Source organism: Cytobacillus oceanisediminis 2691 (genome assembly GCF_000294775.2).
GTDB classification, from domain to species: Bacteria; Bacillota; Bacilli; order Bacillales; family Cytobacillaceae; genus Cytobacillus; species Cytobacillus pseudoceanisediminis.
In genome coordinates this window covers 268,186-498,871 of record NZ_CP015506.1, presented here as the reverse complement: position 1 = coordinate 498,871, position 230,686 = coordinate 268,186, and the positions used below count along the sequence as shown (strand labels likewise).

The following is a 230,686-nucleotide window of genomic DNA, read 5'->3' as shown; positions in this document are numbered from 1 at the left end:
AAAAGAAAGAGACAGCCCTGCATCCGAGCTATCTCTCTTTCCTTACCAGGTTTTATAAGGAGGTGAACCTGGAGGAGCATTGACAATAAAATCGACCAATGGAATGACATAAGCCATGCCGACAAGGACAATCATACACACAATCCATAATCCCCAGCGCTCTGTCCATCTAGGTGTTGGCGCTTCATCCTCTTCCACTTCCGCAACAGGGAATTCTGTGTTTCCTTTTGGCGCAAAGAACATGAGGTAGAATACAGCATATACCTGCATAAGTACACCGATCATCAGAAGGGTACCACCGATAGCCAGGAAGAACAGATAAGGATCCCAGCTTAAAGCAGTTGCATTGTCAAAGTATGTTGAATAGGAAGTTCTTCTTGGAGAACCCAACAGACCCACCCAGTGCATCGCACCGGACATGATGATCATACCGAGCGTCCATATGATCGTTTGTATAACCCCAAGTTTATTAATCTGCGGTGTCAGCATTCTTTTTGATACATAAGGAATAAGCCAGTAGCTGATACCGAAGAACGTCATGACCACAGACATGCCAAGTGTTAAGTGGAAATGACCGACAATCCACATTGTGTTATGAACTACCTGGTTCAATTGGTTTGTGCTTTGTACTATTCCGCCGGCTCCGGCAGGAATAAAAGCAGCCATCGCGATAAATGGCGCGAGGAATCGAACATCTCCCCAAGGAAGTTTCTTATACCAGCCGACAAGACCTCTTCCGCCTTTTTTTCTCGCTGTACGCTCAAATACTGCAAACATAGCATAAGCAGTCATTAATGAAGGGAAGCCAATTGCCAAACTCATAAACACGTGCATGTATTTCACAGGTTCAGAAATACCAGGATCAATAATCTGATGATGGAAGCCGCCGGTAATATTCATAATTACAAGTGCAATAACCACAATTCTTGTTAAAAGGTCATTCCACCTACGGCCGCCAATAATCTTCGGCACTATGACATACCAGGCAGAGACCGCTGTTAAATACCAGATGTTTACCAGCGTATGGCCGAACGCCCAGAACAGCGTGCGTGCAACCATGACATTTATTGTCTCCACCCATCCAAAAGCCCAAGGGATAATGGTAAAAACTTCGATGGCTACAGGTATGCTTCCAAAGAATAAGAGAACAAATACACCGGTTGCAAAGAAAGAAAGAATAGGGATATGCTGGCCGGGATTCCTCTTTCGCCAGCTAGCCACATTAATAAAGGCACCAAAGGCGCACATCCATACACCCAATACAATGAAGACTAAACCGATATAGAAAATGGGTGAAGCAGCCATTGGCGGATAGAACGTATACATAACAGATGCTTCATTCATTAAAATCGGAATCACAGCTAGGACAAATCCGAAAATCTTCATCCAGAAGCCGATCCAAGCCATCTTTCTTACCTTAGGAAGCAGGCCTCCCAGAGTATGAGATAATCCAGCATAAAAGTAACCAATTGTGAAGAAAGCCGACAGTACGACTACCAGCAGCAGACCGTGAGCTGTAAGAACCTGATAATAGTTCAGCCATGCCGGCAATTCCAGCATTCCAGCCCGATTCAGCCCTTGCAATAGACCAAGTATTCCGCCAAGCAGGATGGCTAAGAAAGCAACAGATAAATATGATTTCGTTATTTTTGCATCCTCCAGGCTAATTCCCATAACTTTATTTGCTTTATCCTTAAATGCTTGTGTTTTTCCTGTTTGCTTAATAACTGTTTCCACTGTTTATCCCCCCCTTTATTTCACCGTTATGGTGGTGCTCATCATCTGATGACCCGCGCCGCAGTACTCATTGCAAAGAACCAAATATTCACCTGGCTTATCAAATTTCTGTGTGATCTTTTGTACATAGCCAGGCACAACCATTGCATTTAGGTTCGTGTCAGCGACTTGAAAGCCATGCACAACATCTTTAGATGTCATGATAAAATGAACTGTCGATCCTGCAGGCACTTCAATTTCATTTGGGGTAAAGCTGAATACCTGAAGAATCATAACTACTTCATACTCATTCTCGCCTATCTTCTTAATCCCAGGATTATCGAACGGCGCTGTTTCATCCACTTTTTGAGGATCAATTCGCTCTCCATAGCTTGGCGGCCCCATCTCCAGGGCGAATGTCTGATAGCCCGTAATCAGCATGAATCCAATAATCATTCCAAAGCTTAATATCAGCCATACCTTCTCCGACCGATGCATCATTTTATATCCCCCCTATAATCTGGCCATGTACAGGCCATACACAATTAAATAAGTAACAAAGATCCCAAGCCCCACAACTGTAACTGAAAAGAACGTACCCCTTAGAGAGTTATGTTCCTTTGAACTGCTCTGGACCACTTTTCGCGTTTCCACCTTCCATCAGCTCCTTAGCTTTGTTACCTACATCATAGTTGAGAAGGGTTTTCATAAAAGTGAAATGAATCACACTTTTTTCATATATCTTCGCAGGCAAAAATGCTGAAATACTAACAAAAACACAGTAATATCAAGGCTTTCTTCCAATGAATTTTGTACTGGCAAGCATAACGATTCACAAATAATTCACAAAAAGTTAATTCACCTGATTTGTAATGAATCTCAAGCTTTAAAAGATTAATGTAAAGAACATAAGGATTTGAGATTTTAAGTTAGAATTTTGATGAAGTATGTAAACTATCGTCTTAAACTAATCGGCAGGTTAATAAAATTTAAGGAAAACTGGGGGATATTTTGGATGTTTTGTAATTTTGGCTTTTTCATTAACAGCTGGAGCGTTCTTGAAATATTTTCAGATGATAAAGTTAAGGAACTGAATAATAGAGGAAAAGAGTTGGAAGTTAAAACAGAATGAAAATCAAGCGGCCGATACTAAACTAACGAGAGATTGAATATCGTAGAGAAAAGGTGAAAAAACACAGTATGGATAAACTCCATATGTATTAGTATAATTACCAAATACCTCAAGGGACGGGATTTTACCATAGAAATATAAATCGGTCCAATAACCGTTTTATATTTCTCCAATACAAAAAAACTAACTCCTATTGGAATTAGTTTGAAAATGGTATGTATAATGGTGGGCCTAAATGGACTCGAACCATCGACCTCACGCTTATCAGGCGTGCGCTCTAACCAGCTGAGCTATAGGCCCATATGTTGGAGCGGGTGAAGGGAATCGAACCCTCATCATCAGCTTGGAAGGCTGAGGTTTTACCACTAAACTACACCCGCATATGATTATGGTTTGGAGGCAACACCCGGATTTGAACCGGGGATGGAGGTTTTGCAGACCTCTGCCTTACCACTTGGCTATGCTGCCTTAAAAATGGCTGGGCTAGCAGGATTCGAACCTGCGAGTGACGGAGTCAAAGTCCGGTGCCTTACCGCTTGGCTATAGCCCAATAATATTGCTGTCAAAAAGAATAATGGGGCGATTGATGGGAATCGAACCCACGAGTGTCGGAGCCACAATCCGATGCGTTAACCACTTCGCCACAACCGCCACTATCCTACTGGCAGGGGTAGCAGGAATCGAACCCACATCAAAGGTTTTGGAGACCTTCGTTTTACCATTAAACTATACCCCTATATAAATGGTGGAGGGGGGCAGATTCGAACTGCCGAACCCGAAGGAGCGGATTTACAGTCCGCCGCGTTTAGCCACTTCGCTACCCCTCCACGTCTGATAAGACTTAGGAAATGGTGGCTCAGGACGGAATCGAACCGCCGACACAAGGATTTTCAGTCCTTTGCTCTACCGACTGAGCTACTGAGCCACATATTATTTATTTTTTGTAAAAATGGCGGTCCGGACGGGACTCGAACCCGCGACCTCCTGCGTGACAGGCAGGCATTCTAACCAACTGAACTACCGGACCAGATTGCGGGGGCAGGATTTGAACCTGCGACCTTCGGGTTATGAGCCCGACGAGCTACCGGACTGCTCCACCCCGCGATAGTATTATTAAATAAAATATGGAGGAGGAAAGGGGATTCGAACCCCTGCGCGGTTTGACCCGCCTGTCGGTTTTCAAGACCGATCCCTTCAGCCGGACTTGGGTATTCCTCCGATATGATACAAAATAAGCATATTGGTAGCGGCGGAGGGGATCGAACCCCCGACCTCACGGGTATGAACCGTACGCTCTAGCCAGCTGAGCTACACCGCCAATGTGACTAAATATTTATGGTGGAGCCTAGCGGGATCGAACCGCTGACCTCCTGCGTGCAAAGCAGGCGCTCTCCCAGCTGAGCTAAGGCCCCATGTAATAAAAGAAGTGTCCCTGGTCGGGAAGACAGGATTCGAACCTGCGACCCCTTGGTCCCAAACCAAGTGCTCTACCAAGCTGAGCTACTCCCCGTAATATGGCGCGCCCGAGAGGAGTCGAACCCCTAACCTTTTGATCCGTAGTCAAACGCTCTATCCAATTGAGCTACGGGCGCAAAATAATGGAGCGGAAGACGGGATTCGAACCCGCGACCCCCACCTTGGCAAGGTGATGTTCTACCACTGAACTACTTCCGCTTAAAATGGTGCGGGTGAAGGGAGTCGAACCCCCACGCCTTGCGGCGCCAGATCCTAAGTCTGGTGCGTCTGCCAATTCCGCCACACCCGCAATATGAAATTAAAATGGTGAGCCATGAAGGACTCGAACCTTCGACCCTCTGATTAAAAGTCAGATGCTCTACCGACTGAGCTAATGGCTCATACTTTTATGAGACTTCCTAAATTCTGATAAGTACAGTCAGATGTTCCAAAGCTAAACCGCTTTGTCACAGATTGCTATTCGGGTGAAGAGTCTCACTGATGCTGCAATCTGCTCTACCGACTGAGCTAATGGCTCATACCTTAAGAGTAGCAAATAGCTTTTTCAAAAGTTATGGTGGAGGATGACGGGATCGAACCGCCGACCCTCTGCTTGTAAGGCAGATGCTCTCCCAGCTGAGCTAATCCTCCAAAATGGTGACCCCTACGGGATTCGAACCCGTGTTACCGCCGTGAAAGGGCGGTGTCTTAACCGCTTGACCAAGGGGCCATATATAATTACCCAATTAGGGTGCCCGGCAGCGTCCTACTCTCACAAGGGGACAGCCCCTAACTACCATCGGCGCTGAGAAGCTTAACTTCCGTGTTCGGTATGGGAACGGGTGTGACCTTCTCGCTATCGCCACCGGACTATTTGGTTGAAGAAACTTCGTTCCCTCAAAACTAGATAATGCATGAAGAAGCATTTGCCGAGTATTCACCAATGACTTGTCTAGCTTCGGCTCCTAACTTCTCGGCCGTTTCGATCCGTCCCTCCAAATCCCAAAACCAGGATTTGAATGGCCGGCTCTCCAACGTCTCTCGAAGTTGAACAGTCGCCTCCGCTTTTCGTTTTGGTTAAGTCCTCGATCGATTAGTATCAGTCAGCTCCACATGTCGCCACGCTTCCACCTCTGACCTATCAACCTGATCATCTTTCAGGGATCTTACTAGCTTGACGCTATGGGAAATCTCATCTCGAGGGGGGCTTCATGCTTAGATGCTTTCAGCACTTATCCCTTCCGCACATAGCTACCCAGCGATGCCTTTGGCAAGACAACTGGTACACCAGCGGTGCGTCCATCCCGGTCCTCTCGTACTAAGGACAGCTCCTCTCAAATTTCCTGCGCCCACGACGGATAGGGACCGAACTGTCTCACGACGTTCTGAACCCAGCTCGCGTACCGCTTTAATGGGCGAACAGCCCAACCCTTGGGACCGACTACAGCCCCAGGATGCGATGAGCCGACATCGAGGTGCCAAACCTCCCCGTCGATGTGGACTCTTGGGGGAGATAAGCCTGTTATCCCCGGGGTAGCTTTTATCCGTTGAGCGATGGCCCTTCCATGCGGAACCACCGGATCACTAAGCCCGACTTTCGTCCCTGCTCGACTTGTAGGTCTCGCAGTCAAGCTCCCTTGTGCCTTTACACTCTGCGAATGATTTCCAACCATTCTGAGGGAACCTTTGGGCGCCTCCGTTACTTTTTAGGAGGCGACCGCCCCAGTCAAACTGCCCACCTGACACTGTCTCCCGCCCCGATAAGGGGCGCGGGTTAGAATTTCAATACAGCCAGGGTAGTATCCCACCGACGCCTCCACCGAAGCTGGCGCTCCGGCTTCTCAGGCTCCTACCTATCCTGTACAAGCTGTACCAAAATTCAATATCAGGCTACAGTAAAGCTCCACGGGGTCTTTCCGTCCTGTCGCGGGTAACCTGCATCTTCACAGGTACTATAATTTCACCGAGTCTCTCGTTGAGACAGTGCCCAGATCGTTACGCCTTTCGTGCGGGTCGGAACTTACCCGACAAGGAATTTCGCTACCTTAGGACCGTTATAGTTACGGCCGCCGTTTACTGGGGCTTCGATTCAAAGCTTCGCTTGCGCTAACCTCTCCTCTTAACCTTCCAGCACCGGGCAGGCGTCAGCCCCTATACTTCGCCTTGCGGCTTCGCAGAGACCTGTGTTTTTGCTAAACAGTCGCCTGGGCCTATTCACTGCGGCTCATCAGGGCTATTCACCCTAATGAGCACCCCTTCTCCCGAAGTTACGGGGTCATTTTGCCGAGTTCCTTAACGAGAGTTCTCTCGCTCACCTTAGGATTTTCTCCTCGCCTACCTGTGTCGGTTTGCGGTACGGGCACCTTTTCCCTCGCTAGAGGCTTTTCTTGGCAGTGTGGAATCAGGAACTTCGGTACTAAATTTCCCTCGCCGTCACAGCTCAGCCTGTGTGGTAACGGGATTTGCCTCGTTACCGGCCTAACTGCTTGGACGCGCTAATCCAGCAGCGCGCTTACCCTATCCTCCTGCGTCCCCCCATTGCTCAAACGGTAAAGAGGTGGTACAGGAATATCAACCTGTTGTCCATCGCCTACGCTTTTCAGCCTCGGCTTAGGTCCCGACTAACCCTGAGCGGACGAGCCTTCCTCAGGAAACCTTAGGCATTCGGTGGATGGGATTCTCACCCATCTTTCGCTACTCATACCGGCATTCTCACTTCTAAGCGCTCCACGGGTCCTTGCGATCCCGCTTCAACGCCCTTAGAACGCTCTCCTACCACTGACATCGGAAGATGTCAATCCACAGCTTCGGTGATACGTTTAGCCCCGGTACATTTTCGGCGCGGAGTCACTCGACCAGTGAGCTATTACGCACTCTTTAAATGGTGGCTGCTTCTAAGCCAACATCCTGGTTGTCTAAGCAACTCCACATCCTTTTCCACTTAACGTATACTTTGGGACCTTAGCTGGTGGTCTGGGCTGTTTCCCTCTTGACTACGGATCTTATCACTCGCAGTCTGACTCCCATGGATAAGTCTTTGGCATTCGGAGTTTGTCTGAATTCGGTAACCCGATGGGGGCCCCTAGTCCAAACAGTGCTCTACCTCCAAGACTCTTACTACATGAGGCTAGCCCTAAAGCTATTTCGGAGAGAACCAGCTATCTCCAAGTTCGATTGGAATTTCTCCGCTACCCACACCTCATCCCCGCACTTTTCAACGTGCGTGGGTTCGGGCCTCCATCCAGTGTTACCTGGACTTCACCCTGGACATGGGTAGATCACCTGGTTTCGGGTCTACGACCACATACTCATTCGCCCTATTCAGACTCGCTTTCGCTGCGGCTCCGTCTCATCAACTTAACCTCGCATGTAATCGTAACTCGCCGGTTCATTCTACAAAAGGCACGCTATCACCCATTAACGGGCTCTAACTACTTGTAGGCACACGGTTTCAGGATCTCTTTCACTCCCCTTCCGGGGTGCTTTTCACCTTTCCCTCACGGTACTGGTTCACTATCGGTCACTAGGGAGTATTTAGCCTTGGGAGATGGTCCTCCCTGCTTCCGACGGGATTTCTCGTGTCCCGCCGTACTCAGGATCCACTCTGGAGGGAACGAAGTTTCAACTACAGGGCTTTTACCTTCTCTGGCCGGCCTTTCCAGACCTGTTCATTTACCTCGTTCCTTTGTAACTCCGTGTAGAGTGTCCTACAACCCCAAGAGGCAAGCCTCTTGGTTTGGGCTAATCCCGTTTCGCTCGCCGCTACTCAGGGAATCGCGTTTGCTTTCTCTTCCTCCGGGTACTTAGATGTTTCAGTTCCCCGGGTCTGCCTTCTATACCCTATGTATTCAGGTAAAGATCCTATCCCATTACGGATAGGGGGTTTCCCCATTCGGAAATCTCCGGATCAAAGCTTACTTACAGCTCCCCGAAGCATATCGGTGTTAGTACCGTCCTTCATCGGCTCCTAGTGCCAAGGCATTCACCGTGCGCCCTTTCTAACTTAACCTACTTCGGCCGCTGATCGACTGCGGATCTCTGCGTCAGCTCTCTCGCTCCGCTCCTCACGTACTGAAGTACGCTCCGGTGCTCACTCGGTCGCTTCCTTGATCTCCTTGCCGCTCATCGTCCTCATGGTTTGTGCTCTTACTTATTTTCAAAATAAGAGAAAAAAACTAAGATGGCGATCACTCGGTTATTGCTTCTTCATTAACATTATCTAGTTTTCAAAGAACGATATCTTGAGAGATTAGTTCCCTCAAAACTAAACAAAAACAGAAAGCGTCACGTTTCATGTAAATATCCTTAGAAAGGAGGTGATCCAGCCGCACCTTCCGATACGGCTACCTTGTTACGACTTCACCCCAATCATCTGTCCCACCTTAGGCGGCTGGCTCCAAAAGGTTACCCCACCGACTTCGGGTGTTACAAACTCTCGTGGTGTGACGGGCGGTGTGTACAAGGCCCGGGAACGTATTCACCGCGGCATGCTGATCCGCGATTACTAGCGATTCCGGCTTCATGCAGGCGAGTTGCAGCCTGCAATCCGAACTGAGAATGGTTTTATGGGATTCGCTTAACCTCGCGGTCTCGCAGCCCTTTGTACCATCCATTGTAGCACGTGTGTAGCCCAGGTCATAAGGGGCATGATGATTTGACGTCATCCCCACCTTCCTCCGGTTTGTCACCGGCAGTCACCTTAGAGTGCCCAACTGAATGCTGGCAACTAAGATCAAGGGTTGCGCTCGTTGCGGGACTTAACCCAACATCTCACGACACGAGCTGACGACAACCATGCACCACCTGTCATCCTGTCCCCCGAAGGGGAACGCCCTATCTCTAGGGTTGTCAGGAGATGTCAAGACCTGGTAAGGTTCTTCGCGTTGCTTCGAATTAAACCACATGCTCCACCGCTTGTGCGGGCCCCCGTCAATTCCTTTGAGTTTCAGCCTTGCGGCCGTACTCCCCAGGCGGAGTGCTTAATGCGTTTGCTGCAGCACTAAAGGGCGGAAACCCTCTAACACTTAGCACTCATCGTTTACGGCGTGGACTACCAGGGTATCTAATCCTGTTTGCTCCCCACGCTTTCGCGCCTCAGCGTCAGTTACAGACCAAAGAGTCGCCTTCGCCACTGGTGTTCCTCCACATCTCTACGCATTTCACCGCTACACGTGGAATTCCACTCTTCTCTTCTGCACTCAAGTTCCCCAGTTTCCAATGACCCTCCCCGGTTGAGCCGGGGGCTTTCACATCAGACTTAAGGAACCGCCTGCGCGCGCTTTACGCCCAATAATTCCGGACAACGCTTGCCACCTACGTATTACCGCGGCTGCTGGCACGTAGTTAGCCGTGGCTTTCTGGTTAGGTACCGTCAAGGCACCGGCAGTTACTCCGGTACTTGTTCTTCCCTAACAACAGAGTTTTACGATCCGAAAACCTTCATCACTCACGCGGCGTTGCTCCGTCAGACTTTCGTCCATTGCGGAAGATTCCCTACTGCTGCCTCCCGTAGGAGTCTGGGCCGTGTCTCAGTCCCAGTGTGGCCGATCACCCTCTCAGGTCGGCTACGCATCGTTGCCTTGGTGAGCCGTTACCTCACCAACTAGCTAATGCGCCGCGGGCCCATCTGTAAGTGATAGCCGAAACCATCTTTCAGCTTTCCCTCATGTGAGGGAAAGAATTATCCGGTATTAGCCCCGGTTTCCCGGAGTTATCCCAGTCTTACAGGCAGGTTGCCCACGTGTTACTCACCCGTCCGCCGCTGACTTCAGGGAGCAAGCTCCCATCTGTCCGCTCGACTTGCATGTATTAGGCACGCCGCCAGCGTTCGTCCTGAGCCAGGATCAAACTCTCCATATAAGAGTTGATTAAGCTCATAAGTTGTCTTTTCAAAAAAGACTAAAGAATTAACGTTGACGTTTCTGTTTTGTTTAGTTTTCAAAGAACTAATGTGCTAACTTCTTTCGAAGTGACAACGAAATTAATCTTACCATCTTCACTTTAAGAAGTCAACAATCTTTTTTATTTTTTCTGTTTGATGTTCAAACAGTTTAAAAGCTTATATTTGCCGCCGATTTGTGAATACCTCTAAGCGACAAAAACTATCTTACAATAATATAGACGCCGAAGTCAATACTTTATAAAAAAATTTGCATGAACAATAAATTTCTCTACACTGCGCACATGCAGCTTCTCTTCTTTATAGAATATAGCTTTTAGCCCAATTTTCAATTATGTTCAGCATTTCAGCGCTCAATGGCTTTGAAAGACTCCCTTTATAAATTGACTTCAGCTTAACTATGGAAGCTTCTTCTTCCTGGTCCCTAAGGAGATGGTTCATCTTCGGCACATTATAGCTCTCAGCCCGGCCATTCACTTTTTCAGCAAAAAGATGCACATGATCAGGATTTACTTGAACATCTTTCTTCCCGGTAATTGCAAGAACTGGACATGTAATCGCGGCCAAATCTTCTTTTATATTATATTGAAAATGCTCTCGTGCCCATTTTGCATTAATCTTTGTAAATCCTTTTTTCATCACCGTCTTCTCCGATCCCATCAATTCATCGAAAACCTTCTTTTGTTTGGAGACAGCAGTTTTATGAACGTTTAAAGCACGAAGAAGAACACCATTAACTCCCTTCATCTCATTAACTTCCTCTTCCAGCAGTCTTGCTTGTAATTCAGAAGCCTTTCTGACATTATCCGCGTTACCGGCAAGCAGGATTATTCCCGCAGCATCTGCCTGCCTATTAATAGGAGGAATTAAGGAGCATCCTTCGCTATGACCCAGCAGGAAGATTCTTTCAGGATTGATTTCCGGCAACTCTCGTGCCGCCTTCACGGCGGCTATCCCATCATTAACTAAATCCCACATTCCTGTTTCATAAAAATCACCGCCGCTTATTCCTGCTCCCCGCTTATCATATCTGAGAACTGCCACCCCAATGGAAGCAAAAAACTCAGCAAGCAACTTATAAGCATTCATCTGCATAACCTTTGCATTGCCATCCCGGTCAACTGGACCTGAGCCATGAAATATAACAACAAGAGGAAATTTCCCTTCTGACTTCTTCGGAAGGCTCACTGTTCCCTTGAGGTTTACATCTGTTTTAAAATCAATCTCACGTTCTTTCATTATCAGCACCCCTATGCAGCGACTTTACATATAAGACGCTTACTAATATATAGCGTTCAGTTTTTTATTAAATTTTTTAAGGCAATACTAATTGCAAATCTTATTTGCAATAGAAAGGGGTGAATTCATGCCAAAGAAAGCAGCTGCAGAAGGCAGAGATGATGAGAGCAAAAAAGATACTGCAGAATCATCAAGTGCAAATGAAAAAAGTGAAAATGAGGTCAGCAAGCTGAATCGAATGTTAGCTGCTGTATTGAATTATCTGTCGGATGATGAGGTGGAAGAAATCGATATCGAGTATTTGCTTGCAAATACGGAAGGCCTTCGGGAATGGTGGGACCAATACAGGGAAACTAATAAGAAACAAATCGAGGAAGAAATAAAGAAATCACTTGGCTCATTATCGCTTGAGGAGCTTGAGAGCATCCGCGAACAAATAAAGAGTAAATAGCTCCGCCACATAAAAAAGACTCGTTTGCCTTAAGCATACGAGTCCTTGTTTTTTATTGTTCTACAAGCTCTCCGCCTGTTAATTCAATATGTCCTTCCCCCCAATTGCACATTGCATCCAGGATTGGGCGAAGTGACCATCCATAATCTGTTAATGAATAGACAACCTTAGGAGGAACTTGATCAAAAACAGCACGGTTTACAACGCCATCCGCTTCAAGTTCGCGCAGCTGCTGAGTCAGCATTTTTTGTGTAATCCCAGGCATAAGCCGCTTAAGCTCGCTAGTACGCTTTTCACCTTTAATTAAATGACACATGATTACAACTTTCCACTTCCCGCCAATCACATCTAATGTAGCTTCTACCGGAATATTGTAAGCCAACTTCCTTCCCCCTCTGTTTGGTAGGCACTAAAAAGTACCTACATTACTTTAAAGTGCGTACTATTCATTTCGAATCATGCCATCCATAATAGCATAGGGAAGCATAAAACAAAATGGTGAAATTGACCATAGGTTACTTTTTAGTACCTGCATTACTTTAAAGTACGTACTGTTCACCATGTTTGGCATGCTCCATAATATCTTTCATCAAGACTGTATGGCCAAGGCGCCTGGCTATAATGTCTTTGCTCCATCCCATACTTTAAATATAAGGAGGATTCATTGCCAATGAGTTCTATTGCTATAAATGCACAAAAAGAAAAAGGCGGCACTCCTGCCCTGCTTGCACTCGCAATCAGTGCATTCGGAATTGGCACCACAGAGTTTGTGCCTGTTGGGCTGCTGTCGACCATTTCAGGTGATTTAGGAATTTCCATTACATTAGCAGGTTTATTGATTTCGGGCTATGCCATGGGAGTTGCCATTGGAGCACCTGTACTAACTGCTTTGACAAGTAAAATGAACAGAAAGTTTCTTCTCATGTCATTAATGGTTTTGTTTATCATCGGAAATTCTGTCGCAGCCCTGTCTACCTCTTTTTCCCTTTTGCTGGCTGCACGTTTCATTACAGCATTTTCACACGGAATCTTTTTCTCAATAGGCTCGACCATAGCCGCTGATTTAGTTCCAGAGAACAAACGCGCCAGTGCGATAGCCTTTATGTTCACTGGTTTGACTGTTGCAACCGTGACAGGTGTACCGCTCGGAACGTTTATCGGGCAGACATTTGGCTGGAGAGCCACATTTTTGGGAGTTGCACTGCTTGGGGTAATTGGAATTATCGCCAGTGCCATACTTGTTCCCAAAAACCTTAAGCAAGCACCAGCTTCTAAGTTTAGTGAACAGCTGAAAATTCTAAGCAGCGGAAAACTGCTTTTAGCTTTTAGCATTACCGCATTGGGATACGGCGGAACATTCGTTGCTTTTACCTACCTGACTCCGCTTCTCGAAGATGTAACAGGGTTTAGCCCAAAATGGGTCAGTATCATTCTGCTCGCTTACGGAGTGGCCGTGGCAATAGGCAATGTTCTTGGCGGAAAAGCTTCAGACAGGGATCCATTAAAAGCATTGTTTTGGATGTTCGCTCTGCAAGCCTTTATTCTTGTCCTGCTTACCTTTGCAGCACCTTTTAAAATTCTTGGTCTTGCTGCTATTTTCCTAATGGGCTTATTTGCTTTCATGAATGTGCCCGGCCTTCAAATTCTCGTGGTGAACCTGGCAGAGAAATATGTTCCTTCTGCTGTCAATGTTGCTTCTGCATTAAATATCGCTGCCTTTAACATCGGAATTGCTATCGGCTCATTTGCAGGCGGACTGATCGTCGACTCGATTGGCTTAATTCACACACCGTGGATAGGCGGAGTAATGGTGCTTGGGGCCGTATTTCTGACGGGATGGCTAAAAAAACTTGAGAAACAAAACAAACAAACTAACTAATTAAGGAGTGTCTTATATGAATAATCTATCTTTATCAAGTACTGCAGCACTTGCAAACGGAGTTAAAATGCCCATGGTTGGCCTTGGCGTATTTAAAGTAGAAAAGGAAGAAGAACTAATAACCGCTGTAAAAGCGGCAATTGAAATTGGATATAGAAGCATCGACACAGCATCCATCTATGGCAACGAGGAATGGGTGGGAGAAGCCATCCGCCAGTCTGGCATTAATAGAGAGGAACTCTTTATCACTTCAAAAGTCTGGAATTCCGACCAGGGCTATGAAGCAACACTTAAGGCGTTTAACACCTCATTGGAGAAAATGGGACTTGAATATCTTGACCTTTATTTGATCCATTGGCCTGTTGAGGGGAAATACACAGAAACTTGGAGAGCATTGGAAGACTTATATAAAGAAGGTAAAATCAAAACGATTGGCGTCAGCAACTTTCAGATCCGCCATTTAGAAAATCTATTGAAAACAGCTGAGATCAAACCAATGATTAATCAAATTGAATTGCACCCTAAATTTGCTCAAACTGAACTCCGCGCCTTTGCCGCCAAACATGATATGCACATTGAAGCGTGGGCTCCACTAATGCAGGGCGGATTATTTGAAAATGAGATCCTTAAGGAACTGGCTGAAAAACATGGAAAATCCATTGCACAAATTGTCCTAAGGTGGCACCTGCAAAACAGCATTATTGTCATCCCTAAGTCAACAAAGCCTCATCGCATCAAAGAAAATGCAGATTTATTCGATTTTGAACTATCTCAGCAGGACATGGAATTGATTGATTCTTTAGATGAACATTTACGCGTTGGACCAGATCCTGACAACTTTGATTTCTAAATAAAAGAGGCGAGGAGCAGCAGACTCCTCGTCTTTTCTTATTTGTTTAACGAATTTTCTGCCTTAAAAGCGGCAATGTAATCTCTATTAAAGTACCTTCACCAATCTTGCTTTTATATACGATGCTGCCATGATGCTGCTTAATGATTTTATGGCAAATCATAAGTCCCAGACCAGTCCCTTTTTCTTTTAGTGTATAAAAAGGTTCTCCCAGTCTCGGCAGAAATTCGTCAGGTATTCCGCATCCCTGATCCTGAAAGGAGACAATACATTCCCCTTCATTATTATCCTTGAGGGAAATCTCAATATCCCCTCCTTTTTCCATAGCCTCCATGGCGTTTTTTAAGATATTCAAAAAAACCTGCTTGATTTGATTTTTTTCACATGATATCAAAAAGTCACCATCTGCAAAATTCAGCTTGAACTGGATACCGTTCATATTTGCCTGGGGGGATAATAACTCGACTGTATTCTCTATAATATCCGTTAACTTAGCCGTGTCCATTTGAATGGCCTGCGGTTTTCCAAGCGAAAGCATTTCAGTGGTGATATTTTCAATGCGCTCCAGTTCGCTAAGCAGCAATGCATTAATTTGGCTATTGCCGCTCTTATAAAGCTGCAGAAACCCTTTGATGGTTGTAAGCGGGTTTCTGATTTCATGGGCAACCCCGGCTGCAAGCTCCCCGACAATCGATAGTTTCTCAGACTGCAAAAGAAATTCCTCTGCTTTTTTTCGCTCAGAAATATCTCTGCTAATCATGACAACATGCTCGATAACACCATTTTCACCCTCAACCGGCATACACCGTGACTCAAATTCAATCCAATGGCCTCCTCTGTGTTTTAGGCGGAACTCCATTGCCATACGCTCATTATTTTCGAATATCCTTTGCATGCCTGCCTGAAAATACTCCGCTTCATCTGGATGAATAACAAAATCAACTTCCATATTTTGCAATTCTGCTACTTCATATCCTAATACAAGCTCATGAGACGGAGATAAATAACTTAAACTGCGATCCCTGTCCATAACTGCGATTAGGTCTGATGTATTTTCAGCGATTAGCCGGTATTTAGATTCACTTTCTTCCAGCGTCTTTTCCATCCGCTTTTTTTCTGTGATGATTCGAATCAATCGTTCATAGGATTCAATCAGCAAACTCCCAACAATGACACCAAGCCCCACAAACAGAATATATTGCAGGTGAAAAATCGGGCTGTCCCTAAAAACATTAAAAATTATCGGTACCGTTATAATATAAATGGCACAATACACACCATATAATATGGCCGTTTTTCTAACTGCCTTATGTTGGCGGCAATATTTATGTATGACTGTAAAAGCAATCAAAATAAGCAATAACCCTATTATGGCAGGCAGCCAATTCTCACTGATTGCAAGCCTTGTGACAAGAGCAATAATTGCGGTAATAATCCCTGCCCCTGGCCCTAAATAGGAAAATACCAAAATCAGAATGGCATAACGAATATCATAGGAATAACCCTGCTCGTTAAAAGATAACCCCACAAGAATGACAGAAATAATTCCTGCATAAATGCCGCCCAAAAGATGCAGGTCCTTGAGCGGTTTATGACTGATAAACGAGCGGAGAATTAAAGGCACACTGACCAATAATGAAAAAATAGAGAGATTGACAATGTAGTCTAATAGTATCAAGGAGGCTCCCACCTATTTTGAGAAATTCTTAATATTCTTTCTTTATCATAAACCAGAGATGGTGACCTTTCCACTACTATTTTAGTACCCCCAAAAGGATATTTTAAAAGGCCAATCCTGAAAGGATAGGCCTTTTTCGTTACACTTTCTTCACAAACTCCGACTTAAGCTTCATGGCGCCAAAGCCATCGATCTTACATTCAATATCATGATCCCCATCCACGATGCGAATGTTTTTAACCTTGGTTCCAATCTTAATAACAGAAGAAGTGCCTTTCACTTTAAGATCTTTAATGACTGATACCGTATCTCCATCAGTAAGTACATTTCCATTAGAATCCTTAATCAACTTTTCGTCCTCGAAACTATTGATTTCGGATTCAGCTGTCCACTCATGTGCACATACCGGACATACAAAGAGCATCCCGTCCTCGTACGTATACTCTGAACTGCATTTCGGGCAATTAGGCAAGCTAGACATTTCGTTTTCCTCCATTGTTCAGCATTTTTTTCCTTTTAGCCATGAATACGAATATCATGACAGCCGCTATAATAATGAATGCTATAACAGTATATAAGATATATGTTGAATCTTCATTCACGTCCTGAGGAATAAACCGATTGGCAATGGATCCCGCAGACAAAAAAACGGGTAATATAATCGTAAACCATGTTTTTGTATAAATAGCAGATACGATAAATATGACCGCACAAATTGCCACAATAACATTATTCTGATAGGGTGTTGCAGTAAAAATCGGTTCAAATCCCTGTTTCTGATTCCATAGTAAAATTAAGACCATTGAGCCTGTAACAGCCATGCTGGTTACTAAAAGAAGAACCGCTCCCCACTTGGAATGAAGAAATTTAGGAAGCACTCTGAAAATCAGAAGACCATAAGCTCCGACTGCAATTACTCCTGTGATAACAGCGATCCAAAGTGTACCTTTGGATAATGAGAATTTCCCTTCAATTGCAGGACCAATACTGATATAAGCACCCAGCAAAAGGACCATCAGCGGCACCAGCCCCGCAATCTGACGGTAATCGGTACTCATTGATTCCCCGATGCTTTTCATATATTGCTTTGGGCTATCCCCGATAATATGAGACACATCTTTCCCATCGGCTTCAGCTTCCATTAAATGCACTTCAAGCTCTTCTGTTATTTCATTTATTTCATCATCGTTTTTTCCTTTTGACATCAGGTAAAAACGAAGCTCTGACAAAAACTGTTCAGACTCCTTTGAGACCATTCTTCATATCCCCCTTTTTATTTAATACATTGTCAACAGATGAACTTACCTGTTCCCAGCGCCCGATAAATAACTCCAGCTCCTGCTCGCCTTTTTCAGTTAATGTGTAATATTTTCGTTTAGGTCCAGCTGTTGACTTTCGCAAAGTAGCACTGATCAGTCCTTCTTTTTGCATACGCAGAAGCAGCGGATAAATAGTGCCTTCGCTCAATGAGTGAAATCCATATGACTCCAATTTCGCCGCCAATTCATACCCATAAATCTCCCCTTCTTTAATTATGGCTAATAAACAACCGTCCAGAATTCCTTTTAACATTTGCGTGGTATCTGACATTGACCTTACTCCCTCCACTACCTTGTATTACAAGATAATAACCTGCAGCTAACTACCTTGCAATACAAGATATACTCTTACTATACCTCTCACTATATTGTAATGCAAGGTATTCTTGTAAAAACCAGGTAATTTTTTACTCTAATCAATCAAACGTTTGATTGAACTATTTTTACTGCCATATCGATTGTTTTTACCCAAAGAGGGAATAATAAGTGAATGTGGACCAGCACCTGACCATCGGCCGCCGTTTTTAACACATTCTCAATTATAAACTTAAATCTCATATTAGTTGAGATTGATTGAGGCAAAAAAAGGGTATTCAAAATAAGGAAGAGTTATACTGTTATTAAGGAGCTTAAGGCTGCTTTAAAAGTTCCATGCCGTACTGATTTCACCCTAAAAAAAGCGCAATTAAACATCGGAGTCTTATCTTGCCACTTAAAGTTTTCGCCCTTCAGCCGAAAAGGAGCAAATTTTCACAGCTTATCCCTTGACAAAAAATATATCGTATATGATAATTATTACCGAATTAGAATTATTATTAAATAGTTCGCTATTTAATTAATAATCATATCACTCAACCATTTAAGGAGGAATTTTATCATGGCATTAATCGGTTCAGAAGTACTACCATTTGCAGCAAAAGCTTACCATAACGGTGATTTCATCGATGTTACTGAAGAAAACTTCAAAGGAAAGTGGAGCGTAGTATGCTTCTACCCAGCAGACTTCACATTCGTATGTCCTACTGAATTAGAAGATCTTCAAAATGAATATGCAACTTTAAAAGATATGGGAGCAGAAGTTTATTCTGTATCAACTGATACTCACTTCACTCATAAAGCATGGCACGATAACTCAGAAACAATCAACAAGATTGAATACGTTATGATTGGTGACCCTAACCAAAGAATTTCCCGCAACTTCGAAGTTCTGAACGAAGAAGATGGATTGGCTGAACGCGGAACATTCATCATCGATCCAGATGGCATCATCCAAACTGTTGAAATCAACGCTGGCGGAATTGGCCGTGATGCAAGCCAGGTTGTAAGCAAGCTTAAAGCAGCTCAATATGTACGCAACAACCCAGGTGAAGTTTGCCCGGCTAAGTGGAAAGAAGGATCTGAAACACTTAAGCCAAGCCTTGATCTAGTAGGTAAAATCTAAGGAGCACGATAATCATGTTACTTGATGCAGATATAAAAGCACAATTAGCTCAATATCTTCAGATGATGGAGGGCGACATCCTTCTAAAAGTCAGCGCTGGATCAGATAAAGTATCCAGCGACATGCTGGCTTTAGTAGATGAGCTAGCCAATATGTCCTCCCGCATTAAAGTTGAGCGCACTGAATTACAAAGGACGCCAAGCTTTAGTGTAAATCGTCCAGGTGAAGATACTGGCATTACCTTTGCCGGCATTCCTCTTGGACATGAATTTACTTCCTTAGTGCTTGCTCTGCTTCAAGTTAGCGGTAGGGCACCTAAGGTTGACCAGAAAGTCATCGACCAGGTGAAGAAGATTGAGGGCGAATATCGTTTTGAAACTTATGTCAGCTTAAGCTGCCACAACTGCCCTGATGTAGTACAGGCTCTTAACGTCATGAGTGTTCTTAACCCTAATATTTCACACACAATGATCGATGGTGCTGCTTACAAAGAAGAAGTAGATGCTAAAGAAATCATGGCAGTGCCGACAGTTCTTCTAAATGGCGAATCATTCGGCAGCGGCCGTATGTCCCTTGAAGAAATTCTGGCGAAAATGGGAACAGGCCCTGACGCATCAGAGTTTGCAGATAAGGATCCTTATGATGTGCTTGTCATTGGCGGCGGCCCTGCGGGATCAAGCGCGGCAATCTATGCTGCACGCAAAGGCATCCGCACCGGCATCGTTGCTGAACGCTTTGGCGGCCAGGTAATGGATACTTTAGGCATCGAAAACTTTATTAGTGTGAAGCATACAGAAGGCCCTAAACTTGTTGCAAGCCTTGAGGAACATGTGAAAGATTATGGCATCGATGTCATGAATCTGCAGCGTGCAAAGAGACTTGAAAAGAAGGACCTTGTTGAAATTGAACTTGAAAATGGTGCTGTACTGAAAAGTAAATCAGTCATCCTTTCAACTGGTGCACGCTGGAGAAATGTCAACGTGCCAGGTGAAGCAGAGTTCAAAAACAAAGGGGTTGCTTACTGCCCTCACTGTGATGGCCCATTATTTGAAGGCAAAGACGTAGCTGTTATCGGCGGAGGCAACTCCGGTGTTGAAGCAGCCATTGACCTTGCAGGGATTGTTAACCATGTAACGGTTATCGAATTCAATCCTGAATTGAAAGCAGATGCCGTTCTGCAGGAACGTCTGAACAGCCTTCCAAACGTAACGGTTGTCACAAATGCTCAGACAACTGAAATTACCGGAACTGATAAAGTAAACGGTATTTCATACATGGATCGTGAGACAGAAAAACAACACCATGTTGAACTGCAAGGTGTATTCGTCCAAATCGGCCTGGTTCCTAACACAGATTGGTTAGGCGACCAGATCGAGCGTACTCGCTTCGGCGAAATCGTCGTGGACAAGCACGGTGCCACAAACATCCCTGGTGTATTTGCTGCAGGAGACTGTACAGACAGTGCCTACAAGCAAATCATCATCTCCATGGGATCTGGTGCAACGGCAGCTTTGGGTGCGTTTGACTATCTGATCCGTAATTAATTTTTAACCTAAAACCGCTTACTGCCTTTGGCAGGAAGCGGTTTTTTATTGAGCACCATGGAATTTGGTTCAGACTCATTCTTTCTTAGTTCCCCTTCCCCTGTCCGAATGAGCACTGAGTTCGGACTCACCAACTCGGTTTTCTTCTTCTCCTGTCCGAATAAGCACTGTGTTCGGACTCACCAACTCGGTTTCCTTCTTTTCCTGTCCAAATAAGCACTGAGTTCGGACTCACCAACTCGGTTTTCTTCTTCTCCTGTCCGAATGAGCACTGTGTTCGGACTCACTAGCACGGTTTTCTTCTTCTCCTGTCCGAATGAGCACTATGTTCGGACTCACTAGCTCGGTTTTCTTCTTCCCCTATCCGAATAAGCACTGAGTTCGGACTCACCAACTCGGTTTTCTTCTTCTCCTGTCCGAATGAACAACACTAAGTTGAAAAGCACCGCCTATAACAACTTCCACCTTTTCAATCAAATGTTTGATTGAAATAGAAAAAGAGCACAGACATAGCCTGTGCCCTTCCATTCTATCAGTGTACCAATGAGCCTTCTTTATATTTCTTCTCAAGTGTTGACCAATACTCCTTGTTGGCTTCAATCAGATCATCTAAAACCTTTTTAGCAACAATGGCAGATGGAATTGTCTTGTTAAGCGTGAATGCCTGTAATGCTTTTTCATAAGACCCCTCTGTTATGGCTTCCACCAAAATTTTTTCGGATGCCAATTGCTGTTCAATCATGGCTTTGTGGAAATATGGAATTTCCCCGACATACTCAGGAACAGGTCCTTTATTGGTAATAAGTGCAGGCACTTCGATCATGGCATCTGCCGGCAGGTTAGGAATTGTTCCATTGTTTTCTACCATTACAAGATATCGTTTTGCCAGATTCTGTGCAATGGATACAGTAACATCTACAATAAAAATTCCGTGTACACCCACATGAAACGCATCATCCAAGATGCCAGTCTCTTCAAATTTTCTAATTGTTTCAAACAAAGACTTTTCTCTTCCTTCCATAACCTCATTGGCACGGGTATGCTCTTTATTTGAATTCTCCACAATATAATCCGGCAACAGGTAATACTGCAGGTATGGATTAGGAATATAATCCGGGAAGAAATCCATGATCGGCTTAATATTTTTAAATGTCTTAATCCAGGAAGAATCAGCATGGCGATAATCAATTTTAGAGATGTCCTCTGTCAGCAGTCCCCATTTGCTGATATGCTCACGAAGCTCCGGAAGGCGGTCTTCTCCGTCCACTTCTACTTTGGTGAACCAGCCAAAGTGATTTAATCCAAAGTAATCTACCACAAGGTCTTCTCTCTCCACTCCAAGGATGCCCGCCATGTTGCGCATCGTTGCTACAGGCATATCGCAGATGTTAATAACCTTTGCATTAGGGCGCAGCTTCCGCACACCTTCTGCTACGATTGAAGCAGGATTTGAATAGTTGACAATCCAGCACGATTCCTTCGCATATTTTTCTACATCATCAATAAGTTCTACCATAGGGAAAATCGTTCTTAAACCATACGCCAATCCGCCAGGCCCGCACGTTTCCTGACCTACTACATTATGTGACAGAGGTATTTTCTCATCAAGCTCCCTCATCGCATATTTGCCGACACGCATTTGCGCAAATACAAAGTCTGCATCTTCAAATGCTGTTTCCGGATCAGTTGTCTCGGTTATTTTAATAGAATCTGTATATTCTGCAATAACCGCTTTAGCAGCGACTGCTACTTTCGATTGGCGCTCTCCATCAATATCGTAAAATCTAATCTCGGATAATGGCAAATCTTCTAATCTATCCATTAAGCTTCTCACAATTCCTGGTGTATACGTGCTTCCGCCGCCCGCAATCGCTAATTTATACATTTTCATAATTTAGTCCTCCCAGTTTTTGATCAACTTGATCTCGAACAGACTTTACGTTCAGACCATATACAACTTGAACATTGTTGCCTGACTTGATGACTCCTTTTGATCCAGTTTCTTTTAACAGCTGTTCATCTACTGCATTTGGATCCTTTAAAACAAGTCTTAATCTTGTATAACAATTATCTACATTTTCAATATTTCCGCTTCCGCCAAGTGCAGTTACAATCGTTTCACCTAGAGGAGACCCTGCTGCTGCATTCCCTTTTGTCTGAACTTCTGCTGGCTGGACAGTTTCCTCTGTACCTTCTTCACGGCCAGGTGTTTTCAGGTTTAATTTCAGGATCAGGAATCTGAAGATGATAAAATAGGCAGCAAACATAATCAGACCTACGACAATGAACATAGGCCAATTGGACTTTTCTGTACCAAGCGGCAAATTATAAAGCAGGAAATCAATAACGCCATTCGCGCCGATTGCATGAACACCAAAGACATTTAAGAGCATCATTCCTGTACCAGCCAGAACTGCATGGATAAAAAACAGGATTGGAGCAGTAAATAGGAACGCGAATTCAATTGGCTCCGTTACCCCAAGCAGGAATGAAGTGACGGCTGCCGGCAGGAGAATCGCTTTTGCCATCGCTTTTTTATTTTTATCAGCCGTAACGTACATAGCTAAAGCTGCACCAATTAATCCGAACATCTTTGCCAGGCCGCGTGCATCCCAGTTTACTGTGCTGCTTAATACAGCCACACTTGGGTCAGCCATTTCAGCAAAATAAATATTTCTTGCCCCATGGACAACTTCTCCTGCAACAGTTGTCGTTCCGCCCAGTTCTGTATATAAGAACGGTGTATAAACAAGGTGATGTAGTCCTGTCGGAATCAGGATTCTTTCCAGGAAGCCATAGATAAGGAAACCAAAGTCCCCTAAGCTTCGGATACCATTAGCCAGCGCTGTAATTCCATTTTGAACAATCGGCCAAAACTCGGCTGCAAGCGCCCCTAGAACCATTGCACTTGGTATTGCTAAAATAGCTACAAAACGATGACCTGAATAGATGGAAAAAACACCTTTGAATTCTGTATCGCAATATTTATTATGAAGAACACCAACTAAAGCTCCGATTAAAATACCTGCGAACACACCCATCTCTAAAACTTGAACATTCAATACCATTGCCTGTCCGGAAATTTGCATCTCCTCTGCAGGAACTAAACGCTCTGAAAGATTCAGGACCTGATGCATCGCATTAATAAAAATGACAAAGGTTACTAGACCTGTTAATGCTGCATAACCTTTATCTTTCTTTGCTAACCCGATCGGAATGCCGACCGCAAAGATCAATGCGAGATTCTGAAGTATCGAAACTGCCGAAGAAGAGATAAACTTTCCGATATTTTGTATTATCGGATTTTCAAGAAGCGGGACGTACTGTGCCAGGTTCCCGTTTCCAAACACATTGCCAAACGCAATGAAAAGACCAATGATCGGCAATATTAAAATCGGGGCAAACAAGGATTTTCCAAATAGCTGGAGACCATTCACCACTTGTTTCATAGATGTCTTCCTTTCTAAATAAAAGTAAACGCTATCATTTCACATCCACAGTATAGCTTGGATTATTAGCGGAAGGAATGGGAATGAAGGAATCTGTACAATGTCACTAAATAAAGTAACATGTTACAGGGCTTAATACTCTTTGATAATCCCCTTTTTAATCGCTAAAATCAGGATAATATCAATGAACATAAACATATTAGACTCAAACGATGTGATCTCAAATTCACGCTGGGATTCAATTGTCGGATCGAGAATAGTAAACACAATATCGGCCAATTTCGCTGTCGTGCTTTTATCATTTCCTGTGAACAGGACGGTCTTTAACCCCTTTTCCTTAGCAATTTGGACTTTTTCAATTACCTTGCTTGTCTCTCCAGATCGCGAAAAGACAATCATCAGCCGATACTTCTGGATATTATTAAAGAAAATCGCCCTGCTGTCACTAGTCGATGTATTTGAAACATAATACCCGAAAAGCTCCAATTTCTTAGCAAGATAATTGGAGAACAGCGTAGAAAAGCCTGCTCCATAAAAATAAATCATCTTATGCTTTTCAATTTCATTTAAAAATTCCTGGATGCTTTCCTCATCTATGTAATCAAATGTAGTTCTGATATTTTTTATAAATTCATTGATGCTCGCTTCCAATGGACGATGGATCTCTTCTACTGATTCAGCATCTGAACTATGCACCTTCTTCACTTTCAGACCAAGATTATATACAAACTCACTGTATCCGCTAAACCCCAGCTTTTTACACAAACGAATGATGGATGTAGTTGAAACAAACAGCTCATCCGCTGCTTTCCGTATACTTAAATGCTGGTCATCTATCTTGCTTTTAATTAAAAAAGAAAGAATCTCTTTCTCTGACTGATTCAAGTCTTTATCAATTGTATAATCTAAATATATCTTCTCTGCATTATCCATTGATTCATCCTCTTTACATCTCATTTTTCTTATTATGACCGGCTGGTTCTATTTGCATTGCTTCTATTATTAATATCCTACTATTATATAGGCGACATCAAAAGAATTTACCTTTCTACAGCAAAAAAGGAATGCCGCATTAAAGCAGCTTTCCTTTTAACTTTAATTCACCGCCATCCTCCCCAGTGGCCCATTTTCATCAATAATATCCTGCAGTGCATAAACGGAAATCGGAAACATCGGGAATCCATAAGCATAAGGCGTTATTTCATACAGCTGGAAATAGATGATCAGTGCTTTATCCGCTATATAAAAGTCCTGATCTGGCCTGATTGCTTTAAAGTCTACTAAGAGCGGTATATCACGCTCCTTGATTTGCACCTTAATCAGCTCGGATATTCTTTTTACATAGTCACTTCCCGGCTTGAATAAATCCTTAAGCTCCACCTGCCTTCTCTTCTGAAGGTCAAATGTCAGCGATTTTATAACTGTCATTCCATGGGCAGCATGATAGTGATATACATAATTGTTCAAGGACAAACTCAGTACATCACGCTGATTATTTTTAATCTCATAGTATCCATACAAATCAACCACGGTTGTATCCATATTGCCTGTCTGCTCGTTAATGATCTGCTGGTTTTGTCGGACAATTGTACTGTTAATAAATTGCTGCAGCTGCTTATTTTGCATTCCTGTCACACGGGGATAATAAACCACTTTAGTCGGCCCGCTGCTTATTGTCACCGTTTTGATGCCTACTGGAAAGTTGATTGTCACGGCTATCCATCCTTTTTGGGTTTTTAACATCCTATTCATCGGATAGGCGTTAAGGTGCATAACAGGTAATGGAAGTTTCAATGGTATATAATGATATCGATATATAAGAGACAGGAGCACACAAAATGGATAAAAAGCAAACCAGCCTAAAACCATTCATTTCACTCATACTATCGACAAAAATACCAAAGACTGCCCTCATCATTGGTTTAACAGCCAGCATTTTAACAACCTTGACTGGCCTTCTCGTACCGCTGCTGACCAAAAATCTGGTGGACGGTTTTTCTGTTGAATCTTTAAGCGTTCCGCTCATGATCGGAATTGGTGCAGCCTTTATCGTCCAGGCCATCATCAGCGGGATCTCCATCTACCTGCTCAGCTATGTCGGCCAAAAAGTGGTGGCGCGGCTTCGGGACCGGATGTGGATGAAGCTCATACGGCTGCCGGTCAGTTATTTTGACAAGCAATCCAGCGGCCAGACTGTCAGCCGTGTAGTTAATGATACCAGCATTGTCAGGGAGCTGATTACCAATCACTTTCCGCAATTTATTACCGGTATTATCAGTATTATCGGTGCAATTATTATCCTGCTTGTGATGGACTGGAAAATGACACTGCTGATGCTTACTTCTGTTCCTATTACACTGGCAATTATGATTCCACTTGGCCGAAAGATGGCCAAAATATCCCGTGGCCTTCAAGATGAAACTGCTATCTTTACCGGAAACATTACCCAAACACTCGGTGAAATCCGCTTAATGAAGTCTTCTACTGCAGAGCAAAATGAAGAAGAAAAGGGATTGGATGGGATCGACAAACTGCTTGGCTACGGCTTGCGGGAAGCCCGCATTTTTGCGATGATTGGTCCCACTATGTACCTGATCATGATGGTTGTTATTGTCATGATCATCGCCTATGGAGGCATGCGGGTGGCTAGCGGAACGATGTCAACGGGTTCTCTTGTAGCCTTTTTGCTGTATTTGTTCCAGATTATTATGCCAATTACCTCATTTGCGATGTTTTTTACTCAGCTGCAAAAAGCAATAGGCGCAACAGAACGGATCATTGATATTTTAGAGGAGCCTTTGGAAGACGGACAAGACGGCATCGAAATGGATATCAGCAGCAAGCCGATTACAATCAACAATGTCTCCTTCTCCTATAGCGCAGAAGAGAGTGTTCTGGAAAATATCTCTCTTGAAGCCCAGCCAGGTCAGATGATTGCACTGGCGGGTCCAAGCGGAAGCGGAAAAACAACCCTGTTTGGTTTGCTTGAACGATTTTACGAACCAGCTGCTGGTGAAATCAAAATTGGCGATACACCCATCCAGCAGATATCCCTTAAATCCTGGCGCAGCCAGATCGGCTATGTTTCACAGGAAAGCGCCATGATGGCAGGTACAATCCGTGAAAATTTATGCTATGGACTCGAAGATTCCAAAAGCATTGCGGATGAGAAGTTATGGGAAGTGGCGAAAATGGCATACGCCGATCAATTCATTGCCGACTTTCCGAAGGGGCTTGATACAGAAGTTGGTGAGCGGGGTGTGAAGCTATCCGGGGGACAAAGGCAGCGTATTGCTATAGCACGGGCTTTCCTGCGCGACCCTAAAATATTGATGATGGACGAAGCCACTGCCAGTCTGGACAGCCAATCTGAAGGTATCGTCCAGCAGGCCCTTACCCGCTTAATGGAAGGCCGGACAACTTTCGTCATCGCACACCGCCTTTCCACAATTGTCGACGCAGACCAAATTATTTTCATCGAAAAAGGCCAGGTCACAGGCATTGGCACACATTCCGAATTGACACAATCACATGATCTTTACCGTGAATTTGCCGAGCAGCAGCTTGCATAAGAAGTGGCCAGTCTATCAAAGACTGGCCATTTTACTGCAGATTTTGATTCCAGACCCCTCTTAAAACCGAAAACCTGTGATAAAATGTGACAAATTATCCATATAAACAAGAAGGTGAATTCCTTATAATGGAATTAAGATCTCAGTTAGTCATGCCAATCCAAAAGGAGGCTGAAGACTATGTCAATAGATCACACACTTAACATGCTTGAAACATTGAAATATTATTGTGACTCTGAAATCACTCAGACCTTTTCAAATGACAAGCAGCAGGTTTTATCTGTATGTTATTTGAAAAACAATCATTCTTTTGAAATTACCTACACAGAAACTAATATAAAGAAAAATTTCCGCCACATAGAATCAGCAGCAGAAGCAATCGAAAAAGCTTTAAGGTGATTAAGACATCCTTAAAGCTTTTTTTGATTGTTCTCCTTCCATGTAATTTACGAGTACAGGATACTGCTCCCTGCATCTGTTCATTTAAGCAGAAATCATACTGCAGCTTAAATCAATCAAACGTTTGAATGACTTTTTTCTGGCTGTTATAAAGCTTTCTCAGCCTGAAGAACTCTCATAATTTCCTTGCTGTCTTTTGTCAGAATGTCTTTCACATTTGGTCCAAACCATTCCAAAGATGCATCCATTTCCATCAAATTCGAAGCCTCTCTTAAAAACATCCTGTAATCTACAGCTCCTTCAAATAATGAAACCATGCCTTCCCTGCTGCCCGCTGCTGCATAGACATTATTAGGAGCAAACACGCCAAGCTGGGAACGGGACTGGATATTTTTAAAATGAAAGTGCGATATATATGGACGCAGCTGTTTTAGCGCAAAGATCGGATCCACTCCTGATTCCCATATATGAAGCACATCAAAATTAACCCTTAACGCTGAATGGTCTGTTTCCTCAATGAGCTGAAGTGTGGAGGATGGGTTATCTGTCAGTGTATTAGGATGAGTTTCAACCAGAAGCATCTGTCCCTCGGCTTCAGCCATTTTGCAGAGCATTTTCATGCGCGAAACCAATTCGATTCTTTCCAGCCTGCTGATATCCGCACTGCCTTTTGTCCCGGCAAACGTTCTTATTTTCTTCGTTCCCCACCTATGTGCCAGTGCACATAATTTTTGCATTTTTGTCATTAAAACTGGAAGAGGAGCATCAAGAGGCAGATAGTCGCTCAGCATGGTCGTTTCAAGATTATAGGAGCTAAGCCACTCACTTCCATAATGAATATCTTCCGCCAGGTTTTTGGCATGTACACCCCATATTTCTATCCCCTGGAATCCATTTGTCTGGGCATAGTGTGCGATTTGGTCAATGGACTGAAGATGATGCCGGAATGAGATGGTGCAGAGAGATAGCTTCATAGAGTTGCCTCCTTCATATTTTGGGATTCCTGCAGTTTAATCCAGGCTTCAAAGCTTTTCTGCAATCCCTGCTTAATTTTAAATTCCAGGATATTTAGTTCATCCAGTTTTAAAGAGATTTCATTTTTCAAACCCAGGTTTCCTGTCATGGCAAGCTTCATCGCCCGATATTGGATAACCGTATATCCTTTTACGAGCTTCTCAATTTCATTACACCAGGCTTCAAAGCCTTCCTCTTCATACCCAAGTGAATCCCAGAAAAACGCAAAAGCATGTTCATAGGCGTATTTTCGGATGGCGAGGACAGGGAGTTCCCTTAATGCGAATGTCAATCCTGATAAAGGGTAGTTATCGCTTCCGGATGTATATAGACCGACAATCTTTCCAACTGCATCAGTCATTGGGTTGCAGTCAAGCTTAATGCATGTATTAAAATATGCCTCCACTGTTTCAGCAGATGGGGGAATGATATTGGCTGCATCAAAGAAATATCCCCCTTCAGCAGAAGGATCCTCAATAGCTGCCAAAATCCTCTCCTTCGGCAAAATTCCTTCCCAGCGGAAGTCCGGATCATACATAAACCATTCCTCTTCGTTTCCTGTCAATTCCAGCATCACATAATGCGGAAATGGACTTTGATGAAACTTATTCTCCCTTTCAGGCAGCTTGGACAAATCAAGCATCACCATTACATACTGGTGGTGCTTCTTGTTCTCAAGCAGGCCCAGAAGCTTGTTTATGTTTTCCTGTTTGCTGCGTTTTTCGTCATACCATCTATATAGCTTAATTCCATACAGCATTTCATACCATTGGTGGAAAAAATCATGGTCGATCCGTTTGGAATGATAGGTCAGAACTCCATTATCCAATACATCGAAATCAGCATCCCATACTCCGAAATAATAAGGTCTGTGATCGGCCCCTTGCGTCTTTTTGACTGCCTCACATACACAGCTCACAAAACAATGGACTTTAATCATAAGAAGCCTCCGCTGTGACAGGCTTCTGCAGGTGATTCAGAAAGTCGGCCAGGCTTCCTACAGTCCTGAAATCTTTAGGCACCAGCATTTCATCCGGGATATCAAAGCCAAGATCCACTTCCAAATGAAGGATAAGCTGCAGGATCATGATGGAATCCATATATAAATCTTCATTTAAACGGGCACCCTCATGAAAGGCCGCCATCGAAGGCAGTTCTATTTGATGCTGCATAATATCGTGTAAAGCCTGTAAAATTTCTTCTCTTGTCATGCCAGCACTCCTTCTCCCAGCCTTTTTCTGCTGATCTTGCCATTCGGGAGCTTTTCTATTTCTTCTGTCTGGATAAATTCCATCGGGATTTGGTAAGGAGCGAGATATTCCCTGCACCACTCCCGCAGTTCCTGCTCCTCTATAGGCTGGGTGCATACATACTGCGCACAGACTCTTTCTCCGGAAAGCGGGTGGATTTTTTTATAAACCACTGCTTCTGCAATTCTTGGTTCTGCCATCAGGACATCTTCCACCTCCTGCGGATATACGTTCAATCCCGCTACATTAATGGTGTCATCCATTCTTGCAAGAAATGACAGGACACCGTCTTCCATAAAGCCAAGGTCCTTAGTAAAGATGGTTTTCTCAGAATCACGGATGATAATTTCATCAGGGTTTTCCTTACTTCCAGCCTCCACTTTTACATGGGGAAGCGGATAGCCCATCTCACGGGGGTCACATACATCCGGGTGAATGGCCACACACCCTGCCTCCGAACATCCATACTGCTGAAGAACCCGGTTTGAAACACTTTTTAAAGATTCCAGCCAGCCCGATGGCATTAAAGTGCCCGATGTCATCACACAATCGAACTGTCCGCCATCACGAACCAGATGTGTTAATGTATGCAAAAGCGCAGGAGCTCCATAGAGAATATGCTTCGGATATTCCTTAATTTTGCTAAGCACATACTTCGGGTTCATATTTGTCAGAATGACCGGTTCCGAACCGCGCCTTAAGCTTGCAAATACGCCGCAGATCAACCCATATGAATGAGTAACCGGACAGGCAACAATAGATGTGGTCTGATGATCTGCCGGCAATACAGAAACATAGCTTTCCAGTTCAAGCTCGATGGAATCCCAGCTGCGTTCAATGCATTTTGGTGCACCAGTCGTACCCGAACTCATTTGGACCAGGACACCTTCACGGGCATTCTTTTGTTTTGACAGTTCGATCGGTGTATGAGTATTTCCGTAAAGCAAGCTATGACTTCCAGCCGATGAAGCTATTCGGATTGCCCCTTCTTTCGGCATGGAAGGATGGATCGGAACAATGGATCCCCCTTTTCTGCGTACAAATAAACAAAGAGCGAGCCACTGAAACACATCCGGAATACAAACAGCTAATCTTCTATTTCCGCAATCTCTTAAATGAGGAATGTTTTCAAATTCTGTATATTGCTGCTCAAGGTCATCTAATGTATAGTAATGATCATTTACAAAAAACATCTCAATTCTCCTTTTGATGGTTATCTTAAAGAGTTTTTGACATAATGGCGAAACCCGCCAGCCTCATCTTTTTGAACTTTTCTCTTCAGCAGTGATTCCGCATAAATTACCGGTGCAGTATGCTGCAGCAAATAATTTCGGAATATCAATTCCGGATAACAGCTCAGGTGCTCAGTTAAAGCTTCTCCTGTCAGCTTCCAAAATCGCTTCTCACTGAAGCCATATTGCTCTTCAAGTACATAGGACAGTTCAGACAGATGAAAAACAAATAATGTATCCATTGCCAGTTCTCTAAGCGATTCAATAGAAGACATCCAATAATACTGATCTTCCCTGCCTTTTTTAAATTGTTCATGAATGCCCGCAAACTCCGGAATACGGTTTGGCTCCTCCAAAAAGTCATGGCAATACTCAACACTGTCATGGAAATCCCTTAGTGCAACACGTGTTGGCCAGCCGTCCTTATGAAGAAGAATCATATTCTGGGCATGCGCCTCAACGGCAATTCCATGCGCGGCCAGCAAATGCCAGACAGGAACCACACATACTTCCACAAGCCTTTTCAGCCATTTTTCAATTCCATAGCGTTTCAGCCATTCGTCAATAAACGGAAATCCGTCCCTCTCCATTAATGGCAATGCCGTACAAGGCACCGCCGCTTCATCTTCTTCCATATAAAGCCGGATGCTCTCTCTCCATATAGCTCCGAACTTTGCGCAAGGTTCTTCCTCCTCGGGATGATAAGAAATCCCTGCGTATTCCTTAAGAATGACCAATGAAGCTTCATCTTTTAAAAATGGATCTCCTTCCACTGTATCTGCTATCCATTTGGAAATATGGGGTGCGGCACAAACCGCGTGTGTGTCCAGAGTTCTTAGCGATGATGTGTTCACCATATTCATCGATAGTTTCACATGAGCTTTTTCTGGATTTGTCATATTCCATAGCGTACGGACGGACTGTGTTGACCGATAAGAATCTCCGCTGCTCCCCAGAAGCACTATGTCTGCATCAGCATTTGCTAACTTCACCTGCCAGGGGTGAATGGGCAGAAATGTGTATTCTTCAAAGGTTTTGCCAATATGCTGCAAATCAGCAAGTAATTGTCCAAACATGGAAGGGCCAAGTTCCCGTTCCCAGAAACTTGTTTCATCCTCAAGCAGTTCGATTCTGGCATATTCACGTCTGACAGCTGCCCATTGCAGCTCGAATGACTGTCTTGCTTCCGGCCCATATGCCGCATGATCCCCAAGTGAAAATCCGCTTCTCGCCTTAAAGCAGGGATGGTAGGGGTGCCCTTCCCATATCTCTGATTCCAATTCTTCATAGCTGAAATTTCTCCTGGACATAGAATGCATTAGATGAGTTTCATTCCACTCACTCAGCAGAATGGTTTGTTCCAGCTCATTAATGAGCTGATTCCTTTTTTCCGGATCTGCAATAAGGTCTTCAGCCAATTCCTCAATCACGGTTTCTGTTCGTGAGCCATCAGGGTGGACTGAGCGAATGCTTCCTTCTATTAAACGCACACGGTCAAACGAAGTAATTTTCCCCTCACAGCAGTATGTTCTCCGATTTCCGAAAATCGTAAAATGTAAGAGCGGATCTTCTGGCCGTTCAGCCGATTTGGCATAATCCATTAATCCTTCAAAAATAATAGCCTCCATGAACTGTCTGAGTACTCTTCTTTCAATTGTTTTAGACAATTGCGGATGCAGCTTCAGCATAGTTTTCCTCCTTCTTCATGGCGGCGAATGGATTGGGCAAATAGGTGTATACCGCTTGTTCGTTCTTTGCCATCAGCTCATCAACATCATGAAATCGGGTTAAAAGATTGGCTTTATAAGATAATTTCTCAGATTGAAGAATATGCCGAATGAAACCTTTCCCCTGTCCAAACAATCCTTTTTCCAGAGAGCTCAGCTGGTTTCGGCACCATTTGATTAAACGGTCCTCACTGATAAGATCATCCTGCCCAAGTCTTGAGATGACTGAAAAAAGCTGATTCATGAACAGATAATACGTAAACCTTTCCTGAATGAGAGCATCCTCATAGAATAATTCCTGGCATTCTTCCAATTCAGGCAGCAGTTTGCAAAGTTTCTCTCTATGAAGATTTGATAGATAATATCCTTGATTATCCCTGTAAAAATAAGTTTCCGGGTAGCCGGAAGAAAGATCCAGAACGCTATTTTGCTGATGAGCCTCTAATGCCATCCCATGTTCATCATATAAACGAATGAGAGGCTCTATTGCACATTTCCAATATTTCCGGAACCATTCCATGCTGACATCTTGGATATTACGAGATTCTTCCAATGCTATTCTCTCAATGGTTCGGCGCAGCCTTGAACGCATGCCAGGCAAAGGATCCTGAACCAATGCCGCAATGGAAGTAATTCCTCTCTGTTTTTTTCCCTGAAATGGATTGGATCGCAGTATAACTTCAAAGCCTGATTCCTTCTGACCAGGGAATATGGCAGTAATATAGGCCGGATCATCAATCATCCTGAAAACCGAGTGTTCTTCTGTAAATCGGATTTTCTTGATTAACTCCGCCATAGCCGTGCCTGCCCTTAACTCATGGAAGCGATTTTTCCTTAGCGAATTTGTTATTTTTACCGGGACCGAAAACTTATACATCCACTCCTCTTCAGGATTGTAAACTGTCCTGATCGAAGAAGTAGCTGAATAATAAGGCCCCATACTGCCAAGGTCCTTTATAAGGCCCTTCTCTATTGCCTCTCTGACATAGTCCTGCTGCAGAAGCCATTGGGCCTGTAGAGGGTGCATTGGAATGAGGCATTCCTTTTCCGGAACAGTAAGGTGCGGCAGTGATTTTTTTATCGATTGAAGAATAATTTGACTTGCAGTTTCCTTGTCATTAGAGGATTCTTTTACCATCTCCCTGTCAAATTGGAAATAATGGAGCTGAAACTGTCCTTTTAATTCTGGCGCATAGCTTGGCTGCTGCCATCCAGTCATTCCTTGTCTGCTTTTCGGTGTAGGGTGAAGCCAGTGCCCAAACAGGAGCGATTGTTCTGCTTCAATGAAAGTACAATCCTCTGAATACAGGCTGTCCTCATCATTCATTCTCGCTTCAATATATGCCGCCATTGTCTGGTAGCTCTCAATCATCCTTAGCACAAGTTCATCAAAATGGGATGCAAGCTCATGACAGCCATTAGCTTTGGCCATCAAATGCATCTCATGGATTAGTGTAATCATCATCGGAAGTCTATCCTGGTGAATCCATTCCCGCCGATTTGAACAATATTTAAGTGCATGGCCGATTATATGTCTTCCTGTACGTGAACGATAAAGGACTTCGACAGCGAATTTAACGGACTGGCCAGATAATTCGATTTCTGCTACCGCCACCCCTGAAAGAGGGATGGATACCTGTTGTTCCTCAATCCACTCCCTGCTTTCCATCCAATGCCCGCTGTCCACTTCCCGCAAATAACTATTAATAAAAGCTTGAAACGTTGCATTTTCTGCAATTTGTTTGGCTGAATGATGCATAATTCCATCCTTTCACCGAGTCTTTAGACCTAGTAATTGATAACCATTCTCAATAACAGTTAAAAAATTTGATTCTTTTCCAATAAAAGAATCAAGATACTGGAGAGAACGGGTGCAAATGCGTCCCGGCCTCCCGCTGTAAGTTATTCGCTTAATAGAAGCGATTCAATTTCTTTCAAGCCCTTTTGACGCTCAATCGGATCCCAGAACCCCCATGTAGTGGAAAGAGTATGTACCTTGTCATTTTGAACAGCCTTCAGGCTTTTCCAAACTTCACCCTGAGTCACTGAATCGTAAAATTCACCGCTGTTAAAGAAAGTAAGGTCAATAATATTGTCAGGATTATATTTTGCTAGCCCTTCAATTGAAATATTCTCGCCAAAATCCTCTGGAAGGTTCTCAGCAGGTGTTAATTTCAAATCATCAAATAATAATGAGTTGGTTGCATGGTTTGTCAGTCCAAAAACACGAATATCTTTTTTATTGATTGCCACTGCCATGAAAGTTTCTTCTCCTGTTTTCTCACGGACACGTGTTCCGATATCCTCTGCTTTCTTCTCCAGGTCTTCAATGACTTTCTTTCCTTCATCAAGCTTGCCTACAGCTTCTGCAACTTTCAGGTGATCTTCCTTCCAGTCACCGCCCACTTCAACAACAACTGTTGGGATAGTTTCAGAAAGCTGATCATAGAGCGGCTTATAGCGATCACTGATGATAAGAAGATCCGGATCAAGCTTCACGATTTCTTCTGAATTCATTTCATCAGCATAAGGGAGCGCCTTAACACCTTCAAGCTCCTTCGTTAAATGCGGCGGGAACTCATTATCATATGCCATTACCGCATAGGGCTTTACCCCTACCGATACAAGTGATCCTTCCCAGGAAACATGTGAAAGCAAAACTACTTTTTTCGGTTCTGCGGGCACTTCTGCTTTTCCGAAAAGATGTTCAACCGTTCTGGTTTCCTCTGTCTTTTCTTTCTCTTTCTTTTCAGATGCTTCTGTAGAGGCCTCTTCACCTTTACCGCATCCTGTTAAAATTATTAAAAATAACATGAAAACAATGCTCCATGGAGCACAAAACTTCTTCATGGATGATTCCTCCTAAGCAATAATGAAATTCATTCTCAATGATAATCATTATCACAGCGGCTTAACATGGACTTTTGCAACTTCTTGCATGGACAAAACATACAAAACCTGCAATCCACTAAAAATAGGGTCCAGCGGAAAAAACAGCTGGACCCTTGTTCGCATTAATTAAGCCTTAAGTTTTGCTTTCAGCAAATCGTCCGGAAACGCCTCCAGCATTTTCTTTCTCCCAAGCGGTCCCCAAGGATCCCACTCATGGCTGTCAGGATAATATACCTCACCTGTTTGGACAGCACGGATCTTATTCCATTCGGGAGTATGCGCAGCTCTCCAAACATCTCTTTCATGGCTCCATAAGATGAGTAGCTTATCGGGATTAAGATCAGCCACATCCTTCAGGCCAGCAATCCGGTATCCTTCAAAATGCAAATCAGGATGAGGCTCGAAACCCAAATTCTGAAAGAACAGATTGAGCAGAGCATGCCCGCCCTGTCCATAAAGACGGATTTCCTCCGGGCGGATCCAAATGACTGCCCATCTGCCTTTTTTCGTTATTGGACATAGCTTATCTCTTACTTTACATTCAAGGCAGCGGATGTCTTTTTCTATGCATTCTGCCCGGCTTGTACATCCTATCATAGAAGCGATTTCGTAAAGATACTGCCGCCAATCCGGCTGCAGCTGAATATGATGGACCTTCTCCTGCTGTGAAAGAAGCACATTTTGGAGCTGATAATTATGCAGAGGCGTCTTTATGATTCGATCAGGCTGTGTTATGAGAATAGCCTCTGGCTGAAAGGGCTTTTCTGCATTAAGGAGCATGGTGCCCTCCAATTCTTTTTGAAGATAGCTCGGCACTCCATTGCTGGCAGGATAAACAGTTGGATAGGATGGCGCTGCAACAGGCTGTACACCCAGCGAAAGGAGATGGTCCTGCAAAAAGAGCTGACTGACTACCGCAATTCTTTCCTTAGCCCTTTTCATAAATACAGATGGCGGCAAGCCTGCTTTCATTTTAAAAAGACGGCTGAAATAAAACTCATCCTGCATACCGATTTGCTGCGCCACTTCTTTTGCCGTAATCCCTTTCTTCTGCAGCATAAGCTGTTTGGCTGCTCTCATTCTTTCTCCATTCAGGAATTCCTTCGGTGCCATCCCGGTTCGTTTTCGAAAGGCCCTGGTAAACGATACTGGGCTCATGTTTGCTTTAGATGCCAGCTCTGCCACCGTAACCGGCTGGGACAGATTATTTCTGATCAGGTCCACTGCCTCTTCAATCCCGTCTACTTCTGTCCTGTCTGTCAGAATTGACATCATATTCCACAGCTGGGACTGAAATCGGCACTCAGCCGATATCGATTTATCTTTGTTCCATTTCCTCAGCTCTTCCCACAAGGGCACCATCTTTGATGGCTCCTGATTAGCCAGTATCCCGGAAAGAAACCTGGAAAACACATCTTTATCCTTTGACCAGGTGAGTATATAAACCGTTAACAGGTCTGCAGATGCGGAAGTAATTATGCCGGTTTCCGAGAAAAAGCAGCTCTTCCCCGCCTCTATCTTCAGCCGGCGATTGCGAGTTTCGATTGTGCCTTTCCCTGCTGAAATATATATAAGTGTAAAATCATTGCTATTTTCATTGATGGTTTTCGACAATCCCCCTCTCAAGCTTGAAACTGCAATTTTATACGGTTCAAATTGTTTGCCGCTCAGCATATACAAAAAATACTCCCTTCTTTTTCCTTAAATAAGAATTGACAAAAGCTGTGAAAGGATAGTAGATTAATTACGATTATTTAGAACGATAACGATTATCATTTTCACTTAAAATTTACATAGAAAAGGACTGAATGTAATGGCCAGAACCGCAGCTGACATAACAGAGCACAGGCAGCCTGTACACCAAAAATCTATAAAATGGGGCCTGGCAGGAATTGTGCTGGTGCTTATCGGGCTGCTTGCATCGATTGGGCTGGGTGCAATCTGGATTCCCCCTTCCGTGGTGTGGGAGTCATTTGTCTCCTTTCAGGGAGGCCAAATTGAACATCAGCTTATCAGAGAAGTCAGGCTTCCCCGGGCATTGACCGGGGCACTTATTGGGGCAGCTCTTGCTGTAGCCGGCACCATTATGCAGGGAATTACACGCAACCCGCTGGCAGATCCCTCCATAATCGGCATTACACATGGAGCGGGCCTGGCCATCGCAATTGCACTTGCTTTTCTTTCCGGCGGTTCATACTGGGTTCTGCTCATCTGGTCATTTGCAGGTTCCGCTGCTGGAGCCTTGCTTGTATTATCTTTCTCCATGCTGTCAAAAGAGCGGATATCACCTGTCACTTTGACACTGGCAGGAGCAGCATTAAGCACTTTGTTCAGCGCTCTTTCAACCGGCATCGCCCTTTATTTTCAGAGTGCACAGGACCTGAGCTTCTGGTTTGCCGGAGGTCTTTCAGGAACACAATGGCGCCATGTGTATATTTTGCTTCCCGCCGTATTTTTAGGCTTGCTCCTGTCCCTTTGGATCAGCCGCTCCCTGACAATCCTGGCATTGGGAGAAGAAGTGGCTGCAGGGCTTGGTCAATCTCAGCAGAAAGTCCGCTGGATCGGGCTTGCAGCGGTTATATTATTATCTGGAGCGGCCGTTTCCATTGCTGGAGCTATAGGCTTTATCGGACTGGTGGTTCCCCATATGGTCAGGCTTTTGATTGGGTCTGACTACCGCTGGCTTATCCCGCTTAGTGCCATTGCAGGTGCACTGCTTCTAATAGCGGCAGATATCGGGGCACGGATGATCAACCCGCCGTTTGAGACTCCTGTCAGTGCTGTTACTGCACTAATCGGTGTTCCATTTTTCTTATATTTGTCCAGAAGGAAAAGGGGGTATATGTAATGGATTGGAAACAGGCTTTACTCCAATCGCGGGGCTGGATGGCAGCCTTTATATTCCTTATCCTGGTTACTTTTGTACTAAGTCTCTCGACTGGTGTGATGCCAGTAGGAATGAATGAAATTTTGGCTGTTCTTTCAGGCAGCGGCACTCCGAAACAGGAGCTCGTACTGCTTCATTTAAGATTGCCAAGAATGATCATTGCCCTTCTAATAGGAGCAGGCCTGGCTCTTTCCGGCAGCATCCTTCAGGGGCTATCCCGGAATTCACTGGCTGATCCCGGCATTCTCGGCATTAATGCCGGGGCCGGATTAGCAGTTGTTCTCTCAATCTACCTGTTCGGGCAATCGGGAGGAAGCCTTCTGGCAAAACCGTTCTTCCTTCCCGTATTTGCTTTCGCCGGAGCACTCGCCATTGCAGCTCTGATCTATCGATTTTCGTGGAAAGGCGGAATAGACCCGGAACGGCTTCTCCTCGTTGGCCTTGGATTTAATGCACTATGTGGTGCCTTGCTGCTGATCCTGCAGCTGAAAATGGATCCAAAGGATTTTCAGCAGGCAGCCATTTGGCTGACTGGCAGCATCTGGGGTATTCAGTGGCCATATGTGTGGGCACTCCTTCCCTGGATTCTTGTTCTGATGCCAGTCGCCTTTATAAAAGCAAGAACAATGAATATCCTTCAATTCAAACAGGAAGTTCCTGTTGCACTCGGCTTAAGAGTCGAATCCGAACGCCGGCTTCTTCTCTGTCTTTCAGCCGCTCTTGCCGGAGCATGTGTAGCAGCTGGCGGCGGAATTGCTTTCATTGGACTCCTGGCGCCACATCTGGCACGCCGCCTTTGCGGCCCCAACTATTTCAGCAACTTGCCTTTAGCTGCACTAATAGGCGCGGCACTTGTTCTCATTGCAGATATGATAGGAAAAAATCTCCTTGCACCTGCAGATATTCCGGTTGGGATCGTCATCTCCGTAATCGGAGCTCCCTATCTGATTTTCATGCTTCTCACCCGGAAAGGCACGGGACTGAAAGCTTAATAGATAACAATCACATAAAAAATGCCCATTCAAAAATCCCTTTATGAATGGGCATTGCACTTTATTTAATTTCAGCTGGCTCACGGTACTGCTTCTGGCCCAATGAATGATAGACATCCTGACGGCTATCAATAATATATTCTGGCTTCGGCTTGCCGCGGTTTGCCTTGTGCCCGGCAATATGGACATCACTTGTTTCCCACGCCTTCCAGGCTCCTTCCGATTCCCAGCGAATCATAATAGCCACTTCTTCGTCCCCGCTGCGCTGCTTCTTCTTTAAAACATTCAAATCAATGAAGCCCGGCTGCTCTTCGATTATTCCTTCCCCTGCAAAGCGCTCGACTAGCTTATTTGAATGGCCTTCTTTCACAGTAATCGTTTTTAATTGAATAAACATATCTGTTCCTCCCCTGCTTCTTTTCTGTTATTATAATTGATAACGATTTTCATTTTCAACTATTTTAAAAAATAGATTCATTATTTCCTTGGTTTATAGTATCTTTAGATTATCGAACTAATCAGAAAACGGGGCCTGAGTATGTGGAAAAATAAAAATGTTTGGATTTTATTAACCGGGGAGTTTATAGCAGGGCTGGGCTTGTGGCTCGGTATAATAGGGAATCTGGAATTTATGCAGGAAAAGGTTCCCTCAGATTTTCTAAAGTCGCTTATTTTGGCTGGCGGATTGCTGGCAGGGATTGCTGTTGGACCCTGGGCAGGAAGAATAACTGACCAAATCAGCAAGAAGACAGTCATGCTGGCATCTGGCTTCGCCCGGGCATTGAGCGTTGTTTTTATGTTAATTGCCATACAAACCGGGTCAGTCTGGTGGATGGTTATTTTTCTGGTATTCCTGCAAATCTCGGCAGCCTTCTATTTTCCAGCTCTGCAGGCTGCCATTCCTCTGGTTGTGGAAGATAAGGACCTGCTGCAGCTGAATGGAGTCCATATGAATGTGTCCACACTTTCCAGAATATTAGGTACTGCTTTAGCTGGCGTTTTGTTAGTTATCTTGCCATTATCAATGCTTTACATCGCTTCGCTTGTCGCTTATCTGATTCTCTTTATAATCACCTTTTTTATGGATTTTGAAGAATCCTTCTCAAAGGAAAGCAGGGGAAGAAACTCAAGCAGTGGCAGCGGAGGCTTCAAGGAAGTATTCCCGATTATTCAAGGTCTGCCCATTGTGTTTATGACATTGATCCTAACCTTGGTTCCGCTTCTGTTCCTTGGCGGATTTAACTTAATGGTCATTAATATCAGTGAGCTTCAGGAAAGCTCATCCATTAAAGGCTTGATCTATACGGCAGAAGGACTCGGCTTCATGCTTGGCGCATTCATTGTCAAACAAATCAGCCAAAAACGTTCGCCTTATGCGATCCTGTTTTTCTTCTCATTCATCATCGGACTATCCCAGCTGCTTCTGTACTTTGCAGATGTGCCTGTTCTATCCATACTGGCTTTTTTTATTTTTGGGTTTGCCGTCGGCTGTTTCTTCCCTACTGCTGCTACCATTTTCCAAACAAGAGTGCCAAAGGAATTTCACGGAAGATTCTTCTCCTTCCGAAACATGCTTGACCGTGTAACTTTTCAGATTGTCCTGCTCCTGACTGGATTCCTTCTGGACGCAGTCGGCCTTCAGATAATGGTCGTGATCTTTGGAATACTGTCGCTGATTATGACGGCAGCATTCTTTGCTAAATTCAGGCAGCTTAGGACAGAAGCTCAAGTAAAAGAAAAGATCAGTACGTAAGAAAAGCGGAAGCGCCTTGCCCACGAAGGAACGCAGACTAAGAACGCCACGTCCTGTGGCAACGTCTGCATGACCCCCATCCTGGGGGCCTCAAGCACAAGACGAGCCTCACGGAAAGGCGTTCTTTGCCTTTTTGGGAGGCTTGTCCGAAATGTGGAGGCGACTGCCCAGGGACGACAAGCATAATACGAGCCCTTCCAGAAGGTGTTCTTCCCTTCTGGAAGGGCTTGACTAGTCTTTCGTCCCTAGGAGCCGCAACTAGACAGGCTTGTGACCTCGAGAGGGTAGGCGCTGGAACTAGAAAGTTGTCAGACTTCAGATTGTATAAATCTTACCTTAAAAAACCGGTCCACATCGTGTGGGCCGGTTTTTCACTGCTAGTTCGCCTTAATTCCAGGCGTTTTTTCAATTTATGTGCGGATAGAATTTTTTCTGTGCGCATAACCAAGTTTTATGTGCGAATAAAAAAATTTATGTGCGTTTAGTTTTTATCCTAGTGGACCAGCTGCTTCACCAATTCCCGATTCCGTTTTTTAAAAACATCATTATGAGATGAAACCATCGCAGCTGCGGCAGCATCCGGTTCAATGTACTGCTTCGCTTTGTTTACTGCATTGGCAGCATCCTGGAATGCCCCGGCAATTAAGTGAAGTTTGCCGTCATGCTTTAGGATATCCCCTGCAGCATATAGCCCTTCAACCGATGTTTCGCTGTTTGCATTGCCTGCAATATAGAAATCTTCGAGCATTTCAATATTCAGATTGCTATTTTTTAAGAGTTCCGTATCCTGTTCATAGCCATGATTAATTACTACTTCATCAATCTGCAGATAAGAAACTTCGCCAGTTTCATTATTGGTCAATTCCACCTGTTCAATTTCCTCGTGATTTCCGCCGGCAATTAATTTTGTGATGGACGTATGGTTAATGCAGATAACCGAACTATTCATCAGCTGTGAAACCTGAGCTTCATGGCCAGTCAAAGCATCTCTCCTGCAAGTGATGTATACCTGCTTGGCAACGGGCTCCAATTCATTTGCCCAGTCTACTGCAGAATTTCCTCCGCCTGAAACAATTACAGTCTTATCTTTAAAGTGTTTAAGGGATTTGACTGTATAATTCAGATTGGAAACTTCAAAACGCTCTGCCCCTTCTATCTTCAGTTTCTGCGGCTTTAAAATTCCGCTGCCAACAGCCACAATGACGGTTTTCGTATAGTGCTCTTCTCCAGAAGAACCTTTTAAAACAAATAAACCATCTTCATTTTTGGCAATGGATTCTACCTTTTCATTGAGAACAACCGTTGGATTAAACGTTAGCCCCTGCTCCACCAGCTGTTCAATCAGTTTTGCCCCAGGAGTCGGAGTCAGGCCGCCCACATCCCAGATCATTTTCTCCGGATATACATGTATTTTACCGCCAAGCATCGGCTGAAACTCGATCAGCTTTGTTTTCATTTTCCTTAATCCGCTGTAGAAAGTGGAATAAAGACCAGCAGGTCCGCCTCCAATGACCGTCACATCAAACACTTCAGCATTTTTCATTTACCGTTCACTCCTATAACCAATTACTATTGATTATCATTCTCACTTCAACTATACGACCTTTCTTCTCCTTTGACAATGAAATTTTTTCTGAATACTTTTCCTTTAAATACTATTGACATAAAAATCAGATAGACTTATAGTAAAAAAGAACCGATACTGATAATCATTATCACTAAAATATATTCTCAACTAAACGGAGGTTACATAATGGTCCGCCTATATACAGATGGCTTGAACATTGGATATAGTGAACGCTTGATTGTGAAAGACCTTAGTGTCCAGATTCCCGATAAGAAGATCACGACTATAATCGGCCCGAATGGCTGCGGAAAATCAACCCTTTTAAAAGCGATTACACGAATCATTTCTCATCAATCAGGCACTGTCATTTTGGACGGCGAGAACATTTCAAAGGAAAATACAAAGATCCTTGCCAAGAAAATGGCAATTTTGCCGCAAACACCTGAAAGTGCAAGCGGTTTAACAGTTGGCGAACTGGTCTCATACGGTCGCTTTCCTTATCAGAAAGGATTTGGCAGATTAACGAAAAAGGACTATGAAGTCATTGATTGGGCTCTTGACGTTACTGGGATCAAGGATTTCAAATTTCGTCCGGTTGACGCCCTTTCCGGCGGCCAGCGTCAAAGGGTCTGGATTGCAATGGCTCTGGCACAGGAAACAGACATCATTTTCCTTGATGAACCGACCACTTACTTGGATATGGCCCATCAGCTTGAAGTTCTCGAGCTTCTCCAAAAGCTGAACCAGGAGCAGGAACGCACCATTGTAATGGTCCTTCATGATTTAAACCAGGCAGCCCGTTTTGCTGACCATATCGTTGCATTAAAAGATGGTGAAATTGTTAAGTCAGGAAGCTATGAGGAAGTCATTACACAGGATGTCTTAAGGAAAGTGTTCAATATTGATGCAGTCATCGGGCGCGATCCCCGCACAAACAAACCAATGTGTATTACTTATAATTTACTAAAAGGAGAAAATCAACATGAAGAAACTATTGATCCCGTTTACGATCTTGCTGCTTCTGCTTATTAGCGCCTGCGGCAATACAGAGCAAGGAGAATCAAAAGAAGGAGAACCAAAAGAAGATAAGAAATCAGGCACCTTTACTTATGAATCTGAAACCGGGCCGGTTGAAGTCCCGGCTGATCCTAAGAGAGTTGTTCTCCTTTCCGGGTTTACAGGAAATGTAATGCAATTAGGCGTAAATATCGTCGGTGTGGACACATGGTCCAAGAATAATCCTCGTTTTGAAGAAGAATTGAAAGATGCTGAAGAAGTATCTGAAGATAACCTGGAAAAAATAATTGAATTAGAACCAGACTTGATCATTGCATTATCTACTGTAAAAAACTACGATAAACTTAAGGAAATTGCACCAACTGTAACTTATACATGGGGTAAATTAGATTATCTGTCACAGCATGAAGAAATCGGCAAGCTTCTTAATAAAGAAGAAGAAGCAAAGAAATGGGTGGCAGACTTTAAACAGCGTGCTGAAACAGCTGGTGAAGACATCCGTGCAAAAATTGGAGAAGATGCAACCGTTTCTGTATTTGAAATCTTTGATAAACAGCTTTATGTGTTTGGCGATAACTGGGCACGCGGAACTGAAATCCTCTATCAGGCAATGGACTTAAAAATGCCTGAAAAGGTTAAGGAAATGGCTCTTAAAGATGGTTATTACGCTATTTCAACAGAAGTGCTTCCAGAATATTCCGGAGATTACATTATTCTGAGCAAATACTCTGATGCTGACCATTCTTTCCAGGAAACTGATACGTACAAAAACATCCCTGCTGTAAAAAATAACCGCGTCTTTGAAATGGAAGGCAATGGTGCTTCCTTCAGTGATCCTATCACACTTGATGCACAGCTGGAGTTCTTTAAAGAATCATTTTTAGGAAAGTAATACTGCAGGAGGGATTCTTATTTTGGGAATTCCTCTTTCCTATTTAGAAAAGCGGAAGCGCCTTATCTACGAAAAGAATCAATTCTGTTATTATAAGAACAGCGAAAAGTTCCCGCATGTCAGCTGGAACTAGACAGTTTTCGAAGTTTAAGGCAGTTCTGATCCCATAAAGAAAGATGAGAGTACAATGACAAAAGATGCTCAACCCTTTATTCCATTTATCTATAAACTCGCCGCAGGCTTTGTTATCTTTGCCGGCATGTTTGTGGCTGCATGTGTGTTTGGAGCTGCGGATGTAACGGTCAAAGATGTTTGGCTGGCGCTTACTTCCAATGCTTCTGGAGAAAAAATTTCGATTATTCGTGAAATCCGTCTTCCTCGTGAAATTGCTGCAGTCTTCGTTGGAGCTGCGCTTAGCATTTCCGGTGCCATTATGCAGGGAATGACAAGAAACCCTCTTGCTGATCCAGGCTTGCTCGGATTAACGGCTGGAGCAAATGCCGCACTTGCATTAACTCTTGTGGTCATTCCTTCAGCAAATTACATAGGGATTCTCTTCGCCTGTTTTATCGGTGCAGCTGTTGGAGCTTCGCTGGTTTTCGGCATTGGCGCCATGAAAAAAGGAGGTTTTTCTCCTATTCGGATCGTATTGGCCGGAGCCGCGGTGTCCGCCTTCCTTTTCGCAATAGCCGAAGGAGTCGGCATTTATTTTAAAATTTCAAAAGATGTCAGCATGTGGACTGCAGGCGGAATCATCGGCACATCCTGGAGCCAGCTGCAAGTGATTGTCCCGGTTATTTCCATTGGCATTCTTGTTTCTCTTTTTCTGTCCAAGCAGCTGACTATCTTAAGCTTAAATGAGGAAGTGGCAGTAGGTCTGGGGCAAAATACAACTCAGATTAAGACCATCCTTTTCATCTTAGTGACCCTGCTTGCTGGCGCATCAGTGGCACTGGTAGGCAATATGGCTTTTATCGGGCTGATGGTGCCTCATATTGTCCGTGCTATTGTAGGTACAGACTACCGTTTTATTCTTCCCATGTCTGCCCTGACAGGAGCTTCTTTTATGCTTCTGGCCGATACATTAGGGAGAACCATCAACGCTCCTTACGAAACACCGGCAGCTGCTATTATCGCCGTTATGGGGCTTCCTTTCTTCCTGTTTATTGTTCATAAAGGAGGTAAGGCGTTCTCATGATTCAGCCAGAGTTAGTAAAAAAACAGCGAATTTTAATGGCCGTGTTATCAGCACTCATTATTGTTACCATTGTGATTGGAATGGGATTAGGCTATGCCTCCCTTTCATATGACCGATTGCTCCCGACTATTATGGGACAGGGCACATTTAAAGAAGAATTTGTGTTATTTTCCATTCGGCTGCCGCGGGTATTTATCACTGTCTTGGCCGGCATGGCACTCGCATTATCCGGTGCCATTTTACAAGGGATTACACGCAATGACCTGGCAGATCCAGGCATCATTGGCATAAACTCCGGTGCCGGAGTTGCTATAGCGGTTTTCTTTCTGTTCTTTCCGATTGAAGCTGGCACTTTCATATACATGCTGCCTTTATGCGCATTTTTCGGCGCTTTACTTACTGCAATCCTTATCTATGCTTTTTCCTATAAAAAAAGCGAGGGGCTTCAGCCTGTAAAGATGGTGCTGGTCGGGGTCGGATTTTCCATGGCGCTTTCCGGTGTCATGATTGTCCTGATTTCTTCAGCGGAAAGAGAGAAAGTCGATTTTATAGCTAAATGGCTATCAGGGAATATCTGGGGAACGGATTGGCCGTTCATTTGGGCACTCCTCCCCTGGCTTCTTCTGCTGATTCCATTTACTTTATATAAAGCAAATCGCTTGAATCTATTAAGCTTAAGCGAGCCTGTCGCCATCGGGATAGGGGTATCCATTGAAAGAGAACGGATCGTCCTTCTGCTTACAGCCGTTGCATTGGCCGCTTCAGCTGTGTCGGTAACCGGCGGAATTGCTTTTATCGGCTTAATTGCACCGCACATGGCTAAAGCGCTTGTTGGACCGCGGAATCAGCTTTTCATTCCGATTGCTATCCTTTTAGGAGGATGGCTTCTCTTATTCGCCGATACGCTTGGCCGGAACCTGGTTGATCCTGACGGCCTGCCAGCCGGCATTATGGTTGCACTGATCGGTGCTCCTTATTTCATGTATTTACTGCTAAAAAAATAGCCGATTAAAAAGACGTGTTCGCACGTCTTTTTATCTTTTTGAAATGTATATTAATATATTAATTTCTTAAAAACATGTTTCTTCCTGCTTTTTTCAGGGCAATAGATACAGTGTATATTTGGAAATCTATAGCATAGGAGGAATTTAGATGTTTTTTCATGTAAAAGAATTGCAATTTGAAGCTAAGCCGGAACGTCCGGATCCCGTTTTTGCCAAAAAGCTTCAGGAATTGATTGGCGGCCAATATGGTGAAATGACGGTTGCCATGCAGTACATGTTTCAGGGTTGGGCAACTCGTGGGAATGAAAAATATCGCGACCTTCTGCTGGATATTGGGACTGAAGAAATTGGACATGTGGAAATGCTCGCAACAATGGTTGCCAGACTAATGGACGACGCCCCTGTTAATCAGCAGCAAGAAGCAGCAAAGGACCCAGTGGTTGGAGCGATTATGGGCGGAATGAATCCGCAGCATGCCATTGTCTCCGGACTTGGTGCACGTCCGACTGACAGTGTAGGGAACCCTTGGATGGGTACCTATATTACAGCCAGCGGAAACCTATTAGCAGACTTTCGTTCAAACTTGAATGCAGAGTCACAGGGCCGGCTGCAGGCTGCACGTCTCTATGAAATGACTGATGATAAGGGCATTAAAGAGCTGCTTTCAGTTCTGATTGCCAGAGATGCCTACCACCAAAACCAATGGGCTGCTGCGATTGCGGAGCTTGAAGAAAAAGAAGGCCTGCTCGTCCCTAGCACCTTCCCTCGTGAGAAAGAACGCACAGATATCTCTTACACTCTCTACAACCTATCAGCAGGCGAAGAAAGCAGCACAGGCAGATGGGCACAGGGCCCTGCTCTGGATGGCCAGGGAGAATACAAATATGTAGGCAATCCAAAGCCTGAAGGGGACAAGCCTATGCTCAAGCCTGCACCTCCAAACCTTCATAACACATTACCGATGGATTAATAATAGAACTAACAAAACAGGCTGAAGCATCAGCTTGTTTTGTTAGTTCAATCAAACGTTTGATTGAATTGGACATCGCTTTCCTCTTTAATATCCATCCTCTCCATTGACTTCCTTCAGATTTTTTATATGATAAAACCATCCCACCCTTTTGAGATGACTGGAATAATGAATCTAAATTCTATTTTCATTACATTCACTATGAACATTAAGGTTACCCTCACTATAAAAGGGGAATGAAAATAAGTGATACACCGCCGGAAAGGATCTAGTTTGCATGATTTATTTTTTTACCGCCGCACTGATTATATTTATTAGTTACGCAGTTCTGCCCACTGTACTCATACGATCGCTGAATTGGGGAATTGTAAAAGAAATAACCGAACCCAATTCCATTGCTTTAACCTTTGATGATGGCCCGGATCCACAATATACAGCGAGGCTTCTGGATGTCTTAAAAAAGCATGAAGCAAAGGCAGCCTTTTTTGTTGTCGGGGAAAAAGCAGCCAAGCATCCGCTGCTGCTTAAAAGAATGCAGGCGGATGGTCATACAATTGGCATCCATCATTATAGGCATGTCTCAAGCTGGATCCTTTCACCGGGATCTTTAAAAAAACAGCTGGAGCAAACAAAACAAGTTATTGAAGAAACGATTAATGAAGAAGTCTATTTTTATCGTCCGCCATGGGGACACTTCAATTTATTTACCCTCTGGATGGCAAGAAAGTATAAGATTATTATGTGGTCGGGCATTTTTAAGGATTGGAAGATCCAGCATATCAGGAACACCCTTTCAAAGTCGCTGGCAAAAGAAACCGTGCCTGGCCGGATTTTTCTTCTCCACGACAGCGGTGAAACTCTTGGCGCAGACTCCAATGCACCTGAATATATGATCGGCCATCTGGACCAGTATTTGCAGCAGTCAGCACTAAAAGGGATCCATTTTGTTTCTTTAAAAGAAGGATATCAGGGGCATCGCACATGAGTACTGAAACAATTATTGAATTTATTTCGTCCTACGGGTATTGGATTATCTTTTTATTTTTATTTTTCGGGATTGTCGGCATTCCTGCTCCGGAAGAATCGCTATTATTCCTGATTGGCGTGTTAATTGGAAATCATCAACTAAGCTTTGCCGAATCCGCTGTCTGTGCAGAAGCAGGTGTGCTGCTTGGGATGCTTTCAGCGTATTGGATCGGTAAAAAAGCAGGTACGCCCTTTCTCAAAAAATATGGCAGATATATTGGGATCACGGAACAGAGATGGAATACCGCCCAGAAAAAGTACATGGAGAATCATCGATTCATGATCTTTGCTGGTTTTTATATGCCTGGAATACGTCAGATAAGCCCTTACTTTGCCGGCATTTCAAAAGTTCCTTTTCATCAGTACCTTCTATATTCTGCTGCAGGCTCCCTTAGCTGGGTGCTCCCTATAATTGCCGCGGGATACTTTGCAGGAAGCCTATTTGATATAAATCCTGAATATGTTCCATATCTCGGGGGTTTATTATTAGTTATATTCGCAATCTACATGCTCTTTAAGTATGAAAAAAATAAATCCAAGTGACAGAAAGGAGGGTATTATGAAAGTTCTGCTGCTCCCATTATTTCAATTCCCCACGGGACATTCAAAAGTTGCCAAAACAATTCAGGATAATATTCAAAGCCAATATCCTGATGCTGAAATCAAAATAGTCGACTTTCTTTCCTATTGCAGTGATAAGCTTGAGAAGCTGGTATCAGGGATATATTTAAAAGGTTTCCTGGGTGCCCCTTTCCTTTACAGGGCATTATATTACACCATTATGTATAAGCAGCACCCTTTTAAATTGCAGCCTGATTTACAGGTTTTATCCTATTATTTTGAACGAAAAATGCAGAAGTTCCTTGATGAAGAAAATCCGGATTTAATATTTTGCACTCATTCTTTTCCATCTGGAATCATCAGTTCACTAAAGCAAAAGGGACGATACCGGAACGTCACGGCGGTGAATGTTTACACGGATTTTTTTATTAATGATATATGGGGAAAACGGGGAATTGATTTTCATTTCGTACCTCATCCCGAGGCGAAGGAAAAGCTTATTAAAAAGCACAATATTCCTGATGAGCAAATTTTTGTAACAGGCATACCGGTTCATTCTGCGTATCACCTCCAGGTTCCATTAAAGAAAGATAACCGGATACGCCATATTCTGGTTGCAGGAGGAAACAGCGGCTTAGTAAACTGTGATTTTATAGACGCTATGCAGAAGGTTCCTCATATTCGATTTCTGATCCTTTGCGGAAATAATGACGAATTATATAGCTCACTCCAAGCACTCGATTCAAAGCAGATCGAGCCCATTGGATATATTGAAGACCCTTTTGAAATGAACCAGCTATATAATAAAGCCGATGCTATTTTGACCAAACCAGGCGGAGTTACAATTAGTGAAGCACTGCAAAAGAAACTTCCGATTCTGGTCCATACCTCACTCCCCGGACAAGAGGAAATCAATTTGGACTATTTGCTTGAGAAAAATCTGGTGCTTGTCATTAATGACAAGCACATTGCTGAACAGCTTAATAATGAAGAAGCTATACTTAGTCTAAGAAAACACATTGATTCTTATCTGGCAAAAGTCAATTGCCCATTGGACTATGCCATGTTCATGTCAATTAAAAGCACCGGCAGAAAAACGCCTGAAACTGTACATTCCATAAGAGCTATCCCCACTTTAAAGTGAAACTTCGCTCAGCTGGGCTCTGGAAGTAAGACTGCGATAAATAATTAACAGCCTGGAATCTCCAGGCTGTTTTCCATTTCAATCAAACGTTTGATTAATCAAACCTCTTCATAAAGAATATCCTCAATCCCAGGGCTAGTTCCTTGATCATCCATGTTCTCATCACAGCCAACCGAAAAATAGGTATACGAATATTCATAACCATCTCCCTGTACACCGCCTGATCCGCCATATGAAATACAGCTTTCTGATATCGCTTCACGCTTCCCCTTTTCATCCACATAATAGTACAAATCGTCAATATATCCTTCACTTTGCGGTAAAGAGGTAATGGCATATCCTCTATCATTCACCCGAAATACATCGTACTTCCCTTCTGTCACAGGCACAGGGGCATTCTCTATTTCATGAACAATTCTCACCTGACCAGCATACCCTTTTGGAATCAGATAAAGATCATGAGTTTTTTCTTCCAGATCTGCCTGCTGAAGCATCCAAAAGCCCCCCATCGGCAGCAGGCAGGCGATGAGAAGACCAGCTGCATTCAAGGCAATCCTCCATCCCCCTGGCATCTCGCGGTCCCATTTCCGCCACTCGTCCACTAAAAAGAAAAGCACCGAAGCAATTAATATGTAAAAAGCAAACCCTTCCATAATAAAATAAGTGACAGCAGCCAAAATGGTATGTATAAATGCCGCCGCGGGAAACCGCCATATTGCTAGATTCTTAGTAAAAACCTCAGAAAGCAGCGACACTGGAACACCGTATATCACATTTCCGAAAAAGCAGTAAAAAAAAATCATAATCAGGAAGAAAGAAAACAGTTCCCCTTCAGACAAGAAAAAGAGAAGCCAAAAACCAAATGTAAAAAGAATGGAAGCCTGCAGGGCCGTTTTTATTTTAAATCCCAGCATAAGAAATAAATGAACCTCCTCTCTCTGTTGTGATTAATTTCACATATAACTAAGCATACATACAAGGTATCATTAACCTTTTATTTTCAACGTGCACAAAATTAATGCCAGGCGGCCTGCTTCCTTAACTAACAGACCCTTCCTCAATCACCTCTATTGCCCATCCGATCCCTTCTTCTACCATTTTTTCCGGAGGGTTCGTGTGTGGAGTGTATTCCATGACAAAAAATACATCCTTGCATTCTTTAGCTAAAAAATCCATCAGCTTCTTAATTTTATGATGATTGCCATCATTCTCATGAGATGGATGCACAGGCACCCAAATATATTTATCACCCTGATATTCAACATTATGTAAATGGACCACTCTTACAAACTCGGACCATTTTTCTATATAATTTATGGCCTTCTCGCCTGCGGCCAATATATAATCCCCAATATCGACACAGAGGCTGAGTCCGTATTTCTTCCATGTCTCTACAGGAAAGCGGTCAAGATAATGAATCCCTGCTGGCGATTGCTGGAATCCCAATTTAGGTTCACACACAATCAGAATCCCATACTTACTCTGAAGAGAACTGAGTTTCTTGAGTCCCTCCTCAATGATCTCTGCTGGATTCCCATTGGTTTCCTTTTTAAAGTAAGGAAAGTGCACCAATATGTATTCAGCTCCAAGCCGGGACATTCTTTCCACTTCCGTCTCAAACTGGATCCAGGCTTCCTTCGGATTTATACGGATCTTTTCCAGCAGATCGTATTTGCTTTGTCCCCGGAAAAGAGGCGAATGTAGACCAAAGCTTTTGTTTGTTTTACCCAGCATTTCAATAAAACAGCGGAAGGATTCTTCATCTTGAAATTCGCCTATCTCAATATGCGGCAAATGACGTTTAAAAAGTTCAGGAAACAGCTTGCTGTCTGACAAAATGACGCTTCCCGATATCCCTATATGATGAGCCATGATATCCCCTCTCTTATGTATTCTTATAGCAATCTTATCATACCTCTATGTAACTTATTGGAAAATAATGCCGTCTAATCATTAAAATACATGAGGAGACTTTTATGATAAAAAAAGTGTTTGCTTCCATTATCGCAGTACTGTTATTATTCATTCTTTTTTTCCGAAGCGGAATCATTCTGGATTCCATCGGCATTCATTTTGAAAATCCTTTGGCTAAGAAAATGGAAGTGCCTGCTGCTTATTCAAAGGCCGATTCTAATCAAAACGGCATTGCCGATCCGCTTGATATGGTCCTGACAGCCAGAAAAGAAGTGGAACAGCGCACGCCATATAAAAGTGCCTACTATGCGGGAGGATATCCGCCCGATGGTGAAGGTGTCTGTACAGATGTGGTTTGGAGGGGTTTCCAGGGGGCGGATGTAACTATAAAGGATCTTATTGATCAGGATATCGCCGAGAATACGGACTTGTATTCAAGAGTGAAGGGCAATCCGGATCCAAACATTGATTTCAGGAGGGTGCCAAACCAGAATGTCTTTTTTAGCCGCTTCGCAAAGTCATTAACAACAGAACTGATTCCAGGAGATATTAAGAACCTTCAGCAATGGCAGCCGGGTGACATTGTGGTTTTCCTTTCTCCTAAATTCGACCATGTTGCCATCATATCTGACAAACGGACGAAAGATGGCATTCCATATGTCATACATAACTCCACACCATTTGCAGCAGAAGTAAAACTCTCTTCTTTTAAGACTCCTATTACCGCTCATTACAGATGGGATTTTGAAAAAACGCCTGCACTGCCATAAAGCAGATGCAGGCGTTTTTCTTATTAAATACGAAAGTATAAAATTTTGAACTTCGATAACTGTCTAGCGCAAGCAGCCTCCCCCCTTGAGGTCACAAGCTTGTCTAGCTCCGGCTCCTAGGAACCCGGGGCCATAAGGAACCGTCTTATCCCTGAGGCCCGCAGGACAAGGAAGGCTTCGTCAGCATAATCATCGCACGACCAAAAGCGGCAGATTATGGGAGGATGTGGGTCATGCAGACGTTGCCACAGGACAAGGAAAGCTACGGCAGCGATACATCGCACGACCGAAAGCGGTAGCTTTTGGGAGGACGTTGCGCTCTTAGCCTGCGTTCCTTTTTGAGCGAGGCGCTTGCGCTTTTCTTATCTTACTGCTGCAGGATTGCCTGCCGGCCACTCTTCGCAGGTGTAAGCCATCTCCCAGAAGCCAAGCTCCAGCTGGCAGCTTTTTCGGAAAGCATCCTTCATTCGCTGCCTTTCTTCCGGTGATGCCGCATCAGCAAGCTCATCCAAACGGTTTCTCATATTCATGGTCACAGCTTCGACCCTTAAATTTGCGTAAAAAGAGATCCATGGATAAAACGGATGGTTCTCATCTGGCTCATATTGCTTCATGAGTTCAAGCCCAATCTCCCAATAAGTCCATGGACAAGGCAATAATGCAGCAAGGATTTCACCCATGCCGCCTGTGTGGGCATGATACATCATATGCTTAACATAATGATCAGCTGTTGGAGGGAGCGGATAGCCCTGCAATGCTTCGTAATCCACGCCAATCTGCTGGCAAAAATTATGGTGGGGATGTACTTCGCTGTTCAATACAAATTCTATTTGCTGATTAAAATATGCAATATCCTTACGCTCTGCTGACTTTGAAATGGCAATCCCATAAATATGCATGAACGCATTCAGATACTCAAAGTCCGCTTTAATGTAATGGGCCAGTGCCTCTTTCGGCACGTCCCCTCTCCCGATCCCCTGGACAAATGGGTGCTCAAATATCAGCTGAAACAAATCTTCATTTTCCTTGCGCAGAATCTCTGAAAAAGTCATAAAAAATAGCCTCCTTATTAATTACAGAAGCTGCCGGGGAAAAAGCATGAGGATATAAAACGAGGTCCTCACTGCTTCCCTGCGCTGGCATTATCCAGATCAGGTTCCAAGGGACAAAGGAAAAGCTCCTTATCTCAGCCGTAGCGCCCCTAGCAGTTTTCTAACATTTTAATTGTTTTTTACCGACTTTCTAACTTGACGTTTTTCTCTCATAAATTTGGGATTTCGCTTATAACTCTTGAAAATCGCTCATTAAGTCAGATTTCTTTACTATGCTGCTTACTCATCTAGCTTCGCCAGCTCAAAATCATCACATATTCTGAACCAGATTCTTCTCTTTAACCTTTGCCAAAACCATCCAGCCTATGGCCGCACCGGCAATACTGCTGACCAGGAATGGCGGCACAAAGAAGAATGCCCCAGCTGCGCTTCCCATGAGAACCTTTGCAAAAGGGACTGCAAACAATGCACCGATTATGCCGGTACCTACCACTTCTCCTACAGCAGCCCATATTTTCCGGCCGAACTTCAAATAAAGCACACCTGCCAAAAACGCTCCGATCATGCCGCCTGGAAACGCAAGCAGCGTCCCGAATCCAAGCAAATTACGAAGCAGGCCAATCATAAATGCCACAGCTGCTGCAGGCAGGGGGCCAAGCGTCACCGCTGCCAATACATTCACCGCATGCTGCACCGGATAGGCCTTGGCTATGCCTGCCGGAAACCAGAGCAAATGGGATCCCAGTGTCCCAATTGCTACAAATAAAGCCATCGTAGTTAACAATCGGGTTCTGTTCATCTAAACCTCCTTTCTAAAGGGCCGCCTGATTGCTTATCAGGATGGGAAGTATGTATACAAAAAAGCCAGATTCCCATAAGGACCTGGCTTGGTTTAAGTATATGAATTGACATATAGTCAAATCCTACTTCCCTCCGCTGGCATTAACCAGATCAGGTCCATAAGAGTCAGAAAGCTATAACGCGCTTTCCTCTCAGCCCACACATTCGGGGCACCCCTAGTAGCTGCATAGATATTTAGTTTGATAAGCTATCTCAAGCTTAACAAATTATTCCGGCACTGTCATCAATCTTTTTGCTTATATACTTTTCTTGGTGCAATCAATGTATTAAGCGCTCTTCGATTTCTGCTGAGAAACTATCGAAGTAGCTTCAGACTTGCCATTTCCTTTAGACTCCCGACTCCTGCCAGAGAAAGTGACACTTTTGTTTCTTCAATAAAGTTGGCAAGTACTTTTTCAACTCCATTCTGCCCGCCAATGGCCAAACCGTACACATACGGCCTTCCCAGGCAAACTGCGTCGGCTCCTAATGCCAGTGCTTTGACCACATCGGAACCGCGGCGAATGCCGCTGTCAAACAATACTGGAATTCTTCCTTTGACTTCCTTCACAACCGGTCCAAGCGCATCAATCGCCGCAATCACTCCATCAAGCTGCCTGCCGCCATGATTGGAGACTATGATTCCGTCTATCCCTTTTTCAACGGCCAGCCTGGCATCTTCGGGATGGAGAATACCCTTTAATAGAATCGGCAGATTTGTTTTCTCTTTTAACCTAGCAATATGCTCCCAGCTCAAGGTTGGATGATGGATATTATCAAGGATTCCCTGAACTACATCACCGTCATGGAGAGTGGCCATAAAGACCGGGTCACTCTCATAGTTTGCTTTTCCATAGCCAAGCTTTAACGGTGAAAAATTGTTTCTTAGATCAGCTTCCCTCCACCCCATCATCACCGTATCTACTGTTAACACAATTGCTTCATAGCCTGATTCCTCCGCCCGGCGCACCATACTGAACGCAGTATCTTCATAATTGGACCAATATAATTGGAACCATTTTGGACTCGTGCCTGTTGCATTTGCGATTTCTTCAATGGAATAACTGGATACCGTGCTCTGGATAAAAGGAATTCCAAACGAAGCTGCCGCCCGGGCAGATGCAAGCTCTCCCTCACTGTGTTCAAGACGCTGCATTCCTATAGGTGCAAGGAATACTGGATAGGGATACGTTTTTCCAAATAAATTCACACTTATATCCGGCACTGATACATCTCTAAGCATCCTCGGTACAATTGAGTATTTTGCAAAGGATTCGATATTCTTTTTCAGCGTTTCTTCTCCCCCGGCTCCTGATTGAACATAGCCAAATCCGCCAGCTCCCATCACTTTCTCTGCTTCTTCTTCCAGTTCCTTAAATGAAATAGGAAAGTTTTCTGCGAAACTAATATTCTCTACTTTTGCCATATTCCAGCCCTGCCTTTTTTGAATTTATTGAAAATAATAACACTTTTTCAGATTTTATGAAACCATCTAATAAAATCATAAATTCGCAGTTACAGCCTTTCCTATACAAATTAGCCGCAATAAGCAGGGATTTCACAAAAAATCATGAATAAACATTTTAACCTTAATGAAATTGGAGTGTACAAAATGTTAATCAAACAGCCTTTTGATGAATTTCTGAAATTCCATTACGAAAGAGTCAGTGAAAGCAATATGAAAGTGACTTTGCCAATTCAGCCGCTCTTTATTAACAGCGCGGGGCTGGTTCATGGAGGCATCATTTCCACTCTTGCGGATGTAGCGATGGGGAATATTTTCGAGCCGGATGAAAACCAGATGCAATCCGTGGTGACAGCTGATTTAAAGGTCACTTTCCTAATGGGGGCGACAGGTGAATTTCTTATCGCCAATGCTCACCTTGTGAAGAGGGGGCGCACCCTCAACCACACAGACTGCCTGATTTATAACGACCAGGATCAGCTGGTCGCCAAAGCATCGGGAATCTTCGCATCTATCTAAAGTGATTAATCCTATCGTTGCCTGAATAGTTTCGCTGACAGCGATAGGAGGAACCATTAAAGGTTAAAGACAGTCCTAATAGTTTCTATCCTTCTTCTTTTTATACAAGTGGGATACACTGTAAAATACCCCTATCACAACCGAAACGACTAATAAAAGCTGTGAGCCAGATAAAGATAAGGCATTGGCCAATGAAAGCGAGTAAGCCAGCAGCAAGGAAGTTAACATTTTGGAAATAGACGCAATTCCCAGGAACTTTTTAAATGAAACACCACCCATTCCTGCTCCAACACAAATGATCTCATCCGGCAATATCGGAATAACAAACATCAGCATTAGTATGGTGTTTTCATTTTTCTCCATGTATTTTTGGTATTTGATCAGATGCCGCTCTTTTATAAACCGGGATACAAGCTTTAATCCTCCTATCCTTGCAGTCAAGAACATAACAATAATCCCCGAAAGTGTACCTGTGAATCCAAGAAAGGCAGCGGCTGCGGGACCGAATACGGCACTTCCGGCAGGCAGTGTTACGGCTTCAGGAAGCGGCAACAGAATAGGCTGTAAAAAGCAAACCAGGAAAAAGATGAGCTTGCCTGCAGCTTCATATTCCCTCAGCATTCTCTCGAGCCCATAGGCATCAGTCAAAACAAGTATTTTTGTTAAATAAAAGGTCATAAAAACTATTAACAGCAGACAGAACATATAAATAAGTGCCAGTCTGCTGTATTTCAATCGGGATAACTTGCCTGCAGCAAAAAAGTAAAAATCCATCACTAATATGGCAGCCATGCCTGCAATAATACCCCATTTATAAGCCGGCAAAAGTGTCGGCATATAATTAAACAATATATACAATGCTAATAAAATGATAAGTCCATGAAAACTAACTTCAATTTTTCCATTCATACATTTTCCCCTTCTTGCTTTTCTTAACTATAGTTTAGAAGAGAATACAAAGAGGATTAAGCTCCCTTAGCATTAAAATAAGCTAAGGCCAGAGACTTAAATATTAAAAAAGCAGGACTTATCCTGCTTTTTTAATACTCTATCTCATCATAATCCTTAGGCTGCGGAACCGGCTGATCCCCTTTATACTTTCCAAACTCATTGACAAGTTCCCTCTCTTCTTTTGGGCCTTGTGTCTGTTTCTTATTTTGCTCATCTTTTCCAGACAACTCATTTGCTCCTTCCTTATGGTTCTTTAAATTAATATGTACTCATTACTTGCATTTCACGCATATTTAGCAGGATTTTTCCTGCACTCTGTAAAATAGGTAAAAAACTCGATATAAAAGGAGGGTCCAAATGTTTATTTCACATATTGCTACTGTTGAGATACCAGTTTCAAACTTGGAGCGGTCAGTAGCATTTTATGTAGAGGTTCTGGGTGTTAAAGTTGAATTCAAAGGTGAGAAAAATGCTATGCTAAGCTTTCAAGCAAAGGGTGTTCCAACAATCTTCCTTGTAGAAACCGAAGACAGAAAGTCATTATCTTTTTCCAATTCCCATAATGGTGTCGAACACAGCATCATTGATTTCTATACACAATCCTTAGAAGAGTTCCATCATTGGCTGCAGGTGAAAAACATTGAAGTTGGTCCGCTTAATATTAATGAGGAACATGGCTTTGGAGGATTTGGCTTTAAGGATCCGGATGGCAATCTGCTTAGCGCATGCAACGTGCTGCATAAAGGCCAATAAAGAAAAAGCCTCAAGCCGCAATTTACAAACTAGGCTGATAAAAGGGAAAAAGGTTGAAAAACTGCGAATTCAGATGATTAATAAGAAGGAGATTCCCATGATAAGATTAGAACCTTTTACAGAAAAAGATATCGATTTGCTCATCAGCTGGATCAGTACACCGGAATTAATGGTTCAGTGGAGCGGTGCCCATTTCAAATTCCCCCTTAATCATGAGCAGCTTGCTAAGTATATAAGCTCTGCAAATCTGGAAACCAGCTCGGAATATATCTGCAAAGTTTTGGCAAACGATGAAATCGTCGGTCATATTTCCCTTGGCAGAGTTGACCGTGTCAACGAAACTGCGAGGATTGGCAAGGTTTTCATCAGCCCCACAGCACGGGGGAAAGGGTATGCTTCAGAAATGATTCATCAAATCCTGAACTTAGCCTTTCAAGAGCTGAGATTAAATAGAATCAGCCTTGGGGTTTTTGATTTTAATTTGCCTGCTATTAAGATTTACGAGCAGGCAGGGTTCCAAAAAGAGGGACTTCTTAGGCAGACCAATAAAGTTAGAAATAAATATTGGAACTTGATAGAAATGAGCATCCTGAAAGCTGAATGGCAGGCCAGACCCGGGCTCATGGGTATTCAATCAAACATTTGATTGAATGATCCTCCACATAAAAAACAGGGCGGGTATACTCCGCCCTGTTTGATTTAGCTTGCTTTTTCTTCAGCCGGCACTTCCTGTTTTTCCTTGGAAAGAAACCATCCAGCTAATGCTATTCCAATTAAGACTACATAGAAAGTAGTTTTCCATTCGGTCGATTTGGCAAATCCTTCAGGCAGGATCGCCAGCGCCGGATGGGACATTGTATAGACAGCCAGTTTGACACCAACCCAGCCGACAATACCAAATGCTGCAACCTCAAGTCCAGGTCTCCTGTGAAGCAGATCCACAAAGAGGTTTGCAGCAAAACGCATAATGATCAATCCGATCATACCCCCGGCAAAGATGACAAAGAACTTTCCGCCGTCAAGTCCGCCTATATGGCCAAGTCCTGAATCCGGAAGGGCCACGGCCAGAGCGACCGCTGCCAGAATGGAATCTACAGCGAATGCAATATCAGCCAGCTCAACCTTAAATACTGTCAGCCAAAAACCAGATTGTTTCTTTTCTTTCGTTACTCCTGCTTCTTCCTCGCCTTTTTTTACAAGGAATTTTCTTAATATATGATTAGCCGCGATAAACAGAAGGTATAGCGCTCCAATGGCTTGAACCTGCCATACATCTACTAGATATGAAATCGCAAATAACGATCCAAAGCGGAAAACAAACGCTCCAGCTAACCCGTAAAATAAAGCCTTCTTCCTCTGCTCCTCCGGAAGATGCTTAACCATAATCGCCAGCACCAGCGCGTTATCAGCAGCCAATAAACCCTCCAGCGCCACAAGCAGCAGCAATACCCATCCATACTCAAGTATTAGTGATAATTCCATCTAAACACCCTCCCTTATTTCACCTTTGTATATTTTTCGTCTACACGTTTTTCAATTTTAGCCAGCAATTCTTGATCTCTCAGCAGCTCTTCTTTGTTTTTCTTAATTAATTCTGCAAATGATACTCTAGCTTTTTTCATCTTGGTCTCCTTTCCTTCTATTTTTTAAGTATTGAAAGCTTCGCACTGTTTCCCTGCAGTTATGTCGATTGAGGATTTCCATTGCCAAGCTATATCAGGCAATAAAAAAACCTCTACCAGCAAGCGGTAAAGGTTTAAAAAAACAAAAAGACCTTTACCCGAAACAGGCAAAGGTCTTGCTAACAACGTTAAGGTTGCCAACAAAGCCGGGAGCTCTAAACTCCGAAATGACGACTCTGCTGTAAAAGCTACTCCCCTTTAGGAGAAACTATTCAACTATACGTTAATCATATTCTATTTTTCTTAAGGTGTCAACCCTTATGCAAATCGGTAATAAATCAGAATGAATGTCGCAAGGACGAAAATAAAGTTCAGGAAAACAAACACAAATTGATCTGCCCTGGTTTTATGAAGCTTAATAGGCGGGTTATAAAAAGACACCCCTTCAATGATGAAGATAATCAGGACAATATGGATCATAAAATGGCCGATTACTTCTGTCATTCCAAACAGCATCGTGGTTGTAATAAAAATAACCGTAACCACAAAGCCAACTCCCCGGTTAAGGATCCCTACCACTAGAAGGTAACCGACAACAAACTCAATGAATGCAGCCATAACAACGAATGCAGCCGGGGCAAAGCCGAATGTGGGAACTCCGTGATTGGCTACAATATCAAGAGACATGCTTGGATATACCCATTTTTCAACAGCCACCCAGCATAAAGATAAACCTGTGCCTAAATAAAGGAATGGAAATCCAACCTGCTCAAGCTTTGTGCTGCCGACCAGCAAGACTCCAATAATGGCAACATAATATCCATAATCAAGCATATGGAAAATGCCATTCAGAAGGGTAACGTACACAAATAGCCCCAATAAAATAACGGCTCCGGCCTTTGTAGAGATGTGATGCGGAATAAGCAGAAAGCCAATTGCTGCCCAAGTTAGAATCATTGCAATCGTATTGGTTAAATAAAATTCAGGCGCAAATAATGTTCCATTCGTCACCTGTATTATTAATGCCGCGGCTGTACCATACTTAAGGATATACCTGCTATATTTGCGGAATCCTGAGAGCCAGTCATCCAGCTTTTTAACTTTGTCCCATTGCGCTGTCCTTGGGATAATCAATGTCAGCATCGCAAGGAAAATCGCAGCTGTCAGTGCCAGTCCCAAAAATAAAGGTGATAATATATTTTCAATCGTTTCCTTTTGAGGTGTCACATTTGTGAACCATTTCACATGTGCGCTCGCAAAAAAAGGCGTCATGACCAATCCTGCTATTAATAAAAACTGGAATATTTTTTTCATGATGATCGTGCCTCCCTGATGGCATTTTAGGTAAACAATATAAGTACAGTATTAATATATAATACTTTTCATTCCAGTGGATGAATCAAAAATGAACAATATGTGAAATATTTCACATATTGTTCGCAATAAAAATACAGGCTAATTCGCTTGCCTGTATTTTTATTTCCTACTTTTCTTTTTTCAAGGCTGAAAGTACCGGCTTTTGCTCTTCCTTCTTTTCCTCATCTGATACCAAATCCTTTGCCGCACTTTTAAACTCCGTTAAGGTCCGCCCAAATGCCCGCCCGATTTCAGGAAGCTTGGATGGCCCAAATATGATCAACGCAATGACAAGAACGAGAATTAAGCCTGGAATGCCAATGTTGGAAATCATCTTCTCACCGTCCCGTTAATGTAATACCTTTTCTCGCTTTTTCTTAATCTGCTTTTCATGTGCCCTTGAATGAGCGTGATGGCGATCTTCTTCCACCTCAGAAGAGATTCCAGCCCCCTGAGGTACAGCAGATGCCGATACCTGCTTCAAGCCAGCCTGATCTTTTTCAAAAATAAATGATGCTCTTGTTGAAATATCCGCTCCAGGCTCTGTTACGAAAGGAAGAACCCGATAATCTGCACGCCATTGCTCTGGTGTTACCCGGCAGCGGACATAGCCTCTATAATTATTAAAGAACTTAATATGCGGATTTTCTGCAAGCGTCTTTTCCGTATCCGCTCTCACATCTGATCCGTTTCCTCCTGATGTGATAGAGGTTCCGACAAATTCAGCCCCAATCAGCTTTGCATTTGGATCATTATAGTCTGTTAGAATATTCGAAGCCCAGCTTGCATGGACATCCCCAGTCAGAACGATTAGGTTTCCGATATTGTTTGAAACAGCAAAATCTGTCAGACGCTGCCGGGCAGCAGGGTAACCATCCCATGCATCCATGCTGAACTTCGGCGAAGCAATTGATCCAAAATTTCTCTGGGCAAAGAACACCTGCTGTGCAAGTACATTCCAATGCGCATTGGAGCTGGCTAGATTGCTTTCAACCCATTGTTCCTGTTCATTGCCAAGGAGAGTGCGGGTTGGATCAAGCGACTCCGGAGTATGCGGCTTGCTGCCATCACCATTTGCCTGGTCATCCCGATATTGCCGGGAGTCAAGCACAAGGAATGACGCTAGGCTGCCATAGCTGAATTCCCTATACAGCTGCATACCATCACCATTTGGCATGGAAGATAACCGGAGCGGCATGTGCTCATAGTAAGCCTGATAAGCAGCTGCACGGCGTTTAATAAATGCTTCTGCCGACTGGCCTTTTTCCGGAATCCCAGCTGCATAGTTATTTTCCACTTCGTGGTCATCCCAAGTGACTACCCAAGGGAAAGCAGCATGCGCTTCTCTCAGATGCGGATCCGTTTTGTACTGGGCATGGCGATTCCGGTAATCTTCGAGAGAGATAATTTCCTGTCCGCTATGATGACGGACATTTCCTGTTGGTGAAATATATTCATTTGGTCCATATTCATATATGTAGTCACCAAGGTGAATGACAAGATCCAGATTTTCCTTTGCCATATGCTGATAGGCTGTAAAAAATCCATGTTCATACTGCTGGCATGAAGCAAATGCAAATGATAGCCCTGATACTTTGGCACCCGCAGCCGGAAGCGTCTTTGTTTTCCCAATTGGGCTTAATTCATTGCCGCTTTTAAAACGATAATAATAGACAGTGTCCGGCATTAAGCCTTCTGCCTCCACATGCACAGAATGCGCCAAATCCGGCACTGCAATTTCTGTCCCGCGTTTAACAACTTTTCGGAAATGTTCATCTGCAGCAAGTTCCCATTTGACTGGGACAGCATGATGAGGCATCCCGCCTCCATTAAGCGGATCTGGTGCAAGCCTTGTCCATAAAACCACACTGTCCGAAAGAGGATCTCCTGATGCCACACCGAGGGTAAAAGGATATTTGCTGAACTTAGGAGCTGCATCAACCGTTAGATTACCCACCCCTAATGATTGCGCCATAGCCAGCGCAAGCGAAAAACCGGCAATTTTCCCTGCACCAGATAGAAAGCTCCGGCGGTCAATGTCCCTCTTTAAGTTCTCTTCATTAAACTTCCTGATTAAATCATCAATCGATCTCTCATGTCCCATTTTTCTTCACCTCTTAAATCAATCTGGATTCACAGTTGATTATAAGAGGCTATTTTTAAAGCAATATGAAGATGTGTAAAGGAGAATGACAATACCTCTGCCTATTTTATCAGGACTTTGTAAGCATTAGGTTATTCATTCAACCTATAATCCAGACTTGCAGCCAAAATCCCTTTGTGCCCCTGTAACATTTGTCCCAGCTATTTTTACAATATATACATAGAATATTAACGAATCCTGTCAAAATCTTTTAGTTTACTAATCTATAAATAGTGTTTATGATGATAGTTATAATCTTGAAAAGGGGTGAGGGAATGAAAAAAATGAAGTTACTGCCACTTTTAATGCTGTCTGTATTTTTATCCTTCCTCATCACCCAATACCCTGGTGTCCATTTTAATGATATTCCAATGGACCAAAGCAAAGCGGTAACGGTTTCGGACTTTACCGAGAGCTTTCTATTAAAAGATGATCCTAAAAAACATATCTTCACACAGGATATGCTTTCTATAGCCATCATAAACCTAACCATTATCCTTTTTGTATACAGTGCCCTTCACATCATCGCCCGCAGAAAAAAGATATTTTATACCCCCATCTTCTACGAGGCGAATTATGTAATCCACACTCCTTAATTGTCCAACAAAACAATTAAAGGAGGAAACGAATAATGTGGATTCGATTCTTAATGATTGGCTTATTTTCATTAACAGCTTCCAGCCTGTTCTTTTATCAGGGAATGGAAATGTATCATGCTTTCACAGATTTCTTTAGACAAAAATAAGAAGCTGGCGCCCAGGGACTCCCTGGGCGTTTTTAATGCTTTTATCAAGGGGAAACTACCTATCTGCATTAGTTTCCTTCGTCCCCTTTTCATCTTCTTCTGGGGCACTACCCATTCTTATTATCTCCCTTCACTCCCGCTTGCCTCTCCTCAAAGGCAATGTTCATCCTTATCAGTTCTCCTCACTCCCGCTTATCTCTCCCCAAAGGCCCTATTCATCCTTATTAGTTCCCTTCACTCCTCTTGCCTCTCCTCAAAGACGCTATTCTCCCTCATTAGCTCCCTTCGTTCATTTCCTGCTCTTCCGCAGACACTAATCTCAATAAGTCTCGCGCCATTTTCACTTCTTAACCCAGCTCCATAAAAAAACACCCGGCCTGTTTTACTCCCAGACCAGGTGTACTCTCTTACTGTGCTTTTGCATATTTATCGTCTATTTTCTTTTCAATTTTTTCAAGCTCCCGGCTATCTTTTAAAAGCTCTTCTTTATTTGCCTTAATCATTTCAAGCATTGATAATTTTTTCTTTTTCATTTCTGCTCACCTTCTCTCATGATGTCTGTAATCTCCTGGATGCTGGATCTATTTTTTTTGACAGAGTATGGTGTCTGTCTATCACCTAAAAAACAATCGTCTTATTTCCATGCACAATGACTTTGTCTTCCACATGCCAGGCGACTGCCTGAGCGAGGACCTGTCTTTCCACATGCCGTCCTGCAATTTTGAGATCCTGTGCAGTGTGGCGGTGATTAACCCGCTGGACATCCTGTTCAATGATTGGGCCTTCATCCAAATCATTCGTTACATAATGAGCTGTTGCCCCAATCAGCTTTACTCCGCGGTTAAACGCCCGTGCATAAGGATTGGCTCCCACGAAGGCTGGCAGAAAGCTATGATGGATATTGATAATCCTGTTTGGATATTTAGAAATAAAGCTAGGCGAAAGGATCTGCATATATCTCGCGAGCACAATGAAATCCACTTTTCCTTCCAGAAGCTCCACCGACTTTTGCTCAGCTTCAGCTTTAGTGTCAGGTGTAATCGGAATATGATGATAAGGTATTCCGAAACCCTCCACCACTTCCCTCATGTCGGGATGATTGCTGATCACCAAGGGAATATCCACTTCAAGCTCCTTCGATTTCCAGCGCCATAGGAGCTCCAGCAGACAGTGATCCATCTTAGAAACAAAAATAGCCATCCGCTTGCGCTCGCCTTTGCCGCTCAGCTTCCACTCCATTGAGTATTCCCTGGCCATTTCAGGCAGATCCTCTTTCAGTTTTGAAAAGGACTCATCAAAATGATTCATATCGAATTCAATCCGCATAAAGAATATGCCTGCCAGCGGATCGGTTGTATGCTGGTCAAAATGGACAATATTAGCCTTATGCTCCAGCAGGAAATTGGAGACTGTGGAGATTATGCCCGGCCGCTCAGGACAAGATATCAGCAATGTCGCCCTGTTTGCATTGATATTTTTATTCATATAGATTCCTCCATCTGCATTTCCCGAAGCTGCCATCCATATAAAAAGGACAGAAAAAAAGGCGGCTTCTTCATCCCCCTTCTCTGTCCTTTTACCTGAGAGTTTAACCCCTTTGGTGTCGCAGGATTCCTGCGCGCTCTCCAGAGATGCGTCCGACTGCGGTTCTGTCTACCTGAGAGATTGGCTTCAAGGGTATTTTTGAAGCTTGCTCCTTCGGTGGCTACTAAATGCTCTCTCCCGCAGCCGTCATTCGCTCAATATTTTTGTTATTTTCAGAATAATACATTATTTAGGCTGTGTCAATCGAACTGCGCTTCTTTCACAAAATTGCCACAATTATAACCTGACTATTTTTCTTTCTATATCATTTGAGAATAAAGGGCAAATAAAAAAAAGCCTGAAGACAATGTCTCCAAGCCGTTTTCTATACAGCCGCTTTCGGTTTTGGTTCCTTTTTTTGCCAGGCAATCGTGATACACAATGTAACGATCAATAGGGCCAGACCGAGAACAAACGGATAGGTTATCTGCACATCGTAAAGTACGCCGGCAATCGTTGGTCCAAGTACATTTCCAATGCTCATATAAGCATTATTCATCCCCATCGCAAATCCCTGCTCATTGCCAGCCATTTTTGAGATAAGCGTGGTTAAAACCGGACGCAGGATGGAAGTGGCCAGGAAAATGATCAGTGAAATGAAAAAGAATAGTGCATAGCTTCCTGCAAACAGCGACACAAGGAAACCTGACGCCGCAACAGCCAAGAAGATATTCAATACCCTTCCTTCTCCGAATTTATTAACCACCCGATCGACTACAAATAACTGAACAATAACACTAATAACCCCCGTTGAAGTCACCATAATGGCGATTTCCTGCGGAGTAGCAGCAAACTCATTATCAAGATAAAGCCCCAGCACTGATTCATATGCCATTAGTCCAAAGCTCATCACCAATGTGATAACAAGCGGAATAAAATATGGCTTCTTAACAGACATTGCCAGCTTCTTGACCATTGGTTCCTCTTCAGGCATCTCTCCCGGCACCGTCTGCAATGTGCTGCTCTCTTCGAGGAGCATAATTGAAAAAATAACTGCAACTAGAGATACAAGCGCTGAAATCAGAAATGGCATTTTCAATCCGAAGTCAGCCAAAAATCCGCCAATTCCAGGTCCGACCACGATTCCAAGTGACATCGCAGCTGAGACAAGGCCATTCCCTTTTGCACGCTGCTCCATGGTTGTAATATCTGCAATGTAGGCAAAAATAGCTGGAATCAGCAATGCTGCTCCAACGCCTCCAATGACACGAGAAAAATATAGCAGCCATATGGAATCCACTGCATAAAAGACAAGCATGGATAAAGTCAAACCAGCTAACCCGTAAATAATCATCTTTCTGCGGCCGTATTGGTCAGCCCATTTCCCTGCAATGGGTGAAAAAATCAGCTGGGCACCCGCAAAAATGGCAATCATCAAGCCTGCTGCCGTTCCACCCTGATTAATGGATTCCAAATAAGCGGGCAAAATCGGAATAATAATCCCAAAGCTTCCGATCGCAATAAACATATTGATCATTAGTATGACCATCTTTTTCTTTTGATCCCCAGACATAGCGGATACCCCTCCTTCTATATGTGAAAAATTTACATTAAATTATTTAGCACGCTAAATAGCTTATAATGAGACAGGCTGCTTTGTCAAAGGAAAAATAATAGAAGCTCCAGCATGTGCTGAAGCCTCTTGTATTCACCCTTTGAATTTGTCCGGGAATTGCTTCACAACTGCATCTGAAATGGCATCTGCCATCATGATAATATGCGACAATCCATCATCAATTGAAACAATTCTTGCATCCCAATCCTTAACCAGGCTCGCTGTTAAATCATCCGTCACCAATTCGAGGAGCGTGTACAGCAATTTTTTTACATCTTCATTTTGCAAATTAGGATTGGCTCCGCTTAGAAAAGCAGCAATCTCATCTGCATTGCGATGCCATATTTTGTTCAGCTGATTCACTTTTGCACCTTGCCCGCTCTTGGCAGCTTCAACAATATCTCCGGCAATAACAATATGCTCCTTAAGCAGCTCTGTGAGCTTATTACCTGCAGCATCTCCATAATAAGGCTTTATCGAATTGCCGATGTCCTCCTGGTTTTTCAAAAGCCTTGCCAGAACCTGCTTCTGATCCTCCGCTCCGGCAGTTGTGGCACTTGTAATATAATTGCTTGTCCATAATACATGGTCGACCCATAACCTGCGGAATTCATTTCCAAATTTAACCTCTGATTGGGTGATACACGGTTTCTGTGCAGCCGCATTGCCTGGAGCTGTTAGCATATTCAGCGGCAGCAGCAGCATTATTCCCAATATCAATACTTTCTTCATATCCTTTTCTCCTTCCAGATTGAAAAAGTTTCCTTCTTATTTTGATTACCTTAAGATTTTTCATTCCAAAAAATAAAGCTCGAGGCTAATGCCCCAAGCTTTTTCAATCAAACGTTTGATTTATTTGCATATAAGGCCTATTTACTATCGGATAAAACATTTTACTTTCGTATAAACAGATTTACCTTCGGATATACCCATTTTACTTTCGTATGAACAGATTTACCTTCGGATAATGATCACACAGCTGCCACCGCAGCAAAAAACTCATTATATAGAGCCTGTACCGCGCGTTTTTCATCCACTGCCTGTACGCCAAACATCATGCTCACTTCAGATGAGCCCTGATTGATCATTTCCATATTTACTTTCGCTTTAGCGAGGGCCTTGGAGGCGCGGGCCATTGTTCCGATGTTTTGGCGCATCCCCTCACCAACTACCATGATAAGCGACAGGCTATGCTGGATTTTCACCTCATCCGCGTGAAGCTCATATTGAATGCGGCTCAGAATTTCCTCCTCCACACCATCAGTAAATTGGTTTTCCCGAAGAATAATGGAGATGTCATCAATTCCTGACGGGGTATGCTCATAGCTGAGGCCATACTCTTCCAAAATGGTCAGCAGCTTCCTTCCGAAGCCGACTTCCCTGTTCATTAAGTATTTGCCGACGTATATGCTGCAGAATCCCTGATCACTGGCAATCCCGATCACAGGTCCGTTTGTGTTATCGCGCTCGTTCACAATCCTGGTGCCAGGAGCAGATGGATTATTCGTATTTTTAATCTGCACAGGAATTCCAGCCCTGAATGCCGGCACAAGTGCTTCATCATGCAGGACGGTAAAACCTGCATAGGAAAGCTCCCGCATTTCGCGGTATGTCAGTTCTTTGATTTCTTTAGGACTTTCCACAATAAATGGATTTACCGAATAAACAGCATCCACATCTGTAAAGTTTTCATACAAGTCCGCTTTGACTGCTCCAGCTAAAATGGAACCTGTCACATCCGATCCGCTCCTTGAAAATGTGAACACCTGCCCATCCCTGCTGTATCCAAAGAAACCTGGAAAAATGATAATCCCGTCCTTTTCCTTTAAGGAATATAGATTCTCATATGCCTCAGGAAGAACCTGTGCATTTCCGGGCTCCGGGCTTACAAGCAATCCCGCTTCCTTCGGGTTCACATACCTTGCTTCCACTCCCTGCTGCTGAAAATAAGCTGCAACAAGCTTAGCGTTATTATCCTCGCCGCTCGCTTTGATCAGATCCATAAAAACTTCAGGATCATCTGTATCGCTTGAAAGCCTTGTAAAAAGATCCTCCCTGATCATATCTTTAATGTCCAGACCCAGCTCCAATTCATCAGCTATTTGGCCATACCGATCCAATACAGCTTCAGCCAAGTCATCTGCTGATTCCCCCTGAATCCGTTTCTCCGCACATGCGATTAATAAATCAGTAACCTTATTATCTGCTGAAAATCGCTTTCCAGGAGCCGAGACGACGATTATCTTCCGCTCTGGATCAGCATTTACAATATTGAAAACTTTTTCGATTTGCTTTCCGGATGCTAAAGAAGATCCTCCGAACTTTACGACTTTCATCCTGACATCTCCTAATCTCTGAAAATTTAATCTTTATTTTACTCTTATCCGAAAAGAAATCAAGAGAAATTCTATCCTAAAAATACATATGTTCACCATAAAAATACACAAAGTTATATGGATATATTTTAATATGGCTAGTTTGTGTGATTATATCGCTTTATAATATTATTTCAGAAAAACAAAAGAAAACGCTTACAATATAAAGTTTATTTTATGCCGTTCTGCCAAATTGCCCAAAGCAAATAAACTATTAATATTATGGTTTTCCCCTTGTCAAAACGGGGTATATGTTAAGGATATTTATATAAAGAATTAAATCGTAAAACACGGGAAGGGAAAAAGTCTATGGGAATCCTAATTGTGGACGATAATCAAGCCAATTTATTTGTCATTCAGCATATATTAAAACGCGCGGGTTATAAAGACCATTTAACGTTTTCTTCTGCAAAGGATATGTTTCAGCATCTTCAGGGATATTCACCTTTTTCAGCTGATATAAAAGCAGACATTATCTTAATGGATATTATGATGCCGGAGATGGATGGAATTGAGGCATGCCGGCGGCTTCAGCAGATTCCGCACTTAAAGGATATACCGGTGATTTTTGTAACTGCATTGGAAGATTCAAATAAGGTAGCTGAGGCTCTTGATGCGGGCGGAACTGATTATGTTATGAAGCCCATAAATAAAACGGAACTGCTTGCCCGGATTCGTGCTGCTTTAAGACTTAAATATGAAAAGGACTGGCATAAGGAGCAGGAAAATAAAATCAAGAATGAATTGGATTTATCCATGCAGGTTCAGACCAGCATGCTGAGCGAGGCGATTTATCACGAACATACACTGTTAAAAGCTTCCTACCTGCCAGCCAACAAACTTGCAGGGGATATGTATTACTGGCACCAAATAGATGAACACCGCTTTGCTGCCATCCAGCTGGACATGATGGGCCACGGGATTTCAGCATCCCTTGTATGCATGTTTATTTCTTCTGTTCTAAGGGATGCCATCAGAACATGCAGCGATCCTGAATACGTCATGAAGGAACTAAATCGGTGGATGAATTCCCTTAATCAGCGCAATCAGCGGATTCCATATTATTTTACAGCCATTTACCTCGTCCTTAATAAAAAAGACAAAACCGTTGAGTATGTGAATGCCGGACATCCAACCGGATATGCGCTCACAGATAAAAAGGAAATGGTCAGCTTATCAAGCAATATGTGTGCAGTAGGCTTTTTTGAAGATATTACGATACAAAAAGAAACAATTCCCTATATAGACTCCATCCAGCTGCTCCTGTTTACGGACGGAGTGGAGGAGGCAGTGGAGCAGAATAATCTTAACCCTTGTGAATATCTTCAGCGCTTCGCATCCTTCCATTGGAATGCAGCCAGAACAGCAGAGCCAATCGATATGATTCTGACTAAACAGCAGCAGGCAAGCGCTGATGATGATATGTGTGTTGTTTTGGTTCAGGCAGATTAGTGTGTATACATAATATTTTTGCAAAAAAACAGAGTGCAGTCCCTCAAATAGGGTCCGCACTCTGTCTTTATATAAAAGCTAAAAATGTGATTCCTTTTGAACTTTGAGTATTGTCCAGCTCCTGCGCCTGCCCCTCGAGGTGTCGGGGGCGGGCAAGACGTTTCCGCTTTCTTTATGCTGGAGCGGTCTTCCTGAAAATCTTTTCCTGCAGGTTGATTTCTTCAAATACAGGCACTTCCATCCTCAGCGCTTCCTTGCTTCCAAGTCCCAGAAACCCTCCCATGCTGAGGCTTTCATTGAAAAGATTAAAAACATGGCTTTGCAGATCAGTATTAAAATAAATCATGACATTGCGGCATATAATCACATGAAATTCATTAAATGAGCCATCGGTCACCAGATTATGCTGCGCAAAAACCATTCGATTAAGCAGGGATGAATTCAAATAAGCTGCTTCACAATCTGTAGTATAGTATTCAGAAAATGATTTTTTTCCGCCTGCCATAATGTAGTTCTTTGTGTAGAGCTGCATTTTTTGCAAAGGGATCATTCCGCTCTCTGCTTTTTTTAGCACTTTTTCATTGATGTCTGTGGCATAAATTTTAGTTCGTTCTCCCAAACCTTCTTCTTCCATCAAAATAGACATGGAATAGGCTTCCTCTCCAGTCGAACAGCCTGCATGCCAGATTCTGATCTCAGGCAATTCTCTGAGCATCGGGACAACCTCATTTCGAAAAGCTTTAAAAAACGAAGGATCCCGGAACATTTCGGTAACATTGATTGAAAAATCGCTCAGGACCTTTTGCAGATACCCATCTTCATGTATAACCTTCTCTGTGAGGCTTGTTATGCTGGGCAGCCGATCCCTGCTAATGCGATTTTGAATCCTCCTTGTAATGGAAGAGCGCATATATTGCCGGAAATCATACCCGGATAAACCGTAAATGGCCTTTAAAAGTAAATCTATCTCTAATTCTTCCTTTTTCAATTCTAGTCATTCCTCAACTTTCGAGAATAAAATTATGGATACGGGGAATGCTCCTCTGTCTGTCCGTACATTAGAAATGGCGCTCCCCTGGTTCCTTCTATGAAAGCCACACCCTCATAACGGACAGCAGCTGGTCCAGTTTTAATGGCTTGCTGATATAATCTGTTGCACCGGCTTCCATGCACTTTTCCCTATCGCCTTTCATTGCCTTGGCAGTAAGGGCAATGATTGGAACATCCTGATGCCTGTCCAGCCCGCGAAGCCTCTTCATGGTTTCATAACCATCCATAACCGGCATCATAATATCCATCAGCACAATATCAATCTTTTCTGTCCCCATTATTAAATCCAGACATTGCATCCCGTTTTCTGCTGTAAGGACATTCATGCCTTCTTTATTCAAAGCATTTTTCAGCGCATAAATATTTCTGTGATCATCATCTACGACAATGACTGTTTTATCTTTAAGCTCGGTACCTGTATGCTGATGGTCTGCTTCACTATTTCCTTCAGCGGCTGGGGGGGATGCTGGCTCAGACACTTCCTCCAGAGGTTCTGCGGTTACAGCAGCTTCTTCAAAAGCAAGCGTTCCTGCCTCAATTTCAGGCATGCCGTTTGGCAGATTCGGAATGACCAGTGTAAAACGGCTTCCTTTTCCTTCTTCACTCTCCACTTTGCATATGCCGCCGAGCAGCTGGGCAAATTCCTTGGAGATGGACAATCCCAGGCCCGTTCCGCCATATTTTCTCATCGTGGCTCCATCAGCCTGCTGGAAGGCTTCAAAAATCAGCTGCTGCTTTTCTGCTGGAATGCCAATGCCTGTATCCAGCACTGTTATTTTAAGCCAATCATCTGTATAGGCGGATAACGGCAAACCAAAGAAATCGCTCTGTGCAGCTTTTTCAAAAGTGACTTCTACTGAACCTTCTTCCGTAAATTTAAATGCATTTGACAGGAGATTTTTCACAATTTGCTGCAGCCGCTGCTCATCTGTATGGAATACAGGCGGCACTTCTTCTGAAGAGCTTACAGTAAACTCAAGGTTTTTATGCTTTGCCACTTGTGTAAAATGCTGATTCATACGCTGCGACATTTCACCCATATTGACTTCCTCAAAGCTGATCTCCAGTTTTCCTACTTCCACTTTTGAAAGGTCCAGAATATCATTGATCAGGGTAAGCAAATCCTGTCCTGATGTATGAATAACTTTGGAAAACTCCTTCTGTTCTTCAGTTAGCATTTGATCCGGGTCTTCTGCCAGCATCTCTGATAAAAGCAATATGCTGTTAAGCGGCGTGCGCAGCTCATGCGACATATTTGCCAGGAATTCTGACTTGTATTTTGAGCTTAAACTCAGCTGCTTTGCTTTTTCCTCCAGCTCTTCCTTGGCAGCCTGAAGTTCTTCAGACTTCATTTCCGCATCTCTGGAGCGCTCTTCAAGCTGTTCATTAATCATACGCAGCTCTTCGGACTGACTCTGCATTTCTTCAGATTGCGCCTGCAGCTCCTCCGACTGGGACTGCAGCTCTTCAGCCTGTGCCTTCAGTTCCTCTGTCTGTGCCTGAGATTCTGCCAATAAGCGTTCGATCTCCATTCTTCCTGAAATATTCGTAATGGCTATTCCTAATGTTTCAATTACTTTTTCCAGGAGCTTGATCTGTGCATCAGTGAATGGCCGCAAACTTGCCAATTCCACAACTGCAACGGCCTCGTCTTTGAGCATGACGGGTGCCATCATGATGCTTTTCGGCCTGACATCTCCCAAACCGGTTGATAGGACCTTGTAATCCTCAGGAACATCATGAAGGAATATTGTTTTCTTATCCCTGACTGTTTGCCCTGCTATTCCTTCCCCAGCAAAGAAAAAGTCTCTTCCTGCATCTTTCGCCCCATCGGCATAAGCAGCTTGTTTTTTATATACAGGTTTGCTTCCGCTGTCATCTTTCACATAAAAGACTCCGAGATTGGCTCCGGCGGCAGGTGCCAGCCTGGAAATAAAATCAGCTGCCAAATTCGCTATGGTCACATGCTGGCTATAGATGCTTACTAATGCAGCAGACTGGCTTTGAATCCAGTTCTGCTCACTGATTTCAGCCGAATAGCGCTGTTCTTTTTCGTAATAGTTCTCGAGTGAATCAGCCATAGAGTTAAAGGCTATCGCGATTTCACCGATCTCATCTTTTGTTTCAATATTCAGCCTTGAGATGGAAGAAAGGTCTTGATAATCAATATCCTTAATCCCTTTTGTAATTAAGCTGATGCTTCTGCCTGTACTTCTAATCACCCAAACCGTAACTCCGACGATTAAAATAATGGCTATTGCAACCGCAGCAACCAAAGTCGCTACTAACTGGCTATATGTTTCATTTGCATTTTCCAACGAATCAGCCATGATGGATTCCTGATAGTCTTTAAATTCAGCCAGCTTTACTAGAAGAGAGTTCCGGTTTTCCCTTTCATCCCTGTACAGATCTTCCAAGGAATCCAGATCTCTGCTTCCCATTAATCCAATGAAGCTGTTTTGCATTTGGGCATATGATTCATATGCCTGTTCTACTTCCTTTAATAGCAGGCTGGATTTCTGTCTATTTAATTCATTTTCCAATTTCAAAATCCGGGTTTGTATCCCTTCATGGTTTGCCTCGATGAATTCAGCCGTCATGGCGGGATCTGCCGATTCTATGTCGGTGAGCACACTCAGCAGCTGCTGATCTGTCTGATAAAAAAGCTGTCTGATCTCTGTAGCCTGGTTTACCTTATAATAGCGATCCTCCACAATTTCCAGCATGTTTGCCTTCATTCCGTTCACCATAGACAGAATGACAAACATTAGAATAAACATAAAAAATACAGTTAGGCCCAAACCCATTATTTGCTTTCTCTTAAAGCTCACCTGTTCTCTCCTTCTTTCCCCCAATTTTTCTTTATCTTTGTTTCCGTTTTCAAGTTCCTGTTCACGTTTATGAGTTTAAGATTTTAATAGACTGGCTTCTTTACCCTTATTCGGTATAAATCAAACCTGTTTTTCTATTTTTTTCATAAAAAAAAGGAAGGAAAACTCCTTCCTAATGTTTAACGATATTCCTTAACTTTCTCCCCTGCTGAAGTCATCCATTCAAACTGGCGGAGCTTCAGGTCAAATAGTGTCAGAGGATCCTGGTAAATCTCAGGATTTTTGCGCATATCGCTTAAAGCTTCTTTATTATCTGCAATGTCCGTATAGGTCTCTTCAACCGTATGATTCAATACATCAAACGGATTTCTGAAGAACATTTTAATATCCCGTTCAAGCGATTTCTCGAAAAGCTCGAATTGCTGCATGAATTTATTGGTGATGGATTCTGCGATCTCGCTATAATCTTCGTGTTCTATGAACTGTTTATATTTATTATGGAGCATGGCTTTATTCTGCTGGATCGCACCAAGCAGCTTGCCTGCACTCTTCAGCAGGAACTGCGATGGCGAAAAGCGGTTTAGAATGTTGGCCTTTTCCAGCTGAACACTTCCCCGCGTCATTCGATCCGCGTCGCGGCGCCAGTCATCCAGCACCCTGAAGTCACAGGCCAGCGAGATTTTCTCCTCGCCATATAGCTCATTGAAGCTTTCGCTCATTTCATCCAGATATGCCTGGCTGCTTCTGAACTCTCCTTCACTTTCAGCAATCCACTCCTGAATGGAGATATGGAAATCCGGCAAAACCGTCTCTTCAATATATTCGTGTACCCGATTATTCATTTCGTCATTGAGTTCAGTGTGGATTTTTCCAAAATCACTGTCCTCTGTCACCATTTCTGAACAATTCCGAAGCAGTTCCGGAATCTTTTTCTCAAGATCCTGTCTCATTTTATCTTTAATTTGACTGTAGGACTTTTTAATTGTCCGGACCTTTTCTTCTTCCATATCACTCAGCTGATTGTTGGCACCCTTAAGTTTTGTTACCATTTCTTCGTTCCATTTAATAGTATCAATCAAGCTGTTTTCCATTTCAACGCGTTTTTCAAGAAGGAATTTGATCGATTTTTTAACATAGTATAGAACCTTTGCTGTACGCTCTTCTTTCCGGTCCCGTCCATCCATCATCGACCTGATAAAGACTGCTAAATCTTTCAGCTGGCTTTCGCTTTCATAATAGGCGGAGAAAGCAAACACCTTTGCTTTTGGAAAGTAGGTATGAACACGGGACTGAGTTTCATCAAGAAGATCCATGGCATCCTGGCTGTCTGGAATCCGGTCCATTTTACTGAGAAGGAAATGAATAGGCAATTCCGGAGCCTGTTCTCTCATTCTCACAGCAAGATCCAGCTCTTTATCTGTCAGAGGCGAATCCGCATTCAGGACAAACAGCATGCTGTCTGCGAAATGGAGATATTGGAACACACCATTTCTGAATTTGCTTTGCCCCGCAAGACCTGGCGTATCAATAACAGCAAGTCTATTATTCTGTAAAAAGGCGAATGGCATTCTGCATCGTATAAGTGTCTGCTGGCTTTTTTCTGCGCTTTGCCTAAAGTCCTCCAGGTCAGAAATACTCCGGACTTCCTCGTCCGTAACGGCATGAATTTCCGCTACATCACTATCCTTGAACAGCACTGAGGCAGAAGTGGAATCTCCCATCAGCTTTTCACCGAGAAGAGTGTTGACAAACGAGGATTTCCCATTTGATGCCGTACCGGCAATCAGCAAATGCCCTGCATCCAAATCAAGGAGCTCACGGACCATCCATTCAAAGCGTTCACCCATCAGCACGCCCTTTTCCTTCGCCCATTTCATGACATTTTCAAATAGCTTGAAGCTTTCCTCCAAGCCGTCCTGATAGCGGACAGAGCGATTCACAAGGCCTTCTGCCTCGCTGACAGCTGAAGAATCAATATTAGACGGGAAAATTTCGCTCCACGCCAGCACTGCCGAGGCCGAAACAAGGGAATGCGAAGGTGCAGCTATTTTCAACCAGTTAGTTATATGATTCGGTATCAGGTGTGATAAGTCCCTGATTAGATGCTTACCGCTGATTAGTTCAAAATAAGTATCCTTGTAAAGCTCGGAAAGCTGGCTCCATGTATGTGAGCGCCCTGGCTCCATATTCAGGAGAAGATGGTTATATTCTTTCAGCCATGAGAAATAAAGACCTGATTTCTTGTAGCTACTCCATAGAGCGGCTGATAAACTTTCAAAATGAGCATGGTCCACACGGTATAACACCGAAAGCGCCTCGCTGAAATAGTTCGGCTCCATTTTAGCTGTCCGCCCCTGGTCCACATACGAATGAAGAACTTCAAACCAAGATAGGGATTCTGTCCTGATTGCTTCATTGACAGCCAGCTCCACCGCATTTCCCCAATCGCTGTGTTCCTCAAAGAATCCGCGTGCCAGATCAGTCACATCCGGATAATCCGGATTTAACCGGACCGCATCTTTAATGGATCCAACAGCCATTTCAAGCTTGCCGCGCTGTATGTAAAGTGAAAACAGCTGAAGGAGCACTTCGGTTTTCAGCACTTCTGAATCTGTCTCAATCGATTTGTAAAAGTCCTCTGCATTTGAAAGCAAATCCAATTCAAAATAGGCATCAGCCATATTTTTCTGTGCCCATGGCCCCAATTCATTCGGAATGCTCTCCCATTTAAAAATGGCCGCTTCGTAATCCTTGTTAAGGAAATACACCTCACCCTGGGCGAAACGGATATTGGTTAAATCGGGCACTTCGTTCTGCTGCTCAGCAACATACAGTTCACCCAAAACCCTGATCGGATGCACATTTTCATTAGATTCCATGAAGGTCTCATAAAAGGTTTTGCTGATTAGCTGCTTCTCTAAAGTCATCTTGATCCCCCGCAGTGCTATTTTTAAAAGTGCGCCTAAAGGCACCGGCTTTTAAAAGAGTTTTATTGAACAGCCTGCTGATTTCCTAATATCATAGGGCTTTATCAGCATGCTTTTATAAGAAAAGCGGAAGGCGCCCGCCTATCGGCTTATGACCTCGAGCCGATGGCGCCTGGAGCTAGACAGTTATCTAACTTCAGAGTTTACCTTCTTATCTTTTATAAAAAACGCATAATGCGCCAATTTTCATCCTTTATCCTTATATTGTAACAAAAATTTTTCTGCAAAAAATTTCATTTCTCTATCATTTTTGAAACATTGCTGTATTCCTGTGTAATATTCTTAATAGTTAGAACCAGCTTCTATATATTAATACCACCCCAATCAAAATAAAAACTGGCAGACAGAAATATATATTCCTGCCTGCCAGTTTATATTCTTCATCAAGAGGCTTGCTGCGGCCGGGCAGCTGAGCGCCGTCTGCCATAGAGGATTGTAACAGCCATGCCTAGAATCAGGAACACACTTGATATTTGGAATAGGGCTGCCGTTTCCACAAACTGTGCAAGCACACCAAACACAAGGCCGCTTAGCCCAATGCCAAGGTCGATAGATGAGAAGAACATTCCATTTGCCACACCCCTGCGGTTGGATGGTGTCATTGATAGTGTCCAAGACTGCAGAGTAGGTATCAATGATCCAAAGCCAATTCCGAACAAAATTCCGCTTATGATAATAAACAAATTCGAATGAGCGAAAGAAAGTACCCACATGCCGATAAAGGTCAGGAACGTGCAAAGCAGGACAAGTCCCTTTGGCCCCCGCTGGTCAAACCATTTTCCGGAAATCGGTCTCGAAAGCGATGCCATGATTGCATTGAACAGGTAAAAAAGGAAAATTTGATCAATACCGCGCTCTTCTCCAAAAATAACAATGAACGTTACGATGGAACCATACCCAAATGTCACAATTATCGTAATAAAGGCAGGAAACCAGCTGGTTTTTTCGATTAAAGAGTCTAAGTAAGAGAATTTCAGATCCTCTTTCCTTGTTTCCAGAACAGCTGCAGGCGTTTCGTAGCGAACAATGGATAGGAGCCCAATGGCAATTACGCCAAGTACACTCGAGATATAAATAAGATTGGTAAAAGAGGTAATCTGATATAGATAGATTCCAAGACTCGGAGCGATGATCATCCCGATTGTAACGCTAAGGCCATAGTAACCCATTCCCTCTCCAAGACGGGAATTAGGCACTACATCTACTGCTGCCGTACCATTCACAGTAGTTGACCAGCCCCAAGCGAGTCCGTGGATGAATCGGAACAGCAGAAAAATCATCACCACGCTTGACAGCGGATAAATAACCGTTATGGCCAGAAGCGCCGCTGCCCCTATCAGCACCAGCTGCTTCCTTGCTCTATATTCAAGCATAAATCCGATGAATGGCCTGCTCAAAACGGCTCCAATCGAAAACAGCGCCGTAACCAGACCAATTTCAAGACCAGTTGCTCCTATGGACTTTATATATGGGGGCAGTGTCGGAATCAGCATCTGAAACGACATAAAGACAAATAAATTCCCGATCATCAGCATTATGAAAGACTTGGTCCATAAAGTCTCTTTTAAAGCCCTTACCAACTGCATCCCCCGCTTTCCTTTTATCTCCAGAATAAATCAGTTAATTATTTCGCATCACTAAATACTACCATAACTGATTGGAAAAAGGAACGGGAATTTTGCATCATATCAAGGGGTAGAACTTTATTAAGACAATGAAAATCTTCTATAATAAAGTCCATAAAAAAAAGGAGCCAGATTAAGCTCCCCCATCACCCCTGCAGACTGCTTGTTTCCAGTACCCGCTGCAGAAAATGCAGTGTTCTTTCTATAATGATGTCCTGATCGTTATCCAGTGTTGCCACATGATAGCTGTTGTCCAGGGTGACCAATTCCTTTGCAGCCGATTTAATGCTGCTGTATATTTCCTGCGAATTGGAAGGCGGAACTACATGATCTTCTTTTGAGACAAAAATCAGCGCAGGACAATTCACTTTTTCTAAATCGCCTTTGACCTTCTTCATCAGTTCCGTTATTTCACCAATCGATTTAACCGGTGTCTTTTCATAGGCAAGCTCTTTTATATCAGGGTTTTTAATGTCTGAACCAATTGCATCAAGGAAGCGGACATCCTCCAGGCTGGCTGCTGCCTCCATATAAGAAATCTCAATTGCTGCATTAATCGGGATAATCCCCTTAATCTCCGGATATTTCTCGGCCATATACAATGTCAGGGTGCCGCCCATCGACAGACCTGTAACGAATATCGTACTGCAGCGCTCTTTCAGCCACTGATAGCCTTCTTCAACAGAATGAATCCAATCCTGATAGGTCGTTGTTTCCATTTCTTCATAATGAGTGCCATGTCCCCGCAAGCGTGGACCACAGACCGTATACCCTGCATTTGCATAAGCTTCCCCAAGCGGACGCATGCTTTGAGTTGAACCGGTAAAGCCATGTGAAACCAAAATCCCAATCTCATTTCCTTCATAATAAAAAGGTTCTGCGCCTTCTATAATCGGATACTTTTCAGACATGTTCATTCCTCCATTCAATAGATTAATTCCTAATAAGAGGTATTCTTCCCACCCCACTCTATCCCTCCTTATTTGAAAATATTTAACATTTTTGTAAAACTTCGCATCCTGTCTTCAGAAAAACTTTTTTTCCAGCATCGTCTTGTTTATAATAGATAGAATGAATAAAGAAATAAGCAGCATTGCCCTCTAGACAAAAAGCAAGCGGCAGGAGCGCAGCAAAGGGAAGTTTCGCTTTATTTTCCTTCCCGAACTTATTAAAATAAGTACTAACTACATAAACAGAAAGGCTGATACCGGTTTGGAAAACAATTCAAATTTTATACGAACGATTATTAAAGAGGATCTGGAATCGGGAAAGCGTAAAGAGGTCATTACCCGTTTCCCGCCTGAGCCGAACGGCTATCTTCATATCGGACATGCCAAATCGATTGTCATCAACTTCGGCCTGGCAGATGATTTTAATGGCAAGACGAACCTCCGTTTTGATGATACGAACCCGCTAAAGGAAGATCAGGAATTTGTGGATGCCATTAAAGAAGATGTTAAATGGCTTGGCTACGAGTGGGAGGAGCTTCACTTTGCTTCGAATTATTTCGAGGAAATGTATAACCGTGCAGTTCTTTTAATCAAAAAAGGAAAGGCATATGTGGATGACTTAAGCCAGGAAGAGATCCGCCAATACCGCGGAACGCTGACAGAGCCTGGAAAAGAAAGCCCATACCGCAGCCGTTCAGTTGAAGAGAATCTTGATTTATTTGAACGTATGCGGGGCGGGGAATTCGAAAATGGAGCAAAAGTTCTTAGAGCAAAGATCGACATGTCATCACCGAACCTGAACTTGCGTGATCCGGTTATCTATCGTGTTTCACATACAACTCACCATAATACGGGTGATACGTGGTGCATCTATCCGATGTATGCTTTTGCCCATCCGCTTGAGGATGCAATCGAGGGGGTTACCCATTCCTTATGCACAACCGAGTTTGAAGACCAGCGTCCGCTATATAACTGGGTTGTCGCAGAGTGTGAAATGGAAAGCACACCGCAGCAAATCGAGTTTGGCCGCCTGAATATTTCTAATACAGTTATGAGCAAAAGAAAACTGAAGCAGCTTGTGGAAGAGAATTATGTTGACGGCTGGGATGACCCGCGCATGCCGACGATTTCCGGTCTAAGACGCAAGGGCTATACTCCGGAAGCAATCCGCGAGTTCGTAAAAGAAACGGGTGTTTCAAAAGGTTCCGGTGTGGTGGATGAAGCTATGCTTGAGCATTATGTCCGCGAAGACCTGAAATTAAAAGCCCCTCGTACAATGGGTGTGCTTCGCCCGTTAAAGGTTGTGATCACGAACTACCCGGAAGATCAGACTGAAATGCTTGATGCGGAAATCAATCCAGAAAACCCGGAGATGGGCATACGCCAAATTCCTTTCTCGAGAGAGATTTTTGTAGAACAGGACGATTTCATGGAAGATCCTCCGAAAAAATATTTCCGCCTCTTCCCTGGCAATGAAGTACGCTTAAAGCATGCTTACTTCATCAAGTGCAACGAAGTCATCAAGGACGAGGATGGCAATGTTGTTGAGCTGCATTGCACATATGACCCAGAAACAAAGAGCGGAACAGGCTTTACAGGACGAAAAGTGAAGGGTACCCTTCACTGGGTGGATGCAAAGAGTGCTATTCCGGCTGAATTCCGTTTATACGAGCCATTGATTCTTGACGAAGATGCCGATCAGAACGCTGAGGCAGACACAGATGATGCTGCTGAAAGCGATGCTGAAGGAAAAACGTTCCTTGACTACGTAAACCCGAACTCACTTGAAATTGTTAATGGTTTCATTGAACCTAACATGAAGGATGTAAAAGCCCAGGATAAATTCCAATTCTTCCGTCATGGCTATTTCAATGTCGACCCGAAACACACAACAGCAGAAAAACCTGTTTTTAACAGGATTGTGTCGCTTAAGAGTTCATTTAAGTTAAAGTAATTTCTAGGCTTGAGGAAGAATTTCCTCAAGCCTTTTTTTAGGAAAAACTGCTCTTAAACACAGCTACCTTCCGGCTTGAAAATATGGTAAGGTTTAAAAGGTAAGCATTTACATAAGGAGGAATAGCATAATGTCAAATCAGCATGATCCAAATACATTACCGCCAAAAACATGTTCCGTAGACAGAATGGTCACAGTTAAAGAGGACGTGGAGAAGGTTCTTGCAGGAAAAAAAACAGCCACACGCCGTAATGGCAGATATGCTGATGTCGGGGAAATCATGACACTTGAAGGCCAGGACTTTGTTGTAAATAAAGTTTATTCCCAATCCCTTGGTGAATTAACAGACGAGCATGCCCGCCAGGAAGGCTTCGAAAGCTTGGAAGACTACAAACAATCCATTCTTTCCATGCATCCGGGAATGCCATGGCTTCCGCAGATGCGTGTATGGGTTCATGAATTCAGCGCAGTGAAGAAGTAATCTGCCGGAATGGACATACTGTACCGAATACTGCTGTACATCCATGTCAGCAGTGCCATACTTTCTGTTGGCCCATTTTTTGTTCTGATTCCAATCGTCAATAAATTGGAATCGGCTGAGCCCGGGGTTCAGCAGGCATACATAAGCATCTTCAGGACATCCGTGCGCCTTGTCAAGCATGCAGGACATGTACTTGTAGGCTCGGGTGTCCTTCTTATCGTGAACAGCCATTGGGGCTGGACGACATCCTGGATCGTTGCGACCCTGGCGGTAATGGGAGGCTCTGTCTTTTTTCTCGCCCGAGCCTTTTCTCCCGTTCTGAAGAAATTTGATGCGCCTGGAGCAGATCAGCAGTTTCTTGTCAGGAAACTTACCCGCTCAGTCTGGATTTACCTTTTTCTATTAATGCTCATGCTCTGGTTCATGGTGGCCAAACCTGTACTTTGGTAGAGTTAACTAAAAACAAGCGCTGGAGATCCGCGCTTGTTTTTTTGATGGCATTCTGCTGCATGGCATTCGAATTCGCGTTTATATCCGAATGTCTGATAAATCCTAATTTTCGCGGAATTTGTGTTTACGTGAATATATTCTGAATTTCGCGAATATCTTGATATTTTCGCGGATATATCAAATGTCTCGGAGATAAACGGAATTTACATAGGCAATAAACTCTTCATTACAAAAACCTTTCCGGAAAATCGGTCATAATCACTTCGACTCCGGCATTATTTAACAATCCGCTGCGGGTTTCATCATTTACGGTATATACCCGCAACGGAAACCCTGCTTCTTTTGCTTCCCTCCCAAACTCCGATAGAGCAAACCCCTCTTCACAATGAATGCTGTTTGCCCCTATTTTTTTTGCCATTTCGAGTGTGTTTTCAGGGATGCCTTCAATCAAATAGCCCGTCTGCAAAGTGGCATGCAAGTCCCGGACTCTTTTCAGACTCTCTGGATTGAAAGATGATATTATGACACGCTGTTCCAATTTATAATTTAGAATAAGATCAATAACCTTTTCTTCCATCCCGGGATATTCAATCAAATCATTTTTCAATTCAATATTAATCAGCAGTTCGTTGCCTTCCCTAACTGCCCATTGTAAAAGCTGCTCCAGATCCGGAATTGTTTCGCCGGTGTTAACATTCCCAAACCAGCTCCCTGCATCAAGCCGCAGGATTTCTTCAAAGGTCATGTCCTTTATATAACCGGTGCCGCCCGTTGTTCTATCCACAGTTTCATCGTGAATGATCACCAGCTTTCCATCCTTCGCCATCTGCACATCCAATTCAATTCCATCTGCCCCTGCCTCCAATGCGGCCTGGAAGGCGGCCATCGTGTTTTCTGGAAAATGTCCGCTGACGCCGCGGTGTGCAAAGACTTTTGCTCTTTTATTCAAATTATCTCCTCCTAAGTCAACAACATCATTATTAATATTCTATTCTACGGCCTGCCCCAAAACCATTTTTTTCATCCTCAGAATAGCCGCTCAAGTTTCCCTTCGCTTCCAATTCCCTTATAATGAAAACTATGAAACTTCTTTCTTCTCAGAACGTATAAAAAGAAAAGCGGAAGCGCCTTGCCCCCCCGGCAAGCACAAGACAAGCCTTCCGGAAAGGCGTTTTTTGCCCTTTTGGGAGGATTGTCCGAAATGTGGAGGGGACGACAAGCATAAGACGAGCCCTGCAAGAAGGTGTTCTTCCCTTCTGGAACGGATTGGCTAGTCTTTCGTCCCTAGGAGCCGCAACTAGACAGGCTTGTGACCTCGAGGGGGTAGGCGCTGGAGCTAGACAGTTTTTAAAGTACAAAGTTTTTAATTCTAAGTATAAAAACAAATTAGGAGTGAAATCTGTGGGAGTTCGATTGAGCAAGGGACAAAAAGTAGATTTGACCAAAACCAATCCTGGTTTGCAGGTTGTGATGGCAGGATTGGGCTGGGATGTCAGCCATAATCAATCGCAATATGACCTGGACGCTTCAGCCTTTTTAACAGGTGCATCCGGCAAAGTGCAAAGTGATAGTGACTTTGTGTTTTATAATAATCCATCCGGCGGAAACGGATCCATCCTTTACAGCAGTGATAATAGAACTGGGGCAGGTGCCGGGGATGATGAGCAAATCCGCATTGAGTTACATAAGGTGCCGCAGCATATCCATCGAATTGCTTTTACTATTACCATTCATGATGCCCAGATGAAAGGACAGAGCTTTGGACAAGTTTCCAATGCTTATGTGAGAATTTTTAATGCCATGACAAATGAAGAGCTTCTCCGCTTCGACCTTGGGCGCGATTTTACTGTTGAAACAGCAATCGTCGCTGCAGAGCTTTACCGTCACAATGGCGAGTGGAAATTCAATGCTATTGCAAGTGGATTCCAGGGTGGATTAGCTGCCCTTTGCCGCAACTTCGGTGTTTCCGTAGATGATGAGCCTGCTCCAAGTCAGCAGCACTCATTCAGCCAGGGTCAATATCAGCAGCCAGCTCAAGGATTCAGTCCTCAACAAAACCAGCAGCAATATAGCCAGCAGGCACAATCAGGATACAGCTCACCGTCCTTTGGCCAGCCTGCCTACAATCAGACTTCTTATAACACGCTACCTTCGCAGCCATCATTTGGCGGGCAGACAGGTATTGGGCAGCCGGTCCAGGCTCAATCCTATACAGATGGAAATATCGCCTGCACCCGCTGCGGATCCACTAACATCCGGACCGGCCAAAAAGGATTTGGCCTTGGAAAAGCGGCGATTGGAGGACTCATCCTTGGGCCTGTAGGACTTCTTGGCGGCTTTATCGGAAAAAACCAGCTGAAGCTCACCTGTAATTCCTGCGGTAATTCATGGTCACCTAATCAGACGGATTACGCACAATGGGCCAATGACCAAAAGCGCCGTGCCCAGGAGCTGTTTACACGATTCAAGAGCCAGGATGTCCTGGACGCCGTTGTAGCTTCATGCGCCCTTGTCGGCATGGCTGATGGCAGGCTTGATCCAACTGAACGTCAAAAGATGGTCGAGTTTGTAAACAGCAGCCAGGAATTAAAAGTGTTTGATACACAAAAAGTGATACAGCAATTCAATATGTTCGTACAGCGGATTGAAATGGACCCGATCATCGGGCGGGCCGAAGCCTTTAAAGCAGTTGGCCGGGTAAGAAATAAGCCTGAGATCGCCCGCCTCGTAGCCCGTTATTGCATCGCGATCGGATATGCCGACGGGAACTTTGATCAAAATGAAAAACAGGCTGTTACAGAGATCTGCATGGAACTCGGTTTAAACCCGCATGAATTTCTATCTTAATATATAATGTACCCAAGCTCTGCCGAATTTCAGGCAGAGCTTTTTTGCATTTATTCCCTACTCCTCCTGAATATGCCGCATACAAAGTTCACATGCGGGTATACTCAAAAAGATAAATGCCCTGTTATTTCTAAAATTACTAAGGAGGTAATATCCTTGAAGGAAAGTTCATCTACTGAACGCTATATGCCCATGACTTCCTCCACGAGCGGAATGATTGTTAATGAAGCGGATGGAGTCTACTGCCTGACAGTTCAGATTGTGAATGTTTGTTTTGTGCGAATATCAGAAAAGCCCGGCGACTGGGTTCTGGTTGACGCAGGCATGCCAAAATCTGCAGAAAAAATTATGGATGCGGCGGAAGAACTCTTTGGAGAGAACGCAAGACCGAAAGCCATTATTCTTACACATGGCCACTTTGACCATGTTGGTGCAATTATTGATTTAGTTGAGCACTGGCAGGTTCCTGTATACGCTCATACACTCGAAATGCCATTCTTAATAGGACAGCAGGATTACCCAAAACCTGACGCGAGTGTTGAAGGCGGACTTGTCGCAAAGATGTCCCCCACTTTTCCGCATGAAGGCATTGATCTCGATACCCATATTCAGCCTTTCCCTGAAGACGGAAATGTTCCCCATATGGAAGGATGGATATGGATTCACACACCAGGTCATACTCCCGGCCATGTTTCCTTATTCAGGGAGTCGGATCGCGTGCTGATTGCAGGTGACGCTTTCGTAACAGTGAAGCAGGAGTCCTTATATAGTGTGCTCACCCAGGAACAGGAAATCAGCGGCCCGCCCCGCTACCTCACAACTGATTGGGATTCTGCCCGGACTTCCGTACAGAAACTTGAAGCCCTTCAGCCAGATGTCGCCATCACCGGTCATGGCATTCCAATGGCTGCTGCTGTATTAAGGGAAAGCCTCACCAAGCTCGTAAATAATTTTGATGAAATTGCCGTTCCTGATCACGGAAAATATGTAGACGGGGAAGGCTAAAAACAAAAGTGTAAGCGCCTCGCTCACCCCTGACACCTCGAGGGGGCAGGCGCTGTGAGCCAGCCGTGAATAAACTTATCCTCAAACTTATTTACACGTTGCGATTTTTTAATTTTCTGGTAAACAATAAAAAAGCGAGGTTCACCAAATCGGGTGGATCTTGCTTTTTTGATGTTTAAAACAATCAAAAAAAGGAAGAGTATAATAAAACGAATTTTAATAGTTCAGGAGGTTCATATATGCATCTTGAAAACTTTACAGGACAAAAAATTCAAATAAAATTCAAGAACTTCCCAAATGATCTCGTCGGCTCCATCACAGGCATTTATCAGCCCGATGAATGGTACCTTGTTAAACTGATCAAAACAGAAAGCATGGGAATATGGGTTGAGAATCCTTGCTTCAAACGCACTATGGTCAAAGAGGAAGACGGTACCGACATCCCAGAAGAACAGCAGAAGGAAGAAGATTGCGTCACCCATTTTCTGATCCGCTGGGATTATATCAGTTCTGTCATTACCTTCCCGGATAAACAGACACTCGGCGTTGATAAGAAAGCAAAATTAATAGGGTTTCAGCCCTCTTAATAGATAATTAAGCCCCCGGGTCCATCGCCCGGGGGCTTTTTCCTTTCGTACCGCTCAACCTCAACAAACTTATTTATCTTATGATAGCTATTTTATTCGAAAAGTTCACATTTATAGTTTTATAGACTATGATATATTTACCGACTTTTCAAAAAATAAAATTTGGAGGAACACACATGTCAAATAGAACCTGTATCGTCACACATGATCTGGAACCCTCACAGATTGATAAAATTAAAGAAATCATCCCCGATTGGGAGCTCATATCCGGAAAAGATTCAGCAAACTGGCACAATGAGCTGAAAGAAGCCGAAGTGATCGCCGGCTGGAAAAAGGAACTAAAAGAGATGGTCCTTGAGGGAAACAGCAATCTTCGCTGGTTCCAGTCCTGGAGTGCCGGGGTCGATTCTCTGCCCCTGGCAGAAATGGAATCACAGGGCATCCAGATTACCAGCGCAAATGGCGTACATGCTAACCCCATTTCAGAAACGATTTTCGCATTAATGCTTGGGCTCACCCGCAAAATCCATACATATGTAAAAAATCAGCAAGCTAAGGTATGGCACCATTCTGGAATGAAGCTTGAAATTCACAATAAAACCATCGGCATGATTGGCACCGGAGCCATCGGGAAGGAAACTGCCAGGATTGCCAAAGCATTCGGTATGAAGGTTATTGGGGTTCGACACTCCGGAAAACCTGAAGAGTATATAGATGAAATGTATACTTCCAGCCAGTTGAACGATGTGCTGCCTCGATGTGACTATGTTGTCGTCACACTTCCGCTTACACAGGAAACACGGCAGCTATTCGGAGCCGAACAGTTTACCCGCATGAAGGACACTGCTTTCTTCATCAATATCGGCCGGGGTGAAATTGTAAAAGAAACAGATTTGATTGCCGCACTGCAGAACGGACAGATTGCCGGTGCAGGGCTGGATGTATTTGAAAAAGAACCGCTTTCTGAAGACAGCCCGCTATGGGAACAGGATAATGTGATCATTACCCCGCATACTGCCGGATCGACGGAATACTATACCAAGCGTGTGATTGAAGATATATTCATTCCTAATTTAAAGGAGTACATAATCAGCGGTAATCCCGGCATTAATCAAGTAGATTATAAAAAGGGATATTAATAAAGAGAGCCTTGCAGCATTCGCAAGGCTCATTTTTTATAAGATACGATATAAAACCCTTCTTCTTCCGACCACTCTGCACAGAAAATATCTTTGATATTATGGTAGCCTTCCGTTTTAATAGACTCCCTCAGCCAATCCCCATCTTTCCCCAGTAATTTAATGCCGTCTTCCACTACTTCTCCTTCATCAATCAGTAAAGTTGAAGGTTTCTTTTCCTTCACCTCAAGTTTCATCAATTCAGGAGTGACAGGCTCTTGTTTTTGGTATTTCATTACACTTAAGCCGCCATTGGTCTCAAGGTAAGCGTATTTAACTTCATTCATGCTGAATATTCCTTTTTGGCGCAGCATTGTTCTCAGCTGTTCCATTTCAAGATGGTTTTTCTCCATCTCCTTCACATTCAGCTTGCCATCCTTGACAAGGACCGACTCCCTTCCCTTTAAAATCGCCCTGAATATATTTTTCTTTTTTGCCAGAATTTCAATAATGTAAATAAATGCTCCCCACAATAAAGCCGAATAGATCACCTGCAGCGTTGTTATTTTTTCATCATAAATGGTTTCCTCAATAATCCCTCCAAGAACAACCGCATAAACAAAATCAAACGGAGTTACCTGTGAAAGCTCCTTCTTTCCAAGAATTCGGGTAACAGCTAACAAGGCAACTAGCCCAACAGCCATTTTTACTGTTATTGATAAATACATCAATGCTCCTCCTCTCTCTATATCCTCTCTATTCCCCTTACCAGACTTCGAATACACCTTTTCTCCTATTCCACTTTTTGCAAAAAAAAGTGATCCCTATGTCAAGAGACCACTTTACATATACTGGCTATTTTCTTTTCTCCGCTTCCTGAATACTAATTCCTCCAATGCTCCGGATCCTGAAATGACACCTCCCACAATAAGAACCAGCCCGAGCATATGGTTTATAGTAATTACTTCACCAAGAATGAACGCTGAGCCTGCCAATGAGAAAAAGGTATTCAGGTTCAAAAATATACTGGCTTCTGCAGGCCCAATATTACGGATGGCTGTGTTATAAACCATATGGCCGATAGCTGTTGCCAATACGGCAGATGCGGCAAATGCAGCCCAAACATAGGCTGGGGCTTCGGTTATACCCTTAAGTCCGCCGGGTTCCATTATGCTGGCCATTACAAAAAGGATCACCCCTCCAAAAATCAGCATATAGCCTGTCAGCAATCGCGGATCAAGCGTTTTCGAAGCCTTGCTGATTACAATGAAGCTAAGAGCCTGTGAAAGAATGGACAGGAACACAAAGAAATCTCCTGGAGTTAAGCTCGATATCCCTTTATTTCCTGAAAGGACAATAAAGGTCACGCCTGCACCCCCAAGCAGAAAACCCAGAACCTGGATGCCTGTAGGCTTATTGCGCAGCAGAATGGAAGACAGTATGGCTGTTAAGAGCGGACCTGCACCTAGAATAAGCCCCCCATTCACCGCACTTGTTCCCGTTAAGCCTATAGCCAGAAAAAGATGGTGGCTGACAACACTTAAAAGGCCGCCAAATACAATGTACGAGATTTCCTTCCGGCTCGGCTTTCTTACTTTCCCCATTATGCTTAATATCAAAAATACGGTTATACCCGCAGTTAGTATTCGCAAAGAAGTAATCGAAACCGGAGGAAAATAACTGACAAGAATTTTTATAATGCTCACATTCAATCCCCATAAAGCCATGATGGAAATGAGGAGAATGTATGTTTTTATGTTTTTCACATCGATCCTTCTTTCCAGAAAATCCAAGTTCATAATTTGTATCATTTTATCATATTTCAAATGGGAAGATGACTTTTTAAGGCTTTAAATATGAAAGTGATGGCATGAAAAACACCCATCTGGACTGTTGGCATACCAGGGTTTTTCGGTGGATGAACAACCGTGAAAAGCGCAAAGCAGCTGTATAATAGCAAGAGCAGCCTCCCATCAAAGGAACGGCTGCTCTTCTGCTTATTTTACATCTAACTCGTGAACCATTTCAGGTGCTGCTTTCATTTTATGCTGCTTTTTCGGTTTAGGGCCCATGTTATCAAAACGCGCCTTATCATAAATGGCAGCACCTACAACCTCCGCTACATCCTGAAGCTTTTCTTTGCTGATTTTATCAATTGTGTCTTCTGGAGAGTGGTACCATGGTTCAGTTGGGCTGTGAATGAATAACGCGGCTGCAATGCCTGCTTCGGCAAAAGGCACATGGTCACTTCTGCCTCCCTGGTATACTGGGGTCGGCTCACCGTTCAGCCTTTCACTGGATGCTTGAGAAAGTTCTGTTACAAGATTTTCTTCTCCATCCAAAGTCATCATTACTAAATCGCCTGCATCCTTGCTTCCCACCATATCAAGATTAAAGTTTGCAATGGTTCTGCTGATTTCGTCGTCAGAAAGACTGTCAACATAATGATAAGATCCAATCAATCCCAGCTCTTCTGCACCGAATGTTGCAAAGCGGATCTCCGTATCTGTCGGAATATCCTTGAATACGCGTGCCAGCTCTAATGTCATCGCTGTTCCGGAAGCATCATCATTCGCTCCAGGAGCCCCTGCTACAGAATCATGGTGTGACCCAACCACAATAATGTCATCGTTTGCTTTCTTATTGTTGGTTGGTTTCTTTGTGGCAATCACGTTGTGGGAAACCTTTTCTCCTTCATCCGCACCTTCAATGGATAGGGATGCTGATAAAGTTTCACCGCTCTCCAGCAATGCAAGAATTGCCTCACCTTCTGCTTTTGACAGGGCTAACGCCGGAACATATTCTTCATTATGAGCTCCAAGCGTACCGCTTAATGGACCCTCTGCATTATTAAAAATAACTACTCCGGCAGCCCCTTTTTCTGCTGCATTTAAAACTTTCTCGGCAAAAGAAATGGAACCGCGCTGGATAAGAGCAATTTTGCCTGTGAGATCAACGCCTTCCAGTTCTTCCTGTGTGCCTAGCCCAGCAAATGCCAGCTCCCCGCTCACATCCCCATTGACTGAATAGGTAAAGGATCTTGGCTGCAGTTCTCCTCCATAGCCATCAATAGTCACTTCCATACTGCTCGGAGGAGTATATCCATAAAAAGTGAATGGCTGAATCTCTGTTTCATAGCCATAGGATTCGAATTGGCTTTTAATATACTGAACAGCGTTATACTCCGATTCCGTACCGGCTACACGCGGGGTTTGTGAAAGATAATCAATATTATTATAGATATTCTCTGCATTAATTTGATTGACTACCTTCTTGTCGAATACATTTACAGGCTGAGTCTGTTTAACGTCTGACGGATGTGCAAAAACTGCCTGTGTCCCAATAGCTCCAAAGATAAGAGTCGAAGCTAATGCCACTTTTAAAATTGGTTTTCTCATCTAGTACCTCCAATAGAATAATAGATTCCGCTCATTAAATTTTATAATGTTTCGAAAACTCTTATAAGGGTACAAGATACTAGAGTACAGTAGGTACAATCATCTATATTTTGGGTATATTGTCAATATTAGTAAATATCTAATAGGAAAAATAGACAAAAAAAAGAAGGCTGCCCCACCCCAGGTACGCCTTCTTTCCTTCTTTATTTCATTATATCGTGGTCCACATAGCGCTCGCCGTTCAATTCACTGATTACGTTAATTGCAACTTTTGCACCGTCTCCAGCTGTAATGATTGTATGGACGCTAACTCCTGCAACGGTTCCGGCTGCCCAAATGCCATCGACATTCGTCTTGCCGTCAGCATCTACATCCAGAACCGTTTTAATGCGCGGCTCGGTGCCTGCTTTAGTCTTCAAACCGGCTTTTTCTGCTAAATCAGTAGATACGCCAGCTGCTAAAATCACATGCTTCGCTGAGTACGATTTTTCTCCTGCTGTTATTGTAAAACTTCCTTCAGCTTTTTCAATGTTATCAACAGTTCCTTCTGCGATCTCTGCCCCAAACTTAGCTGCTTGCTTTTTGCCTGTTTCAATCAGTTCCGGTCCAGTAATTTCCATAAGGCCATAATGATTTTCTACCCAGGCACGTTTAGTCATGCTTTTATCATTGTCCACAACCACTACCTTCTTGCCCGCTTTTGCAGCAAATAGCGCAGCACTTGCACCAGCAGGGCCTGCACCTACAATTAAGATATCAAACATCCATACTTCCTCCTTCAACACATTATTTACTTATATGTTATCTAATTTAATAATAATTGTAAAATAATGTGATTTCAGGAAAATTATCCAATTTAATCTTCATCTTTGATATCCCGATCCTCCGGTATCGGCTCATTTAGTATTTCTTCCACCAGCTCCCTGTATTTTTCAACCTGCTTTATATGGGCACTAAATTGTTCCTTATATATTAAATACTGTTCTCCATCATAAATGGCGCGTATTTTCTTTTGCTGAATCAAGCTTTCTACATATGACTCAGGGTAAGATAAATATTCTGCGGTTTCTTTAATGGTAAGATACATGCTTGTTCTTCCCTTTCTAATTCCCTTATAATATGGTTTTACTATTTTCTAGGCACTAGAAGACTCTACTAAAATCATATAGAATAGAAACTGTAAATAATTTGTATATGCAACTTATATTCTTTTATTATACAGCGAAAAAATACTATTTGACTGAATTCCAGCTCTTTTTTCAGCCAGATAGAGAACAGGAGAAATATAAGCTAATGAATAAAAAATGGTTATTGGGCTTATATGTGATCATCAGCCTTATTTGGGTATTCGGAACGAACTACCTTTTGCATATGCTGGAGCCCTCTTCTCTTGTCAGCTTCCTTTTTAGAGCAAAAGAGTTTCTGTACATTATCGTTACAGGCTGGCTGCTCTATTATTTTATTGGCAAAAGAGATGAGCTTATTGCCTCAAGGGAAGATGAAAAACGTCTTTCCACTTTAATTAACTCCATGGTGGATTTTGTCAATTTCAAAGACGGCCATGGCCGCTGGATCGAGTCCAATGAATTTGGACTCAAATTGTTCAATCTTGAAAATGTCGATTATAAAGGCAAAAGGGATTCTGAACTGGCCGAGTACACAGATTTTTATGCAGACGCACTGCGCTACTGTGAAACATCAGATGAGGAAGCCTGGAAAAACGGCAAAATTACCCGTCTGGAAGAAGTCATCCCATTGCAGGACGGAACAGAAAAAACGTTTGATACGATTAAGGTACCGCTCTTCCATGCAGATGGAAGCCGTCAGGGTCTCGTCATAATCGGCAGAGATATTACAGAAAGAAAGCATGTGGAAAAGCTTCTTGCCGAAAGCCAGCAGCAATATAAATCCTTGTTTGAATATAATACTGAAATTGTCTTTATGACAGACCTTCATGGCACCATCACGAAAGTAAATCCCCAATTCAAAGCGGTGACAGGATACAGTCCTGATGAGACATTGGGTAAGAGCATTAATGAAATCATACCAGCTCCTTATAAAATGAAGGCCATTAAAGGCTTTAAAGGCATCCTTAAGGATAAACAGCCCAAAACCTGCGAATTTGAGTTCAATCATAAAAATGGCAGCAAGCTCACTATCCAATGCACCGCACTTCCGCTCATTGTGAACGGTCAAATTGCCGGAATCATCGGCTATGGAAAAGATGTGACAAAGCTGCGGCAAGCTGAAGAAAGACTGCGCCGCACCGAAAAGCTTTCTGTGGTTGGAGAGCTGTCTGCCAGTGTGGCGCATGAAATCAGAAATCCGCTGACATCTTTAAAAGGCTTCGTGCAGCTCATGCAGCTGGAAGATGAAAAGCATCAATTCTATTATCAGATCATGCAGGAGGAGCTGGACCGGATCAACCATATTGTCGGCGAGCTGCTGCTCCTTGCCAAGCCTCAGGATATTTGTTTTACAAAAGCGGATGTTCAGAAAATCCTTTTTAATGTCATTTCGCTTTTAAAAACAGAAGCCAGCATGCACAATGTCCAGATCGAATTTCTATTAAAATCGGATGTGTATATGATTGAATGTGAACCAAATCAGCTAAAGCAGCTATTTATTAATATAATAAAAAATGCCATTGAAGCATCAAGTGATGGCGGTAAAGTAACGGTTACGCTGCAGGCGGAAGACCGGCAGCTGACTATCCTGGTTAAGGATAATGGCTGCGGCATGTCGGAAGAACGCCTTAACAGGATTGGTGAACCTTTCTATTCATCCAAGGAGAAAGGAACTGGCCTCGGACTTACAGTCAGTTTCAAAATTGTCCAATCCCATAATGGTTCCATTTATTTCAATAGTAAAAAAGGGAAAGGAACAGAAGCTGTCATCAAGCTGCCAGTAAGAAAAAATACATCTGCCCCTGAGGCTGGATTAACAGTTTAAACAGTAAAGAGCGATGTTCAATCAAACGTTTGATTGAACATCGCTCTTTTTTAACCCTGCTAATTCCCCTTAATCTCCAGCAGCTTCTGCCTCAAATCATTTTCCATATTGGCCAGGTCGTGTTCTGCCTGCCGGCGTTTATGGCGGCCCTCCTCCTGGATTCTAAGGGTTTCTTCAAGAGTGGAAATCAGGTTCTCCTGTGTTTTCTTTAACGTTTCAATGTCGACAAGGCCCCGCTCATTCTCACGTGCTGTTTCAATTGTATTCATTTTCAGCATTTCGGCATTTTTCAAAAGAAGATCATTAGTTGTTTTCGAGACCTTCTTCTGGGCTTCGACAGCATGGCGCTGGCGAAGCAGTGTCAAGGCGATGGCCACCTGGTTTTTCCAAAGCGGGATAGCCGTCATGATGGATGACTGAATTTTTTCAACCAATGCCTGATTGGTATTCTGTATAAGGCGGATCTGCGGTGCGCTTTGAATCGTTATTTCACGGCTAAGCTTCAAGTCATAAAGGCGCTTATCCAGGCGGTCGGCAAACTGCATCATATCGTTCACTTCCTGGAACTTCATCTGGTCATTCGACTCTTCTGCCTTCTTCTTCAGCTCGGGAATCGTCTTTTCATGAAGCTCTTCAAGCTTCAGTTCACCTGCTGCAATATATACATTTAAAGCATGAAAATACTCTTTATTATTTTCGTATAGCTTATCTAACATGACAATGTCGGAAAGAAGTGCATTCTTGCTTCTTTCCAGTTTGACGCTGATGCGGTCAATCTGAGCACCTGTTTTTTGGTATTTGGATAAGACCTCCTGAACAGAGCCGGATATCTTTCCAAACATACGCGCAAAAAAGGTTGATTTCTCCGGCTTCAGCTCATCCGGATTCACATCATTGAATTTCTTCATCAGATCATTGATGATTGTTCCCACTTCACCAACATCTTTTTTCTGAACATGCTCAAGCATTGTATGAGAAAACGTCAGCAGCTTTGATTGAGCCGGTGTTCCGTATGAGATCATCGCCTGGTGATTGGCAGGATCGATTTGCTTTGCAAGCTGATAGGCTTTTTCCCGGTTTTCTTCCGGAATCACATCGATCAGCCTTGTCCGCTTTTCCGATTGCAATGGCGAGGGAGCTGCATCCTGCTTTTCCCCAAAAGGATCTGCCATCAGATCATCCAATAAATTAGTGTTTTTTAACAGGGACGGTTTATCTTCAGTCATTTTAATCTCCTGCTTTCATCATGAATTCTTGAATCTTTTATCTTCTCAATCGAATTCTTGGCAACATCAATTTCAAGATGAAGCTGATCAATATCTTCAGCTATAACCCTGTGAAGATCTTCCTCCACATGATGGGTAAGTGCATCGAGTGTACGTCTGGTCTCCTGGAGGGACTGATCCAGTTCACGGGATTTTCTCGGCTGGGAAGACAGAAAGACATACTTTTCCGCCAGCTCCACTGCGGAATCCAGGTGAGAAAAGTAAAACTTCTCGGCCTGGTAAAAACGTTTCGGCTCACTCCTGGTCAGTCTGTAAATCCTTCTCGTCACCCTCATGAACTCCATGCGCTGCTTCAGCGTCGGGAAATGCCGAATCGAGAACATCGCTTTATGCAAACGGGTTATCTTGCGGCGCGCCTCATCAAGATTTCGCTTAATGTATTGGTATTCCCTTTTCGTCAATCCATGCTTTTTCAAAAAGCGGCGGCGCTGAATCAATCCCCCTGCCCAATAAGTAAGAAGCCCGGCTCCGGCTCCATATATCCCTGACAAAATGAAAGTTTGCCCGAATGCAAAGTAACTAGCCAGCCAAACGCTGACAGACAAAGGAACAGCCGTCAGCAAACGAAAAGCAAATGCTAAAAAGGAATTCATATTTATCGACTCCTACTCATAGTCCTACTTATTTATACGTTATTTATAAACCTAAAGTTTCATCCACAGACATATTTCAGCAAGAAAATCGCGAGCACCTTCGGAACAAGTCAACTCCGCTTGTTCCTGCGAAGAACATCCAAGGAGGCTTTGACTTGGTTCCCACCACCGGACCCCTCAAGGGGGCAGGTGCGAGCTATAAAGCAAAAAAAGGCGTACATCCTTAAATCTATTAAAACACTTTTAAAAAACTTCTCAAGTTATACGATACAAAATAACACGATTGCCAGCCATAGACCACAAAAGTAATCCTTGCTAAGACCTGAGACGTATATTTCCCTGCAAAAAAAGCACCTGCGGAAATTTCCCGCAGATGCTTTCTAGCTATTTTACAGCCAATGCACGCTTGCCCATGGCATCGTAGATCTTAATGAACTTCTCCTTAGGCATTTTCACATCTTTCTGAACTGCTTCACTGTCATTAAAGTAAACATAATCTGCATCCACACCGGTTACGACAATGCAGTGCAATGGTGTCGGTGCACTGATCGTTTTGCCGGCAGGCGTTTTCCAGCTTCTATTATTCGGCATTTCATGGCTGATTGTAAACCATGCCAAAACAGGATTACCCTCTGAAACAGCCTTTTCTATTTCTGAAAAATCTTTTCCGGTCAGATTTACACCGCCTGGACGATACTGATCAAGCAGCTTTTTCAGCGGTCCCGGGTTTATCGTATGGCCGTTGCCAAAAGGTGTTCCGACAAACCCGACATCAGGATCCCCCCAGGTTTTAATAGAACCATCCGCATTTCTAACCAGCTTGGTTGAGTCATATGGCATTTCTTTTGCAAGTGTTGTTTTGCTTACATTCACTCCATAAAATTTCAATGCCATGGCAAGAGAAGTTACTTCACATCCGCTTGGCAGCTCCGGCCGCTGGGCAATGAGCGGTACATTGATCCTTGCCTGACGGGGATCACCAGCTGTCACATAATCACCGCTTACATACCCCGTGCTGCCGTTGTAGGAAATTTTATACCAGCCGTTGCTTTCCTTATGTATGACACTTAATAATGTTCCGTTTTTTAAAAGGCCGACACTGCTGTAATTTAATCCCGGACCTTTTCGGACATTTAATGATGTTGCATCCACCCGGTAAAGTTTTTCATTTGTTTTGACGTATTGGCCGCTGACATAGCCTGTTTTTCCATTATAGTTAATTTTATACCAGCCGCTGGCAAGGCGTTCGATTGCTTGTATACTGCTGCCTTGGGGCAGACTGCCGATCCGATCGTAATTTGTTCCGGGGCCTGAACGGACATTCAGACTGGTTGCATCCACTGTGTAAGTATAGGAAGCCGCTTCTGCCACTGCCTCGTTTGAAAAGCCTGGAATTATTGGTGACATGATTCCTCCTGCAAAAATAGCTGCAGCAGCAGTCCCTTTTAATAAAGCTCTTTTTCCATATGAACTTTTTATAATTGCCATATACTTTCCTCCATATCCTTAATTTATTTCTGTCGAATTTTGCAGACTACTCTAAAAATATCGATTCGGAAACTCCCAGTCTACCTTTTTGGGACTGGAAAAATATTATTGATTCTATTGAATCAGCTAATATGGGGGAGTCAGTATATTTGGCATCTGCATATCTTCCTTCTTCCTGCCATTCAATTAAGTGCCCCTAGCAGCAGAAAGACGATTTTTTGTTTATTTATAAGAAATACAGGGAATATGCTCTTGTACCAATTTACTTACACCTTGGAGGAAACATAATGAATAAGTACTATTTTTATATAATTATTTTTTTTATAGGAGCGATTGTATTTCCTTCCTCTGGATATGCAGAGGATCGGGTTGAACAGGAAAACAAGGTTGTGCTGATTTCATTTGATGGAATGAGAAATGACCTGACAAAAGAGTATGTAAAGAAAGGCAAGCTTCCCCACATTAAAGCACTCATGAAGAATGGAGTAGCCGCCAAGGACTCCAAAACCGTAACCCCATCGCTGACCGCCCCATCACATGCGGCAATTGCATCAGGAGCTGCCCCGTCGGAAACCGGCATGGTCAGCAATAAGTGGCAGGATCCCCAAAAAGAATTGGCAAATGGAGAAAGCGCCTTCCATCAGCCGCTCGATAAAAGCCCGCTTTGGGCAGAGGCAAAAAAAAATGGCAAAACAACTGCCACAGTGCTGTTTCCCGGATCAAACCCCAGTGCAGGAACACAGGCTGATTACGCAGTTTATTATGGCGAAACCTGGGCAGAGAGTTCCCTGGATAAGCTTCAGTTCAAAAAAGCAGAGAGCTGGAAGCACAAAGAAAGCAGCTTTAGCCCTTTAAAGGAAGCTATATTGAAGCTGCCATTAAAAAAAGCAAAGAATAAAGAAATTTATATACTGGCTTTAGACACTTCAGATGATGGAAAGACCAACTATAACCGCTTCATTTTTTCGGAAAATCGTTCGGCAGACCCCAAAGATGTCATTGTCAATGCCAACGAATGGGGGTCAATTCCTGTCGAAGCTGATGGCGAATCTGCAGGATTCTGGTTTAAGCTGAAAATTGACCCTGGCCTTGAGAAAGCAAGCATTTACCGGACGGCCGTTACGTCAGCCCTCATTGAAGGTCCCGACGGATTTGAAGAGGAGCTGCTTTCAAAATTCGGCTTTTTTCCCGTTCAGGATGATACAAAGGCCTTTGAAAAAAAGTGGATTACTAGAGAAGAGTACGAAGAAATCAGTTCACGTTTTGTCAGCTGGGCAACTGATGTGTCTCTTTATATTAAAGAAGAATACCAGCCGGATTTGCTGATGTTTTATACACCTCAAATAGATCATGAATCACATCACTTTCTGCTGACAGATCCACGGCAGCCTGGGTATTCAGAGGAAAATTCTCAAAAACATAAAAAATACATTGAATGGGCATACAAGCTTTCCGATAATGTCGTTGGACAGACGATGGATAGCCTTAGCGGAGAAGACCACCTTCTTGTTGTATCCGACCACGGCATGGAGCCAGTTCACACCATCCTTGCCCCAAACACTCTTTTGAAAGAAGCCGGCCTCTTAAAGACAGATAATAAAGGCAAAGTGGATGAGGAGTACTCCAAAGCAATGGCTGTGGCCAGCGGGTCAGCTGCACAAATTTATCTGAATGAGAACCTCACTAAGAAAGAGAAGGAAAAGGCAGCAGACCAAGTAGAGAAACTCTTTAGCGAGTATAAAATCAAGCCGAAATTCCAGACGAAAGTCCTTAAGGGGTATTTAGGTGAAGCAGGTGATTCCATTGTGCAAGGGCAGGTCAGCCATTTTAATCAAGCAGCGAAGCAATTTTTCCATTACCTTTTTAGAAAGGAAGAAAAACCTTATCAAATTGCCTATGGAAATAAAAAAGAGAATAAGCATCCTAACCAGGGAGACATTTTGCTGCTTGGCTCAAGGGGCTATATGATGGGCAGCAGCCTAACAAGCCCCCATATGCCGGCCATTGAACTCGGCAGCCACGGAGGCAATCCTGATCGGAAAGAACTCAGGGCCGTTTTCTTTGCACACGGCCCTTCTTTTAAAAAGGAACACCGGATTAGCTCGATTACCACACTGGATATTGCCCCAACTGTCTATAAGCTGCTGGACATACCAGCTCCGGACTTCTTGGAGGGTGAAGTTCTAAAAGATGCTTTAGATTAAAAATACTGCCTTGCATGTGCTGCAAGGCAGTATTTTATTTTTGAAAATAAAAAACCCACCCCTAAAGAGATGAGCTGTACACACTATATACAATCCAATTCCACCATCACCGTAGTGCCTTTGCCTATAACACTTTCAATGGCCATCAAACCTTGATGCTCCTGAATAATCTTATTGCTGACTGTGAGCCCCAAACCGATTCCTTTATCTTTTGTCGTATAAAAAGGGGTCCCAAGATACTTCAGCATTTCACCATCAATGCCTGCTCCTTCATCTTCAAAAGCAATCCTTACACGTCTGCTCTCTATTCTTTCAGCACTAATATATACATTTCCGCCATTTGGCATAGCTTCAATCGCATTTTTTAAAAAGTTGACAAACACTTGCTTCAGCTGGGGAGGTGAGCATAATAGCATGATATCATTCTCAAAATGATTGAGATGGATTTGAACATTGTGAAGCAGTGCCTGCGGATGAAGTACATTAATCGTACTTTCAAGAATGGACATTAAGCTCCCTTTCTCAAACTCAATTGCCTGGGGTTTTGCCAGGGACATGAACTCATTGACAATGATATCAATCCGATCAAGCTCTTCCATAATAATGGATAAATAATCATCCTGTTTTTCCTGATTAACGCTGGATTGGAGCAGTTTTGAGAAACCTTTTAAAGAGGTCAGCGGATTTCTGATCTCGTGTGCAACCCCTGCTGCAAGCTGTCCGATAATGGAAAGGCGGTCCAAATTACGCAAAGCCGCATCATTATTAACTCTGTCTGTTATGTTTCTGCCTACTGCCACAAATAATTCAATCTCTCCTTTATCGTTTAATATAGGAGAAATGCTTGCCTCAACGAAAACGATTTCGCCATTAATGGTATCCATCTTTGTTTCAAGCAGCTGAGGCTCACCCGTTTCCAGCAGCTTTTGACATACCTTGCTAAACTTTTCTCTCTCTTCCTCAGAGTTTATGACAGTGCCGCAGGTCTTCCCAACAAGCTGCACCGGCGAATAACCCAAAACTTTTCCATGAGATGGGGATGCATAGATCAACGTTTGATCCTTTGTGAATACTTTGATCATATCTGTCGTATTCATCGTAATCAAATCGTACAGTTCCCTGGTTTTTCTTAATTCCCTCTCCATGCTTTTAAACTCTGTCATATCCCGGAAGATAGCCAAAACGGCGATGATTTTGCCCTTGGAATTTCTGAAGGGAGAATACGAAACCGATATATCCAGAACCGAACCATCCTGATGATAGCGCTGTGTGATCACATTGCTGTATACTTTCCCAAGCTTGACCAGTTTTATAATCTCCTTCACTTCTTCAGGGTTCTGAAACTCGGTAAACTTTCTGCCAATAACTTGCGCTTCGGTATAGCCAAAAATCACCGTATACATATGATTTACCCTTATAAAACGGTTCTCCATATCAATGATGGCAACCCCATCTGCAGTGCAGTTCAGGAACAAATCGAGTAATTCATCAGGATTGGAATAAATCGACTCACCATCATTGCCAAGTATCGGGAAATCATTGACCAATTAGCTCACCCCATTTAATAACTCTATAAACTATATTTTACAGAATTATAAGAAAAAAAGCAGGGGAATTCTTGAGAGAACCTAAAAAAGCAGCTTCCCAATAGGTCAGCTGCCCTCTTTCCATTCTAATCCAGCGACTGCTTCACAATGCATAGTCTGAGGGAACATGTCCACCGGCTGCACTTCGATTGTCCTGTATCCGCCATCCTCCAGAATACGAAGATCCCTTGCCAGCGTTCCCGGGTTGCAGGATACATAGACGACTTTCTTTGGCTTCATGCTTAAAATGGTTTTCAGCAGAGCTTCATCACAGCCTTTTCGCGGCGGGTCAACGACAAGCACATCTGCGGTGTTCCCCTTTTTATACCAGTCAGGGATTACTTCTTCTGCTTTCCCGACTGCAAATGAAGCATTTGTCATGCCGTTTAAATCAGCATTCCGCTTCGCATCCTCAATGGCTTCCGGCACGATTTCAACGCCGAACACTTCTTTTGCTTTCTGTGCCAGAAAAAGAGAAATGGTGCCAATTCCGCAGTACGCATCGATAACCTGTTCTTCTCCGCTCAAATTCGCATATTCCAGTGCTTTATCATATAAAACTTTCGTTTGCTCCGGGTTCACCTGATAAAAGGAGCGGGCGGAAATCGCAAATTTGATATCGCCAATAAAATCATAGATCACTTCTTCACCCCAGAGGACTCGTGTGACATCTCCCATGATCACATTCGTCTTCCTGGGATTCACATTATGGACGATGGATTTAACACCTTCAATGCTTGATGCAATCTCATCCACAATCCTTTGCTTATGCGGGAGCTCGTTCGTCCTTGTGACAAGGACAATCATCACTTCGCCTGTCACAAGCCCATAGCGCGCCATCACGTGGCGGAGCTCGCCTTTATGCCTGCCTTCATCATAAGCACGGACACCATAGCGTCCGCAAATTTCCTTTACCTTTTGTACAACCTCATCATTTTTTTCCTGCTGGATGAGACATTCCTTCATATCGATGATCTGGTGGGTACGCTGCTGGTAAAATCCGCCGATCAGGCCGCCCTCCTGCTCGCCAATCGGAACCTGCGCTTTATTTCTGTAACGCCAAGGGTCCTTCATGCCGAGAACCGGATGCACCTTGACGCCCTCAAGTTTTCCGATTCTTTCCAGAACATCTCTGACCTGTTTTTCCTTGGCGAGAAGCTGGCCTTCATAGCTCAGGTGCTGCAGCTGACATCCGCCGCACTCCTTATAAATCGGGCAGGGAGCTTCTACTCGGTATGGGCTTCTTTCATATGTCTCGATCAGGCGCCCAAAGCCATATCCCTTATTCACCTTAATCACTTTTACCTTTGCTCTCTCACCGGGAAGCCCATCCGGAACAAATAGAGGATAACCATCCACCTTTGCAACTCCTGCCCCTTCATGGGTCAAATCCTCAAATATAACATCTATATAATCATTTTTTTGAACCGGTAATGTTCTGCTCATCATTTTCTTCCTTTTCAGCTTAATTCCGTGACCTATTTGACTAGACAGATTGTATCACAAAAAAGGGGTGAATACGAAATAGATATGGTGCGGATTTTGAACCTGTATACCCTTTATCATGTCTATTTGAAAAACCCTCCACTCTATTAGCATATTTTCCAGTCTATTTGTAAGCTTACCCTGTCTGTTTGCAGAATCACCCTTCTAATCGCAGTAATACTATTCTAATTGCACCGTTCACAAATTCATGTGTTTTGCAAAATAAAAGCCCGCCCTGTAAGAGGGCGGACTTCCTATTATTCGCGGGAACTTTCCCAATCGGTCGGGCGGTCTTCTTCACGAATCTGATCAATTGGGACAAATACTTCCAAATGCCTGTACAGGTTTACGAATTCAGCAGGAAGCAGGCCGCCAAATTCACCGTCCAGATTGAGCTGGACTTTTTCTTTGGACTGTACTTTGATGCGGTTTGCCTGTGTATAGATGACGTTCGGATCTTTTACATGCTCACCCCGGACAGCCATTGTCGCGATCCGGATAAAATCAGCAAGATTGGTTTTCTTTAATATCAGCAGGGAGAATAGCCCGTCATTTATACAGGAATCCGGCGCCAGCTTTTCAAAACCGCCGACTGAATTTGTCAGGCCGACAAGGAAAAGCATAACTTCACCTTCAAAGATTTTCCCGTCAAACTCGATGCTTACTTCGGTTGAACGGATGGAAGGAAGCATTTCAATTCCCTTTAGATAATAGGCAAGCTGGCCAATCATGGTTTTCAGCTTGCTTGGCACCTCGTAAGTCAGCTCTGTCAGCCTTCCGCCACCAGCAATATTAATAAAATATTTATCATTTATGCGGCCAATATCGACAGGTATGGTATCTCCTTTTACAATGATTTCAGCAGCCGCATCCACATCTCTTGGAATATGGAGCGCACGGGCAAAATCATTGGTTGTGCCCGTTGGAATAATGCCGAGGCGAGGACGGTAATCCTGTTCAGCGAGTCCGTTTACCACCTCGTTAATCGTACCGTCGCCGCCTGCTGCAATAACCAGATCGAAGCGGCGTTCAACAGCTGCCCGTGCAGCTTTAATCGCATCTCCTTCACCTGTGGTGGCATGGCATGAGGTTTCATATCCTGCACTCTCCAGCTTTTGCAGAACCTCTGCTAAATGTCTTTTAAAAATTTCCCGGCCTGAAGTCGGATTATAAATAATTCTTGCTCTTTTCATAGCCATCATCCTATTATTGAAATATCTAAACTTAATCCTTATATATTATTCCATCTTTTTACATCATAGCGAATAGTCCACGGCTTAGCAATTATTCACTGCCATCCGTTTCTATTCTATTCACTTCCCGCTATTTTCACAAGTGGTCAGATGCACAAATGAATTATACCCTCATTAGGCAAAAAAGTATCGTAATTAAGTTATATTTCTTGGAGATGTAACTGAAATCGCATTAAGCAGGATGCAATTGAGCATTATTCCTGTTTCAGGTCCTGCAAAACAAGGCTCTTAACATAGTCAATAATGGTTTTATATGGATACTCTTCATTAATTACCCTGTGAAGCATTGCCCCGTCCATAAAAGTCCAGAATAATCCCGATACATGGCTTGGATCTGTATCCGGACGGAATTCCCCGGCAGCCTGCCCTTCCTCCATAATGTCTGTTATCAATTTCAAAAAGAACTTCTTTCCTCGCTCGTTCAGAATTCGATTCAAGTTCTCATCTCTGGAGGAATGCAGCGTAAATTCCAGCTGAACAGTAATTCTATCTTTTCGTTCCTGGCTGAATGGGCTCATATCCCTATACAAATCAAAAAGATATTCCAGTTTCTCTTCCGCAGAAGAGAACTTGGAAATGTTCTCTGCAAGTCTTGCATTAGCTGATTCTGTCTGCTCATTCAAAAGCTCCAGATAGATTTCTTCCTTGCTTTTAAAATAATTATAGATAGCTCCCTTGCTGATTCCTGAATAAGCGACAATGTCATCAATGGTCGCTGCCTGAAATCCCTTTTTGGCAAAGCAGGCCAATGCACCCGCCAGGATCTCTTTCTTTTTCTTCCGCTTATATTCCTCTGATACGATAGGCGACAAGTCTGTCCCTCCATTGTATTTGTTTAGTCTCTGAGAAAATTATTCCCGCGCATTAAACATCAGCAGCACTTTTGACTGATGTCACTTCTTTTCAGAACTTCTTCTATATAAAGGCTGGCATGTTCACTCGTGATTTCTGTATTTTTCTCCGCCAATCCGGCCATTACCAGGTCTTCTTTCACTTTAGCGAGAAATAAATCTCTGATAGCTGCTGAACGGCATGGCTGTATCTGCGCTGCCAAGTCCCAGATCCATTGCTCAAGATGGACGCTCTTGCTCTTTTTTTGCATCTCCTGCGGAACCCGCCTTCTTCCCATATTTCTCACTCCCCAAGCATATTCTTATCTTTTAAAATAAACTGATTAGTCTTTTTATTGTAAGGATTTTTAAATGAATTTTCAAACTTTTCGCACACAAAAAAAACTCCTAACTGTCCGTTAAGAGTTAATCCTGATCTATTTGGTTTTTATCCCGGTACATTGTTACTAATCCCCCAATCAGCATAAAGCAGGCAAATGCAATGGGAAACCAGCGCTCAAACCAGGATTCTTTATTGGGAAGTTCTTTGTGTTCCTTGTCCGCTTCTTCCGAAAATCCTCCTGTAATTTGAGCCATAATAAGATTGGTAAACTCATCTTCCCCAGGCATTTCCGGCAGGGAATTTTCCTCCTCGTCCATTGCTTCGAGGTATACTTCCAGGCATTGATCACATATATAGAGATGATCTTCATAGAGTTCACGTTCTGGTTCTGACAGCACATTTTTCACATATTTCCGCCATTCTTCCAATGAAAAATGATCCATGAAAAATCATCTCCTTCCAATGTTCCTGACAGCGTAGCGTTCAGGAGCATGAGAATATCCTGCTGGGTATTCCGATCGAATAAATCCTGGGTTATATCAGCTTCCCTTATATCTATTCGGATTACATTCTTTCTTTTTGAGTGCCGAAACAATCATAATCGAGAGAATTGAATAATTCAATACATTTTTTATAAAAATCTCCCCCAAAAAGCTTTTATTTCCATATTTTTTCATCGCTTAATATTAAAATAATGATTAATTTCCCGCTTCGAACAAAACCATTATATGGTAAACTGTAAGCGATGACTTCAAAGAGGAGGGCAGTGAACATATTTTTAAATAATGGACAACTCTAAACCATTATTGAATATATTGATTGAAAAAGGATGGTTACGATGACATTTCTTATTTACTTGGCAGCGTACCTGATAGGATCAATTCCTACAGCCTTATTGATCGGCAAATATGCCTTTGGGATCGACATCCGTGATCATGGCAGCAATAATCCTGGTGCGACTAATACACTAAGGGTACTGGGCAAAAAAGCAGCTATCGTGGTTCTGCTGGTGGATGTGGGCAAGGGAGCAGCAGCTGCAGCATTGCCTGTCATCCTGAACGCTGAGACCGATCCGTTAATGGCTGGGATGGTTGCAGTAGCAGGCCACTGCTTTCCGATCTTTGCAGGATTCCGCGGAGGAAAAGCCATTGCAACCACGGCAGGTGTATTGCTTTTAGCAAATATATGGATGTTTTTGATCGCCTACATTTGTTTTGTCGCAGTCATTTACAGAACGAAGTATGTATTTTTTGGCTCTTTATCGGTGGGTGCATCTTTACTTATCTATTCCTTATTTACCGAAGGCACTGAACATGAACTTATCTTTTCTATTTTCCTATTATTTTTGATTTTCCTTCACCGTTCGAATATTAAAAACTTCATTGATAAAAATGAGCCTAAAATCAATGATAAGCGCCTGAAAAATGACCGCATCCCTCCAAGAGACCAAAAAAAACGAGCCTAATCGAAGCCCGGATCCTGCATTCGGGCTTTTTTTATTATTTTCTCACATGAAAGCCTTTCATTAAGCAAATCCTTTGAATAAAAGTGCAGTCAAAGGAGCTTCTATATGTTTTTGATCTTAAAAATATTAAGTCTTTACTTAATCACAATCATGATTATGAGACTGATGGGCAAGTCGACAATTATCCAGATGACTCCTTACGACCTCGTCGCCATCATTATTGTTGGTACAGTTGCCTCTGAGCCTCTTATTAGCACAGAATACTGGCCGACATTAGCAGCATTGGCGATTCTTGTAGGCCTTCATATTCTCTTTTCCTATTTGACTTTAAACCAAATTGGCAACCGATTTTTTCTTGGGGAACCGACAATGCTGATTAAAAACGGTGAAATCCTGGAAGACAATCTGGAAAAATCCCACCTTTCCATGACTCAGCTGCTGTCTATCCTAAGAAGCAAAGGCTATCCAAAAATTGCGGATGTGGATTACGCCATTCTTGAGCCTATCGGTGAAGTGAGCATCATACCGAAAGTGGCCAATACGCCTGTTACCGTCGAACATTTAAATATCTCCATTCAGGATGAGGGCCTCCCTATTGCGGTTATTGTGGATGGGAGGATTCAGGCGCGTAATCTCGAGCTGCTGGGACAGACTAAAGATTGGCTTTTAGAGCAGCTGCGGCAAAACAATTTGAATGAGAAAGATATTATGTACGCTTATGTAAATGAAAAGTCAAAAAAATTGAATATAAATAGACGCAGATAATATTCTAAAATAGGTTTAAGGTTTGAAGTTAAGGGTATATAACATTGGTTACTTACTAGACAAATAAAAAGTTACTTAACTATACATATCAATATCAGGGGGTAATGGTATGACAGAAAATAGCCTAGTGCTTGAAACAAAAATTGATGGTTTTGATTTTAATTGGGACCTTGAAAAAGGTCTGTTTAATTTTGAAGGCGATGATGCGGTCCTATTTTGGATAAAATCTGCCATGAAAAGCTTCTTCGATACGATTGAAGAGATCTCTGGAAAAGAAACATCCAGCCTTGTACTTGAGACCACCGGCTTCAGGCAGGGAATGGTAGTAGGGGAATTCTTCAAGGATTTAAAACTTCCGATAGAAGAAGTGGCTAATATCATACCCAGAATATATGCTTCTGCCGGCTGGGGAAAATTCATAATCACTGATTTAGATCCCGCTGCGAAAACCGCCAGGGTCAGAGCAATTGACAGCTGGGAATATAAGATTAACAAAGAACAAGGGAAAAACGAGTCTGGAACATTCCTGCCGGGACATTTTGCAGGAATCTTTTCCGCTGTGTTTGGCACAAGCCTTTGGTATAAAAAAGCAGCTGACCAGTTGGCCGGACAGGATTATACAGAGCTGGATTACTTCCCTTCAAGCGTTACTGTTGAGGAAAATATACACGCTTTGGCAAGGCGCGAGGAATCAAAAAAAATCAGCGAGCTTGAAAAATTAGTGGAGGACCGGACGATTGAATTAAAGCAGCTTGTTAAAGAAATCTCTTCACCGGTTATTCCAGTCCTGGATGGAATCGTTGTTGTCCCTCTATTGGGAAGATACGATGAATTCCGCTCTGAAGAACTCGTGGATAAAACTCTCCACAGCCTTCCGAAGCACCAGGCAGATTGTCTGATCCTGGACTTAACCGGGTTAAATCAGTCCATCAGTTCCTACACTGTCGAATTCTTAAGCAAGTTGGCCGCTGCAGCTAACCTGATTGGCACCGAAACCATTCTGGTTGGCATTTCACCAGAACTTGGCACAAAGATTACGGAAACTAATTTTAACCTTTCTAAATTTAACTGCTTCACAAACCTGCAGCACGGCATTTATTATGCACTGTCCAAAAAAGGCAGGAAAATCTTTTAATAACGGAAAAAGCTGACTCCTCATTGGGAAGTCAGCTTTTTTGAGTTAAATGTGTACAAATTATCTGTATCGTTAATTTCTGCGGATAAAAATTTTTATGTGCTCATAGCCTTGTTTTAAGTGCGGATAATTTTATTAATGTGCGTACTGGTTATTTTAGTCTGTCTTATCAGTTGATTATACTTTCTTAGGAGCCCCCCTATATTTCGCTTCGCGCAGCTCAAGCGCATAGGCCTCAATATTAGGCATACCCATATCCTTGGCAATGCTTATTTCCTTTTCAATATCATAAGGAATCCGGACAATTTCGATTGAGAAAGGCCCAGCCTCTTTCGATAAGTATTCCCCATGCAAAATTGCATAGGTTGCCTGAGGAATATCCAGGGAATTCCCAACGCTTCCTGTATTGAAAAGCGTCCTATGCGGATGGACCGGTTCAATCAAAGCAGCATGAATATCACCATAGCCGACAACATCCGGAATTAGCCCGTCCTCTCCGGCATTAATATTTTCTGTATTCTCAAACATAGCCAGCTTTTCTTCATAAGAATCCCGCGTCGGTACAACCCGATGATAAATGCTTTTAGCGGAAGCATGGTAGAGCCTGACATATTTGCCGCTCATATAAAAATCGTGATGGAATGGCAGAGTTCCCAAATAGGCTAACGCCTCTTCCCCAAGCTGTCTCTGATGCCATCTGCCCTCTTCAAAGTCCAGCGGCTTCTGCATGAAATCATCCCAGTTTCCAAGGAGGACCACTTCACAGGTTTCTTTTATCCGTTCAACGGCTTTAAGGGAGTTTGGCCCCTTTCCTATTAAATCACCTAGGCAGAAAATAATCTCTATTCCGCGTTCGCGGATATTGTCCAGCACCGCCTCCAGAGCTGTGATATTTCCATGAATATCAGAAATTATGGCTACTTTCCCCATGTATGTCTCCCCCTTACTATTCTTATTTAATTTCTCCAAAACATCCAAGCTTCCTCTAACAATTGAAAAAACAAAATTTGATTTTTCCCTGTACCGCCATTACATTAGAAATATGGTAAAATAACAGCATGCCAAAACCAACATTACATATAGAAGGAGTAGGATTTATGTTAAAAGTATTTGTATTCGGACACAAAAACCCAGACACTGACTCAATCTGTTCAGCACTTGCTTATGCAGAATTAAAAAACAAATTAGGCGTTGATGCTGAGCCAATCCGCCTGGGCCAGGTAAATGAGGAAACACAATATGCTTTAAATTATTTTAAAGCTGAAGCTCCCCGTCTTGTTGAGGCAGTTTCCAAAGAAGCAAGCGAAGTAATCCTTGTAGACCATAATGAGTTCCAGCAAAGTGCTGATGATATCAGAGATGTGAAAATCCTTGAGGTTATTGACCACCACCGCATAGCGAACTTTGAAACAAGCGATCCGCTTTACTACCGCGCAGAGCCTGTTGGCTGCACAGCAACTATTCTGAACAAAATGTACAAGGAAAACGGTGTAGAAATCAGCAAGGAAACAGCTGGTTTAATGCTTTCGGCCATCATTTCCGATTCTTTGCTGTTCAAATCTCCAACATGCACAGATCAGGACGTTTCAGCAGCACGCGAGCTTGCTGAAATCGCGGGAGTAAACGCTGAAGAGTATGGTCTGGAAATGCTTAAAGCAGGAGCAGATTTAAGCAAGAAGAGCGTGAAAGAGCTAATCTCCCTTGATGCTAAGGAATTCCAAATGGGCAGCTATAAAACAGAAATCGCACAGGTTAATGCCGTGGACCTAAATGACGTATTAAGCCGCCAGGAAGAATTGGAAGCTGCCATTACTGAAAATATCAATAATAAAGAGCTTGACCTTTTTGTTTTTGTTTTAACTGACATCCTTAACAACGACTCAGTTGCCATTTCTCTTGGCAAAGAAGCTGCAGCAGTTGAAAAAGCTTATGATGTAACACTTGAAAACAACAGTGCCGTATTAAAGGGCGTTGTGTCACGCAAAAAGCAGATTGTACCGCCGCTTACTAACGTATTGGCTGGCAAATAAGACAAAGCAGTGCCGCACTGGGCACTGCTTTTTACTTATCCAATAAAGTTTCTGTCCCCATAACAAGTTTTATCATTAGTTCCTTCACTGTTACTTCTTCAGCCAGTGTCACTCCCTGTCCGGCCCATAATGACATAAACTCCGGCTGCTCCAGCTTGGCTGCCTGTTTTCGGATAGGGGCTGTCATATCATTCTGTAATGGATAAGGCAATGTCTGCAGACCTTTCATCTCTTCCATGAACCTGTTGCGAATTCCTCTTGCAAGCTTTCCGGAAAATGCTTTCGTCACAGCTGTCTGATCTTCCCTTGCATTTAATAGTGCATGTTTGTACAGTGAGTGAGCTCCGCTTTCCCTGCATGTAAGAAAAGCAGTTCCCAGCTGGACCCCTGCTGCGCCAAGCATCATAGCAGCAGCAATGCCGCGGGAATCCATTATTCCCCCTGCAGCAGCCACGGGACAACTGACCGCATCTGCTACCTGTGGTATTAGAGCCATGGAACCAATAAGCCCGCTTTCTTCGCTGCCGAAAGTTCCACGGTGCCCCCCGGCTTCAACCCCCTGAGCAATAATCACATCTGCGCCAGCCTCTTCCCATTCCACTGCTTCTTTTACATTGGTTGCGGTTCCAATAATAATCGTACCCTGTTTCTTTAATTCAGAAATAATGGCAGATTCAGGAATGCCAAATGTAAAGCTGCAAACAGGCACCTGTTCCTCCATCAAAACATCAAGCTGTTTTCTGTATAAATCAGCATAATTCTTTTCTGGCAGAGAAGGTTTTTCCTTCATACCAAGCTCACTGCTGTATCCGGCGAGTACATCCTCCATGCTGCTGATTTCCTCTGCATCCGCCGAAGCCTCACTATCCGGAACAAAGAGATTAACGCCAAATGGCTTATCTGTCAGATTCCGAATCCGTTTTATATCGTTCCTTATTTCATCTGAACTCATATAGCCTGCGCCCATATTTCCAAGTCCTCCACTATTGGATACCCCGCTGATTAATTGCGGCGTTGTCATCCCTCCAGCCATAGGAGCCTGGAAAATAGGGTATTTTATATCCAGCATCGCTGTTATGGAATTCTGGTTCCAGCCCATTTAAAACATCCTTCCGCCTTTATTTCCCCGAAACAATAGCATCTACTATACTATCAGCAACAAATTGCCAGATCTTAGAATCCTCCTGATAGGAAGCAGTTAGTCTCCTGTACATGCTCATTTGTTTGTCCTTAAAGTCTTCCGCATTCTGTGCGGGGAGCTTACTTCTTCCATCATCAACCATTTCCTGAACCTGTTTGGCACGAGGTCCCCAAACAGCTTTTTCCTTCCCCGCCTCATCTATAAAAATATAAATGGGTATTGCTCTGGATGTTCCGTTAGTCAAATATTGATCCATCAGCTCAAGATTCTGATCCCTTAAAATAAAACGGACTTCCATCCCTGCTTCCTCTGCGATTTTCAGCAGAATCGGATTATTCAGCATCGCATCTCCGCACCAATCTTCAGTGAGTACAATCACTTTCATGCCAGTGTCCTTAAATTCTGCCAATCTTGCTTTCTCTTTATCTGATAAAGAGAAACGATCGTAAATGCCCATCATTTCATCTTTATTTACTTTCATTCCCCCTATGTATTCATGCAGACTCAGCCCTTTTTGGAACCAATCCAGTAATTCCATTAATCAACACTCCTTTTTTCTAAATGACTAATTACTAATTCTGTATGGCTCCCCAGCATTCCTTCTGATTACTGCTGTCTAATTTTGCAGAAAAACATCTTTTCCTGGGAAATTAGACAAAGAGGCTGTCGGCAAAAAACGAAGGCCGGCGAAAAGCGGCCGGCCTTGTCATCAATCCATCATTCGTTTTTTGTATACGGCGACCACTAGAGCAAACACAGCAGCAGTCCATATAATTATTGCCGCCAGATGGGACCATACATCCGATAGGCCAGCCCCCGCTTCAATCTGATTAGCCAAGTCAATGAGCTGCAGATTTGGCAAGTACTCAATAAATATTAAAACTGGATATTTTTCTATAAAAGGGGTCAAGAACGAGCCAAAGGAAAAAATCATCATAATGGGCAAAATAACAACCGATGCTTCCATTACGGATTTTGTCAACAATCCAAGCAATGTGCCAATTCCAATATAAAAGATAGCAGACAGAATAATAGCCATACCAACTATTATTACATTATCAGGATTATAACCAGTTAAAAATGCAGCTATAATGATAACGGCAATAGTGCTAATAAAGCTCAATAAACTTTTCCCGAATAATATCTCCAGGGTACTTGCAGGAGACAGCATAAGTCCCCTTAATGTATTTTTTTCTTTTTCCTCTGCAATTAGTGAGCACTGCACATAAGCTGCTACTAAACTAAAAATCATATTGATGACCATATAATGTGCATCGATTGCCTCAATACCCATGCGTCCATAAATCGCGGCCATAACAAGGGGCAGGAAGACGGTAGTAGAAACATATAAATTTTTCGAAACATCTTTATAATCCTTATATAAGATGGCCATAGATCGTTTCATTGAAAAAGTCATGCTAATTTCCTCCCTGTTACTTCTACAAAAATATCCCCTAAAGTCGGTTCGTTCGAATAGATGGAAACAATTTTATTTCCAGACATGTAATCATACACAGTTTGTGCTCCGCCCGGTCCTTTATCGACAATTACTTTGCTCCCATCGGTCAGCTCAACAGTCAATGTATGATCGGCAAATTTTCGGCGAAGCGCTTTAGGTGAATCCAGCAATTGAATAGCCCCATTATTTAAGAACGCAACGCGGTCACATAGCGTTTCAGCCTCATTCATATCGTGTGTGGTCAAAAAGATCGTGGTTCCTTTTTCTTTTAAGTCTTTTAAGCCTTTATAAATATGTTTTGTATTTACTGGATCAAGTGCTGAAGTCGGTTCATCAAGAAACAGCAGCTCAGGCTGATGCAAGAATGCCCGTGCCAGTGTCACACGCTGAGTCATCCCTTTTGATAGTTTAGAAACAGCCTTCTTCTTATCATCTATTAAATTGACCATGCCCAGAACTTCATCAATCCTCTTATCCGGTACATCATAAAGATCACAGTACAGCTTTAAATTATCATAAATTGTTAAACGGCTATATAAACCGCTATTATCAGTCAGGATTCCGATTTTCTTACGGTATTCTTCTTTCTTCAGATTGGAAGCATTTACCCCAAATACTAAAGCCTCCCCATCTGTCTGGGCTAATTGAGCGGTTAGAATTTTTATGGTAGTTGTTTTGCCGGATCCGCTTGGCCCTAAAAACCCGAAAGTCTCTCCCTTTTTTACATTAAATGATACATTTTCCAGTGCTGGCTGATCTGAAAAGTATTTGGCCAATGATTTGACTTCAATGATATTCTCCATTTTCATCCTCCATGCGGTTTGTTTTCTTATGCATTCATCTTAATTCATAAAGAAAACCCCCACATTATATTCCAGATAAAAAGAGCACTACAGAGGCTGAATGGAGCAATACAGAAGTGGAATGGAGCTTATTTTAACCCCAGCATTTCTTTTAACTCCGCCATTTTCCCTTTTGATAAAGGGATTGATGATTTAGAAGCATCATTGAGCACCAGTGTAAAACTATTCCTTGTCCACGTCACGACCTCCCGGACCTTCTGCAGATTAACAATATAAGAGCGGTGGCATCTGAAGAAGCCATAGGGGTGCAGTTTTCTTTCCAGCTCTGCCAGAGTAAATACACTTGGATACACTTCACCTTTAATAAAAATATTGGATTGGCCATCGCTGCTTTCAATGTAATCAATTTCAGGCGGGTCGAATAATACGATTTTATCGTTCACTTTTGTAGGGACTTTTTCGAAGCGAACAGGCTGTACCGCTGGCGTTTCTTCACTCAGCAGACCGGCATGCTGTTCCTGCGCCGCTGTATCCGGTTCATCCTGTAAAACGTCAAGCTCCAGCAGACCGGTTTCACCAAGCCTATAAACCTTGTTGGTCACTGCAAGCGCACTCTCCAAATTACCAGTTAGTATTAAAACACCTTTCCCATTTTGATTAAGTTTCCTTATCAATTTTATGAAGACACGCTTTGTTTCCAAATCAATATTTTGGTCTGGCTCTTCAAAAATAAACAATGCAGGGTTCTGAAAAAGCATACGGCCAAAATGGACTCGTCTTTTTTGTGAATAGGATAACTTTCTAACCTGCTGATTTCGCTCTGCATCCAGCTGAACAGCACGCAGCCCTTCTTCTATTGATATTTCCGATCCATATAGGTTCTTATAAAAAGAGAAGTTTTCCTTCGCCGTTAATCTTTCATATAGCCCGTCATTTAAAGAGAAGATTCCAATGCCCGTCAAGAATTTGCGTTTGTCTATCGCCGCACTAATTTCATTAACCCTTATTTCTCCATTGGAAATCGGCATTGTCCCCATGAACATACTCAATAATACGTTCCTTACATTTGTATTTGTATGAACTGCTGCGGCCTCGCCCGCAGAGATCTCCAGACTAAATGGAGGAAATACAACTGTATGCTCATCATGCTCTTCTAAATTTGTTATTTTTAAAATGGCCATTTCTAATCACCTGGTTTTTTTAGATTTCATATCTGTAATTATAACGCTGAAGGACATGTAAAATATAGCTTTTCCTGGGAAATAATAGGGGTATTTGTCGAAAGACCGTTTTCTTCAAACAAAAAAGGGGCATGAAACCGAATGATTTCATACCCCGATAAATAGCTATCTTTTCTGAATTTCCTGCTGCAATAATTTGTTGACAAGCGGCGGGTTGGCCTGTCCTTTTGTGGCTTTCATGATTTGGCCGACAAGGAAGCCGATCGCTTTTTGTTTTCCATTTTTGAAATCCTCAATCGATTGCGGATTCGCATCAAGCGTTTCTCCGATAATCTTAAGAAGTGCACCTTCGTCCGAAATCTGAACCAGGCCTTTTTCTTTTACGATTGTTTCCGGATCTCCGCCATTTTCAACCAGTTCTTTGAAAACGGTTTTGGCAATTTTGGAAGAGATGGTGCCATTTTCTATCAGTTTAATCATGCCGGCAAGTCCCTCTGGTGTCAGAGCTATATCTGTCAGCTCTTTTTGTTCAGCATTCAGGTATGCTGACAGTTCACCCATCACCCAGTTGGAAGCCTGCTTTGCGTCAGCTCCTGCTTGGACAGCCGCTTCAAAGAAATCGGATGTTTCTTTCGTGACTGTCAGGACAGCTGCATCATAAGCAGGAAGCCCAAGTTCTTCAATATAGCGGTTCTTTCTTTGGTCCGGAAGCTCAGGGATCTCAGCACGAATGCGCTCTTTCCACTCTTCATCAATATGGATATCAAGCAAATCAGGCTCAGGGAAATAACGATAATCATCCGAACCCTCTTTTACCCTCATTAGAATGGTTGTATTGGTTGCTTCATCATAGCGCAATGTTTCCTGCTGGATTGTACCGCCTGAACTTAAAATCTCTTCCTGTCGTTTCTCCTCATACTCCAGTCCTTTGCGGACAAAGTTAAAGGAGTTCAGGTTCTTAAGCTCTGTCTTTGTGCCAAATTCCTCCTGGCCCACAGGACGAAGGGAGATATTCGCATCACAGCGAAGTGAACCCTCCTCCATTTTACAGTCAGAAACGCCTGTATACTGGATGATGGACTTTAACTTCTCGAGATATGCGTATGCTTCATTTGGCGTGCGGATATCCGGCTCAGACACAATCTCAATCAGCGGGGTACCCTGGCGGTTATAGTCTACAAGAGAATATCCTTTAGCATGAGAGAGTTTTCCTGCATCTTCTTCAAGATGGATTCGCGTAATGCCGATTTTTTTCTTATAGCCGTCGACTTCGATCTCAATCCAGCCATGCTCTCCAATTGGCTTATCGAATTGCGAAATCTGGTAGGCTTTTGGGTTATCCGGGTAAAAATAATTCTTCCGGTCAAATTTGGTGACAGGTGCAATTTCACAATTCAGTGCCATCGCAGCTTTCATTCCGAATTCAACTGCCTTTTTATTAATGACAGGAAGCACTCCAGGGTAGCCAAGATCGACGACCGTTGTGTTGGAGTTAGGCTCTGCCCCAAAATGGTTTGGGCTTGCCGAGAATATTTTTGAATCTGTTTTTAGCTCAACGTGTACTTCAAGTCCAATAACCGTTTCGTATTTCATGAAGTTCCCCCCCCTTACAGTCCCGGTTTTTGCTTATGGAATTCTGTAGCCTGCTCAAAAGCATGCGCTACGCGGTAAACAGTGCTTTCATCAAAATGCTTTCCGATAATCTGAAGGCCAAGCGGCAATCCATCCGCGAATCCGCAAGGTACGCTGATTCCAGGTACGCCGGCAAGGTTTACTGGAATTGTCAGAATATCATTTGCGTACATTGTCAGCGGATCAGATGTATTTTCACCAATCTTAAAGGCAGGAGTTGGTGCTGTCGGTCCAATAATGACATCATATTTTTCAAAAACATTTTCAAAGTCTTGTTTAATCAGTGTACGCACCTTTTGTGCCTTTTTATAGTAAGCATCATAATAGCCTGAACTTAAGGCGAATGTGCCAAGCATGATGCGGCGTTTCACTTCATCACCAAAGCCTTCTGCACGGGTCTTTTTGTATAAATCGATTAAATTCTCAGGATCTGCTGTTCTATAGCCATAGCGTACGCCATCAAAGCGTGCCAGGTTTGCCGATGCCTCAGAGGAGGACAGCAGATAATACGTTGCCAGTGCATATTTCGAATGCGGCAGGGAAACTTCCTCCCATGTTGCCCCAAGTTTTTCTAACACTTTCAGGGCGTCCAGTACTGACTGGCGCACCTCTTCATTCACACCTTCAGCCAAATACTCTTTCGGTACGGCAATTCTCAGCCCCTTTACATCCCCAGTCAAGCTTTCCGCATAGCTTGGGACCTCAACATTTGCTGAAGTAGAATCCATAGGATCCACACCTGAAATTGCCTGAAGCAGATATGCGTTATCTTCAACGGTCCGTGTAATTGGCCCGATTTGGTCCAGAGATGAGGCAAACGCGATCAGTCCGAATCTTGATACTCTTCCATATGTAGGCTTTAACCCAACAACTCCGCAATAAGAAGCAGGCTGTCTGATTGAGCCGCCTGTGTCTGATCCAAGAGAAAATAAAACTTCACCGGCTGCAACAGAAGCAGCAGAACCACCGGAAGATCCTCCGGGAACTCTTTCTAGATTCCATGGGTTTCGGGTTACTTGAAAGCCTGAGTTTTCATTGGATGATCCCATTGCAAATTCATCCATATTCAGTTTACCGATTGTAATGGTTTCAGCATTATGTAATTTGGATGCAGCAGTCGCATCATAAATCGGATCAAAGTTTTCAAGGATTTTACTCGCACTGGTGGTGCGCAGCCCCTTCGTTACGATGTTATCCTTCACGCCGATTGGCATACCGAACAAAAGGCCTTTTGCCTCGTCTGTTCCAATTTTCCCATCCATTCTTTTAGCTGCTTCACGGGCTTTTTCTTCATCAAGCGTCAAGAAAGCCTGTACTTTATCTTCAACTTCACCGATTCGCTTGTACGATTCGCTGACAAGGTCGGTAACCGTGATTTCTTTCTTATGTAAAAGCTGATGAAGTTCCGATACCTTATGGTCAAATAAACTCACCATTTTCCCCTCCCTATTCAATAATAGACGGCACTTTTATATAGCCATCCTGATGTTCCGGCGCATTTTTCAGAACTTCTTCCTGTGGAAGCCCCTTATTTGCCTTATCTTCTCTCAATACATTCTTCATATCAAGAACATGGGATGTTGGTTCAACATGGTCTGTATCAAGCTCATTCAGCAGTTCGGCAAATGAAATCATCTTGTCCAGCTGTTCGGTGTATGCAACAGCTTCTTCCTCAGTCATTGCAAGTCGCGCCAGGTGTGCAACATGCTTAACCTGATCTATTGAAATTCTCGACATTAATGCCACCTCCAAAAATTGAATACTGTCAATGCACAATTATTATGATCATACCAAACTTTCGCGCGTTAAAGCAATACGCGCACGCCAGCTGGCTTAGCAATCTTCTGCTTATTTTACCATGAGTTCAGTGAATTGTGTGTTTGCTTCTCTTTTTAGAGGATAAATGAAAAGCGAAACCGAATAAATGGGGGTTGCGGTAATAAATACAGGAGGTGCGATTATGGAATTTTTCCGATTTGATTTGGATGTCAGCAGGGAAATTGCCCAATTCAGCAGCCACAATGCCAGCATCACCCCGATTATCCGGAACAAAACAGCTACAGTTGGGTGTATCCACCTGAAGGATAATAGTGTTTTAGGCATGCATCCGGCAGCTTGTCCCCAGCTATTTCTCATCGTTGACGGCGAAGGATGGGTTAAAACTGCTGGCGGTGAGCAAATTGCAGTCCAAAAAGGAACCGCTGTTTATTGGTCTGAAGGTGAGGAACATGAATCAGGCTCTTACCTTGGCATGACTGCAATTGTGATTGAAGGTCCTGATTTGGATCCCCATCTGTACCTGAAGGGCCTTTGAATAGATAGCGGAACACCTCGAATGGGCCGGTAAGTGCTGAATTTTGGCCGGTAAATCCCGTATTTCGGCCGATATTTTACAAAAATTTGACCGGTAAAATCCCCATTTCGGCCGGTATTTTATAAAACTTGACCGGTAAAATCCCCATTTCAGCCGGTATTTTATAAAACTTGACCGGTAAAATCCCCATTTCGGCCGGTATTGTGGTGCTTTCCTCTCAAAATAGAGCAGCGCTGAAGACGCTGCTCATTTCCGCTTGAATAGTTTGGCAAATAGGCCGCCCTTTTTTTCTTTTTTTGCTTCTGCTTTGACCGTTTTCCTCTCCACGAAAATTTCCGGTTTATCAATCGCATAGTCATAGGCTAGAACCAGCCCGATCTCTGAATTATGATCTTTATTGGTGACGATTGTATATTCGACCTTATAGGTTGAGGCAAGCTTTATATATTTTGATAAATAGGAGTAGCTCATATTCCCATTTAGATAAAGATGAGCCTTGCTGTTGGCTTTAAGGGCCTCTTCCACCTGCGGATAGATTCCATCTTCCCTTATCTGCGGCTGCTTCAAGGCAATGACCACCCTCTCCCGAAGCGAGCCAAGAAACTTGCGGCGCTCATCAGGCTTGGTCTGTTTTTGTCCATGAATCCCCTGTTGAAGATAATCATCTATATTTTCAGCCAATTGTACATCCTCCATCCTTATATGACCTCAATGCTTCCATTGTATTCAGTATTACGTCCTATTTCAAATTTCGCCTATATAATATGTATGTTTTTGCAGCATGTACTGTGCTTGCCCCTTAAGCAAAAAAATACCCCCCTTCCAGGAAGAGAGGTTCAAAATAGGAGAATATACAGGTAAGAAATCAAGTTACATACGGGTAGAATTTAAGCTTCCTGCTTTTCAGTAAACTGTTCTTCCTCAGTGGATCCCTTCAAAGCTGTTGTCGAGGATGTTCCTCCAGTAATGACCATGGAAACCTGGTCAAAATAGCCGGTACCCACTTCACGCTGATGTCTTGTCGCCGTGTAGCCATGTGTTTCGCTGGCAAACTCGGCCTGCTGCAGTTCAGAGTACGCTGCCATTCCGCGGTCTTTATAGCCGCGAGCCAGTTCAAACATGCTATGGTTTAGCGCATGGAATCCTGCCAAAGTAACAAACTGGAACTTATAGCCCATTTTGCCGAGCTCAACCTGGAATTTTGCAATCGTTTCGTCATCGAGCTTTTTCTTCCAATTGAATGAAGGAGAGCAATTATACGCTAACAGCTTGCCAGGGAATTTTTCATGGATTGCTTCAGCAAAGCGTCTCGCTTCATCAAGATCCGGTTCTGAGGTTTCACACCATACCAGGTCTGCATAAGGAGCATACGCCAATCCCCGAGCGATCGCTTGGTCAAGACCTGCCTTTGTACGGAAGAAACCTTCAGGTGTGCGTTCCCCAGTAATGAAAGGTGAATCATAAGGGTCCACATCGCTGGTTATTAAGTCTGCAGCGTTGGCATCAGTCCGTGCGACAATGACAGTCGGCACGCCCATAACATCCGCTGCCAATCTTGCAGAAATTAAATTCTTAACAGCAGTCTGGGTAGGCAGCAAAACCTTTCCGCCAAGGTGGCCGCATTTCTTCTCAGAAGATAGCTGGTCCTCAAAGTGTACTCCGCCGGCACCCGATTCAATCATGCCTTTCATAAGTTCAAATACATTAAGCTGGCCGCCGAATCCTGCTTCCGCATCTGCTACAATCGGAGCGAACCAGTCAATGGAATGATCGCCTTCCATATGATGAATCTGGTCAGCTCGCTGAAGGGCCTGATTAATTCGTTTTACAACACTCGGAACACTGTTCGCCGGATATAGACTTTGGTCCGGGTACATATTTCCGGACAGATTCGCATCTGCAGCAACCTGCCAGCCGCTTAAGTATATGGCCTTCAGCCCAGCCTTAACCTGCTGGACAGCCTGGTTTCCCGTTAACGCCCCTAATGCATTGACGAAGTCTTCTTCATTCACAAGCTTCCACAGCTTCTCTGCACCACGGCGCGCTAATGTATGTTCAATATCAATTGACCCTCTTAATTTAATGACTTCCTCAGCCGTATACGGTCTTTCTACTCCATTCCAGCGTTCATCCATTTCCCAGCTTTCCTGTAACTGACGCACTCTTTCATCTGCCATTTGATTAAATCCTCCTTTTAATTTAGAAAATCATCATTTGAGCAAAATCCCAGTTGCACTGCATTTCTGTATCACAACAGGTATTAAATTATTAGCTGTTATGATATAAGTCTAAGTTGTTATAAAACAATTAATAATCTATGTTTTGTATTATATAACAGGGATTTCTTAATGGGAACCCCTTTTTAAAAAAATTTTCAAAATTTACCGCTAATTCTCTAATCTATCCAATAAAATAGCTCTTTTCGCTAACTTAATTTTATAAATTTAGATGAATAGATATGTTGATATATGTGATATAACAGCAAATTAATGCGAAATAACGTATTTTTATACATTTATATCTTTATAGCTTACAAGGTTTTTTGTCCCTCAACCTTTATTATGTTATGATAATAAACGTCTTTTCAAAGTGGACCATTCCCCAAACCGATTTTTCCACAAACACAAAACTGCATGTTACTGTATAAAAGTAACTTTTCCACGTATGTTTTAATGGGGACATAAATAGAAAAATGGGGGTGAACATATGGATTTCACTATGGCGACGTGGCTTTGGCTTCTTATTCCAATGCCATTATTGATCGTACTATCAGGCATCTCATATTTTGTTGAAAGGAGAGGATAAATAAGTATGGATATAAATATACCAACTTTAATTGCCATTATTGTTTATCTGGTCGGCATGCTGCTGATTGGCGTGCTTGCAGCCAGAATGACTAAAGATTTATCTGATTATGTTTTAGGCGGACGAGGGCTTGGAGCTGGAGTTGCAGCCTTGAGTGCCGGAGCTTCTGATATGAGCGGATGGTTAATGCTGGGATTGCCTGGAGCTGTTTACTTAGGCGGTATGGGTGAAATATGGCTTCCTATCGGTCTGGCAGCCGGTGCCTATCTGAATTGGCAGTTTGTTGCTAAGCCACTGCGTGTCTACACAGAAGTAGCCAACGATTCGATTACAGTTCCCGGGTATTTTGAAAACCGGTTCCATGATACTTCAAAATTGCTGCGGGTAGTTTCTGCAATCGTCATATTAGTCTTTTTCACTTTCTATACTTCTTCCAGCCTGGTCGGCGGTGCCATTCTATTAGAAAATTCATTCGGGATGGATTATACACTCGCTCTTTGGGTCGGAGCTGCTGTCATTTTGTCATACACATTATTTGGCGGCTTCCTTGCAGCCAGCTGGACAGACTTTATTCAAGGCATTTTAATGTTCTTAGCCTTGATTATCATTCCGATTACAGCGATTCAGGAGCTTGGCGGTTGGAATGAAACACTAGATCAGATCAGCGCGATAGATCCAACACATTTAGATGTTGCTTCAGGAGCCACTTTTGTTGGCGTAGTTTCCCTGCTGGCATGGGGGCTTGGCTACTTTGGACAGCCGCATATCCTTGTCCGCTTTATGGGATTAAAATCAACAAACGACGTTCCAAAAGCCCGCTTGATCGGTATGACGTGGATGGTTCTTTCGTTATTTGGAGCACTGTTTGTAGGGTTTGCCGGCATCGCCTATTTTGCAGATGCACCGCTTGCCAATTCTGAAACAGTATTCATCATGTTTTCACAGGTACTATTTAATCCATGGGTAGCTGGATTCTTATTAGCAGCCATTCTCTCAGCAATCATGAGCACAGTTGACTCTCAATTGCTCGTTTCTTCAAGTGCATTGGCGCAGGATTTTTATAAATCCATCTTCAGAAGAAATGCTTCCAAAAAGGAAGAAATGATTGTTGGCAGAATTGCTGTACTGGGCATTGCCATTATTGCCATCTTCTTAGGGTATAACCCAGAAAGCAAGGTGTTGGAACTTGTCAGTTATGCTTGGGCCGGATTTGGTGCAGCCTTCGGGCCAGTTATCATCCTGAGCCTGTTCTGGAAGCGCATGACACGGAATGGCGCCCTTGCCGGCATTATTGTTGGTGCCGTAACAGTAATTGTTTGGGCACAGCTTACCGGCGGACTGTTTGATTTGTATGAATTGGCGCCCGGCTTCCTATTTGCAGGTCTAGCGATCATCATCGTCAGCCTTCTGGATAAAGCACCTTCAAAGGAAGTTCAGGAGCAGTACAATCAATATAAGTCTGTCCTTAAAAATTAATTGCAGCAACCCTCTTCCTTTGTGGAGAGGGTTTTTTGTATGTCTGTCGTTCATCCATACAATTACAGGCTTGAGCCGGGAATCAATATTTTGTGTTGCCGGCTTAATTACAAAGCAGGAATCATTAAATTACTTCTGCTCCAAGCGTATTTGCAAAATGCCTTAATGCCCACTGATGACCCTCCTGATCAAATGAAGCAACAGCATCTTTATAAATCACTATTTTAAACCCTTTATTATAAGCATCGACTGCTGTGTGAAGCACGCAAATGTCTGTGCATACACCGACCAGGTGCACCTCCTCAACACCGCGTTCCCTCAGTTTTATCTCGAGATCGGTTCCTGCAAATGCAGAATATCTTGTTTTGTCCATGAAATAAACATTTTCAGCGTCTTTGTTTGTTTCATAAATCTGCTGCAATAAACCGTACAGATTTCTTCCCTCCGTGTTCCTGATATTATGCGGCGGAAATAATTTTGTTTCTGGGTGATGGATGTCTCCTTCATCATGAACATCAATGGCAAAAACAGTGAAATGCCCACTCGCGATAAACTCTCCTGTAAGGTCCGCGATCTTCTTTTCCAGCAGCTGTCCAGGCTTACCGCATGTCAGAGCACCGCCTTCCGCTACAAAATCATTTGTGTAATCGATATTAATCAAAGCTTTGTTTGGCATTTTCGCATCACTCCAATCTATAGGCTTATTTTCATCATATACTTCAAAGTCCTGAATATCCAATAAAAAAGGAACAGCAACCAAGTTGCTGTTCCCGCCTCCAATCGGAGGTTTATTAATACATTTCAGAAGTAGTCTTCGCCTGCATATGCAGAAGAATGTAGTCAGGGCCGCCCGCCTTGGAGTCAGTTCCTGACATGTTGAATCCGCCGAATGGCTGGTATCCAACAATCGCGCCTGTACAGCCGCGGTTGAAGTATAAGTTTCCAACATGGAAGTCTTCGCGCGCTTTTTGGATGTGCTCACGGTTCTGTGTGATCACAGCACCTGTTAAGCCGTACTCGGTGTTGTTGGCGATTTCAAGCGCATGATCGAAATCTTTTGCCTTTGTGAAGCCAACGACAGGTCCAAAGATCTCTTCCTGCATTAAGCGTGCATCCGGGGCAAGGTCTGCGAATACTGTCGGCTTGATGAAGAAGCCTTTCGAGCTGTCTCCTTCTCCGCCCGTCATCAGCTTGCCTTCTTCTTTGCCGATTTCGATGTAGCTCATAATTTTATCAAATGCGCCCTGATCAATCACTGGACCCATGTAATTGCTCTGGTCTTCAGGATTGCCCTGCGTTAATTCGTTAGTCAGTTCCACCACACGGTTAAGAACCTGATCGTATACATCTTCTACTACAACCGCACGTGAACATGCAGAGCACTTCTGGCCGGAGAATCCGAAAGCAGAGGCAACGATTGAAGTAGCTGCCAATTCAAGGTCTGCTTCTTTGTCCACAACGATTGTGTCCTTACCACCCATTTCAGCGATCACACGCTTTAGCCAGATTTGGCCTTCGTTTAGCTTGGAAGCACGTTCGTTGATGCGAAGACCAACGTCGCGTGAACCCGTGAAGGAGATGAAGCGAGTGTCTTTATGGTCAACCAAATAGTCGCCCACTTCTGCACCGCTGCCCGGTACAAAGTTCAGCACGCCCTTCGGAAGGCCTGCCTCTTCCATCACTTCAACAAATTTCGCAGCCACAACCGGTGTTGTAGAAGCTGGTTTTAATAGGACTGTATTTCCTGCCACGATCGCGGCAACAGTAGTGCCGGCCATGATTGCAAGCGGGAAGTTCCAAGGAGAGATGATGATCCCCACTCCCAATGGAATGTAGTCATAACGGTTATATTCGTTCGGACGGCTGTTGACTGGAACACCGTCTTTGATTTTTAAGATTTGGCGTGCATAGTACTCAAGGAAGTCAATGGCTTCCGCAGTATCAGCATCTGCCTCGTTCCAAGGCTTCCCTGCTTCCTTTGTTAAAAGGGCAGAAAACTCATGCTTACGGCGGCGGATGATCGCAGCAGCTTTGAATAAAACATCTGCGCGTGTTTCCGGCTTCACTTTTCTCCATGTTTTGAATGCTTCAACAGCAGCCTGCATTGCTTTTTCCGCAAGCTCGCGGTTTGCCTTTGAAACACGGCCAACTACTTCTTCTTTATTAGAAGGATTGATTGATACAATTTTATCTTCAGTAGAAATGCGCTCTCCGCCAATTAAAAGATCATAATCCTGGCCCAAATAGCTTTCTACAGTTTGTAAACCCTTTAAATATGCTTCACGATTTTCTTCTTCTTTAAAATTCGTGAATGGCTCATGCTTATAAGGTTGTACCATTTTTACCGCCTCCTGTGTGTACAAATATCAAACGCCAGATAGTAGCGCCCCGCCCCGTTTTAAAAACATGCTGGAGAAAGGTCTGCTATTCTCTTAAAACGTTTTCATCCAAACACTATATTAACACGAAAATAACATTATCTTCAAACATTCTCCGCTGATGTTATATATTAACATCCATCGAGAGAAATTGCAGTTTTACTTAGAAGGATAAGGGGTTGAAGATTCTTAGGGCAGGTTTTGGATAAAACTGTTATATAAAAAATTTTAGTGCTGTTATTTTTTAGCAGTGAATATCATTTTTGTTTACTTCTTATCATTTTTACAGCTATGAACTTTTATGGGGACCCTTATCCTTGCATCTCTCTATTGTGTCGCCATTGCCTTCTATGACGACCACTTTCCTCGTGCCTCTTCCTTTTTCGTCGTCATGAACCCCTCTATGGCGACCATTTTCCTCGTTCCTCTTTCTTTTTCGTCGTCATGAACCCTCTATGACTACCATTTTCCTCGTTCCTCTTTCTTTTTCGTCGTCATGAACCCTCTATGACTACCATTTTCCTGAGCCTCTTCCTTTTTCGTCGTCATGAAGCCTTTATGACGACCATTTTCCTCGAGCATCTTCCTTTTTCGTCTTCATGAATACTCTATGACGACCATTTTCCTCGTTCCACTTCCTTTTTCGTCTTCATGAAGCCTCTATGACACCAGATTTTCTCAAACTGCTTCCAATTTTCCACAATGCCCGTAACCCTCTTTCCTGAAATTAAAAAACCCAGAAGATGCATCTTCTGCACTTCTGGGTACCCTGGTTCTATTGATAGATGTGGACAAAAGGTTCGCTTTGGTCTGCTTTCCGGACTACTAGCGCTTCCGGTCCGTTGACAGATGAGATATTCACCTGGACTGAGATGTATTCAGGGAAGTGTTTGACGACAAGCCCTGTTACATACTGGGTAAATCCAATCGCTTCTGCTTTTCCATAGAATTGGATTGGGATATCAATATTAACTTCCTGCAATTGGTCCTGAGCGTAGAAGGCTTTCCCGATAACTCCATTGAAGTTTGGGAAATAGGTTTCTACATCCTGTTTAAAGTTAAGAAAAGCCGTTAAATCATCTCGATGATTTTTTTCAGCCGTGTTTGAAGGGAAAAGGACATATTTCTCGTTGACGTCTTCCCATCCGCCAAGCTTAGTGCTTCCTTTATCCGCCGTAGCGTATGTAAAGAAGCTGCCTGGCACCACCGAAGTTCTTGATTGCTGTTCAAACAAAGCAATGGTTACCGGCACATCTTTCAGGCCTTTGATTTGCCGTACTCTCTGCAGTACTTCTTCAGCCAGCTTTTTACCTTCCCGTTCGATGACATCTTGGTCAATCTTTGTTTCGAAAGTGGCACCATATTGTTCCTTTTGATAATAATGGACAGAGTTCATGGCAAGGCCAATTACAACACCGCCGAGCCCCACTTTTCCATCATCATTTTTCAGCAAATAGTTGTGTTCAAGAATATGGGCAAGGTAGATCGGGCTTTTTTCATTGTTTTTATCAATATCTCCGCCATCTGCGATCATTGGATTTAAGCCGATATTGTCTTCTGCCTTCATTTCGCGTTCCTTCAGCTGAGCATCAGTGAATTTACGGTTTAGCCAAGCCTGGACTGTGCCTCTCTTTAGATACTGTCCTTCCTGGAATAAGTATTTATCAGGATCAAACGTGTTTTGCGCAACTCTCATAAGTCCTGTCTCAAATTCATTGATATCATATTTGGTGTTTACATTATTGACCACGAGACCTCTGGATTCACTTGGTTCAAAAGGCAGCAGTGTTCGATAATACTTTTCAGAAATTTTATAGTTCGGAATGATTGCCTTATCCTTTTCGTTCTTGTCTTCCTGAACAACTTCCTCCTGCTTATTAAAATTAGGCGCACAGCCTGCTAGCAGAAGGGTTAGAGATAAAGCAAGCATCATCAGTTTTTTCACGGAGCTTACACCCTCTTACTTATTTAATTCTTCAACCAGTCTCTCCTCGTTCCAAATCTCTACTCCAAGCTCCTGGGCCTTCGTCAGTTTGGATCCAGCCTCTTCTCCGGCGATTACAACATCTGTTTTCTTGCTGACGCTTCCGGATACTTTACCGCCTAGCGCCTCTATTTTTTCTTTTGCTTCATTCCGGCTCATTATTTCAAGCTTTCCTGTCAGAACCACTGTTTTTCCTGCAAAAAAACTATCCGAGTTTTCGGCCGAAACAGGCTTTGGCCCATTATAAGCCATGTTGACCCCAGCTGCTTTCAGCTCCGCAATCAGTTCATGGGCTTCTTCCTGATCAAAGAAGGAAACGATGGAATCAGCCATTTTTTCACCAATTTCATTGATAGCTGTTAAATTGTCCCGGGATGCTTTTTCAAGTGCTTCCATATGGCCAAACTCCTGGGCCAGCGTCTTGGCTGCCTTTGCGCCAACATGGCGGATCCCCAGCCCAAATAAAAGCTTTTCCAATGAGTTGCCCTTGGAGTTTTCAATTGCCTGAATGAGGTTATTTACTGACTTTTCACCCATCCTCTCGAGCTGGATGAGCTGTTCATACGTTAATTTATAGATATCTGCCACATCTTTAATCAGATTTTCGGCAAATAATTGGCTGATCACCTTTTCACCAAGGCCATCAATGTTCATGGCGTTGCGGGATACAAAGTGAATTAGGCCTTCCCTGATCTGGGCCGGGCACTTTGGATTAATGCAGCGCAATGCCACTTCACCATCAAGGCGGACCAGTTCGCTTTCACACTCAGGGCAATGTGTCGGCATGTTAAAATCCTGCTCCTCACCCGTTCTCCTGTCAGCCAGTACATTTACAACTTCAGGGATAATATCTCCTGCTTTTTTCACAACGACCTGATCGCCAATCTTAATATCTTTTTCGCGAATTAAATCTTCGTTGTGCAGTGACGCCCTTTGAACAGTCGTTCCGGCAACACGGACAGGCTCCAGAAGTGCAGTTGGCGTAACTACTCCAGTTCGCCCAACGCTTAATTCAATATCCCTTAATGTGGTAACAACCTCTTCTGCAGGGAATTTATAAGCAATGGCCCAGCGTGGGCTTTTTGCCGTAGTGCCAAGCTGCTCCTGTGATTCAAGTGAATCGACTTTAATAACGATGCCATCAATATCATAAGACAGGTTTGGACGTTTGTCAGTCCATCCCTGTACATATTCAATGACTTCCTCGATGCTTTCACATCTTTTGCGTTCTTTATTCGTTTTAAATCCAAGGCTATCCAGATAATCCAGACCTTCGCTATGGGATACAACGCCTGTATCCCCTACATTCGCTATGCCGTAGACAAAAATATCGAGATTTCGCTTTGCCGCCAGACGCGGATCAAGCTGCCTTAATGAACCTGCTGCGGCATTCCTTGGGTTTGCGAAAGGCTCTTCCCCATTCTCCTCTTTCGCTTTATTCAATTTTTCAAAAGAACGCCTTGGCATGAATGCCTCACCGCGCACTTCCATCGTGACACTCTCTTTCAGCCGGAGAGGGATAGAGCGAATGGTCTTTAAATTTGCTGTGATATTTTCACCGATGGATCCGTCCCCGCGTGTGGCACCGAGAGTAAAAAGCCCATCCTCATAACGGAGGGAGACAGCCAGCCCATCGATTTTCAATTCGCATACATAAGAAACATTTTCACCTGCACCCTGGCGGACACGGCGGTCAAAGTCTCTTAGGTCCTGCTCACTGAAGGCATTGCCCAAACTGAGCATTTGTGACTGATGCTCCACCTTTTCAAACATATCAAGGATTTCCCCTCCAACCCGCTGTGTTGGAGAGTCTTCTGTTTTCAGCTCGGGAAATTGCTCTTCAAGCTCAATGAGGTCCCTCATCAGTCTATCGTATTCAGCATCTGGAACAGACGGCTGATCAAGAACATGGTATTCATAATTATACTGATTCAAAAGGTTGTGCAGATCTTTCACCTTTTTTTCTGCCAATTGAAGGTCCATACATTCAACCCTTTCTATAATCCTTTAAAAAATGCCTGGCAGGCTGCTCTAAATTTACGCCTTTGTAATCGGTGCAAATTTGGCCAGCAGACGTTTAATGCCAACTGGTTTTGGGAACGCAATATCCAGTTCTGTTCCTTCGCCGGAACCTTTTACACTGACAACTGTACCTGTACCCCATTTTCCGTGCTGGGCTTTGTCGCCGACTTTCCAGTCAATTTCATCTCCGCCTGTATTCGATGCAGATGGACGAACCACCGCTTTCCGCTGAGGCTGTGCTCCTCTTGAAGCTGAAGGAGATCCAAACGGGGATGATCCAAATGGAGACGGCTTTTTAGCAGGTTCAAGCCCATCCAGCAAATCAGCAGGAATTTCTTTGATAAATCGGGATGGCGGATTCATATTCGTGCGTCCAAATAAAGTACGCATTTGTGCATTCGTAATGTAAAGCTCCTCTTCTGCCCGCGTGATTCCCACATAAGCAAGACGGCGCTCCTCTTCCATTTCCGATTCTTCCATTAGAGAACGGCTGTGCGGGAATACACCTTCTTCAAGACCTAGTAAAAAGACAACAGGGAACTCTAGCCCTTTTGCTGAGTGAAGTGTCATAAGCACAACTGATTCAGCTTTTTCCCCATCATCATCCAATTTATCAATGTCAGCCACAAGAGCCAGATCAGTCAAAAATGCGATAAGCGATTTATCTTCGCTGGCTTCTTCAAAGTTTTTTGTAACAGATAGGAATTCATCAATGTTTTCCAGACGGCTCTGGGCTTCAATGGACTTCTCGGCAATGAGCATATCCCGGTAGCCTGATTTCTCCAGCAGCTCTTCCACAAGTTCTGTCACAGATAAGTATTCCTGCATTTGTGTATAGTTTTTAACCAAATCCCTGAATTCAATAGCCCCTTTTGTAATTTTCGGGCTCAGGCCAATCAGTTCAATGGACTCAAGAGCTTCAAACATGCTCATCTCGTGAAGCTGTGCAAAGTTGGCGATTTTATCAACGGAACCGGAGCCGATTCCGCGTTTTGGCACATTGATGACACGCTGAAGGCTGATATCATCATCCGGATTTGCAATCAGACGCAGGTAAGCAAGGATGTCCTTAATTTCTTTGCGGTCGTAGAACTTGATACCGCCGACAATGGAATATTCAATGTTCGACTTTAACAGTACTTCCTCCATTACACGGGACTGTGCGTTTGTGCGGTACAAGATAGCAATATCCGAAAAGCTTCGCTTGCCGCTGCTGATGTATTCTTTAATTTTCCCTGCAACAAACTGCGCTTCTCCCTGCTCGCTGTCGGCACGATAGTAGAAGATCTTATTGCCTTCTGCGTTTTCAGTCCAAAGGTTTTTTGGCTTTCTGTTGAGGTTCTTGCTGATGACTTCGTTCGCAGCCAGCAGAATCCTTTTAGTTGATCGGTAATTTTGTTCGAGCATAATAGTCTGTGCATTTGGATAATCCTTTTCAAAAGAAAGGATGTTGGCTATGTCCGCACCGCGCCATTTATAGATGGACTGATCGGAATCACCGACCACACACAGATTCTTGAAACGGCTTGCCAAAAGCTTGACCAGCATATACTGAGCTCTGTTAGTATCTTGGTACTCATCCACATGAATATACTGGAATTTGCGCTGATAATATTCAAGCACTTCCGGCACTCTCTGGAACAGCTGAATCGTGATCATAATAAGATCATCAAAATCAAGCGCCTGGTTGCGTCTTAGTCTCTTTTGGTACTCTGTATATACATCACTTGCAACCTGCTGAATATAATCTCCTGCTGTTTTCGCATACTCTTCAGGGGTAATCAATTCATTTTTTGCCGAGCTGATAGACCCCAGGATAGCACGCGGATCAAATTTCTTTGGATCCAGGTTTTTATCCTTGAGGATTGATTTAATCACCGATTGCTGATCTGTTGAATCAAGAATCGTGAAATTGCGGTTATAGCCAATACGGTCAATATCTCTTCTTAAGATTCGAACGCACATGGAGTGGAACGTCGAAATCCAGATTTCATCTGCAGCTCCGCCCATCATGTTATGAATACGGTCACGCATTTCACGGGCTGCTTTGTTTGTAAAAGTGATTGCCAGAATATTGTAGGGGTTCACACCCTTTTCTACCATCAAGTAAGCAATCCTGTGGGTAAGCACTCTTGTCTTTCCGCTTCCTGCTCCTGCCATTATAAGAAGTGGTCCGTCAGTTGTTTTTACCGCATTTTGCTGCTGCGGATTCAGTCCGTTCAATAATTTATTCGTTAAAAATTGCATTTCTTCTCTTCACCACCATAGAAACATATGTTCTTATATCTATTTTATCTTTTTTTATAATCATCAGCAACTGAATTAGGCACGAACAGCTTCGACAGTGGCCAATGCAGCCTGCAGATCATCGTAAATAATATTTCCGACCACAATTACGTCCGCATGCTCAGCCATTTGACTTGCCTGCTCGGCATTCATGATGCCGCCGCCGTAAAATAATACGGTTTCTTCAAGCGTATTTTTCACCTCTGCGACCACTTCAGCGTCTCCGTACTTTCCGCTGTATTCCAGATAGAAGATTGGCAGGCTGAACATCTTCTCAGCCATCATGGCATATGCCCTTACCTCATCCAATGATAAATCTGTCCTTGAATTGGTAACGTGTGCCGCTTTGCAATCTTCATTCAGGATGCAATAACCCTGAACCAGAATTTCTTCCCAATTCATGATATCCCCATATTCTTTTACAGCCTCCTGGTGAAGGCCTGTAATCCACTTCACGTCCCGGCTGTTAAGGACTGTCGGGATAAAGTATAAGTCAAAGCCCGGGGTAATTGAATCAATGGTTGAAACCTCCAGCACACAAGGGACTGTGTATCGGCGGATGCGTGCCATTAAATCCAGCACCTTTTCCAGCGTTACTCCGTCCGTCCCGCCCACAATAATCGCGTCTGTTCCAGACTCACAAATCATTTCCAGGTTTTCATCTGATATATTTTTATCCGGATCGAGCTTAAAAACGTGGCTCCATTCGCGAACATCATACATGCAAAATTGCCTCCATTCTATCATTCCATTTCATCATTATATCATTTAAGATTGTGAATAAAAAAGAAAAGCAGGAAGTCTTTATGAGGTGGAAAAAATTATTAGGGGAAACAAAGAAAAAAACCGCGGGAACAGCCCCATCGGTTTAAGTAATACGAATATTTACGCTTTTTCAGGTTCTTCTTCTTTGATTCTTTCCAGTGCCATTTCATAGGCATCATTTCCATAGTTGAGGCATCGCTTCACGCGGGAAATGGTTGCCGTGCTTGCGCCCGTATCTGTTTCAATTTTATGATAGGTTTTGCCTTCACGAAGCATGCGTGCCACTTCCAGACGCTGAGCCAGGGACTGTATTTCATTAACTGTGCATAAGTCATCAAAAAAGCGATAGCACTCTTCCAGGTCATTTAAAGATAAAACAGATTTAAATAACTGATCCAGTTCTTTGCCTCTTAGCTTATCAATTTGCATATATTTGCATACCCCTTTATTGTAATAGTTTTTGACATAATTATTGTTTAGCTTCAAAGGAAACCGTTTGCTCATTGCCCATGCTTGATGGAACGATGTTGATCCAGGTCTTTCCTGGCACCAGGCCAGCCTGTTTCCCATTTAATACAGGAAGAATTCGCCCGTCAATATTTTCCCATTTTACTTCTGTCACTTTCCCTTTTTGCAGGAGGTATCCTTTTCCCCCAGAAGTTAAGTTAATATCACGGCGGCCCGCGCTGTCAACCACTTTATGGTCTGCTTCTGCAATGAAGATGTTATCAAGCAATACAGGTTCGCCGGATTTGTAATCAGCTGTAAGTTCGCCATTGGAATATCTTTTGTATTTCTCCAGTGCCGCATCATACTCATAGATGACATTGAATAATTCATTGTCCAAATAGGAGATCATGGCAGAGTCAGCATCCTCTCCCTGAATAGCCTTTGCATCTTCCTTCGACAGAAACGCCAGAGATTCCGGTTCGTTTTCCATCACATAATTTCTTTCCTTTGCACCCTTCAGCACATTTTCGAATGAAATATAGGAATTATGAGGAGCCTGGCGGAAGCTTTCCCGTTTAAACAGTGTACCGTCATACTGCATTCCATTCAGATTATCAATATAGCCCTGATCCAGCAATTCTTTGGCTTCCGGACTATAGCCGTGGGCAATGTAGAGGCTGTCATAGCCTTTCGCCAGCTCAATATAATAATCTCTTGAACTTCTTACCGGCCCTATCATTTCGGGCTGCTCACTTTGAAAAATAGCAAGAAAACGCGTCACGTCCCCTTCTGCCAGCAATTCGTAGACGATATCAGCCTGGTTAAGCCCGGATTGCGGACGGGCTTTCGGATGATTATTGATCATCACCGCTACAGCCCTTCCATCCACCTCAGCCTCCGACCCGAAGCCTGTGAGAGGATAGTGAAATGGAAGTTCTTTTTCAGAGCTTACCCCTTTTGCAGCCTCTTCCGCTTTTTCCGTATCTTGTTTTTCAGGCTCTTCAGTTTTTTCTTTGCTGCAGCCAGAGACTAAAAGCATTGCCGCTGCTGATACAGCTATCCATCTTTTTAGCATTTAGCACCCCTGTGTTTTTTGCTTTGATGCAGGTTCTATGTTAGCTCCACCACTGAGCAGTCTTTATCTCTATTATATAGTATACTTTTATATTTTAACGCATTATCGTTGGAAAGAGTACCGTTTTATTCATTACATCATACATCCCCTGCTGAGTAATCCTGATATAAGGCAGATGCGTTGAAGAGAAAAAGAGCAGCGTATACATTGGATCTTCATGTCTATAGCCTTGATCACGCAAATAATGAACAAGCTGTTTTTCTTCCTCCATTAATTCCTCCACATTTTTATGGGACATCACACCCTTTAAGCGGAGTTCCATCTCCTGGACAATTCTTCCACCTTCTGATATGACAATGCCTCCGCCAATTTCTTTCAGCCGGTTAAAAGCATTCAGCATTTCCTGTTTTCTTTTTCCAATTAAGATAATGTCACCGGTATTGGAAAAAGAACTTGCCATTCCATCCAGGCTTTTCGAGAACCCTTTTAGTATCGTATTTATGCGCCAGTGTCCATTCCGGTCAACAAGCATGAAGAAACATTCATCATGGTCTTTCTCCAGTTCTTCGGATGAAACGTCAATCGTGATGGAGTAGGGCTTCGTAATAACTGCATTCTCCAGTTTTATCCCGAAAGGCATGGAGAATTGCATATCATCAGCAGTTAGCTCCCAATCAATATCCAGCGGTTCGAAGCCGTATTCTCCCCATTCTACAGGCTTATAGGCGTGCAGGTTTTCACCATCTCTTTTCACCCACTCCCCTTTGGCAATAACAGATAATGGAGTTGGTTCTTTTTCATCTGACAGAAAATTAATATTGGCCACCCTTCCTGTCGCAATGGAGCCATGTAAATAATCGATTCCATAATGACGGGCCACATTAATGGTAGCCATGTTATAAGCATCAATTACCGGCACTCCTTTATCTATGGCAATGCGGATCATATGGTCAATAATTCCCTGTTCATAGAAGGAGGAAAAGGAACCGTCTGTTGTGAAGATCATCCGATCATATTGATCAATGCCGATTTCATGCATCTCGTCCAATAAAACCGGCAAATCGGGACGGATGGAAGAATATCTGAGAGATACGGTATATCCCTGTAAAAGACGATTGTAAATATCCTTTCCCGTCATCGACTCATGGTCGCAATCAGCACCAAGCAGCATGAGCTTTGCCAGCGTTTTTTCGGATGCCCCAGGAAAATGGCCTTCAATCTTTTTCCTCATCCGCTTAGTCTCCTGAATCCAATGAAGCATCATATCATCGCCATCCAAAAGCTTCGGCCAGCCTGTAAGCTCTCCTCCCTGAAGCACGGCATCATGCTCAAGCCATGATTTAACGTTCCCATGCGAAAAAACGGATTCTTCATGCTGGATTTCCGTTTGTGCATCAAATCGGCACCACCAATAAGTTGTTGCAGGCATGTTTCTCATTTCCTTCAGGAAAGAAAACGCTTTCTTTTTATCCTGCTGTAAAGCAAGGACCATATTGTCATTAATCAGGGTTGTTGTACCAAACTGCGATGCATAGCTCGCCAGGGAATGGGGATTATATAATTGAAATGGATGGGCATGCGGTTCAATATATCCAGGAACCAGCGTGAGTCCCGTACAATCAACGACCTCACACTGTTCTATTTTTTCCGGCAGCTTTTCGCCCACATAAACAATACGGTCGCCATAAATCCATATATTTGCTGTTATCCATTTGCGAAGTGCCTGATTAAGATAACGGGCGTTCTTTAGTAATATCGTCGGTGACAGTTTTCCGTCCAATACGGAAACATGTTCACGCAAGTGTCTGTTTTTCCAACGGTAACGCTGTTCCAGCACCATACTCCCTCCCTTGTTGATATCTATATATAAAAGACTCTGTTTTTAGAATAAAATCAATGAGTGAAATGGCTATAAATCAATAAAGAAAGCCCTTTCATTTCTCTTGTTTTTTATAGTAACATATTTCACTGTTTAACGCATTAAAGAATCAGTAAAAGATTGTAAAATTTTTGTGAAAGTGGTGACACAACCATGAATGTAAAACCAAATATCGGCATAGTAAATGCCTTAATACGCATAACAGTCGGATTAACTGTCTTAGCCTGGAGCACTTCAAAGCTTGTGAAAAGACCTTGGCGGGACTCTTACCTCATGATGGCCATGCTGGGCGGCATGAAGGTGGCAGAGGGAATTGTCCGCTTTTGCCCTTTGACAGCTCTTTTTGAAAGAGGCCAGGACATGGTTCAGGAAAAGCGAAAGCAGGATGGCAATCACAATAATGATGATGCTGTTGAGGAAATTCTCCCGTATAATCCATCTTAAATTTCTTAAAAAATCCAGCTCCCTATATGGGGGCTGGAAAATTGAAAGGAGCTGACAATATGTTTTGGGAATACGTAATGGATATGACGTTCGTCCTGGCAGCAATAATTGGAAGCATTGTAGCACTCCTGTTTGTGTATATCCGGAAGACTAAGAAAGGACGTGCGCGATAGCTTTATCGGCAATATCTTTGCGGTAGAATACACCTTCACACTGAAGATTTTCGAGTTCGGAATATACCTTTTGCTGTGCTTCTTTCAGAGTAGGAGCTTTAGCGCCTGCCAGCAGCACGCGGCCTCCATTTGTCACATACTCACCTGAGCTGTTTCGATCAGTGCCGGCATGGAAGACGGAGACATTTGTAAGTGATTGAAGCCCATTCAGAACGGCTCCTTTTTCATAAGCTTCAGGGTAGCCTTTAGAAGCAGCAACCACTCCGACGATTGCTTCCTTATCCCACTCGATTTCAGGCTGTTCCCCTTTTAGGACTGCCAGCATTACTCCCGCCAGATCCGACTTCATGCGGGGTAAAATCACCTGTGTTTCAGGATCTCCAAAACGGGCATTAAATTCAATTACCTTCGGGCCTGCTGTTGTTTTGATCAGACCTGCATACAGGATACCGGTAAAACTTCGGCCTTCCTGAATCATTGCTTTTGCTGCCGGCTTCAAAACATGTTCAACAGCCGCTGCAACTGTTTCATCACCAATATGCGGTACCGGTGAATAAGCCCCCATTCCGCCAGTATTCGGTCCCTGGTCTCCATCATAGGCACGCTTGTGGTCCTGTGCAATTTCTAGCGGAATCACCGTTTCACCGTTCACAAAGGCCATTAAGGAAAATTCTTCGCCTTCAAGGAATTCTTCAATTACAACCGTTGAAGAAGCTTGGCCAAACTTTTCATTCAATAAAAGTTCCTCAATCCCAGACAATGCTTCCTGCATAGTCATGGCCACTATTACGCCTTTTCCGGCTGCAAGGCCATCTGCTTTAAGAACAATGGGAGCGCCTTTTGCTTCAATATAGGCTTTCGCTTCTTCATAGTTGCTGAATACCCCATATTCGGCAGTGGGGATAGCATATTTCTTCATTAGCTCCTTGGCAAAGGACTTGCTGCCTTCAATTTCGGCTGCTGCTTTTCTCGGCCCAAATACCTTTAACCCGGCTTCTTCAAATCGGTCAGCCAGCCCCTCAAGCAGCGGCACTTCCGGCCCGATTACAGTCAATTCGATTTCATTATCCTGAGCAAACTGCACAAGTTTTTCCTGTTCATGTTCCTGGATGGCAACCGCTTGAGCTGAATCTTCCATTCCCGGATTTCCTGGAGCCGCAAAAACCTGTTTCACTGAAGGGCTTTGATTCATCTTCCAGCAAATTGCATGCTCTCGGCCGCCTCTTCCTATAACCAATACCTTCATTACGCCCACCTCCGTAAAAATGTCAGCTATAATAGCAAGGCCCCTGATCGAGGCGCTTCCGCTTTTCGTATTGTCCAGCTCCAGCGCCTAGGGGCTCGAGGTCATAAGCCAACCTGTCAAAAAGGTAAAGGGCCACCTTTCCGACAGCTCGTCTTATGCTTGTCGCCCCTGATCGAGGCGCTTCCGCTTTTCGATTAATGTTTAAAATGACGTACGCCTGTAAAGACCATTGCAATTCCGTACTCATCAGCCTTTTTGATGGAATCCTCATCACGGATTGAGCCTCCCGGCTGGATGATGGCTGTGATGCCTGCTTTGGCTGCCGTTTCAACTGTATCGTTCATTGGGAAAAAGGCATCGGATGCCAGTACAGCTCCGTTCGCTTTTTCACCGGCCTGCTCAAGCGCAATTTTGGCAGAGCCTACGCGGTTCATCTGCCCGGCACCGACCCCAAGTGTCATATTTGCATCATTTACGACAATGGCATTGGATTTTACATGCTTCACAACTTTCCAGCCCAGCTTCAATGCTTTCCACTCTTCTTCTGTTGGCTCTCTCTTGGTCGGAACTTTTACTTCTGCATTATCAAGGGTGAATAGATCATATTCCTGCGTCAGCAAGCCGCCTTCAATGGCGGACAATCTCATCTCCGCTTTCTTTTTGCCTTCAAAAGGAATAGTCAGCAGGCGCAGATTCTTTTTCCCTTTTAAAATCTCAAGCGCTTCATTTGAGAAGGAAGGTGCAATGATGATTTCAAGGAAGATTTCATATAGCTTTTTCGCTGTCTCAGCGTCTACTTCCCTGTTCAGGGCAATAATGCCGCCAAAGATTGATACAGGGTCCGCCTCGAAAGCTTTTGAAAAAGCTTCGAATACATTTTCCCCAGTCCCCACTCCGCAAGGATTCATATGCTTAACTGCAACCGCTGCAGGCTCTGAGAATTCCTTTACTATTTGGAGAGCTGCATCTGCATCATTGATATTGTTGTAGGATAATTCCTTGCCGTGAAGCTGTTCAGCGTTAGCAATCGAAAATTCAGAACCAAGCGGCTTGCGGTAAAAGGCAGCCTTTTGATGCGGATTTTCCCCGTATCTCAATGTTTGCTTCAGTTCATACGTAACCGTTAATTTTTCAGGTGTTTCTTCATTTGCCAAATCTGTCATATATTCAGCGATCATCGCATCATAGGAAGCAGTATGGCGGAAAACCTTTGCAGCGAGTCTGCGGCGGGTTTCCTTTTGAACCTCTCCGGTTTCTTTTAGCTGTGAAAGAACTGTTTCATAATCGGCCGGATCCACCACAACCGTTACATAGTCATGGTTTTTGGCGGAGGCACGCAGCATGGCCGGGCCGCCGATATCAATATTCTCTATCGCATCCTCTACTGTCACATCTGGCTTAGCGATAGTTTGCTGGAACGGATACAAATTCACGCACACAACCTGGATAGGCTGGATTCCATGCTCCTCAAGCTGCTGTTTGTGGCCTGGTTCGCCATGCTTTGCCAGCAGCCCGCCATGAATCATTGGATTTAATGTTTTCACACGCCCTTCCAAAATTTCCGGAAAGCCTGTCACATCACTTACTCCGATAACGGGGACTCCACTCTCTTCCAGCGCTTTTTTTGTACCGCCTGTTGAGATAATTTCAAAACCCAGTTCGCTTAACTGCTCGGCAAATTCTGTTATGCCATTTTTATCGGAAACACTGATTAATGCACGTTTCTTCATGTTCGCTCCCCCTGTCTCTGTTGAATGATACACTTTAGTTCTCTACCATTTTAGCATAGAAAAGATTTTGCAAAACCTGCGGATAAAGTTTGTGCTCGACTTCATGTATCTTCTTTTGAAGGCTATCCAGCGTTTCACCCGCACTTATATCAACTACCGCTTGAGCAATAATCGGCCCAGTATCCATACCTTCATCGACAAAATGAACCGTTACACCGCTTACCTTCACATTGGCAGATAACGCTTGGCCAATTGCATCCTTACCAGGAAAAGCAGGAAGAAGAGAAGGATGGATATTAATAATCCTGCCTTCAAACTCTTTCAAAAGCGTCGGGCCGATCAGTCTCATGTAGCCTGCGAGAATAATATACTCGGCGCCGCTCTCCTTCAGCCTTTGCAAAATCGCTCTTTCATACTCTGCTTTGCCAGCATAGTCTTTAGCTGAAAAAACAAACTGCGGAACCTGTTCGTTTTGTGCACGCTGTGTGCTGTATGCACCTGGCCGATCACAGACAAACAAGACGATCTCAGCCTGCAAATCACCTTTTTTTACAGCATCGGCAATGGCCTGAAAGTTCGTTCCGCTTCCGGAAGCAAACACTGCGATTTTTTTCATGACTTCCTCCAAGTTACAGAATTTCAATTCCTTCCTGATCCGTCACTGTCCCCATTAGATAGGATTTTTCTCCGATATCATTAAAATAGGTGATTAGTTTATCAGCATTTTCTTTATCCGCTGCAATCACCATGCCTGTTCCCATATTAAAAATGTTGTACATTTCTTTGCGTTCCAGTCCGCCGATCTTCTCCATAAGCGTGAACACAGGCGGCACTTCCCAATTGCTTTCACTAAGCTGGGCGCCAAGACCTTCAGGCAGCATGCGGGGGATATTTTCAATAAATCCGCCTCCGGTAATATGCGCCATGCCCTTCAGCTTGAATTGCTTCATAGCTGATAGAAGCGGCTTTACATAAATTTTTGTAGGGCGAAGCAGCTCTTCCCCTAAAGTGCAGCCTAATTCTTCTACATGATCTGTCAAGGACAGATTCGCTTTTTCAAAAAACAGCTTTCTGACAAGTGAGTAGCCATTGCTGTGAATTCCGCTGGATGCAAGCCCAATCAGTACATCTCCAGCTTTAATATCGGAACCATTAATCAGGCTGGATTTTTCACAGGCACCGACCGCAAAGCCGGCAAGGTCATATTCCTCCTCACTGTACATGCCAGGCATCTCAGCTGTTTCACCGCCTACGAGTGCGCATCCTGCCTGTTCGCAGCCATCCGCAATTCCTTTCACAATCGCTTCAATCCGTTCAGGCGCCGCTTTTCCGCAGGCGATATAATCCAAGAAATAAAGAGGTTCCGCTCCCTGTACAACAATATCATTTACACACATTGCGACCGCATCAATCCCAATCGTGTCATGCTTATCCATCATAAAAGCGAGCATCAGCTTCGTGCCGACACCATCTGTACCTGATACTAAAACCGGTTCCTTCAGGTTAAGTTCAGATAGATCGAACATGCCGCCAAATCCGCCCAAACCGCCAAGCACACCAGGACGAATCGTCTTCTGTACGTGCTTTTTCATGCGGGAAACTGCTTCATAGCCAGCTTCAATATCTACTCCGGCCTGTTTATATGCATTTGCCATTCCTTTTCACCTCTTGGTTGGAAAAATAAAGGCCGATTTTGTATTTTATCGGCCAACATTGTGCTTTTACCGGTCAAAAATGATGATTTACCGGTTAATTCTTTATATTTACCGGCCAAAAAGAGCAAAATACCGGCCAAGTTTCATATTTATACCTTTTCATAAGGATGCAAAGTGCTTGGATAAATCTCCGTCGGATACTGGCCTGTAAAGCATGCCAGGCATTGTCCGTCTTTTCGGCCGATTGCTTTGACCATGCCCTCTGCACTTAAAAAGGTAAGTGTGTCCGCACCAATGATTTCTCTTATTTCCTCAACTGAATGATTGCCGGCAATCAATTCTTCCTTTGTTGATGTGTCGATTCCATAGAAACATGGATTTTTAATTGGCGGTGAACTGATAAGCACATGCACTTCTGTAGCTCCTGCTTCTTTCAGCATTGTGACGATCCGTCTGCTTGTTGTTCCTCGAACGATCGAGTCGTCCACCATGATGACTCTCTTGCCCTCTACAACTCCGCGTACCGGAGACAGCTTCATTTTTACACCCTGCTCACGCAGCGATTGGGATGGCTGGATAAAAGTCCGGCCAACATAGCGGTTTTTTATCAAGCCCATCTCATATGGAATGCCTGTAGCTTCAGCATAGCCAATCGCGACAGAGATGCTTGAGTCAGGTACGCCCGTAACGACGTCCCCTTCAACTGGCGCCTCAAAGGCAAGCTGCTTTCCAAGGTTTTTCCGGGCTGTATGAACGTTGATCCCGTTGATATTACTGTCCGGACGGGAAAAATAAACATATTCCATAGTGCACATTGCAATATTAGAGGCCATTGCAAACATTTCAGAACGGAATCCATTGTCGTCAATAATCAGCAGTTCTCCTGGCAGGATATCGCGGATATACTCTGCACCGACAACATCAAAAGCACATGTTTCAGATGCAACCGCATAAGCATCGCCGATTTTGCCAAGCGAGAGCGGCCTCATGCCGTTCGGATCCAGCGCAACCATCAGTTCTGTTTCGGTCATGATCAGAAAAGCATAAGCTCCTTTAATCATGGATAAAGCATTTTTGACACGGTCCTTAAGTGAAGAGAAGCCTGCACGCTTAATTAAGTGAGCCAGCACCTCTGTATCCGAGCTCGTTTGAAAAATGCTTCCCTGTCCTTCAAGCTGATGCTTCAATGCAGTCGCATTCACCAGGTTTCCATTATGGCAAAGTGCAAGACTTCCGCTTTGTGAGTTGAATAGCAGAGGCTGGACATTTTCATATCCGCCCCCGCCGGCAGTCGCATAGCGTACATGTCCGATTGCTGCTTTTCCTTCCAGTTCCTTCATGGCATCTGCAGTGAAAATTTCCGTTACTAGCCCCTCACCTTTTATGCCTTTCAGCTTTTTGCCATCGGTAACAACCATTCCCGTGCCTTCCTGGCCGCGGTGCTGCAGACTATGAAGCCCGTAATACGTGATCTGGGAAGCATCCTGATGCCCCCAGATTCCAAAAACACCGCACTCTTCATTCAGTCCTCTTATTTCAGCAAGCATGGGATAGCCCCTTTCCAGGCCTGCTTTAGAACGTCAACCTGTTCAGCAAGCAATAGGCCCTCTTCATTGGAGATATAAAGTATAGGTGCTTCTGTTACTTCACCGATTAATGTCGCGTCTACTAAACTTTCAAATACTTCCTGGTTTTCTTTTTTGACAGATAGCAAGAAACGGGATTGTGATTCACTGAATAAAGCTGAAGTCGCATTTCCTTTTACCTTGATATCCGCTCCCAGACCTGTTGAACCAATCAGGCTTTCCGCAGCTGCTACCGCTAAACCGCCTTCTGCCACATCATGGGCAGATGCAACAAGTCCCGAACGAATAGCTTTTAAAATTTGTTCCTGTGCCTTTTCTTCTTTTTCGAGATCAAGTTCAGGCGCTTTTCCAAAAATCTTGCCGTATGTCATCTTCTGCAGCTCACTGCCGCCGAACTCATCCTTTGTTTCGCCTACCAGATAAATAAGATCACCAGCTGCTTTAAATGATTGTGTTGTAACATGATCAATGTCATCAACAAGCCCGACCATTCCAATGACAGGTGTTGGGTAGATAGCTGTTCCATTTGTTTCGTTATATAAAGAGACGTTTCCGCCGATAACTGGCGTATTCAATGTGCGGCATGCTTCACTGATTCCATCTGCCGCTTTTTCGATTTGCCAGAAGATTTCAGGCTTCTCCGGGTTTCCGAAGTTAAGATTATCTGTTATCGCCAATGGCTGACCGCCGGAGCAAATGATATTTCTTGCTGCTTCAGCCACAGCAATTTTTCCGCCTGTTTCAGGATCAAGATACATATAACGTGAATTACAGTCTGTCGTCATGGCCAATCCTTTGCGGGTGCCGCGGATGCGAATGACTGCAGCATCTGATCCAGGTGCCACTACTGTATTCGTGCGGACCATATAGTCATACTGGTCATAAACCCATTCCTTGCTGGCGATTGTCGGCTGCTGAAGGAGCTTTACCAATGTTTCTTTATAATCTTCAACCGCAGGAACTTCATTTTCCATTGCCTGAAATTCGCGGAAATATTCCGGCTCGCTTGATGGCTTATGATAAACCGGCGCATCCTCTGCAAGCGCATCTACCGGCAGCTCTGCTACCACTTCTCCCTGATGAGTCAGGCGGAGCATTTTATCATCGGTTACCTTGCCGATAGATACTGCTTCAAGGCCATACTTGGAAAATAAATCAACGATCTCCTGCTCGCGTCCTTTTTTCACGACAATCAGCATTCTCTCCTGAGACTCGGAAAGCATCATTTCATATGCAGTCATGCCTGTTTCCCTTTGAGGAACAAGGTCAAGATTCATTTCAATTCCGGATCCCGCTTTGCTGGCCATCTCAGCAGAAGAGCTTGTCAGACCGGCAGCTCCCATATCCTGAATGCCGACAAGCGCGTCAGACTGGACCAGTTCAAGGCATGCCTCTAGCAGAAGCTTTTCCATGAATGGATCGCCAACCTGGACAGCCGGGCGTTTTGATTCTGATTGGTCTGTTAATTCTTCAGATGCAAAAGTAGCACCATGGATACCGTCACGGCCGGTTTTTGCTCCAACATACATGACTGTGTTGCCTACTCCATGGGCCTGGCCTTTTTTAATATCCTTATGGTCGATTAAGCCGACACACATAGCGTTTACAAGCGGATTTCCTTCATAGGAAGAATCAAACTGCACTTCTCCCCCAACTGTTGGAATGCCGATGCAGTTTCCGTAACCTGCAATGCCTGCGACTACTTCTTTAAAAAGGTACCGTACACGAGGAGTATCCAATTCTCCAAAGCGTAAAGAGTTGAGGAGCGCGACCGGTCTTGCTCCCATTGAAAATACATCGCGGATAATCCCGCCGACACCTGTTGCTGCCCCCTGGTAAGGCTCGATTGCAGACGGATGGTTGTGGCTTTCAATTTTAAAAACAACTGCTTGCCCATCGCCGATATCAACAATTCCAGCTCCTTCCCCTGGTCCCTGAAGTACTTTCTCTCCTGTTGTCGGAAATTTGCTTAAAACGGGCTTTGAGTTTTTATAGCTGCAATGCTCTGACCACATAACCGAAAACAAACCGATTTCTGTGTAATTTGGCAAACGCCCGATAATCTTTTCAATCATCGCAAATTCGTCATCAGACAAACCCATTTCTTTGTATACCTTCTGTGCCTTTAACTGTTCCGGACTTGGCTCAAGCATTAACGACATGTGCTTCCCTCCATTGTTTTACGATTGATTGAAAAAGTTTCAGGCCATCTGCTCCCCCTAAAAGCTCATCAACAGCTCTTTCAGGGTGCGGCATCATGCCGAGTACATTTCCTTTTTCATTGACAATGCCTGCGATGTTTTCCAGGCTGCCATTTGGATTCGTTCCATTGTAAGTAAAAACGATTTGGTTATTTTTCTTCAATTCAGCTAGAACAGCTTCATCACAATAATAGTTTCCTTCACCATGGGCGATCGGAATATTGATTACTTCATCCTTCTCATATGCAGATGAAAACATGGTCTCATTGTTTTCAACCCGTAACTCCACGGTGCGGCAGATGAATTTCAGGCTATCGTTTCTTCTCATTGCCCCAGGCAAAAGACCAGCTTCAAGAAGGATTTGAAATCCATTGCAGACGCCCAGGATCGGCTTTCCTGCTTCAGCCGCTTTAACAACTTCTTTCATGACATTACTGAAGCGTGCGACAGCACCCGAACGGAGATAATCTCCGTAAGAGAAACCGCCGGGAAGAAGAATCCCGTCATATTCGTCTAAACTTTCCGCGTCATGCCAGACATATTCGGCTTCCGCTCCAAGCTCATCCTTTACTGCATGGTACATGTCGATGTCACAATTAGACCCTGGAAATACGATCACAGCAAACTTCACTGAGCAACAGCCTCCTCAATTTCAAAGCGGTAATCTTCAATCACTACATTAGCTAATAAGCGCTCACACATTTCCTTCACAGCTTCTTCAACAGGACGGTCGCTTTTATCCACTATCAGTTCCATGTATTTTCCAATGCGCACATCAGACACTTCGCTGTAATTCATGGAATGCAGAGAATTTTTTACAACTGTTCCTTGAGGATCTAGAACACTTTCTCTTAATGTGACGAAAACTTTTACTTTGTACATACTGTTTGGCCTCCCAGTCGAGCTAAAATATTTTCATAAGCATCTGTTAAATTTCCAAGGTCTCTGCGGAAAACATCTTTATCCAGCTTTTCATTTGTTTCAATATCCCAAAGCCTGCAAGTATCTGGCGAAATCTCATCAGCCAGCAGAATTTGTCCTGATTCATCTTTACCAAACTCCAGCTTAAAATCTACTAATTTAATGCCGAGGTCTTTGAAAAAGTCTCTTAAAATGGCATTAACCTGAAGTGCCTTTTCCTGTAAAAGGGCTGCTTCCTTTTTATCAGCCAGCTGAAGAACTTCAATATGATCTTCTGTCAGCAGCGGATCACCGAGCTCGTCATCTTTGTAGTAGAATTCAACAATCGGCCTCGGTAACTCTTTCCCTTCTACAACTCCCAATCTCTTAGAAAAGCTCCCCGCTGCAACATTGCGGACCACTGTTTCGAGCGGAATGATATCCACCTTTTTAACAAGCTGCTCAGTCTCTGAAAGTCTTTCAATAAAGTGAGATTCAATTCCCAGGTCATGAAGCTTTGAAAAAAGCAAACTCGTAATCTCGTTATTCAAACGGCCCTTGCCGCTGATGCTTGCTTTTTTCTCACCATTAAAGGCTGTTGCAGAATCTTTGTATTCAATCCAGACGATATTTTCATCGTTTGTTTGATAAACCTTTTTGGCTTTGCCTTCGTATAACAATTCTCCTTTTTCCATAGCGGAGAGCCTCCCTTATTTGAATAGCACATGTCTGCTAGACATTATTATTAAGAAGATTGGGAATTTTCCCGATAATAAAGAGGTAAAGACTGCTCTTTACCTCTTTATTTTTTTATAAACCTAGACGGTCAAAAATGGTGTCCACATGCTTGATGTGGTAGTTATAGTCAAAGCAGTCATCTATTTCTGCTTCGGTTAGCTTTGATGTAATCGTCTCGTCCTGCTCGATCAGGCTGCGGAATTGCACCTGTTTTTCCCACGCTTCCATAGCCCGCGGCTGAACAGTATCATATGCCTCTTCACGAGTCATGCCTTTGTCAATTAAGGCCAGAAGAACACGCTGAGAGTAAATCAGCCCTAACGTACGGTCCATATTGCGCTTCATGTTTTCAGGGAAGACTGTTAAATTTTTCACGATATTTCCAAAGCGGTTCAGCATATAGTTCAGCGCAATCGTTGCGTCAGGCAGTATGATTCTTTCAGCTGATGAGTGGGAAATATCCCGCTCATGCCATAATGCCACATTTTCATACGCAGTCATCATATAGCCGCGGATCACTCTTGCCATTCCCGTCATATTTTCTGAACCAATCGGGTTGCGTTTGTGCGGCATTGCTGAAGATCCCTTTTGACCTTTCGCGAAGAACTCTTCCACTTCACGCGTTTCGCTTTTTTGCAGGCCGCGGATCTCTGTCGCAAATTTTTCAATTGAAGTGGCTACAAGCGCAAGCGCCCCCATATAATGTGCATGACGGTCACGCTGAAGTGTTTGCGTTGAAATGGGCGCTGGCTGGATGCCCAGCTTTTCACACACATATTTTTCAACAAACGGATCGATGTTTGCATATGTTCCAACTGCACCTGAGATTTTACCGAATTCCACTCCAGCAGCTGCTTCTTTAAAGCGGTCAAGATTACGCTTCATTTCTTCATACCATAGTGCAAGCTTTAATCCGAATGTAGTCGGCTCAGCATGTACCCCGTGCGTACGGCCCATCATTACTGTATGCTTGTGTTCCTGTGCTTTGTTTTTCAGGATTTCCACAAAGCGTTCGATATCTTTTAGAAGAATATCATTCGCCTGTTTGATTAAGTATGAAAGCGCCGTATCAACCACATCTGTGGAAGTAAGCCCGTAATGAACCCATTTGCGTTCCTCGCCAAGCGTTTCAGATACCGCACGAGTAAAAGCGACCACATCATGCCGTGTTTCCTCTTCGATTTCTTTAATACGGTCAATATTAAAAGAAGCATTCTCACGGATTTTCTGAACATCTTCTTTCGGAATATCCCCTAATTCAGCCCAAGCTTCACAAGCAAGAATTTCTACCTCAAGCCAAGCCTGAAAGCGGTTCTCTTCTGTCCAGATAGCTCCCATTTCCGGTCTCGTATAGCGTTCAATCATGTTTTATCCTCCGATCTTTTCCTTCACAGGGGTCCAAATGCCGCTTCTTTCTGCTTCTTCAAGTGCCTCTTCGGCTGATTTCCGCAAAAGCGTGACATGGCCCATCTTGCGTTTATATTTGGCATCCTTTTTTCCATACAAGTGAATCTTCCAGTCATCCAATTCAGGTATTTTCTTAATTAAAGGCTCCTGATGCTCTCCTAGTATGTTTACCATAACAGCCGGTTTTAATAGCTCCGTGCTGCCAAGCGGCCAATTGCAAACTGCACGGATGTGCTGTTCAAACTGGGAGGTTTCGCAAGCTTCTATCGAATAATGGCCTGAGTTATGCGGACGAGGCGCAAGCTCGTTAATGTAAATCTGTCCGTCTTTTGTCAGAAACATTTCGACTGCCAATGTACCGACAAGGCTTAAAGCTTCTGCCAGCTGGTTTGCTGCATTTATTGCCCTTTCCTCAGCATCGGCTGTGATCATGGCCGGCACAATTGTCTGGTGCAGAATGTTTTCTTTATGGACATTTTCCCCGACTGGAAATACCGCTTTTTCTCCCGAGATATTCCGGCAGATAATAACCGATATTTCCTTTTCGAATGGAATCCATTTTTCAAGGACGCACACGCCATTCTCAAGAAGCTGTGCAGCTTTCTTAATATCCTGCCCGCTCTTTATTACAACTTGCCCTTTTCCGTCATATCCGCCTCTGGATGTCTTTAATACTGCTGGATAGCCAAGCTTTTCTATATTATCATAAATATCTTTTTCAGTAGTAATGACCGCATATGGCGCTACCTCGCAGCCGGCTTTTTGGATGGCTGCTTTTTCCTTTGTCCGGTCCTGGGTGATTTCCAGCACCTCGCTCCCCTGTGGGACGTACGCATTTGCACATAGCCACTCAAGAGCTTCCGCACTGATATTTTCAAATTCATATGTCACAACGTCACTGACGTCAGCTAACTCTTTTATAGAATCTAAATGGCCATATTCTCCAATGATTTTAATATCCGCAACCTGGCCGCAAGGAGAGTCTTCTGCCGGATCTAAAACGGCAATCCTGAAGCCATTTGCTTTTGCTGCAAGTGCCATCATTCTCCCAAGCTGTCCCCCGCCAATAATTCCAATTGTTTGTCCAGGTAAAATTGTTTTATTAGACAAGTTCATCACTGCTTTCTAGTACTTCCTGTTTTGTTTTATCTCTTTTTGACTGAAGACGTTCTGCAATGGCTGTATCAAAAGCGCCAAGTATTTGTGCTGCCAGCAATCCGGCGTTAGTGGCTCCTGCTTTTCCAATCGCAACCGTTGCAACCGGGACGCCGCCGGGCATCTGAACAATGGACAGCAATGAATCCAGTCCGTTTAGAGCTTTTGATTGGACTGGCACTCCAATGACAGGAAGTGTCGTTTTCGCTGCAACCATTCCTGGAAGGTGTGCCGCTCCTCCTGCACCCGCAATAATTACCTTTATTCCTCTGTCTCTTGCCTGCTCAGCATATTCAAACATAAGATCTGGAGTCCGATGGGCTGAAACAACCTTTTTTTCATAAGGGATTTCAAGCTCTTCCAGAATTCCGCAAGCGTGCTTCATTGTCTCCCAATCTGATTTGCTTCCCATAATGACTGCTGCTTGTGCGCTCATTCTTTCTCCTCCAAATCTTCCAATATAAAAAACCCGCACAGACCCTTCTCTTAATATGAGAGAAAGTAATCTGTCCGGGCTAAAAAGAACCATAAGGAAGACACCTGCAAACGGCAGGAACCATTCCTTCTACATGCCGGGCATATCAGCTTTCCCTCATAGTCCAGCAATTTACGGTTGCCGGGTAGAAACTTATGGGCCCTATTCCCATTATTATACGAGGGGTTTATTCACGTTTTATTAACTACCATCATATTAACAACATACCTGATACTCTGTCAATCGAAAAATCGAACAATACTAAAAGTCAGACAATTAATGTTCGTGTTTTAATCTTCTAATCGTTTTGCTTCAAAAACTATCTGCCTTCCAGCCGGTTCATAATCGACTTTACCACCCGTCTTAACTTCTTTAAATATAGGCTTCTCAGTCCTTCTAACAGGTATATATCCTGCCTTTTGTATCCTGTCCAGGCACTGGTCAATCGTTTCGTTTTCCTGGACCTCAAACACCATTTTGTTTTTGGCTTTGCTCATTGGGATAACTTTCCTCTCTTAACAGATTTCACCCAGAAACCGCCATGAATCGTTTTTGGCTCATAAGCGATGATGAAGGCCTTAGGATCCAGCTCTTTAATCGTCTGATAAAGCTTTAATTCATATTTTCTTGGTGTCAGGATCTGAAGGGCCATCCTATCGCCTTCAAGTCCATTGGCAGCCCAGTTTGTGACACCATAGCCTTTATCCCTTAAAGCTTTTGGAAGATCCCTGTCATATTCCTTTGTAATTACATTTACCGTAATATAGCCAAGAGCAAGCTTCTCTTCAATTTTCATGCCGGCAATAACGCCAATTCCATAACCGACTGCATAAGCAATCAGATTTTGTATTTCATTTAGGTTATCCAGAACCAGCCCTAAACCTATGACATAGATAACAACTTCGATGGTGCTTATAAAAGCTGCAAGGTACCGCTGCCCCTTAAGCGTAAGAATCATCCTGATGGTAAAAAATGATACATATACAATATTAATGATCAAAATAATAGCGACCATAATAAAACTGTTTTCCAGCAAAGCAAGCGTCCTCCTTTATGGGGGATTTAAAGGCATATGGGCGCCCCTTCCCCATTAAGTCCCTATTGTACAAAAGAAATTGGCGTTTGATAACCTTTTTTTTGCAAATTGGATTCTTTATGAATAGGTTATCCTTTTTTGAGTGGGATGAAACGGCTGAATTATGCCTTCATTAGTTTAGGCTATATAAAGGAGAGAGTATCTAAAGGTTTTTATCTAATAGGTTTTGGAGATTATCCAGCATGTTTCTATCTCGATTAGAAGTTTATTTCACATTTGGCATAATATATCTTGGTAAAGAACAGATTTAACACATAAAACAGGCAGTGAAGTAAGGAGTGGCGAATATAAATGAATTCTGACACATATACGAGTAAAAGGGACGCATATAAATTCCAAAGTGAAGCATAACATGAAAAAGTGACGCATATATGTATTTTCCACCAAAAAGAAGAGTTCAAATATAATATTTGGATAAAGTAATACATCCAAACACACAAAAAAGAGCACCCATCAGGTGCTCTTTCATATGCCCGGCAGCGTCCTACTCTCACAAGGGGACAGCCCCTAACTACCATCGGCGCTGAGAAGCTTAACTTCCGTGTTCGGTATGGGAACGGGTGTGACCTTCTCGCTATCGCCACCGGACTATTTGGTTGAAGAAACTTCGTTCCCTCAAAACTAGATAATGCATGAAGAAGCATTTGCCGAGTAATAACCATATAACTTGGTTAAGTCCTCGATCGATTAGTATCAGTCAGCTCCACATGTCGCCACGCTTCCACCTCTGACCTATCAACCTGATCATCTTTCAGGGATCTTACTAGCTTGACGCTATGGGAAATCTCATCTCGAGGGGGGCTTCATGCTTAGATGCTTTCAGCACTTATCCCTTCCGCACATAGCTACCCAGCGATGCCTTTGGCAAGACAACTGGTACACCAGCGGTGCGTCCATCCCGGTCCTCTCGTACTAAGGACAGCTCCTCTCAAATTTCCTGCGCCCACGACGGATAGGGACCGAACTGTCTCACGACGTTCTGAACCCAGCTCGCGTACCGCTTTAATGGGCGAACAGCCCAACCCTTGGGACCGACTACAGCCCCAGGATGCGATGAGCCGACATCGAGGTGCCAAACCTCCCCGTCGATGTGGACTCTTGGGGGAGATAAGCCTGTTATCCCCGGGGTAGCTTTTATCCGTTGAGCGATGGCCCTTCCATGCGGAACCACCGGATCACTAAGCCCGACTTTCGTCCCTGCTCGACTTGTAGGTCTCGCAGTCAAGCTCCCTTGTGCCTTTACACTCTGCGAATGATTTCCAACCATTCTGAGGGAACCTTTGGGCGCCTCCGTTACTTTTTAGGAGGCGACCGCCCCAGTCAAACTGCCCACCTGACACTGTCTCCCGCCCCGATAAGGGGCGCGGGTTAGAATTTCAATACAGCCAGGGTAGTATCCCACCGACGCCTCCACCGAAGCTGGCGCTCCGGCTTCTCAGGCTCCTACCTATCCTGTACAAGCTGTACCAAAATTCAATATCAGGCTACAGTAAAGCTCCACGGGGTCTTTCCGTCCTGTCGCGGGTAACCTGCATCTTCACAGGTACTATAATTTCACCGAGTCTCTCGTTGAGACAGTGCCCAGATCGTTACGCCTTTCGTGCGGGTCGGAACTTACCCGACAAGGAATTTCGCTACCTTAGGACCGTTATAGTTACGGCCGCCGTTTACTGGGGCTTCGATTCAAAGCTTCGCTTGCGCTAACCTCTCCTCTTAACCTTCCAGCACCGGGCAGGCGTCAGCCCCTATACTTCGCCTTGCGGCTTCGCAGAGACCTGTGTTTTTGCTAAACAGTCGCCTGGGCCTATTCACTGCGGCTCATCAGGGCTATTCACCCTAATGAGCACCCCTTCTCCCGAAGTTACGGGGTCATTTTGCCGAGTTCCTTAACGAGAGTTCTCTCGCTCACCTTAGGATTCTCTCCTCGCCTACCTGTGTCGGTTTGCGGTACGGGCACCTTTTCCCTCGCTAGAGGCTTTTCTTGGCAGTGTGGAATCAGGAACTTCGGTACTAAATTTCCCTCGCCGTCACAGCTCAGCCTGTGTGGTAACGGGATTTGCCTCGTTACCGGCCTAACTGCTTGGACACGCTAATCCAGCAGCGTGCTTACCCTATCCTCCTGCGTCCCCCCATTGCTCAAACGGTAAAGAGGTGGTACAGGAATATCAACCTGTTGTCCATCGCCTACGCTTTTCAGCCTCGGCTTAGGTCCCGACTAACCCTGAGCGGACGAGCCTTCCTCAGGAAACCTTAGGCATTCGGTGGATAGGATTCTCACCCATCTTTCGCTACTCATACCGGCATTCTCACTTCTAAGCGCTCCACGGGTCCTTGCGATCCCGCTTCAACGCCCTTAGAACGCTCTCCTACCACTGACATCGTAAGATGTCAATCCACAGCTTCGGTGATACGTTTAGCCCCGGTACATTTTCGGCGCGGAGTCACTCGACCAGTGAGCTATTACGCACTCTTTAAATGGTGGCTGCTTCTAAGCCAACATCCTGGTTGTCTAAGCAACTCCACATCCTTTTCCACTTAACGTATACTTTGGGACCTTAGCTGGTGGTCTGGGCTGTTTCCCTCTTGACTACGGATCTTATCACTCGCAGTCTGACTCCCATGGATAAGTCTTTGGCATTCGGAGTTTGTCTGAATTCGGTAACCCGATGGGGGCCCCTAGTCCAAACAGTGCTCTACCTCCAAGACTCTTACTACATGAGGCTAGCCCTAAAGCTATTTCGGAGAGAACCAGCTATCTCCAAGTTCGATTGGAATTTCTCCGCTACCCACACCTCATCCCCGCACTTTTCAACGTGCGTGGGTTCGGGCCTCCATCCAGTGTTACCTGGACTTCACCCTGGACATGGGTAGATCACCTGGTTTCGGGTCTACGACCACATACTCATTCGCCCTATTCAGACTCGCTTTCGCTGCGGCTCCGTCTCATCAACTTAACCTCGCATGTAATCGTAACTCGCCGGTTCATTCTACAAAAGGCACGCTATCACCCATTAACGGGCTCTAACTACTTGTAGGCACACGGTTTCAGGATCTCTTTCACTCCCCTTCCGGGGTGCTTTTCACCTTTCCCTCACGGTACTGGTTCACTATCGGTCACTAGGGAGTATTTAGCCTTGGGAGATGGTCCTCCCTGCTTCCGACGGGATTTCTCGTGTCCCGCCGTACTCAGGATCCACTCTGGAGGGAACGAAGTTTCAACTACAGGGCTTTTACCTTCTCTGGCCGGCCTTTCCAGACCTGTTCATTTACCTCGTTCCTTTGTAACTCCGTGTAGAGTGTCCTACAACCCCAAGAGGCAAGCCTCTTGGTTTGGGCTAATCCCGTTTCGCTCGCCGCTACTCAGGGAATCGCGTTTGCTTTCTCTTCCTCCGGGTACTTAGATGTTTCAGTTCCCCGGGTCTGCCTTCTATACCCTATGTATTCAGGTAAAGATCCTATCCCATTACGGATAGGGGGTTTCCCCATTCGGAAATCTCCGGATCAAAGCTTACTTACAGCTCCCCGAAGCATATCGGTGTTAGTACCGTCCTTCATCGGCTCCTAGTGCCAAGGCATTCACCGTGCGCCCTTTCTAACTTAACCTACTTCGGCCGCTGATCGACTGCGGATCTCTGCGTCAGCTCTCTCGCTCCGCTCCTCACGTACTGAAGTACGCTCCGGTGCTCACTCGGTCGCTTCCTTGATCTCCTTGCCGCTCATCGTCCTCATGGTTTGTGCTCTTACTTATTTTCAAAATAAGAGAAAAAAACTAAGATGGCGATTACTCGGTTATTGCTTCTTCATTAACATTATCTAGTTTTCAAAGAACGAATCTTTCATTGAGAGATTGAACTCTCAAAACTGAACGAACAAAACACGTCACGTTTCATGTAAATATCCTTAGAAAGGAGGTGATCCAGCCGCACCTTCCGATACGGCTACCTTGTTACGACTTCACCCCAATCATCTGTCCCACCTTAGGCGGCTGGCTCCAAAAGGTTACCCCACCGACTTCGGGTGTTACAAACTCTCGTGGTGTGACGGGCGGTGTGTACAAGGCCCGGGAACGTATTCACCGCGGCATGCTGATCCGCGATTACTAGCGATTCCGGCTTCATGCAGGCGAGTTGCAGCCTGCAATCCGAACTGAGAATGGTTTTATGGGATTCGCTTAACCTCGCGGTCTCGCAGCCCTTTGTACCATCCATTGTAGCACGTGTGTAGCCCAGGTCATAAGGGGCATGATGATTTGACGTCATCCCCACCTTCCTCCGGTTTGTCACCGGCAGTCACCTTAGAGTGCCCAACTGAATGCTGGCAACTAAGATCAAGGGTTGCGCTCGTTGCGGGACTTAACCCAACATCTCACGACACGAGCTGACGACAACCATGCACCACCTGTCATCCTGTCCCCCGAAGGGGAACGCCCTATCTCTAGGGTTGTCAGGAGATGTCAAGACCTGGTAAGGTTCTTCGCGTTGCTTCGAATTAAACCACATGCTCCACCGCTTGTGCGGGCCCCCGTCAATTCCTTTGAGTTTCAGCCTTGCGGCCGTACTCCCCAGGCGGAGTGCTTAATGCGTTTGCTGCAGCACTAAAGGGCGGAAACCCTCTAACACTTAGCACTCATCGTTTACGGCGTGGACTACCAGGGTATCTAATCCTGTTTGCTCCCCACGCTTTCGCGCCTCAGCGTCAGTTACAGACCAAAGAGTCGCCTTCGCCACTGGTGTTCCTCCACATCTCTACGCATTTCACCGCTACACGTGGAATTCCACTCTTCTCTTCTGCACTCAAGTTCCCCAGTTTCCAATGACCCTCCCCGGTTGAGCCGGGGGCTTTCACATCAGACTTAAGGAACCGCCTGCGCGCGCTTTACGCCCAATAATTCCGGACAACGCTTGCCACCTACGTATTACCGCGGCTGCTGGCACGTAGTTAGCCGTGGCTTTCTGGTTAGGTACCGTCAAGGTACCGGCAGTTACTCCGGCACTTGTTCTTCCCTAACAACAGAGTTTTACGATCCGAAAACCTTCATCACTCACGCGGCGTTGCTCCGTCAGACTTTCGTCCATTGCGGAAGATTCCCTACTGCTGCCTCCCGTAGGAGTCTGGGCCGTGTCTCAGTCCCAGTGTGGCCGATCACCCTCTCAGGTCGGCTACGCATCGTTGCCTTGGTGAGCCGTTACCTCACCAACTAGCTAATGCGCCGCGGGCCCATCTGTAAGTGATAGCCTAAACCATCTTTCAGCTTTCCCTCATGTGAGGGAAAGAATTATCCGGTATTAGCCCCGGTTTCCCGGAGTTATCCCAGTCTTACAGGCAGGTTGCCCACGTGTTACTCACCCGTCCGCCGCTGACTTCAGGGAGCAAGCTCCCATCTGTCCGCTCGACTTGCATGTATTAGGCACGCCGCCAGCGTTCGTCCTGAGCCAGGATCAAACTCTCCATATAAGAGTTGATTAAGCTCATAAGTTGTCTTTTTAAAAAAGACTAAAGAATTAACGTTGACGTTTTTGTTCGTTCAGTTTTCAAAGATCAATCCGCCGCTCAGAAGCGACTTTATTAATATATCATTTCTCAATCACTTCGTCAACAACTTTTTTTAAAACTATCAAATCTTGTTAACGTCTCAAGCGACTGTTTTTCTATAATAACACCTGTTGCCCATAAGGTCAACAAGTTATTCGTAAAAACTAAAAAGATTTTATTATGCATTTAAATCAAAAGAAACCAGCTGGTTAAAACGCAGCTGGTTTCTTCTATATTATATATATATTACTATTTGGAGATGACAATGATTTCTTTTTCTTTTAGATCAACAGCACCTGGCTTATTAATCTTGATCACTTCACCCTGCTGAAGGTTTGTAAATACAATTGGCGTGATGATAGAAGTTGCATTTTTCTCGATATAATCAAGATCCACTTTCAACAGCGGCTGCCCTGCTTCTACACGGTCATTTTCAGCAACTAACGCTTCAAATCCCTGACCTTTCAGATTTACTGTATCAATACCTACATGGATAAGTATTTCGCGGCCTGAATCTGAAAGGATGCCGATTGCATGCTTTGTCGGGAACATGTTAACGATCTTCCCGTCTACCGGTGATACAACAGTTCCTTCTGCAGGTACAATCGCAAAACCATCACCCATCATTTTACCTGAGAATACAGCGTCAGGTACTTCTGTGATTGGTTTGATTTCTCCTTTGATCGGTGAAATGAAAAGATCTTCCTTGTGCTCAGTCTGAAGAGCTTCAGGATTTACTTCTTCAATTTGCTGTTCAACTCCGCCTTCCGGAGCTTTTTCAACCGTGCGCGGTCTTTTGCCGCTCATGATATCTTTCATTTGTCCTTTGATTGTTTCAGATCTCGGGCCAAAGATAGCCTGGATGTTGTTTCCTACTTCCAGTACTCCAGATGCACCAAGTTTTTTTAAGCGTTCTTTATCTACATTTTTAATATCGTTTACCGATACACGCAGACGAGTAATACATGCATCAAGATGAGCGATGTTTTCTTGTCCGCCCATAGCATCAAGAACTTCATATGGAAGATCTCCGCCTTTACCTGAAGAAGCTGTTTCTTCATCTTCTACTTCTTCACGGCCCGGAGTCATTAAATTAAATTTGCGGATGGCAAATCGGAAGCCAAAGTAATAGATCACAGCAAATACTAATCCAACCGGAATGACAATCCAGGCATTTGTCTGAGGGTTGATTAAACCGAATAGAATATAGTCAATCAAACCGCCTGAGAAAGTCATGCCGATTTTTACATCTAAGAGATGCATGGTCATGAATGACAGACCTGCAAACACCGCGTGAACCGCAAATAGGATAGGAGCTACGAATAAGAATGAGAACTCCAGCGGCTCTGTAATACCTGTTAAGAAAGAAGTTAACGCCGCAGATGCCATAAGGCCTCCGACTACCACTTTCTTTTCCGGACGTGCTTCATGATAAATTGCTAATGCAGCGGCAGGAAGACCGAACATCATGAACGGAAATTTACCAGTCATGAATGTACCTGCAGTAAGGTTTTGTACATTGTCACTGATTTGTGCCATGAAAATGCGCTGGTCACCGCGAACCGTTTCCCCTGCATTCGTTACATACTGTCCGAATTCATACCAGAATGGAGAGTAGAAAATATGATGAAGACCAAAAGGAATCAATGAGCGTTCAATTAATCCAAAAATAAACGCTGATAGAGTCAAGTTCGCATGAACCATGTTTTGAGAGAAAGCATTCAGCCCTTCCTGGATTGGCGGCCAGATAACAAGCATCAGCAAACCAAGGACTACAGACGTTGCTGCCGTAATAATCGGAACGAAACGCTTTCCGGCAAAGAAACCTAAATAGGATGGAAGTTCGATTTCAAAAAACTTGTTATATAATGCAGCGGCGATAATACCAACAATGATACCGCCGAATACACCTGTCTGCAGAGTTGGGATTCCTAAGATGTTTGCATAATTAAGCCCATTTACATCCTCAGCAGTAATTCCTGCAGCCGTCCCCATTGTCACATTCATAATTAGATAGCCGATAATGGCAGCAAGCGCAGCTACACCTTCACCGCCGGCCAAACCAACTGCTACACCAACTGCAAATAGAACAGGCAGGTTGGCAAAAACGATATCTCCTGCTTTTTGCATAACTTGAGCAACGATTTCAACTCCGCTGTTATCCAGGAATGGAGCCAGCTCAAGCAGCGCCGGATTTTGCAGAGCAGCACCGATAGCGAGCAGTATCCCCGCTGCCGGCAGTAATGCTACTGGAAGCATTAAGGCTTTTCCTACTTTTTGCAGGACGCCAAATACTTTTTTAAACATATGTTAACCCCCTATAGTTTTTTACTCATTAAGCGTTTTCATTTAAAGCGGCAAGCATTAAAAAAAAATAAAAAAGGCATGAGGAAAAAAGGATAGAATTCAGGTGTATACAAGGGTATCATACCCTATTTACCTAAATTCAATTACCTTTCTTCACTCATGCCTGATCGAATCAGTAACACGTAAAGACTTGCCTGTTTCGCAAGATAGTATTGTAATTAATTTATTTTCTTTTGAAGCCTCTGCAGATGCATTGTCAGATAAACAGCTTCTGCATTAAAGACTGGTTTTTTTAATGTTTGCTGCATTACTTTAATGAGCTTCCAAGAGAGATTGTAGCACACCGGATATTCTTCTTTCAAGAGGGAAGTTATTTTTTCCGGCTCTTCAACCACCTCGCCTTTGTTAACCCGTTCAATGGTGAATCGGATATGGCGGACAAGCCTCATATAATCGATGCTGTCTTTATCAATCTTAATGTCAAGCTGTTCTTCAATCATATTCACAAGATGGGTTACCAGTTGTGAATGCTGATTGACTTCGGATAAATCGCGGTTCATTACAGCACTATGAACATGGAGGGCAATGAACCCAATCTCCCCTTCAGGCAAATAAATACCGGTTCGCTGTCCTATAAGGTTCACAACTTCGTGGGCAATTTCGTATTCAAATGGGTAGAGAGTCTTAGTTTCGATAAGAAAAGGATTTTTCATTTCCATCCCTTTTTTCAGACGCGTTATTGCAAACATCAAGTGATCAGTTAACGCAACATGGATATGTTCATTAAGCATGGAATTTGCCCTTTGTTTAATCAATTGAATTGAGGAGATAATTGCTTCAAGCAATTCATTATCCACAAAAGGCATCAGTTTAATATAATTCTCCTGCTCTTTTTCATTTTTAAGCACAAAGAGCTTTTCAACCAAATTAGAGTCGATTGGCTGGCCCGGCCTCCGGCTGAAGCCAATCCCCTTACCGATAAGGACAACTTCCCCAAATGACTCGTGGCTGCCAATAAGGACGTTATTATTAAGCACTTTTTTTACCTTATACTCACCCATTCTCTTCTCCCCGCCCATAAACAAATGTACTCTCATGGTATTAAAGCCTGTCCGGGAAGTCAACGGATTGAGAATAAAATAAAAACAGACCCGCATTAAAGCGGGCCTAATTCATAATTATTACTTCAGGAAAATGAAATACAAAACAAATATGACGAACAGCCCGTACATGATTGGGTGAATCTCTTTGATTCTTCCTTTTACAATCATGGTGATTGGATAGAAAATAAATCCGATTGCAATTCCTGTTGCGATACTGTAAGTCAATGGCATTGCAATAATCGTAAGGAATGCCGGAACTGCAATTTCAAACTTTGTCCAATCAATGTTGCCTAATGATGCAACCATCAATACACCGACAATGATCAGTGCCGGAGCTGTCACCGCAGAAGTGATGACTTCTAATAACGGGAAGAAAAATAATGATAACAGGAAGAACCCTGCTGTGACAATCGATGCAAATCCCGTTCTCGCACCTGCCGCAACCCCTGATGAAGACTCAATGAAAGAAGTTGTCGTGGATGTTCCGAATATCGCACCAACGACAGTTGCTGTGGAGTCCGCCAGAAGCGCTTTACCTGCGCGGGGCAATTTATTTTCTTTCATTAAGCCCGCCTGGTTGGCAACACCCACTAACGTTCCTGCTGTATCAAAGAAGTCAACGAATAGGAATGTCAGAACAACGACCAGCATGCTTGTTGAGAAGAATGAAGGGTCACTGTATGCCCCGAATGCCGCTCCAAACGTTGGAGCTACACTTGGCACGGAATCAACAACCTTTCCTGGAACGTCAATCAGGCCGGCAATCATCCCAACAATCGTCGTGAGTACCATCCCTATAAAAATTCCGCCATTAACACCTTTTGTCATCAGAATTACTGTGATGATAATCCCGAAAATAGCCAGAAGCACATTCCCATCAGTAAAATCTCCTAATCCTACAAGAACTGCATCATTATTGACAATCAGCCCTGCGCTTTGAGCACCGACAAATGTAATAAACAATCCGATTCCGGCACTGACCGCATACTTTAATTCAGCAGGAATCGAGTTAATAATTTTTTCACGCAAACCAGAAAGGGATAAAAATATAAAGATAATCCCTGAGATAAGAACCCCGCCTAATGCATGCTGCCAAGGAATTCCCATTGTTAAAACAACAGTATAAGCAAAAAATGCATTTAATCCCATTCCCGGGGCAAGTGCAATCGGATATCTGGCCAGCACCCCCATCAATAGGGATCCAATTGCGGCAGCCACTGCTGTTGCCACAAATACTGCCCCATAGTCCATTCTCATGGAATCCGGCAAATCAGGTATATCCATTAACGATAATGTAATCGGATTAACGACTAAGATATAAGCCATTGCTAAAAAAGTTGTAAGTCCGCCGATAAATTCACGGCGATAGTTAGTACCAAGTTCTTCAAACTGGAAGTACTTCTTCATTTCTCTTCCCCCTATTGGCTGTCTTTATTTTTTAAAATAAAAAAACTCCGGTTTGACTACCGGAGCATTGACAACTGGGCTCGTGCTTGCAATAGGGGAAAACAAAGAAAAATAATAGCAAAAACATCCCTATTTGCACTTACCTCGTAGTCAAGCTATTTACGGCAGCTCGGTAGAAACTTTTGGGCCATATCCCCAATATTATACGACGTAAAACGACATATTTAATTCTTCTTTATCATAGCACCTCAAAAAGTCCTAGTCAATAGAAAAAGCGAACATTTTCATGTCCGCTTTTTCTTAATGTTCGTATTTTATTCCCACTCGATTGTTGCAGGCGGCTTGCTCGTAATATCGTAAACCACTCTGTTGACATGCGAAACTTCATTAACGATTCTAGTTGAAATAATCTCCAGTACATCCCATGGGATACGTGCCCAGTCAGAAGTCATGCCGTCTATTGAAGTAACGGCACGGATTCCGATAGTATAATCATAAGTCCGGGCATCTCCCATTACACCGACACTGCGGATATCAGGCAGAACCGTGAAGTATTGCCAAATGTCGCGATCAAGCCCTGCCTTTTGGATTTCTTCACGCAGTATAGCATCAGACTCGCGCACAATTTCAAGCTTATCTTCTGAGATTTCCCCGAGAACGCGGATACCTAATCCCGGACCAGGGAATGGCTGTCTCCAAACGATTTCATCCGGAATGCCAAGCTCTGTTCCCAGCGCACGCACCTCATCTTTAAACAGAGTGTTAAGCGGCTCGATCAGCTTGAATTGCATATCTTCAGGAAGTCCGCCTACATTATGGTGAGATTTAATGGTTTGCGCAGTAGCTGTTCCGCTTTCAATAATATCTGTGTAGAGAGTCCCCTGTGCAAGGAAATCAATGCCTTGAAGCTTAGCAGCTTCATCATCGAATACATAGATGAATTCGTTGCCGATAATTTTTCGCTTTTGTTCAGGATCGCTAACACCTTTAAGCTTATTCATAAAGCGTTCCTGGGCATCCACTTTAATTACATTCATATTAAATCCATCAGCAAATGTCTTCATGACGCCTTCTGCTTCATCTTTTCTCAGCAGGCCGTGATCCACGAAAATACAAGTTAGCTGATCACCGATTGCTTTATGAATAAGGACGGCAACAACAGATGAATCAACACCGCCGCTTAATGCGCAAAGAACCTTTTTATCTCCAACTTCCTGGCGTATCTTTTCCATTTCGATTTCAATGAAGTTTTCCATTGACCAATCGCCTGTACAGCCGCAAACGCCGAACACAAAGTTTTTCAGCATATCGTTTCCGTGAACTGAATGGCGTACCTCAGGGTGGAATTGAACAGCATATAAACCGCGTTCTTCATTGCTCATAGCCGCAATCGGGCATGATGGATTTATACCATCCACTGTAAAACCAGCTGGAGCCTCTACGACAAGATCGCCATGGCTCATCCAGACTGTCTGTTCTCTAGGCAGATCTGTAAACAATTTGGATTCATTTTCAATCTTCATGATTGCCTTACCGTATTCACGGTGCTTGGCAGGCTCTACTTTACCATCAAAATGCATCGTCATCAGCTGCATGCCATAGCAGATTCCGAAAATCGGCAAGCCCAGTTCAAAAATTTCTTCATCACAGCGGAAGGCATTTTCGCCGTAGACACTGTTAGGCCCGCCAGAGAAAATAATTCCTTTTGGATTCATTTCTTTGATTTCCGCAGCTGTAATCGTATGCGGATGAAGCTCACTGTATACACCCAGTTCACGGATTCTGCGAGTGATTAACTGATTGTACTGGCTTCCAAAGTCCAGCACTACGATCATTTCTTGATTTTGAAGTTCTGTTTTCCCCGTCACACTGTTCACCTCATTAAATTTGTAATATTTCTTTTAGTCTTCTCTCCTGCAGGTAAAATATCTAGTAAAAATATAATTTCTTTGCAATCTCATATATAACCGCCAGCCAGAAGCTGGCCAATAAAAAAACCGGAACTCTTTCTCCACAAAAAAAGTGAAGGCAGAATTCCGGTTTTCACGTATAGCAAAAAGCTTCTTCTGCCTTCATAGTCAGATCATTTACGGCGATCCGGTAGAGACTTTCGAACCATATTATCGAGGATATATGAAGGTTGCATGATTTAATTGTAATACGCGGCAAAAACCGAACATTATGCCGCTGTCTTATTTGCCTATTGTAACAACAGCCCCAAATCCCGGTCAAGCTATTGTCTTTTTAATTAAATTTTCCCACAATTCCTTCGTGTCATTCCAGCTTCCTTCTTTTAGAACACCCCTGTAAACAAGTTCTTCATAACGGGCTGTCAGCCTGCTCATTTCCTTTGTTGAGAAAAAGCTGTCTATATATTTGGCATACTCTCTTAAGGTTTGGCCGTTTTTCCGCTTTAACCCGTACCGGTCCAATTCTTTTAAGAGAATCAGATAAGCCTTAGGAAAATGCTCATCATCCTTTGTCTTTTTAAATCTCCAGATAAAATAATGCGGCATCCATTTGCCCCTCTTCTGGAAAAGCACGAAAACAAGCACACCAGCTGCCACTATCGCTGCTGCGATTACTTTCCAATTATCTTTTAAGAAAGTTCCCAGATTGTCCCAAAGCTCTTTTATTGAAAACGGCGATTTTTCCGCCGCTGCTTCTTCAGGCATGTCCGGCTTAACAGGAGTTTCAGTCTCGCTTGGCTTAACTTCTTCTGGCTGGCTCGTATTTTGGCCAGCGTTGTCAAAGTTAAATTGTACGTTATTATTGAACCCCTGAGTTGGTTCAAATGGAACCCAGCCCATTTCAGGGAAATAGATTTCCACCCATGAATGGGCATTGTTATTTGTTATCTCAAACAAGCGAAGACCAGACCCTAATGACTGCTTGAATTCTCCTTCTGTATAACCCTTCACCCATCTTGCCGGCAATCCAATGGATCTGGCCATTACCACCATGGAGGAGGAGAAATTGTCGCAATATCCCTGTTTGGTATCAAATAAAAACTGATCCACATAATCCTCATTTTCATCTGGAACAGCTACGTCTGTCTGGCTGTAGGTATATTCTGCCCTTCGGAAATACCTCTCAAGCTCCCTTGCTTTTTCAAACCAGTCCGGTTTCTCTTGAGTAATTTCCAGAGCAAGTTCCCTGACTCTTTCAGGCAAGTCTTCAGGCAGCTGTGTATATCTCGCCACAAATTCCTCAGGCAGTGATTCCGCATTTGCCCAGGCTGCCTTCATTGCAGTCACACTGTATTCAGGCACCTCGAAGCCTAACTTATATTCTTCCAATGCAAATGGCCGTCCGCCCTCCAATGTCCGGATCTTTTCAGTGGCCGTTTCAAGCTCATAGGTAATGAACGGTGCAGCTTCAATATTATTTAACCCTAATGGATACACCACATGAGGGTAATTCATAAAAGTATAAACGGAGCTTACTTCTTCAGTGGTTTTAATTGCATCGTTATCGATGAACGATGTAACCGGGATTTCTTCTCCCATTCCAAACGGTTGATATTCTCCCTCTGCCTGGGATGTAACCCATCCTTTGCCTGTATAAGTATCTTTTGTTTCAACCTTCCAGTAATGGCGGGACTCCACTTCCGCCCTGAAGACCACAGCGTTATCTCCTATAAAAGGACCGCCAAGACGGGAATCATCTTCCCCATAGCCGATTTTCTGAATACCCGGGCCATCACTGCCGCTATTTTGTCCATACGACTTAATAAATGGAACAGGATCGGGCCAAATCGGTTCTGCCTTAGGTGCTGCAAACCCCAAGCCAGTACTCAGAGCGATCAGAGCAGTCAGCGGAATCATCCATTTGCGCGACAGGGAGGCTTCTTTTTTCAGCCCTTCCTGATCCAGAAGACGGTTGAAGGTTAAGATGCCCATAACCGCAAAGCCCGCAATAACTGTCCTGACAATCGCCGCATCTGCCTCGTAAGGCGTAAAGGTATCCAATACAGTTATATAAATGAGTGTCATGAAAAAGAAGATGAAAATCCGTCTGCGATTGATCAGCCAATACTGAATCAAATAAGTCATCAGCCACAGCAGAATGAAAAAGAGGAGGCTTCTGAATAAATTTGTCATGCCCGGCCAGTCTCTATCAGCTATTAAAGCAAAATTGTGCACCATGTCCGATGCAAATAATGATAACCATGAAAATTGGAAAAACGATCCCTCAAAGTACAAATAATGCAGTTCATAGAGAATATAAAGCACCTTTATAAACCCGCTTAATACAGGGCTGACACCGAAAAAAGCCAATAGAAGCGATAGTATAAGGAACATGAGAAAAACAATGACATTGGATGTGTCCGTCAGCTCCTCAACCGGACGAAGCCATTCCCATAATAAGAAAAATCCCAGAACATAAAGGAGAAAAGAGGTAAGATCTTTCTGTACCTTAAGAGAACTCATCACTTGCTCACCCCCGAAAACACATCTGCAAACTGTCCGTTATGAACCAAAACTACCCGGATTCCCCTGGCATTGGCAGAGGTTTTGAGCAGCAGTTCATCTCTGGAAGGAGCTTCATCCTCATTTTTCATTAGAAATATAGTGACAATCCCTTTCTTGGACGTGAAAAAACTGGCTTTCTCTATAAGCGCTTTTGTTAATTTCGCTGTAATAACCATCAGCTGACTGTTCTGCTGTAAAAGAAAGTGCTCTGCTTCAAGAACCCGGTCCACTGCCGCTTGAGAATCATCCTTTATTTTTGCCAAATGATAAAACAGCTGAAGCTGGTGCGCTTCCCCGCCTCTGATTGGAAAAGCTGTCCGCGTTTCTGCTGAGGTCAAAAACCCAGTCTGTGCTCCTTTGCGGAGAATCGCCCTCGCAATGGAGGCTGAAAACGAAACGATCGCTTCAAACCGGCTATCCGGTGCACAATCCATGAGGATATAGACGTCATGGGATTGCCTTTGTTCAAATTCTTTGGTCATAATATCATTCCGCTTAGCAGTAGCTTTCCAGTTAATCCAGGAGAATCTGTCTCCCGGCTGATACTCCCTGATGCCGATGGCCATGGAAGTATCCCTTTGCACCCGCTCTTTTGAAGCAGTCATTCCCTGATCATAATGATGTGCCATAGGCTTATAAATGATTTCCTCATATGCCGGATAGACGATCATCCGGCTCTCAGCAGGTGCTTGCCTTTCTTTTTCTATTAAACCGAGCAGATCACCTGTTTTCACACGGATGGAGGCAAAAAAATGCTCCCCCCTCGGAAGGCTATTAATCCTGTATTGAAGGGACATTTCCTTCTGGAACCCAGGAAATAAAAAACGCTTTGCCTCGTTTGATTTCCTGGCATGCTGAAGCTGTTCACTCATCTCATCCTCAATGATCAGATACAATAGTGGAAAAGCTGTTCTTCTGGTTATCTTCAGGGTAATAACTGCCTGCTCGCCTGCATTGAATTCTGTTTTTGGCAGGATCCGCTCCACCTTAAAGTCGTTTAAAGAATAAAACGATAAGCCAAGTGCGTAAAGAGCAAAAGGAAGAAAGCTGTAAAATAAAAACCAGCTTACAAAGCCGCCCTGAAACATCGCATATGAAAAGGCGAACAGAATAAGCAAAAATAACACAATCAGCTTCCAGACATCTTTCATTGCTTTTAATAGCTGTTTCATTTTACTTGGCTAACCTTTGAACAGGAACCGAAACCCTGGCAATGACCCGTTCTACTACTTCTTCAGCGGTAATGCCCTCAAATTTTGCCTCAGACCTTAAGATAATCCGGTGGACAAAAACAGCAGGCGCTAAATACTGAATATCATCCGGAAGGACATAATCCCGGCCATACATGAATGCGTAAGCCTGGGCTGCTTTCATTAAAGCAATCGAGCCGCGGGGGCTTGCCCCTAAATACACACTGCTATGGCTTCTGGTCTGATTGGCAATTTCCACAATATAGCGTTTAAGCGTCTGATCGACATGCACTTCTTTAATTTCTTGCTGGAGTGAGCGCAATTCAGCTAAATCTATAACAGATTCCAGATCTTCTATCGGCGGAATCCGCTGCGCCCGATTCAGGACCTCCATCTCATCAGCGATATCAGGATAACCCATTTTCATTTTTAACAGGAATCGGTCCAACTGGGCTTCCGGAAGCGGATAAGTTCCTTCATACTCAATCGGATTTTGCGTTGCCATAACGAAGAAGGGTTTCTCAAGGCGATGTGTCACCCCGTCAATGGTTACGCTGCTTTCTTCCATCCCTTCAAGAAGAGCAGATTGCGTCTTGGGGGAGGTTCTGTTGATTTCGTCTGCTAATATAATATTGCCCATAATGGGGCCAGGCCTGAACTGAAATTCCATTTCCTTCGGATTATAGATGGATACGCCTGTCACATCCGAAGGCAGCAAATCAGGCGTGAACTGGATGCGTTTAAATGCGGCTCCGACTGATTTAGCCAGTGCACGCACCATCATTGTTTTCCCGACACCCGGCACATCCTCGAGCAAAACATGGCCTCCCGCTAAAAGTGCCACTAAGCTCAATTCTGCGACATCCCGTTTGCCGATCATGACTTTTTCGATATTTCCTAATACCCTCTCAATTGCAGGGTGCATATGATTTCTATCCATGTGAAATCTCTCCCCTTTATCTATATCTCGCATTCCATTAATTTACATTATCCTAAATTTAATTCTAACCTATTATATATTCGCTGTCGCGTTAGAAACTCCTGTGTTTTTCTTATGATGATTCTCCCTTATCCCTGGGTTTTCAATAAAAAAAGACTGCTTCACAGCAGCCAAACATACATTACTTATATCGTTTTCCACTTTGATCTACATAGAAAGATTCAATGATGGTTCTTTCAAACGGCTTTCCATTTTCAGTCTGGCCTTTCACTTCTGTTGTCACATTGTATACACCTTCATGTGTAAAATCGCTTTCGGTCATGAGGCCAGTCTTTTCTCCATTGGCTTTTTGCTGCAGTTTTTTCCCTGAGGAATCAAACCCGAAGAGGACCCATTTTGTATTAAAGGTTTTATGGCTTTTCGCAGACTTGCCCAGAATTTTATCATTTAACGGGCTGTCCAGCGCAACAGTGTACAGATACGCAGCATTTGCCGGAGCCTTTAACGCCCAGTTTCCCACTTTAGGATAATCTATTTCAAACTGATGAACCCATGCTCCTTTGAAAAACTCGGATTCTTCCTGATACGCTTTTTTCGTTTTATATTCCTTTCCGTCCGGACTGGTCAATTTTAAAGCAGACAAATTCTTTTCACTTAAAAAAGAAACGGTCATGGATTCTACATTTTCCTCCACGGAAAACTGTTCGCTTATTGCACTGACAGCTTTCCCGCCTTTTACAATGGAATGAGTGCCAGGCTGTCTGGCAGCGGATCCAGAGCTTGCTGGTGAGAAAACCGCAGCAGGCTGAGTGATAGTGGTATAGGGCCTGAACACCGGAAATGTATGGGATCCTTCCCGGATGGTTGTATGATTCCAGCTGCCCTCCTGAACAACGGATGCTCCTGGCAAGCGGGAATTAACCGCCGTAATGACGCCATCGCTTTTTCCATACTGGCTCAGATATAAGCCTCCCCAATAGGTTGCACTGCCAAATGAACCCCATTTAGTGCCGCCAAGTGTATAATATCGATTTTTTGCAGCATTCTGATGGGAATCTGTAAGGCTACGGAAGTATTGCATATTGCCTGTCTGCAGGGATTCAGTTGCTTCATTATTGTTGCCAAGGAGGGCAGCAAGCCACCAGGCCGCGCTGCTGTGGGCGAGATCTGCGAGTTGGGTTCCAAAATGAGGGGAAGATAGGGAGATGACATTTGAGACATATGGATGGGCATTGTAATGAACAAGAGCTGTCTGAATATCAACCCCGCCTTTGCTGTAGCCAATGACCACTAGCTTTTTTCCACCGAAATGATGGTACATTTCTTGAAGCTTTTCAGCCAGAATCGTACCATTCGTCCACATATCACGGTCATGATGAAGGTCAATGAATGCTGTTTCATACCCATTTGCCAAAGCCACTTCATACATATCATTCCCTTCATGCCAGACAGCTGATGAATTATTATAGCCGTGCACAAACACAAGAGGTGATTTGGAAGGATCAATGCTTGAAGGTGCTTCTCCGGCATACCAATAACCCGGAGTTCCACTGTCATCACCGCCAAAACCGCCAGCCTTCACCATACCAGGGAAAATCAGCATCATACAAAAGATCACTCCTGCCATTTGTTTTATCAAGCTTTTCCCCTCCTTAAAGGAGATCCGGACGGAAGCCCAGTCAATTTGATTTTATAATTTTCAGAATATTTATTGAAGGGTCTTTCGATATAATTTCCACACATTTGGAAAAAAGAGGCCAAATTATTGAAAAAAGCCACAGGAACAAGCCCCGTGACTTTATAGTAATTAATAGGATACACCTGTGCGGTTATGTGTTTTTTCAAACTCTTCTTTATTCGGGTCAAAGTATTTTTCATTGAAAGCTGCCACGAATTTATCATCTTTAATATATCCCGCTCCCCATGTAGGATCCATAGTAAGCCAGCTTCCATCCACTTTCACTTCCACCCATGCATGCTTCTGCGGCCAAAATCCGCCGAAAGCAGTCCCTTCGACAAAACGGGCTTCCATATTGCTTGCCCGGAGCAGGGCAATGGCAAGATACGAATAATCCTGGCATACGCCCGTTTTGGAATCCAGTGTCTTGAGTGCACTATCATCCCAGCTGAAGTCATCTGTTTCAAGCTTATTCACATCATATGAAACGTTTTTCGCGACAAAATCATATACAGCCTTCGCTTTTTCCCTTTCACCGCTTATGCCTTCTGTCAATTCTTTCGCCAGTTCAGTAATTTGCGGTGCATCTGACTGAACGCCTCTTGAAGGCAGAAGGTCCCGCTTATCCTCGCCTGTTGACTCTACCTCAAACTTGGCAAATCCATAATACCGAAAATAATCACTGTTTTCTTCTTTAATTTCAGGAACACTTAGTGTGACTTCATATGTGCCCGGGCCGAACCTTAAATAAAACGAATCATCAAATGTGAAGTCTTCTACTGGGATAACATCCAGTGCTTCGTCCTCACCCTTTTTAGTGGTAATGTAAATATGATCGGTTTCAGGGCCAAATTCTGCCTGCGGATCAATTTTTCCTTTTACAGAAAAGACACCGTCAGATTCCTCACCGCCATATTGCGGGTATTCAAGTGCCACTCCCCGCTCCTCATACGTTTTAGAATATTCGATAGGGCTCATCGTCCTATCAGATTCGTTGTCTATTAAGATAGTTGTAGCCGTCTGATAGTAATTTTCCCTTTCCTTGTCAGGGACAAGCACCTCAAGCTCGTGAAGCCCTTTTCCATAGAATAATGGCACATCATAGGAAAACTTTCCGTCCTTAAGCGGAATGACATGCTTCCACATATCCGATTCCTTATTCAGCTTAAGCATGATCGTATCGCTGTCTGATAGGCTTCCCGCTTCCCCTTTTAAATGGAATACTTCATTGCCATTTATATAGCTTGATTCAATATCCAAAGTCAGATCTGCCTCGTGGCCAAACGGAGTATACGTCACATCCCGTTCCGCATTTGGATTCACATTGTGGACAGTGAACGAGGCAAGATCATAATAGTAATTCTCACTATCCGTACTCGGAAGCTGAACGGTTATCTTGTACTCGCCTTCCCCATTAAATAAACGGATATTCTGCTTGAACTTCCCTTCTTTGATGGGTGTGTAGTATTCAAGATCGTTCCCTGCCGGTCCATCCTCTGTGGAACGAACCTTGATCCAGGCATAGTCTGATTTTAGGTCCGAATACTTCTCGATCTCTCCCTGCACAGCCACCCTGCCATTAGCAGCAAACTCCTTATGTTCCGGATTCTTCAAAGCTGCTCCTACTTCCTCGCTGTAAGAAGTCAGCTCCAGAGGTTCGAGCTCAAGTTCCTTGTTTTTCTCTTTAACCAGTTTTTCATATTTGTCTTCTTCCTTTTTCTCTGCTTTGGCCTCTGAACCGCTTTCTGAGCTGCAGGCTGAAAGGAAGAAGAAGCTGGTTAATACTATCATCAATAGGGTGATGGGGCTTTTCTTTGGCATGGTGTCCTCCTTTTTAATCTTTCTTAACTTTATTACGTGCGTTATGCCATTCGGTTTCAGAAATTACCAAACTCAAAACAAAAGCTCTTTATAGGGTTAGACCTTTAAAGAGCTTCTCTGTAGTACGTTTTAAAAAAATTCAATATCGATAGATATTAAAATATTTCTATTAATTTTACTCAATCCTATGTTCCTGCCTAACATAGTTATCTTCTTCCCTTAACTTATCCAGATCGATTTTCCGATCCCATACTTTTCTGGCATTGTCAGTCATATAAGGAAAAATGTATTGATCAACAATTACCTGAAAATCACCATCATCCAAGAGATTATAGGTGCGAATCTTTATTTTTTGATTATCGAAGGTTTCAATAACAATATCGTTTATAAGGTTTAATGGATTTCTTATCAAATCAATATTTCGGATGTTCTTTATTAAAACAAGGCATTTTGGGGCAATAACTGTACCGTTCTCTCTGGGAACAATTTTTAGCAATACCTTTCCTGGAATAAAACCAGGCAGACTCCAGAGAGTGATATACAAATAAAAAGGAGTCAATATTATTCCTCCGCCAAGATAGAAAAAGGAGTATTTAGAGTTAAATTTTAATCCATGTATAATTAGAAAAATGCATGCTATTAAAAATCCTGCCGTTGCTAGAAACATTAATACATAATAAAATTTCGAGCCTTTTATAATAACTGCATCCCCTTTTTTCTGAACCATTGACAATTAATACTCCTCCTTTGAATCAGACAGAGAGAACCATATACCTTACCTACATGCCTTATTAAGCATTTGGTTCTAGGCTTTCATAATGAGCTTGTTGCCGAAAAATAAAAGGAGTCAATTTTTACTCCCCCCTTGATAAATACCTCACATATGAGAGAACTTGTGAGAACGATTGAATTTAGCTTAATCAATTTTAGGTTCTTTTCTCTCGTACCTTGCCTCTTTACGAAGATGTTCAAGATCTACCTTTCGATCCCAAACCTTTTTTGTATTTTCAGTCATATATGGATAACTGTATTGATCTACAATCATCTCATAATCTAAGTCCCCAAGAAGATTATATGTTCTAATTTTTATCTTTTTATCATGGAATGTTTCAATAACAATGTCATTGATTAAATTTAAAGGGTTTCTTACTAAATTAATATCTCGAATACTACTTATGGGTATCGTATCTTTTTTCGAATGAATTGTCCCCTGTTCTCCCGGGATTATTACAAACAAAACCTTCCCTGGCATTAATCCGGGCAGGGTCCATAAAGTCAAATAAAGATAGAAAGGGATAAATATAATTCCTCCGCCAAGATAAAACAAAGATATTTAGAATTAAATTTCAGCCCATGTATTATTAAAAAAATACATGATGCTAAAAATCCTATTGTAGCCAAAAACCTCCAAACATACATGACTTTAGAACTTCTAAAATTACCGGGCCGCCCTTTTCCTGAATCATAGACACGCTCCTTTGATCCAGCAAGTCTAAAGTAAAGAAACTTCAAACTTATAACACATCTATTCTATCTTATGATCCCGCCTTACATAATTATCCTCTTTCCTTAACTTATCAAGATCTATTTTCCGATCCCATACCTTTCTGGAATTTTCAGTCAAATATGGGAAAATGAATTGATCAACAATAATCTGAAAATCGCAATCATCTAGAAGGTTATAAGTTCGAATCTTTACCTTTTTATCATCATAGGTTTCAATTACAATATCGTTTATAAGATTTAGTGGGTTTCTGACTAAATCAATATTACGAATATTTTTTATTGGAACTTCTCTCCTGTTAGCTTTAACAGTGCCATTTTCTCCAGGAACAATTGAAAATAGCACTTTTCCAGGAATAAAGCCAGGCAAACTCCACAGATTGAGATATAGCATGACGGGAGTAAAGACAAGTCCTCCTCCAAGATATAGAACAGAGTACTTTGAATTGAATTTCAATCCATGAATGATTAAGAAGATACACGCAAGCAAAAATCCAACTGTAGCCAAAAACATCCATACATACATGAACTTAGAACCTTTTATGATTACCGTTTCGCCTTTTTTCTGAATCATTGACAAACAATATTCACCCCTTTGAACCAAGCAAAGATACTAAAGAAGAGAGATTCCACACATAAAACCATTATTCAGCCTTTGGTCCTTGCCTCTCATAATTAGCTTGCTGCCGAAGATTCTCCAGATTTATTTTTCGATCCCAAACTTTTTTTGCATTTTCAGTCATATAAGGATATATATATTGGTCAACTATTATCTGATAGCGAAAATCACCAATCAGGTTATACGTGCGAATTTTAATTTTTTGATCATTGAATGTTTCAATAACAATATCATTAATTAAATTCAATGGATTCCTTACAAGATCAATGTTTCGTATGTCCTTAATTGGAACAATACCTTTTTTTGATTTAATCACACCATTTTCTCCGGGTGTAATGGACAGCAAGATTTTACCCGGGATTAAGCCTGGTAAATTCCAAAGTGTGATATAGAGATAAAAAGGAGTGAAAATTATCCCTCCGCCAAGATAGAATAAAGAATATTTAGAGTCAAACTTCAATCCGTGAACAATTAGAAAGATACAGGCTATTAAAAAACCTACAGTAGCAAGAGACACCAAAACATACATGATGTTTGAACTCTTTATTGTTATATGATCTTTGTCTTGAACCATCGATATATAATAATCCCCCTTTAGATTTGAGACAAATAAAAGGAGTCACTTTTTTCTCTCCCCTTGAGAAAGCCCTCTCTTATGAGAGGACTTGTTAGACAGATTCAATTTATCTTATTCAATTTTAGGTTCTTTTCTCTCGTATCTTGCCACTTTACGAAGACGTTCAAGATCTACCTTTCGATCCCAGACCTTTTTTGCATTTTCAGTCATATATGGATAAATGTATTGATCTACAATCATTTCATAATCTAAGTCACCAAGAAGATTATATGTTCTAATTTTTATCTTTTTATCATTGAATGTTTCAATAACAATGTCATTGATTAAATTTATAGGATTTCTAACTAAATTGATATTACGAATATTACTTATAGATACCGTACCTTTTTTAGCATTAACTGTTCCTTTTTCTCCCGGGAGTATTTTAAACAAAACCTTTCCTGGCATTAATCCAGGCAGACTCCAAATAGTCAAATAAAGATAGAAGGGAGTTAATACGATTCCTCCGCCAAGATAGAGGAAAGAATATTTAGAATTAAATTTCAGTCCATGTGTAATTAAGAAGATACAAGCAAGTAAAAATCCTACTGTAGCTAAAAACATCCATACATACATGAACTTAGAACTTTTTATTAATACAGCTTCTCCTTTTTTCTCAATCATGGACAAGAGGAATTCCTCCTTGGACAGAATTGTTAAATAATAGGTTTCTAATAGATGTCTCGTCTGCCCTTTGAATATTTAAATCTAAGTTATCGTCTCTTGTAATCATCCAGAAGTCCAATTTCCCAGGAACAATAAAAATTAGGTCAATTAAATCGGGATTTTTTGCAGAGTCATATTTAAGACTAAGTAAGCTATCCATTCTTCCTTTTCTATTGGAAATATCTTTTAAAAACTCAAATGAGAATGAACCATTAACCCTATTTTCCCACTTTTGAGCAGTAGATTCAGACAACGAATCCGATTCACTCATATCACCTAGGAATTCTTCAAATTCTTCATTCTTCAAACTAAAAAGCACTTCATCCTGTAAAGGCAGCTTGCTAATATTGAAGAAACCTTTAATACTTGTTATTATATTTTCTGGTGTGGATTTGGTAATATAATGTACTTGATGGTCATGCAATAACTTATGAAGATAAACTTCCCCATTTCCAAAATGAAAAGATATGTTTTCTTCCCCTCCGAACTTTAAATCAAATCTAGAAGCTTTAACCGTCTTCTCCGCATTACTCAGAATATTAATATAAGACTTGTAGTTCTCTTTTAATCTATATTGATTATTAACCTCTACGGCCATATCTTTTGCCAGCAAAGAGCGAGCCGCAAATTCCAGCATTAACTTCAATTCGGAATCTTGAAGTGAAGGAAAATACGTTTCTTTCATAGATATTCCTTCTTCATATAATCCTTCACTATAAAATGCAAAAATTAGTTCCTCAATACTTAATTGAATGGTACTCATATTGCCTCCTTAAAAAAACGATAATTTTTTATCTAAAAACCCTTTTGCTCCATCTAATAAAGATCCAGCTGTCTCCTTAGCCTTTGACAGCCCTTTTCCAATATCTTTAATTTTCCCTACCGGATCAGACATTGTTTCTTTAATTTGTTTATTGACAATATCAATACCCTTATTTGCTGCTTCAACAGCTTTTCCAGCTTTCTCAAACCCACCTTTAAAAAACTCGACTCCATGGTGTAAAGGTTCCTTAATAAGGATAGCACCCTTTTCAGCAATTCCAGCAGTTAATTTAGCAGCTTTCTCTCCAATAATTCCACCAACGAATGAACCTGCAGCTGCACCCACAACTGTTCCAACCGGTCCAACTAAACTACCTAAAGCTCCTCCTATTACTGCACCTGTAATTGCTCCTCCTGAGATAGCTACTGTATTATTTACAGCATTACCAATCGCTTTAGCATTTTCACGCTTCAAAACATCCGGGTTATTTCCGTACTTAGCATAGTTCTCTGAAATTTTAAGCCCCATTCCTCCGACTTCCATTGCACCGGTTAAAACAACTGTACTTAATGCATTTGTTTTAGCGAATTTGGCACCAGTACTAACAAAAGATTTAAACGTAGTTGGATTAAAAGTTTTATATTTAATTTCATCAAAAAAGGCTCTGGAGCTACCCGCAAACTTCGCCACATCATCCGGTAGATATTTAGCAATTTTTCTATGAATTAAATCCGCAAGTGGTAAATCTTTATACTTACTTCTCAAATATAATGGACCCAGGAACGCTCTTGCCATCGTTCCCAACTTTTTAGATTCATCAATTTTATCTGTTACCTTCTGAAGGGCCGCCATATGTTTATAGGTAAATACACCATCAGCATCCTTTATAAATTGAGTAAAGCCCAACCCGTAAAAAGCAAGCTGTTTTGTCATCAATGCTCCGAGGGCTGTTACGGCACCATATTGCTCATATAGCTTATACAACTTACCGACCAGATTATCTGCGTCAGCAAATTTATTCGCGACCATTCTCAGGTCAATCTCCATTTCACTGAGCTGCCCAACCAGCTGATTACCAGTACCCCAAGGATCCCCTACATGATAGAAGCAATGCCTATATTCCGCCGGAGCGCTGTTAATCAAATCTGCAAGCTCCATATGGAGGTTTCTGTATTCGTCTTCAACTCTGGACAAACGAGTAACCAAGTCATTTGCCAGGTCTTCCAGGCTATCTGGATTGACAGATATTTCATTTCCCATTTCAATACCTCGTTTCTTTTCGGATTAGTTCTTCTAACTAAATTAAATTAATTATTTGATACCCAACTATTAATACTTGAATTGGCAATATAAAAAGGTCTGCACATCCCGGCACCGCTTCGCCATCATATCTTTTATTCTTGTCATAAGAACCTTTTTTCTTCTCTTCATTATTAGACATAAAAAACCCATCCAATCTTTACATTCTTCAATTATTATTTTTCCTTAAGCCTTGCCAATCTCTCTAATTCTCTTTGTCTTTCAATTTCTTCTCTGACTCTGTCAACTTCATTCGCAGCGCTTTCCAGTTCTCGGCTGATGTTATAAAGGTTATCAGAGTGCCTTTGGAAGAGGACACCTGCTTCTTCCAATGCGGAATCAAATTTGTCCCGGGCTTTGCCTTTCCATTCATCTGCATGGTTTTGGACACTTTGCTTTAGTTTGAATTCCTCTGTTTTAATATCATCTGAAGCTGTCTGAAATACCCTTGCCAGGGCTCTTACATGTGATGAGTTCATTTTGACACCTCATTTTAAAAGTTATTCTATCCAATAATTTAAAAGTCTCGTCAGCTGGCTATTTGGCCAGACTTTTTCATCCCTAATTCTTTATTCTATTTTTTAGAGGCCAATTATTTGAGGAGAGTTTGCTGAAGAATTTGGTTGCAGTATTTATGTACATGTCTCCAAACCGGAGACATGTACGGGAATTATTCAATTGTCGGCCTGCTTTGCCATCCTCGGTATGAGGAATCCCATAATCACACCTATGGCAATGATAAGCAGAATAATATAAAGATAGATTAATTTGTTATCTTGTTCAGTTGGAGTTTGCTCCTCCGCCTTCAAAAAGCTTTCCTGTTTAGAATCGGAAAAAAGCTGAAGCTGGTCTGCTTTTGCGGTGATGGTATTATTAGTGGTTTCACCGCCATCAAAAAGCTGATCCTTCACTTCCTTCAAAGGATCCAGGTTCTTTTTTGTAAAAGTAAGATCCTTTTGTTCTTCGGGGATCTCTTTTTTATTTTCATAAAGCGATTTTTCATGCAAGTAATCGGTATTCTCTTTGAATTCCTTTTTTTCATAGGTATTCGGAGTTAAGTTATCAAAATCAGGGGTCGCCCCGGCTGATTGGCCAGCTATCAGCCAAATCGCCGGGATCAACAGAATGATTTTAATAAATCTTTTAAGCTTCATAAGCCTGATCCTCATCCCTTTTTGTACGCAGGTCTTTTATCGACCGGACTGCAAATGGAATGATGGCAAGGAAGGCTATGATGCCAAGCAGTATGAGAATAGCCGGAACAAACAGTGATTGCGAATCATACTGGATGGACATATATACCTTGGACATTGGATCTTCATAGTTAATATTCGGTGCTGTAAGAGCCAGGAACGGACTAATGAAGAAGGCAATGAGACCAACGCTCAAAATCCATCCTGCCAGATTGCCGATCTTGAATCCTGCCAGCACAATGGCTGAAGCCGCAGTCAGCAGCAATATGGTGAATATCGTCCACTCAATAGCCCGATCCTGTTCCATTGAGTAAATATTAAGGCCAAATATGCTGATAATCAGACCAACAATAAGATTCAGCAGTACAAACATGGAAGCATGGACAAGCATCGGCGCATTTTTGAAATAATGGCTGAAGTATCCGATCATTAAGCTGCTGAGCAGAACAATGGCCAACACAACAACCGGCGGCAGCTTGCTTTCTTCTTTCTTTGCAGCTGTTTCTCCGCTGATTTGAAGCGGATTGGATAATTGTTCGTATACCGGGCCATTCTTTTGGCCATTCACATAGGTATTACCAAGAAGGTTGTAAATATCATCCCGGAACATCTGAGTCGTCTCTACATTCGAGCCCCACTTGGAATTCAGTGTATCTGCATCCTGCTGGACACTTTGCACCTTTTGCTCAAGCTCGCTTGTATAGGACACGATATTGCTTTGGTTCTCCCCGATGGACCCAACAAGATCATTAATCATCAGCATTCTTTGGCTGATTCCTTCCTGTTTGACCATCACAGAAGTACCGTCGATGCTATCTACAGGAACTGGTGTATTGGTTGAGGCCGTTTGAATTTGCTCCCTAACCGAATTTGCATTTTCCTGCAGAGCGGACAAATCTGTCTCGATGGCTGCTTGCTGTTCTTCAATTTTCTTATTGTATTCTGTGAAGAATGCCGTAAACTGACCTTCGAGGTCTGTCAGCTTTTGCTGAGATGATGGTATTGCTGTGTTCAGGTTATCCCACACCTTTTGTTCTTCCTCATTCACAGCTACTATAGAATTTAATTTCTGTACAAGCTCTTCCACCTTTTCAGGATTTTGACTGTACGAATTTTTTATTAAATCTTCATACTGAATAAGTGAGGCATAATACTCCATCATTTTTACAGGTTTAGTATTCGTAATTTCATTATTAAAAGCAGCTAAGTTAAAACCGAGTTCTATGATTTGCTGTTCTTTCTCCTCTATAAGATTGATCATAGAAGAGAAACTCATTGAAGCCCCAAGCTGATCTAAGAGGCTATTCTTTTCTTCCTCTAAACTTTTATAAGCTGCATCCAGGTTGGTAAGGTCTTCAATTAATTTGGCATTTACTTTCTGAAGTTCCTCAACTATTTTTTGCAGCGGGTTTTCTCCAGAATCCTTCGCTGCCAGTTTTTGCTCTACTGCTATTAGGCGCTGGGATAAAGCAGGTAACACAGTCAAAGCAGAAACAACTTGTTCCGGCTTGGTACCTTCTATCGTCTCTAAAGATGTTTTCAAATTTGTAATCTCTTTTTCAACGCTTAAAATTTCATTTCTTTCCTCTTCCATACCAGGTAAAGATGGGGCTTCTAAACTGGCCGCTGTTATAGAATTAGCTTTGGCTCCCCCAGGATTTTTGTTAGATGCTGTTCCTGATCCTGCACCTGGATTCCCCGGTTGTTGTCCGTTTGATAGCTCTCCTTTTAACAAACCGATAGTTTCAGCTGCTTTATTGAAGGAAGATTCTTCTTGCTTATTGAAATATTCATCTAGTTCCTTATATTGCTCTTTAATTTGCCGATCTACCTCATTTTTTCGGATAGCTGACAAATCTCCAAACTCTTCACTATTCTCTTCAAGCTGCTTTTCCACACTATCAATCCCGCCAGCCAATTCCTGATTCCCCTTATTCAATACACTAAGTGCCTCAGAATAAGTTGGCTGCTGTTTTCCCGCAACAGCTTGAATATTGACTACATTTTCATCCTGCATTTTTTGAAGGATATTTTGCTGATTATCCTGGTATTCTTTATACTGATCTACAAACTTTACAAACGAGCCAAGGTTCTCTTCAAATTGGCTGAGGTTGTTTTCACCCTCAGTAGTGCTTTCAGCAGTAGTCTTCACTGTCGATTGAATGCTCTCCAGCATATTGCGCTGCTGTTCAATTTCCTCTGCCAGGTTCTTTGAACTAGGCTTATAGAAAGCGAGCATTGCATTCTGGAAGTCTATTTCTTTTTGTAAAATGGTATCGAACTGGGATTTCACATTTTCAAGGTCCTGGGATACATAGGTCCAATACAATGTTGAAATCTTTCCATTAACACGGTTGGTGGCAGTCTGGATCTCACGCAGAACCTTTTCCCGGTTCAGTGAGTTCAGCTGGTTCTGCACCGTATATTCAAAATTTGCTTTTTCAGGCTGCTTGCTTTCATAGGACATGATGTTCTTTGAAAAGTTGGATGGAATATAAACGACTGCGTCATACTTGGTATTTTTCAATCCATTCTCTGCAGCACTCCTGCCAATGACGGTCCATTCATACTGTGAACCGTCCTGCAGAATCGATGTAATTTCCTCTCCAAAATCAAGTGACTTCTCTTCCTTGTCAGCGCCTGTATCTTCATTAACAACAGCTATGGTTCTTGTGGCATTCTCCCTGACTAGCAGAGGATTATCGCCAATGGAGCCAAAAAAGATGGCTGGCGCGGCGATAATCAGAAGCATCACCAAAACCATTTTCACGATGTATTTTGTTTTGGCTGTCATGCTAAGACCTTCCTTTCAGTGGCACATAAAGGAATTTGAATTTTTAATTCCTTTCCGTTTATAACGTAATAACCATATCCCGGCTGGATCTCTGCCTCTTTCCGGTCGTATGGAAGGGTAAACAGCGTCTGCTCCGATTTCTTCATCAGAACGATCGCCTGGCGGATCTGTTTGATTTCTGCTGTTAAGGAATCGTATCCTTTTGTCAGTTCATTATTGCTGCCCGTAACGATGACACTAAAGCCCAGATGGCTGCCGTTTTTCATCAGCCTTGCCATTCTTTCCTGCAGACTGTTATCTAATGTCTGCGCAAAACGGGAGTATCCATCCACAGCCAGTACGATTGGCGAAAACTCTATATCGGTCTTGCCATGCTGGATTGCGTTTAGATATTCTTTTTCCCTGAGGGATAATTGTTCTTCCACCTGTGCTGCCCAATCGCTGATCTGTTCCTTTGTCTCGATATAAACCGACTTTTCCTCGCTGGCATAGGATGATAATCCTCTGTCAAAGGAATCGAAAATACCGACGGACTCTGCATCCTGAACAAGCATGTGATTGATCATGAGCTTAAGAACATTTGTCTTTCCTTTTTGGGCCTGCCCCAGGATGATGCAGTGTTTCGTTTTATTGAAGTTCGCATATACAGGTTTTACAGATTCCTCATCAAGGCCAACAGGCACAAGTCCCGGCTGAACAGCTCCATTAGTGTAGCGGGTAAAGTTAATCGTATTAAGCTCTGCTGGAAGCATCGGCACCTCTTCAGGCAGCCTGCAGTCCTTGTATTTCTCTTTCAGTTCCTGGATGTCTTCCCGGATGGCTTCTATAATCTCAAAATCATCCTTGCCATCTGCCGGCAAGAATACCTGTGAGAAATATGCCTCTTCCATTTTAATAATGGCTCTTCCCGGTATAGGCTCAGGTGCGAACGGAACCCTTCCCAGTACGGAGTATGCCTCGCTGCTGTCCATCAAATAATGGACAACCTTCGTTTTAAGGTTGTTCATAAGCGACTGTCTGATCGAATTGATCCGCGTCGCAGCAAAAATCATATAAATGCCGAGTGACTGTCCGTCCCTGGCAATCTGATTGATTTGTGTTTCAAGCTCCTGCATTTCTTCTTTTACTAAATCAAAGTTATCAAATGTGATATATACGAGCGGCAATTTCTCGCTGCTCATCGAATTGTACATCTTAATTCCGCTGACTTCCTGCTGCTGAAACAATAGCTTTCTGCGGGCAATTTCATCCTTGATCAGATTCATGAACTTTTCAATTTTACGTTCTTCATCCATCAGGAAGAAGTCGGCCGTATGCGGCAGCTGTCTTAGCGGAAGAAGTGAGCCATTTCCAAAATCAAAAATATAATAATGGGCTTCTTCCGGAGTTCGCTTTTCGGCAATGCTGAGAAGCATTGTCATAATCGTATGGGATTTTCCATAACCTGAGGAGCCAAATACCCCCACATTACCATCCTCTATGATTTGATAGCTCAATGGATACTGGCTCTGCTTCTCAGGCTCATCCACCATCCCTAAATGAATCTCATGATTCTCTTCAGCGCGGTGGAGCTTCCTGCTTAAACGCCCTTCAAGAGGCGGAAGCCACGGACTTCTAAGCTTTTTAATGCCCATCGAAGACTGTGCTGCTTCAAGTTCCTCCACCACTGCTTCAATTTCTGTTTTTCCGCCTTTTTTCTTTCCTTGGCGTGAATTAACATCCGATAATGGCACAAGGCCCAAGTCGGTTACGATTGCAATTTCATCCTCTGTCTCTGAGGAGTCATCCAAATAAGGCGCCCCGCTCCATGCAGATTGGAAGAGCTCATAGACTTCATTATTGCCGACTTGCAGGTAGCCGCGTCCGGTTACGGTAATAGCTGCTGCATCTCCGTTTTTGATGATCTCCCGACTGTCATCTGTGTCCTGAACCTTTAAAGCTACCCGGAAACGGGCATTGCTCCAGATCTGTTCATCAATGACACCGCCTGGCTTTTGGGTTGCCAGAATTAAATGCACCCCCAGGCTTCGCCCAATTCGTGCAGCACTGACAAGCTCCCTGATGAATTCTGGCTCTTCACTCTTAAGCTCTGCAAACTCATCGGAAATTAAAAACAAATGCGGCAGCGGTTCCTTTGCCATCTTGTTTTTATAAAGGTCTGTGTAATCATTGATGTGATTCACCTGGTATTGATCAAAAAGCCTCTGCCGTCTTTTCAATTCACTTTTGATTGAGGCTAGCGCTCTTGAACTGAAGTTTTTGCTTCCTTCAATATTCGTAATGGTTCCAAGAAGATGCGGCATGTTCTTAAACGGCTGAGCCATTCCCCCGCCTTTGTAGTCAATCAGCAGGAAAGCGACCTCATGTGGATGGAAGTGAACTGCAAGTGAAAGAATATAGGTCTGCAGGAATTCACTCTTACCCGATCCCGTTGTCCCAGCCAGCAGTCCGTGCGGGCCATGCGCCTTTTCATGAAGATTCAAAAGCGACAGATCTTCCTTTCCTTTTAAGCCAATTGGTACCGCCAATGATCTGGAAGACTCTTTTGTAAGCCAATTCTGCTTGATTGGAAGTTTTCCCACTTCCTTTACTTTCATCATTTCCAGGAACGAAACGCTATTTGGAATGGAATTGGTCATTCCAACCTGATGATCAAGCGTTCTTAACAGACGGGAAAATTCCTCATTTCCCTTCTTCTGATGAGCATCGAGCCTAAATGGGATGCTCACGGCCTTTTTGTCCTGAATCAGAATGTCTCCTTCTTCCTGATTGACATATCTGACAAGTGTTTGAATATTATCATGCAGGCTTTCCTTTGAATCAGCTGCAGTAATAACGGAGATCCCCATGTTGGAGTGGTCGCCCTCCAAATACTCCAGAATCACATGATCTGCAATCAGCTGCTGGTTAGTAATGATAAACACCAGATGCGGAGAATACACCTGCTTTTCCTTATTTTCATCCAAATCCCTTTCCCGCAGGATTTCATAAATGGAAGATAACAGCTGATCCCTCGTTTGTTCGTTATATATCAGCCCTTTTGCATGTGCATGCGGCATCTGGAAATGCGGAAGCCATTTCAGCCATTCCCATTTCTTATATTCCTTTTCATTAAAAATAAATACAAACCGTACATCATGATAGCTGTGGAAAAACGCCAGCTGTCCAATGATCTGGTGTATCTCATTCTTAACAACCGACTCTTTTCCGATCAGTCCGATTGGCCCCTTAGCAAGGTCAGCCACGACTGGCACATTTCTAACTTCCTTATAAACTTTTTCCATCTGCTGTGACTGTTCAAGCAGGTCATCAATTTCACGGTTAGCCATATCCCCAGAGCTGACCTTAACTTCATAACTCGCTGGCACATTACCGGTTCCAAGCCTGAACTGCAGAAAATCAAAACTCGCAAGGGGTCTTTCCCAAATCCGGTCGGATATATGGCTTGTGAAATATTTCATTTTCTCAAAAGAGGGAAAGTGGAATTCCAGAACATGCCTCTGCTGGTCAGACAGTGCCTGCAGCTCTTTCCTCTTCTCTTCCAGATAGGCAGTATACACTCGATGTCTGCGCTCTTTCCGCTTCTTTTGATTGCTTTTATCCTTAAAGTACTGAACGGTAGATGTGACTAACGTGGTCATGAACATGACCATTGAAATGATAATAAAAATTCCTCTTGGCTGAATCAGAGCCACGATGCCCATCACGATCAGCATAATCAGCGGCGGCATAATGATCATCCATAACCCCCGATTGGAATCATCAGGCTCCTGTGACGGGAAGGATAGAGAAACTTTCTCATCCGGCATCTCATAGATCATTCTGGGCGTTCGGCGATAGAGCGGATATTTCTTTGCCATCTCTGATTGCGGCCTGATGGTAATCGGAAGCTTAGATTCATAGCTTTCAATGCTGTCGATCTGGAATAGATCCTCTTCTTGTATTCGAATAGACATAAATGGGAAGAACAGCACATCCCCGATTTCAAGAAAAATTCTCTCTACGGCTCTTTTTCCGTTTACATAGAGCTGTCCTGACTGTGGTTCTGCCATCCAGCCGTTATTTGTTTTAATCAGTTCGAAGGAATGGCTTGCATCCATTAAAATGCCGTTCTTTTTATAAATCGATGCTTCTGGGTTTTCCGAGGAAAATTCTATTTGCTTTTGATAGCCAGAATAGTAGGTCTGGCTATTCATATTTTCAGAGGTTACGATTATCGTCAGGGTCTTCGCTTCATCATTTAGCTGGAAGGGTTCCCCGTCATTTAGCTTTCCGAGAACTGACTCATTTTGCCTCACTTCATAGGAGCTGTCGTGCCTTTCTATTGACACAGCCCCTTTTGTGAAAGGGAAATCCCTTATTGTCACCAGCTGTTCAAGCTCTGGGCCTATGGTGATCGTGCTGCTATTTTCAAATGGCATAGACAGCTGCTGGCAGTAATCGCTGTAAAACAACCATAACTGTTCCATCTCTCCACCTCCTGTCTATCTTAATTTGGTTTTGTCTTTGCTGCCTCTTCCTGCTTTTCGGCTGGCTTTTCAGCAGATGTTTCAGCTGCCTTTGAATCTGCAGGCTTTTGCTCTTCTGCAGCCTTCTGTTCAGGCTCTTGTTTTACAGCCTGCTCATTATCACTGCTGTTACTTTGCTCTTCCTGAAGACGCTTCTCCTCTTCCTCCTGAGCTTTCTGTTCCTCTATATACTCATCAATCTCAGCTTGAATTTCGTCAATTTTCTGCTGTTTTTCATCAGATTCAAGACTATCATCTGCTTTGATAACTTCCCGGTATTTAATCAATGCAAATAGAATTAATTCTCTATCCTCAAGATCCCGTGAGATATCGAGAGCTTCCTTAGCATCTCCCCTCCCAATATGAATCCAGTAATGATAGTAAAGAGGATCTGTCTGCAGGGTGATGGTATTTTGGACATTCTCTTTCTGGTCTTCCGTCAATGCTTCATTTATTATGTAAGACTGCGCAAGTTCGTATTGCACGACTCGCGGCATCTGATCAATATCATAATTGGATAATTCAGAAACGACTTCACTATATTGGCTTTTCAAGAAGTGTTCCTGGCTATTAATAAATGCTGCCTGTTTAGGCTGTGTAAAGAAAAGGGAATATAGACTGAAAGCAAGGAAAGGCAATAAAGCTATCAGCAGACCCCAAGCAGAATACCTTGTGGCTTTCCATTTTTTCTGCGGAACCTTAACATATTCCTTATCTTTCTTTTCAAGCATTTCAATATTAGTCCGGATGACTTCTGACAATTCATTTTCATCCTTGGCTTTGATCACACTAGCCGCTGCAGGCGACAGTTCAATGGTTTCATGGAGTCTAAGGTAATCCCGGAAGGAATGCTTTCCATCTACAGCAGCTGCAACGGTCGCTTTCAATTCCATCCAGAGTTTTTCATGATTGGCTTCATAAGGCGGAAGGCTTTCTTTCACACCATAGTGAAGCAAATGCGGCGACAGGCTTTCATCAGCCACTAAATTTTCCGGACAAACAATGAGATGCAGTCTGGTATATGGATGACTTTTCACAAGCTTGAGGAGCTGTGAAGAAAAGATCCATCTGCTTCTTTGGTCTTTCTTTTTTAATTTGGAAAAGGTTAAATAATTTGAGGGAATTTGCAGGACGAGGCGCAGTTCATCCTCTGTTAAATGGACATCCCTTTTTATAGCTGAATCCATAGCTTTGAGCAATTCCAATTCCGCAGCAGCATCAGCTTTTATTTTCTCTCTTTGAAAAAGAATGGTAAGGGATTGATGATCTGTTTCGACAACCGCTTCAAGCTGCTCTTCAAGGTAGGTTTGACTCTTTTCTGACATTTTTTAATGCTCCTTTATAAAATTTCGAAACGGTCCCCAGTGGTAATCCCCTTTTCTGCCAGCTTATCGTTTCCTGACAGAATCATTTGCTTGTTAGGAATTCTGACCCAATAGCCTTCCCGGGGCGGCTGAGGAATCGACTTAGCTTGCCAAACAATATCAACTACTTTTTTAACAGAGTGATAGTTAGATAGACGGAGATCAAAAGGTTCAACTTCATAATTTTTCAGATCAATTGTTAATTCTATGTACATATTCAACACCCCACTAGAAAAGCGCAAGCGCCTCGATCACCCTCGACACCTCGAGGGGGTAGGCGCTGGAGCTAGACAAATTACCAAAGTGAAAATTTGCTAATTTAGTACAAAAAAAGAGCGCTTTTCATCTGATGAATGTAGCGCTCCTTCTCCACTTTATTGATTCAGATGAAATTAGCCGCGGATTTGGCCAGCAATCTGGTTATCAGCATCCTCAAGAGCTCTTGCAGTATTATTAAGCTGAACAGAGATATCCTCTAATAATTGCTGCATTTGAACAAATGAAGGTCTTAAAGATTGGTATTGTTCAGCAAACGCTCTGCTTGCTTCCCCTTCCCATGCACCTTCCAGTTCACGAATCATATTATCCAAACGGACAATCTGATCCCCAACCTGGCTGCTTTCTCCATTATAACGGTTAGACATGCCTACTAATTCTGCTGGTGTAACGCGAATAACTCCTGACATTCAAATCTCTCCTTTTCAATAGGTTACTATTATTGTAAAAATACACAATTAAAAGGTCAATTACTTACTTGCAAAAAATAACAAAACAGTTATTTATACCCACCAATACCCAATTTCGAGATACTTAAACCAAAATTGGTATTTTTTTCATAGGTTTTTTCTAATTTTTTGTTATTCACTCATTTTAAAATTCAAATTTTCTACCTTTTTATTACTATCATGGCAGTCAAAACTCGTCAAATCGCTTGAGTGGCCTTGTCGAATTATGTCTGTGGTTTTATTCCTATTAATCTATAAACCCCCAATTGTATTTTATAGGCAGAATTACCTTATTATTTATATTTTAATTAAACTTTGTTGAGCCCTTTTTTTTCCTAAAATCACCCTTCCGGCTTTTGTAGTTCTTTTGAATCATTTTCAAGAAAAAATTTCCGTGTTCTTAAAGCAAAAAAAAGATACAGCTGAATCGCTGTATCTTTTAACAACCTATTTATTCCTCAACCACCTTAGCATCCTTCAGCATTTCATCCGTTAAAGCGACTCCCTGCTCCTCAGCTGCTTTTTTGTTAATCACCAGCTCAAGACTTTCAGGGTAGCCAACAGGAATCTCACCAGGCTTTTTGCCTTCAAGGATATCAACGGCCATTTGGCCAGTAGAGTATCCAAGATCATGATACTCAAAACCATAGGAAGCAAATCCGCCCCGTTTAACCGAATCGCTTTCTCCAACAAATGCTGGAATGTCTTTCTCATTGGCTACGTTCAGCACAGATTCAAGGGCAGATACAACTGTATTGTCCTTAGGGATGTAGAACACGTCAGCACGGCCTACTAAGGATTCTGCAGCCTGCTTTACCTCGGAGCTTGTTGAAATAGTCGTTTCAACCGCTTCAAGTCCTGCTGCCTCGATGGCTTCTTTCGCATGCTTAACATTTACTACTGAGTTTGGCTCCCCATCATTGTAGATGATGCCGACCTTCTTGGCTTCCGGTACAAATGTATTAATGGAGTCAATCGTTTTTTTGATGGCATCCGGATGTGTATCAGATGTACCCGTTGCATTCCCGCCTGGCTTTTCCATGCTTTCCACAAGCTCAGCACCAACAGGATCAGTGATGGCTGTAAAAAGGATTGGAATATCCTTTGTGGATTGCACAACGGATTGTGCACTGGCAGTCGCGATAGCAAGAATCAAATCATTCTTGTCCGCTACCAGGTTCTGGGCAATGGACATATTATTGTTCATATCCCCCTGGGCGTTTTGGAAGTCGATTTTAAGATTTTTTCCTTCTTCATAACCAGCATCTTTCAATGCGGCAATAAATCCCTCTCTCGCAGAATCCAATGATGGGTGCTCCACAATTTGCGTGATCCCGATTTTTACGGTTTTCTTTTCTGACGATTCCCCGCTGGTTTCCTCATTTCCTGATCCACAGGCAGCCAGCATTAATAATGCGCTGCTTGCTAGGATGGCTAACATTTTCTTCATCCAAATATCCCCCCGACAGTCATTCAGTTTTTAAAATTTTTATAATATTTTGATATTAACACGTTTAATAAGTAGGTAACAATAGCTAATCCCACTTTTTGTTAGATAAATTGACATTAACAGTTTTAGAAGGCTCTATTTGCGAAAGACTATAATAAAATATAGGGAGGGATGAGATTGGAATTCGATTGGATTTGGAACTCAATCCTTGTCGTCATCGGGGGCACCCTGTTATTAAGGATCGCTGGCAGAAAGTCTATTTCACAGATGACATTAGCTCAGGTAGTAATCATGATTGGCATCGGTTCACTATTAATTGAACCGGTTTCAGGGGAAAGCATTTGGACTACTCTTGCAGTAGGACTCATCCTTGTACTCACCCTAGTTGTCATGGAATATGCACAAATGAAATCAGACAAATTTGAGAAGTTTATCACTGGGCAATCCAAAATTATCATAGAAGATGGAAAATTAAATGAACAGAATCTGAGAAAACTCCGGTTTACTGTGGACCAGCTTGAAATGAAGCTGCGTCAGCATAATGTTGCAGTTATCAGCGATGTAAGATGGGCAACCCTGGAGGCGAACGGACAAGTGGGCTATGAATTAAAAGAAGAAGCCCAGCCTGTAACGAAAAAGGAATTCCTTCAGCTGCAGGCTGATGTCCAGCAGCTGATTCATTTACTGGAACCCGCCTTTGCCAAGGGCTTCTCTGTCCATATGGTTCCTGAAAACGAAGAGGATATTTTTACAGAAGTCGCAGAAGAAACGACTGATAGTGTACCAGATCGACTGCAGTAAGAATGAAGCTGATTCCCATTGGGACTCAGCTTCTTTTGACTATGTTAACGAATTGGCACCCTGTTAGGGATTTCATTATATTCATCCGGATTCAAATCATACACACTGCCATCTGCCACACCATTGATAATCCCCATGACACCTGTTTCTACTGTCTTAACCAGCTGACCTTTCATCTTTTGTCCATAGTTATGTGTCTGCCCTTTTACCTCAAATAGGACAACCCCGCTGCCGTTCAAGGCAAAGGAGCCCAAGGCAGTTCCAGGCAAGTCTAACTCCTGGTCATATAAAGAAATATTGGTAAACACTGAATTTCCTTTTTCCTGAAGTGCATCATAAAGGGCGACGTTTAACTGGCGTGAAAAATCAAAGCGGTAATTCTCCGCATATTGGCTATATTTTGCACCCTCCGCAGAACTTGGATCCGGAACAAAGTCTGCTGAAATGGACATTGTTACATCTTCATCTGTTCCTTCAATCATATAGAAATTCTGGTGATGAAGATCTAAAAAGACTTCAACATGACCAAATTCCTCTTGAAGACTCTTATAAACATCCCGGACTGTTTGCGATTCAGGCGTAATATACCAGCCTGGAGTGCTTGAATTGCCAGGGAAGTCCTCCGCCTTCGGAACATAATTTAAATCCGGGTTAAAGTCACGGTTTACATCGAATCCTGGTGCTGCAGAATAGTCGTCCCCCTGAAGGCTGCGTGTGTAATAATTCCAGGTGGGCTGTGCATTATGTAATTGAGGAAACTGTTCCTGAACCTCTTCCCAGGTCATTACATTGCCGCGCCTGTCCAATTCGGAACCATCGGCATTCATCATCGGGATTGCGACAATCGTTAATTCTTCTCTAATCCTTTTCGCATCTGCTGATTGACTTGACCCCAAATATTGAAGAATATTCAGCAACGCGACAGTGCCGGTCTTTTCATTGCCATGAATTTCGCTCTGCACTAGTACCACTTTATCTCCATGGCCTACACGTGCTGTAAAGATATCTCTCCCCTGATTCGTTTTTCCCGCAGATTCAACCTGAACCAGGCCGTTCGATGATTTTTCAATTTGAGTTAACTTTCTCTTTAATTCTTCATAATCAACAAAACCATTAATTGATACATTTTCTTCTGTCACAGGCTTTGCGCCCTCAGCAAAGCCGACTTGGGGTACGAGAATCGCTGCTGCCAGTGCTGCTGAACTAAGTACTTTCCATAATGATTTCTTCTTCATTTTTAAGCCTCCTCTGATCTATTAATTCGATATCCGAATTATTTCTATCATGCCTTTTTAATAGGAGGATGTAAATCTGCTAAAAGAATTAATATTCTGAATAATAAATATCCTACATTTTCCTTATTAGTTAAGACTTTCATCATATATGAAGAGTCACTCAAATATATTCTTAGGAAAATTCATTAGCCGTTACACAAACTTGTGTTATTAATCTGATTCATTTTTTGCCTTATCAAGCATCTCAGCCACGGCATGCCGCCGGCCATCCTCATTTTCATAATAAACCTATTATTCCTCCTGAATTCAGCAGGTAAATCATTGCCGAATTCAAAAAGGGAAAGCCCCTTTATGAGCTTCCCCTGATATTTATTAATAAGGGTATCCAAATCCTGGTCCACAGCAAGGTCGCGGGTAATAAAGCGGCGGCGGTGGAGGATACCAATAATATGGACGCGGGTAGAATAAAGCAGTGCCCAATAAACCTCCTGCTAACCCGCCTAAAAAGGGCAGACCAAAGAATCCAAAAAACCGCTGATCCTGCGGCTGATAGGGGCCTCTGTAAGGGTACATCCGTTCATACCTCCATTTCCTCTATATATGGCTTACACTATTTTTATATGCGTGAAAATGGGTTTGGCTTGGGCAAATTCATTACATATGGAGGGGGAATGTTTGGGACATATTAAACGAAAAACCTTGAAAGGCATAGCCGATTCAAGGTTCAAAAAAATATATTATATTTTTAGAAATCCCAACTACTTCACCTGGTGATTTATTAATAATGCTTCTTTATTGGATTGCCTACAATGCCTTACTGAATATATTCTTTTTCCGTATAATAAAGCATTACTTAAAGAATAGTAATATCTGTGTCTTATCCATCAACTTCGTCTATTCTTCATTCTTAATACTTATTAAGCTTTGTTTTACTCATAATTTGTAGCGGCAATAAAGTCAAAAGCATCAGTTGAAGTAATTTCATTGTTATACTCAAAATTATATATCAGGATTACGGCATTATATGAATTTTTAAGGTCTATACTTTTCTTGATTTTTGGGATAATAATTTCTTGATACGAACACCCATCTAATAATGTCGAAATATCACTACTGCTATTCTTATAAACTACTTTCTCTATAGTATCCTCATCTGTTTCATCCATATCAATATTAAAATCGATAAAAAATTTGGATGGGACAGACTCACCATCCTCATCATAGGTTAAATCTACATACTTTTCTATAGAGTCTTCTTCTTTAATATTACCTAACCAAATAGAAACCCATCCTTGTTTTTCCATTATAGTATCCTCCTATTTTAATCTCAGATCATCCGGTAAAGACGAAACCCCACCCTCAAGTCTATAATTAGCCCAATTATTAAGTCGTCTAACAAATGTATTATAATCGTTAGATGTATCTATTATTGCCAATAATTCATTATGTGCTTTAGTTGAACCTAACCCTCCATGAACACCGTTTGGATTGACAAACTTAACATCAGATATAGCTGTTCGTAAATCTTTAATCTCTTCAGCACTAATGTTCCAATGCTTAAATTGCGGAGCTCTTGAAACTAAGTGCCACTCGTGTAAACCTCCAGGCTCTCTAAGCTGACGTTCAATTTTCTTTCTAATCTTTTTATCTTTCCAAAGTTCATTTAGTTCACTACTTGTTAGGGAATTGAAGAATCTATTGAAGTTCCCACTCTTTGCAGTAGGTATATCATCGACAGTTAATTTGGTTCTGTCCTTTATATTTTCAGCATTATCAATTCTCTTTCCATCCTTCTTCCCCGGCAAAACCACATGGCCCTTTTCCTCTTTCAATATCCTGACAAGCGCATCAAAGTCTGCCTTATTGATACTCTTCCGTATGACCTTGGTTCCTTGTTTTCGGACAACAGCCGCCAGCGACAGGTATTCGAGAATTTCAAGCGGGGTTCCATCGGCCATTGAGTCAAGTTCCCGTACTCCTCCCACGCGATCTTCTGGAATGGAATCAACGAACTCGTAAGCTTTTCCTTTTTCAGCATAGTATTCCCTGACGATCCGGCCGTCATCATACAGATGGAACTTGCCGCCCTGGTTCTGGCTGCCTATGCCGTGTTCATCTATGACTTCAATAGTCAGGATCTCTCTGCCGCTCAAAGAGATGAATTCCTCTGGGCTGATTTCTTTATCGTTTAGCTTTGCCAAAGATTTCAAGGATCTTAACTGATATTGGAAGGTCTTGTTTTCATAGTTACTCTGCCAGATAGCCCAAATGGAATAAGCACCAGGCGGTAAAATCTGTCCCAAGGCAGTTATGCCCAGTTCTTTAAGGAATTCCGGTGAGCGCATGGAATTTCCAGCTTTATGCCTGATGCCTTCTAAAAGCTCTCCATAGATTGGGCTGGTGTTAAGCTGCTTGACGGAATAGCCGGATATACTAAGATTTCCACTCTGAAAGTGGCTGGAGATTTCATCGATGTAGGACTGCATCAGGTGAAGATCCTGCTCAATTGGATCAAGTGCCAGTGTTTGCTGGCCATCAAAGGTAATAAGATCATCAACGGTATTTCTCCGGTGAAGTTCCGCTCTCCTTACATGTGCCGAAAACTCCCCATCCTGCAGGTGAGGCAGACTGACAATATCAGAAACTTTCTGCATCACCGCATTGGTCTCTTCTGTTAGGCTTGTGGTGATAGATTCTGTTTTTACCAGGCCCTGTGCCGCTTCTCCATCCAAAAAGCTCTGACGGATGAATCCATTGCTTGCCGGCTCGAGCATCTGAAGTGAAGTAGCTATTCTTTTTAAAGTATTTTGATAGTCTGCAAGAAAACCTTCAAAAAATAAGAGAAAAGGAGAATGACATTCACGAAAAAAAGCCTGAATAGCGGCTGCTCCCTCTCCCCGAAAGGAGTCCTCAAGCGAAGTGATTCCTTCTACATCACGTGCAATGTTTCTTATCTGCTCTTCTAAGGAGTACAGACTGGAATGAAGCTCCTTCAATCCGCTATGCAACTCCCGTGCATCTAATACCTTCAGTATAAATCGCCTCCTGCCATTCGACAACTGCAATAGAGGTACTTCTAAGAGCCCCTCACTAGCATTTTCCATAATTTATACTTTACACCAAAAATAAGAGTAATTTTATCACGAATAGGATTATTTTTACACTTTTGTATAATACAGTAATAATTACCCATCGACACAATAATCAAAATGAGAAAATCGTATCATTATTACATTATTTCCCTGTGATATAGTAAAATGGATTCTCTTTTATGGATGTATAATATGAAAATTGCAGTATATAGAGGTGATTTTTCATGTCTTTAGGATATTACTACAGTTTATTGGCGAAGAAACAAAACGAGCTTCAGCGACTGCTGGCCTGTAAGGGAGAGCTTCAAGGAAAACAGCAGGAGTTTACCCACTATCGGCATACCGTCACAAGACCGGATCTTTCTCCTTTCACCTGGCAGGGAAAGCTGGCAGGTGAATTTGAGGACATCCGGTTTGAACAAATGCTTGCGAGTTACACTGACATTGAATCAAATCAGTTTCATGAGGTGTTTTCAGCCATAAACCGGAAGTTCCAGCAGATCCAGCAGGAAATCGATTCTATCAAACAAACGATTGCTTCCCTGGAAGCGCAGCTTGCATCGGAGAGGTCGAAGAAATAATAAGGAGGTACTGAGAATGGATACCGAGATTAAGCTAAGGATAAGTGATATAGAACAGGCACTCACCAACCTTCAAACCTCCGCTAACGGACTCCAGCCATCCCTTCCATCCACTATTGGGGAGAATAATGTCCTTGATTTCATCAATAAATTGAATGCTTTAAATAGGCAGCTTCAGCAGGTGACAGAGGCGTATAAATCTGTATTGCTGCAAAACGAAGAAACAACGCGACAATCCGTGCAATTCTTAGATGAATCGGATCGGCTGCTATCCAGGGGAATACATGGAGAAACTGGCAGAAGAATTCCGTAGCCATTACTATTAAACAAAGAAGAAGCTTCCCACAATCAGTTTATGGGAAGCCTCCATTAATATTTTCAAGCCAATTGCTGGATTTACTTCATTAGGAACCTATAATACTATACTTGTGATTTCTCATTTTCAGGAACATCTCCAAGTGTTCTTTTAAGAATCCGACATAACGGTCGACCTCTTCTATCGTAGAGTAGGGAGAGATCGAGAAGAATTTATGTGCGTACACCGGCAGCTGCTTGTTTGAGTCTGCCGCTTCCACAAGTCTCTGCTTTTTCGTATTTCCAAAAAAGACAGTATCTCGTTCAGCACCAATTACCTCTGCAAACTCGTCATTAAATTGATTAATTTCCATTATTTCTTCCACAGGTAAATGTCCGTTCAATTCATTATCCCATTCAGTCTTTTCAGGGTAAAAGCGGAATGTTGTAATAGGAGAAATTTCATTCGTTACTGCCACATTCGAAACTTCTCTTGTTAACATCTCTCTAAATGCAATATTGACACGGATATAATTGGCCAAAAGCTCTTGATAGCCTTCCATTCCAAATGCTAATAACGATGCATAAATCGCCAAAGCACTTCCCATCCGCGAGCATTCCAGTGTGAAGCCTGTATGATAGCTGCCATACCCACGATTCCCAACATAAGGCGTTTCCGCTGCATCTAAGTCTACATACTTAAGATATTCTCTGTTTTTAATTAAAAATAAACTTGTGATATATGGGGTTTGTCCAAGCTTATGGAAATCAAAGACCATACTATCTGCAAGCTTTATCTGTTTGAACTTATGCTGATAGGATCTTAAAACCTCACTAACATTGTCTTCAAATCTCAGAGGGTTGCTTTCAAAATCGTAATGGTTAAAGAAGGTATACATGCCGCCCATGGCCGAATCTGCATGGATATAGATCGGAAATACGCCATGAGTGCGTTCCAAGTCTTCTGATATCCGCTTAATCCCCTCAATGTCATCAACCCCAAATGTATCAGTCGTTCCCATTGTGGCAAGTACATAAAGAGGAACACCGCCTTTGGCAATAACAAGCGCCATTTTCTCTTTTAAATCGTCGAGATTCATAGAATGATCAGCATTCGCTTTTATCCGAATCATATTTTTCACGCCAATCCCTGCAGCTTCTACAGACTTATACAGACTATAGTGTGATAGCTCTGAACAGAAGCAATAGAGATTTTGCGGTACACCATTTTCATTTGAAGACGGAGCGTACCGTGCAATGGCAAGTCGCAAAGAATTAAAAACAGCGCCTTGTCCTCCCCAGGTTGTATACCCTGCACTAATGCTCTCATCGTATCCGATTAATTTGGATAGCATACTGGTTATTTCGATTTCTGCTGCAGCCGCAGCCGGTCCTTCCACATCCCAAAGATTGTTCCCATTGACCAGGACCATTACTAAGTTCCCGATCATACTGGCTATATTCGGAAGGGGCGCTGCGTTGGCTACATAATTTCGATTGACGTAGCGGTGTCCTTCTGCCAATTTAAGAAGCTCCTGAATCACTTGTTCTATCGGCACACCCTTTTTCGGAACATCGGCCTTTTCAATGATACGATTATAGTAATCCTCTGAGTACTCGGGCATTATTCCCAGTGTTAGTTTGTTGGGATCCTTTAACTCATCTATTTTCGTTAAGATCGTCTTAAAGTAAGACAATAATTCCTCTCTTTGGAGTTCATTCCCATCCATACTGGGAAATAACTTTTGTATTTCCTTCATCCTGTACCTCCTGGATGCTTTTTCTTGAAGCAGTTTTATCTAAAGATCCAATAAAAAAGTCCACACAGGTGGACAAATCAGTGCCTAATTAAGCCTTTTGGCAACCTTGCTGCCATAAAAATATTCCCTATTAAACAGAAGGATACTGTAATATTTATTGATCCTTTCTTTTATAAGGACTAATTCGGGCATCAAAGGGAAGCTTCCCATAGGCTGCATTTACCTGAAAGAAGCACCTTTATATTAATCAGCCAGCAAAGCAACGATCTTTATACTGCTGCACTGAGCTTTTTATCAGCAATTTGACCATGAGCTGCCTCTGTTTCAGCACCATGATTCCATACAAATATTAACTTGTTTACATCATCTGTTAGCTCTACAAGATTCTTTGCTACCTGGACAAGTTTTTGCATTGCAGTCAGTTCATCATCACTAATTTCGATTAGCTCCTCAAACATTTCAACAGATTCCCGTGAGATTGAGGCAATCTCAACAATTGTTGCCATGATCTGCTGCGAAGCAGAAGATAATTCCTGTGTACTCGCAGAAGAGTTTTCATTATTTTCAGCAATAATTTTTGTAGTAGCCAGAATTTGTTTGAACATGGACCCAACTTCTACAAGGGTGGTATTTGTATCTTTCAATTCCTCTGTTCCCTGCTGCATGGAGTTCACGACTATCCCAGTTTCCTCCTGTATATTCTTTACAATGTTTGATACTTCAGAGGAAGACTGCCGTGATTGTTCGGCCAATTTTCGAACCTCATCAGCAACGACTGCAAATCCTTTGCCATGCTCTCCCGCACGGGCCGCTTCTATGGCCGCATTCAATGCCAATAAATTAATTTGTTCTGAAATCCCTGTAATCACTTTTACAATCGTGCCGATTTCATGAGATTTTTCTCCGAGTTTATTTATGGCATCAAATGTTATATTTACCGTTTGATTAAACTGATTCATTTTATCTAAGGAATCCTTTAGCTTCTCGTTTCCTTCCTGCGTCAGTTCTAAGGTAGTATTCGATTGTTCTGAAATCTGAAGGGATCTCACGGATAGATCTTCGATAGCCTGTGTCATTTCCTCCATAGATGCAGCACTTTCTTCTGTTGCTGCCAATTGTTTCGTCAACCCTCTGCCTACCTCATCAATTGCCGCTCTAACAATATCCGCTTTTTCAGAAGCATATTCACCGACTTCAGTAAGATTTTCACCTTTTTCATGAACATCTTTTGAATAGGAAAAAAACTTTTCCCTTACAAGGCCGAAATAGTCGATTAGCCCATTAAATACAGCATGTTTAGAGCTTCGTTCATCAACCTTCGCTGCAATTTTACCTGCTGATAATTCTTCCATTCCATTTATTATTTCCTTATGAATATGGAGATGGTGTTTTAATGAAAAGTATCGATAGGCAAAAAACACCGATACTCCCATTAAAATAATATTGATGCCTAGCATAATCGCTTCCATTATAATAAATCCCCTAACATCTATTTAATTAAATTAGACTTTATATGTAATTTAAAGCTCTTTTATTAGGATATATGTTCCATCTGCTACATTTGCAGGAATACCACTCAGCTTATTATTATCCTGATATTTATGGACAATATAATTTCCTTCAGTATCTTTATATTTTTTCATATTATGATATTTTTCCATGACCCGTATTGATTTAGGGTTGGTTGCTTCACCTAAAACAGCCTTTAATCCTTGGGATGATGCTTTTGCGATTAATCTATTTCCTAGCTGCTGAATAATTTCATGACGATTATGTTCAGCTATTACGCCTAACATGAAAAGGTGTAATAGTTCTCCATCCTTGATTTCATGTCCATTCTGTTTTTTATAATCTTCCATAAAACGTTTATCTACATCTTCCAAAACACGGAGAATTACATTCATATCATAAAAAGAACCTTCAAATATGTCTTCTCCGATTATCTCAGGTGCATTTGTATCTCCCGCAAGTACACCGACAACTTTATGATTAGCATCCTTTGCAACTGCGCAATATCCCTGTTCAATCGTAGAGTCTAAATAATCCTTGGTAAATTGATAGAAATCCTCATAGCCTATATTCAATTGTCCTACCATTGGCTCCTGAACCCATTTCCCTGCAACCTCCACTCCTATGAATGTTCGAGCCAGACAATCAGCTGCTTTCACAATTAATTCTGGCTGATCCTTCTTTATAATTTCGTATGTATATAGCTCTAGTGTTGTTTGCACTTCTTTACTCCCTTTCAAATGTAAAATAATGATCCCCTAATCATTGTCACGAACATTAGATGCCATGAGGCACTTTATCAACAAACGTACCTGAGAACTCAATTCTCTCAAGTGCATTCCTGATTTGCACCTGCGCAATTTTAGATGACGGTTTTACTACAAGAATATCCTTAAATCCCAATGAAGAATAAAATTGCATTGTCTGTTCAAGCTGTGGAACCACCTTTGATGGGACAGGGGTTTGATGGGTCCCGTCTACAACAAATGTATAACTTTGCCTTGATACCTTACTAATCGTATCCTGTAAATCTATCATATAACCTTCCGCATCCTCCTCTCTCATTAACCCATGAACCTGTACATGAACTTCCTTTGCGGCCTCATTAATGGCCATTTTGTATTTTTTCTTATCTACAACTATCATCGCTGATCTCCTTTGCCTGTATTCTCCATCATTTTTGCAGCTATTTAAAAGGTGTCCAAAAAAAAAGACTATCCCCAAATAGACAGGGATAGCCAAATAAACGTTCTTTATTATCCTTGGCAACCCGACTGTCATTACCCTGGAGGATTTTAGACTCGTAGCTTTGCGTCCTTACCTTTCGATAAGTTTGCCTTTTCAATTTTATTAAATATAGGACTAATTTCACGATTATATTTTACTATACTATTATAAAGAACTTGCCATTTTTTGTCGATACTTGTAATTTTTATTTCTGCATCCAATTTTATCTGGAAGAGTATGTCCCCATGTTAAAGAAATAAAAAAGGCTTCCCATAAGTTTAGTCAACTTATAAGAGGCCTCAATTAAATACCTTTATGTTAACAAAATATCAGCATTCTACATTCACCTCGCCAGCGCAAATTCGGCCGGTAAAAATCAACTTCATGCTTCTCAAATCTCCAGCCAAATTTAATTAACGTATCCCTTTTCAAAAAAGCGAAAATAAAAGAGATAAATAATTTATAGAGCTGATGTATTTTGTTATTCTAGTAAATATGCATATTGGGCAGCTTAGGAGTGGATTTAACTGTGAACAAAAAAGACATCGCACAGATTCGGAAACAATTTAAATTAAATAATGACTTACTAAAGATCTCAGATATTTTTAATGTCTATATTATGAAGGAATCAAGTGAGATTTATCATTATGAAAGCCAGCCCTTTGAAATGCTGGACCAGGATCAGCAGGAGCTATTTATGGATAACTTCAAAAAGCTGCTTGGCGGCCAATTGGATGAAAAGCTCTTTGAATTAAAGTTTCAGAGGGATGCCGAAAACAGCAGTCAACTCATCCTGCATCAGGGATTGCTAAGCAGTGATGCTGAAGGCTGGATGGATCAAATGCTTCAGATAGTCGGCAAAATGCTGGGAATCCGGCAATATGAAAAGGATATTGTCGTTACATTCATTCGCGGGGAGTATCTTAAGCCAATGAAACGCCGCAACGCAGAAGCCGAGGAAAGTGAACGGGATGCCGTTTATTCTCATCCCTTTATTCTCTGCAGCATAAATAACACTCAAGAACCGAAGAAAGAATTGCTTTTTGACTATGTAGAAAAGGAATTTAAATATCATTTTACCGTTGATCCGATTATCAACCTCAAGGCTCCCATTTCAGGGTTTCTATTTCCTTGCTTTACCGATCATGCAGCTGATGTCAATCACGTCTTGTATTCAGCAGGCAAGGTACATGAGCCCGACTACCAGTTCATAGTGGACGTTTTAAACGGGGAAGAAACGATGACGGCGCAGGATGATAAAATCGTTTTTGAGGAAATTATTAAAGACGTAACAGGAGATCAGCTAAGCACAGCAACCCTTTCCAACGTATATGAAGAGATTAACCGTATGATCGTGGAAAACGAAGAGGATGAACCGCCGAAGCTGGATTCCAAAGACGTAGAACGCGTTTTAAAAGTGAGTGGTCTCGAAGATATTAATTCAGAAAAGGTCCAATCCGCTTATCAAAAAATCATCGATGATGACAAATATGAAATAAAGGCAACCAGCGTCCTGCCCAAATTTAATTCAAAATCAATAAAAATCAGCACGAAGGCAGCCAACATATCCATCTGCCCGCAAGATCTTCGATATGTAAAACAAGTCCATTTTGACGGCAAGCGCTATCTGATGATCGAAGTGGAAGAAGATACTGTGATTGAAGGCTTCACGATGATTCCCGAAACTTTTGGCGGGGGTTCGGACAAAGAATAAATAAAAAAAGGAATTCCCGAATAGGAATTCCTTTTTTGTTTGTTATAAACAGTTTTGGGAACAGCAGGACAAGAAAACCTGTACCTATGTCCTGGTGGATGATGCTTTAAAACGTTGGGTTCAACGCTTTAAATTACATCATGCCGCCCATTCCACCCATGCCGCCCATATCAGGCATTGCAGGAGCAGCGTTTTCTTCTGGCTTGTCAGCAACTACTGCTTCAGTAGTTAAGAACATAGCTGCAACAGATCCAGCGTTTTGAAGAGCTGAACGAGTTACTTTAGTTGGGTCAACGATACCAGCTTCGATCATGTTTACCCACTCGCCAGTAGCAGCGTTGAAGCCAGTTCCAACTGCTTCGCGCTTTAAGCGGTCAACAATGATAGAACCTTCTAGACCGGCATTGTGAGCAATTGTGCGTACAGGCTCTTCCATCGCACGCAATACGATGTTAACACCAGTTGCTTCATCGCCTTCAGCCTGGATAGCAGCCACTTTATTGTATACGTTTAGAAGGGCAACACCACCACCGGAAACGATGCCTTCTTCTACAGCAGCACGTGTAGAGTTAAGGGCGTCTTCGATGCGAAGCTTGCGCTCTTTTAATTCAGTTTCAGTAGCAGCACCAACTTTAACAACTGCAACACCACCAGCAAGTTTAGCAAGGCGCTCTTGTAATTTTTCGCGGTCAAATTCAGAAGTTGTTTCTTCCATTTGAGTGCGGATCTGGTTCACACGTCCGCCGATTTGCGCGCTGTCTCCAGCACCCTCAACGATTGTAGTGTTTTCTTTTGTAACAACTACTTTAGTAGCGCGTCCTAAAGAGTCGATTGTAGCAGACTTAAGGTCACGGCCTAACTCTTCAGTGATTACTTCACCGCCAGTCAGGATCGCGATATCTTCAAGCATAGCTTTGCGGCGGTCACCGAAGCCAGGAGCTTTTACTGCTACCGCGTTGAAAGTTCCGCGAAGCTTATTCACAACTAGTGTAGCAAGTGCTTCACCTTCAACATCTTCAGCTACAAGCAATAAAGGCTTGCCTTGCTGTACAACTTGCTCAAGTACAGGAAGGATTTCCTGGATGCTTGTGATCTTCTTATCAGTGATTAAGATATAAGGGTTTTCAAGAACCGCTTCCATCTTATCAGAATCTGTAACCATGTATGGAGAAGCATATCCGCGGTCGAATTGCATACCTTCAACCACATCAAGCTCAGTTGTGAATCCTTTAGATTCTTCGATTGTGATAACACCATCGTTGCCAACGCGCTCCATTGCTTCAGCGATCAGCTGGCCAACTTCATTGTCAGCAGCAGAGATTGCAGCAACCTGAGCAATAGATTCCTTATTTTCGATTGGCTTAGAAATAGCTTTTAATTCTTCTACAGCTGTAACAACTGCTTTTTCGATTCCTTTGCGGATGCCCATTGGGTTAGCGCCTGCAGTTACGTTCTTAAGGCCTTCACGGATCATTGCCTGAGCAAGAACAGTTGCAGTTGTTGTACCGTCACCGGCAACATCATTTGTTTTACTTGCTACTTCAGCAACAAGCTTCGCACCCATGTTTTCGAATGCATCTTCAAGCTCGATTTCTTTCGCAATTGTCACACCATCATTGGTGATAAGTGGAGAACCGAATTTCTTCTCAAGAACCACGTTGCGTCCTTTAGGTCCAAGAGTTACTTTTACCGCATTTGCAAGGGAATCCACACCGCGAAGCATCGCGCGGCGAGCTTCTTCACTAAATTTAATCTCTTTAGCCATTGATAAAACCTCCTCAAAAATTTTAGCTTTATTCTTTAATAATCTTCGTCTGATCGGCGATTAGCCAATTACAGCAAGAATGTCATTTTCGCGTAAAATTAAATACTCTTTGCCTTCGTACTTCACTTCAGTACCAGCATATTTTGAGAAGATGATACGATCGCCGTCAGCAACTTCAAGGGCAACACGCTCACCATTTTCAAGAACGCGGCCAGTTCCTACAGCTACAACTTTACCTTCTTGAGGCTTTTCTTTAGCAGTGTCCGGCAGTACGATGCCGCTTGCAGTTTTTTCTTCAGTTTCAACAAGCTCGATAATAATTCGATCACCTAGTGGCTTTAACAAGTGAAACAACCTCCTCAAATAATATGTAAATATTTTTATTTATTAGCACTCTCTCTGTATGAGTGCTAACACAATTATTATATTAATGAATCTCATTTCTATTTGCAAGGGTGAAGCTTAAATTTTTTAGAAAAAATTTCATTCGCCCATACACACTATTTTTCGACACAGACAACCTCTTAAGTATGCTTCGGAACTCTTCACTTTACCCATAGTATTTTCCTGCTTTGATGCTGATATTTGAAACCCGCTCCTTATTAAGAGTACAATGGCTTTAGGACTTGTTTTCCAACACTCAGAATAAGGAGTATAACATTTTGAAGAAGGAATATTGGTTTATATTAATAGCTTATATTGCCATGCAGCTGTCCAGTTTGTTTGGCGTTCCGCTTGTGTTATTTATTGCAGATGCCCTTGGACAGAACCCCGAAAACATGCAGATCCTGGCTGTAGCCTACTGGCTTGTCATCAGTTTTACGGTTACACTGATCATTACGCTTCTATTATTAAGAAAAGAGATGAAAAAAGGCCTGGATAGGGATGCATCTTCCGCAGCAAGCTCAGCGGGCTGGGCAGTTGGGGGTATATTTTTGGCCCTGATCGCTCAAGCTACTGCTGCCAGCATTGAAAATATGATTGGGATTGAAATGGGATCTGAGAATACGCAGCAGATTATCCGGATTATTGAAGCATCGCCAATCGTTATCTTAATTAGTTCGGTCATTGGGCCAATACTTGAGGAGATTGTCTTTAGAAAAGTTATTTTCGGTTCTCTCCATAAGCGCTTCAACTTCTTCTTATCGGCCCTGATCAGCTCAGTCATTTTTGCACTTGCCCATTTCGAGCCTGAACATGTACTGCTGTACTCGGCAATGGGGTTCACCTTTGCTTTCTTATATGTCAAAACGAAGCGGATTATTGTGCCGATTTTTGCCCATGTGGCGATGAACACCTTTGTTGCGGTTATCCAGCTGAATCAGGATAATATGCAAAAATGGTTAGAAGAAATGGAAAAAATGCAGAGCTTTATCAGCTTTTTCTAGCATAGGGGAATGCTTTGCAGAGTTTTAAACTTACTGGGGGATTTTGATGAGAAGCACACCTTTGTTTTCAGGCTTTATTTACATCCTTCTCGGATGCCTTTTCACTTTTATAGCCATACAGAATATCCAGCATGAAGAAACCTGGGGATTCTTTACTTATTTTCTGATTATAATTGCCACATTCGATTTTGGCACCGGACTGCGGATGGTTGGCCTGCATTTTAAAATGAAAAATAAAATGAAAAAATGAGCCCCCAAAAGGCTCATTTTTTTACATTTCTTCCGGATAGTTTTTCAGAAAATAAACCAGTGACTGCAATTCTACTGCCAGATCGATATGGTGAATCCGAATCGAGGCTGGCACAGTGAGCCTCGCAGGTGTAAAATTAAGGATTCCTTTTATTTTCGCATTCACCATCCGATCGGTAATAGCCTGGGCAGGCGGTGCCGGCACCGTTAAAATCGCCACCTGAATATTATTATTTATAATAACTTCTTCAAGGTCATCCATATGATGGACCGGTACATCACCGATTTTCGTGCCAACCTTACTCTCATCAACATCAAAGGCTACTTCTATTTTGGTATTATTATTTTTAAGAAAATTATAGTTAAGAAAGGCTGTTCCTAAATTCCCTACCCCGATCAAAGCTACTTTAGTCAGCTCATCCTGGTCAAGAGTCTTCCGAAAGAAGCCCAGCAGGTAATTCACATTATATCCATATCCTTTTTTTCCTAACGCACCAAAGTACGAAAAATCGCGGCGGATTGTTGCAGAATCTACCTTTACCGCCTCACTCAATTCTGCTGAAGAGACTCTTTGTTTGCCTGATGAGTGAAGGTTTTTTAGAAAGCGGTAGTATAAAGGCAGCCGTTTAGCTGTTGCCTGCGGTATCTTAATTGGTTCATTGGCCATTCGTCCATCCCCATTTCTTATGATGAATTAATTTCTTTTAAAATCTCCGTTTTTTCCGCCTGTTTTCTCTATTAAAAAGGTTGGCCCAATCACCATTCCTTTATCTACAGCCTTGCACATGTCATAAACGGTCAGCGCACAGACAGAAGCGGCTGTTAACGCTTCCATTTCCACACCCGTATTTCCCTTCGTTTTTACAGAAGCAGTAATGATCAGGACATACTCTTCCTCTTCCGCCTTCCATGAAAATGAAATGTCCACGCCCTTAAGCGGCAGCGGATGGCACATCGGAATAATGTCCCATGTTTTCTTGCTCGCCATAATACCTGCAGTTTGTGCAACAGCGAGTACATCCCCTTTTTTCATAGAGTTGGATGTTATCTTTTCGTATATCTCCTGATTAAGAGTAATACTTGATTGAGCAATGGCTGTTCTTGCCGTTTCAGGTTTATCGCTGACATCCACCATTTTTGCCCTGCCCTCTTGATTAAAATGAGTAAAATCCGCCATTCAAAACACCTCTCTTCAAAATCATACACTATTTTTCTGTTACTTTGTATGTGCTTTGTATTGTTCCTCACATATTTATTTGCCTTTTGTCTTGATTGAATGCCCTGCAGAAGGGATTATAGTCCTGTCTCCTTTATTGCCGAACATATATGAATGAGTTACACTTACTCTATACCCGAGGTGAAAGAACATGATACTATTACAAGTCAATCAGCTGGCGAAAAATTTTGGCGCTGATCCCATTTTAACCAATATAAAGCTTGAAGTACAAACCAGGGACAGGATTGCGCTAGTAGGGCGCAATGGTGCAGGAAAGTCCACCCTTTTGAAAATTATTGCCGGACAAATGACATATGACTCCGGTGAGATTATAAAGCCAAAGGAAGTAACAATTGGCTATCTTGCACAAAATACCGGCCTGGAATCAGAGTTATCCATTTGGGATGAAATGCTGACTGTTTTTAGTCATCTGCAGAAGCAGGAAAAACAGCTTCGCAGCCTTGAAGAACAAATGGCAGACCCTGATATCCTAAATAACTCTGATGCCTATGAACGCATCTTAAAAGAATACGACAAGCTTCAGGTTGATTTCAAAGAAAATGGCGGCTATCAATATGAGGCAGATATCCGTTCCATTCTCCACGGACTCAACTTCAGCTCAATGGGCTATGACACTAAAATTTCATCATTGAGCGGCGGACAGCGTACCAGATTGGCCCTTGGTAAACTTTTGCTGACAAAGCCTGATATCTTAATACTGGACGAGCCTACCAACCACCTGGATATTGAAACATTATCATGGCTCGAACAGTACCTGCAGGGATACAACGGTGCCATTCTAATCGTATCCCATGACCGATATTTCCTTGATAAGGTCGTTTCCCAGGTTTACGAGATTTCCCGCCGCCAAATAAGAAAGTACCCAGGAAACTACAGTTCCTATCTCGATCAAAAAGCGGCTAACTTTGAAAGAGAAATGAAGCAATTCGAGAAACAGCAGGAAGAGATCGCTAAGCTGCAGGATTTTATCCAGCGAAATCTTGCCCGTGCTTCCACAACCAAAAGGGCACAAAGCCGCAGAAAGCAGCTTGCCAGAATGGACGTGATGGACAGGCCGCTGGGAGACGAGAAATCAGCTTCTTTTGGCTTTGACATTGAACGGCAATCAGGCAATGAGGTTTTAAATATTCATTCTCTTGCTATTGGCTATGAAGAGATAGTGAGCGAGAATATTTCACTGCGACTGGCAAGAGGTGACAGCATTGCACTGGTGGGGCCCAATGGAATTGGCAAATCCACCTTGCTCAAAACCATCATCAAAAAGATCTCTTCTTTTTCCGGGGAGATACAGTACGGTTCCAATGTGACAATTGGCTACTATGACCAGGAACAGGCGGAACTCACCAGCAATAAAAGAGTCCTGAACGAATTATGGGATGAATACCCGCTAAAACCGGAAAAGGAAATCCGGACAATACTTGGGAACTTTCTTTTCTCTGGTGATGATGTTCTTAAAACTGTTTCAACACTGAGCGGCGGTGAAAAGGCACGTCTTGCGCTTGCGAAGCTTATGATGCAGAAAGCCAATTTCTTAATCCTCGACGAGCCTACAAACCATTTGGATCTGGATAGCAAAGAAATTCTTGAAAATGCATTGATCAATTATCCTGGAACGATTCTCTTTGTATCTCATGACCGATATTTTATCAACAGAATCACAACAAAGGTAGTTGAACTTTCCAGTATTGGGGCAACAGAGTATCTCGGCGATTATGATTATTATGTGGAAAAAAAGCAGGAACAAGAGGAACTGCTTGCACTTAATGAGCAAGATGAATCCACGGCATCACAGCCTGTTAAGCAGGACAAAAATAATTATCAGCAGGATAAAGAAGCCAAAAAGCTCGAACGCCAACGAAAAAGAAGAATGGAAGAAATTGAAGAGCAAATAGAAGGATTGGAGAAAGTAATCGATATGAATGACCAGCTTCTCTGTGATCCGAATGTTTATCAAGACCATGAAAAAGTGATGGGTATCACAAATGAAACTGATCAAGCAAAAGCTAAGCTGGAAGAATTGATGGAAGAATGGACACTTTTAGCTGATGATTAATAAAAGAAAATTCATAACTTTTAGACTGGTAGAATAGTCACTGCCAGTCTTTTCTATTATCCACAGAGATAATCACAAGAAAAACGCAGTTATATATACTCTCCACAGACTTTTCCACATTATCCACAATTTAAACTGTTTTTATCCACATTACCAACATAATATTCTGAAATAAATGATTTTATCCACAGAAAAAGCCCCCTATGCGGTCGGGGACTTTTTCCTAATTTATTTATCATTGTGGATAGTGATGTCCAAACCGGGATTGGCATTTAAATCAAGTCCGGCGAATTGTCCTTTTTCAAACAGCACACTTCCTGCTGCACCAATCATCGCTGCATTATCTGTGCATAATGTTAATGGCGGAATAATAAGCTTTATCTCCGCTTTGTCCCCAAACCTCTTTTCCAAAGAAGCTCGAAGTCCTTTATTCGCCGCAACTCCGCCTGCGAGCAGCAGCTGCTTCACCTGATATTCTTCAACAGCTCTTTCTGTTTTCGTTACTAAGACATCAATGACACTTTCCTGGAAGCTTGCAGCAAGATCTTCCGGCACAATGGTCTCACCACGCTGCTCAGCATTGTGAACAGTGTTGATAACGGCAGACTTTAAGCCGCTGAAGCTAAAATCGTATGAACCTTCTTCCAGCCATGCTCTCGGAAGCTGAATGGTCGGGTTCCCTTCATGAGCGAGTCTGTCAATGTGAGGACCGCCTGGATATGGCAGATTTAATGTCCGGGCAACTTTATCATATGCCTCTCCTGCAGCATCATCCCTTGTCTCTCCAATCACTTGGAAATGGCCATGCTCCTTCATATAGACAAGCTCTGTATGACCGCCTGAGACTACCAGGGACAGTAATGGAAATTCCATTTCTTCAACCAATCGATTGGCATAAATATGTCCAGCAATATGATGCACACCTACAAGAGGGATACCATGAGCAAAAGCAACTGCTTTAGCGGCATTAACCCCGATCAGCAGCGCGCCTACAAGGCCAGGTCCTTCAGTCACAGCAATTGCTGAAAGATCTGAATATGTAATGCCTGCCTTATATAATGCTTCTTCCAACACTATAGTTATCTGTTCAACATGATGGCGGGAAGCGATTTCCGGAACTACTCCCCCAAAACGTTTATGGCTTTCTATTTGGGATGCAACTATATTGGCTGAGATTTCACGGCCATTCTTAATGATGGCAACAGCCGTCTCATCACAGCTTGTTTCAATCCCCATGATCCATTGATCTTTATTCATTATAAATTCACCCACATTACTAAAGCATCTTCTTGATTATCAGTGTAGTAGTTCTTCCTTATGGCTCCATTTTGAAAACCAAGCTTTCGGTACAAGGCCTGAGCTGTGAAGTTAGATACCCTTACTTCCAGAGTCATCGTGATGGCCCCCATTTCAGACGCAATCTCCATTAACTTTCGCATAAGAGCTTCTCCAAGCTTTCTCCCGCGATATTCAGGGAGCAGCGCAACATTTGTGATATGAGCTTCGTCCACTACGATCCATGCTCCACAGTAGCCTATAACTTTATTTTCTTCTTCTAAAACAACATACAATGCAAACTGATTTTGTGTTAATTCGTTAAAAAAGGCTTCCCTGCTCCAGGGTGTTGCAAAGGACTTATGTTCTATTTCCAAAACATCATCAATATCCTCTTCATTCATAAAACGGAAAGTTAAGGATTTATTCATACGTTCGCTTCCTCATCACTATAGCTTTTTTTCTTGGTTTGCTTTTATCCAATTGGCTTCAGCTTCCGCAATCCTAATATAATTAGGAACAAAAGAGTGAACTTCCTCAGGCTCTCTGTCTCTGCCTAACAAGGCAAGTTCTGCCGGCCTTGGATTATGTTCTGCAGGCGAAGCGTACACCGCCAGGTCTCTAAGGGATTCTGTAAATACCTCTTTATGTAAAGGCAGATCATTCCCTATAAAAAGGACCTTCTCTTGCTGCTCAGAAAGCATTGCTGCCCAATCTTTTGCAAGAAGGAGCTGGTCTTTCATAAGAGATGCTAACTGCCCTTCCTTATATTGATACAGGCCAGTATATATTTGTCCTCTCCGTGCATCAAACAAAGGAGATATGACGCCATTAAAGTATCTGCCTGCCGAAGCCGCATAAATTTCCAGGCTGGATACCCCAACCAGCGGCTTATTTAAAGTCCAGGCCAGAGTTTTTGCAATTGTAACCCCAATTCGGACGCCTGTATAGGAGCCAGGTCCTTTCGCAACAACAATTTTATCTAACTCAGCTGGCGTAACACCACAATCTTTCATTAAGATATCAATAGCCGGCATAACACGAACAGAGTGATTCTTTTTGACATTGGTAATGTACTCGCCTATAACCTGATCACCATCCAGAAGAGCTACTCCCAAAGGGTAATTGGATGTATCTATGGCTAAAACCTTCATAACATAATCTCCTTACACAATTCCTCATATCTTTTTCCCCGGGGTTCCAGGACAAGCTTTCTTGAGTCATTATCATCAAGATATAAATAAATCGTCAATAACTCTTCGGGAAGCTGTTCTTTAACTAGATGAGCCCATTCTACAACTGTGACCCCATTGCCTTCAAAATATTCATCAAACCCCAAATCCTCAAAAGAATCTTCAACTCTATATACATCCATATGATACAGGGGCAATCTTCCTTGGTATTCTTTAATAATCGTAAAAGTGGGGCTATTTACATTACGGGTAATATTAAGTCCTTTTGCCAGCCCCTTGGTGAATGTCGTTTTTCCTGCGCCCAAATCTCCTTCCAGAGCAAGGACATCCCCCGGCTGGAGCAGACTGCCCAGCCTTTCCGAAAACGCCATCGTATCCTCTGGCTTCTTTGAGATAAACTCAAACTGACTCATATGTTTCATCACCTTTTATGGTTTAATCTATAAAGAAAAAAAACCTTAGGATAAATCCTAAGGAGAATAATCTATATGTAGTTTACCTTATTTTGCAGCAATGGGCAAAGTAAGCTATTTTCATTATTAATGGAATATAAGCTGAGGATAAAAAAGAATAAAAAAAAGACGAAACCAGGTTTCGTTTGACGTTTTTAATATTAGAAAATGGCGGTCCGGACGGGACTCGAACCCGCGACCTCCTGCGTGACAGGCAGGCATTCTAACCAACTGAACTACCGGACCAGATTGCGGGGGCAGGATTTGAACCTGCGACCTTCGGGTTATGAGCCCGACGAGCTACCGAACTGCTCCACCCCGCGATAATATTATTTGTGTGATTTTTCGTCACAATTTGTTTTTCCGCCCGGCAGCGTCCTACTCTCACAAGGGGACAGCCCCTAACTACCATCGGCGCTGAGAAGCTTAACTTCCGTGTTCGGTATGGGAACGGGTGTGACCTTCTCGCTATCGCCACCGGACTATGTAATTGAAGAAACTTCGTTCCCTCAAAACTAGATAATGCATGAAGAAGCATTTGCCGAGTATTCACCAATGATTTGGTTAAGTCCTCGATCGATTAGTATCAGTCAGCTCCACATGTCGCCACGCTTCCACCTCTGACCTATCAACCTGATCATCTTTCAGGGATCTTACTAGCTTGACGCTATGGGAAATCTCATCTCGAGGGGGGCTTCATGCTTAGATGCTTTCAGCACTTATCCCTTCCGCACATAGCTACCCAGCGATGCCTTTGGCAAGACAACTGGTACACCAGCGGTGCGTCCATCCCGGTCCTCTCGTACTAAGGACAGCTCCTCTCAAATTTCCTGCGCCCACGACGGATAGGGACCGAACTGTCTCACGACGTTCTGAACCCAGCTCGCGTACCGCTTTAATGGGCGAACAGCCCAACCCTTGGGACCGACTACAGCCCCAGGATGCGATGAGCCGACATCGAGGTGCCAAACCTCCCCGTCGATGTGGACTCTTGGGGGAGATAAGCCTGTTATCCCCGGGGTAGCTTTTATCCGTTGAGCGATGGCCCTTCCATGCGGAACCACCGGATCACTAAGCCCGACTTTCGTCCCTGCTCGACTTGTAGGTCTCGCAGTCAAGCTCCCTTGTGCCTTTACACTCTGCGAATGATTTCCAACCATTCTGAGGGAACCTTTGGGCGCCTCCGTTACTTTTTAGGAGGCGACCGCCCCAGTCAAACTGCCCACCTGACACTGTCTCCCGCCCCGATAAGGGGCGCGGGTTAGAATTTCAATACAGCCAGGGTAGTATCCCACCGACGCCTCCACCGAAGCTGGCGCTCCGGCTTCTCAGGCTCCTACCTATCCTGTACAAGCTGTACCAAAATTCAATATCAGGCTACAGTAAAGCTCCACGGGGTCTTTCCGTCCTGTCGCGGGTAACCTGCATCTTCACAGGTACTATAATTTCACCGAGTCTCTCGTTGAGACAGTGCCCAGATCGTTACGCCTTTCGTGCGGGTCGGAACTTACCCGACAAGGAATTTCGCTACCTTAGGACCGTTATAGTTACGGCCGCCGTTTACTGGGGCTTCGATTCAAAGCTTCGCTTGCGCTAACCTCTCCTCTTAACCTTCCAGCACCGGGCAGGCGTCAGCCCCTATACTTCGCCTTGCGGCTTCGCAGAGACCTGTGTTTTTGCTAAACAGTCGCCTGGGCCTATTCACTGCGGCTCATCAGGGCTATTCACCCTAATGAGCACCCCTTCTCCCGAAGTTACGGGGTCATTTTGCCGAGTTCCTTAACGAGAGTTCTCTCGCTCACCTTAGGATTCTCTCCTCGCCTACCTGTGTCGGTTTGCGGTACGGGCACCTTTTCCCTCGCTAGAGGCTTTTCTTGGCAGTGTGGAATCAGGAACTTCGGTACTAAATTTCCCTCGCCGTCACAGCTCAGCCTGTATGGTAACGGGATTTGCCTCGTTACCGGCCTAACTGCTTGGACGCGCTAATCCAGCAGCGCGCTTACCCTATCCTCCTGCGTCCCCCCATTGCTCAAACGGTAAAGAGGTGGTACAGGAATATCAACCTGTTGTCCATCGCCTACGCTTTTCAGCCTCGGCTTAGGTCCCGACTAACCCTGAGCGGACGAGCCTTCCTCAGGAAACCTTAGGCATTCGGTGGATGGGATTCTCACCCATCTTTCGCTACTCATACCGGCATTCTCACTTCTAAGCGCTCCACCAGTCCTTGCGGTCTGGCTTCAACGCCCTTAGAACGCTCTCCTACCACTGACATCGGAAGATGTCAATCCACAGCTTCGGTGATACGTTTAGCCCCGGTACATTTTCGGCGCGGAGTCACTCGACCAGTGAGCTATTACGCACTCTTTAAATGGTGGCTGCTTCTAAGCCAACATCCTGGTTGTCTAAGCAACTCCACATCCTTTTCCACTTAACGTATACTTTGGGACCTTAGCTGGTGGTCTGGGCTGTTTCCCTCTTGACTACGGATCTTATCACTCGCAGTCTGACTCCCATGGATAAGTCTTTGGCATTCGGAGTTTGTCTGAATTCGGTAACCCGATGGGGGCCCCTAGTCCAAACAGTGCTCTACCTCCAAGACTCTTACTACATGAGGCTAGCCCTAAAGCTATTTCGGAGAGAACCAGCTATCTCCAAGTTCGATTGGAATTTCTCCGCTACCCACACCTCATCCCCGCACTTTTCAACGTGCGTGGGTTCGGGCCTCCATCCAGTGTTACCTGGACTTCACCCTGGACATGGGTAGATCACCTGGTTTCGGGTCTACGACCACATACTCATTCGCCCTATTCAGACTCGCTTTCGCTGCGGCTCCGTCTCATCAACTTAACCTCGCATGTAATCGTAACTCGCCGGTTCATTCTACAAAAGGCACGCTATCACCCATTAACGGGCTCTAACTACTTGTAGGCACACGGTTTCAGGATCTCTTTCACTCCCCTTCCGGGGTGCTTTTCACCTTTCCCTCACGGTACTGGTTCACTATCGGTCACTAGGGAGTATTTAGCCTTGGGAGATGGTCCTCCCTGCTTCCGACGGGATTTCTCGTGTCCCGCCGTACTCAGGATCCACTCTGGAGGGAACGAAGTTTCAACTACAGGGCTTTTACCTTCTCTGGCCGGCCTTTCCAGACCTGTTCATTTACCTCGTTCCTTTGTAACTCCGTGTAGAGTGTCCTACAACCCCAAGAGGCAAGCCTCTTGGTTTGGGCTAATCCCGTTTCGCTCGCCGCTACTCAGGGAATCGCATTTGCTTTCTCTTCCTCCGGGTACTTAGATGTTTCAGTTCCCCGGGTCTGCCTTCTATACCCTATGTATTCAGGTAAAGATCCTATCCCATTACGGATAGGGGGTTTCCCCATTCGGAAATCTCCGGATCAAAGCTTACTTACAGCTCCCCGAAGCATATCGGTGTTAGTACCGTCCTTCATCGGCTCCTAGTGCCAAGGCATTCACCGTGCGCCCTTTCTAACTTAACCGTTTTTGACCGGTTCATCGAAGATGAACTGCATCAAAGGTTTTTAACTCTATTTAACATAGAGAGAATTTACTAAAATGGCGATTACTCGGTTATTGCTTCTTCATAATCATTATCTAGTTTTCAAAGAACGAATCTTTCATTGAGAGATTGAACTCTCAAAACTAAACGAACAAAACGCGTCACGTTTCATGTAAATATCCTTAGAAAGGAGGTGATCCAGCCGCACCTTCCGATACGGCTACCTTGTTACGACTTCACCCCAATCATCTGTCCCACCTTAGGCGGCTGGCTCCAAAAGGTTACCCCACCGACTTCGGGTGTTACAAACTCTCGTGGTGTGACGGGCGGTGTGTACAAGGCCCGGGAACGTATTCACCGCGGCATGCTGATCCGCGATTACTAGCGATTCCGGCTTCATGCAGGCGAGTTGCAGCCTGCAATCCGAACTGAGAATGGTTTTATGGGATTCGCTTAACTTCGCGGTCTCGCAGCCCTTTGTACCATCCATTGTAGCACGTGTGTAGCCCAGGTCATAAGGGGCATGATGATTTGACGTCATCCCCACCTTCCTCCGGTTTGTCACCGGCAGTCACCTTAGAGTGCCCAACTGAATGCTGGCAACTAAGATCAAGGGTTGCGCTCGTTGCGGGACTTAACCCAACATCTCACGACACGAGCTGACGACAACCATGCACCACCTGTCATCCTGTCCCCCGAAGGGGAACGCCCTATCTCTAGGGTTGTCAGGAGATGTCAAGACCTGGTAAGGTTCTTCGCGTTGCTTCGAATTAAACCACATGCTCCACCGCTTGTGCGGGCCCCCGTCAATTCCTTTGAGTTTCAGCCTTGCGGCCGTACTCCCCAGGCGGAGTGCTTAATGCGTTTGCTGCAGCACTAAAGGGCGGAAACCCTCTAACACTTAGCACTCATCGTTTACGGCGTGGACTACCAGGGTATCTAATCCTGTTTGCTCCCCACGCTTTCGCGCCTCAGCGTCAGTTACAGACCAAAGAGTCGCCTTCGCCACTGGTGTTCCTCCACATCTCTACGCATTTCACCGCTACACGTGGAATTCCACTCTTCTCTTCTGCACTCAAGTTCCCCAGTTTCCAATGACCCTCCCCGGTTGAGCCGGGGGCTTTCACATCAGACTTAAGGAACCGCCTGCGCGCGCTTTACGCCCAATAATTCCGGACAACGCTTGCCACCTACGTATTACCGCGGCTGCTGGCACGTAGTTAGCCGTGGCTTTCTGGTTAGGTACCGTCAAGGTACCGGCAGTTACTCCGGTACTTGTTCTTCCCTAACAACAGAGTTTTACGATCCGAAAACCTTCATCACTCACGCGGCGTTGCTCCGTCAGACTTTCGTCCATTGCGGAAGATTCCCTACTGCTGCCTCCCGTAGGAGTCTGGGCCGTGTCTCAGTCCCAGTGTGGCCGATCACCCTCTCAGGTCGGCTACGCATCGTTGCCTTGGTGAGCCGTTACCTCACCAACTAGCTAATGCGCCGCGGGCCCATCTGTAAGTGATAGCCGAAACCATCTTTCAGCTTTCCCTCATGTGAGGGAAAGAATTATCCGGTATTAGCCCCGGTTTCCCGGAGTTATCCCAGTCTTACAGGCAGGTTGCCCACGTGTTACTCACCCGTCCGCCGCTGACTTCAGGGAGCAAGCTCCCATCTGTCCGCTCGACTTGCATGTATTAGGCACGCCGCCAGCGTTCGTCCTGAGCCAGGATCAAACTCTCCATATAAGAGTTGATTAAGCTCATAAATTGTCTTTTCAAAAAAAGACTAAAGAATTAACGTTGACGTTTTTGTTCGTTCAGTTTTCAAAGATCAATCAGAAAGTTTGGAGCGGGTGAAGGGAATCGAACCCTCATCATCAGCTTGGAAGGCTGAGGTTTTACCACTAAACTACACCCGCATATAAAATTATTGTTTCCCGAATGGTCGGGAAGACAGGATTCGAACCTGCGACCCCTTGGTCCCAAACCAAGTGCTCTACCAAGCTGAGCTACTCCCCGTAATATGGCGCGCCCGAGAGGAGTCGAACCCCTAACCTTTTGATCCGTAGTCAAACGCTCTATCCAATTGAGCTACGGGCGCATCTTTTAAAGCAACTCTTATATTATATCAACCTAGATTTCAAAAGTCAACAACTTTTTTTGGTGCGGCCGAGAGGACTTGAACCTCCACGGGGTTGCCCCCACTAGGCCCTCAACCTAGCGCGTCTGCCATTCCGCCACGACCGCTTAATGAAGCGACAAGTAACATCATACCAAAACGTAGCACTTATCTCAATGGTAATTAATGGTGCGGGTGAAGGGAGTCGAACCCCCACGCCTTGCGGCGCCAGATCCTAAGTCTGGTGCGTCTGCCAATTCCGCCACACCCGCAATATGGAATTAAAATGGTGAGCCATGAAGGACTCGAACCTTCGACCCTCTGATTAAAAGTCAGATGCTCTACCGACTGAGCTAATGGCTCATACTTTTATGAGACTTCCTAAAGCCTGTTGTGTGCAGTCAGATGTTCCAAAGCTAAACGCTTTGTCACGGATTGCTATTCGGATGAAGAAATTCACTGATGCTGCAATCTGCTCTACCGACTGAGCTAATGGCTCATCAAAAATGGCTGGGCTAGCAGGATTCGAACCTGCGAGTGACGGAGTCAAAGTCCGGTGCCTTACCGCTTGGCTATAGCCCAATAACAAATGGCGGTCCCGACGGGAATCGAACCCGCGATCTCCTGCGTGACAGGCAGGCATGTTAACCGCTACACCACGGGACCATCCACATAAAACCGTCGGAAACAAAAAAAGTGACCCGTACGGGATTCGAACCCGTGTTACCGCCGTGAAAGGGCGGTGTCTTAACCGCTTGACCAACGGGCCATTGTGAGAATTTTCTGGCGGAGAAGGAGGGATTTGAACCCTCGCGCCACTTACGCGACCTACACCCTTAGCAGGGGCGCCTCTTCAGCCACTTGAGTACTTCCCCAAATATGGCTCCGCAGGCAGGATTCGAACCTGCGACCGTTCGGTTAACAGCCGAATGCTCTACCACTGAGCTACTGCGGAATAATAATGAACTTTATCGATAAAACAGTTAACATCTTATCGACTCTTCATATTATAAGGACGGAGGCTATAAAAGTCAAGCTTGTTTTTAGAAGAATTTATTAGCCGTTTATCCTATTTTGTCCTGCGACAATTATTAAATATAAAGTGTACTTAATCTAATGTCAATTCTTTTTTAAAACTAATTTCCCCTTGCATTTACCGCAAACATATTTCCTCGTATCAACCATTCTTTTTCTTTGATAAGTTTGACCGCATTCCTTACACATATAAACAAGAATCTTAGCAGAACTATTTGTTTTTGGATGATCAGGCAAGGCCGAACAAAATCGAGGTGCTCCCACTTTTTTCATTAGCATTCTGAAATCCTGATCACGATGTTTATATCCTTTTCCTTCTAAATGCAAATGATAATGACAAAGCTCGTGCTTAATAATTCCTTCTAATTCTCCGACCCCAAGCTGCTCATAATACTTTTTGTTTATTTCAACATGATGTGAACTCAGCATATATCTTCCGCCAGTCGACCTGAGGCGTGAATTAAAATAAGCCTGATGGCGAAAAGGCTTGCCGAAACTTTCTAAGGATATCTTTTCAACAAGTGTCTGAAGCTCCTGGTCATTCATAACAATGTTTTTCCTCTCTTATCGTAAACATGACAACCTATTATAGCATACATTATATATACCTATTATAGCTCTGAACTTGCTTTGCTGCCCTAGGGAGCGATTATCAGATTCCAATACACGGGAGGTAAATCAGATGCCTGTATGGTTTCAAAACCAAATCCAGCGTGCTTTTTATGAAAAGGACCGCTATCAGATCAAGCTGCTGAATCAGTGCTGGTTTTTCTATAGAAAGAAACACTGCTCATAAAATATGGCGAGCCTGAGATATACCAGCTAAAAGCAGCTACAGCCCTTTGAAAACCTCACAAGCATAGGCCAAATCACGCTAGAAATATTGATTTCCGGCGTGATTTGGCTTATGACTCGAAGAACAAGCCATTTAAGCCAGCAAAACAAAAGAATGTTAATTAGTTTGGTCAAGCATAGTTAAGGCGACTCTTCCCTTGTGCTTATCAACAGAGTCAACCCAGACTGTTACTACATCCCCAACGGACACGACATCCAGCGGATGTTTGACAAATTGGCGGCTAAGTTTGGATATATGAACAAGGCCATCCTGTTTGACTCCGATATCAACGAATGCACCAAAGTCGACAACATTTCTCACTGTCCCTTGAAGCTCCATACCTTCCTGCAGATCCTCAAGTTTCAGGACTTCTTTCTTTAGGAGCGGCTTTGGCAGCTCATCACGCGGATCCCTTTCAGGTCTCATTAAGGCATCAATAATATCTCTCAGTGTAAGTTCACCAATTTCAAGCTCCCGGGCTGTCTGGCTGATATTTATGCCTTTTAGTGCTTCCCTTAATGATTGTGTTCCAAGGTCACTGGATTTAAAGCCGAGATTAGCAAGCAATTTATTTACTACTGCATACGTTTCAGGGTGTATACCAGTCCGGTCCAGAGGTTCTTTCCCATCGATAATCCGCAGGAAGCCTATTGCCTGTTCATAGGTTTTGGCGCCAAGGCGCGGAATCTTTTTCAACTGCTTACGGTCTGTAAATTTCCCTTCTTCTTCTCGTTTCTTGATTATATTCACAGCAACTGTTTTTGAAAGGCCAGCTACATGCTGCAGCAGCGAAGATGAAGCGGTATTTACATTGACACCCACTTGGTTTACCGCTGTCTCTACAACAAAAGAGAGTGATTCTGACAGCTTTTTCTGGGATACGTCATGCTGATATTGGCCAACCCCCACGGACTTGGGATCAATCTTAACCAATTCTGCAAGAGGATCCTGGAGGCGGCGGGCGATGGATACAGCACTCCTTTCTTCCACCTGAAAATCAGGAAACTCTTCTCTGGCAAGGTCTGAGGCAGAATATACGCTCGCCCCTGCTTCATTGACAATTAGGTAGAATATCTCCTCTTTCATGTCCTTTAAAATGTCAGCGATGAACTGCTCGGTTTCCCTTGAGGCGGTTCCATTGCCGATGGCAACCATTTCTACTTTGTAGGTGTTTAAAATATGAACTGCTTTCTCTCGTGCTTGTTTCGTTTTGGAAACAGGAGGATGCGGATATATGACACCGATATCAAGTACTTTTCCAGTTTCATCTACAACTGCAAGTTTGCAGCCAGTTCTATAGGCAGGGTCTACACCCAGTACTATCTTGCCTTTTAATGGGGGCTGAAGCAGCAGTTTTCTGAGATTTTCAGAAAAAATCATGATCGCCTGTTCTTCTGCTTTTTCAGTTAGTTCATTGCGGATTTCACGTTCAATCGAAGGCATAATCAGACGCTTGTATCCATCCTCAATAGCTTCCTTTACAATTGCCCCTGCAAGGGAGCGTTCATCCTTCACCCACTTTTTATACAAGTACTTTAAGATAAATTCGGTATTTGGCTTAATGTTAATCCTTAAAACTTCTTCTTTTTCACCCCGGTTTAATGCAAGTGTGCGGTGTGGAACAATCTTGCTCACTGGTTCCTCATACTCGTAGTACATTTCATAAACGCCTTTTTCGTCAATCTCTTTATTCTTCACAGAAGACTCAATTGTTCCCTTTTTGGCTGTTTCCATACGGATCCATTTTCTGCTTTCTGCTTCATCTGATACCCATTCTGCGATAATATCTTTCGCTCCGGCAATTGCCTCTTCCGTTGTGGTTACTTCCTTTTCATCTGATAAGAATTCTTTTGCCTTTGCAGCAGGGGGTTCATTAAGGGGGAAGGTGAGAAGCCATTCAGCAAACGGTTCAAGCCCTTTTTCCTTTGCCGCAGTTGCTTTTGTGCGGCGCTTTTGCTTATATGGCCGGTATAAGTCTTCTACCTCCTGCAGCTTCACCGCTTTTTCAATGTTGGATTTTAACTCTTCTGTCAGCTTGCCCTGCTCTTCAATTAAGCGGACTACCTCTTCTTTACGCTGATTGAGATTTTGTATGTATTGCCAGCGCTCCATGATATCCCGAATTTGAACTTCATCCAGTGCACCTGTCTGTTCCTTTCTGTATCGGGCAATGAACGGGACTGTGTTCCCTTCTTCCAATAAGCTGATTGTGTTTTTTACTTGTTTAATGGCTATTGATAATTCTCCAGCGATTAGGTTTAGTACTTGATTTTGTCTATCCAATGTTTTTTCCAAGATCATTCCTCCATCATAGAGTCTCACTTTTCATTTTATCAAAAAGAAAAACAAAAAGCTTACCCTGTTCTAGAGTAAGCTTCCAAGTATGAAAGTAGCATCATCTGAGGTAGATGGATACTGCTTTTTTATATCTTCCGAGATAAGATCAATAGGGAGAAATGCTTTCAGCAAAGTTTTAACCCCTTGAATATTCAAGCCATCTGAGTATATCAAAAACTTAGATTCCGCTTCATACGTAAACCGCTGGGTATGAAACACCTGCGGCCTTCCTGACAGATATCCAGTTACTGGCAGAGGATATGTGAGTTTCCCAGTAGACGAATAAAGGAAAAACCGAATATTCCCTACACAGCTGTATACAAATTCCCTGGAGGCAAAATGGACTTTAAACAGTGCTACTGCTGCTCCTCTTTTCTGTAAAAGAACATCGTTGCAAAGCTTCATGAGCGTATCTACATCTTTCTCATGATGCTGCTCTACGACAGAAACAACAGCAGAAGAAGCTTCATACGCAAATTCCCCGCTTCCAAGGCCATCTGCCAGCACACATACAAAGTATTCATCAGTTGCGGTGAAGTAATATCCATCACCGCAAAAAGCTTTGCCATCTTTAGCTGTCTGGTGAGCAATCACTTCGATGTTATCTCCAACCAATTTGGTCATGAAAGGCACTCCGAGTTATTTGTTTCAGAGTGGATCGCTTCCTGAAGCTTTTTGATTGCACGGCGCTGAAGTCTCGAGACATGCATCTGAGAAATCCCCAGTTTATCTCCAGCTTCTTTTTGGCTCATATTCTCAAGATATGTGTATTGTATAATTAATTTCTCTCTCTCAGACAGGACATGCAGGACTTTATCAAGAACTAGCATTTGATTTACTTTTTCATAGCCCTCGTCTTCATTTCCGACGATATCCAGCAATGTAACTGTTCCGCCATCAGAATCAGCCTCGATTGAATGGTCAACAGAAAGCGCCTGATAGCTTTTTCCCATTTCCATTGCCTCGAGCACTTCTTCTTCTGATACACCCAGCACATCGGCTATTTCGTCCACTCTTGGAGACCTATGAAGTTCTGTTGTGAGCTCTTCAACGGTCGCTTTAATTTTTGGTCCCAATTCCTTTATGCGGCGCGGAACATGAACACTCCAAGTTTTATCCCTTAAGAAGCGCTTAATTTCGCCGATAATCGTAGGAACTGCAAAGGCCTCAAACGTTTTGCCAAAAGACTCATCATAGCGGCGGATAGCCCCTAATAAGCCGATAATGCCCACCTGGACAATATCCTCATGATAAGATCTTCCCTTTGAGTACTTGCGGGCAATGGCTTCAACTAAATTCTGATATTGGAGTACCAGGGTGTTTTGAGCATCTTCATCCTGGTGAAGCTGGTAGGCTTTGATTAAAGCATTTGTTTCTTCTTTGGATTTTTGGTTAGGTTGAGATTGTTTTTGCATCCCTCTCCACCTGCTCTCCCTCTAGGTATTTGGTCATAAAGACCGTAACACCCTCTTTGTGATGAATTCTTACTTCATCCATCAATGTTTCAATCAGGTATAGACCCAAGCCTCCTTCACGCAGGAATTCCACAGAATCAGTCTGGTCGTATGGTCCAATGCCTTGTCTTGCAGATTGGAAGTCAAAACTTTTTCCGCTGTCTGCGACCATTACCTCAAGACGGTCAGTGTATAAACCGAACCCGATGACTACTTCTCCTTGCTCATTCTGCTTGTATGCGTGTTGGACTGCATTGGTGCAAGCTTCACTTGTAGCGATTTTAAGATCTTCAATTTCTTCATATGCAAATCCCATTCTGCTGGCAATCCCCGATAGCGTCAGGCGGATTACCCCAACAAATTCCGGCTTGGCCGGAATTTTCACCTCAATATAATCAAATGGCTCGTTCATTGTACTCCACCTTCAATCCCGCTGTTAATATCGATAATATCGGCTAGGCCTGTAATTTCGAAAAGTCTCTTTAAACGGTCTGATAAGCCAACAATCTGGAATTTGCCGTTATTGGCTCGGACATTTTTAAATACACCAACAAATACACCTAAGCCGGTACTATCCATATAAGAGACTTCAGATAGGTTGACCACCATTTCCACGCCTTCTTTTTCTGTTAAGGGAAAAAGCTCTTCGCGGAGTTTAGGTGCTGTATACGCATCAATTTCTCCGCTTACCATTGCTTCAATCAGCATATCATTTTCTTTTACATCTATTGTAATATTCATAACTGACCCACCTCTTTACATGTCAACTGCTTTTTACTAGTTACCCGTTTTTAAAACCCGTTAAACATTTCTTTTTAAAATAATTAAGGTAAAATCGTCCCGCAATTGAAAATGCTGAAGTTTTTCAAGTTCTTTATATACGCTATTAACAATTTCCTGTGCACTTAAATGAATGTATTTCTTGATTAATTCCAGCAATGATTCCTTTTCTATAAACCCTTCTTCTGTACGGCATTCAGTAACCCCATCTGACATTAATATAATCATATCTCCTGGATTTACTCCTTTTTCGTACTGGCGGTATTTAGTTTTTTTATCAATGCCGAGAAGCAGGCCTTTCGCTGTCAGTTCGGTAAATTCACCTGTCTCAGCCACAAAGAAAAGTCCTGGTTCATGTCCGGCAGAACCATAAGAGAACATATGGCTGTTCGTATCATATATTCCATAAAACATAGTAATGAACATTGTTAAATCTACATTCTGTTCTACGACCCGGTTTAGATTTTCCAGGACCGTTTTAGGGTCATTGCGGTTTTCAGGCAAACTGTCCATGGCATATTTAATCATGGACATACACAAGGCTGCCGGAAGACCTTTACCAATGACATCAGCTATTGCAATGCTGATCGTGCTGTTTTCATCCTGAACAAAGTGGAAATAATCACCGTTCATATGTTTAGCAGGAACACTTATGGCACCGATATCTAAACCTTCAACAGAAGGTACCTGCGTCCCCAGCAGGGTTTGCTGGACGTTCGCAGCTATTTCCATTTCTGTCCTGAGTTCCTGCTGAATATGCTTTAAGTTCTGATGCTCCCGATAAGCAAAACCATAGCCTATCATGACTTCCAGAAGGATATCAAAAGAATGGTGAACATACTCAGGCAAGTCCGGATAAAGTTCACCCATCAGACTTTTATGAACGCTGATAATCTCTTCAGGAGAGATTTTGTGCTCGATCGACTTCCTGCTGAACTTCTGGCCTTGATACAAAGCCTGTTCAGATTGTTCTTTAATATAATTCTCAAGAATATCCCGATACTTTGATTCCATCATTTCTCGGAAATCCATACCGCTTCCCCCTAACGAAGCCACTTAGTTGCTCTTATATCTGTTCCGGTTCCAGGATTGGAGTCAATTAAGAACTCATCCATTAACCGCTTCACACCCGGCAGGCCGGCTCCTAATCCCCCTGATGTCGAGAATCCGTCTTCCATTACTTGGCGTAAATCATTGATTCCAGGGCCGCTGTCTACAGCAACTATACGCAATCCCGCTTTTCCGCCGTCGTATATTTTTTCAATACAGACTTGCCCCTGTCCGGCGTATAAATATATATTCCGGGCAAGTTCACTAATGGCTGTGGTGATTCTAGCCTGGTCAACTGTACCAAAACCAAGCTCTTTAGCAACATTCCGCCCAAGCTGGCGGGCTGCAACGATGTCCCATTCGTTTATGATTTTAACGCAGGATTGGTTTTCCATACAGTTACTCCCCCAATTCCTGTTGTAATTTCTCCAAACCTTTTTCTAGATCTAATGCAGTAAGGACATCATCTAACCCAATACCTAACTCAATAAGCGTAATTGCTACGGCAGGCTGTATCCCGGTTATGACTACTTTTGCACCCATCAGTTTGGACATATTTATTACGTCGCCGAGAACTTTTGCGATGAATGAATCAATAAAGTCAATGGATGTTAAATCAATCACGACTCCATTTGCGCTGGTCTCATGGATTTTATGGAGCAGATCCTCCTGAAACTGCAAAGCAGTCTGGTCATCCAATTCCCACTGGATGGAGACTAATAGGCAATCGTTCAGTTTTAAAATTGGGATTCTCACTCTCATTCCACTCCCTCCACATTCACAATTTTGCGGCTGGTTAACTCAAGCGCCGCTTCTACACCCTTTTTCAAGGTATTCTTTGTAGTAAACTGATTTAAATCAATTCCCAGATTTACAATGGTCTGGGCAATTTCCGGACGGATGCCTACAAGCATGCATTTCGCTCCGACAAGCCTTACAGCATCAGCAGCCTGTATGATATGATGGGCTACCATCGTATCAACAACCGGCACACCTGTTATATCAATAAGCACCACTTCTGAACGGTGTTTTACTACTCCATTTAAAAGGTTCTCCATAATCTGCTTCGCCCGCTCCGTATCAATTGTACCGACAAGAGGCATGACTGTAATTCCTTCGAATACAGGAATCAGCGGCGCAGATAGTTCCTGAAGCGCAATTTTTTGGAGGGACACAGTTCGTTCCCAAGTGGTTGAATACATATTTACCACTTCATTGACCATGGGAGTCATCCAGCTGTCAAACTCGTAAATGAATTTCATTTGATTTTCCTGGGTGACAATCCCCGTTTCCTGCATGTCCTCAAACACAATCTTTCCGAAGGTTTGGAGACCTTTTGTCACAAAACTGAGCGGCCAGCCCAACCGTACGATTTTCTCTGAGAAATCACTCAATTTTGAAGTGAATTCCTCATTTGAACTTTTTATATTTGAAATAATCAGGTCAATGAATTCCCGGCTTGTCCCGATAAATACCTGATCAGATACAACCTTCGTAACTCTTTCATCCGCATTTTCCTTTGTGGCCTCCAGCCACTCATTGAATATGGAATCTTTGTTGTTTTGTATATAATTCAATATTGTGGAATTCATTTGTTCCTCCCTATTTTAGCATATATCTATTATTAGCCTTCCAATTCCCCTTTATTGTACAGAAGATAAAAAAACCTTCCTGTTCCGTATATATCAATTAAATGATAACAGTGAATGCCAGTCAAATGATACCTATATGATGCCGAATCAATAAACTCCAATCTTTGGTTAATTCGACAATTTATTATTAAATCCCTTTTTTCCCTTCACAACTTGGCAGATTTCCATTGAATATCGAAGTGTATGCTTCATAAGAAACGGGTATATTTACAAAACCAGTCAATTTTATATAATAAACGACTTTCTGTTTTACCCTCTTTATAAGAAACTAAACCTTTTTGCTGTATAAAAAACAAAAAACGCCCTTCAAAAGAGCGTTTGTTAAAATTCGATGAGGCCTAAGCTGATTTGCACGGCTTCATCCACTTTTTCCATCATTTCGTCATCGAGATGGGTTATTTTATCGGTTAAGCGTTGTTTATCAATTGTACGAATCTGTTCTAATAAGATGACCGAATCCCTTTCAAAACCATAACGCTTCGCATCAATTTCAACGTGAGTAGGCAGCTTCGCTTTTTGAATCTGAGCTGTGATTGCTGCAACAATTACTGTGGGACTAAACCGATTCCCGATGTCGTTTTGGATGACAAGCACTGGACGGACGCCGCCTTGTTCTGAACCAACAACTGGGGATAGGTCTGCAAAATAAACGTCACCACGTTTGACAATCAAGGGATTATCCTCCGCTTACTAGACGTTCAACTGTGTGTTCTGCCTCGTATTCCGCTTGAAATGCTTCAGATGCAATCGTCAAATTTATTTTCGCCATCTCCATGTAGCCTCGTCTCATGGACTCGCGAATTTGTCTCTTTTTGCGTTCGCGCAAATACATTTTGGTTGCCTGATAAATGAATTCGCTCCGGTTAACGTTTTCCTGTTTTGCAAATCCGTCTAACTCGGTTAAAAGATGCTGCGGTAACTTTACCATTATCTCTGTTGTTGTGCTGGAATCAGACACAAACATACACCTCCACCATCACTACACACCATTTTTATATCTACCATTTTCAATATTACCATTTATAAAGCCCAATGCAAAGGGGATTCTTTAATTCTTCTGTATTATCGTCCAAAAAAATAGTATTTTATGCATGATTTCAGAAAAGCGGAAGCGCCTTGCTCACCCCCGACAAGCACAAGACGGGCCTCACGGAAAGGCGTTCTTTGCCTTTTTGGGAGGAATGGCTTGTGACCTCGAGGGGGTAGGCGCTGAAGCTAGACAGTTAACTAACTTCAGAGTTCATCATTCTTATCTTTTCAGAAAGCCGCCGCGCTTATTCCATACCTTTTTCCGGGCGATAGCTTAGCTGGGCATCAAATAAAGTTTTTTACGATTATAGCAGATAATTAATTCCCCCGATAATTTTACCATCTCTTTTATATATGCGCGGAACCCGGGAAGATACCATGCAGGTTACTTCATAGTTGATGGTTTCAAGTTTTTCGGCGATTTCGTCAACCGGAATCTTTTCTTCCCCCTGCTCGCCGATCAGGGTTACTTTTGTACCGACAGGCATTTCATGCGGAAGCTTAATCATGCATTGATCCATACAAACTCTTCCAACAATTGGAACCCTCAATCCCTCAGCAAGAACCTCCTGCCCCTGAAGTTTTCGTATCCAGCCATCCGCATAGCCGATCGGCAAAGTTGCAATCCATTCATCTTCTTGTGCCTCATAAGTCGCCCCATAGCTGACCTTCTCGCCTTTATGAAGCTTTTTCACATGAACAATAGAGGTATGGAGAGAAAAAGCTTCTTTCAGAGGGAAAGGAAGATAAGACTTAATTTCCATGGAAGGAGCCAGGCCGTACATACTGATCCCCATTCTGACAGCATTGAAGTGGGCTTTGGGAAATCTAAGGCCCGCCGCGCTGTTGCTGGTATGGATATACTTTGGCAAAATCTCTAGCCAGCTGGTCATTTCCTCAAATCTGCTCAGCTGCTTTTCAAAATAAGCATTCTCCAATGAATCCGCTGTGGCAAAATGCGTAAACACCCCTTCAAGCATAAAACGCTTGTCCTTTTTGATAACGCTCTCAATTCCCGCAAGCTCATCACGGCTTCGAATACCCAGGCGCCCCATGCCTGTATCAAACTTTAAATGGATATTCAGGACTTCTCCGTCTTCCACATATTCGTATGCTTGTGATAGCCACTCCTTTTGAAAAACGGTCAGGGCAATATTCTTTGCAGCTGCTTCACCTGCATGCTCCGGGCGGCTCGCTCCCATTACTAAGATCGGCGCTGCAATCTTTTTATTTCTCAATGCCATCGCCTCATCCAGGGTGGCAACAGCCAGAGAGGATGCTCCCGCTTCCAGGGCCGCTTCCGCCACAGCTGCATCTCCATGCCCATACCCATTTGCCTTCACAACCGCAATGACGTTTGTCCCTTCTTCTGCATGTTTTTTCATTGACTCTACATTATATGAAATATGATCCAGATTTATCTCTGCCCAAGTGTCCCGGTACATTTTTGTTTGTTCATTCATCGATGTATTCACGTCCTTTAGCCATTGCTTCTCTACATGTCGATTATCAAACTCTGGCAGAGGGTTTGTCAAATGCTTATTTTTATCAAAAGGCTTTGAAAGATGATTTCCCATGCTGGCAGCATAAAAAAACAGGCCCCATTTGAGACCTGCTTTTTGCCGGTGATTTATTTCACCATTTCCCCCTGTACAGTGCGGGCAATTTCGGACATTTCTTCAGGTGATAAATCATTGGATGCAATCATATAA

Annotated in this window: 199 protein-coding genes, 33 tRNA genes, 9 rRNA genes and 7 riboswitches (1 of these 248 cut by a window edge); of the genes, 49 read left to right on the top strand and 192 right to left on the bottom strand. The window is 43.2% G+C overall.

Annotated elements, in window-relative coordinates:
- Positions 1-42 precede the first annotated feature (42 nt).
- The 27 genes from A361_RS02600 to A361_RS02475 all read right to left on the bottom strand — a co-directional run bounded on the left by A361_RS02600 (position 43) and on the right by A361_RS02475 (position 11,441).
- On the bottom strand, positions 43-1,737 hold the full coding sequence (locus tag A361_RS02600; protein WP_019381136.1) for a cbb3-type cytochrome c oxidase subunit I: 1,695 nt from the start codon (positions 1,735-1,737) through the stop codon (positions 43-45).
- A 15-nt stretch (positions 1,738-1,752) separates the two neighbouring features.
- A complete protein-coding gene (locus A361_RS02595; RefSeq protein WP_019381137.1) occupies positions 1,753-2,217 on the bottom strand; it encodes a cytochrome c oxidase subunit II in 465 nt (154 codons plus the stop codon).
- 12 nt (positions 2,218-2,229) lie between these two features.
- Positions 2,230-2,370, bottom strand: coding sequence for a cytochrome c oxidase subunit 2A (locus A361_RS29795; RefSeq protein ID WP_139266893.1), 141 nt, complete (start codon positions 2,368-2,370; stop codon positions 2,230-2,232).
- Between the two features lie 701 nt (positions 2,371-3,071).
- Positions 3,072-3,148: transfer RNA gene (locus A361_RS02590), tRNA-Ile, on the bottom strand.
- A 6-nt stretch (positions 3,149-3,154) separates the two neighbouring features.
- A tRNA-Gly gene (locus A361_RS02585) sits at positions 3,155-3,228 on the bottom strand.
- Positions 3,229-3,242: 14 nt separating this feature from the next.
- Positions 3,243-3,316 (bottom strand) — tRNA-Cys (locus A361_RS02580).
- Positions 3,317-3,323: 7 nt separating this feature from the next.
- Positions 3,324-3,398 (bottom strand) — tRNA-Gln (locus A361_RS02575).
- 25 nt (positions 3,399-3,423) lie between these two features.
- Positions 3,424-3,499 (bottom strand) — tRNA-His (locus tag A361_RS02570).
- A gap of 11 nt (positions 3,500-3,510) precedes the next feature.
- A tRNA-Trp gene (locus A361_RS02565) sits at positions 3,511-3,584 on the bottom strand.
- Positions 3,585-3,591: 7 nt separating this feature from the next.
- A tRNA-Tyr gene (locus A361_RS02560) sits at positions 3,592-3,675 on the bottom strand.
- 22 nt (positions 3,676-3,697) lie between these two features.
- A tRNA-Phe gene (locus tag A361_RS02555) sits at positions 3,698-3,773 on the bottom strand.
- Positions 3,774-3,798: 25 nt separating this feature from the next.
- Positions 3,799-3,875: transfer RNA gene (locus A361_RS02550), tRNA-Asp, on the bottom strand.
- Between the two features lie 3 nt (positions 3,876-3,878).
- Positions 3,879-3,952 (bottom strand) — tRNA-Met (locus tag A361_RS02545).
- Between the two features lie 21 nt (positions 3,953-3,973).
- Positions 3,974-4,066 (bottom strand) — tRNA-Ser (locus A361_RS02540).
- 23 nt (positions 4,067-4,089) lie between these two features.
- Positions 4,090-4,166, bottom strand: a tRNA-Met gene (locus A361_RS02535).
- An 18-nt stretch (positions 4,167-4,184) separates the two neighbouring features.
- A tRNA-Ala gene (locus A361_RS02530) sits at positions 4,185-4,260 on the bottom strand.
- 21 nt (positions 4,261-4,281) lie between these two features.
- Positions 4,282-4,358: transfer RNA gene (locus A361_RS02525), tRNA-Pro, on the bottom strand.
- Between the two features lie 5 nt (positions 4,359-4,363).
- Positions 4,364-4,440, bottom strand: a tRNA-Arg gene (locus A361_RS02520).
- A gap of 7 nt (positions 4,441-4,447) precedes the next feature.
- Positions 4,448-4,522, bottom strand: a tRNA-Gly gene (locus tag A361_RS02515).
- A gap of 6 nt (positions 4,523-4,528) precedes the next feature.
- A tRNA-Leu gene (locus tag A361_RS02510) sits at positions 4,529-4,613 on the bottom strand.
- A gap of 15 nt (positions 4,614-4,628) precedes the next feature.
- A tRNA-Lys gene (locus A361_RS02505) sits at positions 4,629-4,704 on the bottom strand.
- Between the two features lie 174 nt (positions 4,705-4,878).
- A tRNA-Val gene (locus tag A361_RS02500) sits at positions 4,879-4,954 on the bottom strand.
- Positions 4,955-4,958: 4 nt separating this feature from the next.
- A tRNA-Glu gene (locus tag A361_RS02495) sits at positions 4,959-5,033 on the bottom strand.
- A 23-nt stretch (positions 5,034-5,056) separates the two neighbouring features.
- Positions 5,057-5,173: ribosomal RNA gene (gene rrf / locus A361_RS02490) — 5S ribosomal RNA — on the bottom strand.
- Positions 5,174-5,376: 203 nt separating this feature from the next.
- Positions 5,377-8,312, bottom strand: a 23S ribosomal RNA gene (locus A361_RS02485).
- 300 nt (positions 8,313-8,612) lie between these two features.
- Positions 8,613-10,162, bottom strand: a 16S ribosomal RNA gene (locus tag A361_RS02480).
- The 16S, 23S and 5S rRNA genes sit together here with 20 tRNA genes alongside, the layout of an rRNA operon.
- Before the next feature lie 340 nt (positions 10,163-10,502).
- Positions 10,503-11,441: an alpha/beta hydrolase gene (locus tag A361_RS02475; protein ID WP_009335861.1), complete on the bottom strand. Its 939-nt coding sequence runs from the start codon at positions 11,439-11,441 to the stop codon at positions 10,503-10,505.
- A 127-nt stretch (positions 11,442-11,568) separates the two neighbouring features.
- Here A361_RS02475 and A361_RS02470 point away from each other — a divergent pair, with 127 nt between their 5' ends.
- Positions 11,569-11,892 carry a hypothetical protein gene (locus tag A361_RS02470; protein ID WP_009335862.1) on the top strand — a complete coding sequence of 108 codons (324 nt, stop codon included), beginning with the start codon at positions 11,569-11,571 and terminating at the stop codon, positions 11,890-11,892.
- A 52-nt stretch (positions 11,893-11,944) separates the two neighbouring features.
- Here A361_RS02470 and A361_RS02465 read toward each other — a convergent pair whose 3' ends face one another.
- Positions 11,945-12,274 carry a winged helix-turn-helix transcriptional regulator gene (locus A361_RS02465; RefSeq protein WP_009335863.1) on the bottom strand — a complete coding sequence of 110 codons (330 nt, stop codon included), beginning with the start codon at positions 12,272-12,274 and terminating at the stop codon, positions 11,945-11,947.
- Between the two features lie 288 nt (positions 12,275-12,562).
- On the opposite strand from A361_RS02465, the gene A361_RS02460 reads away from it, so the two are divergent.
- Both A361_RS02460 and A361_RS02455 read left to right on the top strand, forming a co-directional pair.
- Positions 12,563-13,771 (top strand): MFS transporter, encoded by a 1,209-nt coding sequence (locus A361_RS02460; RefSeq protein WP_019380062.1) that lies wholly within the window; start codon positions 12,563-12,565, stop codon positions 13,769-13,771.
- A 16-nt stretch (positions 13,772-13,787) separates the two neighbouring features.
- The gene (locus A361_RS02455; RefSeq protein ID WP_019380063.1) at positions 13,788-14,621 is read left to right on the top strand and encodes an aldo/keto reductase; all 834 of its coding nucleotides are present in this window, start codon (positions 13,788-13,790) and stop codon (positions 14,619-14,621) included.
- A gap of 46 nt (positions 14,622-14,667) precedes the next feature.
- On the opposite strand, the gene A361_RS02450 is transcribed toward A361_RS02455, so the two are convergent.
- The 4 genes from A361_RS02450 to A361_RS02435 form a co-directional block, all read right to left on the bottom strand.
- The gene (locus tag A361_RS02450; RefSeq protein WP_009335866.1) at positions 14,668-16,299 is read right to left on the bottom strand and encodes an ATP-binding protein; all 1,632 of its coding nucleotides are present in this window, start codon (positions 16,297-16,299) and stop codon (positions 14,668-14,670) included.
- Between the two features lie 139 nt (positions 16,300-16,438).
- Complete coding sequence (locus tag A361_RS02445) at positions 16,439-16,780, bottom strand: zinc ribbon domain-containing protein YjdM (RefSeq protein ID WP_009335867.1); 342 nt, start codon at positions 16,778-16,780, stop codon at positions 16,439-16,441.
- Entirely contained in the window at positions 16,773-17,555 is a 783-nt protein-coding gene (locus A361_RS02440; RefSeq protein WP_009335868.1) for a hypothetical protein, read from the bottom strand. The genes A361_RS02445 and A361_RS02440 overlap by 8 nt, the downstream gene beginning before the upstream one ends.
- Entirely contained in the window at positions 17,536-17,889 is a 354-nt protein-coding gene (locus tag A361_RS02435) for a PadR family transcriptional regulator (RefSeq protein ID WP_009335869.1), read from the bottom strand. Before A361_RS02435 ends, A361_RS02440 begins: the two co-directional genes overlap by 20 nt.
- A 606-nt stretch (positions 17,890-18,495) precedes the next feature.
- Here A361_RS02435 and ahpC point away from each other — a divergent pair.
- Positions 18,496-19,059 carry an alkyl hydroperoxide reductase subunit C gene (ahpC, locus tag A361_RS02430; RefSeq protein ID WP_009335870.1) on the top strand — a complete coding sequence of 188 codons (564 nt, stop codon included), beginning with the start codon at positions 18,496-18,498 and terminating at the stop codon, positions 19,057-19,059.
- Positions 19,060-19,073: 14 nt separating this feature from the next.
- On the top strand, positions 19,074-20,603 hold the full coding sequence (gene ahpF, locus A361_RS02425) for an alkyl hydroperoxide reductase subunit F (protein WP_019380064.1): 1,530 nt from the start codon (positions 19,074-19,076) through the stop codon (positions 20,601-20,603).
- A gap of 532 nt (positions 20,604-21,135) precedes the next feature.
- Here ahpF and A361_RS02420 read toward each other — a convergent pair.
- The 4 genes from A361_RS02420 to A361_RS02405 all read right to left on the bottom strand — a co-directional run bounded on the left by A361_RS02420 (position 21,136) and on the right by A361_RS02405 (position 25,765).
- Positions 21,136-22,494, bottom strand: coding sequence for a 6-phospho-alpha-glucosidase (locus tag A361_RS02420; RefSeq protein ID WP_019380066.1), 1,359 nt, complete (start codon positions 22,492-22,494; stop codon positions 21,136-21,138).
- Complete coding sequence (locus tag A361_RS02415; protein ID WP_019380067.1) at positions 22,481-24,052, bottom strand: PTS transporter subunit EIIC; 1,572 nt, start codon at positions 24,050-24,052, stop codon at positions 22,481-22,483. The genes A361_RS02420 and A361_RS02415 overlap by 14 nt, the downstream gene beginning before the upstream one ends.
- Before the next feature lie 132 nt (positions 24,053-24,184).
- Positions 24,185-25,009 (bottom strand): MurR/RpiR family transcriptional regulator, encoded by an 825-nt coding sequence (locus tag A361_RS02410; RefSeq protein ID WP_236887963.1) that lies wholly within the window; start codon positions 25,007-25,009, stop codon positions 24,185-24,187.
- Between the two features lie 138 nt (positions 25,010-25,147).
- Complete coding sequence (locus A361_RS02405) at positions 25,148-25,765, bottom strand: DUF3298 and DUF4163 domain-containing protein (protein ID WP_019380069.1); 618 nt, start codon at positions 25,763-25,765, stop codon at positions 25,148-25,150.
- Between the two features lie 125 nt (positions 25,766-25,890).
- On the opposite strand from A361_RS02405, the gene A361_RS02400 reads away from it, so the two are divergent.
- Positions 25,891-27,624 (top strand): ABC transporter ATP-binding protein, encoded by a 1,734-nt coding sequence (locus tag A361_RS02400; RefSeq protein ID WP_019380070.1) that lies wholly within the window; start codon positions 25,891-25,893, stop codon positions 27,622-27,624.
- Positions 27,625-27,804: 180 nt separating this feature from the next.
- Positions 27,805-28,023, top strand: coding sequence for a hypothetical protein (locus tag A361_RS02395; RefSeq protein ID WP_009335878.1), 219 nt, complete (start codon positions 27,805-27,807; stop codon positions 28,021-28,023).
- A gap of 146 nt (positions 28,024-28,169) precedes the next feature.
- On the opposite strand, the gene A361_RS02390 is transcribed toward A361_RS02395, so the two are convergent.
- The 8 genes from A361_RS02390 to A361_RS02355 all read right to left on the bottom strand — a co-directional run bounded on the left by A361_RS02390 (position 28,170) and on the right by A361_RS02355 (position 37,812).
- Positions 28,170-28,997, bottom strand: coding sequence for a sugar phosphate isomerase/epimerase family protein (locus A361_RS02390; protein ID WP_019380071.1), 828 nt, complete (start codon positions 28,995-28,997; stop codon positions 28,170-28,172).
- Complete coding sequence (locus A361_RS02385) at positions 28,994-29,977, bottom strand: DUF6005 family protein (protein ID WP_019380072.1); 984 nt, start codon at positions 29,975-29,977, stop codon at positions 28,994-28,996. Before A361_RS02385 ends, A361_RS02390 begins: the two co-directional genes overlap by 4 nt.
- Entirely contained in the window at positions 29,970-30,248 is a 279-nt protein-coding gene (gene asbD, locus A361_RS02380) for a petrobactin biosynthesis protein AsbD (protein ID WP_009335881.1), read from the bottom strand. Before asbD ends, A361_RS02385 begins: the two co-directional genes overlap by 8 nt.
- Positions 30,245-31,480, bottom strand: coding sequence for an AMP-binding protein (locus A361_RS02375; RefSeq protein WP_019380073.1), 1,236 nt, complete (start codon positions 31,478-31,480; stop codon positions 30,245-30,247). Before A361_RS02375 ends, asbD begins: the two co-directional genes overlap by 4 nt.
- Before the next feature lie 20 nt (positions 31,481-31,500).
- A complete protein-coding gene (locus A361_RS02370) occupies positions 31,501-33,207 on the bottom strand; it encodes an IucA/IucC family protein (RefSeq protein ID WP_009335883.1) in 1,707 nt (568 codons plus the stop codon).
- Positions 33,179-35,005 carry an IucA/IucC family protein gene (locus tag A361_RS02365; RefSeq protein WP_019380074.1) on the bottom strand — a complete coding sequence of 609 codons (1,827 nt, stop codon included), beginning with the start codon at positions 35,003-35,005 and terminating at the stop codon, positions 33,179-33,181. The genes A361_RS02370 and A361_RS02365 overlap by 29 nt, the downstream gene beginning before the upstream one ends.
- 143 nt (positions 35,006-35,148) lie before the next feature.
- Positions 35,149-36,096, bottom strand: a complete 948-nt coding sequence (locus A361_RS02360) for an ABC transporter substrate-binding protein (RefSeq protein WP_009335886.1) — start codon at positions 36,094-36,096, stop codon at positions 35,149-35,151.
- A gap of 168 nt (positions 36,097-36,264) precedes the next feature.
- Positions 36,265-37,812: a helix-turn-helix domain-containing protein gene (locus tag A361_RS02355; RefSeq protein WP_019380075.1), complete on the bottom strand. Its 1,548-nt coding sequence runs from the start codon at positions 37,810-37,812 to the stop codon at positions 36,265-36,267.
- A gap of 139 nt (positions 37,813-37,951) precedes the next feature.
- Here A361_RS02355 and A361_RS02350 point away from each other — a divergent pair, with 139 nt between their 5' ends.
- Together A361_RS02350 and A361_RS02345 are read left to right on the top strand one after the other, a co-directional pair.
- Positions 37,952-38,986, top strand: a complete 1,035-nt coding sequence (locus A361_RS02350) for a FecCD family ABC transporter permease (RefSeq protein ID WP_019380076.1) — start codon at positions 37,952-37,954, stop codon at positions 38,984-38,986.
- Positions 38,986-40,017: a FecCD family ABC transporter permease gene (locus A361_RS02345; protein WP_009335889.1), complete on the top strand. Its 1,032-nt coding sequence runs from the start codon at positions 38,986-38,988 to the stop codon at positions 40,015-40,017. The genes A361_RS02350 and A361_RS02345 overlap by 1 nt, the downstream gene beginning before the upstream one ends.
- A gap of 61 nt (positions 40,018-40,078) precedes the next feature.
- Here the strand turns inward: A361_RS02345 and A361_RS02340 are convergent, their stop codons facing one another.
- On the bottom strand, positions 40,079-40,414 hold the full coding sequence (locus A361_RS02340; protein ID WP_009335890.1) for an antibiotic biosynthesis monooxygenase family protein: 336 nt from the start codon (positions 40,412-40,414) through the stop codon (positions 40,079-40,081).
- A 141-nt stretch (positions 40,415-40,555) separates the two neighbouring features.
- On the opposite strand from A361_RS02340, the gene A361_RS02335 reads away from it, so the two are divergent.
- The gene (locus tag A361_RS02335) at positions 40,556-41,770 is read left to right on the top strand and encodes an MFS transporter (RefSeq protein WP_009335891.1); all 1,215 of its coding nucleotides are present in this window, start codon (positions 40,556-40,558) and stop codon (positions 41,768-41,770) included.
- 493 nt (positions 41,771-42,263) lie between these two features.
- On the opposite strand, the gene A361_RS02330 is transcribed toward A361_RS02335, so the two are convergent.
- Complete coding sequence (locus A361_RS02330) at positions 42,264-43,313, bottom strand: NAD(P)/FAD-dependent oxidoreductase (RefSeq protein ID WP_009335892.1); 1,050 nt, start codon at positions 43,311-43,313, stop codon at positions 42,264-42,266.
- 210 nt (positions 43,314-43,523) lie between these two features.
- Here A361_RS02330 and A361_RS02325 point away from each other — a divergent pair, with 210 nt between their 5' ends.
- The 8 genes from A361_RS02325 (at position 43,524) to A361_RS02290 (ending at position 51,149) form a co-directional block, all read left to right on the top strand.
- Positions 43,524-44,369 carry an ABC transporter ATP-binding protein gene (locus tag A361_RS02325; RefSeq protein ID WP_009335893.1) on the top strand — a complete coding sequence of 282 codons (846 nt, stop codon included), beginning with the start codon at positions 43,524-43,526 and terminating at the stop codon, positions 44,367-44,369.
- Entirely contained in the window at positions 44,320-45,246 is a 927-nt protein-coding gene (locus A361_RS02320) for an iron-hydroxamate ABC transporter substrate-binding protein (RefSeq protein ID WP_019380077.1), read from the top strand. Before A361_RS02325 ends, A361_RS02320 begins: the two co-directional genes overlap by 50 nt.
- A 187-nt stretch (positions 45,247-45,433) precedes the next feature.
- Entirely contained in the window at positions 45,434-46,444 is a 1,011-nt protein-coding gene (locus tag A361_RS02315; RefSeq protein WP_009335895.1) for a FecCD family ABC transporter permease, read from the top strand.
- A complete protein-coding gene (locus tag A361_RS02310; RefSeq protein WP_009335896.1) occupies positions 46,441-47,448 on the top strand; it encodes a FecCD family ABC transporter permease in 1,008 nt (335 codons plus the stop codon). Before A361_RS02315 ends, A361_RS02310 begins: the two co-directional genes overlap by 4 nt.
- A gap of 148 nt (positions 47,449-47,596) precedes the next feature.
- The gene (locus tag A361_RS02305; protein ID WP_009335897.1) at positions 47,597-48,418 is read left to right on the top strand and encodes a manganese catalase family protein; all 822 of its coding nucleotides are present in this window, start codon (positions 47,597-47,599) and stop codon (positions 48,416-48,418) included.
- 277 nt (positions 48,419-48,695) lie between these two features.
- Positions 48,696-49,403, top strand: a complete 708-nt coding sequence (locus A361_RS02300) for a polysaccharide deacetylase family protein (protein ID WP_009335898.1) — start codon at positions 48,696-48,698, stop codon at positions 49,401-49,403.
- Positions 49,400-49,987 (top strand): DedA family protein, encoded by a 588-nt coding sequence (locus A361_RS02295; RefSeq protein ID WP_009335899.1) that lies wholly within the window; start codon positions 49,400-49,402, stop codon positions 49,985-49,987. The genes A361_RS02300 and A361_RS02295 overlap by 4 nt, the downstream gene beginning before the upstream one ends.
- A gap of 16 nt (positions 49,988-50,003) precedes the next feature.
- Entirely contained in the window at positions 50,004-51,149 is a 1,146-nt protein-coding gene (locus A361_RS02290) for an MGDG synthase family glycosyltransferase (protein ID WP_009335900.1), read from the top strand.
- 98 nt (positions 51,150-51,247) lie between these two features.
- On the opposite strand, the gene A361_RS02285 is transcribed toward A361_RS02290, so the two are convergent.
- Both A361_RS02285 and A361_RS02280 read right to left on the bottom strand, forming a co-directional pair.
- On the bottom strand, positions 51,248-52,063 hold the full coding sequence (locus A361_RS02285) for a DUF6843 domain-containing protein (protein WP_019380079.1): 816 nt from the start codon (positions 52,061-52,063) through the stop codon (positions 51,248-51,250).
- Positions 52,064-52,187: 124 nt separating this feature from the next.
- Positions 52,188-53,021, bottom strand: coding sequence for a TIM barrel protein (locus tag A361_RS02280; RefSeq protein ID WP_009335902.1), 834 nt, complete (start codon positions 53,019-53,021; stop codon positions 52,188-52,190).
- A 104-nt stretch (positions 53,022-53,125) separates the two neighbouring features.
- Here A361_RS02280 and A361_RS02275 point away from each other — a divergent pair, with 104 nt between their 5' ends.
- Positions 53,126-53,833, top strand: a complete 708-nt coding sequence (locus A361_RS02275; RefSeq protein WP_009335903.1) for a DUF1287 domain-containing protein — start codon at positions 53,126-53,128, stop codon at positions 53,831-53,833.
- 362 nt (positions 53,834-54,195) lie between these two features.
- Here A361_RS02275 and tenA read toward each other — a convergent pair whose 3' ends face one another.
- The 3 genes from tenA to A361_RS02260 all read right to left on the bottom strand — a co-directional run bounded on the left by tenA (position 54,196) and on the right by A361_RS02260 (position 57,151).
- Complete coding sequence (tenA, locus tag A361_RS02270; RefSeq protein ID WP_009335904.1) at positions 54,196-54,885, bottom strand: thiaminase II; 690 nt, start codon at positions 54,883-54,885, stop codon at positions 54,196-54,198.
- Between the two features lie 59 nt (positions 54,886-54,944).
- A riboswitch (TPP riboswitch) is annotated at positions 54,945-55,046 on the bottom strand.
- Positions 55,047-55,195: 149 nt separating this feature from the next.
- Positions 55,196-55,684, bottom strand: a complete 489-nt coding sequence (gene thiW, locus A361_RS02265; RefSeq protein ID WP_009335905.1) for an energy coupling factor transporter S component ThiW — start codon at positions 55,682-55,684, stop codon at positions 55,196-55,198.
- Positions 55,685-55,796: 112 nt separating this feature from the next.
- A riboswitch (TPP riboswitch) is annotated at positions 55,797-55,913 on the bottom strand.
- Between the two features lie 128 nt (positions 55,914-56,041).
- On the bottom strand, positions 56,042-57,151 hold the full coding sequence (locus A361_RS02260) for an alpha-hydroxy-acid oxidizing protein (protein WP_009335906.1): 1,110 nt from the start codon (positions 57,149-57,151) through the stop codon (positions 56,042-56,044).
- A 186-nt stretch (positions 57,152-57,337) separates the two neighbouring features.
- Here A361_RS02260 and A361_RS02255 point away from each other — a divergent pair, with 186 nt between their 5' ends.
- The gene (locus A361_RS02255) at positions 57,338-57,709 is read left to right on the top strand and encodes a PaaI family thioesterase (RefSeq protein WP_019380081.1); all 372 of its coding nucleotides are present in this window, start codon (positions 57,338-57,340) and stop codon (positions 57,707-57,709) included.
- 75 nt (positions 57,710-57,784) lie between these two features.
- Here the strand turns inward: A361_RS02255 and A361_RS02250 are convergent, their stop codons facing one another.
- Together A361_RS02250 and A361_RS29790 are read right to left on the bottom strand one after the other, a co-directional pair.
- Positions 57,785-58,618: a TVP38/TMEM64 family protein gene (locus tag A361_RS02250; RefSeq protein ID WP_019380082.1), complete on the bottom strand. Its 834-nt coding sequence runs from the start codon at positions 58,616-58,618 to the stop codon at positions 57,785-57,787.
- Positions 58,619-58,749: 131 nt separating this feature from the next.
- Positions 58,750-58,887 carry a hypothetical protein gene (locus A361_RS29790; protein WP_019380083.1) on the bottom strand — a complete coding sequence of 46 codons (138 nt, stop codon included), beginning with the start codon at positions 58,885-58,887 and terminating at the stop codon, positions 58,750-58,752.
- Between the two features lie 130 nt (positions 58,888-59,017).
- Here A361_RS29790 and A361_RS02245 point away from each other — a divergent pair, with 130 nt between their 5' ends.
- Both A361_RS02245 and A361_RS02240 read left to right on the top strand, forming a co-directional pair.
- A complete protein-coding gene (locus A361_RS02245; protein ID WP_009335909.1) occupies positions 59,018-59,413 on the top strand; it encodes a VOC family protein in 396 nt (131 codons plus the stop codon).
- A gap of 97 nt (positions 59,414-59,510) precedes the next feature.
- A complete protein-coding gene (locus A361_RS02240; protein WP_019380084.1) occupies positions 59,511-60,059 on the top strand; it encodes a GNAT family N-acetyltransferase in 549 nt (182 codons plus the stop codon).
- Between the two features lie 53 nt (positions 60,060-60,112).
- Here A361_RS02240 and A361_RS02235 read toward each other — a convergent pair whose 3' ends face one another.
- From A361_RS02235 to A361_RS02220, 6 genes are all read right to left on the bottom strand, one after another.
- On the bottom strand, positions 60,113-60,895 hold the full coding sequence (locus A361_RS02235; protein WP_009335911.1) for a TerC family protein: 783 nt from the start codon (positions 60,893-60,895) through the stop codon (positions 60,113-60,115).
- Positions 60,896-60,909: 14 nt separating this feature from the next.
- On the bottom strand, positions 60,910-61,035 hold the full coding sequence (locus A361_RS29215; RefSeq protein WP_019380085.1) for an FbpB family small basic protein: 126 nt from the start codon (positions 61,033-61,035) through the stop codon (positions 60,910-60,912).
- Between the two features lie 24 nt (positions 61,036-61,059).
- A complete protein-coding gene (locus A361_RS30170; protein WP_162271997.1) occupies positions 61,060-61,236 on the bottom strand; it encodes a hypothetical protein in 177 nt (58 codons plus the stop codon).
- 117 nt (positions 61,237-61,353) lie between these two features.
- Positions 61,354-62,349, bottom strand: coding sequence for a hypothetical protein (locus A361_RS02230; protein ID WP_019380087.1), 996 nt, complete (start codon positions 62,347-62,349; stop codon positions 61,354-61,356).
- A gap of 169 nt (positions 62,350-62,518) precedes the next feature.
- Positions 62,519-62,725 (bottom strand): twin-arginine translocase TatA/TatE family subunit, encoded by a 207-nt coding sequence (locus A361_RS02225; RefSeq protein WP_009335913.1) that lies wholly within the window; start codon positions 62,723-62,725, stop codon positions 62,519-62,521.
- 15 nt (positions 62,726-62,740) lie between these two features.
- Positions 62,741-64,495, bottom strand: coding sequence for an alkaline phosphatase D family protein (locus A361_RS02220; RefSeq protein WP_019380088.1), 1,755 nt, complete (start codon positions 64,493-64,495; stop codon positions 62,741-62,743).
- A gap of 314 nt (positions 64,496-64,809) precedes the next feature.
- Between A361_RS02220 and A361_RS02215 the strand changes: the two genes are divergently transcribed.
- Positions 64,810-65,130, top strand: coding sequence for a hypothetical protein (locus A361_RS02215; protein WP_009335915.1), 321 nt, complete (start codon positions 64,810-64,812; stop codon positions 65,128-65,130).
- Positions 65,131-65,686: 556 nt separating this feature from the next.
- Here A361_RS02215 and A361_RS29665 read toward each other — a convergent pair.
- The 5 genes from A361_RS29665 to A361_RS02195 form a co-directional block, all read right to left on the bottom strand.
- Complete coding sequence (locus tag A361_RS29665; RefSeq protein ID WP_019380090.1) at positions 65,687-65,812, bottom strand: FbpB family small basic protein; 126 nt, start codon at positions 65,810-65,812, stop codon at positions 65,687-65,689.
- 85 nt (positions 65,813-65,897) lie between these two features.
- Positions 65,898-66,764, bottom strand: a complete 867-nt coding sequence (purU, locus tag A361_RS02210) for a formyltetrahydrofolate deformylase (protein WP_019380091.1) — start codon at positions 66,762-66,764, stop codon at positions 65,898-65,900.
- Positions 66,765-66,913: 149 nt separating this feature from the next.
- A riboswitch (glycine riboswitch) is annotated at positions 66,914-67,014 on the bottom strand.
- Positions 67,015-67,188: 174 nt separating this feature from the next.
- Positions 67,189-68,376, bottom strand: coding sequence for an MFS transporter (locus A361_RS02205; protein ID WP_019380092.1), 1,188 nt, complete (start codon positions 68,374-68,376; stop codon positions 67,189-67,191).
- 135 nt (positions 68,377-68,511) lie between these two features.
- Positions 68,512-69,150, bottom strand: a complete 639-nt coding sequence (locus A361_RS02200; RefSeq protein WP_019380093.1) for a hypothetical protein — start codon at positions 69,148-69,150, stop codon at positions 68,512-68,514.
- A 239-nt stretch (positions 69,151-69,389) separates the two neighbouring features.
- A complete protein-coding gene (locus A361_RS02195) occupies positions 69,390-70,754 on the bottom strand; it encodes an aspartate kinase (RefSeq protein ID WP_009335919.1) in 1,365 nt (454 codons plus the stop codon).
- Positions 70,755-71,102: 348 nt separating this feature from the next.
- On the opposite strand from A361_RS02195, the gene A361_RS02190 reads away from it, so the two are divergent.
- Entirely contained in the window at positions 71,103-72,245 is a 1,143-nt protein-coding gene (locus A361_RS02190; RefSeq protein ID WP_019380094.1) for a PP2C family protein-serine/threonine phosphatase, read from the top strand.
- A gap of 172 nt (positions 72,246-72,417) precedes the next feature.
- Here the strand turns inward: A361_RS02190 and A361_RS02185 are convergent, their stop codons facing one another.
- The 5 genes from A361_RS02185 to A361_RS02165 all read right to left on the bottom strand — a co-directional run bounded on the left by A361_RS02185 (position 72,418) and on the right by A361_RS02165 (position 81,649).
- Positions 72,418-73,233, bottom strand: a complete 816-nt coding sequence (locus tag A361_RS02185; protein WP_009335921.1) for a CheR family methyltransferase — start codon at positions 73,231-73,233, stop codon at positions 72,418-72,420.
- 97 nt (positions 73,234-73,330) lie between these two features.
- Positions 73,331-76,126: an ATP-binding protein gene (locus A361_RS02180; protein WP_019380095.1), complete on the bottom strand. Its 2,796-nt coding sequence runs from the start codon at positions 76,124-76,126 to the stop codon at positions 73,331-73,333.
- Between the two features lie 179 nt (positions 76,127-76,305).
- Complete coding sequence (locus A361_RS02175) at positions 76,306-79,053, bottom strand: dynamin family protein (protein ID WP_019380096.1); 2,748 nt, start codon at positions 79,051-79,053, stop codon at positions 76,306-76,308.
- Positions 79,054-79,496: 443 nt separating this feature from the next.
- On the bottom strand, positions 79,497-80,699 hold the full coding sequence (locus A361_RS02170) for an MFS transporter (RefSeq protein ID WP_019380097.1): 1,203 nt from the start codon (positions 80,697-80,699) through the stop codon (positions 79,497-79,499).
- Between the two features lie 185 nt (positions 80,700-80,884).
- Complete coding sequence (locus A361_RS02165) at positions 80,885-81,649, bottom strand: alpha/beta hydrolase (RefSeq protein ID WP_051005536.1); 765 nt, start codon at positions 81,647-81,649, stop codon at positions 80,885-80,887.
- Positions 81,650-81,950: 301 nt separating this feature from the next.
- Here A361_RS02165 and A361_RS02160 point away from each other — a divergent pair, with 301 nt between their 5' ends.
- The 3 genes from A361_RS02160 to A361_RS02150 all read left to right on the top strand — a co-directional run bounded on the left by A361_RS02160 (position 81,951) and on the right by A361_RS02150 (position 84,573).
- On the top strand, positions 81,951-83,642 hold the full coding sequence (locus tag A361_RS02160; protein ID WP_019380099.1) for a glutamine--tRNA ligase/YqeY domain fusion protein: 1,692 nt from the start codon (positions 81,951-81,953) through the stop codon (positions 83,640-83,642).
- A gap of 130 nt (positions 83,643-83,772) precedes the next feature.
- Entirely contained in the window at positions 83,773-84,123 is a 351-nt protein-coding gene (locus A361_RS02155) for an ASCH domain-containing protein (RefSeq protein ID WP_009335927.1), read from the top strand.
- A 9-nt stretch (positions 84,124-84,132) separates the two neighbouring features.
- Positions 84,133-84,573, top strand: a complete 441-nt coding sequence (locus A361_RS02150) for a hypothetical protein (protein WP_009335928.1) — start codon at positions 84,133-84,135, stop codon at positions 84,571-84,573.
- A 226-nt stretch (positions 84,574-84,799) separates the two neighbouring features.
- On the opposite strand, the gene A361_RS02145 is transcribed toward A361_RS02150, so the two are convergent.
- Positions 84,800-85,522, bottom strand: coding sequence for a glycerophosphodiester phosphodiesterase (locus A361_RS02145; protein WP_009335929.1), 723 nt, complete (start codon positions 85,520-85,522; stop codon positions 84,800-84,802).
- 452 nt (positions 85,523-85,974) lie between these two features.
- On the opposite strand from A361_RS02145, the gene A361_RS31335 reads away from it, so the two are divergent.
- From A361_RS31335 to A361_RS02125, 4 genes are all read left to right on the top strand, one after another.
- Positions 85,975-87,420 (top strand): TerD family protein, encoded by a 1,446-nt coding sequence (locus A361_RS31335; protein ID WP_019380100.1) that lies wholly within the window; start codon positions 85,975-85,977, stop codon positions 87,418-87,420.
- A 186-nt stretch (positions 87,421-87,606) separates the two neighbouring features.
- Positions 87,607-88,425 carry an MBL fold metallo-hydrolase gene (locus tag A361_RS02135; protein ID WP_236888043.1) on the top strand — a complete coding sequence of 273 codons (819 nt, stop codon included), beginning with the start codon at positions 87,607-87,609 and terminating at the stop codon, positions 88,423-88,425.
- A 239-nt stretch (positions 88,426-88,664) separates the two neighbouring features.
- Positions 88,665-89,012, top strand: a complete 348-nt coding sequence (locus tag A361_RS02130) for a hypothetical protein (protein WP_009335932.1) — start codon at positions 88,665-88,667, stop codon at positions 89,010-89,012.
- 176 nt (positions 89,013-89,188) lie between these two features.
- The gene (locus A361_RS02125; RefSeq protein ID WP_019380102.1) at positions 89,189-90,151 is read left to right on the top strand and encodes a D-2-hydroxyacid dehydrogenase; all 963 of its coding nucleotides are present in this window, start codon (positions 89,189-89,191) and stop codon (positions 90,149-90,151) included.
- A gap of 29 nt (positions 90,152-90,180) precedes the next feature.
- Here A361_RS02125 and A361_RS02120 read toward each other — a convergent pair whose 3' ends face one another.
- From A361_RS02120 to A361_RS02100, 5 genes are all read right to left on the bottom strand, one after another.
- A complete protein-coding gene (locus A361_RS02120) occupies positions 90,181-90,858 on the bottom strand; it encodes a DUF421 domain-containing protein (RefSeq protein WP_009335934.1) in 678 nt (225 codons plus the stop codon).
- 114 nt (positions 90,859-90,972) lie between these two features.
- Positions 90,973-91,941: a DMT family transporter gene (locus tag A361_RS02115; RefSeq protein ID WP_009335935.1), complete on the bottom strand. Its 969-nt coding sequence runs from the start codon at positions 91,939-91,941 to the stop codon at positions 90,973-90,975.
- Positions 91,942-92,127: 186 nt separating this feature from the next.
- Positions 92,128-93,528 carry a M28 family peptidase gene (locus tag A361_RS02110; RefSeq protein WP_019380105.1) on the bottom strand — a complete coding sequence of 467 codons (1,401 nt, stop codon included), beginning with the start codon at positions 93,526-93,528 and terminating at the stop codon, positions 92,128-92,130.
- Between the two features lie 203 nt (positions 93,529-93,731).
- Entirely contained in the window at positions 93,732-94,292 is a 561-nt protein-coding gene (locus A361_RS02105) for an FAD-dependent oxidoreductase (protein ID WP_009335937.1), read from the bottom strand.
- Positions 94,293-94,384: 92 nt separating this feature from the next.
- A complete protein-coding gene (locus tag A361_RS02100) occupies positions 94,385-94,615 on the bottom strand; it encodes an excisionase family DNA-binding protein (protein WP_009335938.1) in 231 nt (76 codons plus the stop codon).
- A gap of 206 nt (positions 94,616-94,821) precedes the next feature.
- On the opposite strand from A361_RS02100, the gene A361_RS02095 reads away from it, so the two are divergent.
- Positions 94,822-96,480 (top strand): PAS domain-containing sensor histidine kinase, encoded by a 1,659-nt coding sequence (locus tag A361_RS02095; RefSeq protein WP_009335939.1) that lies wholly within the window; start codon positions 94,822-94,824, stop codon positions 96,478-96,480.
- Positions 96,481-96,539: 59 nt separating this feature from the next.
- On the opposite strand, the gene A361_RS02090 is transcribed toward A361_RS02095, so the two are convergent.
- From A361_RS02090 to A361_RS02080, 3 genes are all read right to left on the bottom strand, one after another.
- Positions 96,540-97,706, bottom strand: a complete 1,167-nt coding sequence (locus tag A361_RS02090; protein WP_019380106.1) for a toxic anion resistance protein — start codon at positions 97,704-97,706, stop codon at positions 96,540-96,542.
- Positions 97,703-98,359: a 5-bromo-4-chloroindolyl phosphate hydrolysis family protein gene (locus tag A361_RS02085; protein WP_009335941.1), complete on the bottom strand. Its 657-nt coding sequence runs from the start codon at positions 98,357-98,359 to the stop codon at positions 97,703-97,705. Before A361_RS02085 ends, A361_RS02090 begins: the two co-directional genes overlap by 4 nt.
- A 384-nt stretch (positions 98,360-98,743) precedes the next feature.
- Positions 98,744-99,847: an SH3 domain-containing protein gene (locus A361_RS02080; protein ID WP_019380107.1), complete on the bottom strand. Its 1,104-nt coding sequence runs from the start codon at positions 99,845-99,847 to the stop codon at positions 98,744-98,746.
- 287 nt (positions 99,848-100,134) lie between these two features.
- Here A361_RS02080 and A361_RS02075 point away from each other — a divergent pair, with 287 nt between their 5' ends.
- Positions 100,135-102,051, top strand: coding sequence for an alkaline phosphatase family protein (locus tag A361_RS02075; RefSeq protein WP_019380108.1), 1,917 nt, complete (start codon positions 100,135-100,137; stop codon positions 102,049-102,051).
- Between the two features lie 83 nt (positions 102,052-102,134).
- Here A361_RS02075 and A361_RS02070 read toward each other — a convergent pair whose 3' ends face one another.
- From A361_RS02070 to A361_RS02045, 6 genes are all read right to left on the bottom strand, one after another.
- Positions 102,135-103,598 carry a PAS domain-containing sensor histidine kinase gene (locus A361_RS02070; RefSeq protein ID WP_009335944.1) on the bottom strand — a complete coding sequence of 488 codons (1,464 nt, stop codon included), beginning with the start codon at positions 103,596-103,598 and terminating at the stop codon, positions 102,135-102,137.
- A gap of 105 nt (positions 103,599-103,703) precedes the next feature.
- Positions 103,704-105,083: a 23S rRNA (uracil(1939)-C(5))-methyltransferase RlmD gene (gene rlmD / locus A361_RS02065; RefSeq protein ID WP_019380109.1), complete on the bottom strand. Its 1,380-nt coding sequence runs from the start codon at positions 105,081-105,083 to the stop codon at positions 103,704-103,706.
- A 296-nt stretch (positions 105,084-105,379) separates the two neighbouring features.
- The gene (locus A361_RS02060) at positions 105,380-106,315 is read right to left on the bottom strand and encodes a diacylglycerol kinase (protein ID WP_009335946.1); all 936 of its coding nucleotides are present in this window, start codon (positions 106,313-106,315) and stop codon (positions 105,380-105,382) included.
- Positions 106,316-106,569: 254 nt separating this feature from the next.
- Positions 106,570-107,187 carry a TetR/AcrR family transcriptional regulator gene (locus A361_RS02055; RefSeq protein ID WP_009335947.1) on the bottom strand — a complete coding sequence of 206 codons (618 nt, stop codon included), beginning with the start codon at positions 107,185-107,187 and terminating at the stop codon, positions 106,570-106,572.
- Positions 107,188-107,246: 59 nt separating this feature from the next.
- Positions 107,247-107,504 (bottom strand): hypothetical protein, encoded by a 258-nt coding sequence (locus A361_RS02050; protein ID WP_019380110.1) that lies wholly within the window; start codon positions 107,502-107,504, stop codon positions 107,247-107,249.
- A 127-nt stretch (positions 107,505-107,631) separates the two neighbouring features.
- Entirely contained in the window at positions 107,632-107,991 is a 360-nt protein-coding gene (locus A361_RS02045; RefSeq protein WP_009335949.1) for a hypothetical protein, read from the bottom strand.
- 395 nt (positions 107,992-108,386) lie between these two features.
- Here A361_RS02045 and plsY point away from each other — a divergent pair, with 395 nt between their 5' ends.
- The 3 genes from plsY (at position 108,387) to A361_RS02030 (ending at position 110,913) form a co-directional block, all read left to right on the top strand.
- Positions 108,387-109,013 carry a glycerol-3-phosphate 1-O-acyltransferase PlsY gene (gene plsY, locus A361_RS02040; protein WP_009335950.1) on the top strand — a complete coding sequence of 209 codons (627 nt, stop codon included), beginning with the start codon at positions 108,387-108,389 and terminating at the stop codon, positions 109,011-109,013.
- A 105-nt stretch (positions 109,014-109,118) separates the two neighbouring features.
- Positions 109,119-109,778: a DUF421 domain-containing protein gene (locus A361_RS02035; RefSeq protein WP_019380112.1), complete on the top strand. Its 660-nt coding sequence runs from the start codon at positions 109,119-109,121 to the stop codon at positions 109,776-109,778.
- 109 nt (positions 109,779-109,887) lie between these two features.
- Entirely contained in the window at positions 109,888-110,913 is a 1,026-nt protein-coding gene (locus A361_RS02030; RefSeq protein ID WP_009335952.1) for an STAS domain-containing protein, read from the top strand.
- Between the two features lie 177 nt (positions 110,914-111,090).
- On the opposite strand, the gene A361_RS02025 is transcribed toward A361_RS02030, so the two are convergent.
- On the bottom strand, positions 111,091-111,843 hold the full coding sequence (locus A361_RS02025) for a metallophosphoesterase family protein (RefSeq protein WP_019380113.1): 753 nt from the start codon (positions 111,841-111,843) through the stop codon (positions 111,091-111,093).
- A 167-nt stretch (positions 111,844-112,010) separates the two neighbouring features.
- Here A361_RS02025 and A361_RS02020 point away from each other — a divergent pair, with 167 nt between their 5' ends.
- A complete protein-coding gene (locus A361_RS02020; protein ID WP_019380114.1) occupies positions 112,011-112,943 on the top strand; it encodes a manganese-dependent inorganic pyrophosphatase in 933 nt (310 codons plus the stop codon).
- Positions 112,944-112,974: 31 nt separating this feature from the next.
- On the opposite strand, the gene A361_RS02015 is transcribed toward A361_RS02020, so the two are convergent.
- The 8 genes from A361_RS02015 to gatC form a co-directional block, all read right to left on the bottom strand.
- Positions 112,975-114,042 carry an NAD(P)H-dependent flavin oxidoreductase gene (locus A361_RS02015; protein WP_019380115.1) on the bottom strand — a complete coding sequence of 356 codons (1,068 nt, stop codon included), beginning with the start codon at positions 114,040-114,042 and terminating at the stop codon, positions 112,975-112,977.
- Between the two features lie 19 nt (positions 114,043-114,061).
- Entirely contained in the window at positions 114,062-114,622 is a 561-nt protein-coding gene (locus A361_RS02010; RefSeq protein WP_019380116.1) for a thioredoxin family protein, read from the bottom strand.
- A 171-nt stretch (positions 114,623-114,793) separates the two neighbouring features.
- Positions 114,794-115,501: an ABC transporter permease gene (locus A361_RS02005; RefSeq protein ID WP_019380117.1), complete on the bottom strand. Its 708-nt coding sequence runs from the start codon at positions 115,499-115,501 to the stop codon at positions 114,794-114,796.
- Complete coding sequence (locus A361_RS02000; protein ID WP_009335958.1) at positions 115,498-116,346, bottom strand: ABC transporter ATP-binding protein; 849 nt, start codon at positions 116,344-116,346, stop codon at positions 115,498-115,500. Before A361_RS02000 ends, A361_RS02005 begins: the two co-directional genes overlap by 4 nt.
- A gap of 128 nt (positions 116,347-116,474) precedes the next feature.
- Positions 116,475-117,527, bottom strand: coding sequence for a LytTR family transcriptional regulator DNA-binding domain-containing protein (locus tag A361_RS01995; RefSeq protein WP_019380118.1), 1,053 nt, complete (start codon positions 117,525-117,527; stop codon positions 116,475-116,477).
- Between the two features lie 165 nt (positions 117,528-117,692).
- Positions 117,693-119,120, bottom strand: a complete 1,428-nt coding sequence (gene gatB / locus A361_RS01990; RefSeq protein WP_009335960.1) for an Asp-tRNA(Asn)/Glu-tRNA(Gln) amidotransferase subunit GatB — start codon at positions 119,118-119,120, stop codon at positions 117,693-117,695.
- 14 nt (positions 119,121-119,134) lie between these two features.
- On the bottom strand, positions 119,135-120,592 hold the full coding sequence (gene gatA / locus A361_RS01985) for an Asp-tRNA(Asn)/Glu-tRNA(Gln) amidotransferase subunit GatA (RefSeq protein WP_026041578.1): 1,458 nt from the start codon (positions 120,590-120,592) through the stop codon (positions 119,135-119,137).
- Between the two features lie 13 nt (positions 120,593-120,605).
- Entirely contained in the window at positions 120,606-120,896 is a 291-nt protein-coding gene (gene gatC / locus A361_RS01980) for an Asp-tRNA(Asn)/Glu-tRNA(Gln) amidotransferase subunit GatC (protein WP_009335962.1), read from the bottom strand.
- 223 nt (positions 120,897-121,119) lie between these two features.
- On the opposite strand from gatC, the gene A361_RS01975 reads away from it, so the two are divergent.
- Positions 121,120-121,473, top strand: a complete 354-nt coding sequence (locus A361_RS01975; RefSeq protein ID WP_019380120.1) for a hypothetical protein — start codon at positions 121,120-121,122, stop codon at positions 121,471-121,473.
- Between the two features lie 246 nt (positions 121,474-121,719).
- On the opposite strand, the gene A361_RS01970 is transcribed toward A361_RS01975, so the two are convergent.
- Both A361_RS01970 and aceA read right to left on the bottom strand, forming a co-directional pair.
- On the bottom strand, positions 121,720-122,154 hold the full coding sequence (locus tag A361_RS01970) for a YueI family protein (protein ID WP_009335964.1): 435 nt from the start codon (positions 122,152-122,154) through the stop codon (positions 121,720-121,722).
- 206 nt (positions 122,155-122,360) lie between these two features.
- Positions 122,361-123,650 carry an isocitrate lyase gene (aceA, locus tag A361_RS01965; RefSeq protein ID WP_019380121.1) on the bottom strand — a complete coding sequence of 430 codons (1,290 nt, stop codon included), beginning with the start codon at positions 123,648-123,650 and terminating at the stop codon, positions 122,361-122,363.
- A 634-nt stretch (positions 123,651-124,284) separates the two neighbouring features.
- Here aceA and putP point away from each other — a divergent pair.
- Positions 124,285-125,754, top strand: a complete 1,470-nt coding sequence (gene putP, locus A361_RS01960) for a sodium/proline symporter PutP (RefSeq protein ID WP_009335966.1) — start codon at positions 124,285-124,287, stop codon at positions 125,752-125,754.
- A gap of 124 nt (positions 125,755-125,878) precedes the next feature.
- Here putP and A361_RS01955 read toward each other — a convergent pair whose 3' ends face one another.
- The 9 genes from A361_RS01955 to A361_RS01915 all read right to left on the bottom strand — a co-directional run bounded on the left by A361_RS01955 (position 125,879) and on the right by A361_RS01915 (position 138,551).
- On the bottom strand, positions 125,879-126,430 hold the full coding sequence (locus A361_RS01955; RefSeq protein WP_026041579.1) for a cysteine hydrolase family protein: 552 nt from the start codon (positions 126,428-126,430) through the stop codon (positions 125,879-125,881).
- 115 nt (positions 126,431-126,545) lie between these two features.
- The gene (pruA, locus tag A361_RS01950; protein ID WP_064328209.1) at positions 126,546-128,093 is read right to left on the bottom strand and encodes an L-glutamate gamma-semialdehyde dehydrogenase; all 1,548 of its coding nucleotides are present in this window, start codon (positions 128,091-128,093) and stop codon (positions 126,546-126,548) included.
- Between the two features lie 814 nt (positions 128,094-128,907).
- Positions 128,908-130,077: a CamS family sex pheromone protein gene (locus tag A361_RS01945; protein ID WP_019382927.1), complete on the bottom strand. Its 1,170-nt coding sequence runs from the start codon at positions 130,075-130,077 to the stop codon at positions 128,908-128,910.
- Between the two features lie 15 nt (positions 130,078-130,092).
- Positions 130,093-132,099 carry an NAD-dependent DNA ligase LigA gene (gene ligA / locus A361_RS01940; RefSeq protein WP_019382928.1) on the bottom strand — a complete coding sequence of 669 codons (2,007 nt, stop codon included), beginning with the start codon at positions 132,097-132,099 and terminating at the stop codon, positions 130,093-130,095.
- A gap of 54 nt (positions 132,100-132,153) precedes the next feature.
- Complete coding sequence (gene pcrA / locus A361_RS01935; RefSeq protein ID WP_019382929.1) at positions 132,154-134,385, bottom strand: DNA helicase PcrA; 2,232 nt, start codon at positions 134,383-134,385, stop codon at positions 132,154-132,156.
- Positions 134,386-134,460: 75 nt separating this feature from the next.
- On the bottom strand, positions 134,461-135,147 hold the full coding sequence (locus tag A361_RS01930) for a heptaprenylglyceryl phosphate synthase (RefSeq protein ID WP_009336753.1): 687 nt from the start codon (positions 135,145-135,147) through the stop codon (positions 134,461-134,463).
- Between the two features lie 162 nt (positions 135,148-135,309).
- Positions 135,310-135,618: a YerC/YecD family TrpR-related protein gene (locus tag A361_RS01925; RefSeq protein WP_019382930.1), complete on the bottom strand. Its 309-nt coding sequence runs from the start codon at positions 135,616-135,618 to the stop codon at positions 135,310-135,312.
- Positions 135,619-135,658: 40 nt separating this feature from the next.
- Entirely contained in the window at positions 135,659-136,714 is a 1,056-nt protein-coding gene (locus tag A361_RS01920) for a DUF3048 domain-containing protein (RefSeq protein WP_019382931.1), read from the bottom strand.
- A gap of 94 nt (positions 136,715-136,808) precedes the next feature.
- Entirely contained in the window at positions 136,809-138,551 is a 1,743-nt protein-coding gene (locus A361_RS01915) for an adenine deaminase C-terminal domain-containing protein (RefSeq protein WP_026041806.1), read from the bottom strand.
- A 195-nt stretch (positions 138,552-138,746) separates the two neighbouring features.
- Between A361_RS01915 and A361_RS01910 the strand changes: the two genes are divergently transcribed.
- Together A361_RS01910 and A361_RS31360 are read left to right on the top strand one after the other, a co-directional pair.
- Positions 138,747-139,037 (top strand): YgaP family membrane protein, encoded by a 291-nt coding sequence (locus A361_RS01910; protein WP_009336749.1) that lies wholly within the window; start codon positions 138,747-138,749, stop codon positions 139,035-139,037.
- Between the two features lie 59 nt (positions 139,038-139,096).
- Entirely contained in the window at positions 139,097-139,210 is a 114-nt protein-coding gene (locus A361_RS31360; protein WP_335582802.1) for an EYxxD motif small membrane protein, read from the top strand.
- On the opposite strand, the gene purD is transcribed toward A361_RS31360, so the two are convergent.
- The 42 genes from purD to A361_RS01700 all read right to left on the bottom strand — a co-directional run bounded on the left by purD (position 139,188) and on the right by A361_RS01700 (position 191,352).
- Positions 139,188-140,456, bottom strand: a complete 1,269-nt coding sequence (purD, locus tag A361_RS01905) for a phosphoribosylamine--glycine ligase (protein WP_019382932.1) — start codon at positions 140,454-140,456, stop codon at positions 139,188-139,190. The genes A361_RS31360 and purD overlap by 23 nt on opposite strands.
- 194 nt (positions 140,457-140,650) lie before the next feature.
- Positions 140,651-142,186: a bifunctional phosphoribosylaminoimidazolecarboxamide formyltransferase/IMP cyclohydrolase gene (gene purH, locus A361_RS01900; RefSeq protein WP_019382933.1), complete on the bottom strand. Its 1,536-nt coding sequence runs from the start codon at positions 142,184-142,186 to the stop codon at positions 140,651-140,653.
- 34 nt (positions 142,187-142,220) lie between these two features.
- Positions 142,221-142,802 carry a phosphoribosylglycinamide formyltransferase gene (purN, locus tag A361_RS01895; protein WP_019382934.1) on the bottom strand — a complete coding sequence of 194 codons (582 nt, stop codon included), beginning with the start codon at positions 142,800-142,802 and terminating at the stop codon, positions 142,221-142,223.
- Between the two features lie 13 nt (positions 142,803-142,815).
- Positions 142,816-143,841 (bottom strand): phosphoribosylformylglycinamidine cyclo-ligase, encoded by a 1,026-nt coding sequence (gene purM, locus A361_RS01890; RefSeq protein WP_019382935.1) that lies wholly within the window; start codon positions 143,839-143,841, stop codon positions 142,816-142,818.
- A 149-nt stretch (positions 143,842-143,990) separates the two neighbouring features.
- Positions 143,991-145,388, bottom strand: a complete 1,398-nt coding sequence (purF, locus tag A361_RS01885; RefSeq protein WP_009336744.1) for an amidophosphoribosyltransferase — start codon at positions 145,386-145,388, stop codon at positions 143,991-143,993.
- On the bottom strand, positions 145,373-147,589 hold the full coding sequence (gene purL, locus A361_RS01880) for a phosphoribosylformylglycinamidine synthase subunit PurL (RefSeq protein WP_019382936.1): 2,217 nt from the start codon (positions 147,587-147,589) through the stop codon (positions 145,373-145,375). Before purL ends, purF begins: the two co-directional genes overlap by 16 nt.
- Entirely contained in the window at positions 147,573-148,259 is a 687-nt protein-coding gene (purQ, locus tag A361_RS01875; protein ID WP_019382937.1) for a phosphoribosylformylglycinamidine synthase subunit PurQ, read from the bottom strand. Before purQ ends, purL begins: the two co-directional genes overlap by 17 nt.
- On the bottom strand, positions 148,256-148,510 hold the full coding sequence (gene purS, locus A361_RS01870; RefSeq protein ID WP_019382938.1) for a phosphoribosylformylglycinamidine synthase subunit PurS: 255 nt from the start codon (positions 148,508-148,510) through the stop codon (positions 148,256-148,258). The genes purQ and purS overlap by 4 nt, the downstream gene beginning before the upstream one ends.
- Positions 148,498-149,223: a phosphoribosylaminoimidazolesuccinocarboxamide synthase gene (gene purC, locus A361_RS01865; protein WP_019382939.1), complete on the bottom strand. Its 726-nt coding sequence runs from the start codon at positions 149,221-149,223 to the stop codon at positions 148,498-148,500. Before purC ends, purS begins: the two co-directional genes overlap by 13 nt.
- Before the next feature lie 115 nt (positions 149,224-149,338).
- On the bottom strand, positions 149,339-150,631 hold the full coding sequence (gene purB / locus A361_RS01860; RefSeq protein ID WP_009336739.1) for an adenylosuccinate lyase: 1,293 nt from the start codon (positions 150,629-150,631) through the stop codon (positions 149,339-149,341).
- Positions 150,632-150,634: 3 nt separating this feature from the next.
- Positions 150,635-151,789, bottom strand: a complete 1,155-nt coding sequence (purK, locus tag A361_RS01855) for a 5-(carboxyamino)imidazole ribonucleotide synthase (protein WP_175502193.1) — start codon at positions 151,787-151,789, stop codon at positions 150,635-150,637.
- A complete protein-coding gene (purE, locus tag A361_RS01850; protein WP_026041807.1) occupies positions 151,776-152,264 on the bottom strand; it encodes a 5-(carboxyamino)imidazole ribonucleotide mutase in 489 nt (162 codons plus the stop codon). Before purE ends, purK begins: the two co-directional genes overlap by 14 nt.
- Positions 152,265-152,403: 139 nt before the next feature.
- Positions 152,404-152,505: riboswitch (purine riboswitch) on the bottom strand.
- A gap of 88 nt (positions 152,506-152,593) precedes the next feature.
- The gene (locus tag A361_RS01845; protein ID WP_019382942.1) at positions 152,594-152,800 is read right to left on the bottom strand and encodes an NETI motif-containing protein; all 207 of its coding nucleotides are present in this window, start codon (positions 152,798-152,800) and stop codon (positions 152,594-152,596) included.
- A complete protein-coding gene (locus A361_RS01840; RefSeq protein ID WP_009336735.1) occupies positions 152,797-153,339 on the bottom strand; it encodes a DUF2179 domain-containing protein in 543 nt (180 codons plus the stop codon). The genes A361_RS01845 and A361_RS01840 overlap by 4 nt, the downstream gene beginning before the upstream one ends.
- Before the next feature lie 531 nt (positions 153,340-153,870).
- Positions 153,871-153,987: ribosomal RNA gene (gene rrf / locus A361_RS01835) — 5S ribosomal RNA — on the bottom strand.
- Between the two features lie 79 nt (positions 153,988-154,066).
- Positions 154,067-157,002: ribosomal RNA gene (locus tag A361_RS01830) — 23S ribosomal RNA — on the bottom strand.
- A 301-nt stretch (positions 157,003-157,303) separates the two neighbouring features.
- Positions 157,304-158,853, bottom strand: a 16S ribosomal RNA gene (locus A361_RS01825).
- Between the two features lie 327 nt (positions 158,854-159,180).
- On the bottom strand, positions 159,181-161,238 hold the full coding sequence (ptsG, locus tag A361_RS01820; protein ID WP_019382400.1) for a glucose-specific PTS transporter subunit IIBC: 2,058 nt from the start codon (positions 161,236-161,238) through the stop codon (positions 159,181-159,183).
- Positions 161,239-161,456: 218 nt separating this feature from the next.
- Positions 161,457-162,299 carry a glucose PTS transporter transcription antiterminator GlcT gene (gene glcT / locus A361_RS01815; RefSeq protein ID WP_019382399.1) on the bottom strand — a complete coding sequence of 281 codons (843 nt, stop codon included), beginning with the start codon at positions 162,297-162,299 and terminating at the stop codon, positions 161,457-161,459.
- A 120-nt stretch (positions 162,300-162,419) separates the two neighbouring features.
- A complete protein-coding gene (locus A361_RS01810) occupies positions 162,420-163,748 on the bottom strand; it encodes an NCS2 family permease (protein WP_009336181.1) in 1,329 nt (442 codons plus the stop codon).
- 127 nt (positions 163,749-163,875) lie between these two features.
- Positions 163,876-163,977, bottom strand: a riboswitch (purine riboswitch).
- Between the two features lie 85 nt (positions 163,978-164,062).
- The gene (gene guaA / locus A361_RS01805; RefSeq protein ID WP_175502204.1) at positions 164,063-165,583 is read right to left on the bottom strand and encodes a glutamine-hydrolyzing GMP synthase; all 1,521 of its coding nucleotides are present in this window, start codon (positions 165,581-165,583) and stop codon (positions 164,063-164,065) included.
- Positions 165,584-165,803: 220 nt separating this feature from the next.
- A riboswitch (purine riboswitch) is annotated at positions 165,804-165,905 on the bottom strand.
- A 71-nt stretch (positions 165,906-165,976) separates the two neighbouring features.
- Positions 165,977-168,181, bottom strand: a complete 2,205-nt coding sequence (locus tag A361_RS01800) for a transglutaminase TgpA family protein (protein WP_019382398.1) — start codon at positions 168,179-168,181, stop codon at positions 165,977-165,979.
- On the bottom strand, positions 168,181-169,395 hold the full coding sequence (locus A361_RS01795) for a DUF58 domain-containing protein (protein WP_019382397.1): 1,215 nt from the start codon (positions 169,393-169,395) through the stop codon (positions 168,181-168,183). Before A361_RS01795 ends, A361_RS01800 begins: the two co-directional genes overlap by 1 nt.
- 1 nt (position 169,396) lies before the next feature.
- Positions 169,397-170,353 carry an AAA family ATPase gene (locus tag A361_RS01790; RefSeq protein WP_019382396.1) on the bottom strand — a complete coding sequence of 319 codons (957 nt, stop codon included), beginning with the start codon at positions 170,351-170,353 and terminating at the stop codon, positions 169,397-169,399.
- Between the two features lie 181 nt (positions 170,354-170,534).
- Positions 170,535-171,992 (bottom strand): esterase/lipase family protein, encoded by a 1,458-nt coding sequence (locus tag A361_RS01785; RefSeq protein WP_019382395.1) that lies wholly within the window; start codon positions 171,990-171,992, stop codon positions 170,535-170,537.
- Positions 171,993-172,160: 168 nt separating this feature from the next.
- Entirely contained in the window at positions 172,161-173,852 is a 1,692-nt protein-coding gene (locus A361_RS01775) for a transglutaminase domain-containing protein (protein ID WP_019382393.1), read from the bottom strand.
- Between the two features lie 175 nt (positions 173,853-174,027).
- Positions 174,028-174,579, bottom strand: a complete 552-nt coding sequence (locus tag A361_RS01770) for a DUF5381 family protein (protein ID WP_026041750.1) — start codon at positions 174,577-174,579, stop codon at positions 174,028-174,030.
- A 189-nt stretch (positions 174,580-174,768) separates the two neighbouring features.
- Positions 174,769-175,131 (bottom strand): DUF5381 family protein, encoded by a 363-nt coding sequence (locus tag A361_RS01765; protein ID WP_019382391.1) that lies wholly within the window; start codon positions 175,129-175,131, stop codon positions 174,769-174,771.
- A gap of 246 nt (positions 175,132-175,377) precedes the next feature.
- The gene (locus A361_RS01760; RefSeq protein WP_026041749.1) at positions 175,378-175,929 is read right to left on the bottom strand and encodes a DUF5381 family protein; all 552 of its coding nucleotides are present in this window, start codon (positions 175,927-175,929) and stop codon (positions 175,378-175,380) included.
- A 70-nt stretch (positions 175,930-175,999) separates the two neighbouring features.
- Positions 176,000-176,548, bottom strand: a complete 549-nt coding sequence (locus A361_RS01755; RefSeq protein WP_009336190.1) for a DUF5381 family protein — start codon at positions 176,546-176,548, stop codon at positions 176,000-176,002.
- Between the two features lie 114 nt (positions 176,549-176,662).
- The gene (locus tag A361_RS01750) at positions 176,663-177,214 is read right to left on the bottom strand and encodes a DUF5381 family protein (protein WP_026041748.1); all 552 of its coding nucleotides are present in this window, start codon (positions 177,212-177,214) and stop codon (positions 176,663-176,665) included.
- Positions 177,207-178,019: a hypothetical protein gene (locus tag A361_RS01745; protein ID WP_009336192.1), complete on the bottom strand. Its 813-nt coding sequence runs from the start codon at positions 178,017-178,019 to the stop codon at positions 177,207-177,209. The genes A361_RS01750 and A361_RS01745 overlap by 8 nt, the downstream gene beginning before the upstream one ends.
- A gap of 9 nt (positions 178,020-178,028) precedes the next feature.
- A complete protein-coding gene (locus A361_RS01740; protein ID WP_236887961.1) occupies positions 178,029-179,177 on the bottom strand; it encodes a glycine zipper domain-containing protein in 1,149 nt (382 codons plus the stop codon).
- A gap of 139 nt (positions 179,178-179,316) precedes the next feature.
- Positions 179,317-179,460, bottom strand: a complete 144-nt coding sequence (locus A361_RS29785; protein WP_019382387.1) for a hypothetical protein — start codon at positions 179,458-179,460, stop codon at positions 179,317-179,319.
- Between the two features lie 34 nt (positions 179,461-179,494).
- On the bottom strand, positions 179,495-179,797 hold the full coding sequence (locus A361_RS01735) for a WXG100 family type VII secretion target (protein ID WP_009336194.1): 303 nt from the start codon (positions 179,795-179,797) through the stop codon (positions 179,495-179,497).
- Between the two features lie 195 nt (positions 179,798-179,992).
- Complete coding sequence (gene essA / locus A361_RS01730) at positions 179,993-180,472, bottom strand: type VII secretion protein EssA (protein WP_019382386.1); 480 nt, start codon at positions 180,470-180,472, stop codon at positions 179,993-179,995.
- Positions 180,462-183,305, bottom strand: a complete 2,844-nt coding sequence (gene esaA, locus A361_RS01725; protein ID WP_019382385.1) for a type VII secretion protein EsaA — start codon at positions 183,303-183,305, stop codon at positions 180,462-180,464. Before esaA ends, essA begins: the two co-directional genes overlap by 11 nt.
- Positions 183,302-187,774, bottom strand: coding sequence for a type VII secretion protein EssC (gene essC, locus A361_RS01720; RefSeq protein WP_019382384.1), 4,473 nt, complete (start codon positions 187,772-187,774; stop codon positions 183,302-183,304). The genes esaA and essC overlap by 4 nt, the downstream gene beginning before the upstream one ends.
- A 20-nt stretch (positions 187,775-187,794) precedes the next feature.
- Positions 187,795-189,138: a type VII secretion protein EssB gene (essB, locus tag A361_RS01715; protein WP_019382383.1), complete on the bottom strand. Its 1,344-nt coding sequence runs from the start codon at positions 189,136-189,138 to the stop codon at positions 187,795-187,797.
- 14 nt (positions 189,139-189,152) lie between these two features.
- Positions 189,153-189,392, bottom strand: coding sequence for an EsaB/YukD family protein (locus tag A361_RS01710; RefSeq protein WP_019382382.1), 240 nt, complete (start codon positions 189,390-189,392; stop codon positions 189,153-189,155).
- Positions 189,393-189,569: 177 nt separating this feature from the next.
- Positions 189,570-189,863, bottom strand: a complete 294-nt coding sequence (locus tag A361_RS01705; RefSeq protein ID WP_009336200.1) for a WXG100 family type VII secretion target — start codon at positions 189,861-189,863, stop codon at positions 189,570-189,572.
- Between the two features lie 490 nt (positions 189,864-190,353).
- A complete protein-coding gene (locus A361_RS01700) occupies positions 190,354-191,352 on the bottom strand; it encodes an ABC transporter substrate-binding protein (protein ID WP_019382380.1) in 999 nt (332 codons plus the stop codon).
- A 177-nt stretch (positions 191,353-191,529) separates the two neighbouring features.
- Here A361_RS01700 and A361_RS01695 point away from each other — a divergent pair, with 177 nt between their 5' ends.
- Positions 191,530-192,153 carry a DUF421 domain-containing protein gene (locus tag A361_RS01695; RefSeq protein ID WP_019382379.1) on the top strand — a complete coding sequence of 208 codons (624 nt, stop codon included), beginning with the start codon at positions 191,530-191,532 and terminating at the stop codon, positions 192,151-192,153.
- Positions 192,154-192,197: 44 nt separating this feature from the next.
- On the opposite strand, the gene A361_RS01690 is transcribed toward A361_RS01695, so the two are convergent.
- The 4 genes from A361_RS01690 to A361_RS01670 form a co-directional block, all read right to left on the bottom strand.
- Complete coding sequence (locus A361_RS01690; protein WP_019382378.1) at positions 192,198-193,388, bottom strand: M14 family zinc carboxypeptidase; 1,191 nt, start codon at positions 193,386-193,388, stop codon at positions 192,198-192,200.
- 372 nt (positions 193,389-193,760) lie between these two features.
- Positions 193,761-193,961, bottom strand: coding sequence for a hypothetical protein (locus tag A361_RS29210; RefSeq protein WP_009336204.1), 201 nt, complete (start codon positions 193,959-193,961; stop codon positions 193,761-193,763).
- A 356-nt stretch (positions 193,962-194,317) separates the two neighbouring features.
- Positions 194,318-194,692, bottom strand: coding sequence for an immunity 22 family protein (locus A361_RS01675; RefSeq protein WP_019382375.1), 375 nt, complete (start codon positions 194,690-194,692; stop codon positions 194,318-194,320).
- A gap of 12 nt (positions 194,693-194,704) precedes the next feature.
- On the bottom strand, positions 194,705-196,453 hold the full coding sequence (locus A361_RS01670) for a ribonuclease YeeF family protein (protein ID WP_162271996.1): 1,749 nt from the start codon (positions 196,451-196,453) through the stop codon (positions 194,705-194,707).
- 251 nt (positions 196,454-196,704) lie between these two features.
- Between A361_RS01670 and A361_RS01665 the strand changes: the two genes are divergently transcribed.
- Entirely contained in the window at positions 196,705-197,061 is a 357-nt protein-coding gene (locus A361_RS01665) for a YwqH-like family protein (protein WP_019382373.1), read from the top strand.
- A 16-nt stretch (positions 197,062-197,077) separates the two neighbouring features.
- Positions 197,078-197,374 carry a YwqI/YxiC family protein gene (locus tag A361_RS01660; protein WP_019382372.1) on the top strand — a complete coding sequence of 99 codons (297 nt, stop codon included), beginning with the start codon at positions 197,078-197,080 and terminating at the stop codon, positions 197,372-197,374.
- A gap of 91 nt (positions 197,375-197,465) precedes the next feature.
- On the opposite strand, the gene A361_RS01655 is transcribed toward A361_RS01660, so the two are convergent.
- From A361_RS01655 to A361_RS01640, 4 genes are all read right to left on the bottom strand, one after another.
- Positions 197,466-199,115 (bottom strand): pyridoxal phosphate-dependent decarboxylase family protein, encoded by a 1,650-nt coding sequence (locus tag A361_RS01655; protein WP_019382371.1) that lies wholly within the window; start codon positions 199,113-199,115, stop codon positions 197,466-197,468.
- Between the two features lie 269 nt (positions 199,116-199,384).
- The gene (locus A361_RS01650; protein WP_009336215.1) at positions 199,385-200,584 is read right to left on the bottom strand and encodes a methyl-accepting chemotaxis protein; all 1,200 of its coding nucleotides are present in this window, start codon (positions 200,582-200,584) and stop codon (positions 199,385-199,387) included.
- A gap of 51 nt (positions 200,585-200,635) precedes the next feature.
- Positions 200,636-201,346 carry a hypothetical protein gene (locus tag A361_RS01645; RefSeq protein WP_009336217.1) on the bottom strand — a complete coding sequence of 237 codons (711 nt, stop codon included), beginning with the start codon at positions 201,344-201,346 and terminating at the stop codon, positions 200,636-200,638.
- Between the two features lie 55 nt (positions 201,347-201,401).
- Complete coding sequence (locus A361_RS01640; protein WP_009336220.1) at positions 201,402-201,770, bottom strand: hypothetical protein; 369 nt, start codon at positions 201,768-201,770, stop codon at positions 201,402-201,404.
- Positions 201,771-201,885: 115 nt separating this feature from the next.
- A riboswitch (cyclic di-GMP riboswitch) is annotated at positions 201,886-201,972 on the bottom strand.
- Between the two features lie 408 nt (positions 201,973-202,380).
- Between A361_RS01640 and A361_RS01635 the strand changes: the two genes are divergently transcribed.
- Positions 202,381-203,565: a DUF4317 domain-containing protein gene (locus A361_RS01635; RefSeq protein WP_009336221.1), complete on the top strand. Its 1,185-nt coding sequence runs from the start codon at positions 202,381-202,383 to the stop codon at positions 203,563-203,565.
- 133 nt (positions 203,566-203,698) lie between these two features.
- Here A361_RS01635 and groL read toward each other — a convergent pair whose 3' ends face one another.
- Together groL and groES are read right to left on the bottom strand one after the other, a co-directional pair.
- Positions 203,699-205,330 carry a chaperonin GroEL gene (gene groL, locus A361_RS01630; RefSeq protein WP_009336288.1) on the bottom strand — a complete coding sequence of 544 codons (1,632 nt, stop codon included), beginning with the start codon at positions 205,328-205,330 and terminating at the stop codon, positions 203,699-203,701.
- 60 nt (positions 205,331-205,390) lie between these two features.
- Entirely contained in the window at positions 205,391-205,675 is a 285-nt protein-coding gene (gene groES / locus A361_RS01625) for a co-chaperone GroES (RefSeq protein ID WP_009336289.1), read from the bottom strand.
- Positions 205,676-205,992: 317 nt separating this feature from the next.
- Between groES and A361_RS01620 the strand changes: the two genes are divergently transcribed.
- The gene (locus tag A361_RS01620; protein ID WP_009336290.1) at positions 205,993-206,718 is read left to right on the top strand and encodes a CPBP family intramembrane glutamic endopeptidase; all 726 of its coding nucleotides are present in this window, start codon (positions 205,993-205,995) and stop codon (positions 206,716-206,718) included.
- 46 nt (positions 206,719-206,764) lie between these two features.
- Positions 206,765-206,968, top strand: coding sequence for a YdiK family protein (locus tag A361_RS01615; protein WP_019382369.1), 204 nt, complete (start codon positions 206,765-206,767; stop codon positions 206,966-206,968).
- Between the two features lie 21 nt (positions 206,969-206,989).
- Here the strand turns inward: A361_RS01615 and A361_RS01610 are convergent, their stop codons facing one another.
- A complete protein-coding gene (locus A361_RS01610; protein WP_019382368.1) occupies positions 206,990-207,634 on the bottom strand; it encodes a redox-sensing transcriptional repressor Rex in 645 nt (214 codons plus the stop codon).
- Positions 207,635-207,661: 27 nt separating this feature from the next.
- The gene (gene moaC / locus A361_RS01605) at positions 207,662-208,144 is read right to left on the bottom strand and encodes a cyclic pyranopterin monophosphate synthase MoaC (protein WP_019382367.1); all 483 of its coding nucleotides are present in this window, start codon (positions 208,142-208,144) and stop codon (positions 207,662-207,664) included.
- A gap of 190 nt (positions 208,145-208,334) precedes the next feature.
- On the opposite strand from moaC, the gene A361_RS01600 reads away from it, so the two are divergent.
- A complete protein-coding gene (locus tag A361_RS01600) occupies positions 208,335-210,257 on the top strand; it encodes an ABC-F family ATP-binding cassette domain-containing protein (protein ID WP_019382366.1) in 1,923 nt (640 codons plus the stop codon).
- A 228-nt stretch (positions 210,258-210,485) separates the two neighbouring features.
- Here the strand turns inward: A361_RS01600 and tsaD are convergent, their stop codons facing one another.
- The 21 genes from tsaD to A361_RS01495 all read right to left on the bottom strand — a co-directional run bounded on the left by tsaD (position 210,486) and on the right by A361_RS01495 (position 220,383).
- The gene (gene tsaD, locus A361_RS01595) at positions 210,486-211,514 is read right to left on the bottom strand and encodes a tRNA (adenosine(37)-N6)-threonylcarbamoyltransferase complex transferase subunit TsaD (RefSeq protein WP_009336295.1); all 1,029 of its coding nucleotides are present in this window, start codon (positions 211,512-211,514) and stop codon (positions 210,486-210,488) included.
- Positions 211,514-211,963: a ribosomal protein S18-alanine N-acetyltransferase gene (rimI, locus tag A361_RS01590; RefSeq protein ID WP_009336296.1), complete on the bottom strand. Its 450-nt coding sequence runs from the start codon at positions 211,961-211,963 to the stop codon at positions 211,514-211,516. Before rimI ends, tsaD begins: the two co-directional genes overlap by 1 nt.
- Before the next feature lie 18 nt (positions 211,964-211,981).
- A complete protein-coding gene (gene tsaB, locus A361_RS01585; RefSeq protein WP_009336297.1) occupies positions 211,982-212,686 on the bottom strand; it encodes a tRNA (adenosine(37)-N6)-threonylcarbamoyltransferase complex dimerization subunit type 1 TsaB in 705 nt (234 codons plus the stop codon).
- Positions 212,683-213,138: a tRNA (adenosine(37)-N6)-threonylcarbamoyltransferase complex ATPase subunit type 1 TsaE gene (gene tsaE / locus A361_RS01580; protein ID WP_009336298.1), complete on the bottom strand. Its 456-nt coding sequence runs from the start codon at positions 213,136-213,138 to the stop codon at positions 212,683-212,685. Before tsaE ends, tsaB begins: the two co-directional genes overlap by 4 nt.
- A 208-nt stretch (positions 213,139-213,346) precedes the next feature.
- Positions 213,347-213,423: transfer RNA gene (locus tag A361_RS01575), tRNA-Asp, on the bottom strand.
- A 3-nt stretch (positions 213,424-213,426) separates the two neighbouring features.
- Positions 213,427-213,500: transfer RNA gene (locus tag A361_RS01570), tRNA-Met, on the bottom strand.
- Positions 213,501-213,542: 42 nt separating this feature from the next.
- Positions 213,543-213,659, bottom strand: a 5S ribosomal RNA gene (rrf, locus tag A361_RS01565).
- A gap of 78 nt (positions 213,660-213,737) precedes the next feature.
- Positions 213,738-216,673, bottom strand: a 23S ribosomal RNA gene (locus tag A361_RS01560).
- 206 nt (positions 216,674-216,879) lie between these two features.
- A 16S ribosomal RNA gene (locus A361_RS01555) occupies positions 216,880-218,429 on the bottom strand.
- A 99-nt stretch (positions 218,430-218,528) separates the two neighbouring features.
- Positions 218,529-218,602 (bottom strand) — tRNA-Gly (locus tag A361_RS01550).
- A gap of 23 nt (positions 218,603-218,625) precedes the next feature.
- Positions 218,626-218,702 (bottom strand) — tRNA-Pro (locus A361_RS01545).
- Positions 218,703-218,707: 5 nt separating this feature from the next.
- Positions 218,708-218,784 (bottom strand) — tRNA-Arg (locus A361_RS01540).
- Positions 218,785-218,844: 60 nt separating this feature from the next.
- Positions 218,845-218,930 (bottom strand) — tRNA-Leu (locus A361_RS01535).
- Between the two features lie 59 nt (positions 218,931-218,989).
- Positions 218,990-219,074 (bottom strand) — tRNA-Leu (locus tag A361_RS01530).
- Between the two features lie 15 nt (positions 219,075-219,089).
- Positions 219,090-219,165, bottom strand: a tRNA-Lys gene (locus A361_RS01525).
- Positions 219,166-219,309: 144 nt separating this feature from the next.
- A tRNA-Gln gene (locus tag A361_RS01520) sits at positions 219,310-219,384 on the bottom strand.
- A gap of 8 nt (positions 219,385-219,392) precedes the next feature.
- Positions 219,393-219,468 (bottom strand) — tRNA-Asp (locus tag A361_RS01515).
- Between the two features lie 31 nt (positions 219,469-219,499).
- Positions 219,500-219,571: transfer RNA gene (locus A361_RS01510), tRNA-Glu, on the bottom strand.
- 15 nt (positions 219,572-219,586) lie between these two features.
- A tRNA-Ser gene (locus A361_RS01505) sits at positions 219,587-219,677 on the bottom strand.
- Between the two features lie 5 nt (positions 219,678-219,682).
- Positions 219,683-219,757, bottom strand: a tRNA-Asn gene (locus A361_RS01500).
- Between the two features lie 164 nt (positions 219,758-219,921).
- Positions 219,922-220,383 (bottom strand): SprT family protein, encoded by a 462-nt coding sequence (locus tag A361_RS01495; RefSeq protein WP_019381252.1) that lies wholly within the window; start codon positions 220,381-220,383, stop codon positions 219,922-219,924.
- Positions 220,384-220,519: 136 nt separating this feature from the next.
- On the opposite strand from A361_RS01495, the gene cmpA reads away from it, so the two are divergent.
- Positions 220,520-220,633 (top strand): cortex morphogenetic protein CmpA, encoded by a 114-nt coding sequence (cmpA, locus tag A361_RS29205; protein WP_009336300.1) that lies wholly within the window; start codon positions 220,520-220,522, stop codon positions 220,631-220,633.
- A gap of 156 nt (positions 220,634-220,789) precedes the next feature.
- Here cmpA and A361_RS01490 read toward each other — a convergent pair whose 3' ends face one another.
- The 13 genes from A361_RS01490 to A361_RS01430 form a co-directional block, all read right to left on the bottom strand.
- A complete protein-coding gene (locus A361_RS01490; RefSeq protein ID WP_180321085.1) occupies positions 220,790-222,973 on the bottom strand; it encodes a Tex family protein in 2,184 nt (727 codons plus the stop codon).
- A 63-nt stretch (positions 222,974-223,036) separates the two neighbouring features.
- Positions 223,037-223,633, bottom strand: coding sequence for a PP2C family serine/threonine-protein phosphatase (locus A361_RS01485; RefSeq protein WP_009336302.1), 597 nt, complete (start codon positions 223,631-223,633; stop codon positions 223,037-223,039).
- A complete protein-coding gene (sigB, locus tag A361_RS01480; protein WP_009336303.1) occupies positions 223,630-224,424 on the bottom strand; it encodes an RNA polymerase sigma factor SigB in 795 nt (264 codons plus the stop codon). The genes A361_RS01485 and sigB overlap by 4 nt, the downstream gene beginning before the upstream one ends.
- A complete protein-coding gene (gene rsbW / locus A361_RS01475; RefSeq protein ID WP_009336304.1) occupies positions 224,402-224,875 on the bottom strand; it encodes an anti-sigma B factor RsbW in 474 nt (157 codons plus the stop codon). Before rsbW ends, sigB begins: the two co-directional genes overlap by 23 nt.
- The gene (locus A361_RS01470) at positions 224,872-225,204 is read right to left on the bottom strand and encodes an anti-sigma factor antagonist (protein ID WP_009336305.1); all 333 of its coding nucleotides are present in this window, start codon (positions 225,202-225,204) and stop codon (positions 224,872-224,874) included. Before A361_RS01470 ends, rsbW begins: the two co-directional genes overlap by 4 nt.
- Before the next feature lie 60 nt (positions 225,205-225,264).
- Entirely contained in the window at positions 225,265-226,275 is a 1,011-nt protein-coding gene (locus A361_RS01465) for a PP2C family protein-serine/threonine phosphatase (RefSeq protein WP_019381250.1), read from the bottom strand.
- 11 nt (positions 226,276-226,286) lie between these two features.
- Complete coding sequence (locus A361_RS01460) at positions 226,287-226,688, bottom strand: anti-sigma regulatory factor (protein WP_009336308.1); 402 nt, start codon at positions 226,686-226,688, stop codon at positions 226,287-226,289.
- Positions 226,689-226,692: 4 nt separating this feature from the next.
- Positions 226,693-227,055, bottom strand: coding sequence for an STAS domain-containing protein (locus A361_RS01455; RefSeq protein ID WP_009336309.1), 363 nt, complete (start codon positions 227,053-227,055; stop codon positions 226,693-226,695).
- A complete protein-coding gene (locus A361_RS01450; protein WP_009336310.1) occupies positions 227,052-227,885 on the bottom strand; it encodes an RsbT co-antagonist protein RsbRA in 834 nt (277 codons plus the stop codon). Before A361_RS01450 ends, A361_RS01455 begins: the two co-directional genes overlap by 4 nt.
- Before the next feature lie 381 nt (positions 227,886-228,266).
- Complete coding sequence (ndoA, locus tag A361_RS01445; RefSeq protein WP_009336311.1) at positions 228,267-228,617, bottom strand: type II toxin-antitoxin system endoribonuclease NdoA; 351 nt, start codon at positions 228,615-228,617, stop codon at positions 228,267-228,269.
- 4 nt (positions 228,618-228,621) lie between these two features.
- Positions 228,622-228,903: a CopG family ribbon-helix-helix protein gene (locus A361_RS01440; protein ID WP_026041666.1), complete on the bottom strand. Its 282-nt coding sequence runs from the start codon at positions 228,901-228,903 to the stop codon at positions 228,622-228,624.
- A 376-nt stretch (positions 228,904-229,279) separates the two neighbouring features.
- Positions 229,280-230,551, bottom strand: a complete 1,272-nt coding sequence (gene alr, locus A361_RS01435; protein ID WP_019381249.1) for an alanine racemase — start codon at positions 230,549-230,551, stop codon at positions 229,280-229,282.
- 53 nt (positions 230,552-230,604) lie between these two features.
- Positions 230,605-230,686: the end of a LolA family protein gene (locus A361_RS01430; protein WP_019381248.1), read on the bottom strand. The gene runs 932 nt beyond the window's last position; only the last 82 of its 1,014 coding nucleotides appear in the window; its start codon lies off the right edge, out of view; it ends in the stop codon at positions 230,605-230,607.

Excerpts from the sequence above, each read along its gene's own strand:
- A361_RS02595 (WP_019381137.1), bottom strand. The coding sequence starts at position 2,217 with ATGATGCATCGGTCGGAGAAGGTATGGCTGATATTAAGCTTTGGAATG.
- A361_RS02475 (WP_009335861.1), bottom strand. The coding sequence starts at position 11,441 with ATGAAAGAACGTGAGATTGATTTTAAAACAGATGTAAACCTCAAGGGA.
- A361_RS02470 (WP_009335862.1), top strand. The coding sequence starts at position 11,569 with ATGCCAAAGAAAGCAGCTGCAGAAGGCAGAGATGATGAGAGCAAAAAA.
- A361_RS02460 (WP_019380062.1), top strand. The coding sequence starts at position 12,563 with ATGAGTTCTATTGCTATAAATGCACAAAAAGAAAAAGGCGGCACTCCT.
- A361_RS02455 (WP_019380063.1), top strand. The coding sequence starts at position 13,788 with ATGAATAATCTATCTTTATCAAGTACTGCAGCACTTGCAAACGGAGTT.
- A361_RS02445 (WP_009335867.1), bottom strand. The coding sequence starts at position 16,780 with ATGTCTAGCTTGCCTAATTGCCCGAAATGCAGTTCAGAGTATACGTAC.
- A361_RS02440 (WP_009335868.1), bottom strand. The coding sequence starts at position 17,555 with ATGGTCTCAAAGGAGTCTGAACAGTTTTTGTCAGAGCTTCGTTTTTAC.
- A361_RS02435 (WP_009335869.1), bottom strand. The coding sequence starts at position 17,889 with ATGTCAGATACCACGCAAATGTTAAAAGGAATTCTGGACGGTTGTTTA.
- ahpC (WP_009335870.1), top strand. The coding sequence starts at position 18,496 with ATGGCATTAATCGGTTCAGAAGTACTACCATTTGCAGCAAAAGCTTAC.
- ahpF (WP_019380064.1), top strand. The coding sequence starts at position 19,074 with ATGTTACTTGATGCAGATATAAAAGCACAATTAGCTCAATATCTTCAG.
- A361_RS02420 (WP_019380066.1), bottom strand. The coding sequence starts at position 22,494 with ATGAAAATGTATAAATTAGCGATTGCGGGCGGCGGAAGCACGTATACA.
- A361_RS02415 (WP_019380067.1), bottom strand. The coding sequence starts at position 24,052 with ATGAAACAAGTGGTGAATGGTCTCCAGCTATTTGGAAAATCCTTGTTT.
- A361_RS02410 (WP_236887963.1), bottom strand. The coding sequence starts at position 25,009 with ATGAGATGTAAAGAGGATGAATCAATGGATAATGCAGAGAAGATATAT.
- A361_RS02400 (WP_019380070.1), top strand. The coding sequence starts at position 25,891 with ATGGATAAAAAGCAAACCAGCCTAAAACCATTCATTTCACTCATACTA.
- A361_RS02395 (WP_009335878.1), top strand. The coding sequence starts at position 27,805 with ATGTCAATAGATCACACACTTAACATGCTTGAAACATTGAAATATTAT.
- A361_RS02390 (WP_019380071.1), bottom strand. The coding sequence starts at position 28,997 with ATGAAGCTATCTCTCTGCACCATCTCATTCCGGCATCATCTTCAGTCC.
- A361_RS02385 (WP_019380072.1), bottom strand. The coding sequence starts at position 29,977 with ATGATTAAAGTCCATTGTTTTGTGAGCTGTGTATGTGAGGCAGTCAAA.
- asbD (WP_009335881.1), bottom strand. The coding sequence starts at position 30,248 with ATGACAAGAGAAGAAATTTTACAGGCTTTACACGATATTATGCAGCAT.
- A361_RS02375 (WP_019380073.1), bottom strand. The coding sequence starts at position 31,480 with ATGTTTTTTGTAAATGATCATTACTATACATTAGATGACCTTGAGCAG.
- A361_RS02370 (WP_009335883.1), bottom strand. The coding sequence starts at position 33,207 with ATGCTGAAGCTGCATCCGCAATTGTCTAAAACAATTGAAAGAAGAGTA.
- A361_RS02365 (WP_019380074.1), bottom strand. The coding sequence starts at position 35,005 with ATGCATCATTCAGCCAAACAAATTGCAGAAAATGCAACGTTTCAAGCT.
- A361_RS02360 (WP_009335886.1), bottom strand. The coding sequence starts at position 36,096 with ATGAAGAAGTTTTGTGCTCCATGGAGCATTGTTTTCATGTTATTTTTA.
- A361_RS02355 (WP_019380075.1), bottom strand. The coding sequence starts at position 37,812 with ATGCTGAGCGGCAAACAATTTGAACCGTATAAAATTGCAGTTTCAAGC.
- A361_RS02350 (WP_019380076.1), top strand. The coding sequence starts at position 37,952 with ATGGCCAGAACCGCAGCTGACATAACAGAGCACAGGCAGCCTGTACAC.
- A361_RS02345 (WP_009335889.1), top strand. The coding sequence starts at position 38,986 with ATGGATTGGAAACAGGCTTTACTCCAATCGCGGGGCTGGATGGCAGCC.
- A361_RS02340 (WP_009335890.1), bottom strand. The coding sequence starts at position 40,414 with ATGTTTATTCAATTAAAAACGATTACTGTGAAAGAAGGCCATTCAAAT.
- A361_RS02335 (WP_009335891.1), top strand. The coding sequence starts at position 40,556 with ATGTGGAAAAATAAAAATGTTTGGATTTTATTAACCGGGGAGTTTATA.
- A361_RS02330 (WP_009335892.1), bottom strand. The coding sequence starts at position 43,313 with ATGAAAAATGCTGAAGTGTTTGATGTGACGGTCATTGGAGGCGGACCT.
- A361_RS02325 (WP_009335893.1), top strand. The coding sequence starts at position 43,524 with ATGGTCCGCCTATATACAGATGGCTTGAACATTGGATATAGTGAACGC.
- A361_RS02320 (WP_019380077.1), top strand. The coding sequence starts at position 44,320 with ATGAAGAAACTATTGATCCCGTTTACGATCTTGCTGCTTCTGCTTATT.
- A361_RS02315 (WP_009335895.1), top strand. The coding sequence starts at position 45,434 with ATGACAAAAGATGCTCAACCCTTTATTCCATTTATCTATAAACTCGCC.
- A361_RS02310 (WP_009335896.1), top strand. The coding sequence starts at position 46,441 with ATGATTCAGCCAGAGTTAGTAAAAAAACAGCGAATTTTAATGGCCGTG.
- A361_RS02305 (WP_009335897.1), top strand. The coding sequence starts at position 47,597 with ATGTTTTTTCATGTAAAAGAATTGCAATTTGAAGCTAAGCCGGAACGT.
- A361_RS02300 (WP_009335898.1), top strand. The coding sequence starts at position 48,696 with ATGATTTATTTTTTTACCGCCGCACTGATTATATTTATTAGTTACGCA.
- A361_RS02295 (WP_009335899.1), top strand. The coding sequence starts at position 49,400 with ATGAGTACTGAAACAATTATTGAATTTATTTCGTCCTACGGGTATTGG.
- A361_RS02290 (WP_009335900.1), top strand. The coding sequence starts at position 50,004 with ATGAAAGTTCTGCTGCTCCCATTATTTCAATTCCCCACGGGACATTCA.
- A361_RS02285 (WP_019380079.1), bottom strand. The coding sequence starts at position 52,063 with ATGCTGGGATTTAAAATAAAAACGGCCCTGCAGGCTTCCATTCTTTTT.
- A361_RS02280 (WP_009335902.1), bottom strand. The coding sequence starts at position 53,021 with ATGGCTCATCATATAGGGATATCGGGAAGCGTCATTTTGTCAGACAGC.
- A361_RS02275 (WP_009335903.1), top strand. The coding sequence starts at position 53,126 with ATGATAAAAAAAGTGTTTGCTTCCATTATCGCAGTACTGTTATTATTC.
- tenA (WP_009335904.1), bottom strand. The coding sequence starts at position 54,885 with ATGACTTTTTCAGAGATTCTGCGCAAGGAAAATGAAGATTTGTTTCAG.
- thiW (WP_009335905.1), bottom strand. The coding sequence starts at position 55,684 with ATGAACAGAACCCGATTGTTAACTACGATGGCTTTATTTGTAGCAATT.
- A361_RS02260 (WP_009335906.1), bottom strand. The coding sequence starts at position 57,151 with ATGGCAAAAGTAGAGAATATTAGTTTCGCAGAAAACTTTCCTATTTCA.
- A361_RS02255 (WP_019380081.1), top strand. The coding sequence starts at position 57,338 with ATGTTAATCAAACAGCCTTTTGATGAATTTCTGAAATTCCATTACGAA.
- A361_RS02250 (WP_019380082.1), bottom strand. The coding sequence starts at position 58,618 with ATGAATGGAAAAATTGAAGTTAGTTTTCATGGACTTATCATTTTATTA.
- A361_RS02245 (WP_009335909.1), top strand. The coding sequence starts at position 59,018 with ATGTTTATTTCACATATTGCTACTGTTGAGATACCAGTTTCAAACTTG.
- A361_RS02240 (WP_019380084.1), top strand. The coding sequence starts at position 59,511 with ATGATAAGATTAGAACCTTTTACAGAAAAAGATATCGATTTGCTCATC.
- A361_RS02235 (WP_009335911.1), bottom strand. The coding sequence starts at position 60,895 with ATGGAATTATCACTAATACTTGAGTATGGATGGGTATTGCTGCTGCTT.
- A361_RS29215 (WP_019380085.1), bottom strand. The coding sequence starts at position 61,035 with ATGAAAAAAGCTAGAGTATCATTTGCAGAATTAATTAAGAAAAACAAA.
- A361_RS02230 (WP_019380087.1), bottom strand. The coding sequence starts at position 62,349 with ATGAAAAAAATATTCCAGTTTTTATTAATAGCAGGATTGGTCATGACG.
- A361_RS02225 (WP_009335913.1), bottom strand. The coding sequence starts at position 62,725 with ATGATTTCCAACATTGGCATTCCAGGCTTAATTCTCGTTCTTGTCATT.
- A361_RS02220 (WP_019380088.1), bottom strand. The coding sequence starts at position 64,495 with ATGGGACATGAGAGATCGATTGATGATTTAATCAGGAAGTTTAATGAA.
- A361_RS02215 (WP_009335915.1), top strand. The coding sequence starts at position 64,810 with ATGAAAAAAATGAAGTTACTGCCACTTTTAATGCTGTCTGTATTTTTA.
- A361_RS29665 (WP_019380090.1), bottom strand. The coding sequence starts at position 65,812 with ATGAAAAAGAAAAAATTATCAATGCTTGAAATGATTAAGGCAAATAAA.
- purU (WP_019380091.1), bottom strand. The coding sequence starts at position 66,764 with ATGAATAAAAATATCAATGCAAACAGGGCGACATTGCTGATATCTTGT.
- A361_RS02205 (WP_019380092.1), bottom strand. The coding sequence starts at position 68,376 with ATGTCTGGGGATCAAAAGAAAAAGATGGTCATACTAATGATCAATATG.
- A361_RS02200 (WP_019380093.1), bottom strand. The coding sequence starts at position 69,150 with ATGAAGAAAGTATTGATATTGGGAATAATGCTGCTGCTGCCGCTGAAT.
- A361_RS02195 (WP_009335919.1), bottom strand. The coding sequence starts at position 70,754 with ATGAAAGTCGTAAAGTTCGGAGGATCTTCTTTAGCATCCGGAAAGCAA.
- A361_RS02190 (WP_019380094.1), top strand. The coding sequence starts at position 71,103 with ATGGGAATCCTAATTGTGGACGATAATCAAGCCAATTTATTTGTCATT.
- A361_RS02175 (WP_019380096.1), bottom strand. The coding sequence starts at position 79,053 with ATGACTTTAGAGAAGCAGCTAATCAGCAAAACCTTTTATGAGACCTTC.
- A361_RS02170 (WP_019380097.1), bottom strand. The coding sequence starts at position 80,699 with ATGCAGTTGGTAAGGGCTTTAAAAGAGACTTTATGGACCAAGTCTTTC.
- A361_RS02165 (WP_051005536.1), bottom strand. The coding sequence starts at position 81,649 with ATGTCTGAAAAGTATCCGATTATAGAAGGCGCAGAACCTTTTTATTAT.
- A361_RS02155 (WP_009335927.1), top strand. The coding sequence starts at position 83,773 with ATGTCAAATCAGCATGATCCAAATACATTACCGCCAAAAACATGTTCC.
- A361_RS02150 (WP_009335928.1), top strand. The coding sequence starts at position 84,133 with ATGGACATACTGTACCGAATACTGCTGTACATCCATGTCAGCAGTGCC.
- A361_RS02135 (WP_236888043.1), top strand. The coding sequence starts at position 87,607 with ATGCCCATGACTTCCTCCACGAGCGGAATGATTGTTAATGAAGCGGAT.
- A361_RS02130 (WP_009335932.1), top strand. The coding sequence starts at position 88,665 with ATGCATCTTGAAAACTTTACAGGACAAAAAATTCAAATAAAATTCAAG.
- A361_RS02125 (WP_019380102.1), top strand. The coding sequence starts at position 89,189 with ATGTCAAATAGAACCTGTATCGTCACACATGATCTGGAACCCTCACAG.
- A361_RS02120 (WP_009335934.1), bottom strand. The coding sequence starts at position 90,858 with ATGTATTTATCAATAACAGTAAAAATGGCTGTTGGGCTAGTTGCCTTG.
- A361_RS02115 (WP_009335935.1), bottom strand. The coding sequence starts at position 91,941 with ATGATACAAATTATGAACTTGGATTTTCTGGAAAGAAGGATCGATGTG.
- A361_RS02110 (WP_019380105.1), bottom strand. The coding sequence starts at position 93,528 with ATGAGAAAACCAATTTTAAAAGTGGCATTAGCTTCGACTCTTATCTTT.
- A361_RS02105 (WP_009335937.1), bottom strand. The coding sequence starts at position 94,292 with ATGTTTGATATCTTAATTGTAGGTGCAGGCCCTGCTGGTGCAAGTGCT.
- A361_RS02100 (WP_009335938.1), bottom strand. The coding sequence starts at position 94,615 with ATGTATCTTACCATTAAAGAAACCGCAGAATATTTATCTTACCCTGAG.
- A361_RS02095 (WP_009335939.1), top strand. The coding sequence starts at position 94,822 with ATGAATAAAAAATGGTTATTGGGCTTATATGTGATCATCAGCCTTATT.
- A361_RS02090 (WP_019380106.1), bottom strand. The coding sequence starts at position 97,706 with ATGACTGAAGATAAACCGTCCCTGTTAAAAAACACTAATTTATTGGAT.
- A361_RS02085 (WP_009335941.1), bottom strand. The coding sequence starts at position 98,359 with ATGAATTCCTTTTTAGCATTTGCTTTTCGTTTGCTGACGGCTGTTCCT.
- A361_RS02080 (WP_019380107.1), bottom strand. The coding sequence starts at position 99,847 with ATGGCAATTATAAAAAGTTCATATGGAAAAAGAGCTTTATTAAAAGGG.
- A361_RS02075 (WP_019380108.1), top strand. The coding sequence starts at position 100,135 with ATGAATAAGTACTATTTTTATATAATTATTTTTTTTATAGGAGCGATT.
- rlmD (WP_019380109.1), bottom strand. The coding sequence starts at position 105,083 with ATGAGCAGAACATTACCGGTTCAAAAAAATGATTATATAGATGTTATA.
- A361_RS02060 (WP_009335946.1), bottom strand. The coding sequence starts at position 106,315 with ATGAAAAGAGCAAGAATTATTTATAATCCGACTTCAGGCCGGGAAATT.
- A361_RS02050 (WP_019380110.1), bottom strand. The coding sequence starts at position 107,504 with ATGGGAAGAAGGCGGGTTCCGCAGGAGATGCAAAAAAAGAGCAAGAGC.
- A361_RS02045 (WP_009335949.1), bottom strand. The coding sequence starts at position 107,991 with ATGGATCATTTTTCATTGGAAGAATGGCGGAAATATGTGAAAAATGTG.
- plsY (WP_009335950.1), top strand. The coding sequence starts at position 108,387 with ATGACATTTCTTATTTACTTGGCAGCGTACCTGATAGGATCAATTCCT.
- A361_RS02035 (WP_019380112.1), top strand. The coding sequence starts at position 109,119 with ATGTTTTTGATCTTAAAAATATTAAGTCTTTACTTAATCACAATCATG.
- A361_RS02030 (WP_009335952.1), top strand. The coding sequence starts at position 109,888 with ATGACAGAAAATAGCCTAGTGCTTGAAACAAAAATTGATGGTTTTGAT.
- A361_RS02025 (WP_019380113.1), bottom strand. The coding sequence starts at position 111,843 with ATGGGGAAAGTAGCCATAATTTCTGATATTCATGGAAATATCACAGCT.
- A361_RS02020 (WP_019380114.1), top strand. The coding sequence starts at position 112,011 with ATGTTAAAAGTATTTGTATTCGGACACAAAAACCCAGACACTGACTCA.
- A361_RS02015 (WP_019380115.1), bottom strand. The coding sequence starts at position 114,042 with ATGGGCTGGAACCAGAATTCCATAACAGCGATGCTGGATATAAAATAC.
- A361_RS02010 (WP_019380116.1), bottom strand. The coding sequence starts at position 114,622 with ATGGAATTACTGGATTGGTTCCAAAAAGGGCTGAGTCTGCATGAATAC.
- A361_RS02005 (WP_019380117.1), bottom strand. The coding sequence starts at position 115,501 with ATGACTTTTTCAATGAAACGATCTATGGCCATCTTATATAAGGATTAT.
- A361_RS02000 (WP_009335958.1), bottom strand. The coding sequence starts at position 116,346 with ATGGAGAATATCATTGAAGTCAAATCATTGGCCAAATACTTTTCAGAT.
- A361_RS01995 (WP_019380118.1), bottom strand. The coding sequence starts at position 117,527 with ATGGCCATTTTAAAAATAACAAATTTAGAAGAGCATGATGAGCATACA.
- gatB (WP_009335960.1), bottom strand. The coding sequence starts at position 119,120 with ATGAAATACGAAACGGTTATTGGACTTGAAGTACACGTTGAGCTAAAA.
- gatC (WP_009335962.1), bottom strand. The coding sequence starts at position 120,896 with ATGTCGAGAATTTCAATAGATCAGGTTAAGCATGTTGCACACCTGGCG.
- A361_RS01975 (WP_019380120.1), top strand. The coding sequence starts at position 121,120 with ATGGAATTTTTCCGATTTGATTTGGATGTCAGCAGGGAAATTGCCCAA.
- aceA (WP_019380121.1), bottom strand. The coding sequence starts at position 123,650 with ATGGCAGATGAAAGAGTGCGTCAGTTACAGGAAAGCTGGGAAATGGAT.
- putP (WP_009335966.1), top strand. The coding sequence starts at position 124,285 with ATGGATATAAATATACCAACTTTAATTGCCATTATTGTTTATCTGGTC.
- A361_RS01955 (WP_026041579.1), bottom strand. The coding sequence starts at position 126,430 with ATGCCAAACAAAGCTTTGATTAATATCGATTACACAAATGATTTTGTA.
- pruA (WP_064328209.1), bottom strand. The coding sequence starts at position 128,093 with ATGGTACAACCTTATAAGCATGAGCCATTCACGAATTTTAAAGAAGAA.
- ligA (WP_019382928.1), bottom strand. The coding sequence starts at position 132,099 with ATGGACCTTCAATTGGCAGAAAAAAAGGTGAAAGATCTGCACAACCTT.
- pcrA (WP_019382929.1), bottom strand. The coding sequence starts at position 134,385 with ATGCAATTTTTAACGAATAAATTATTGAACGGACTGAATCCGCAGCAG.
- A361_RS01930 (WP_009336753.1), bottom strand. The coding sequence starts at position 135,147 with ATGTATGATGTTCGCGAATGGAGCCACGTTTTTAAGCTCGATCCGGAT.
- A361_RS01925 (WP_019382930.1), bottom strand. The coding sequence starts at position 135,618 with ATGCAAATTGATAAGCTAAGAGGCAAAGAACTGGATCAGTTATTTAAA.
- A361_RS01920 (WP_019382931.1), bottom strand. The coding sequence starts at position 136,714 with ATGCTAAAAAGATGGATAGCTGTATCAGCAGCGGCAATGCTTTTAGTC.
- A361_RS01910 (WP_009336749.1), top strand. The coding sequence starts at position 138,747 with ATGAATGTAAAACCAAATATCGGCATAGTAAATGCCTTAATACGCATA.
- A361_RS31360 (WP_335582802.1), top strand. The coding sequence starts at position 139,097 with ATGTTTTGGGAATACGTAATGGATATGACGTTCGTCCTGGCAGCAATA.
- purD (WP_019382932.1), bottom strand. The coding sequence starts at position 140,456 with ATGAAGGTATTGGTTATAGGAAGAGGCGGCCGAGAGCATGCAATTTGC.
- purH (WP_019382933.1), bottom strand. The coding sequence starts at position 142,186 with ATGAAGAAACGTGCATTAATCAGTGTTTCCGATAAAAATGGCATAACA.
- purN (WP_019382934.1), bottom strand. The coding sequence starts at position 142,802 with ATGAAAAAAATCGCAGTGTTTGCTTCCGGAAGCGGAACGAACTTTCAG.
- purM (WP_019382935.1), bottom strand. The coding sequence starts at position 143,841 with ATGGCAAATGCATATAAACAGGCCGGAGTAGATATTGAAGCTGGCTAT.
- purF (WP_009336744.1), bottom strand. The coding sequence starts at position 145,388 with ATGCTTGCTGAAATAAGAGGACTGAATGAAGAGTGCGGTGTTTTTGGA.
- purL (WP_019382936.1), bottom strand. The coding sequence starts at position 147,589 with ATGTCGTTAATGCTTGAGCCAAGTCCGGAACAGTTAAAGGCACAGAAG.
- purS (WP_019382938.1), bottom strand. The coding sequence starts at position 148,510 with ATGTACAAAGTAAAAGTTTTCGTCACATTAAGAGAAAGTGTTCTAGAT.
- purC (WP_019382939.1), bottom strand. The coding sequence starts at position 149,223 with ATGGAAAAAGGAGAATTGTTATACGAAGGCAAAGCCAAAAAGGTTTAT.
- purB (WP_009336739.1), bottom strand. The coding sequence starts at position 150,631 with ATGATTGAACGCTATACGAGACCGGAAATGGGAGCTATCTGGACAGAA.
- purK (WP_175502193.1), bottom strand. The coding sequence starts at position 151,789 with ATGAACTTGTCTAATAAAACAATTTTACCTGGACAAACAATTGGAATT.
- purE (WP_026041807.1), bottom strand. The coding sequence starts at position 152,264 with ATGAGCGCACAAGCAGCAGTCATTATGGGAAGCAAATCAGATTGGGAG.
- A361_RS01845 (WP_019382942.1), bottom strand. The coding sequence starts at position 152,800 with ATGAGCAAAGCCAAAAACAAAATGGTGTTTGAGGTCCAGGAAAACGAA.
- ptsG (WP_019382400.1), bottom strand. The coding sequence starts at position 161,238 with ATGTTTAAAAAAGTATTTGGCGTCCTGCAAAAAGTAGGAAAAGCCTTA.
- glcT (WP_019382399.1), bottom strand. The coding sequence starts at position 162,299 with ATGGGTGAGTATAAGGTAAAAAAAGTGCTTAATAATAACGTCCTTATT.
- A361_RS01810 (WP_009336181.1), bottom strand. The coding sequence starts at position 163,748 with ATGAAGAAGTACTTCCAGTTTGAAGAACTTGGTACTAACTATCGCCGT.
- guaA (WP_175502204.1), bottom strand. The coding sequence starts at position 165,583 with ATGATCGTAGTGCTGGACTTTGGAAGCCAGTACAATCAGTTAATCACT.
- A361_RS01800 (WP_019382398.1), bottom strand. The coding sequence starts at position 168,181 with ATGAGTTCTCTTAAGGTACAGAAAGATCTTACCTCTTTTCTCCTTTAT.
- A361_RS01795 (WP_019382397.1), bottom strand. The coding sequence starts at position 169,395 with ATGAAACAGCTATTAAAAGCAATGAAAGATGTCTGGAAGCTGATTGTG.
- A361_RS01790 (WP_019382396.1), bottom strand. The coding sequence starts at position 170,353 with ATGGATAGAAATCATATGCACCCTGCAATTGAGAGGGTATTAGGAAAT.
- A361_RS01775 (WP_019382393.1), bottom strand. The coding sequence starts at position 173,852 with ATGCCAAAGAAAAGCCCCATCACCCTATTGATGATAGTATTAACCAGC.
- A361_RS01770 (WP_026041750.1), bottom strand. The coding sequence starts at position 174,579 with ATGGTTCAGAAAAAAGGGGATGCAGTTATTATAAAAGGCTCGAAATTT.
- A361_RS01760 (WP_026041749.1), bottom strand. The coding sequence starts at position 175,929 with ATGATTCAGAAAAAAGGCGAAACGGTAATCATAAAAGGTTCTAAGTTC.
- A361_RS01755 (WP_009336190.1), bottom strand. The coding sequence starts at position 176,548 with ATGGTTCAAGACAAAGATCATATAACAATAAAGAGTTCAAACATCATG.
- A361_RS01750 (WP_026041748.1), bottom strand. The coding sequence starts at position 177,214 with ATGATTGAGAAAAAAGGAGAAGCTGTATTAATAAAAAGTTCTAAGTTC.
- A361_RS01745 (WP_009336192.1), bottom strand. The coding sequence starts at position 178,019 with ATGAGTACCATTCAATTAAGTATTGAGGAACTAATTTTTGCATTTTAT.
- A361_RS01740 (WP_236887961.1), bottom strand. The coding sequence starts at position 179,177 with ATGGAGCTTGCAGATTTGATTAACAGCGCTCCGGCGGAATATAGGCAT.
- A361_RS29785 (WP_019382387.1), bottom strand. The coding sequence starts at position 179,460 with ATGTCTAATAATGAAGAGAAGAAAAAAGGTTCTTATGACAAGAATAAA.
- A361_RS01735 (WP_009336194.1), bottom strand. The coding sequence starts at position 179,797 with ATGAACTCATCACATGTAAGAGCCCTGGCAAGGGTATTTCAGACAGCT.
- essA (WP_019382386.1), bottom strand. The coding sequence starts at position 180,472 with ATGAAGCTTAAAAGATTTATTAAAATCATTCTGTTGATCCCGGCGATT.
- esaA (WP_019382385.1), bottom strand. The coding sequence starts at position 183,305 with ATGACAGCCAAAACAAAATACATCGTGAAAATGGTTTTGGTGATGCTT.
- essC (WP_019382384.1), bottom strand. The coding sequence starts at position 187,774 with ATGGAACAGTTATGGTTGTTTTACAGCGATTACTGCCAGCAGCTGTCT.
- essB (WP_019382383.1), bottom strand. The coding sequence starts at position 189,138 with ATGTCAGAAAAGAGTCAAACCTACCTTGAAGAGCAGCTTGAAGCGGTT.
- A361_RS01710 (WP_019382382.1), bottom strand. The coding sequence starts at position 189,392 with ATGTACATAGAATTAACAATTGATCTGAAAAATTATGAAGTTGAACCT.
- A361_RS01705 (WP_009336200.1), bottom strand. The coding sequence starts at position 189,863 with ATGTCAGGAGTTATTCGCGTTACACCAGCAGAATTAGTAGGCATGTCT.
- A361_RS01700 (WP_019382380.1), bottom strand. The coding sequence starts at position 191,352 with ATGAAGAAAATGTTAGCCATCCTAGCAAGCAGCGCATTATTAATGCTG.
- A361_RS01690 (WP_019382378.1), bottom strand. The coding sequence starts at position 193,388 with ATGAAGAAGAAATCATTATGGAAAGTACTTAGTTCAGCAGCACTGGCA.
- A361_RS29210 (WP_009336204.1), bottom strand. The coding sequence starts at position 193,961 with ATGTACCCTTACAGAGGCCCCTATCAGCCGCAGGATCAGCGGTTTTTT.
- A361_RS01675 (WP_019382375.1), bottom strand. The coding sequence starts at position 194,692 with ATGGAAAAACAAGGATGGGTTTCTATTTGGTTAGGTAATATTAAAGAA.
- A361_RS01665 (WP_019382373.1), top strand. The coding sequence starts at position 196,705 with ATGTCTTTAGGATATTACTACAGTTTATTGGCGAAGAAACAAAACGAG.
- A361_RS01660 (WP_019382372.1), top strand. The coding sequence starts at position 197,078 with ATGGATACCGAGATTAAGCTAAGGATAAGTGATATAGAACAGGCACTC.
- A361_RS01655 (WP_019382371.1), bottom strand. The coding sequence starts at position 199,115 with ATGAAGGAAATACAAAAGTTATTTCCCAGTATGGATGGGAATGAACTC.
- A361_RS01650 (WP_009336215.1), bottom strand. The coding sequence starts at position 200,584 with ATGGAAGCGATTATGCTAGGCATCAATATTATTTTAATGGGAGTATCG.
- A361_RS01640 (WP_009336220.1), bottom strand. The coding sequence starts at position 201,770 with ATGATAGTTGTAGATAAGAAAAAATACAAAATGGCCATTAATGAGGCC.
- groL (WP_009336288.1), bottom strand. The coding sequence starts at position 205,330 with ATGGCTAAAGAGATTAAATTTAGTGAAGAAGCTCGCCGCGCGATGCTT.
- A361_RS01615 (WP_019382369.1), top strand. The coding sequence starts at position 206,765 with ATGAGAAGCACACCTTTGTTTTCAGGCTTTATTTACATCCTTCTCGGA.
- A361_RS01610 (WP_019382368.1), bottom strand. The coding sequence starts at position 207,634 with ATGGCCAATGAACCAATTAAGATACCGCAGGCAACAGCTAAACGGCTG.
- moaC (WP_019382367.1), bottom strand. The coding sequence starts at position 208,144 with ATGGCGGATTTTACTCATTTTAATCAAGAGGGCAGGGCAAAAATGGTG.
- A361_RS01600 (WP_019382366.1), top strand. The coding sequence starts at position 208,335 with ATGATACTATTACAAGTCAATCAGCTGGCGAAAAATTTTGGCGCTGAT.
- tsaD (WP_009336295.1), bottom strand. The coding sequence starts at position 211,514 with ATGAATAAAGATCAATGGATCATGGGGATTGAAACAAGCTGTGATGAG.
- rimI (WP_009336296.1), bottom strand. The coding sequence starts at position 211,963 with ATGAATAAATCCTTAACTTTCCGTTTTATGAATGAAGAGGATATTGAT.
- tsaB (WP_009336297.1), bottom strand. The coding sequence starts at position 212,686 with ATGAAGGTTTTAGCCATAGATACATCCAATTACCCTTTGGGAGTAGCT.
- tsaE (WP_009336298.1), bottom strand. The coding sequence starts at position 213,138 with ATGAGTCAGTTTGAGTTTATCTCAAAGAAGCCAGAGGATACGATGGCG.
- A361_RS01495 (WP_019381252.1), bottom strand. The coding sequence starts at position 220,383 with ATGAATGACCAGGAGCTTCAGACACTTGTTGAAAAGATATCCTTAGAA.
- cmpA (WP_009336300.1), top strand. The coding sequence starts at position 220,520 with ATGCCTGTATGGTTTCAAAACCAAATCCAGCGTGCTTTTTATGAAAAG.
- A361_RS01490 (WP_180321085.1), bottom strand. The coding sequence starts at position 222,973 with ATGATCTTGGAAAAAACATTGGATAGACAAAATCAAGTACTAAACCTA.
- A361_RS01485 (WP_009336302.1), bottom strand. The coding sequence starts at position 223,633 with ATGACCAAATTGGTTGGAGATAACATCGAAGTGATTGCTCACCAGACA.
- sigB (WP_009336303.1), bottom strand. The coding sequence starts at position 224,424 with ATGCAAAAACAATCTCAACCTAACCAAAAATCCAAAGAAGAAACAAAT.
- rsbW (WP_009336304.1), bottom strand. The coding sequence starts at position 224,875 with ATGAACGAGCCATTTGATTATATTGAGGTGAAAATTCCGGCCAAGCCG.
- A361_RS01470 (WP_009336305.1), bottom strand. The coding sequence starts at position 225,204 with ATGAATATTACAATAGATGTAAAAGAAAATGATATGCTGATTGAAGCA.
- A361_RS01465 (WP_019381250.1), bottom strand. The coding sequence starts at position 226,275 with ATGGATTTCCGAGAAATGATGGAATCAAAGTATCGGGATATTCTTGAG.
- A361_RS01460 (WP_009336308.1), bottom strand. The coding sequence starts at position 226,688 with ATGGAAAACCAATCCTGCGTTAAAATCATAAACGAATGGGACATCGTT.
- A361_RS01455 (WP_009336309.1), bottom strand. The coding sequence starts at position 227,055 with ATGAGAGTGAGAATCCCAATTTTAAAACTGAACGATTGCCTATTAGTC.
- A361_RS01450 (WP_009336310.1), bottom strand. The coding sequence starts at position 227,885 with ATGAATTCCACAATATTGAATTATATACAAAACAACAAAGATTCCATA.
- alr (WP_019381249.1), bottom strand. The coding sequence starts at position 230,551 with ATGGGAAATCATCTTTCAAAGCCTTTTGATAAAAATAAGCATTTGACA.